Source organism: Pseudomonas sp. NPDC086581 (assembly GCF_044746165.1).
In the GTDB taxonomy this organism is placed as follows: Bacteria; Pseudomonadota; Gammaproteobacteria; order Pseudomonadales; family Pseudomonadaceae; genus Pseudomonas.
The window spans coordinates 53,706-276,485 of record NZ_JBIVBR010000003.1 but is presented as its reverse complement, the minus strand read 5'-3'; the positions used below and the strand labels follow the sequence as shown (position 1 = coordinate 276,485).

Below are 222,780 nucleotides of genomic sequence, written 5' to 3'. Positions count from 1 at the left end.
TTCCGGCTACCTGGGCTTCTTCCTGATCCTGTCGCTGACCTCGCTGTGCAAGGGGCTGATCGGTTTCATCCTGCCCGGGCTGGTGTTGCTGCCGCATCTGTTCAGCAAGGGACGCTGGCGCCGGCACGTGAACCTGCGGCTGGTGGCGGCGCTGGTGGTGGCCGGCGCGGTCTACGCAATTCCCTTCGTGCTGTCACGCTTCTGCGGCCGGCCCAGCTATGGCGAAAGCGGACTGGCGCTGGTGTTCCGTGAGAACGTGGTGCGCTTCTTCCAGCCTTTCGACCATGAGGGTCCGATCTATACCTACCTGATCTATCTGCCCGCCTACACCTTGCCCTGGGCTCCGCTGTGGATATTCGGCCTGTGGTTCGCCGCGCGCCGCTGGAAGCAGTTGGAGCCCAACGCACGCTGGCTGGTCTGGGCGCTCTTGCTGTTGTTCGTGTTCTTCACCGCCAGCGGTAGCCGGCGCAGCTACTACGTTCTGCCGCTGGTGCCGTTCGCACAGTTGCTGGCAGCGTGGTGGGTGGTCGAGTGGCGGCATCAGCGTGGGCTGGCCGGTTTTGGCCGCCTCTGGCCGCGAGCGGTTGCGGTGGCTGGTGTTCTGATGTTGCTGGTGCTGGGTGTGGCTTACCCGTGGACCAATGGCGGCGGTGGGGTTCCACTCTTCGCCAGGGAAGTACGCGCTGCGGCTGAGCAGAGCGCGCCGTGGTCGCAGTGGCGCGTGCTGGTGCTGGGCGATGACGATGCACGCCTGCCGATGTACCTGGAGCTGCACGGCGAACGGCAAGCGCATCCCTTCCTCTACATCCGTTCCGGTTATCCACAGGGCGGTAGTGCCGCGCTGTTCGCCTGGTTGCGCCAGCGCACCGGCGAGGAATGGGACCCGGCACGCACGCTGATCATTTCCCAGGTGACCCATGAAGGAGAGCAGCCGCTGAACTGGCTGACGGCGGATCACCGGCTGATCGAGTCGAAGCTCAACAACGGCCAGCGCCTGGGCCATGCGAAGAACAAGGAGGCGAGCCTGGCCTACCTGCCGCTGGGCAAGCCGCTCAGCGTGAACGCAGCGCCCGGCGCAACAGAAGCAGGTACGGTGGCAAATTGACCGCTGCCACCACGAGGCCGAGGACAATCTGGGTCGCCTCGGTCAGGCCGGCGGGGTAGATCAGCGGGATCAGGTAGTGCTCGACGAAGCCGCCGCTGTAGCCACTGTCGCCGGCCAGGGCGCGGAAGTGGTTTTCCAGCGGGGTGAGCGGGCAGTAGAGGTGGAGAAATTCCACCGCCAGGCCCCAGGCCGCCGCCGGCACGTGCAGCCAGGCCAGGCGCGGCCAGCGCAGCACCAGCAGGCCGCCGAGCAGCACGAAGAGGATGAAGCCCAGATGGAACAGGACGGTGGCGTCGGCGGCCAGGCGGTAGAGCACGGAGGCCTCAGCGCTGCTGGCGCTGGGTCAGGCCCTTGAGGAAGTTGCGCAGCAACTGGTCGCCGCAGGGCCGGTAGTTGTTGTGGCCGGGCTTGCGGAACAGCGCGCCCAGTTCGGTCTTGGTGACGATGAAGCTGACGCTGTCGAGGATCGCCAGGATGTCGTCGTCACGCAGCTCGAAGGCGACGCGCAGCTTTTTCAGGGTGATGTTGTTGGTCAGCGGCAGCTCCACCGGCGGCAGCGGGAGGGACTCGTCGCGACCGCGGCGGTGCACGATCAGGCCGTCGAGGAAGTGCGCCAGTACGCGGTCGCTGCAGGGCTTGTATTCCGGCTCGTCGTCGCGGGCGAGGAAGCTGCCGATTTCCTCGGTGCTGACATTGAACCCGGCCAGCGCGGTGATCTCGGCCACCTGCGCGTCGCGGATGTCCAGCAGGTAGCGCAGGCTGCGCAGTACGTCGTTGTTGGTCATGTTCGTTCCAGGCAAATGAAAAGCCCCGCATCGGCGGGGCTTTTGCGGATCAGACCAGTTCGGCCCAGAGGTCGTACTCGTCGGCGTCGGTGATGCGCACGCGCACCTTGTCGCCCGGCTTCACGTCGAAGCTGTCGACGTAGACGGCGCCGTCGATCTCCGGGGCGTCGGCGAAGGAGCGGCCCACGGCGCCTTCATCGTCCACTTCGTCGATCAGCACTTCGATTTCCTTGCCGATCTTCAGTTGCAGGCGCGCGGCGGAGATGGCCTGCTGGTGCGCCATGAAGCGCTCCCAGCGGTCCTGTTTCACGTCGTCGGGCACCACGTCCAGGCCCAGCTCGTTGGCCGGGGCGCCTTCCACCGGGGAGTACTGGAAGCAGCCGACGCGGTCGAGCTGGGCTTCGGTCAGCCAGTCCAGCAGGTACTGGAAGTCTTCCTCGGTCTCGCCGGGGAAGCCGACGATGAAGGTGGAGCGGATGGTCAGCTCGGGGCAGATCTCGCGCCACTTCTTGATGCGGGCCAGGGTCTTGTCCTCGAAGGCGGGGCGCTTCATGGACTTGAGCACCTTGGGGCTCGCGTGCTGGAAGGGGATGTCCAGGTAGGGCAGCAGCTTGCCCTCGGCCATCAGCGGGATCACGTCGTCGACGTTGGGGTACGGGTAGACGTAGTGCAGGCGTACCCACACGCCCATGGAGGAGAGCGCCTGGCACAGCTCCAGCATGCGGGTCTTCACCGGCTGGCCGTCCCAGAAGTCCATCTTGTACTTCAGGTCCACGCCGTAGGCGCTGGTGTCCTGGGAGATGACCAGCAGCTCTTTCACGCCGGCATTTACCAGGCGCTGGGCTTCGCTGAGTACGTCGCCCACCGGGCGGCTGACCAGCTTGCCGCGCATGGATGGGATGATGCAGAAGCTGCAGCTGTGGTTGCAGCCTTCGGAAATCTTCAGGTACGCGTAGTGGCGCGGGGTCAGCTTGATGCCCTGCGGCGGGACCAGGTCGATCAGCGGGTTGTGCTCGGCCTTGGGCGGGATCACCTCGTGGACGGCATTGACCACCTGCTCGTACTGCTGCGGGCCGGTCACGGCCAGCACGCTGGGGTGCACGTCACGGATGCTGTCTTCGGCGACGCCCATGCAGCCGGTGACGATCACCTTGCCGTTTTCGGCGATGGCTTCGCCGATGGCGTCCAGGGACTCGGCCTTGGCGCTGTCGATGAAGCCGCAGGTGTTCACCACCACCACGTCTGCGTCCTGGTAGGTGGGGACGATTTCGTACCCTTCCATGCGCAGCTGGGTGAGGATGCGTTCGGAATCGACCGTGGCTTTAGGGCAACCAAGGCTGACGAACCCGACTTTGGGTGTGGCGGTGGACATGTGCGGCTAACCTCGAAGGGCGCGCTGGCGGCGCCTCTGATCAAAAAGTGCGCAATTCTAGCGGCGTCCCGCGCACTTGACCAGCCTCTCTGGGACAAGCTGTCGCACGCCGCTGCGCAGCCCCGTCCGCCCGGTAATTCCGGGCAACAGGCTCTATAGTCATTCAGAACCTTCTTACCCGGCGCTTGCATCGACGAAAGGGTCGGAGCAGGATGCGCCGAATTTTTTTGAGGAATTTTGTTACATGTCCGATGCAAGCGCCGGCACCGTTGAACATGAGCAGCCCCATTCGAGCTCCGCGATCGGCCTGATGGTCGGCGCGGTGGGGGTTTGCTATGGGGACATCGGCACCAGCCCGCTGTACACCCTCAAGGAGGTCTTCGTCGGCGGTTACGGCGTGCAGGCCAACCACGACGGTGTGCTGGGGGTGCTGTCGCTGATCTTCTGGTCGCTGATCTGGGTGGTGTCGATCAAGTACGTGATCTTCGTCCTGCGCGCGGACAACCAGGGCGAGGGCGGGGTGATGGCGCTGTCCGCGCTGGCCCGTCGCGCCGCCAGCGGGCGCCGCAAGCTGCAGGGCATGGTGGTGATCGCCGGTCTGATCGGCGCGGCACTGTTCTATGGCGACAGCATGATCACCCCGGCGATCTCCGTGCTCTCGGCCATCGAGGGTCTGGAAATCGCCTTCGACGGCCTCGAACACTGGGTGGTGCCGCTGTCGCTGATCGTGCTGGTCGGCCTGTTCCTCATCCAGAAACACGGCACCGCGCGCATCGGCATCCTCTTCGGCCCGGTCATGGTGGCCTGGTTCCTTGCCCTGGCCGCGCTGGGCATCTATGGCGTATGGCAGCAGCCGGAAGTGTTGAAGGCGATGAGCCCGGGCTGGGCGCTGAATTTCTTCATCTCGCATCCAGGGATCGGCGTGGCCATTCTCGGCGCCACGGTGCTGGCGCTGACCGGCGCCGAAGCGCTGTACGCCGACATGGGCCACTTCGGCCGCAAGCCCATCGCCCGCGCCTGGTTCGCCCTGGTGCTGCCGGCGCTGGTGCTCAACTACTTCGGCCAGGGCGCGACCATCCTGGTGAATGCCGAAGCGGCGCGTAACCCCTTCTATCTGACCGCGCCGGGCTGGGCGCTGCTGCCGATGGTGGCGCTGTCCACCGCGGCCACGGTCATCGCCTCCCAGGCCGTGATTTCCGGCGCCTTCTCGCTGACTCGCCAGGCGATCCAGCTCGGCTACGTGCCGCGGATGTCGATCCAGCACACCTCCAGTCACGAGCAGGGGCAGATCTACATCCCCATGGTGAACTGGGCGCTGATGGTCGGCGTGGTCCTGCTGGTGCTGGGCTTCGAATCCTCCGCCGCGCTGGCCTCGGCCTATGGTGTGGCGGTGACCGGTACCATGCTGATGACCACCCTGCTGATGGGCGTGGTGCTCTGGCTGCTGTGGAAATGGCCGATGTGGCTGGCCATTCCGTTCTTCGTGATGATGCTGCTGGTGGACAGCCTGTTCTTTGCCGCCAACCTGCCCAAGGTCATCCAGGGCGGCGCGTTCCCGGTGATCGCCGGTATTGCCCTGTTCATCCTGATGACTACCTGGAAGCGCGGCCGGCAATTGCTGGTGGACCGCCTGGACGAAGGCTCGCTGCCGCTGCCGCTGTTCATCTCCAGCATCCGTTCGCAGCCGCCGCATCGCGTGCAGGGCACCGCGGTGTTCCTCACCGCTCGTACCGACGCCGTGCCTCACGCGCTGTTGCACAACCTGCTGCACAACCAGGTGCTGCATGAGCAGGTCGTGCTGCTCACCGTGGTCAACGAAGACAGCCCGCGCGTGCCGCCGGACCGCCGTTTCGAGGTGGATGCCTATGGCGAAGGCTTCTTCCGCGTGGTGCTGCACTTCGGTTTCATGGAAGACCCGGACATCCCGCAGGCGCTCAAGCTGTGCCACCTCAACGAGCTGGACTTCAGCCCGATGCGCACCACCTACTTCCTCAGCCGCGAGACGGTGATCCCCTCCAAGCTGATCGGCATGGCGCGCTGGCGCGAGGCGCTGTTCGCGTTCCTGCTGAAGAACGCCAACGGCAACCTGCGCTACTTCAACCTGCCGCTGAACCGGGTAATCGAGCTGGGGACGCAGGTGGAAATCTGAGTTTCAGCTGCATGAAAAGGCGCGCCATTTGGCGCGCTTTTTCTTTGTGGCAGGGGCGGAGCTGAGAGTTCTCTTGTAGGAGCGCGCCATGCCCGCGATCGCGCGCATGGCGCGCTCCTACAGGGTGCGCTGAACGGGATCAGGTGGGGCCTGTCGGAAATCAGGATCGCCCCCCGACCGCCACCACAGGCTCGCGGGGTTTGGCCAAGACGGCCGGAGGGCGATGTTCGCTGAAGGCTCAGCCCTGGCTGGTGCTGCCGCCCCATTCGAGGAAGCGCACCTTGTGGGTCTGGCCTTCGTGGTCCTGGTAGACCATGTAGGCGGGAACGATGCCGACCTTGCCGGAGTTGTCGGTGCGGTGCAGAACCTTGTCGACGTCCAGGGACATGCCGTAGTGGTATTCGGTGACCGGCAGATCGGCGCCGGGGTTCTTGATTGCGTCCTGGGCAAAAGCCATGGGGGCGAGGCTGGAGATGACAGCCGACACGACAGAGGCAAGCTTCATTCTTTATTTCCTCGGTGAGGGCCCGTTGGGGCCCCTGAGTGGGATTGAAAGCCCCACCGGGGAGCGCTGGCATCGATGATGTCTGTCCTGGGGTCCAGACAGGACAGGGGACGATGCTTCAGGCGTCCATCAGGTGGCGGGGCACGGGAGTGATATTCCTCCTCCGGGTGCCCGCCGGGAAATTGATGTGCTTGCTAATGAAAATTGATGGAGGTGATGTGGCGCTCTGTCGCAGGCATCCCCGCAAAGTGCCGCACTAGGGCTGCCAGTCGCGCCAGTGCTGGCAGTCGCCCTCACAGCGGCCGGGGCAGGCGCAGCCGGTTCGGCTACGCCCGGTGGCCTTTTCCATGCGCCGGGCGACCTCCTCGTCATCGGCGAAGGGCAGCATGCTGGCCTCCTCGATGCCGCGCTCGCGGTGCGCGCGCAGGCACCAGCCTGCGCCGAAGTACAGCACCAGCAGGCCGAACAGCCCCAGCCAGAGCGTCATCTCAGGCCATCCGCTCGGCGACACGCATGGCTTCCGGGCGCGCCTGGCGCACGGTCATCCAGGTGTTCCAGGCCATCAGCAGCATGCCGCCCAGGAACATCATCCCGCCGCTCATGCGCACCACGAAGCCGGGGTGGCTGGCCTGCAGTGCCTCGACGAAGGAATAGGTGAGCGTGCCGTCGGCGTTCACCGCCCGCCACATCAGGCCCTGGGTGATGCCGTTGACCCACATCGAGGCGATGTAGAGGACCGTGCCGATGGTGGCCAGCCAGAAGTGTGCGTTGATCAGACCGATACTGTGCATCTGTTCGCGACCGAAGACCTTGGGGATCAGGTGGTAGAGCGAGCCGATGGAAATCATCGCCACCCAGCCCAGCGCGCCGGCATGGACGTGGCCAATGGTCCAGTCAGTGTAGTGAGATAGGGCGTTGACGGTCTTGATCGCCATCATCGGACCTTCGAAGGTCGACATGCCGTAGAACGCCAGGGAGACCACCAGGAAGCGCAGGATTGGGTCGGTGCGCAACTTATGCCAGGCGCCGGAGAGCGTCATCATGCCGTTGATCATCCCGCCCCAGCTGGGCGCCAGGAGGATCAGCGACATCACCATGCCCAGCGACTGCGCCCAGTCGGGCAGGGCGGTGTAGTGCAGGTGGTGCGGGCCGGCCCAGATGTACAGGGTGATCAGCGCCCAGAAGTGCACGATGGACAGCCGGTAGGAATACACCGGGCGCCCGGCCTGCTTGGGGACGAAGTAATACATCATCCCGAGGAAGCCGGTGGTGAGGAAAAAGCCCACCGCGTTGTGCCCGTACCACCATTGCACCATGGCGTCGGTGGCGCCGGAATACACCGGGTAGGACTTGAACCAGTCCACCGGGATGGCCAGGTGGTTGACGATGTGCAGCATCGCCGTGACCAGGATGAAGGCGGCGAAGAACCAGTTGCCCACATAGATGTGCGAGGTCTTGCGCTTCATCAGCGTGCCGAAGAACACCACTGCGTAGGCGATCCAGACGATGGCCATCCACACCGCGCCGGTGAATTCGATCTCGGCGTATTCCTTGGTGGTGGTGTAGCCCAGCGGCAGGGTGATCATCATGGTCACGATCAGCGCCTGCCAGCCCCAGAAGGTGAAGGCGGCGAGGCTGTCGGAGAACAGCCGCGTCTGGCAGGTGCGCTGCACCGTGTAATAGCTGGTGGCGAACAGCGCACAGCCGCCGAAGGCGAAGATCACCAGGCTGGTGTGCAGCGGGCGCAGGCGCCCGAAACTAGTCCAGGGCAGGTCCAGGTTCAGTTGCGGCCAGACCAGTTGGGAGGCGATCAGTACCCCCATGGCCATGCCGACCACGCCCCAGACCACCGTCATGATGGCGAACTGGCGGACCACCTTGTAGTTGTACGCCTGCTCCGTGCTTCTCGTGTTCATGCTGGATTCCCGCTTGTGACAGAACGTCCGGGCGCGTCATGGACTGCAAATCCGGCGCGCTCCGGTGAGCGGGCAATCTAGGAAAATGCGCGGACAGGAAACAGATTCAGATAGGCCGCGCAAATGCGGATCAGCGACCGGCCGTGCGGAATCAGGCGATGTCCAGGCGCCCTGCGAGGAAATGCCGCAGGCGTTCCTGCAGGTAATCCACCGCCTGGTCGTGGGCGAGGTATTCGCTGACGCGCATCAGGCGCCAGTACTGGCCCTCGTCGCCGAAACGGATGGCATCGAACTCGGCCTGTTCCAGGCGCGCCACCAGGAACCACGCCCAGGGCGCCGGACCGTGGGTGGCCGGGTAGCGGCGCTGCCATTCGATGCGCTGTTCGTCCAGGCGCAGGGCGAACTCCTCCTCCAGCTCGCGAAGCGCGCATTGCGCCGGGGTTTCGCCGCCTTCGCGGCCGCCGCCAGGGAAATCCCAGCAGCCGGGGTAGGGGATGCCAGGCTTTTCGTCGCGCTTGTAGGCGACCAGTTGGCCGGCGTGGAACAGCGCGAGTTTGGCGCCGGTGAAGTCATCTTCGTGCTGCATTGACCTGTTCCCCGTGTGTCGTCGTGCAAGTCGGCTAGTCTTTCCCGTTCGCAGGCGGTGCTTTGCCGCGCACAAGCGCGTATGATGCGCGACCTTTTTCTTCGTTGCACGACACACCGGGAGGTGCCGAGATGAACGATTCGCACGAAAACACAGAACTGACCCCCGCTCCGGAAGGCGAGAAGCTGCAGAAAGTCCTTGCCCGCATGGGCGTGGGCTCGCGCCGCGACGTCGAGGCCTGGATCGAAGAAGGCCGCGTCAAGGTCAACGGCGCTGTCGCCACCCTCGGCCAGCGCGTGGGCGACCGCGATGCCATCGCCGTCGATGAACGCCTGCTCAAGCGCGAGAAGATCGAAGAGCACGTCCGTCGCGTGCTGATCTACAACAAGCCCGAAGGCGAAGTCTGCACCCGCGACGATCCGGAAGGCCGCCCGACCGTGTTCGACCGCCTGCCGCGCCTGCGCAGCGGCCGCTGGATCAACGTCGGCCGCCTGGACATCAACACCACCGGCCTGCTGATGTTCACTACCGACGGTGAGCTGGCCAACCGCCTGATGCACCCGTCCTACGAGATGGACCGCGAGTACGCCGTGCGCGTGCGTGGCGAAGTCGACGAAGAGATGATCGAACGCCTGAAAGCCGGCGTGATGCTCGAAGACGGCCCGGCCAAGTTCAGTGACATCCAGGAAGCTCCCGGCGGCGAAGGCTTCAACCACTGGTACCACGTGGTGGTGATGGAAGGCCGTAACCGTGAGGTCCGCCGCCTGTGGGAGTCCCAGGGCGTGGTGGTCAGCCGCCTGAAGCGCGTGCGCTTCGGACCGGTGTTCCTGACCTCCGAGCTGACCATGGGTCGTTACCGCGAGATGGGCCAGCGCGAGCTGGACATCCTCAGCGAGGAAGTCGGCCTGACGCCGATCGCCCTGCCGGCGGTTTCCACCAAGACCAAGGAAAAGGTGGAGCGCCAGGAGCGCAAGCTCGGCAAGAAGCTGGCGCCCAGCGAGCGTCCGGGCCGTGGCTCGCGTACCCGCACCGAGCGCGCCGAAGGCGAGCGTCCGCAACGTGCTCCGCGTCCGGCTGCTGGTGAGCGTCCGGCCCGTGCTCCGCGCGATTCGGACGAGCGTCCGGTTCGCGCACCGCGTGGTGATTCCGCCGACAGCCGCGCTCCGCGCAAGCCGCGTGATGCGGGTGGTGATCGTCCTGCTCGTGCTCCGCGCGACGCGGGTGATCGTCCGGCCCGTGGCCCGCGCAGCGATGCTGGTGAAGGCCGCGCTCCGCGCAAGCCGCGTGACGCCGGTGGTGATCGTCCTGCTCGCGCTCCGCGTGACGGCGCCGATCGTCCGGCCCGTGGTCCGCGCAGCGATGCCGGCGAAGGCCGCGCACCGCGCAAGGCGCCGAGCGACCGCCCGGCTCGCGAGAAAGGCGCCCCGCTGGCCGAGCGTCCCGGTAAGCCGGCACGCAAGCCAATTGCCAAGCGTCGCCCGCAGGCTGCCGGTGACGGCATGCGTCCGGGCTTCAAGCGCTAAGCGACAGCAGTAAATGAAGAAGGGCTCCTCGGAGCCCTTTTTTATTGCCTGCGAATTACCCGGATGGGCTCTTCGTAGGAGCGAGGCAGGCGTCAGCTGGCGCAGGCCAACCGGTTGCGACCGTCGCGCTTGGCTTCGTAGAGCGCGTTGTCTGCCCGGCGCAGGAGATCGTCCACCGATTCGCCGCCATTGAGTGTCGCGCAGCCCAGGCTGATGGACAGCGGCAAGCGCTTGCCGTCGGCGGCCAGGTTCAGCTCCTCCACGGCAGTGCGAAGCCGTTCGCCCACCTGCACGGCGGAGACGCCGGGGGTGTTGGAGAGCAGCACGAGGAACTCCTCGCCGCCGAAGCGGAACACCATGTCGACGTTGCGCAGGCTGTTCTTCAGCGCCGTGGCCACGGCGCGCAGGGCGTCGTCGCCGACGCTGTGGCCATGCTCGTCGTTGATCTGCTTGAAGTGGTCGAGGTCGAGCATGAGGATCGACAGCGGCAGCAGGTGACGCCGTGCCACCTCGACCTCCCGGCTCAGGGTCTGGTCCATGGCGATGCGGTTGCCGGTGCCGGTCAGCGCATCGCGTAGTGCCGACTGCACGGCGGCGCGGTAGAGCAGGGCGTTGCGCAGGGGGTAGAGCAGGCAGGCCATCAGCGACTCCAGCTGCGACAGCTCGGCCTCGGAGAAGCGTCGGGCGCGGCGGAAGCTGATCTCGCCCAGGTATTCGCTGGCGTGGGTCAGGCGGTAGTCGGCGTTGTGTCGGGCCGCTTCGCCGAACTCCAGGCGCAGGTCGGCTCCGGCATGGGCGTAGGCCATGTACTCCACCGGCAGCATCTGCTGGATCTCGCGGAAGAACACCGCCAGGATGCGCTCGGCCTCCAAGCTCACCTGCAATTGCAGGTTCAGCTGCTGGCGCAATTCCAGCAGGTCCAGCGGACGCCGCGAGAGGGTGCGGGTGTCCTGGCTGGCTGCGCGCTGGAGCTTGGCAGCATCGAAATCGATGGTGTTGGACTGCTTGGGAGGAACCATGGCGGTGACCATTTTTACAGCGTGTGCGAAGGACAGAGCGATTTCCGTGCCAGGGCGCGGAAAGGCCTGAAAAGTCGCTGTATTGACCGACCGATGGTGGTCAGGGTTCCCGGGGGAGGAAGGTTTCGCCAGAAGTCTGGCGAAATAGTGGCACTTTGCCGGAGTGTTGCGCGAGGTGGAGCCGGAAAATTGGCGGAAAGCGGCGTGGTTGCTGGGCTGCAGGCCGACGCCGCTGGTACGTCAGTGCCGAATCTTCAGGGGCGGAATCAGTCCTGGGCGTTGAAGGCCTGGCCGTTCACGCCTTTGCTGTCCGGGCCCATGAGATACAGATAGACCGGCATGATCTCTTCGGGCGCCGGGTTGTTGTAGGCATTCTCGCCCGGATAGGCGTGGGCGCGCATGGCGGTCCGGGTGGCGCCGGGGTTGACGCTGTTGGCGCGCACGCTGGAGATGTCCTCGCACTCGTCCGCCAGCACCTGCATCAGGCCTTCGGTAGCGAACTTCGACACCGCGTAGGCGCCCCAGTAGGCCCGACCCTTGCGGCCGACGCTGCTGGAGGTGAAGACCACCGAGGCGTCCTCGGAGAGCTTGAGCAGCGGCAGCAGGGTGTGGGTGAGGCTGAACATGGCGTTGACGTTCACCTGCATGACGCGGGTGAAGTTGTCGGTGGAAATCTGCTCGATGGGCGAGCGCAGGCCGAGGATCGAGGCATTGTGCAGCAGGCCGTCGAGCTTGCCGAACTCCTTCTCGATCATCGCCGCCAGCTCGTCGTACTGGTGCGGCAGGGTGGTTTCCAGGTTCAGCGGGATCACCACCGGTTCCGGATGGCCGGCGGCGAGGATCAGGTCATAGACCTCGTTGAGGTAGTCCTCGGTCTTGCCCAGCAGCAGCACAGTGGCGCCGTGGGCGGCGAAGGCGAGCGAGGCGGCCCGGCCGATACCGCGGCCGGCGCCGGTCACCAGAATCACGCGGCCCTTGAGCAGGTCGGGGCGGGCGGAATAGTCGAACATGGTTTCTCCTTGGCGGAGCCCGTCAGCGCGACGGGCTCCCGGGAATTCGGCTCAGCAGGAGCAGAGGGCGCGGTCGAGGACGGTGAGCAGGTCGCGGGGTGCATCGACGATGACGTCGGCGCCCCAGTGCGCGGGGTTGTCGTCCGGGTGGATATAGCCGTAGCGCACAGCGGCGGTCTTGGTCCCGGCGGCACGGCCCGACTCGATGTCGCGCAGGTCGTCACCGATGAACAGCACTTCGGACGGGTCGACCTTCAGCTGGCTGCAGGCCAGCAGGAGCATTTCCGGGTCCGGCTTGCTGTTCTTCACGTGGTCCGGGCAGACCAGCACGGCCGAGCGCTTGGCCAGGCCCAGCTGTTCCATGATCGGCGCGGCGAAGCGCACCGGCTTGTTGGTCACCACGCCCCAGATCAGGCGCGACTGCTCGATGCTCTCCAGCAGTTCGGCCATGCCGTCGTACGGACGGGTGAAGACGGCGCAGTGCTCCTGGTAGCGGTCGAGGAACTCCTGGCGCAGGGTCTCGAAGCCGGGGGCTTCCGGGTCCATGTCGAAGGTTGCTGCAACCATGGCGCGGGCGCCGCCGGAGACCACGTCCTGGATGCGCTGGTCATCGATCGGCGCGCGGCCATGGGCGGCGAGCATCGCCTGGCACACGGCGATGAAGTCCGGCGCGGTGTCCAGCAGAGTGCCGTCCATGTCGAAGAGAACCGCTCTGAGCATACGACTCACTCCTCGCGCAGGGTCTGGATCATGTAGTTGACGTCAACGTCGTTGGCCAGCTTGTAGTGCTTGGTCAGCGGGTTGTAGGTCAGACCGATGATGTCCTTGACCGCCAGGCCCGCGTCACGGGACCAGGCGCCCAGCTCGGAGGGGCGGATGAACTTCTTGAAGTCGTGGGTGCCGCGCGGCAGCAGGCGCATCACGTACTCCGCACCGACGATGGCGAACAGGTAGGCCTTCGGGTTGCGGTTGATGGTGGAGAAGAACACCTGGCCGCCGGGCTTGACCATCTTGTAACAGGCGCGGATGACCGAGGCCGGGTCCGGCACGTGTTCGAGCATCTCCAGGCAGGTCACCACGTCGAACTGCTCGGGCATCTCTTCGGCCAGGTCTTCGGCGGTGATGCGGCGGTATTCCACCGGCACGCCGGATTCCAGCTGGTGCAGCTGGGCGACCGCCAGGGGCGCTTCGCCCATGTCGATACCGGTGACGGTGGCGCCGCGCTGGGCCATGGCTTCGCTGAGGATGCCGCCGCCGCAGCCGACGTCGAGTACCTTCTTGCCGGCGAGGCTGACGCGCTCGTCGATCCAGTTGACCCGCAGCGGATTGATGTCGTGCAGGGGCTTGAACTCGCTTTCGCGGTCCCACCAGCGGTGGGCGAGGGCCTCGAATTTGGCGATCTCGGCGTGGTCGACGTTGCTCATGGTGTCCCTATTGATCAAAAAGCTGGAAACGAAGGCTGACTATGATGCCAGCTTCGTTCAATGGATGGGGCGCGGCATGACAGATTGTCGCAGCGCCGGCCCGAGCCGCCGCTGCGACAGAAAGCTCAGGCGCCAGCGATCTTGCGGCCCCACTCGCCAGCGACGGCGATCAGGCGCTCTTCGTCCAGGCGGGTGAGTTCGCCGTTGTCCAGCAGTTGTTTACCGCCGACCCACACGTGGCGCACGCAGTCGCGGCCGCTGGCATAAATGACCTGCGAGACCGGTTCGTACACCGGCTGTTGGGCCAGCCTGGAGAGATCGAAGGCGATGATGTCGGCGGACTTGCCCAGTTCCAGGCTGCCGGTCTCCTGCTCCATGCCCAGCGCGCGGGCGCCATTCAGGGTGGCCATGCGCAGGGCGCGGTGGGCGTCCAGTGCTGTGGCCTGGCCAGCCACTGCCTTGGCCAGCAGCGCGGCGGTGCGGGTTTCGCCGAGCAGGTCGAGGTCATTGTTGCTGGCGGCGCCGTCGGTGCCGATGGCGACGTTGACGCCGGCCTGCCACAGCCGCTCCACCGGGCAGAAGCCGCTGGCCAGCTTGAGGTTGGATTCCGGGCAGTGCACCACCGAGCTGTTGGTTTCCACCAGCATGGCCAGGTCTTCGTCGTTCACCTGGGTCATGTGCACGGCCTGGAAGCGCGGGCCGAGCAGGCCGAGGCGGTGCAGGCGGGCCAGCGGGCGCTCGCCGTCCTTTTCCAGCGCCTGCTGGACCTCGAAGGCGGTTTCGTGGACGTGCATGTGGATGCCGGCGTCCAGCTCCTCGGCGAGCATCAGGATGTTTTCCAGTTTGTCGTCGCTGACCGTGTAGGGTGCATGGGGGCCGAAGGCGACCTTGATACGCGGGTGGTGCTTGAGATCGTCGCGCAGCGCCAGACCTTGCCGAATCGCCTCATCGGCGTCGCGGGCGCCGGGGATCGGGAAGTCCAGCACCGGCACGCTGATCTGCGCACGCACACCGGCCTTGTGCACCACCTCGCAGGCGACCTGCGGGAAGAAGTACATGTCCGAGAAGCAGGTGATGCCGCCCTTGAGCTGTTCTGCGATGGCCAATTCGGTGCCGTCACGGACGAAGTCCTCGCTGACCCACTTGGCCTCCGCCGGCCAGATGTGTTCCTGCAGCCAGGTCATCAGTGCCAGGTCGTCCGCCAGGCCGCGGAACAGGCTCATCGCCGCGTGGCCGTGGGCATTGATCAGCCCGGGGGAGAGCAGCATGCCCGGCAACTCGCGGGTTTCCGTGGCCGGATGGCGCAGTGCTTCGGCGCGCGGGGCGAGCAGGGCGATGCGGCCGTCGCGGATGCCCAGACCGTGGTCGCGCAGGACGACGCCGGCGGGCTCCACGGGGACGATCCAGGTGGGGAAGAGCAGCAGGTCGAGCGGGACTTTTTCGGTCGGCATGAAGCGCATCCTGGGCGCGTGGAGAAAGGCGCCGAGTATAGCCGAGCAGCGGGGCTTCAGGCTCGGTATACTCGGCCGTTTCCCGGTGTTTCCGGGGTGATTCCCGTGGTGCCGGAGCGGCCCGCGATTCCATTGAAATGAAGAGGTGTTCCATGCGTGAGCGACTGTTGGCGGCCGAACGGGTCACGGCCATTGATTGGCGCAAGGGCACACTCCGTCTGCTGGATCAGCGCCTGTTGCCGCTGGAGGAAACCTGGCTGTCGTACGAGACCGCCGAAGGCGTAGCCGACGCCATTCGCCAGATGGTCGTGCGCGGCGCGCCGGCCATTGGCATCGCCGCCGCCTATGGCCTGGTGCTGGGGCTGCGTGCCCGTGTGGCCGCTGGTGGTGACTGGCGCGCGGCGCTGGAAGAAGACTTCACCGTGCTGGCCGAGTCGCGTCCGACTGCGGTCAACCTGTTCTGGGCGCTGAATCGCATGCGCGACCGTCTTGAGCGCCTGAAGCCGGGCGAAGACCCGCTGCCGCTGCTGGAAGCCGAGGCCGTAGCCATCCATGAAAGCGACCGCGAGGCGAACCTGACCATGGCCCAACTGGGCGTGGACCTGATCCGCAAGCACCACGGTGGTCCGCAGAAGATCCTCACCCACTGCAACACCGGCGCCCTGGCCACCGGCGGCTTCGGCACCGCGCTGGGCGTGCTGCGCGCGGCGCACCTGGAAGGGCTGATCGAGCGTGTCTACGCCGACGAGACCCGTCCCTGGCTGCAGGGCGCTCGCCTGACCGCTTGGGAGCTGGCCAACGAAGGCGTGCCGGTCACCCTGAACGTGGACGCGGCCGCCGCGCACCTCATGAAGACCGAAAGCATCACCTGGGTCATCGTCGGCGCCGACCGCATCACCGCCAACGGCGACGTCGCCAACAAGATCGGCACCTATCAGCTGGCGGTCACCGCGATGCACCACGGCGTGCGTTTCATGGTGGTGGCGCCCAGTTCGACCATTGACATGGGCCTGGAAAGCGGCGAGGACATCCCGATCGAGGAGCGCGACGGTCGCGAACTCCTGGAAATTGGCGGCAAACGTGTCGCTGCTGACGTCGAAGCCTTCAATCCGGTATTCGATGTGACCCCGGCCGACCTGATCGATGCCATCGTGACCGAGCGCGGCGTCGTCGAACGTCCGGACACCGAGCGCATGGCCCAGCTGATGAGCCGCAAGCGCCTGCACTGACGGGGTCTGCGGCAATTCATCGAGGGGCTTGGCCGAGGGTAGGGTTTGACCCGGGCTTGTGGTAAGCTCCGACGGTTCTTGATGGGGCATTTTTTCGCCCCCCACAGCATCGCGGATCAACGGCCAAGTCGTTGATTTGTAGAGAGTCGGTGGCGCTTTGATGGCGCGCCGCGCTCCGCCGGGCTCAGGACGGGCCTGGTGGAGTCACATTTGAAAAAGGAACCAGGCTTCTCATGGGCGAACTGGCCAAAGAAATCCTCCCGGTCAACATCGAAGACGAACTCCGACAGTCCTACCTCGATTACGCCATGAGCGTGATCGTCGGTCGTGCCCTGCCCGATGCGCGCGACGGCTTGAAGCCCGTGCATCGCCGCGTCCTGTACGCCATGAGCGAACTGGGTAACGACTGGAACAAGCCCTACAAGAAGTCCGCCCGTGTGGTCGGCGACGTGATCGGTAAGTACCACCCGCACGGCGATACCGCGGTGTACGACACCATCGTCCGCATGGCCCAGCCGTTCTCGCTGCGCTACATGCTGGTCGACGGCCAGGGCAACTTCGGTTCGGTGGACGGCGACAACGCTGCAGCCATGCGATACACCGAAGTGCGCATGTCCAAGCTCGCCCATGAGCTGCTGGCGGACCTGGACAAGGAAACCGTCGACTGGGTGCCCAACTACGACGGCACTGAGCAGATCCCGGCGGTCATGCCGACCAAGATCCCGAACCTGCTGGTCAACGGCTCGAGCGGTATCGCCGTGGGCATGGCGACCAACATTCCGCCGCACAACCTCACCGAGGTGATCGACGGCTGTCTGGCGTTGATGGACAACCCCGAGCTGTCCATTGATGACCTGATGCAGTACATCCCCGGTCCGGACTTCCCGACCGCGGGCATCATCAACGGCCGTGCGGGCATCATCGAGGCCTATCGCACCGGTCGTGGTCGCGTCTATATCCGTGCCCGCGCCACCATCGAGGACATGGAGAAGGGCGGCAACCGCCAGCAGATCATCATCACCGAGCTGCCCTACCAGCTGAACAAGGCCCGTCTGATCGAGAAGATCGCCGAGCTGGTGAAAGAGAAGAAGATCGAAGGCATCACCGAGCTGCGCGACGAGTCCGACAAGGACGGCATGCGCGTGGTCATCGAGCTGCGTCGCGGCGAAGTGGGCGAGGTCGTGCTGAACAACCTCTACGCCCAGACCCAGCTGCAGAGCGTCTTCGGCATCAACGTGGTGGCCCTGGTCGACGGCCAGCCGCGCACTATGAACCTCAAGGACATGCTCGAGGTGTTCATTCGTCACCGCCGTGAAGTGGTGACCCGCCGGACCGTCTACGAGCTGCGCAAGGCCCGCGAGCGCGGCCACATCCTCGAAGGCCAGGCCGTCGCCCTGTCGAACATCGACCCGGTAATCGAGCTGATCAAGACCTCGCCGACCCCGGCCGAGGCCAAGGAGCGTCTGATCGCCACCGGCTGGGAATCCAGCGCCGTGGAAGCGATGGTCGAGCGCGCTGGCGCCGATGCCTGCCGTCCGGAAGACCTGGACCCGCAGTACGGCCTGCGTGACGGCAAGTACTTCCTGTCACCGGAACAGGCCCAGGCCATCCTGGAACTGCGCCTGCACCGCCTGACCGGCCTGGAGCACGAGAAGCTCCTGTCCGAGTACCAGGAAATCCTCACCCTGATCGGCGAGCTGATCCGTATCCTGACCAGCCCCGAGCGCCTGATGGAGGTCATCCGCGAGGAGCTGGAAAAGGTCAAGGCCGAGTTCGGCGACGCCCGCCGCACCGAGATCGTCGCCTCGCAGATGGACCTGACCATCGCCGACCTGATCACCGAAGAAGAGCGCGTGGTGACCATCTCCCATGGCGGCTACGCCAAGTCCCAGCCGCTGGCCGCCTACGAGGCCCAGCGTCGCGGTGGCAAGGGCAAGTCCGCCAGTGGCGTGAAGGACGAGGACTACATCGAGCACCTGCTGGTCGCCAACAGCCACGCCACCCTGCTGCTGTTCTCCAGCAAGGGCAAGGTCTACTGGCTGCGCACCTTCGAGATCCCGGAAGCCTCGCGTACCGCCCGTGGCCGTCCGCTGGTGAACCTGCTGCCGCTGGACGAGGGCGAGCGCATCACCGCGATGCTGCAGATCGACCTGGAAGCCGTGCGCGCCCAGTTCGCTGGCGACGACAACGATGACGACGACGTGGTCGCCGAGCAGGTCGCCGAAGTCGTGGAAGCCGAAGAGGCCGAAGAGGGCGACGACGCCGACTTCAGCCAGGACGAGCCGACCGGCGCGTACATCTTCATGGCCACCATGAAAGGCACCGTCAAGAAGACCCCGCTGATCCAGTTCACCAAGCCACGTTCCAACGGCCTGATCGCCCTGAAACTGGAAGAGGGCGACTCGCTGATCGCCGCCGCCATCACCGACGGTTCGAAGGACGTGATGATGTTCTCCGACGCCGGCAAGGTGATCCGCTTCAAGGAAAGCAAGGTGCGCATCATGGGCCGTAACGCCCGTGGTGTGCGCGGCATGCGCCTGGCCGAAGGCCAGCGCATCATCTCCATGCTGATCCCCGAGTGCCGCGAAGCGCAGATCCTCAGCGCCTCCGAGCGTGGCTACGGCAAGCGCACCCCGCTGGCCGACTACCCGCGTCGCGGTCGTGGTGGCCAGGGCGTGATCGCCATGGTGATCAACGAGCGTAACGGTAACCTGGTGGGCGCCGTGCAGGTGCTGGATGGTGAGGAGATCATGCTGATTTCCGACCAGGGAACCCTGGTGCGTACCCGTGTCGACGAAGTCCGCGGCGCTGGCCGTAACACCCAAGGCGTTATCCTCATCAAGCTCGCCGCCGACGAAACCGTCGTGGGTCTGGAGCGGGTGCAGGAGCCGACCGTGGTGGAAGGCGAAGACGACGTCATCGATGGTGAAATCGTCGAGGGCGAAGTGTCGGAAGAAAACCCAGAAGCAGGCGAAGCTGCGGCTGAAGAAGCCCCGCAGGCCAGCGAAGACTGATAGCGAGAGTGGATGTGAGCAAGCGAGCCTTTAACTTCTGCGCCGGTCCCGCGGCGCTTCCCACCGAGGTGCTGGAGCGCGCCCGCGCCGAGTTGCTGGATTGGCAGGGCAAGGGCCTGTCGGTCATGGAAATGAGCCACCGTAGCGACGATTACGTGGCCATCGCCGAGAAGGCCGAGCAGGACCTGCGCGACCTGATGGGCGTGCCGTCGAACTACAAGGTGCTGTTCCTGCAGGGCGGCGCCAGCCAGCAGTTCGCCGAGATCCCGCTGAACCTGCTGCCCGAAGATGGCGTGGCGGACTACGTGGAAACCGGTATCTGGTCGAAGAAGGCCATCGAAGAGGCTCGCCGCTACGGCAACGTCAACGTGGTTGCCAGCGCATCCAAGTACGACTACTTCGCCATCCCCGGGCAGAACGAGTGGAACCTGTCCACGGACGCCGCTTACCTGCACTACGCGTCCAACGAGACCATCGGCGGCCTGGAATTCGACTGGATTCCGCAAGTCGGTGACGTCCCGCTGGTGGTGGACATGTCCTCGGACATCCTCTCCCGCCCGACCGACGTGTCGAAGTTCGGCTTGATCTACGCTGGCGCGCAGAAGAACATCGGCCCTTCCGGCCTGGTCGTTGTTATCGTTCGCGAAGACCTGCTGGGCCGCGCCCGCAGCATCTGCCCGACCATGCTCAACTACAAGGTCGCCGCTGATAACGGCTCCATGTACAACACCCCCGCGACCTACTCCTGGTACCTCTCCGGCCTGGTCTTCCAGTGGCTGAAGGAGCAGGGCGGCGTCGACGCCATGGAGCAGCGCAACCGCGCCAAGAAGGACATGCTGTACGGCTTCATCGACAACAGCGACTTCTACACCAACCCGATCCAGCCCAGCGCCCGCTCCTGGATGAACGTGCCGTTCCGCCTGGCCGACGAGAAGCTCGACAAGGCCTTCCTCGAAGGTGCCGACGCGCGCGGCCTGCTCAACCTGAAGGGCCATCGTTCGGTGGGCGGCATGCGTGCCTCCATCTATAACGCCCTGGGCCTGGATGCCATCGAAGCCTTGGTTGGCTACATGGCCGAGTTCGAGAAGGAGCATGGCTGATGAGCGACGCTGACCAGCTCAAGGCTTTGCGCGTACGCATCGACAGCCTCGACGAGAAGATCCTCGAGCTGATCAGCGAACGCGCCCGCTGCGCCACCGACGTGGCGCGCGTGAAGATGGCTGCCCTGCCCGAAGGCGAGAAGCCGGTGTTCTACCGGCCCGAGCGCGAGGCGTGGGTGCTCAAGCACATCATGGAGCTGAACAAGGGCCCGCTGGACAACGAGGAAGTCGCTCGTCTGTTCCGCGAGATCATGTCCTCCTGCCTGGCCCTGGAACAGCCGCTGAAAGTGGCCTACCTCGGCCCGGAAGGCACCTTCACCCAGGCCGCGGCGCTCAAGCACTTCGGCCATGCGGTGATCAGCACGCCGATGGCGGCTATTGACGAAGTGTTCCGCGAAGTCGCTGCCGGTGCGGTGAACTTCGGCGTGGTGCCGGTGGAAAACTCCACCGAGGGCGCGGTCAACCACACCCTCGACAGCTTCCTCGAGCACGACATGGTGATCTGCGGTGAGGTGGAACTGCGCATCCACCACCACCTGTTGGTAGGCGAGAACACCAAGACCAGCAACATCACCCGTATCTACTCCCACGCCCAGTCCCTGGCCCAGTGCCGCAAGTGGCTGGATGCGCACTACCCGAACGTCGAGCGCGTGGCGGTCTCCAGCAACGCCGACGCCGCCAAGCGGGTGAAGAGCGAGTGGAACAGCGCGGCGATTGCCGGCGATATGGCCGCCAACCTGTACGGCCTGGACAAGCTGCACGAGAAGATCGAGGACCGCCCGGACAACTCCACGCGCTTCCTCATGATCGGCAACCAGGAAGTGCCGCCCACCGGCGATGACAAGACTTCCATCATCGTCTCCATGCGCAACAAGCCGGGCGCTCTGCACGAGCTGCTGGTGCCGTTCCACAACAACGGCATCGACCTGACCCGCATCGAGACTCGTCCGTCACGCAGCGGCAAGTGGACCTACGTGTTCTTTATCGACTTCGTCGGCCACCACAAGGACCCGCTGATCAAGGATGTGCTGGAGAAGATCAACAGCGAAGCGGTTGCTCTGAAGGTGCTGGGCTCGTACCCGAAGGCCGTGCTTTGACATGGAGCGAAACGCCCATCGGCGGTCGCCAATGGTCGACTGTGCGGGGCGCGCAAGGCTGATGGCCCAGCGCCCTGGCATGGTATGGCTGACAGGGCTGAGCGGCTCCGGTAAGTCGACGCTGGCCGAAGCTCTCGAACAGCGACTGCACGCCGCCGGGCGGCATACCTACCTACTGGATGGCGACATCCTCCGTCAGGGGCTGAATCGGGATCTGGGGTTCAGTGCCGAAGACCGCAGCGAAAATATTCGCCGGGTTGGCGAGGTGGGCGCGCTGATGGTGGATGCCGGGCTTATCACCATCGCTGCATTCATCTCACCGTTCCGTGCGGACCGCGATCGAGTCCGCCAGCTGTTGCCGGAGCGCTTTATCGAGGTTCATGTCTCCACGCCGCTGGAAGTGTGTGAGGAGCGGGATCCCAAAGGGCTCTACCGCAAGGCGCGAGCCGGTGAACTCAAGGGGTTCACCGGCATAGATGCTCCGTTTGAGGCGCCGCTGGCCGCCGAAGTGAGCATCGATACCTCCGTGCTGTCGGTAGAGGAATCTGTCCACCGTATCTGCGATTACATGGCTGCCGCCGGTTACATCGGGTAAATCTGGGCGGTCCCAGTCGAGAGAGATGTTCATGAGCTGTGATTTCCTTGCCCTGGCCCAACCGGGCGTGCAGAAGCTTTCCCCCTACGTGCCCGGCAAGCCGGTCGATGAACTGGCCCGCGAGCTGAAGCTCGACCCCGCCGGCATCGTCAAGCTGGCCAGCAACGAGAACCCGCTGGGCCCGAGCCCGAAGGTCCTCGACGCCATTCGTGCCGAACTGGCCGAACTGACCCGCTACCCTGACGGCAACGGCTTTGAGCTGAAGAGTCGACTGGCCGCCCGTTGCGGCGTCGAGACCACGCAGGTCACCCTGGGCAACGGTTCCAACGACATTCTCGACCTGGTGGCCCGCGCCTACCTAGCCCCCGGCTTGAACGCCGTGTTCAGCCAATACGCCTTCGCCGTTTACCCGATCTCCACCCAGGCGGTTGGCGCTCAGGGCAAGGTCGTGCCAGCGAAAGACTGGGGCCATGACCTGGAAGCCATGCTGGCGGCCATCGACGCCAACACCCGCGTGGTCTTCATCGCCAACCCGAACAACCCCACCGGCACCTGGTTCGGTCCGGACGCGCTGGAGCGCTTCCTCTCGCAGGTGCCGCAGAATGTGCTGGTGGTGCTCGACGAGGCCTACATCGAGTACGCCGAAGGCGAAGAACTGCCGGACGGCCTGAAGTACCTGACCCGCTACCCGAACCTGCTGGTTTCGCGCACCTTCTCCAAGGCCTATGGCCTGGCTTCTCTGCGTGTCGGCTACGCGATCTCCTCGGCGCAGGTCGCCGATGTACTCAACCGCGTGCGCCAGCCGTTCAACGTCAATAGCCTGGCCCTGGCCGCCGCCTGCGCCGCGCTGGATGACGCGCAATACCTGGGTGAAGGCAAGCGCATCAACGATGAAGGCATGATCCAGCTGGAAAGCGGCCTGCGTGCCTTGGACCTGCAATGGATTCCTTCCAAGGGCAACTTTATCGCCGTCGACCTCAAGCGTGATGCAGGGCCGATCTACCAGGCCCTGCTCGCCGAAGGCGTAATCGTCCGTCCTGTGGGCGGCTACGGCATGCCGCAGCACCTGCGCATCTCCATTGGCCTGCCGGCCGAGAACGCCCGTTTCCTCCAAGCGCTAGCCAAGGTGCTTGCCCGTGCCTGATGTCCAGCCGCACAAGCTGCGCCGACTGGTGGTGGTGGGGCTGGGCCTGATCGGCGGCTCCTTCGCCAAGGGCATCCGCGAAAAGGGCCTGTTCGAGGAAGTAGTCGGCGTCGACCGTGACCCGCAGACCCGTCGCCTGGCGGTGGAGCTGGGCGTGGTAGACCGCTGCGAGGAAAGCCTTGCCGCCGGTTGCCGCGAGGCCGATGTGATCCAGCTCGCCGTGCCGATCCTGGCCATGGAGAAGGTTCTCGGCGAACTCGCCACCCTCGACATCGGTAACGCGATCCTCACCGATGTGGGCAGCGCCAAGGGCAACGTGGTGCGCGCCGCGAAAGCGGTATTCGGCGGCATGCCGGCGCGCTTCGTGCCCGGCCATCCCATCGCCGGCTCCGAGCAGAGCGGCGTGGAAGCGGCCAACGCCAAATTATTCCGCCGTCATAAAGTCATCCTCACGCCGCTGGATAATGCCGACGCGGACGCGATCCAGTGCGTCGAGAGCCTCTGGCGCGAGCTGGGTGCGGATGTCGAGCAGATGGCCGTCGAGCACCACGACGAAGTCCTCGCCGCCACCAGCCACCTGCCGCACCTACTGGCCTTCACGCTGGTCGACTCGCTGGCCAAACGCAGCGAAAATCTGGAAATCTTCCGCTACGCCGCTGGCGGCTTCCGCGACTTCACGCGGATTGCCGGCAGCGACCCGGTGATGTGGCACGACATCTTCCTCGCCAACCGCGAGGCGGTGCTGCGCATCCTCGACGTATTCCGTGACGACCTCGATGATCTGCGCGAGGCCGTCGACAAAGGGGACGGGCAACAACTTATGGGCGTCTTTACCCGCGCCCGCGTTGCCCGCGAGCATTTCAGCAAAATCCTGGCCCGTCGGGCCTATGTGGACGCCATGCACAACAATGACCTGATTTTCCTGGCCCAGCCGGGTGGCCGCCTTTCCGGACGTGTTCGCGTACCGGGCGACAAGTCCATTTCCCACCGCTCGATCATGCTCGGTTCCCTCGCCGAAGGCACTACCGAGGTGCAAGGCTTCCTCGAGGGTGAAGATGCCCTCGCCACCATCCAGGCGTTCCGCGACATGGGCGTGGTCATCGAAGGCCCGCACCACGGCCGCGTGACCGTTCACGGCGTTGGCCTGCACGGCCTGAAGACCCCGCCCGGCCCGATCTACCTGGGCAACTCCGGCACCTCCATGCGCCTGCTCAGCGGCCTGCTGGCCGCCCAGCCGTTCGACACCACCCTGACCGGTGACGCCTCGCTGTCCAAGCGTCCGATGAACCGCGTCGCCAAGCCGCTGCGCGAGATGGGTGCGGTGATCGAGACCGGCCCCGAAGGTCGTCCGCCGCTCACCATCCGTGGTGGCCAGAAGCTCACCGGCATGCACTACGACATGCCGATGGCCAGCGCCCAGGTGAAGTCCTGCCTGCTGCTCGCCGGCCTGTATGCCGCTGGAGAAACTTCCACCACCGAGCCGGCTCCGACCCGCGATCACACCGAGCGTATGCTGCGCGGCTTCGGCTACCCGGTCGACGTCGAAGGCGCCACCGCCCGCGTCGAGTCCGGCCACAAGCTCAGCGCCACCTCCATCGAAGTGCCGGCCGATATTTCCTCGGCGGCCTTCTTCCTGGTCGCCGCGAGCATCGCCGAAGGTTCCGACCTGACCCTGGAGCACGTCGGCATCAACCCGACCCGCACCGGCGTCATCGACATCCTCAAGCTCATGGGTGCCGACATCACCCTGGAAAACCAGCGTGAAGTGGGCGGCGAGCCGGTTGCCGACATCCGCGTGCGTTCGGCCAAGCTCAAAGGCATCGATATTCCCGAAGATCTCGTGCCGCTGGCCATCGACGAGTTTCCGGTACTCTTCGTCGCCGCCGCCAACGCGGAAGGCCGCACCGTCCTGCGCGGCGCGGAAGAGCTGCGGGTGAAGGAATCCGACCGCATCCAGGTCATGGTCGACGGCCTGCTGGCCCTGGGCGTGAAGTGCGAGCCGACCCCGGACGGCATCATCATCGACGGCGGCAGCTACGGCGGCGGCGAAGTCTGGAGCCACGGCGACCATCGCATCGCCATGTCCTTCAGCGTGGCCTCCCTGCGTGCCGGCGCGCCGATCCGCATCCACGACTGTGCCAACGTCGCGACCTCCTTCCCGAACTTCCTCGGGCTGGCGTCCGGCGCGGGCATCCGTGTTGCCGAGGAGAAGAACTGATGAACGGCGAATGGCCGGTCCTCGCCATCGACGGCCCCAGCGGCTCGGGCAAGGGCACCGTCGCCGGCCTGCTGGCCAAGCGCCTGGGCTGGAACCTGCTGGACTCCGGCGCGCTCTATCGCCTGCTGGCGTTCGCCGCCGGTAACCACGGCATCGACCTGACCAACGAGGAAGCCCTCAAGGTCCTCGCCGCGCATCTGGACGTGCAGTTCACCCACGCCAAGGGCGGGCAGGGCCAGCACATCATCCTCGAAGGCGAGGATGTCACTGACGTGATCCGTACAGAGCAGGTAGGCGCGGGCGCCTCGCAGGTTGCCGCACTGCCGGCGGTCCGCGATGCGCTGCTGCAGCGTCAGCGTGCCTTCCTCGAAGCGCCGGGCCTGGTGGCCGATGGTCGCGACATGGGCACGGTGGTCTTCCCCAGCGCTCCGCTGAAGATATTCCTCACCGCTTCCGCCGAGGAGCGCGCCCGTCGCCGCTACCTGCAACTCAAGGGCAAGGGCATCGACAGCGACCAGGCGCAACTGGCCGAGGAAATCAGCGCCCGCGACGAGCGCGACAGCCAGCGTGCCGTCGCTCCGCTGAAGCCTGCCGAAGGTGCCATCCTGGTGGACTCCACCTCGATGAGCATCGACGAAGTAGTGGATAACATCCTCGCCGAGGTTTCGCGCTTGGGGCTGGCGGACTAGTCGAATCGGGAAACGAAAATCCCCGGCCATTCCGGGGGTTTTTCTTTTCGGATAAGGATACTCGTAGGAGGGATCTGACGGGCGGTTCTCCCAACTTGCCAGCCTGGGCGAAAATGGAAGATTGAGGCTGGAGTGGCGAAGATCGGTGGAAACCAGGGTCATCGATTGACGCAATCGGGATCCGTTGCTACCATTCCAGACCTTGTATCGGGAGGGTTTCGTCCATATTGAGCGAAACCTTCCCTTAAAATCTGAATGTGGAGCATCCGTTTCGGCGGGTGCAACAGGGGGCCGGCGGGATACCAGTCTCGATCCCGCTGGCTTCTTTTTCATCACTTGACCGTGTCTGCTGGTGGCGCGGAATCGGGCTTACAAGCCTTTGACTACAGGTATAGACATGAGCGAAAGCTTCGCAGAACTCTTTGAAGAAAGTCTGAAATCCCTCGACATGCAGCCGGGTGCAATCATCACCGGCATCGTGGTCGACATCGATGGTGACTGGGTCACCGTCCATGCCGGTCTGAAATCCGAGGGCGTCATCCCGGTCGAGCAGTTCTACAACGAACAGGGCGAGCTGACCATCAATGTGGGTGACGAAGTCCACGTTGCGCTTGACGCGGTAGAAGATGGCTTTGGTGAAACCAAGCTGTCCCGCGAAAAAGCCAAGCGTGCCGAGAGCTGGATCGTTCTGGAAGCTGCTTTCTCTGCCGACGAAGTGGTCAAAGGCGTCATCAACGGCAAGGTCAAGGGTGGCTTCACCGTTGACGTCAACGGCATCCGCGCGTTCCTGCCGGGTTCGCTGGTCGACGTGCGTCCGGTGCGTGACACCACTCACCTGGAAGGCAAAGAGCTCGAGTTCAAGGTCATCAAGCTGGACCAGAAGCGCAACAACGTTGTCGTTTCCCGTCGCAGCGTCCTGGAAGCCGAAAACAGCGCCGAGCGCGAAGCTCTGCTGGAATCGCTGCAGGAAGGCCAGCAGGTCAAAGGTATCGTCAAGAACCTCACCGACTACGGTGCGTTCGTTGACCTGGGCGGCGTCGATGGTCTGCTGCACATCACCGACATGGCCTGGAAGCGTATCAAGCATCCGTCGGAAATCGTCAACGTTGGCGACGAGATCGATGTCAAGGTTCTGAAGTTCGACCGCGAGCGCAACCGCGTATCCCTGGGCCTGAAGCAACTGGGCGAAGACCCATGGGTTGCCATCAAAGCCCGTTACCCGGAAGGCACCCGCGTTACCGCGCGCGTCACCAACCTCACCGACTACGGCTGCTTCGCCGAGCTGGAAGAGGGCGTGGAAGGCCTGGTACACGTCTCCGAAATGGACTGGACCAACAAGAACATCCACCCGTCGAAAGTCGTTCAGGTTGGCGACGAAGTGGAAGTTCAGGTTCTGGACATCGACGAAGAGCGTCGTCGTATCTCCCTGGGCATCAAACAGTGCAAGTCCAACCCGTGGGAAGACTTCTCTGGCCGCTTCAACAAGGGCGACAAGATCTCCGGCACCATCAAGTCGATCACCGATTTCGGTATCTTCATCGGCCTGGAAGGCGGCATCGACGGTCTGGTTCACCTGTCCGACATCTCCTGGAACGAAGTTGGCGAAGAAGCCGTTCGCCGCTTCAAGAAGGGCGACGAGCTGGAAACCGTCATCCTCTCCGTTGATCCGGAGCGCGAGCGCATCTCCCTGGGCATCAAGCAGCTGGAAGACGATCCGTTCTCCAACTACGCCTCGCTCAACGAGAAAGGCACCATCGTTCGCGGCACCGTGAAAGAAGTCGATGCCAAAGGTGCTGTCATCAGCCTGGGCGGCGAAATCGAAGGCATCCTGAAAGCCTCCGAAATCAGCCGTGACCGCGTTGAAGACGCTCGCAACGTTCTGAAAGAAGGCGAAGAAGTCGAAGCCAAGATCATCAGCATCGACCGTAAGAGCCGCGTCATCTCCCTCTCCATCAAGTCGAAAGACGTTGATGACGAGAAAGATGCGATGAAAGAACTGCGCACCAAGCAAGACGTAGAAAACACTGGTCCGACCACCATCGGTGATCTGATCCGTGCTCAGATGGAGAACCAGGGCTAATCCCTGATTCACCATCCAAGGAAAAGGGCGACTTCGGTCGCCCTTTTTCGTTTCTGCCTTTCGCAGGGCGCGGGCGCGCAGCGCTTTTCCTACGCTGAGACTGACGCTATGTTGCCTGCCCCGCTTCGGTCGCCTTTTCCATGCCTTACCTGCTATTTGTCACCGTCCTCTGGGCGTTCTCCTTCAGCCTGATCGGCGAGTACCTCGCCGGGCAGGTCGACAGCTATTTCGCCGTACTGACTCGCGTGGTGCTGGCCGGCCTGGTGTTCCTGCCGCTGACCCGCTGGCGCGGCGTCGAGCCTCGCTTCATTGCCGGCGTGATGCTGGCGGGCGCGCTGCAATTCGGCATTACCTACGTCTGCCTGTACCAGAGCTTCCGCGTGCTGACGGTGCCGGAAGTGCTGCTGTTCACCGTGCTGACGCCGCTGCATGTGGCGCTGATCGATGACGCGCTGAACCGCCGCTTCAACGCCTGGGCGCTGTTGGCAGCCGCCGTGGCGGTGCTCGGCGCCGGGATCATTCGCTACGACGGCGTCAGCGGCGACTACATCCAGGGTTTCCTGCTGCTGCAACTGGCCAATGCGACCTTCGCGGCGGGGCAGGTGTTCTACAAGCACCTGGTGCAGCGCTATCCGTCCGACATCCCGCAATATCGTCGCTTCGGCTACTTCTTCGTCGGCGCGTTGCTGATCGCGCTGCCGGGCTGGCTGCTGTTCGGCAATCCGCAGAAGCTGCCAACGACCGATCTTCAATGGGGTGTGCTGGTGTGGATGGGCCTGCTGGCCACCGCGCTGGGGCAGTTCTGGTGGAACAAGGGCGGCACGCTGGTGGATGCTGGCACCCTGGCGGTGATGAACAACCTGCACGTACCGGTGGGCCTGCTGATCAATCTGCTGATCTGGTACGAAGCCGCCGACCTGCCGCGCCTAGCGCTGGGGGGGGCGGTGATCGTCGCGTCGTTGGGCGTCAACCGCTTCGGCCTGCGCCGCCAGAAGGAGCGTTTCGCATGAACATCTCCGGACGTGGTGTAGCGCTGTCCCTGGCGTCTTCCGTGCTGTTCGTGACCCTGCCGGGTTACATCCACTCGCTGGAGCCGCTGACCAGCATCCAGGTGATTGCTCACCGAGTGGTCTGGTCGATTCCCATGGTTCTGCTGCTGGTGCTGTTCACCCGCCAGGGCGGCGTGCTGCGCGACGCGGGCCGACGCCTGCTGCGCGAGCCGTGGCTGCTGGCGTGCTTCCCGCTGACGGCGGCGATGATGCTGATCCAGTGGGGCGTGTTCATCTGGGCGCCTATGGTCGGGCGCACGTTGGAGCTGTCGCTGGGCTACTTCCTGCTGCCGCTGACCATGGTGCTGTGCGGCCGGGTGTTCTACGGCGAGCGCCTGACCACGCTGCAGGCCATCGCCGTTGCCTTCGCACTGGCGGGCGTGCTGCACGAGCTTTGGCTGACCCGCGCATTTTCCTGGTTCACCCTGATCACGGCACTGGGCTATCCGCCGTACTTCATGCTGCGCCGCAAGATGGCGGTGGATTCGCTGTCGGGCTTCGTCTTCGAGATGATCGTGCTGCTGCCGTTCGCCCTGGCGACCCTGTGGACAACCGATAGCGGCCAGGTGCTGGAGGAGGTGCCGCGCCTGTGGGTTCTGCTGCCGCTGCTGGGACTCATCAGCGCGCTGGCGTTCGGCGCAATGATGGCCGCCAGCCGGCTGCTGCCCATGGGGCTGTTCGGGATTCTGAGCTACGTTGAGCCGGTGCTGTTGTTCGCCATTGCCGTGCTGTTCTTGGGCGAGGCGTTCAACCCGGCGCAGATCTGGACTTATGGGCCGATCTGGATCGCCGTGCTGCTGACCGGTTGGGATAGCGCGCGACTGCTGCGCCGACAGGCGCGTCGCGGCCTGTAAGCGCAGGGAGAGAGATGAGGAGCGAGCGCTCTACCGCAACGGGAGAGCGCTCGGCGTCAGTCGAAGCGACCGCCGACGTCAGCCTTGGCCAGGGTTTCCGGCAGGATGCGGCGGGCGGCGGTGTAGTGCTTCTTCCAGTAGTCGCCGCTGAGGTCGGAGACGCGGACCTTCTGGCCGCGGCGTGGCGCGTGGACGAACTGGTTGTCGCCGACGTAGATGCCGACGTGGTCGACATTGCGGCGGTTGTGGATGCGGAAGAACACCAGGTCGCCGGGCTGCAGGTCATCACGCGCCACTTTCGAGTTACCGCGCATGCTGAACATCTGCTGGGCGGTACGCGGCAGGTCGACTTCGTCTACGTTCTGGAACACGTAGTTTACCAGGCCGCTGCAATCGAAGCCGCGCTTGGGCGAAGTGCCGCCCCAGCGGTAAGGCGTACCGATCATGCTGTAGGCACGCTGGGTAACCTGGTGCGCCTCGCTCTTGGTCTGCTTGACCGGTTTGGCGTTGAAGGTCAGCAGGGCGCTGCCCTGGACCGGGACGCGGAGATCAACCGGGGCGGGTTGATAGGTTCGAGTGATCTTGTAGGAGGCGGTAGCCTCGGTAGCGACCAAAAAGGTCGCCAAGCCTATGGAAAGGCATGTCAAAAGGGTACTTCGCATTCGGCATGTCTTCTTGCTGGTTGATATCGCCCAGACTCCGCTGGATCGCCATTGTTGTCGGCGTGGTTTCCTTTGGTCCGCTCAAAAATTCCACGCATTCTGAACGACTTTTCATGACAGTTCGTACCGTCTGTCGATTCTGACTTTTCCCTTGTGACTTGCAGGGCGCTGCGTGACATGTGCTCCGACGCATCAGTCACGGCCTGACCTTATAGCCGGAAGCCCTATAAAACGGGGCTTTCCGCCTGGCGGCAGAAAACTGACGGGGCACTAGCCAGAAGCCAGTTGCTTAAGGCTTCTTAAGGAAAAACCCGACGAAGTGCAGGTGTTTGAGCTGAACGAATCAGCCCAGATGGGCAAGCAGAGCGGGAAGCACCTGTTCGCGCAGCAGTGGGGCGAGGTTGTGCGGGTAATCGCCGGTTGGGTCCAGCCAGGCGAGCTCTTCCAGCTCGGCGGCGGGCTGGACAGTGTGGGGCAGGGCGGAGACGTAGACCTGCGCGTCGACGCGCATGTCCGGCTCATTGGCGGCCTCGGCCTGGAAATGGCCGAGCGGCGTCAGCGCAGAGATCGGCAGGTGCAGGTCGAGTTCTTCGCCCAGTTCGCGCAGCAGGGCCTGGACCGATGTCTCGCCGGGTTCGTGCTTGCCGCCGGGCAGCATGAAGGCCTGGGTGCCACGCTTTCGCACTAGCAGCAGGCGTCCGGCTTCATCCAGCAGGCAAGCGGCGGCGATACGAATGGTGGCGGTCATGGCGAGGGCGTTTCCTTCAGAACCTGGTAGCGCATCTGCACGATGCCGCTGGGGAAGCTGCGCTGCTCCAGCAGCTGCAGGCGTTGCTCGAGGCCGATGCTGAACAGGGGAATGCCAGCGCCGAGCAGGTGCGGAATGATGCTGACGATCACCTCGTCGAGCAAGCCTGCGGCGAGGAAATTGCCCGCCAGACTGCCGCCGCCCACCAGCCAGATGCGCTCGCAGCCGCGCGCCTCCAGTGAGGCGAGCGCGTCCACTGGTGTGTAGTGCTCCAGTTCCACCTGCGGCGCGGCCTTGGGCAGATGGTTGGAGCGGGTCATGACCAGCGCGGGTTTTTCCTGGTAGGGCCATTGGTCCTGCTTCAAGCAGAACAGGTAGGTGGCGCGGCCCATCAGGAGCCCGTCGATGCTGGCATAGAAGGCGTTGTAGCCGTGATCGTCGGCTTCGCTGCCGTAGCCTTCGAGCCAGTCCACGCTGCCGTCGGGGCGGGCGATGTAGCCGTCGAGGCTGGCCGCCACGTAATAAATGAGAGTCGATGGCACCTGTATTCTCCTTTTTGTCAGGCCCATCAGAGCATGGCATCGCCTTAGGCCGGGCGCCGGTACGTTTGTCGGGTTATTGACGCAGCGGGTCGCACACAGGGGCCGTCGGCAATAATTCCAGCGCGCCGGCTCGGCAAACATTAAGCTATGCAGCTATTTGGTCTTTACGTGATATCGAGGTCTGCCTTGTTCTCCCAATTCGCCCTCCACGAACGCCTGCTCAAGGCGCTCGATTCGTTGTCCTTCACCGAGCCGACCCCGGTCCAGGCCGCGGCCATTCCGAAGGCCCTGGAGGGACGCGATCTGCGGGTGACGGCGCAGACCGGCAGCGGCAAGACCGCCGCCTTCCTGCTGCCGCTGCTCAATCGCCTGCTCACCGAGGAGAAGCCCAAGAGCGGCGCCCGCGCGCTGATCCTGCTGCCGACCCGCGAGCTGGCCCAGCAGACCCTCAAGGAAGTCGAGCGCTTCGCCCAGTTCACCTACATCAAGGCCTGCCTGATCACCGGCGGCGAGGACTTCAAGGTGCAGGGTGCGCGTCTGCGCAAGAACCCGGAGATCATCATCGGCACCCCGGGTCGCCTGAACGAGCAGTTCAACGCCGGCAACTTGCCGCTGGGCGACGTTGAAGTGCTGATCCTCGACGAAGCCGACCGCATGCTCGACATGGGTTTCTCCGAGGACGTGCTCAAGCTCGCCGCACAGTGCCCGACCGAGCGCCAGACCCTGCTGTTCTCCGCCACCAGCGGCAGCGGCCTGCACGAGATGGTCGAGAAGGTCCTGCGCGAGCCTGAGGTCCTGCAGCTCAACCGCGTCAGCGAGCTGAACGAGGACGTCAGCCAGCAGGTGATCCTGACCGACCACGTTGGCCACAAGGAGCAGCTGCTGCAGTGGCTGCTGACCAACGAGACCTACGAGAAGGCCATCGTCTTCACCAACACCCGCGTTGCCGCCGACCGCCTGACCGGCCGCCTGATCGCCGCTGGCCACAAGGTCTTCGTGCTGCATGGCGAGAAGGACCAGAAGGATCGCAAGCTGGCCATCGAGCGCCTGAAGCAGGGCGCGGTAAAGATCCTCGTCGCCACCGACGTGGCCGCACGCGGCCTGGACGTCGACGGCCTGGACCTGGTGATCAACTTCGACATCCCGCGTCGCGGCGATGAGTACGTGCACCGCATCGGTCGTACCGGTCGCGCAGGCGCCGGCGGGGCGGCGATCTCGCTGGTGGGCCACGGCGACTGGAACCTGATGTCGAGCATCGAGCGCTACCTCAAGCTGCGCTTTGAGCTACGTGTCATCAACGAGCTGAAGGCCACTTACAAGGGGCCGAAGAAGGTCAAGGCTTCCGGCAAGGCCGCCGGTACCAAGAAGAAAAAGGACGATGCGAAGAAGACCGGTGGCAAGGCGGCGGCGAAGAAGAAGCCCGCTGCCAAGCGCAAGACCGGCCCGTCCAAGATTGTGAGCCAGGACGGCCTGGCGCCGCTCAAGCGCAAGAAGCCGGCTGCGGAATAAGTCATTCGCGTCACGCCAAACGCCTCCCCTGACCGGGAGGCGTTTTTGTTTGTGCGCCGCTAGCCCAGTGTGTCCGGCGGCGCTTCGTAGCTACCCGACTCGTAGCTCACCCCGTGGCGGATCACCGGCGGAGCGTCGCCCACGTGCAGACTGGTGACGTTGTCGATGATGGTCTTGTCCTCCAGGGTGAGGCGGTCGAGCATGCGCAGGTGACCGATCCAGTTGTCCACCAGGAACAGTTCCTGCCAGATTTCCGGGTTGCTCACGTCGCGGTAGAGCGCCCAGCGTTCCGCGCCGTTACGCAGACGCAGGCGGCGCAGGGGTTTGGCGGAGCGGACGAAGTCACGGGTGCGCTCGGCGGGAATCCGGTACTCGATGGACACCAGCACCGAGCCGCGCTCGGGGTTGAACACGAAGGTTGGCTGTCCCGGCACGCCGCCCGGTGCGCGGGCAATGCTGGTCGAATCGAGCTCCGGCAGCCGGGAGTTGTAGAGCAGCGCCACCGAGACCAGCAGCAGGCAGCCGGCGGCGATCAGTGCGCCCTGCACACCCATGGTTTCGGCGAAATGACCCCAGAGGAACGAGCCTGCTGCCAGGCCGCCATAGATCGCGGTCTGGTACAGCGCCAAGGCACGGGCCTTGACCCAGTCGGGCACGAGGATCTGCACGGCGGAGTTATAGGTGGCCACAGCGGCGATCCAGCAGGCGCCGCCCAGTACCAGCGCGGGGAAGATCACCCAGAGATTGTCGACCCAGCCGAGAATGAGCATGACCACCGCGAGCGTGGCGGCAGCGAAGCTGATCAGCCGGCTGCTGCCCAGCCATTGCCGCGCCTTGCTCACCATGGTGCTGGCGACGATGGCGCCCAGTCCCAGGGCGCCAAGCATGTAGCCGTACACCGAGGCGCTGCCGTCCGGGTTGCGGTGGGCCAGCAGCGGCAGCAATGCCCAGACGGCGCTGGCGGAGAGGCCGAACACCGCCGAACGCAACATCACCAGGCGGGTGACGCTGGAGTACTGGGTGAAGCGCAGCGCAGCGATCACGCCTTCGAAGATGTGCTCGGGCGGCAGGGTGCGTTTGGGCACGTCGCGGCGCCATTGCCAGATCGCCCAGATCAGCGCGGCGTAGCAGATGCAGTTGAACAGGAATACCCAGGATGCGCCGGTGGCCGACAGCAGCAGGCCGCCGATGGCCGGGCCGACGGCACGGGCGACGTTGTAGTTGACGCTGTTGAGCAGCACCGCATCGCCGAGCATGCGCGGCGGCACCTGCTCGTTCACCGCGGCCTGCCAGGCCGGGATGGTGATCGAGCTGCCCAGCGACAGCCAAAGGATCGACACGATCAGCATCAGCGGGTCGAGGTAGCCCATGAACGCCAGCACCGTCACCAGCGCGGCGCCGGAGAGTTCCACCGTTAGGCCGACCAGCATGATCTTGCGGCGGTCGTGGTTGTCGGCCAGCACGCCGGACATGATCGACAGCAGCACCAGTGGCAAGGCCGAGGCGACCTGGATCATCGCCACCATCAACGGGCTGGCATGGGCTTCGGTGACCACCCAGGCGGCGGCGACCGATTGCGCCCAGGTGCCCAGGTTGGCGAACAGGTTGCAGATCCAGATGATGCGGAACGCGGCGATGCTGAAGGGGGCGAGGACGCCGCTACGGGGTTCGGCTGGATCGGGCTTGAGGGGGAGGTCTTGCTTGGGTGAAACGGACTGCAGCATGGGGAAGCCCTTATTTCGAGTGGCTGGCACGCGCGCGCAACCGGTGCCTTTCCATGCCGGGCAAGTGTAGTGGCTGAGGCGGCATGCGCCATTGATGATGGTCAGCGATGGCGTTATCGGTGACACGCGCTGGCAAGCTTCGACAGTGCCGGAGTGGCTTCGGATTGATAGGCTGCGTCGGAATTTTCCGATTTGCATTGCCAATAAGAGCGAAGAGCCGATGAAGCGACTTTCCATCTGCCTGCCCACCTGCCTGCTGGCGGGGCTGCTGGCCCTGCCGCAAAGCCTCTGGGCCTGGTCCAATCACACACTGGGCAGCTATATCGCCTTGAAACAGTTGCCCGCAGTCGCCCAGGCGCCGGAAGTCGAGGTCGAGCCGCTGGAAAGCTTTGTCAGCCAGCAGCGCGCTGGCCTGGTGCAGTTGCTGGACGAGCAGGAGGCCTATGCCCGCGAGCACTTCCGCCAGTACCCGCCGCGCCCGGACGATCTGCGCCTGACCGAGGACGGTCGCGATGACCTGCGCAAGGCCTTCCTCATGGCGCTGCGCTTGAATCCCGAGATCAAGCTGGCCTCCGCCGTGCAGCCGCCGCCCGGTGGTGAGCTGCCGAGCGATTTGTTGCAGAAGCATGCGGCCCTGCAGCCGGCGGACGTGCTGGTGTTCCGCAACCTGTCGGGCTGGAACCAGTGGCGCTTCGTGCAACTGCAGGCGGGGGAAAAGATTCCTGCGCTGGACGTGCTGGCCAGCGCCGCCGATGAGCCGGACTTCGGCCACGACATCAACCTGTTCAGCGACAACCCCGGCGAAGCGGGGCAGCGCTACGGCTTCGGCCCCCAGCCGTTCGGTGACCCGCGTTACGAGTTCAGTTCCCAGGCGCCGTTCCACATGGGCTTCTACCACGAGGACGCCATTATCTTCGCCGGCGCGCCGTACCTGGAGCGCAACTGGCCGGAGTGGCGCGCCTACCAGTTCTACGGCCTGGCGCGCTTCGCCTTCGAGAAGGGCCATCCGTACTGGGGCTACCGTTTCCTAGGCTGGGCGATGCATTACATCCAGGACATGACCCAGCCCTACCACTCGACGCCGCTGCCGGGCGAGACCACCACCAGCATGCTGTGGACGGCGGGCAAGTCCATGGCCGGCTTCGATGCCGACAAGCAGGCGGCGATCCAGCGCGTGGCGGACCGGCATACGGGGGTGGAGCGTTACGAGGTGGACTGGCTGCGCGAGACGTTGCGTCTGGGCGGGCCGTCGCCGTTGCTGGCTGCCTATGCGGATGTCACCGCGGATGGCACTTATCCGCCGTATTCGGCCCAGTACCTGCGCGAGGTGGTGGCGAGCGAGTCCCATGCCCATGCGGCGGCGTTCGACGCGGCGATCGGCCATTGGCTGGAAAACGAGAAGGCGCCGGCGGGGGATTTCAGCGCGGGGAACTCACCGGAACCGTTCCGTCACGATGAGGCGCTGGATGAGCAGATTCTGCAGTTGATCCGGCACTTCGGCGCGCACAGTCGCAATATCGCGAAGGCGGCTCTGCAGCCGTAAAGAAGAGGGTTGGCTTTCCCGCCGGGCTGCGTGGGCTCCGGCGGGAAGGCGCAAGTCGCTTAGCCGCCGGAGCAGCCGTTGCCCCACACCTGGTATTCGACGGTGTGGCGCTGACCGTTGGAGTCGTCGTAGGTCATGCGTGCCGGCACGATGCCGCATTCGTTGGATACGTCGGTGGTCGAGATGACCTGGGCAACGTCCAGTTTCATGTCGTAGGTGTACTGCTCCACGGCCGAGCTTGGCGCCTGGTCGGCGGCGTTCACCTGCTCGGCGAGGGCGAGCGAGGAGAAGCCTAGCATGGCCAGGATGACTACAGCTTTCATGAATTTACCTGCCTTGTTCCCGGAGTCCGGACGTGACGGGTCCGTGACGTTCAGCTGATGGCTGCATCGGGAAGCGTTGGGGAATGATGTCGGGTCTTGGGTGGTGTTGCGGCGCGCGCTGTAACAGCACGGAAATAATAGGATTTGCCTGACCTGAGTCATATATCCAGGCGCCAACAAGACTTCGTACTCAGAGGCAACAATCCAGGTGTGGCGAGGGTTTCAGGGGTGGTCGTGTGGCGGGAGGTCGCAGATTTCGGCATTTGCAGGAGTGACATCGCGGCGCTGGGGCTTCCCCCTCACCCCAGCCCTCTCCCGGAGGGAGAGGGAGCTGATCGTGCCAGCTGACACTGTGGTGTGATCCTGCACGAACGGTCCCCTCTCCCGCTTGCGGGAGAGGGTTAGGGTGAGGGGCTTTGTATCTTCTGAGAGTGCGCCTATGGCGCGAACCTGCAGGAGTCAATCGCGCAGCGGCGACTGCGGATCGAGCAGCGAAGTACGGATGAAGTGCAGGTAGCTGCACACCCGGCGCAGGGGCGAGGAATCGAAGTGCGGCGGGCGACGATCATCCGTGGTGCGCGTGGCATGGATGGCGTGTTCCACCGCTGCCAGGGCGCGCTGGCGGTTGCTCTCGCTGGGCTGGATGAACAGGCGGATCAGCGCTCGGCCCAGCGCACGGATAGCCCGGCGCCAGGGCATGCGCTCGGCATACCAGGGTTCCTTCGGCAGGGCCTCCTGCTCGCGGCGCAGCTCGATGATCGAAAGACCGATCTCCTGTACCTGAAAGGTCCAGCGCAGCAAGCGCTGCTGCACGTCCGGGCGACCTGTGGATAATCCATACGCCTGGTTCAGCAGATCGCGGGTGCCGCTCTCGAAGTTCGATGACAGACCTTTCAGCGGATCGCTGATCACCCGCACCACGCGCAGGCGCAGCTCGGCTTCCAGGCGCTCCCACAGCCACGGCCGGTTCGGCGGCAGGATGACGATGGCCGCGACCACCGCCATGCCCATCGACAGCAGCATCGCCAGGTATTCGTTGATGAAGGTGTAGGCGTCGTAGCGCGCCACGTTGGCGGGCAGCGAGGCGATGCAGAACCACACCAGCAGGCCGACACCGTAGCCGCTCCACTTGGGCCGGGTGATCAGGAAGGCACCGAGGGCGAACACCGGCGAGAGCACGAAGCACAACAGGGGGAAGCCGTCGATGTGCGGCAGCACGCGGAAGGTGAGGATGAAGCCGAGTGTGGCGCCGAGCAGCGTGCCGAGGGTCAGCTGCAACGACAGACGCTTGGGATTCGGCGAGGCGGAGGAGAGCGCGGCGATCAGCACCGAAGTCAGCGCGAAGGTGGCACCGCTCAGCCAGGAAGTCTCGATCCAGAATACCCCGCCGACTATCACCAGCAGCGCACAACGGAACCCCGCGACGGCGGCGGCGAGGGCGTTGGCCTTGGGGGTGAAGCGCTCCTTCCACTGCTCGCGCTCGTGTTTGTGCGCGGCCAGCGAGGCGTGGGTCTGGGCGTAGTTGTGCATATCGTCGGCGAAGCGGTAGAGCAGCTCGGCGGCCGTCTCGAAGTCCAGCTGGTCGGCTTCCCGCGGGCAGGTGTGGCCGAGGTTGGCGCGAGCTTCGCGGATGCGGGGCATCAGGTGGTGCTTGCAGAGTTCGAGTTGCACGCTCAGACGCTCGGCATCCGCTTCGCTGAGCGGCCGGCCGTGCCAGCTCGCAAGCAGTTCGCTGACGTCGATCAGGCATGGCATCAGCACTTCCAGCACGTTGCTGGCCTGGCGTTCACGCAGGCGCTCGAGCAGACGCTGCAGGGCGTGGAAGCGCGTGGTCAGCTGCATGAACTCACTGTTCAGGCGCGCCAGGCGACCGCTGCGCAAGCGCATGTGCGGGTCTTCGAAGGCGGTGACATTGCGCAGGCTCTCCAGGCCCACCACTTCGGCGGCGATGCGCGCGCTGGCCTGCTCGAAGCGCTCGCGCTCCAGCGTGCCGTTGAGGCCCGCGCTGGCGAGGCCGGCGAAGTCGCCGAAGCGGGTGTTCAGCGCGTTGCGCAGGGCGGCGGTGCTGGTTTGTGGCAGGACCACGGCGCTGACCACGCCGGTGCAGAGTATTCCCAGGCTGATCTCGATCACCCGCCACAGCGCCTGCATGAAGGCGCCCTCGGGGTGCAGGGAGGCGGGGATGCCGATCATTACCGCGGTGTAGCCGGCGAGTAGGCAGGCGTAGGCGCGAAAGTCCCGGTAGCGCGCGGCGCCCGCGGTGCACAGGCCGACCCAGATCGCCACGCAGAGCAGGAACAGCACGCGCTCCTGGGCGAACAGGGCGATGAAGGTAACCATTACCGTGAGCCCGGCCAGCGTGCCGAGGATGCGGTAGAAACTCTTCGCCAGCACCTGGCCGCTCTGCGGCTGCAGCACGATGAAGGCGCTCACCAGCACGGTGCTGGGCTGCGGCAACTCCAGGCGGTAGGCCAGCCACAATGCCGTGAAGGCGGTGATCAGCGTTTTGAGGATGAACATCCAGGTGACGCCGTCGGTGTGCGCCCAATCGGACAGGGCGAAGCGCACCGCGGCGGCCTTGGGCAGGCGCACGGACAGACTGCTCATCGGGCTTATCTCGGCAGGCGGTGGTCGGGCTGGGGCGGGTTTTGGGAACCCTGTCGTTGGAAGGCGGAGCGAAGGGGTGGAAGCACGTTGCACGAAAGGCGGAGCACGGCTGCTTGTCCTGGGGCGTGGCGGGAGACCGCGTTGGGGAGGGCGATTCTAGAAGTGCGGCGGGGGCAGGATAAGCTGACGGATGGGCGAATTATTGTTACCTGAAAGTACAATAATCCCTGCGCGGCACCTGTGCGACAATTCGCCGCCTGTCATGAATCTGTAACAAGGCGTTGCTCGCCCGTGCACCGTTGCAGAGGCCGCCCGCCGTGGCGTGGACAGGCTCTTCTGGAGAAATGATGGACCTGCTGCACAACATGCGTGCTTTCGTCTGTGTCGCCGAGACCGGCAGCTTCACCGCCGCCGCCCAGCGCATGGACCTCACCACCGCGTACGTCTCGCGGACGGTGGCCAAACTCGAAGCTCACCTGCGCACTCGCCTGCTGCACCGCACCACCCGCCGCATCGCCCTGACCGAAGCCGGGCAGCGCTACCTGCAGCGCTGCCAGCAGATCCTCGGCTACATCGAGGAAGCCGAGGCCGAGGCCGGCGACGCCCACGCCCGTCCCCACGGCAAGGTGAAGGTGCATGCCATGACCGGCATCGGCCAGCACTACCTGATCCGCGCGATCTCGCAGTACTGCGAGATCTACCCGGAGGTCACCTTCGACCTGACCCTGGCCAACCGCATCACCGACATCCTCGATGAGGGCTACGACATCTCCGTGGTCATCGCCCAGGAGCTGCCCGATTCGGGCTTCGTCTCCAAGCGCATCGGTAAGACCTACAGCGTGCTCTGCGCCTCGCCCGATTACGTGGCGCGGCATGGCATGCCGAAGCAGCTCGGAGAGCTGACGGATCACCGTTGCCTGCGCTTGGTGAACTCGGTGATGTCGCTGGACAAGTGGCTGTTCGACGGCCCTGACGGCCAGGAAATGGTCGGCATCAACCACAGCCATTTCCAGGTCAACACCGCCGACGCCATGACCGAGGCGGTACGCGCCGGCATGGGGATCGGTGCGCTGCCGGTGTACTCCGCCGTGCAGGGCCTGAAGGACGGCAGCCTGGTCCGTGTACTGCCTGACTACAGCCTGTTCCACCTCAACGTCTATGCGCTGTATCCGTCGCGCCAGTACCTCGACGCGAAGATCCGCACCTGGGTGGAATTCCTCCGTGACTGTGTGCCCGGCATGCTCGAAGAACACGAGCGGATGATGCTCGAACACCGCACACGGGCGCCTGCCTGAACCACCGCCGCCTAGCGGCAAGCAGCTGAAACCCCAAGCGCCCGGCCTTCGCCGGGCGCTTTTTTTCGTTCCTTGCGTTCCGCTGTGTCGAACGCCGCTTTGGGAAAAGACGAATTCTCCGAACGCGACTATTTGCGTCAGTCTCGTGACGAGCCTGTCGCCAGGTTCACCTCGCAAGCACAAAAACAAATTGAGGGTGACGCGATGTTTACAACCATGGGGCGGGCGTTGCTCGCCGTCCTGGCGTTGGCCTGCGCTTCTGCCATTCAGGCTGCCGATGCACCGCAGACTGCCAGTGAACCCCGGCCTTCCAACGAACCGATAGTGATCAAGTTCGCCCACGTGGTCGCGGAGAACACACCCAAGGGGCAGGGCGCGCTGATGTTCAAGCGCCTGGCCGAAGAGCGCCTGCCCGGCCGGGTGCGCGTGGAGGTGTATCCGAATTCCTCGCTGTACGGTGACGGCAAGGAGATGGAAGCGCTGCTGCTGGGCGATGTGCAGATGCTCGCGCCGTCCCTGGCCAAGTTCGAGCAGTACACCAAGAAGGTGCAGATCTTCGACCTGCCGTTCCTCTTCGACGACATCGACGCTGTCGACAACTTCCAGCGCAGCCCCCAGGGCCAGAGCCTGCTGAGCAGCATGCAGGGCAAGGGCATCCTCGGCCTCGCCTACTGGCACAACGGGATGAAGCAGCTGTCGGCCAACCGCCTGCTGCTCGAGCCGGGCGATGCGCGCGGACTGAAGTTCCGCGTGCAGGCCTCCGATGTGCTCAACGAACAGTTCCGCGAGCTGCGCGCGATCTCCCGCAAGATGTCCTTCGCCGAGGTCTACCAGGGCCTGCAGACCGGCGTGGTGAATGGCACCGAGAACACCTGGTCGAACTACGAGAGCCAGAAGGTCAACGAGGTGCAGAAATATTTCACCGAGTCCAACCACGGCCTGGTGGACTACATGGTGATCACCAACGCGAAGTTCTGGAACGGTCTGCCGCCGGACCTGCGCGCTGAGCTGGAAAGGATCATGGCCGAGGTCACCGTGAAGGTGAACCAGGAAGCCGAGCGTCTGAACCGCGACGCCCGCCAGCGCATCCTCGCCAGCGGCACCAGCGAGATCCACCCGCTCACCGCGAAGCAGCGCGCCGACTGGCGCGAGGCGATGCAGCCGGTGTGGCGGAAATTCCGCGACAACGTCGGCGCCGACTTCCTCCAGGCCGCCGAAGCCTCCAACCGCCCCCATTGATCCGCCCGGTCTCGCCGGATGGTGGGACCTTCTGGAGACTTTTCCATGAACCGACTCGTGCGCGTCTGGAACCACTTCGAGGAAGGCGCCATCGCCTTCCTGCTGGCGGCCATGACGCTGGTGACCTTCGTCTACGTGGTGATGACCAACGTCTTCACCCTGTTCTATGACCTGGGCGACCGCCTGCCGTCGATCCAGGGGCCGTTCTACGCCATCGGCGACGCGATCCTCGGCGTCGCCCAGGACATGTCCTGGAGCAACGCGCTGACCAAGGCGCTATTCGCCTGGCTGATCTTCTTCGGCATCGCCTATGGCGTGCGCACCGCCGGCCACCTGGGCGTGGACGCGCTGGTTCGGTTGGCACCGCGCCCGGTGCAGCGCTGCATCGGCGTGCTCGCCTGCCTCTGCTGCCTGGGCTATGCCGGGCTGTTCATGGTCGCCAGCTTCGACTGGGTTAAGACCCTCTTCATTGCCGGCATCGGCGCGGAAGACCTCGACCACTTCGGCATCCTCCAGGCTTACATCGCGGTAATCGTACCCATCGGCTTCGGCCTGGTGGTACTGCGCTACCTGGAAATCCTCGTCAACCTGTTGCGCGGCCGCCAGCTCGGTCTGGGCCTCGCCGACGAGGCCGCGGAAGCCTCGAAGCTGGCCGGTGAAGACGCCGCGGAGAGCCGCCCATGACCGTGATGATCCTGTTCCTCCTGTTGTTCGTCTTCATGTTCATCGGCGTGCCCATTGCCATTTCCCTGGGCCTGTCCGGCGCGCTGACGATCCTCCTGTTCAGCCCCGACTCGGTGCGTTCGCTGGCGATCAAGCTGTTCGAGACGTCCGAGGCCTACACGCTGCTGGCGATCCCGTTCTTCCTGCTTTCCGGCGCCTTCATGACCACCGGCGGCGTGGCCCGTCGGCTGATCGACTTCGCCAATGCCTGCGTCGGTCACATCCGTGGCGGCCTGGCGATTGCCGCGGTGCTGGCGTGCATGCTGTTCGCCGCGCTGTCGGGTTCCTCACCGGCGACCGTGGCGGCGGTGGGTTCGGTTGCCGTGGCCGGTATGGTGCGTTCGGGCTACCCGCGCGAGTTCGGCGCCGGGATCATCTGCAATGCCGGCACCCTGGGCATCCTGATTCCGCCGTCGATCGTCATGGTGGTTTACTCGGCCGCCACCGAGACCTCGGTGGGCAAACTGTTCGTTGCCGGCGTGGTGCCGGGCCTGCTGCTGGGCGTGATCCTGATGGTGGTGATCTACATCGTCGCGCGGGTGAAGAAGCTGCCCGCGCAGCCGCGCGCCAGCCTGCGCGAATGGCTGTCCGCCGCGCGCCGGGCGATCTGGGGCCTGTTGCTGCTGGTGATCATCCTCGGCGGCATATACTCCGGGCTGTTCACGCCCACCGAGGCGGCGGCGGTGGCGGCGGTCTACTCGGCCTTCGTCGCGCTGTTCGTCTACAAGGACATGCGCCTGCGCGACTGCCCCAAGGTGCTGGTGGATTCCGGGCGGCTGAGCATCATGCTGATGTTCATCATCGCCAACGCCATGCTGTTCGCCCACGTGCTGACCACCGAGCAGATTCCCCAGCAGATCACCGAGTGGGTGATGCAGGAAGGACTGACGCCGATTGGCTTCCTGCTGATGGTCAACGTGGTGCTGCTGGTGGCCGGCAGCTTCATGGAGCCCTCGGCCATCGTGCTGATCCTGGCGCCGATCTTCTTCCCCATCGCCATGCGCCTGGGGATCGACCCGATCCACTTAGGGATAGTCATGGTGGTGAACATGGAGATCGGCCTGGTGCATCCGCCGGTGGGACTCAACCTGTTCGTCACCTCGGCGGTCACCGGCCTGCCGCTGGGCGCGACCATCCGCGCGGCGCTGCCGTGGCTGATGATCCTGCTGTTGTTCCTGATCCTGGTGACCTACGTGCCCTATATCTCGCTGGCGCTGCCCCACGCGCTGGGCATGTGACAGGGGCATGTGACAGGTTGTCGCGGCCCCATGAGCCTGCTGTCAAAACAACGGCTTATGGGGCCCATCACTACGACTAAGGATTGGTAAGACCATGGTCGTATGGTTCGGGGGAGGGTGTCGCCGTTACAACTTAAGGCAACAAAAACAACACTCTTCACCGAGGTAGAACGCCATGACAGCGGCATCCGTGTACCCCGTGCGTCCCGAAGTGGCCGCGACCACTCTGACCGACGAGGCCACCTACAAGAAGCTGTACCAGCAGTCGGTGGTCAACCCCGACGGATTCTGGCGCGAACAGGCCCAGCGCATCGACTGGATCAAGCCGTTCACCAAGGTCAAGCAGACCTCCTTCGACGATCACCACGTGGACATCAAGTGGTTCGCCGACGGCACCCTGAACCTCTCCTACAACTGCCTCGACCGCCACCTGGCCGAGCGCGGCGACCAGCTCGCCATCATCTGGGAAGGCGACGATCCTTCCGAGCACAAGGAAATCACCTACCGCGAGCTGCACGAGCAGGTCTGCAAGTTCGCCAACGCCCTGCGTGGCCAGGACGTGCACCGTGGCGACGTGGTGACCATCTACATGCCGATGATCCCGGAAGCCGTGGTCGCCATGCTGGCCTGCGCCCGCATCGGCGCGATCCACTCCGTGGTGTTTGGCGGCTTCTCTCCCGAAGCCCTGGCCGGCCGCATCATCGACTGCCGCTCCAAGGTAGTGATCACCGCGGACGAAGGTCTGCGCGGCGGCAAGAAGACCCCGCTCAAGGCCAATGTCGACGACGCGCTGACCAACCCGGAAACCAACAGCGTGCAGAAGATCATCGTCTGCAAGCGCACCGGCTCGCCCATCAAGTGGAACCAGCACCGCGACGTGTGGTTCGAGGACCTGATGAAGGTCGCCGGCTCCACCTGCGCACCGAAGGAAATGGGCGCCGAGGACCCGCTGTTCATCCTCTACACCTCCGGCTCCACCGGCAAACCCAAGGGCGTGCTGCACACCACCGGCGGCTACCTGGTCTACGCCTCGCTGACCCATGAGCGGGTGTTCGACTACCGCCCGGGCGAAGTCTTCTGGTGCACCGCCGACATCGGCTGGGTCACCGGTCACACCTACGTCGTCTATGGCCCGCTGGCCAACGGCGCGACCACCGTGCTGTTCGAGGGCGTGCCGAACTACCCGGACATCTCCCGCGTCGCAAAGATCGTCGACAAGCACAAGGTCAACATCCTCTACACCGCCCCGACCGCCATCCGCGCCATGATGGCCGAGGGCAAGGCCGCGGTCGAAGGCGCCGACGGTTCCAGCCTGCGCCTGCTGGGTTCGGTGGGCGAGCCGATCAACCCGGAAGCCTGGCAGTGGTACTACGAGACCGTTGGCCAGTCGCGCTGCCCGATCGTCGACACCTGGTGGCAGACCGAAACCGGCGCCTGCCTGATGACCCCGCTGCCGGGCGCCCACGGCCTGAAGCCGGGCTCCGCTGCCAAGCCGTTCTTCGGCGTGGTGCCGGCGCTGGTGGACAACCTGGGCAACATCCTGGAAGGGGCCACCGAGGGCAACCTGGTGATCCTGGACTCCTGGCCGGGCCAGGCGCGCACCCTGTACGGCGACCACGACCGCTACGTGGACACCTACTTCAAGACCTTCAAGGGCATGTACTTCACCGGTGATGGTGCCCGTCGCGATGAGGACGGCTACTACTGGATCACCGGCCGCGTCGATGACGTGCTCAACGTCTCCGGCCACCGCATGGGCACCGCCGAGATCGAGAGCGCCCTCGTCGCCCACCCGAAAGTGGCCGAGGCCGCAGTGGTTGGCGTACCGCACGACATCAAAGGGCAGGGCATCTACGTCTACGTCACCCTGAATTCCGGCGAGGAAAGCAACGAGCAGCTGCGCCAGGAACTGCGTGCCTGGGTACGCAAGGAAATCGGCCCGATCGCCACGCCGGACGTGATCCAGTGGGCGCCCGGCCTGCCGAAGACCCGCTCGGGCAAGATCATGCGCCGCATCCTGCGCAAGATCGCCACAGCCGAGTACGATTCGCTGGGTGACATCTCCACCCTGGCCGATCCAGGTGTGGTGCAGCACCTGATCGACACGCACCAGGCCATGCGCGCGGCCTGATCCGCCGCCCGATGAAAAACGCCCCGCTAGCCGGGGCGTTTTTTTCCCATTTCCAGATGGATCAAGCTTGTTCGTTCCGCAGTATTCCTTTTCTAGCCCGCTTGAAATATCGAACGCGTGATGCGTATTTTGTACGCGCTCGCGCGCCTCGCGCGGCGTCCTGTGACAAGGACAAAAGAACAAGGATAAGAAGTCATGAGTAGCGATCCAGGAATCCCACTCGCCGAGCGTCTGGCTGGAGTGGAAGAGATCGAGTGTGTCACCCCCGACCTCAACGGGGTGCCGCGTGGCAAGGTAATGACCGGCGAGGGCTTCCTCACCGGGCGCCGGCTGCAACTGGCCCGTGGCGTCCTGCTGCAATGCATCATGGGCGGCTACCCGGCCGCGAAGTTCTACGGCAGCGACGATGGCGACCTCGCCCTGATCGCCGAGCCGAGCCAGATTCACCGCCTGCCGTGGAGCGACGAGCCTCGCGCCTTCGCCATCTGCGATGCGGTGGAACTCGACGGCAAGCCTTCCGGCCTGTCCACCCGCGGCCTGCTCAAGCAGGTGGTTGCGCGCTACGCCGAACGCGGCTGGAGCCCGGTGGTGGCGACCGAGTTGGAGTTCTTCGTCTTCGCCCCCAACCCCGATCCGCAAGAAGCCTTCCAGGCGCCGGTCGGCCTCGACGGTCGCCGTGAGATCGGCCACTCCGCTTTCAGCGTGTCGTCCAACAATGGCCTGCGACCGTTCTTCCAGGACGTCTACCGCTGCATGGAGGCGGTAGGGCTGGAACGCGACACCTTCATGCACGAGATGGGCACCACCCAGTTCGAGATCAACTTCCTGCACGGCGACCCGGTACTGCTGGCCGACCAGACTTTCCTGTTCAAGCACCTGCTCAAGGAAGTCGCGCTCAAGCACGGCTTGATCGTCGTTTGCATGGCCAAGCCGCTGGCGCATACGCCGGGCAGTTCGATGCATATCCACCAGAGCATCGTCGATGGCGACGGCCGCAATATCTTCAGCGACGCCCGGGGCGAGGCCACGCCGGCGTTCCGCCACTTCATCGGCGGCCTGCAGGCGTGCCTGTCGGACTTCACCCTGCTGTTCGCGCCGAACGTGAACTCCTTCCAGCGCCTGTGCCATCCGTATGCCTCGCCGAACAACGCCTGCTGGTCCCACGACAACCGCGCCGCCGGCCTGCGCATTCCTGCCAGTGCGCCGGTGGCCCGTCGTGTGGAGAACCGCTTGCCGGGCGCCGACGCCAATCCCTATTTGGCCATTGCCGCTAGCCTGGCTGCCGGCCTACACGGCATCGAGCGCGCGCTGGAACCCACGGCGCCGATCCAGGGCGAGTTCGAGGTGCCGCCGGAGCTGCTGCTGCCCTGCACTATGTATGACGCACTGCGGCGCCTGCAGCGCAGTGAACTGGCCCGCGAGGTGTTCGGCAACGAGTTCATCGACGGCTATAGCGCGACCAAGTCCATGGAGCTGACCAGCTTCTTCGACGAAATCACCCCGTGGGAGCGCCGCGTTCTCGCAGCGCAAGCCTGAGGCGCATGATCTGATTTGAAGTCGCTGACACAGTTGCGCCGAAACCAGGTGCAGCTGTGATCGGCAGCCATCTTCTGGCGATCTTCAGGCCATCCTCGTTCATCCCGCCGCCATCCTTCGAAACGCCCCACATGACCGTGCGCGACACGCGCTATTCCGGGCCCGGCAGCCCTCTCGACGCGCCGATTGGCAAGCTCTAAGGTGTGAGCGCAAGTCCCGCTTTCCGCTGCCCGGCACGTAGTGCCGGGGTTGTCCTGGACCAGGAGGTCCAATGCTTCGGATCGTCACTGCCTTCCGCGCTCTGTACTTCGCCGCCGTCATGCTCCTGACCGGTTCCGGTCTGCTCAGTACCTACCTCGCGCTGCGCCTGGGCGCGGAGAAGGTCGATGGGCTGTGGATCGGCGCCATGATGGCCGCCTACTACCTCGGCCTGGTGCTGGGCGGCAAGATCGGCCACCGCCTGATTGCCCGCGTCGGCCACATCCGCGCCTACGTTGCCTGTGGCGGGTTGGTGACCGCTGCGGTGCTGGGCATCGGCCTGTTGCCCTGGCTGGGCTTCTGGCTGGTGCTGCGGGTCGCCATCGGCCTGGGGATGATGTGCCAGTACATGGTCATCGAGAGCTGGCTCAACGAGCAGGCCGAGGCGCGCCAGCGCGGCGTGGTGTTCGCCGGCTACATGGTCGCCTCCTATCTGGGGCTGGTGCTCGGCCAACTGGTGCTGGTGGTGCATCCGGGGCTGGGCCCGGAGCTGCCGATGCTGATCGCGCTATGCTTCGCCCTGTCGCTGATCCCGGTGGCGATCACCCACAAGGTCCACCCCGCGCCGCTGCGCCCGGCTCCACTGGAGCCGCGCTTCTTCATCCAGCGTGTGCCGCAGTCGCTGACCACGGTGCTGGTGTCCGGGCTGGTGGTCGGTTCGTTCTACGGTCTGGCGCCGCTCTATGCAGTGGATCAAGGGTTGGGTACCGAGGAGATCGGCCTGTTCATGGGCGGCTGCATCTTCGCCGGATTGCTGGTGCAGTGGCCGCTGGGCTGGCTGTCGGACCGCATCGACCGCGCCGTGCTGATCCGCAACGCTGCCATTCTGCTGTTGATAGTTGCCTTGCCGCTGGCGCTGTTGCCGCTATTGCCGGTTCCGCCGATCTCGTTGGCGTGGCTGCTGCCGATGGGCTTCATCGTCTGCCTGGTGCAGTTCACCCTGTATCCGCTGGCGGTGGCCTTCTCCAACGATCACGTCGAAGGCGAGCGCCGCGTCTCGCTGACGGCGATGCTGCTGGTGACGTTCGGCGTCGGCGCCTGTATCGGCCCGCTGGCGGCCGGCGCGCTGATGAAGCTGTTCGGCAGCAACATGCTCTACGCCTTCGTCTGCGCCTGCTCGCTGATCCTCATCTGGCGCGTGCAGCCGGAGAAGGTCAGCGGTGTGCACCGGGTCGACGAGGCGCCGGTCAAACACGTTGCCACGCCGGACAGCCTGGCGTCTTCGCCGCTGTCCGCCGCCCTCGACCCGCGGGTCGACGAAGCGGCCGTGAAAGAGCAGATGACGAGTAACGACAACACCGCGCCAGCGCCCGAGACGGAAACCGAAGCCGAGGAAGAAAGCCGGCCCGCGTGAGGCCACAAGGGAAGGGCGGCAAGAACTTGCCGCCCGGAGCGAACTAGAACAGCTCGTCCTTCTCGAAGCGCCGGGCTTCGCGTTGCAGCTGGTAGACGAAGCGCTCGATGTTGCGCTGCGCCAGGCCGCTCATCTGGTGGAAGCGCATGCCGGCGAAGCTGTAGCCGACCTTTTCCTCGAAGTGCACGTGGCGCAGTTCGACTTCCATGGTCAGGGCGCCGAAGGGTAGGCGTGCGGTGAACTCTTCATAGACCTGGCCGGGTTGCAGGCGCTCGGTGGCGTTGCCTTCCAGGCGGATCTTGCAGCCGGTGGCAGAGATGTCGATCAGGCTGCCCTTGAGCGGCGACTTCAGCTTGCTGCCGCCGATCTCCACGGCCACCGGCTGGCCTTGGCTGACGGGGGCGCGGAAGGCGTTGCGGCGCTGGTGGTAGAGCATCTCGGCGGGTACCGGCAGCCAATAGCAGCGGGCGCCGTCGATCTCGGAGAAGAAAGCGTTCTGGGTGTTTTCCCAGGCGATGCGCACGCCTTCGTGGAAGGCTTCGATGCGGAATTGCTCGCCGTTCTGCAGGAAACGTTCGCCGTCGTTGGGGATGAGCTCATCAAGGGCAACGATGTTGCGCTCGCGGTTGATTTCGACGACGAAGCTCTGGAAGCGTTGGCCTCGGCCTTCGAAGGTAATCACCAGGGGATCGTGACTGTCCATCAGCATTTTCAGGCTGGCGTGGATCTCCACCGGAGCTTTCAACACCTTCGGTGGTTGAGGGCCATTTTCCTCGGCGAACAGATTGGACACGGTCCGCGGGTCTCCATTGTGTTTGTTATGAGTGGTGCACGGGGCAGGGCCGGATAGTGGCATTCTGCCCTAGCGCTGGCCTTCAGGCCAGAGGAGTTCAGGCCTGGCTGAGCGGACGCTGGCGGTTGCTCTGGGTGGAGCCGCCGTAACGGTCATAGAGTCGCGGAGTTTCCTGGCCACGCAGGATATCGAGCGTGCGCTCGGTACTGGTCTGGCCAGAACGGATGATGCGGCCGTTGCGCTGGTTGGCTTCCTGGCAGCGTTCGAGCAGGGCACCGAGCTCCTGCGCACGAGGGGTGAGAGCGGCGTTGCCGGTCGCCTGGGCGATTTGCGCAAGGCCCTCGCTATCAGCGCTGACCCCGGCCTGTTGCAGTGCCTGAGTGCGGATGCGACCGTTCTGCTCGAGCTGATGCAGCAGTGGTAGCTTGCTGTCGAGCAGCTTCTGCAACTGGTCCAGGTCGCGGGCTTGCAGCGCCTGGTACTCGTCGTCGATCAGCTGCAGCAGGTTGCTGGCTGCTTCGATGTCGCCGTTGATCAGAGAAAGCAGGGCATCGGACATCTTGGGCTCGGCGTACTAGCGGTTGACCAGGCGCTGAACGAACTCAGCGCTGGGATTCGAAATCGAGCAGCTTGCTGGCGACTTTCTGGCTGTCGACCTGGTAGCTGCCGTCAGCGATGGCCGCCTTGATGCGGGCCACTTTCTCGTTGTCGACCACGGGCTGGTCCTTCAGTTGATCGCTTACTTTCTGCAATTGCTGCGCGGTGTCGCTCAGCTGTACCGACTCGCCGCTCTTGGCCGGGGCGTTGACGGAGGCATTCTCTGCTGCGGCTTCGCTGCGACCGCTCTGGGCAGCACTGCTACGGCCAGTGCTGGCTGTCGTAGAGGCCGGGTTCAGCCGGTTGAAGTCGATGACCATGGTGGAAACCTCTGGAGGTATTGGACGCTTGCCAAGCTTTTCGGCCGTCTTGAGAGAAACTTTAGGCCGAATTTTCGTGCGCCTGAGCACATTTTGCAGAGGGCTGCGTCCATCATGCCAGAAAAAGCCCGGCGCCGAGCGCTACAGGGTGACTTCCACCGCTCCCGGCTCGACCACACGAGCCTTGACGATACGCTGGGAGCGCAGGTTGCGCACGCGGATCTGCTCGCCGGTTACCCCATCGGACAACGCTTCGCCGGGCATGAACACGTTGATCGAACTGGTCCTGGCGCGGATCACCACTTGGTCGCCCTTGCGCACGGCGGCGGCCTGTTCGAGGAACACCGGCGCCAGCACCTGGTCGTTGACCGTCGGGCGCTTGAGCTTCATGCCGACTACCTGGTTGGGGTCAGTCAGATAGCCCTGGCTCAGTTGGCCGACGTCCCGTTCGACGACGCTGATATCACCGGGCTCGACGACATGATTGCGCTGCAGGGGCAGAGTGGTGACGACAACTTGGCGGAATAACTTGACCGTCGCCGGCACGAATACCGTCCAGGGCGAACTGCCTTCGCAGAGCACTCGCACGGTGACCCGACCAACGGGCTGCGCCGGGCTTTCCAGCTTTTGTGTCAGGTCTTTGTCGCACTCCGCCAGGCGCAGGCGGGGATCGATGCGCGCGACTTCGATCTCGTAACGGGCGTCTATGCCGGAAGTCTGCAGATAATCTTCCACCTTGAACTCAAGAAAGCCCTGGGTGGAGCCGATAAGGATTTCAGGCGCAGTGAAGCCTTCCGCCCCAGCCGGGGAGAGGGTCAGCGCACCCGTCATGCCGAGTAGCGCAGCCATCAGGGCGCGCGCGTGTCTCAGCTGTCGGAAAAATGTCGTTGCTAGTTTCATGCAACGATCCAAGCAATGGTCATGCCGCCTTCGTGAGTCGGGCGGCGTTGCGTGCACAGGAGGCTCAATGGCCGGAGTCATGGATTCGGTCAACCAGCGTACGCAGCTGGTTGGCCAGAATCGTCTCGAACTGCTGCTGTTCCGCTTGAACGGCAGTCAGCTGTACGGGATCAACGTGTTCAAGGTGAAGGAGGTGCTGCAGTGCCCCCGCCTGACCGTGATGCCCAAATCAAGCCAGGTGGTGCGCGGGGTGGCGAACATCCGTGGCGGCACCATTCCGATCCTCGACCTGGCGCTGGCCACGGGGCGTCACGCCCTGCGGGACATCGCCAACAGCTTCGTGATCATCACCGAGTACAACACCAAGGTGCAGGGCTTCCTGGTGCACTCGGTGGAGCGCATCGTCAACATGAACTGGGAGTCGATCCATCCGCCACCCAAGGGAACCGGCCGTGACCACTACCTGACGGCGGTGACGCGGGTCGACAACCAGTTGGTGGAAATCATCGACGTGGAGAAGATCCTCGCCGAAGTGGCGCCGACGTCGGAGGACATCTCCGAGGGCGTACTGGATGCCGAGACCCAGGCCCGCGCGGTCAGCAAGCGCGTTCTGGTGGTGGACGACTCCTCCGTGGCGCGCAAGCAACTGGTGCGTTGCCTGGAGACCGTCGGCGTGGAAGTGCTGGCACTCAACGACGGCCGCCAAGCGCTGGATTACCTGCACCAGATGGTGGAAGCCGGCGGGCATCCGGGCACTGATCTGCTGATGGTGATCTCGGATATCGAGATGCCGGAAATGGATGGCTACACGCTCACGGCGGAAATCCGTCACGACCCGCGCATGCAGGATCTGCACATTCTCCTGCATACTTCGTTGTCCGGGGTGTTCAACCAGGCGATGGTGAGAAAGGTCGGCGCTGACGACTTCCTCGCCAAGTTCCGTCCCGATGACCTGGCGGCCCGCGTGTCGGACCGCATCAAGGCAGTGGATGGCGCATCGGCCTGATGCCGGCGTGACGAGATGCGGGCAGCGCCGGTGCCGCCCGCATCGTCTATGGTTTTTTGAGCACCGGTCAGGCAGTTGCCGTCGTTTTGCCGGCAGCTGTCCACGAGCAAAGAGGCTTATCTGTGACATCCACCAATTCTGAATTCGAGCTGTTCCGGGATTTCCTGGAGAAGACCTGCGGCATCCTCCTGGGCGCCAACAAGCAGTACCTGGTCTCCAGCCGCTTGAACAAGTTGATGGAGCAGCAGGGCATCAAGTCCCTGGGCGAGCTGGTACAGAAGATCCAGATGCGCAGCCAGCTGCGCGAGCAGGTGGTCGATGCGATGACCACCAACGAGACCCTGTGGTTTCGCGATACCTATCCCTTCGAGGTGCTGAAAAACCGCGTGCTGCCGGAGATGATCAAGGCCTCCCCTGGTCAGCGCCTGCGTATCTGGTCGGCGGCTTGCTCGTCGGGGCAGGAGCCGTACTCGCTGTCCATGGCCATCGACGAGTTCGAGCGCACCAACCTCGGCCAGTTGAAGGCGGGGGTGCAGATCGTCGCCACCGACTTGTCCGGCTCCATGCTCACCGCCTGCAAGGCCGGTGAGTACGACAGCCTGGCCATTGGCCGTGGCTTGTCGCAGGAGCGCCTGGCGCGCTACTTCGACCAGAAGACGCCGGGGCGCTGGACGGTCAAGCCACCGATCAAGAGCCGCGTGGAATTCCGCGCGCTGAACCTGCTGGACAGCTACGCCACGCTGGGCAAGTTCGACATGGTGTTCTGCCGCAACGTGCTGATCTATTTCTCGGCCGAAGTGAAGCGCGACATCCTCCTGCGTATCCATGCCACGCTCAAGCCTGGCGGCTACCTGTTCCTTGGCGCTTCCGAAGCGCTCAACGCGCTGCCGGACCACTACCAGATGGTCCAGTGCAGCCCGGGGATCATCTACAAGGCCAAGTGATTGGCCGACGCCCCGCCTGTTCGGGCGGGGTTCTTGCTGCTTTCCTTTTATCAGTCGCGGGCTCCGTCCGCGCTTTTTGCTTATGCGGTCCCGGTAACGATCGGGCGCGCTGCCGTAGACGTGCCCGTCGGGCGGCAAAACGCAGCAGGAAGCTTGCCGCCTTGCCCCCGGCGGCAAGGAAAGCGATTGCCGCTTTGCCGCTGTTTGCCGCCCCTTGCCGCTATTCAGATTCCCTCAAGCCCTTGATTATCAAGGGAATGAAGATGTGGCACGCACCTTGCTGAAGTGTTGGCAAGCCCACACCGGCAAACAGGTTCGTGACCATGAGCATCAGCTTCGACAAAGCCCTCGGCATCCACCAGCAAGCGCTGAACTTCCGCTCCCAGCGCGCTGAAGTCCTGGCCAATAACCTGGCCAACGCCGACACGCCCAACTACAAGGCGCGCGACCTGGATTTCGCCTCGGTGCTGGCGGCCCAGTCGGACAAGATGAAGAACGGCACCTTCAGCGCAACCCTGACCAATTCGCATCACATTGCCGCCGATGGTTTCGGCATGGGTGACGAGTCGGTGAAGTACCGCATCCCGAACCAGCCTTCGGTCGACCAGAACACCGTCGACGAACAGATCGAGCAAGCCAACTACGCGGAGAACTCCGTGCAGTTCCAGGCCTCGTTCACTTTCCTCAACAGCAAATTCAAAGGGCTGATGAACGCCCTGCGCGGGGAGTAATCGCCATGTCGCTCGCCAGTGTCTTCAATATCGCCGGTACCGGCATGAGTGCCCAGACCACTCGTCTGAACACTACCGCGTCGAACATCGCCAACGCCGAGAGCGTCTCCTCGAGCATCGACCAGACCTACCGCGCCCGTCACCCGGTGTTCTCCACCATGCTGCAGAACGCCCAGGGCGGCGACCAGGGCTCGCTGTTCGGCGAGACCGACCAGGCTGGTTCCGGTGTGCAGGTGCTGGGCGTGGTCGAGGACCAGAGCCCGCTGGTGCCGCGCTACGAGCCGAACCATCCGGCCGCCGACAAGGACGGCTACGTTTACTACCCCAACGTCAACGTGGTGGAGGAGATGGCCGACATGATCTCCGCCAGCCGTTCGTTCCAGAGCAACGCGGAAATGATGAACACCGCCAAGCAGATGATGCAGAAGGTCCTGACCCTGGGTCAGTAAGCGCAGAGGACGCCCCATGAGCATCAATACCGATAACAGTGCTTCGAGTTCGATCCTGTCGTCACTGAACGCCGGATCCAAGAGCTCGTCGTCGACCGCCGAGACCGGCACCAGTGCGCTGGGCAAGGATTCCTTCCTGCAGTTGCTGGTCACCCAGTTGAACAACCAGAACCCGCTGGACCCGCAGGACAACACCGAGTTCGTCTCCCAGCTGGCGCAATTCAGCAGCCTGGAAAGCATGCAGAACCTGGATACCACCCTGGGCACCTTCTATTCCTCGTTCCAGTCTTCCCAGGCCCTGCAGGCGTCTTCGCTGGTCGGCCGCTCGGTGATCGTCAACTCCAGCAAGGTGCAGGTCGACGATCCGTCCGCGGGCGTCAAGGGCTCGCTGGTGATGCCGTCCAAGGGCGATGGCGTGACCCTGAAGATCTACGACGACTCGGGTGATCTGGTGCGCACCGTCGATATGGGCAGCCAGAAGGCCGGCAACATTGACTTCAAGTGGGATGGCAAGGACGACAGCGGCGAGCTGGTGGGTGCTGGCACCTACACCGTCAAGGCGAGCGCCAGCCTGGACGGTACCAGTACCGCCCTGACCACCTACCTGCCGGCCACGGTCAACAGCGTCACGCTGGGCCAGAACGGCGGGGAAATGTCCCTGAACCTGGCTGGCATCGGCGCCGTTTCCGCCTCCAGCATTCAGACCATCGGAAAATAACGCCGCGTTTCGGCACAGGAGCAACACATGTCTTTCAATACCGCCCTGAGTGGACTCAACGCCGCGTCGATGGACCTGAACGTCACCGGCAACAACATTGCCAACGTCGGCACCACCGGCTTCAAATCCTCGCGGACCGAGTTCGCCGACCTCTACGCTTCCTCGATGCTCGGCACCGGCCGCATCGCCGTGGGTAACGGCGTGGTCACCCAGGCCGTTTCGCAGCAGTTCACTCAGGGCAACCTGAGCACCACCGGTCGCAGCCTGGACCTGGCAGTGAGCGGCAACGGCTTCTTCATGACCAGCGACAACGGCAGCCGCGTCTACACCCGCAACGGCACCTTCAATACCGACGCCAGCGGCTACATCGTCGATGGTTCGGGCAATCGCCTGCAGGGTTATGGCGTCAATGGCAACGGCAACATCGTCAATGGCGTGATCACCGACCTTAAGGTCGACACCGCCAACCAGCCGCCGAGCCCGACCTCGAAGATCACTTCGACCCTGAGCCTTAATTCCAACGCGACGACGCCCAAGACCACGCCGTTCGATGCGACTGACTCGGACAGCTACAACTGGTCGACCTCTGTGGACATCTACGACTCCCAGGGCAATTCGCACACCATGACGAACTACTTCGTCAAGGACAGCGCCAATAACTGGAGCATGTACACGCTGGTGGATGGACGTAACCCGCAGACCCCGACAAGCACTACGCCGCTGAGCAGCGACATCACCTTCAACAGCGCCGGCCAGCTGACGGGCATTACCTCCACCGGCATGACCGTCAACGCCGACAACACCATGACTCTGACCGGCTGGACTCCTGCGGCTGTCACCGACTCCACCACCAACCCGGTGACCTGGGGTGCCAATGGCGCAGCGGGTACTGCTGGCGGTATCAGCATCGACCTGACCAAGACTACCCAGACCAACGGCGCCTTTGCCGTCACCGCGGTGACCCAGGATGGCTATGCCACGGGGCAGATGTCCGGCCTGTCCTTCGCCGAAGATGGGCAGATGTACGCCACTTACACCAACGGCCAGTCCAAGGTGATCGGTCAGGTGATTCTGGCCAACTTCGCCAATACCCAGGGCCTGACCCCTGTGGGCAACACCGGCTGGAAGCAGTCGCTGGCCTCGGGCGAGGCAGTGATCGGCACGCCGACATCCGGCACCCTCGGCGCGGTCGGCTCGGGCACCCTGGAAGACTCCAACGTCGACCTGACCGCGCAGCTGGTGAACCTGATCGTGGCGCAGCGCAACTACCAGGCGAACGCCAAGACCGTCCAGACCGAAAGCACCATCTCCGACACCATCATCAACCTGCGTTGATGACGTCCCCTTGCCGCAGGCGGCAGTCCTTCGCCGCCTGACGGCCATCGAGGCTCCTTCGGGAGCCTTTCTTTTTTGATATTTCCATGAATATCAATGTCTTGAGTTTCATTTTGCAGTTCTGGCACAGCCCTTGCTGAAGTCACTCCAACACCGCCGGGAATCCGACTCGGCACTGGAGGATTGCCTTGGACAGAATGCTGTATGTCGCCATGAGCGGCGCGAGCCAGAACACTAAAGCCATGCAGGCTCACGCCAACAACCTGGCGAACATCTCCACGACCGGTTTCCGCCGTGACTTCGAGCAAGCTCGCGCGATGCCCGTGTTCGGCGACAGCTTTCCGGCGCGCGTCTTCGCCATGAGCGAACGCCCGGCGACCGACTTCACCACCGGCTCCCTGCAGGAAACCGGCCGTGACCTGGACGTTGCCGCCAAGGGTGATTCCTGGATTGCCGTGCAGGCACCGGACGGCAGCGAAGCCTACGTGCGCACTGGCAGCCTGGAGATCGATGCCCTCGGCCAGCTGCGCACCAGCGACGGCATGCCGGTGATGGGCAACGGCGGGCCGATCGCGATTCCCCCGGAAGAAAAGATCGACATCGGCGAGGACGGCACCATCACCATCCGCGGCCAGGGCAACAACCCCAATGCGCTGGCCACCGTCGACCGCATCAAGCTCGTGACTCCCGATGCCAAGCAACTGGAGAAGGGCAGCGATGGCCTCATCCGCATGAAGTCCGGTCAGCCCGCTCCCCCGGTCGACGCCAACGCTAGCGTGCAGTCCGGCGTGCTGGAAGCCAGCAACGTCAATGCTGTCGACGAGATGACCTCGATCCTGGCGCTGTCTCGCCAGTTCGAGTTGCACGTGAAGATGATGAAAACCGCCGAAGAAGACTCCCAGTCGATGGCGCGTGTTTTGCAATTCAGCTGATAGAAACTGATTAACCGTTCGAGGCGCCACGAAACCGGCGCCCGAGGAGAACGACATGCTTCCGGCACTTTGGGTCAGCAAGACCGGTCTGTCCGCCCAGGACATGAACCTGACCACCATCTCGAACAACCTGGCGAACGTGTCCACCACGGGCTTCAAGCGCGACCGCGCGGAGTTCCAGGACCTGCTCTACCAGATCAAGCGTCAGCCCGGCGCCAACTCGACGCAGGACACCCAGCTGCCTTCGGGCCTGCAACTGGGTACCGGTGTGCGCATCGTCGGCACCCAGAAGAACTTCACCGCCGGTAGCCTGCAGACCACTGACAACCCGCTGGACATGGCGGTCAACGGCCGTGGCTTCTTCCAGGTGCTGACTCCGGACGGCACCGTCGCCTATACCCGCGACGGCAGCTTCCACCTGAACTCCGACGGCCAGATCGTAACCTCCAACGGCAATGCCCTGGAGCCGGCCATCATCGTGCCGCCGGAAACCCAGACCTTCACCGTCGGCAACGACGGCACCGTCTCGGTCACCGTTGCCGGCAACGCCACGCCGCAGATCATCGGCAACATCCAGACCGCCGACTTCATCAACCCGGCCGGCCTGCAAGCCACCGGCAACAACCTGTTCCTGGAAACCGCCGCCAGCGGCGCGCCCCAAGTCGGCACCCCTGGCCTGAACGGTCTGGGCACCACCCTGCAGAACACCCTGGAGAACTCCAACGTCAGCGTGGTGGAGGAGATGGTGAACATGATCACCACCCAGCGCGCCTACGAGATGAACTCCAAGGTGATCTCCACCGCCGACCAAATGCTCTCCTTCGTCACCCAGAACCTGTAAGTCCTGATCCCGTAGTCGCTCTCCCCGAGAGGTAGCTGTAGATGAACCGTTCCCACCTCCTTCCGCTGCTGGCCATCGCCGCGTTGGCAGGGTGCGTGAGCCCGCCGCCCAAGCCGGACGATCCCTATTACGCTCCGGTGTTGCCGCGCACCCCTGCGCCGGCCGCCCAGAACAACGGGTCGATCTACCAGGCCGGGTTCGAGAACAACCTCTACGGCGACCGCAAGGCCTTCCGCGTGGGTGACATCATCACCATCACCCTCAACGAGAAGACCCAGGCCAGCAAGAAGGCCAGCTCGGACATCTCCAAGGACAGCAAGACCAAGATGGGGCTGACCTCGATGTTCGGCAGCGGCCTGACCACCAACAACCCGGTGGGTGGCGGTGACCTCAGCCTCTCCGCCGAGTACGGCGGCTCGCGCGATGCCAAGGGCGACAGCCAGGCAGGGCAGAGCAACAGCCTGACCGGCTCGATCACCGTCACCGTGGCCGATGTCATGCCCAACGGCATCCTCGCCGTGCGGGGCGAGAAGTGGATGACCCTGAACACCGGCAACGAGCTGGTGCGCATCGCCGGCCTGATCCGCGCCGACGACATCGCCACCGACAACACCGTCGCTTCCACCCGTGTGGCCGATGCGCGCATCACCTACTCGGGCACCGGTGCGTTCGCCGATGCGAGCCAGCCGGGCTGGTTCGATCGCTTCTTCCTCAGCCCGCTGTTCCCGTTCTGAGGGTGATGACGATGACTGCCGTTCGCAAGGTATCCCACGGCCTGCTCTGCACGCTCCGCCTCGGTGGCGCGCTGCTGCTCTGCGCGCTGTTCGCCGTGCCGGCCGCCCATGCCGAGCGGCTCAAGGACATCGCCAGCATCCAGGGCGTGCGCAATAACCAGCTGATCGGCTACGGCCTGGTTGTCGGCCTCAATGGCACGGGCGACCAGACCACGCAGACGCCGTTCACCGTGCAGACCTTCAATAACATGCTGGCGCAGTTCGGCATCAAGGTGCCGGCCGGCACGGGCAACGTGCAGTTGAAGAACGTCGCGGCGGTGTCCATCCACGCCGATCTGCCACCGTTCTCCAAACCAGGCCAGGTCATCGATGTCACGGTGTCTTCCATCGGCAATTCCAAGAGCCTGCGCGGCGGCAGCCTGCTGATGACCCAGCTCAAGGGTATCGACGGTCAGACCTACGCCATTGCCCAGGGCAACCTGGTGGTCGGCGGCTTCGACGCCGAAGGTCGCGATGGCTCGAAGATTACCGTCAACGTACCGTCGGCCGGTCGCATCCCCGGTGGCGCCACCGTCGAGCGCGCGGTGCCCAGTGGCTTCGACCAGGGCAACACCCTGACCCTGAACCTCAACCGCCCGGATTTCACCACCGCCAAGCACATCGTCGACCGCATCAACGAACTGCTTGGCCCGGGCGTCGCCCAGGCCGTGGACGGCGGCTCGGTGCGCGTCAGCGCGCCGCTGGATCCGAGCCAGCGCGTGGACTACATGTCCGTGCTGGAGAACCTCGAAGTACAGTCCGGCGAGGCGGTGGCCAAGGTCATCATCAACTCGCGCACCGGCACCATCGTGATTGGCCAGAATGTGCGCGTGTCGCCGGCCGCCGTGACCCACGGCAGCCTGACCGTGACCATCACCGAAGACCCCATCGTCAGCCAGCCCGGCCCGTTCTCCAACGGCCAGACCGCCGTGGTGCCGCGCTCGAACGTGAGCGCCAACCAGGAAGCCAAACCGATGTTCAAGTTCGGCCCCGGCACCACGCTGGATGAAATCGTACGCGCCGTTAACCAGGTGGGCGCCGCGCCCAGCGACCTGATGGCGATCCTCGAAGCCCTGAAACAGGCCGGCGCGCTGCAAGCCGACCTGATCGTGATCTGAGGACGCCGCCGTGGACGCCCGACTGCTTTCTGCTGGTACCTCCACTACCGACTCCGGTTCCTATTCCGACCTCAATCGCCTGTCGGCGATGAAGACCGGCGCAAACCGCGACAGCGCGGGGAACATCCGCAAGGTCGCCCAGGAGTTCGAATCGCTGTTCATGAACGAGATGCTGAAATCCATGCGCTCGGCCAACGAGGTGTTCGCCAAGGACAACCCGATGAACAGCGAAGCGGCCAAGCAGTACCAGGACATGTACGACCATCAGCTTTCTGTGTCCCTGGCTACGCAGGGGCATGGCATCGGCCTGGCCGACGTGCTGGTCAAGCAGATGGAGAAGATGCAGGGCGTCCGCCACACCGGCAACAATCCCTTCGCCCAGACTGGGGCGCAGGCGGTCGCCGACGCCACTCGGAGCGCCACAGCCACCGCTGCAGCATCAGACCGGCAGAAGACCCCGAGCGTGTTTGCCGCCAACGGCAAGGCCTTGCCGCAACCCGAAGCCGGTCGTGATGATCGCCAGGCGCTGAACTCCCGCCGTCTCGCGCTGCCGGGCAAGCTCGCCCAGCGTATTGCTGCAGGCCTCGTGCCGGGCGCCGATAGCTCCGTCGCATCCACCGCCAACCAGCCGGCGCAGCTGGCCAGCAACGACTGGCGCGGCAGCCGGGCCTATACGAAGCAGATCGACACCACCGTGCCGGTGGCCGATATCGATGCTTCGGCTATCTCCACCAAGCCGGGCAAGTCGATGTTCGCCTCGGCCGACGACTTCATCAGTACCATGCTGCCCATGGCCGAACGCGCGGCCAAGCGCATCGGCGTCGATCCGCGCTACCTGGTGGCCCAGGCCGCGCTGGAAACCGGCTGGGGCAAGAAGATGATCGCCCAGCGTGATGGCAGCAGCAGCCACAACCTGTTCGGCATCAAAACCGGCTCGAGCTGGAAGGGCGACTCCGCCCGCGCCACCACCACCGAATTCGAGAAAGGCAAGGAAGTGAAGGAAGTGGCTTCGTTCCGCGCCTACAACTCCTTCGAGCAGAGCTTCCAGGACTACGTCAGCTTCCTGCAGAACAACGATCGCTACCAGGGCGCGCTGGATTCCGCCGCGCGCCCGGATCAGTTCATGAAGGAACTGCAGCGCGCCGGCTACGCCACCGACCCGCAGTACGCGCGCAAGGTGAACCAGATCGCCAAGCAGATGCAGGTCTACCAGACCGTCGCGATGGCCGACACCCCGACTCGCACACTGTGAAGCCCTGTACAAAGGACTGCGCTAAGGAAAGACCATGAGCCTCCTATCCATCGGACTGTCCGGCCTCAACGCCTCGCAAGCGGCGCTGAGCACCACCGGCAACAACATCACCAACGTCAACACGGCCGGCTATACCCGCCAGACGACGTCGCAGGTGACCTCCGCGGAGCAGTTCGCAGGGCAGTACTACGTCGGTACCGGTACCACGGTGCAGGACGTCCGCCGGATGTACAGCGAGTTCCTGGCCAACCAGCTGCGCGGCTCCACGTCGGTGAACAGCGATGCGCAGACCTACCTGTCGCAGGTCAACCAGATCGATTCGCTGCTGTCCGACAGCACTACCGGTCTGTCCAAGGTGATGCAGAATTTCTTCGCCTCGCTGCAGACCGCCGCCGCGACGCCGACCGACGCCGCCTCGCGCCAACTGGTGCTGACGCAGGCCGCGAACCTGGCGCAGCGCTTCAACTCGATTTCCACCCAGCTGGGCACCCAGAACAGCTACGTCAACACGCAGATGGACAGCCTGGCCGGACAGGTTACCGACCTGGCCAGGACCATCGCCCAGTACAACCAGGCAATCATCGCGGCCGAGGCCGGTGGCGCCAGCGCCAACGACCTGCAGGACAAGCGCGACCAGGCGGTGCTTCAGCTCTCCGACATGGTCGGCGTCAGCGTGGTCAAGCAGGGCAGCAGCCTCAACCTTTACCTGGGCTCCGGCCAGCCGCTGGTGGTGGGCGCCAATTCCTCCACCCTGACCGCCGGCCCGAGCGCCAACAACCCGTCGCAATTCAGCCTGAGCCTGAGTTCCGGCAGCTCGACCATGGACGTCACCTCGGTGGTCACCGGTGGCCAGATGGGCGGCCTGCTGCGCTACCGCAGCGACGTGCTGGATACCACCCAGAACGAACTGGGGCGCATGGCTATCGTCCTCGCCGACACCTTCAACAGCCAGCTCGCCCAGGGCCTGGACCTGAACGGCAACTTCGGCGCGCAGCTGTTCAAGGACATCAACGATGCCAGCGTCATCGGCAACCGCAGCCTGGCCAACACCCATAACACCGGCACCGGCAACCTCAACGTCAACATTACCGACAGCGGCGCGCTGACCACCAGTGACTACGAGGTGACCTTCACCTCCGCCACCGGCTACACCATCAAGCGCTCCTCAGACGGCTCCGTGCTGGGCACGGGCGACCTGACCGACAACCCGCCCAAGGAGTTCGACGGCTTCAGCATCAGCCAGCAGAGCGTTGGCACCGTGCAGGCGGGCGACCGCTTCACGGTGATCCCGACGCGCACCGCAGCTTCGGACATCTCGGTCACCATGACCGACTCCAACCGCCTGGCCTTCGCCTCCCCGGTGGTCGCCAGCACGACCACTGGCAATGAAGGCAGCGGCACCATCAGCGGCACCACCCTGTCCAGCAAGCTGGATGCCAGCAACGGCGCCGCGCTGAGCGCCTCGATCAAGGCCGGGCTGCCGGTGAAGCTGGTCTTCGACGCGGCCAGCGGCGGCACCCAGGGCTACACCATCTACGATTCGGCGGGCAATCCACTGGGCACCGGCAATATCGTGCCGGGCCAGAGCAACGACATCAGCATCACTGTGCCGGGCTCGCCCCCGTTCAGCTTCCAGACCACCATCGGCGGTTATCCAGCGGACGGCGACAGCTTCGGCGTGGCCTTCAACAGCAACGGCGATGCCGACAATACCAACGCTCAGAAGCTGATCGACCTGCAGACAGCCAAGACCGTCGGCAGCGGCACGGGCAGCGGCAGCGGCATGAGCTTGACCGGCGCGTACAGCAGCTTGACCGAGACCGTCGGCGCCACGGCCAACCAGGCCAAGCTCGACGCCACCGCCACCGAGGCGGTGCTGACCCAGGCGCAAGGCAGCCGCGACTCATTGTCGGCGGTGAACCTCGATGAAGAGGCGGCCAACCTGGTGAAGTTCCAGCAGTACTACACGGCCTCCGCGCAGATCATCAAGACTGCGCAGACGCTCTTCGACACCCTGATCAACAACATCTGAGGAGGCTGAAATGGTTGTGCGAATTTCCACCCCGCAGATCTTCAACTCGAACATCGACAACTACAACCGCGGCTACGCCAGTCTCTCCAAGCTGCAGGAGCAGATATCCAGCGGCACGCGAATCCAGACCCCTGCCGACGACCCTGTCGGAGCTGCGCGCCTGCTGCAACTGGAACAGCAGCAGGCGCTGCTGACCCAGTACAGCGGCAACATGACGTCCGCGACCAACAGCCTGAACCAGGAGCAGAGCGTCCTCGACTCCATCACCACCGCCCTGCAGCGTGCGCGCGAACTGACGCTGCGCGCTGGCGACGGTTCGATGACTGACGAGGACCGCGGCGCCATCAGCGATGAACTGGGCGAGATCCAGAATCAACTGCTGACCCTGATGAACAGCAAGGACGCCAGCGGCAACTACCTGTTCTCCGGCAGCAAAAGCACCGTGCAGCCCTTCGTGCAGAACGCCGACGGCAGCTTCAGCTACCAGGGCGACCAGAGTTCCCTCAAGCTGCAGATATCCGACAACCTGACGATGTCGACCAACGACAACGGCTGGAGCATCTTCGAGATGGCGGCCAACGCCAGCCGGACCGCCAGCTCGCTGGCGAGCAATCCCAACGCTGACGGCATCCAGCGCGCCTTCCTGTCCCAGGGCAACGTCACCAACGACAGCAACTACAACGCCAGCTTCCGCAATGGTGCGCCGTACACGCTGAACGTACTCAATGGGACGCAGTACCAGATCCTCGACAAGAACGGCAACGACGTTACCAGTGAAGCCACCACCAACGGCGTGTACGACGCCACGTCCACCGACAGCAACGCCATCAACTTCCGTGGCGCGCAGTTCCAGCTGGATGTCTCGCTGCAGAAGACCGATGACGCCAGCACCATGGACACCCTGGTAGGCGGCTACAGCTTCAGCTTCGGCGCGGCGGCGGAAAGCATGTCGGTCAAGCGCAGCGCCACCAACACCTCGACGGCGCAGATCACCTCGGCCTCGGTGAGCAACAGCACGGCCTATACCACGCAGTTCCCCAGCAGTGGCGTGCAGCTCAAGTTCACCAGTGCCACCGCCTACGAAGTTTATGCGCTACCCACCAGCCAAGGCGCTTCGCCGCTGTCCACCGGCACCCTCGGCGCGACCTTCCCGCAAACCGTGACCGTGGCCGGCGTCGACATGAGCATCAGCGCGGCACCGGCTGCCGGCGACCAGTTCAGCGTCACCGCCAGCTCGCCGGAGCGGCAGAACATCCTCAACACCATCGGCGACCTGCGCAACGCACTGAATACCTCCACCGCAGGCAACCCGCAGGCGCAGCTGAACATCCGCAACATGGTGGCCACCGCACTCACCAACCTGGACAAGGCAAGCGACCAAGTGCTTGCGACCCAGTCGTCGATTGGCGCGCGACTCAACACCATCGATGTGCTCACCCAGGAAAACCAGAGCCTGGCGCTGACCAATACCACCACGCAGTCGTCGATCCGTGACACCGACATGGCCGCCGCGACTTCTCAGCTGGTCCTGCAGCAGACCATGCTCGAAGCGGCTCAGGCCGCGTTCGCGCGGATCAGCCAGCTCAGCCTGTTCAACAAACTCTGATTCATCCAGCCCGCCGGTAACGGCGGGCACTCATTTCGGAAGACACGCATATGGGCGATATCGACTTCAGTTCCAAAGGCCGCCAGTTGATCGAGATGTACGGGCAGATGGCCCGCGAAGGCTACGACCGCAGCGATGAGCAGCACGTCGAGGTGGCTTTCAGCGACTTCGAGTTGCGCCCATTCCGCCCGCAGATCCGCGAGATCCTGCAGAACCATGCCATTCGCAACGTGCTGGACTACGGCTGCGGCGGTTCGGACTGGAACATGCCCGGCTTTGACGACAACGGCCAGTCGGCGGTGCAGTACTTCAATCTCGAATCGGCCTACCGCTACGAGCCGGCGCGCGGTATCGATGAGCGTCGGAAAGTCGACTGCGTGGTGTCCTTCGACGTGCTCGAACACATCTTCGTCGCCGACGTGCCCAAGGTTCTGCGTGACATCTATTCGTGTGCAGACCGGCTGGTAATCCTCAACGTCGCCTGCTATCCGGCGCAGGCGCTGCTGCCCAACGGCGAGAATGCCCACATCACGGTGCGCCAGCCGCTGTGGTGGAAGGGCATGGTCGATTGCATCACGCCTGAATTCCCCAACGTGACCACTTGCCTGATCTGCTCCACTGCATGGCGCCAGGCCACCGGCTTCCCGCAATGGAGCGGCAACGGCTGGCAGGCCAGCGAGACGTTCGTCATCGCCAACTGATGGGTTTCTGATCGACAAGAGAAAGCCTCCCTTGCGGAGGCTTTTTCTTCCCGGCGGGGAACAGTTTGCGGGGGGGCAATCCTGTAGGAGCGAGCTTGCTCGCGAACCCGGATTTGCAGTGAAACTTGTTCGCGAGCAAGCTCGCTCCTACGAAAAGCCAAAGAAAAAGCCCGGCATTGGCCGGGCTTTGTTGTTGCTGCGATCTGTCAGTCCAGTCGCTTGAACACGCAGAAGCCACGGTGGTGGACCTTGTCGTCCAGCAGTTGGCCCTGGTACAGCAGGAAGAAGCCCTGCTCGTAGAAGTGCCGCACGTTGGCGAAGAACTTGGTGTCGTTCATCTTCAGGTCGTTGCTCTCGATGACCACGATGCCGCCAGGCTTGAGCAGGTTTTTCAGGTCGGCAACATAGTCGGGCATCGGCTTGCCGATCCACACATGCACGGCGAAGGAGAAGATCACGTCGAACAGATCCGGTTCGCTGGCGCGCAGGTCTTCGTAAGTGCAGGTGCGGAATTCGCAGTTCTTCACCCTATGGTATTGCGCCAGGCGCTCGGCAATGCGGATCAGCGAGTCGTTGTTGTCGAAGCCGAGGTAGCTGCCGACTTTCTGTGCCACTTCGATACCGAAGCAGCCGATGTTGCAGCCGATGTCCAGCACGCGGTCGGTGGGCGAGAGCCATTTTTCCAGCGCATAGCGCTCCATGCGGAACAGCGTCGGGCGCGCACCGGGCAGGTCCCAGCCTTCGTGACCCTGGTACAGCTCCTTGTTGGCACCGAATACCTGGGACTGAGAGAAGAAGTTCTCATGCACATCCAGCTTGCAGTCGCGCCATTGGCTGTCTTCCGGCGCAGCCTCCGGGCTGCGCAGGTAGCAGAGCACATCGTTGCCATCCACCAGGTTCAGTTGTTCGCGCAGGTTGTGCTCGGCCCAGACTTCCAGCACATCCGGCGAGGACGGCACGGCAGCACGGCGGATCAGCACCGGCGCGTGGCGGCCTTCGAACTGCAGGAAGCCTTGGTAGTAGAAATAGCCCATGCGGATGTAGGGCACGTGCTCGTACGGCGCGGGGTAAACGATGCCATTGCCGGACTCGAAGAACAGCGGGGCGATCTTCTGCACCAGTTCCTTCGGATCGAACAGCGCCTGCAGGTTCAGGGTGCCGGACTCGATACGCTGCCAGCCGGTGACTGCCAGCAGGTCGTCACGCTGGCCAGGGTTCTGCTCCATGATTGCCTTGGCGCCGGGCGGGCCGCCGGCGGTGGCGGCGTTGCTCGAGCGAGCGAAGACACGGGCCTTGCCGAAGAAGCTGCTGGCCTCGGCCTGGCGCATGCCCTGGAGCATTTCCAGCTGAGCGAGCAGGTCGGCGGTGTCGGCGCGCTTCTCGTAAGTGGAGAGGCTGGCCAGCCAGTGGTAGGCCTCTTCCAGGTGGCCCTGGAACAGCGCCAGGGTCGCCAGGGTGTTGCGCGCTTCGAAGTCTTCCGCGTCCAACTGCACGGCCAGGTGCAGGTACGGGTGGGCTTCGTCGTAGCGATGCAGGCGAACCAGCAGGCGGCCGAGCAGGCTGTTCACCGCAGCGTTGTCCGGCACGCTGCGTTGGATGTGCAGCAGGTGTTCCAGGGCTTCGTCGTTGTGCTTGCCCAGCTCACCCAAGGCGATGGCCAGGCTCAGGCGCACCGGCAGGTCGTCGGGACGCTCGCCATGCAGCTCGCGCAAGGCGGTGACGGCGGCTTCGCGCTGGCCGCTCTGGAGCAGTTGCTGGGCCTGGGCAGTGCGGGCTTCAAAAGGTTGGGACACGGTGGTTCTCCTCCAAGCGGAGTCGCTGGCGATCAGGATTGACAGGCGCCGCGCGAACGGGCCGGTTGATAAGTCGTTGCGGCGATAGCGCTCATATCACGCCGCTGCCTTGCATGCGTTGCACCGCCTGGTCCAGGGCTTCACCCCAGCGGCCCAGCTCGCGGTTGCGGATCAGTTGTACGGACGGGTACCAGTAGCTGGTCGCGTCATCGACAGCCCAGCGCCAGTTCGGGTTGAGCTGGAGCAGCACGAAGGTCGGCACGCCCAGCGCGCCGGCCAGGTGGACGGTGGTGTTGTCGATGCTCAGTACGGCGTCCAGCGCGCAGAGTTGCGCAGCCTGGGAGTCCATATCCTTGAGCGGATCAACGTTCGCGTCGTGGTGAATGTGCAGGCCCAGGCTTTCGGCCTCGGCGCGCTCGGGCGCGGTATTGCCGTACTGCAGGTTGATGAGCTGCACGTTCTCCAGCTTCGCCAGTTGCGCCAGCTCCTGCATCTCGATGCGACGGCTCTGCATGTCGTTGGCGGTGTCGGTGCCGCCGCGCCAGGAAATGCCCACCAGGCGTTTGCCGGGGAACAGTTGCTGGTACTCGGCGCGCTTGGCCTGCACCTGCTGCGGGTCAGCCTTGAGGAAGGCGCGCGGACCGGCGAAGGAGGCCAGGGTAGGGCGCAGGAACGCGCCCAGGCTGCCCATGGGAATCTGATAATCGCTGCGCGGCCAGGTTTGGCGATGCATCATGCGCTGGCCGTTGTGAACCTGGCCGGTGCTTTCGCGCTGGATGATGGAAAGGCCTGGCAGGCTGCGGTGCAGCAGCGGGTAGAGGCGATCGTAGGTCTCGACATGCACCTGGCCGCCCAGCTTGAGCAGGTCTGACAGCATGCTGGCGAACATCACATGATCGCCGATGCCCTGTTCGGCCCAGACCAGCAGCGTCTTGCCCTCCAGCGGCTCGCCACGCCAGCGCGGCGTGTTGAACTCCTGGTGGTGTTCCTTCAGCGAAGTCTTCCAGCGTGCTTCGTAGTTGACCCACGCCACGTCGAACTGCTTGAAGCGCAGTTGCAGCAGCGACAGGTTGTTGTGCGTGCCCGAATGCTCCGGCGCTTTCTGCAGCATCTGTTCATAGAGGCGATAGGCCTCCTGATACCGGCCAACCTGTTCCAGGGACAGGGCGAGGTTGAACGGGCCGTAATAGTAGTTGGGGGTCAGTTCCACCGTCAGCTGGTGGCAGGCGACGCTGTCATGGTAGCGGCCGCACTCGAAGTACAGCGTGCCCAGCAGACCGAGGAGGCTGCTCTGTTGCCAGGGCTCCAGTGGTTTCTCCAGCGCTTTCGTATAAAGAGCCTCGGCTTCATCGAAGCGCTTGCGCAGGCTCAGTGCGGCGCCATACAGCGCCATGCGCGGCAGGCTCGGCGAGGCCTGGTACCAGCGCTCGGCGCGCTCAAGGTTCTTGATGAACAGCCGATGAGTTCGCATCGTGTCGAGCAGCTCTTCATCGACCTTGGGATCGGTGGTCATATCCAGCGCGCGCTCGGCCCAGGGCTCCGCCGATTGCGGGTCCTGCAGTTCGAGGTGCAGGCGGGCGATCTTGGCGTGAACCATCGGCGTGTTCGGCGCCAGCGTCGCTAGAGCTTCATATAAGCGGATCTGCTCGCCGCGATCTTCACGATCTTCGGCAATCTGCAGTGCCTGGCTCAGGCGCTGAATCTCGGATTGAAGCTTGTGTTGGGACATGTAGGGCCTGCGTGTGACGGAGCTTTGGCGCGTGCGAGGGGGCTTTGCAAGAACGAGGCCAGCCGTGCCCTACAGACCCATCTGAAGAAAATTCGAAAAAAAAGTTAAAGCCCATCCGACTTGGGACGATAACCCTAACGAAGGTTCTCCACGCCATTTCGAATCAATCGGGCAGGGAGGCCACTTAGCCCTAACACGAGGAATTCGTCATGGCTCTTACCGTCAACACCAACATCGCCTCGCTGTCGGTTCAAAAGAACCTGACCAAGGCCGCCAACAACCTGAACACTTCGATGACCCGTCTGTCCACCGGCCTGCGTATCAACAGCGCCAAGGACGACGCCGCCGGCTCGCAGATTTCCAACCGTCTGACCAGTCAGGTCAACGGCCTGAACGTAGCCGTGAAGAACGCCCAGGACGCCAACTCCATCGCCCAGGCTGCCGAAGGTGCTCTGCAAGAGTCCACCAACATCCTGCAGCGTATGCGTGAACTGTCCCTGCAGTCCGCCAACGGCTCCAACAGCAGCGAAGACCAGACCTCGCTGAACCAGGAGTTCAAGTCGCTGACCGCTGAACTGACCCGTATTTCCAAGACCACCACCTTCGGTGGCGGTACTTCCGGTATCAAGCTGCTCGACGGCACCGCCGGCACCAACGGCACCCTGACCTTCCAGGTCGGCGCCAACGCCAACGAAACCGTCAGCTTCACCCTGAGCGACATGAGTGCCACCGCGCTGAAAGGCTCCTCGCAACTGGCTTCCGCCAGCCTGGACCTGTCCACCGTGCTTTCCGGCACGGGTGGCGTTGCAGCTACCGCTGGCTCGATCACCGTCAACGGTACCCAGGTCAGCTACGCCAAGGGCGCCAGCGCCAACGACATCGTCTCGGCGATCAACACCAACATCAGCGGCGTAGCGGCAGTGGCCGGCGCGGCTGGCAGCGGCGGCACCACCACCTCCATCTCGCTGACTTCCGGCAAGGACTTCACCGCAGGTGTGGGCACCGGCGCCGGCAGTGCGCACGCTGTGGTCACCTCCAACTCCACCATCCAGGCGCTGGACATCGCGACCGCCAAAGGCGCCCAATCGGCTACCCAGGTGATCGACGCCGCCCTGAAGCAGATCGACAGCCAGCGTTCCTCGCTGGGTGCCATCCAGAACCGTCTGGACAGCACCATCTCGAACCTGCAGAACGTGTCCGAGAACGCCACCGCTGCACGCAGCACCATCCAGGACGTGGACTTCGCCGCAGAAACCGCGGAGATGACCAAGCAGCAGACCCTGCAACAGGCCGCCACCGCGGTACTGGCCCAGGCCAACCAGCTGCCTTCCGCTGTCCTGAAGCTGCTCCAGTAAGGGGTTGCCGCAAGGCAAAAACGGAAAGGAAGGGCGCCCGGCGCCCTTCCTTGTTTTGCATTCGGAGGGTAATACCTGATGGATACCAGCCTCGGAATCAACAACTCGCGTCCGGTCGACAGCGCCGCCGCAGGCAGCAAGCCGGTCAGCGGCAACAGCTTGCCGCAGAGCGCCAAGGAATCGCCGGCCAGCAAGGCTCGCAGCCTGAACGAAGCCGTCAGCCGGCTGCGCGAACAGGCCCAGTCGGTGCAACGCAACCTGGAGTTTTCAGTGGACGATGCCAGCGGCGAAACCGTCGTGAAGGTCGTGGCGTCCGATACTGGCGAGGTCATACGCCAGATTCCTTCGGAAGTTGCGCTCAAGTTGGCAGAAAGCCTGAAGGAAGCGGGTAATCTGCTATTCAGCGAACGCGCCTGATCTGTATTGATTGTTGGCGTGATTCTTGTATGAAGGGTTACCAAACGCAGGCGGCGAACTGAGAGCCGCCAGAAATTTGGACAGGAGGGTAGGCAAATGGCCGGGACTTCAATCAACGGTGTTGGGTCGGGGTACGACATCGACTCCATCGTGACTGCTCTGGTGAACGCGCAGAAGGCGCCGAAATCCAACCAGATCAGCACACAGAAGACCGCGACCAATACCACGCTCTCGGGTATCGGCTCACTGAAGAGCGCCTTGTCCACCTTCCAGACCGCATTGAGCAAGCTCAACGCCTCCGATTCCAACGCTTTCGCTGGCCTCGCCGTCAAGAGCTCCAATGCCGATGCGCTTACTGCCTCGCTGGGTACTGGCGCTTCGGCCGGCACCTACAGCATCGAAGTCAAGAACCTGGCTACCAGCTCCAAGGTCGCCACGCAGTACGTTGATAAATCCGCCTCCTTCGGTGCCGGCAGCCTGACCATCAAGCAGGGCAGCAGTACCTACAACGTCAGCGTGAAGGCTGGTGCCAGCCTGGCGGATATCCGCGACAGCATTAACAGCCAACTCAAGGACAGCGGTTTCACTGCAAACATCATCACCGACTCCACGGGGCCGCGCCTGGTCTTGGGCTCGAGCGTGACCGGAGCCGGCAGCGATATCAGTGTCACCACCTCCGGCGACAGCAGCCTTGGTGTATTGGCTATCGATGGGGCAAACACCAAGGCCAGCGCCACTGCAGGTGGCTACATCGACAAACCCGCGTTGAACGCCAGCTACACCATCGACGGGCTGGAAATGAGCAGCTCGGTGAACAAGATCTCCAGCGCCATCAGTGGCGTCGAACTGAGTCTGGTGGCAGAGGGCAAGTCGACGCTGACTGTCGATACCAACACCGATGGCCTGAAGACGTCAGTGCAATCGTTCGTCGATGCCTATAACGCGTTGATCACTAGCATCAACTCGCTGACCAAGGTCACCAATACCACCGACTCCAGCGGCAACCCGACCACCACCGCGGCTGCCCTGGCCAGTGATTCGATGACCCGCAACCTGCTCAGTGGGCTGCATAGTCAACTTGTGGGCGGTTCCAGCAATGGCGGCAGCATCAAGCTGCTATCGCAGCTGGGGATTTCCACCAAGAACGACGGCACCCTGCAGGTCGACAGCGACAAGCTGGACAAGGCGCTGGAAAAGAACTTCGCCTCGGTCCAGGGCTTTTTCTCCGGTGATGGCGGGCTGCTCTCTCGCATGAGCAAAAGCCTGGATATCTACACCCAGACCAACGGTCTGCTTGATCAGCGCACGTCTGCGCTCAACGGCACCCTGAGCGATCTGGCTGACCAGCAGATCAAGCTGGACAACCGGATGACCAAGCTCACCGAAACGCTCATGGCCAAGTACACCGCCATGGACACCCTCGTCGCTCAGCTCAAGGCTACCCGCTCCAGCGTACTGACCACCCTCAACGCGCTGAACAAGACCAGCAGTTCTGACAGCTGATTCCTTGGCCGCGCGTGCCGCTCTGCGACGCCGTTGTGCAGCCGTACGCCAGTGCTGATTTTTGCCTAAAGCTTTTCCCGCTTGCGCCGATACTTTGAATATCGACGATTTGATCGTTCAGCGAATCAAGGGGAAATCAGATGAACGCTTCGGCAGCGCTGCGCCAGTACCAGAACGTGAACAACCAGTCGCAGGTGCACGACGCCTCTCCCCACCGTCTGATCCAGATGCTGATGGAAGGCGGCCTGAGCCGCATCGCACAGGCTCGCGGTTCGATGGAACGCGAGCAGTTCGCCCAGAAGGGCATGCTGATCGCCAAGGCCACGGCCATCATTGCTGGCCTGCGCGAAGCGCTGAACTTCGAAGCCGGTGGTGAGGTGGCGGAAAACTATGCCAACCTGTACGACTACATGAGTCGTCGCCTGGGCGACGCCAACCGCAGCAACGAAGTCGAAACTCTCGACGAAGTATCCGGCCTGCTGCGCACTATCAAGGAAGGTTGGGACGCCATCGCTCCGTGATCGCGACCCGCCAGGAGATACCGAACATGACTCTCGCCGTCCAGCAGATCGAACAGACCCGCCTTGCACTGGGCGCGGCGCTGGCCCAGGAAGACTGGGAAGCTGTTGCTCAACTCGACCTCCAGTGTCGTGAGCATGTCGACGCCGCCATGGTCGAGCCGATGGACGATGACAGCGACCTCAAGCGCAGCCTCGAAGGGCTGCTGGCGCTGTACCGCGAGCTGGTCCAGGCGGTTACCCGCCAGCGTGAAGAAGTGGCGACCGAGATCGTCCGCGTCAACCGTTCGCACCAGGGTGCCAAGGTTTACCAGATGTTTGGCTGATCCGTCCGGATCGGCTCTCTTTCGGCGGTGATCGGCCAGGTGCCGGTGGCCGCCGCCTCCGCTTCGAACTACGCTCCATTTCAATTGCCATGACAGGGATCAACACCCTTCGTCGGGCTGCACCAAAAAAAACACGCCATAAATTTGACTCGAGCCACAATTTTGACTTAACTAGTGGCCAAATGCTGGCTAGCACGAGGAAATTGTGCTGTGGCCAGGTCGTGTCAGCCGCCGTAGTACGGCCTTCAAGCCCGGGATGACAAGCTAAGATGTGGCGCGAAACGAAAATCCTCGTGATCGATGACAATCAGGACCGTTGCCGGGACCTTTCGGTGATCATCAGCTTCCTGGGTGAAGACCAACTGTCCAGCAGCAGCCGTGACTGGCGCCAGGTCGTCGACCCGCTGCCCAATGGCAGCCGCGATGTACTCTGCGTATTGGTCGGCGCCGTGGAGAGCAAGGGTGGGGCGCTGGAGCTGCTCAAGCAGATCGCCTCCTGGGACGAGTACTTGCCGGTCCTGCTGATGGGCGAGCCGGTGCCCAACGAGTGGCCCGAGGAGTTGCGCCGCCGCGTGCTGGCCAGTCTCGAAATGCCGCCCAGCTACAACAAGCTGCTCGACTCCCTGCACCGCGCCCAGGTCTACCGCGAGATGTACGACCAGGCTCGCGAGCGCGGCCGTCAGCGCGAGCCGAACCTGTTCCGCAGCCTGGTGGGCACCAGCCGTGCCATCCAACAGGTGCGGCAGATGATGCAGCAGGTCGCCGACACCGACGCCAGCGTGCTGATCCTTGGCGAGTCCGGCACCGGCAAGGAAGTGGTTGCGCGCAACCTGCACTATCACTCCAAGCGCCGCGATGCGCCCTTCGTTCCGGTCAACTGCGGTGCGATCCCGGCGGAGCTGCTGGAAAGCGAACTGTTCGGCCACGAGAAGGGCGCCTTCACCGGCGCCATCACCAGCCGGGCAGGGCGCTTCGAACTGGCGAACGGCGGCACCCTGTTCCTCGACGAGATCGGTGACATGCCGCTGCCGATGCAGGTCAAGCTCCTGCGCGTGCTGCAGGAGCGCACCTTCGAGCGCGTGGGCAGCAACAAGACGCAGAACGTGGACGTGCGCATCATCGCCGCGACCCACAAGAACCTCGAGAAAATGATCGAGGAAGGCAGCTTCCGCGAAGACCTGTACTACCGCCTCAACGTCTTCCCCATCGAGATGGCCCCACTGCGCGAGCGCGTCGAGGACATCCCGCTGCTGATGAACGAACTCATCTCGCGCATGGAACACGAAAAGCGCGGTTCGATCCGCTTCAACTCCGCCGCCATCATGTCGCTCTGCCGCCATGACTGGCCGGGCAACGTGCGCGAACTGGCGAATCTCGTCGAGCGCCTGGCAATCATGCATCCCTATGGCGTGATCGGCGTCGGCGAGTTGCCGAAGAAATTCCGTCACGTCGACGACGAGGACGAGCAACTGGCGACCAGCCTGCGCGAGGAACTGGAAGAGCGCGCGGCGATCACCGCCGGGCTGCCGGGCCTCGACTCGCCTGCCATGCTGCCGGCCGAGGGTATCGACCTGAAGGATTACCTCGCCAACCTCGAGCAGGGGTTGATCCAGCAGGCGCTGGACGACGCCAGCGGTGTAGTCGCCCGTGCGGCCGAACGCCTGCGCATCCGCCGAACCACCCTGGTGGAGAAAATGCGCAAGTACGGCATGAGCCGCCGCGAAGAGGAAATGGCGGAGGATTGACGCCTTCGCCGTACTCGTTTTTTCAAGTCATTGATATACAACGAGTAAATTTTAGGCACGGGGTTTGCTAAGACTCATCCGACCGACAGATTCACGCCGTCGGACGGATGAGGAAAACCCGCATGATGCCCGCCACCAATCGCCAGACTGAACTTGCTCCCACACTGCCAGCAGAACAATTGCAGGTGCCGGTGGAGCAGCAGAGCCGCGCTCATCTGGAACAGACTTTCGAGCTGTTCAGCCAAATGTCGAGCCAGCTCAACCAGTCCTACAGCCTGCTGGAAGCCCGCGTCACCGAGCTGAAGGGCGAACTGGCCCTGGTCAGCGCGCAGCGCATGCAGGAACTGGCGGAGAAGGAGCGCCAGGCCAATCGCCTGCAGAGCCTGCTCGACGTACTGCCCGGTGGCGTGATCATGATCGACGGCCAGGGCGTGGTCCGCGACGCCAATCCGGTGGCGGTCGCGCTACTCGGGAAACCGCTGGTGGGCATGCTCTGGCGTGAAGTCATTGCCCGCAGCTTCGCCCCGCGTGCCGACGACGGCCACGAAGTTTCCCTACGCGATGGCCGCCGTGTCTCCATCGCCATCCGCCCGCTGAACGGCGAACCCGGCCAGCTCATCCTGCTCAATGACCTGACGGAAACCCGTCGCCTGCAGGACCAGCTTGCCCGCCACGAACGCCTCTCCGCCCTCGGGCGCATGGTCGCTTCCCTGGCTCACCAGATTCGTACCCCGCTGTCCGCGGCCATGCTCTATGCCGGTCACCTGAACGAAGGCGAACTGCCGGTCGAGCAGCAGCAGCGTTTTGCCGGTCGTATCAAGGAGCGCCTGCATGAGCTGGAAAGCCAAGTGCGCGACATGCTGGTGTTCGCCCGCGGCGAGCTGCCATTGCCGGATCGCCTCACGCCCAATCAGTTGTTCAGCAGCCTGCGCGCTGCGGCTGAATCCCATGTGACCGGCCTGAACCTGCGCTGGCAGTGCGACGCCCGCGCCGGCGAGCTGTTGTGCAACCGCGACACTCTGGTCGGCACCGTGCTCAACCTGGTGGAGAACGCCATCCAGGCCGCCGGCCGCGATGTACGCCTGAAGGTGCACCTGTACCAGCGAGACAACAGCCTGCGCCTGTCCATCAGCGACAACGGCCCGGGCATGAGCGCGGAAACCCTGGCACGCCTGGGCGAGCCGTTCTTCACCACCAAGACCACCGGCACCGGCCTCGGCCTGGCCGTGGTCAAAGCCGTCGCCAAGGCCCACCAGGGCGAGCTGCGCCTGCGCTCGCGCCCCGGTGTTGGTACTTGCGCCACCCTGATTCTGCCGCTGATCCTGGCTCAACCCGTCGTCCACGAGGAGTGAATTCCATGGCCGCCAAAGTCCTGCTGGTCGAAGACGACCGCGCCCTTCGTGAAGCCCTCTCCGATACCCTGTCGCTCGGTGGGCACGACTTCGTCGCCGTCGATTGTGCCGAGGCCGCTCTCCCGGCGCTGGAGAAGGACAGCTTCAGCCTGGTGATCAGCGATGTGAACATGCCGGGCATGGACGGGCATCAACTGCTTGGCCTGATCCGCAAGCGCTACCCGCAACTGCCGGTCCTGCTGATGACGGCCTACGGCGCCGTTGACCGCGCTGTGGACGCCATGCGCCAGGGGGCGGCGGATTACCTGGTCAAACCGTTCGAGCCGCGGGCGCTGCTGGAGCTGGTCGCCCGCCATGCGCTGGGTGCCGTTCCCAGCAGCGTTGGCGAAGGCCCGGTGGCGCTGGAACCGGCCAGCCAGCAATTGCTGGAGCTGGCGGCCCGTGTCGCGCGCAGCGATTCCACCGTGCTGATTTCCGGCGAGTCCGGTACCGGCAAGGAAGTCCTGGCGCAGTACATCCATCAGCAATCGCCGCGTGCCGGCAAACCCTTCGTCGCGATCAACTGCGCGGCGATTCCGGACAACATGCTCGAGGCCACCTTGTTCGGCCACGAGAAGGGCGCCTTCACCGGCGCCATCGCTGCCCAGCCGGGCAAGTTCGAATTGGCCGACGGCGGCACCATCCTGCTCGACGAAATCTCGGAGATGCCGCTGGCGCTGCAGGCCAAGCTGCTCCGCGTGCTGCAGGAGCGTGAAGTGGAGCGCGTCGGTGCGCGCAAGCCGATCAGCCTCGACATCCGTGTGCTCGCCACCACCAACCGCGACCTGCTGGGTGAAGTGGCTGCCGGGCGTTTCCGCGAAGACCTCTACTATCGCCTGTCGGTATTCCCGCTGGCTTGGCGCCCGCTGCGCGAACGTCCCGCCGATATCCTGCCGCTGGCCGAACGCCTGCTGGCCAAGTATGCGCGTAAGATGAATCACTCCCCGGTAACCCTGGCCGACGACGCCCGCGCCGCTTTGCTGGCGCATCCCTGGCCGGGAAATGTGCGAGAGCTGGATAACGCCATCCAGCGCTCGCTGATCCTGCAGCAGGGCGGCCAGGTGCAGGCCGCCGACCTGTGCCTGACCGCGCCCATCGGCCTGGCTCCGCGCCCGGTGCTGGCAGCTGTTCCGGCGTCCATTGCCCCTGCGGTTCCGGCCAGCGTCGAAATTCCGTCGCCTGCCGCCGAAGCCGGGCAACTGGGTGAAGACCTCAAGCGCCGCGAGTTCCAGATGATCATCGACACCCTGCGCAGCGAGCGCGGCCGCCGCAAGGAGGCCGCCGAGCGCCTGGGCATCAGCCCGCGCACCCTGCGTTACAAGCTTGCGCAGATGCGTGACGCCGGGATGGATGTGGAGGCTTACCTCTACGCCAGTTGAGCCACTGACAGACAACCCCTCTTGGCCCGCATTCGTGCGGGCCTTTTCTTGGTTGGACTCGGCTTTTTCGCTGGCATGTTGACGCCGCGCCCGGCTGCACTCCTCAAGAGAATCGCTGAGCTTTCTTCCAGATTGATCGACAGGAGGAGAGACCCGTGGATGAGGTGGAGTTCGCGCGGCAGTTGCGGCGACGGCAAACCGACGCTGAGTCCTGGTTGTGGGGGGATCTGCGGGATCGCAGATTCCTCGGTTTGAAGTTTCGGCGTCAGGTGCCGTGCGGTATTTACGTGTTGGATTTCTACTGCCACGAGTTGCAGTTGGCGGTGGAGCTTGATGGTGGACAGCATCTGGAGTCTGCTCGTGACGCTGAGCGTGATGCCTGGCTGGTGGGGCAGGGGGTTCGGGTGGTTCGATTCTGGAACCATGACGTTCTGCTGCGGACTGACGTTGTGTTGGAGGCGCTGCGGTTGATGGTCGAGACCGGCGCAGGCTGATTGCCCTCACCCCAGCCCTCTCCCGGAGGGAGAGGGGGCTGTCCTCTGCCTGCTGGATGTCTGGCGTTTTTTCTGTTGCGATAGCGTGCCCGGCTGACCGCCGATCTCCTCGCCCACGCCGATCTGCCGCCTCTCCCTCTGGGAGAGGGGCTGGGGTGAGGGGCTGTCGCTTGCGCCGATGCTCCAGGGCTCTAGTTCTGTAGTTCTCGGCTGATTGCCATATTTGCCAGGCACTCCGATCTGCCCCCTCTCCCTCTGGGATAGGGCTGGGGTGAGGGGCTGTCGCTTGCGCCGGTGTTCCAGGGCTCTAGTTCTGTAGTTCTCGGCTGATTGCCATATTTGCCAGGCACTCCGATCTGCCCCCTCTCCCTCTGGGAGAGGGTTGGGGTGAGGGGCTTTTCCTCCCACGCCAGGCGCTCAGTCAGAAGCGCCGGATCAGAAGGCCCGAAATCCCCACTCCAGAGCTGTCTTCCGCATTTTTCCTACGTTCCGAGAACCTGGCACCCAAGTTGCAATCACCTCTGCAAAGCGCCGCGCAGTGTCAAAAAACCGCGGCCAGTCGGAGGGGTAAGTGATGAGTCAGGGTATCGAGTTCAATCGTCTGCTGCTGGAAATGCGCTCCATGCAAATGGAGGCCATGGCCAAGGCGAAGACGCAGGCCGCACCGGCCGAGCCAGGGGCGCCAAGCTTCTCGCAGATGCTCGGGCAGGCCGTGGACAAGGTGAACGGTACCCAACAGGTCGCCTCCGACATGGCGAACGCTTTCGAGATGGGGCAGAGCGGTGTCGATCTCACGCAGGTGATGATCGCTTCCCAGAAGGCCAGTGTTTCTTTCCAGGCGATGACCCAGGTACGCAACAAGCTCGTGCAGGCGTACCAGGACATCATGCAGATGCCGGTTTGAGCGGCGAGGATCGTAGGTAATGTCCCAAGCCTCCGTTGTTGACAGTCAGGTTCCGGCCAAGGTCGGCGCCGACGCGCCGAAAAAGCCGCTGCTCGGCCTGACTTTCCTCGAGAACCTCGCGGACATGCCGGTACTGCGCCAGGTCGGCCTGCTGGTTGGTCTCGCCGCGAGCATCGCCATCGGCTTCGGCATGGTCCTGTGGTCGCAGCAGCCTGACTACAAGCCGCTCTATGGCAGCCTCAACGGCGTCGATGCCAACAAGGTGGTCGAGGCGCTGACCGCTGCCGACATCGGCTACAAGATCGAACCCAACTCCGGCGCGCTGCTGGTGAAGGCCGATGACCTGGGCCGCGCGCGCATGAAAGTTGCTGGCGCAGGTCTGGCGCCGACCGACAACAACGTCGGCTTCGAGATCCTCGACAAGGAGCAGGCGCTGGGCACCAGCCAGTTCATGGAAGCGACCAATTACCGTCGCGGCCTGGAAGGCGAGCTGGCGCGCACCGTCTCCAGCCTGAACAACGTCAAGGCCGCCCGCGTGCACCTGGCGATCCCCAAGAGCTCGGTATTCGTCCGTGACGACCGCAAGCCCAGCGCCTCCGTGCTGGTCGAGCTGTACCCGGGCCGCACCCTGGAGCCGAGCCAGGTGCTTGCGATCGTCAACCTGGTCGCCACCAGCGTGCCGGAACTGGATAAATCCCAGGTCACCGTGGTCGACCAGAAGGGCAACCTGCTGTCCGACCAGCAGGAGCTTTCCGAGCTGACCATGGCCGGCAAGCAGTTCGATTTCACCCGGCGCATGGAAACCAACTTCACCCAGCGTGTGCACAGCATCCTGGCGCCGGTGCTGGGCAACGGCCGTTACAAGGCCGAGGTTTCCGCCGACGTCGATTTCAGCGCGGTGGAATCCACCTCGGAGTCGTTCAATCCGGACCAGCCGGCCCTGCGCAGCGAGCAGAGCAACAACGAGGAACGCCAGAACAGCAACGGCCCGCAGGGCGTGCCGGGTGCGCTGTCGAACCAGCCTCCGGGCCCGGCCAGCGCACCGCAGACTACTGCGCAGAACAAGCCGGCGGACTTCGTCGCACCGGGCCAGCCGCTGAAGGACGCCAACGGCCAGCCGATCATCGATCCGAAGACCGGCAAGCCGGAGCTCGCGCCGTACCCGACCGACAAGCGTCAGCAGAACACACGCAACTATGAGCTGGATCGCTCGGTGAGCTACACCAAGCAGCAGCAGGGTCGCCTGCGCCGGCTTTCCGTCGCGGTAGTGCTGGATGACCGCATGATCGCCGATCCCAAAACCGGCGAAGTCAGCCACCAGCCCTGGACCGCCGACGAACTGGCGCGCTTCACCCGCCTGGTGCAGGACGCGGTAGGCTATGACGCCAGCCGTGGCGACAGTGTCAGTGTGATCAACGCACCGTTCGCCCCGGAACTGGGCGATGAAATTGCGTCGCCGCCGTTCTACTCGCAGCCCTGGTTCTGGGACGTGGTCAAGCAGGTGCTGGGCATCGTCTTCATCCTGGTGCTGGTGCTGGGCGTGCTGCGGCCGGTGCTGAACAACCTGTCGGGCAACAAGAGCAAGGCCCTGGTGGCCGGTGGCGCAGCAGGCGAAGGTGGCCTGGGCGAGTTGGGCGGTCTGGAGGGCGAGTTGTCCGAAGACCGCGTGAGCCTCGGTGGCCCGGCCAGCATCCTGCTGCCCAGCCCGTCCGAGGGTTACGATGCACAATTGAACGCGATCAAGTCACTGGTCGCCCAGGACCCGGGGCGCGTTGCCCAGGTAGTGAAGGACTGGATCAATTCCGATGAGTGAAGCCCGCATGAGCGCCAAACTGAACAAGGTCGACAAGGCTGCCATCCTCCTGCTCTCCCTGGGTGAGACCGATGCCGCGCAGGTGCTGCGCCACATGGGCCCGAAGGAAGTGCAGAAGGTCGGCGTGGCCATGGCGCAGATGCGCAACGTGCACCGCGAGCAGGTCGAGCAGGTGATGGGCGAGTTCGTCGAGATCGTCGGCGACCAGACCAGCCTGGGCGTCGGCGCCGACAGCTACATCCGCAAGATGCTCACCCAGGCCCTGGGCGAGGACAAGGCGAACAACCTCATCGACCGTATCCTGCTGGGCGGCAACACCAGCGGCCTGGACAGCCTGAAGTGGATGGAGCCGCGCGCGGTGGCCGACGTGATCCGCTACGAGCACCCGCAGATCCAGGCCATCGTGGTCGCCTACCTCGACCCGGACCAGGCCGGCGAAGTGCTCAGCCACTTCGACCACAAGGTGCGCCTGGACATCATCCTGCGCGTGTCTTCGCTCAACACCGTGCAGCCGTCCGCGCTCAAGGAACTGAACCTGATCCTGGAGAAGCAGTTCGCCGGCAACGCCAACTCCACCCGTACCACCATGGGCGGCGTGAAGCGCGCGGCGGACATCATGAACTACCTCGACAGCTCGGTCGAAGGCTCGCTGATGGACGCCATCCGCGAAGTCGACGAGGACCTGTCGGGCCAGATCGAAGACCTGATGTTCGTCTTCGACAACCTGGCCGACGTCGACGACCGTGGCATCCAGGCGCTGCTGCGGGAGGTTTCCTCGGACGTGCTGGTGCTGGCCCTCAAGGGCTCGGACGAAGCGATCCGCGAAAAGATCTTCCGCAACATGTCCAAGCGTGCCGCCGAACTGCTGCGCGACGACCTGGAGGCCAAGGGCCCGGTGCGCGTCAGCGAAGTGGAAGGCGCGCAGAAGGAAATCCTCACCATCGCCCGCCGTATGGCCGAGTCCGGCGAAATCGTGCTGGGTGGCAAGGGCGGCGAGGAGATGATCTGACGTGGTACCGCCGGCCAAAGACGAAGACAAACTCAGCGAGCTGATCCGCGCGCGCGACGTGGCGGGCTTCGACCGCTGGGCGCTGCCCAGCTTCGATCCGGCGCGGCCGGCCCCCGAACCCGAGCCCGAACCCGAACCGGAGATCGCGGAACAGCCGCAGATCGAGGAAGTGCCGGAGGAGGAGGTCAAGCCGCTGACGCTCGACGAGCTCGAGGCGATCCGTCAGGAGGCTTACAACGAGGGCTTTTCCACTGGCGAGAAGGACGGCTTCCACGCCGGCCAGATCAAGGCGCGCCAGGAAGCCGACGCGGCGCTGCAACCGCGCCTGCAGAATCTCGAAACCTTGATGTCGCATTTGCTCGACCCCATCGCCGAACAGGACCAGATGCTCGAGCAGGGCATGCTCAACCTGGTGACCCACGTGGTGCGCCAGGTGGTGCAGCGCGAGCTGGCCACCGATTCCAGCCAGATTCGCCTGGTGCTGCGCGAGGCGCTCAAGCTGCTGCCGATGGGCGCCAGCAACATCCGCATCCAGGTCAATCCGCAGGACTTCGAACTGGTGAAGGCCTTGCGCGATCGCCACGAGGAAAGCTGGAAGATCATCGAGGACGACGGCCTGCTGCCCGGCGGCTGCCGCATCGAGACCGAACATTCGCGCATCGACGCCACTGTCGAAACGCGCCTGGCCCAGGCCGTGAAGCAGCTCTTCGAGCAGCAGCGCGACCAGGCGACCCACGCCCTGGAGCCAGACCTGCACGTGAACCTCGAAGCCGATCAGGGCGGCGCCGATGCGTCTTGATCGCGTCAGCTTCGCCCGTCGTCTGCAGGGCTACAGCGACGCCGTGAGCCTGCCGACCCAGCCTGTGGTGGAGGGCCGCCTGCTGCGCATGGTAGGCCTGACGCTGGAGGCCGAGGGCCTGCAGGCCGCCGTCGGCAGCCGCTGCCAGGTGATCAACGACGGCGGCTATCACCCGGTGCAGGTGGAAGCCGAAGTCATGGGCTTTGCCGGCAGCAAGATCTACCTCATGCCGGTGGGCAGCCTCGTCGGCATCGCCCCTGGTGCCCGCGTGGTGCCGCTGCCGGACTCCGGTCGGCTGCCCATGGGCATGTCCATGCTCGGCCGCGTGCTCGACGGCGTCGGCCGTGCGTTGGACGGCAAGGGTGGCATGCGCGCCGAGGATTGGGTGCCGATGGATGGCCCGATCATCAACCCGCTGGCGCGCGACCCGATCCACGAGCCGATGGACGTCGGCATCCGCTCGATCAACTCCCTGCTCACCGTCGGCCGTGGCCAGCGTCTGGGCCTGTTCGCCGGTACCGGCGTGGGTAAGTCCGTGCTGCTGGGCATGATGACCCGCTTCACCAAGGCCGACATCATCGTGGTCGGGCTGATCGGCGAGCGGGGTCGTGAGGTGAAGGAATTCATCGAGCACATCCTTGGCGAGGAGGGCCTCAAGCGTTCCGTGGTGGTCGCCTCCCCGGCGGACGACGCGCCACTGATGCGCCTGCGCGCCGCGCAGTACTGCACCCGGATTGCCGAGTACTTCCGCGACAAGGGCAAGAACGTCCTGTTGCTGATGGATTCCCTGACCCGTTACGCCCAGGCCCAGCGGGAGATCGCGCTGGCCATCGGCGAGCCGCCGGCGACCAAGGGTTATCCGCCGTCAGTGTTCGCCAAGCTGCCGCGCCTGGTCGAGCGTGCCGGCAATGGCGAGAAGGGCGGCGGTTCGATCACCGCTTTCTACACCGTGCTCAGCGAAGGCGACGACCAGCAGGACCCGATCGCCGATGCCGCGCGGGGCGTACTCGATGGTCACTTCGTGCTGTCGCGCCGGCTGGCCGAGGAAGGCCATTACCCGGCCATCGACATCGAGGCTTCCATCAGCCGGGTGATGCCGCAGGTCACCACGCCTGAACACATGCGCGATGCGCAGCGCTTCAAACAACTGTGGTCGCGCTACCAGCAGAGCCGCGACCTGATCAGCGTCGGGGCCTATGTGGCCGGCGGCGATCCGGAGACCGACCTGGCTATCCAGCGCTTCCCGATCATGCGCCAGTTCCTCCGTCAGGCCCTCGACGAGAGCCAGAACCTTGACGACAGCCGCCTGCTGCTGGATGCGGTCGTCAGCGGCAAGGCTGGCTGATGAGCATGATCTCCTGCGCCGAGCTTTTCGCTCCCTCTCCCTTTAGGGAGAGGGTTGGGAAGAGGGGCGCACGGCAGAGGGCTTACCCATGAACCGCCGCGCCGAACGCCTCGCGCCGGTGGTGGACATGGCGCTCAAGGCCGAGCGCGAGGCCGCGCGCCAGCTCGGCCAGATGCAGGGCCAGTTGCAGCAGGCGCAGCGCAAGCTCGCCGAGCTCGAGCGCTACCGCTACGACTACCAGCAGCAATGGATCACCAACGGCCAGCAGGGCGTCAGCGGCCAGTGGCTGATCAACTACCAGCGCTTCCTGTCCCAGCTCGAAGGCGCCGTCGAGCAGCAGAATCGCTCGGTGGCTTTCCACGAGGCCAACATGGGCAAGGCGCGGGTGATCTGGCAGGAGAAGTACGCGCGCCTCGAAGGCTTGCGCAAGCTGGTGGAGCGCTACCGCGAGGAAGCGCGCCTGGCCGCCGACAAGTACGAGCAGAAACAGCTCGACGAATTCGCCCAGCGCCTGAAGCCTTCCGCCGACTGACCCGGCCTGCGGCCGTGCTAGGCTCCTGTCAGATCACGACCGGAACCTTTCCATGCCGCTTCCCGCTCCTGTGCCTGTGGATTTCCAGCACGTCTTCTCCCTGTGGCGCCTCCGCGCCGAGGGCGAGCCGATCATCACGCCGAGCAGCCACCTGCTGCCGGTTCGCTGGCAAGGCCGGGCGGCTATGCTCAAGCGCGCCCTGGACGTCGACGAACGCCTGGGCTCGAAGGTGCTCGACTGGTGGGACGGCGACGGCGCGGCGCTGGTCTACGCCTACGACGGCGACACTATCCTCATGGAGCGCGCCGAGGGCTCGCAGTCGCTGATGCACATGGCGCTGAACGGCGAGGACGACGAGGCCAGCCGCATCGTCTGCGATGTGGTGCGCAAGCTGCATCAGCCTCGGGAAAAGCCCCTGCCGGAGGTAATCGGCCTGCGCGAGTGGTTCCGCGATCTCGCGCCTGCCGCCGTGCGCTATGGCGAGCTGTTTCCGCGCTGCCTGGAGACCGCCGAGGCCCTGTTGGCCAGCGAGCATGACCAGTGCGTGCTGCATGGCGATATTCACCACGACAACATCCTCGATTTCGGCGAACGCGGCTGGCGGGCCATCGATCCCAAGCGTCTGCATGGCGAGCGCCTGTTCGACTACGCCAATCTGCTGTGCAACCCGGACCTGCCGACCTCCCGCGAGCGCACGCGTTTCCTGCGTCAGCTGGATGTGATCGTCGAGCACGCGCGCGTCGACCGGCGTCGCCTGCTGGAGTGGGTGCTGGCTTTTGCCGGACTCTCCGCCGCCTGGTTCCTTGATGACGGCATGGCCGCCGACAGCGACCTGGCCGTGGCGCACCTGGCCGCTGCCGAACTGGACCGCAGCGCATGTTGCGCCTGAACCGCGCGCTGCTGCGCACCCATCCGCGACTGGTCGCTTCGGTGATCGTCGGCGCCCTGGTGGCGCTGGCAAGCTACCCGCTGGCGCCGATGCCTCGTGTGCTGCTGGGCTGGAACTGCATGGCCTGGCTCTACGTGCTGCTGATCGGCTGGCTGGCCCTGCGCGCGGCACCAGCGGACGTGCGCCGGCTGGCCGAGATCGAGGACGAGAACGCCGAGGCCGTGCTGGTCCTGGTTACCGTTGCCGCTGTCGCCAGCCTCGGCGCCATCATCGTCGAACTGGCCACAGCCGGGCACGCCAACGGCAGTGAGCGGGTCGTTCGCTACGCCGTCACCGCCAGCACGGTGCTGGGCTCCTGGTTTCTCATCGGCACCATCTTCACCATGCACTACGCCCGCCAGTTCTATTCGGCCGACGCGACGGAGCCGGTGCTGCGCTTTCCCGAGGGCGAGAAAAACCCGGACTACTGGGACTTCCTCTACTTCTCGTTCACCCTCAGCGTGGCGGTGCAGACCTCCGACGTGGAGGTTGCCTCGCGTCCGATGCGCAAGGTGGTACTGGCGCACTCGGTGATCGGCTTCCTGTTCAACACTGCAATCCTGGGTTTGGCGATCAACATGGGCGCAGGGCTGATCGGCTAGCGTGGGTGATCAGGGCTGCAGCGTCTCGATAGCCAGCCGAAGCGCCAGTGCGACGAAGGCGAGGGTGAAGCTCCAGCGGATCAGGCTCATCACCACTGGGCGACCGATTACGTAGTCGCGCACCCAGGAGGCCAGCAGCCCGTAGCCGATGAACACGAAGAAGGTCATCAGCGCGAACACCAGGCCCAGAATCAGGAATAGTCCCCGGGCGTCCTCGCTGCCGGCCGGCACAAACTGTGGCAGGAAGGCCAGGAAGAACAGCCCGAGCTTGGGGTTGAGCAGGTTCAGCCAGAGCCCGGTGCCCACCAGTTGCCGGGTGCTGCGCGGGCTGGCCGAGTCCAGCGCCAGGACGCCGCTGCCGCGAAACACCTGCCAGGCGATGAACAGCAGGTACGCCGTACCCAGCAGCCGGATGATCTGGAAGCTGGCCGCGCTGGCCTGCAGGATCAGCGACAGGCCGAAAGTGGCGAGCAGTAATTGCGGGACCATGCCCAGCGTGCAGCCCAGCGCCGCGAAGCTGGCTGCGCGGGCGCCAAGGCCTAGGCCGACGGCCAGGGTGTAGAGCACGCCGGTGCCGGGTAGCAAAACGACGACGAACGCCGTCAGCAGGAATTCTGCGTTCATTCCCGTGGGTTTCCTGTGTGGAAGAAGTGAGGCCGGCGTATTCAGGGCGCTGGCGGCTACCTGAGCGATGAGCGCCATTGCCCCGGCGTCAGCCCGAGCTGGCGGGCGAAGGCGCGGGTCATGTGCGGCTGGTCGGCGAAACCGGCAAGCATGGCGGCGTCGGCCAGCGTGCGCCCCTCGCCGATGGCCTTGTGGGCCTGTCGCACGCGGTACTGCAGGAGGTAGGCGTGGGGCGTGGTGCCCAGTTCGCGGCGGAAGCGGCGCAGTGCCGCATAGGGCGTCAGCCCGGCAATGCCGGCCAGCTCCGCCAGCGCGGGAGCGTTGCGTGGGTCGTCGTGAATGCGTTCGAGCATGCGCGCCACGCTGCGGGAAGGGAGGGGCGCCACGCTCGTTTTGAGGCGCTGGTCGAGCAGCTCGCCGAACAGGTCGAGTACACCTTCGCGGGCGTCGTCCGCATCAACGCCCGGCAGGTGCTGCAGCAGGTGTGCAATGCGCCGGGCGAGTTGCGGGTCGGCAAGGGCGGGGAGGGTGAATTCGCGCCGGGCCATTTCCCCGCCGGCCAGGTCCGCCAGCAGGGTCGGCTCGACGTAGAGCATCCACCAGCGCCGTGGCGCACCGCGCAGGGGAATGCCGTCGTGCAGTTCATTGGGGCTCACGGTGATGATGTCGCACGGCCCGGCTTCGACTTGGCCGCGTCCGCTCCAGGAACGGTGGCCGCCCTCAAGCATCACGCCGATGCCGTACTCGTCGTGGGCGTGACGCGGGAAGCTGCGCTGCGTGAGTATATCGACGATGCGCAGGCCGGGCAGGGCGGCGGCGGTGCAGTTCACTCGGTGCAGCATTGGGTCAGGCCTGCGGGCGCGGAGAGGTGATAGGCAGAGTAGCCCCTCGGACCCCCGCCATCTTGAATGAAATTGACTATTTCAGGGGCGCCCGGCGTTGCCCATCACGTATTGCACAAAAGCATGGCGGCGCCTGTGTGTAGGAGCGAGATTGCTCTCCGCCGCCTCGGGCTGGGGCGTCCGCGCAAAATCTGAAATCAGAAGAACGGCCGCGAGGCCTTGAACATGAACGCCGAGTCGCAATAGGCGTTGTGTCCGGAGTAGGCGCTGCAGTCGCCGCCGGTCAGGCTGCTGCCGCTGTACGAGAAGTTCAGGTCGATGCCGTTCCAGGGGCGGCTGAAATTCACCGACCAGTCGCCGAATTCGCTGACGCTGCCACCGCTGTTCAGGCTCACGGGGGAGGCGAGGTTGTAGGTGGAATACTTGAAGGTCACGTCGAAGCCGAGGTCAGGCTGCACGCCCAGGTCGGTGAACAGCGTGGTGGTGCTGCGCCCGGCCTGGGCGCTGTAGGCCGCGCCGAGACGGCTGCCGAATACCGAGAGGCCGCCGTACAGGGCCTGGCTGTCGTAGTCGGGTTGTTCCGGCCGGGTGTAGCGCAGGGTACCCACTTCGTAGCCCAGCTTGCCGTCGCCCAGCGGGTGCTTGAAGCCTGCGTAGCTGTCGATCTCCAGGGGCTTTTCCTGCTCAATGTTCGACGTCCAGCTGCCGACGTACCAGCCGCTGTCGTGGGTGATGTCGAGGCCGCCCTGGGCGCTGTTGGCCTGACCCGGCTGGACCAGCCCCTGGGCCATGCTGCGCGTTGGCGAGTTGGCGAACTTGAGTTCGAAATCACCCAGCTCACGCTGCATCACCTGGGCACCTGCATACGGCGCCGCGCACAACACACAGGCCGCGATGAGAATGGTCTTGTACATGCTGCTACCCCCTTCTTGCGCGTGCGACCCTTCCAAGGCCTCTTGCGGGCCCTCGCCTGAGTCGCACCCGTAAAAGGGTAAAGGCATTCGCCGTGCCTGTGGCGACCGGCGGTCCATTAATCGACCTGTCGGGTACCGTTCGACCGGTCTGGCGGGGCGGTTTCCCATCGTTCGCAGAGGTTGCCGCTGTCATCGCTAGCTGCTACATCTTCAAGCTCGGGCGCGACCATTGATCGATAAGGAGAATCCCATGGCCATCACTTCCGTTCCCTCCGCTGACGGGCAGGAGCTCACCATCGTGGTCCAGGGACGTTTCGATTTCGGCGCTCACCAGGAATTCCGCAATGCCTACGAGCGCGTCGAGATCACACCCAAGCGCTACGTGGTGGATCTGAAGGGCGCTACCTACCTCGACAGCTCGGCGCTGGGCATGCTCCTTTTACTTCGCGACCACGCCGGCGGCGAGAGCTCGCAGATCAGCCTGGCGCACTGCAACCCGGACGTGCGCAAGGTACTGTCCATCTCCAACTTCGAGCAGTTGTTCAAGATCAGCTGACGCGGCGCGCCCTGCTGTGGCAACGGCCATGTCCGAACTCCTCACCGTCCTGATCGCCGACGACAACGCCGCCGATCGCCTGTTGCTGTCGACCATCGTCAGCCGCCAGGGGCATCGCGTGATTACGGCCGCCAACGGGCTGGAGGCGCTCGCGCTGTTCGCCCAGGAGCGCCCGCAACTGGTGCTGATGGATGCGCTGATGCCGGTGATGGACGGCTTCGAGGCGGCGCGGCGGATTCGCCGGCAGGCTGGCGAGGAACTGGTGCCGATCATCTTCCTCACGTCGCTGAGCGAGCCCGAGGCGCTGGTGCAGAGCCTGGAGGCGGGCGGCGACGACTTCCTCTCCAAGCCCTACAACCGCGTCATCCTCGAAGCCAAAATCCGCGCCATGGGGCGCCTGCATCACCTGCAGCGGATGGTGCTGGAGCAGCGTGACCTGATCGCCCGGCACAACGAGCACCTGCTCAACGAGCAGCGGGTTGCCAAGGCGGTGTTCGACAAGGTGGCGCACTCGGGTTGCCTGAACGCGGCGAACATCCGCTACCTGCAATCACCCTTCGCGCTGTTCAACGGCGACCTGCTGCTGGCGGCGTTCAAGCCCTCCGGTGGCATGCACGTGCTGCTCGGCGATTTCACCGGCCATGGCTTGCCGGCGGCCATCGGCGCCATGCCGCTGGCCGAGGTGTTCTACGGCATGACCGCCAAGGGTTACCCCATGGCGGACATCCTTCGCGAGATGAACGCCAAGCTCAAACGCATTCTCCCGGTGGGCGTGTTCTGCTGCGCCGCTGTGCTCAACCTGAGCTTCCAGCGCGGCCTTGTGGAGGTGTGGAACGGCGGCCTGCCCAACGGCTATCTGCATCGCCACGACAGCGGCGAACTGCAGCCGCTGATATCGCGGCATCTGCCGCTGGGCATTCTCGATCCCTCTGCCTTCAGCGACCATTTCGAGGTCTACGCGATGGAGGAGGGCGACCGTGTGTTCCTCTTCTCCGATGGCGTGCTGGAGGCGCGCAATGCCACGGGCGAAGCCTTCGGCGAGGAACGCCTGCACCAGGTGTTCGGCGAGGGCCTCGCGCCGTCGCGCCTGTTCGACGGCATCCAGGCGGCGGTGGCGCGATTTCGCGGCGAGGCGCAGGACGACGTCAGCATGCTGGAGATCGCGCTGGTCCCCGAGGGCTCACTGCAGCGCCCGCCGCTGGCGTTCTCCGACACCGGCCTGAGCAGCCCGCTGGACTGGTCCGCCAGCTTCGAGTTCCGCGCGCCGACCCTGCGTAACTTCAACCCGCTGCCTTTCCTGCTGCAGTTGCTGATGGAGGTGCAAGACCTGCGCCCGCGCGGTGGTGCGCTCTACACCGTGCTCGCCGAGCTGTACTCCAATGCCCTGGAGCACGGTGTGATGGGCCTGGACTCCTCGCTCAAGTGCGACGCCGCCGGCTTCTCCCGCTATTACCAGGAGCGCAGCAAGCGCCTGGTCGCGCTGCGCGACGGCTTCGTGCGCTTCCATCTCGATCTCGCTCCCCACGGCGATGGCGGCCGGCTGTTGGTGCGGGTGGAAGACAGCGGCGACGGTTTCGACGTAGGCGCGGTGTTGGCATCGCAGAGGGGCGCCGGTAGCCTCTGTGGGCGTGGCCTGACGCTGGTTCGGCAGTTGTCTGACCGCTGTCAGTGGTCGGGAGACGGCAAGGCGGTCTCCGTGGAGTTCTTCTGGTCGGCTCAGGCATAATCGGGGCCTTCTTGTCTCCCTGCAGGGTGGCGAGCCGTCCTTCAGGGAGTGCCCAATGTCCGAGCCGCATCTCGATGGCGCCGTGCTGAGCAATTTGCTGTCGATCATGGAAGACGAGTACCCGCTCCTGGTGGAAACCTTCCTCAGCGACTCCGAGGAGCGCCTGCGCAGCATCCGCGAGGCAGCCGCCGCTTGTGATGCGCCGGCCCTGCGCCACGCCGCGCACAGCTTCAAGGGCAGTTGCGGCAACATGGGCGCCTCGGTTCTGAGCAGCCTGTGCAAGCGTCTTGAAGAGGCTGCGCGGCAGAACGACCTGGCCTGCGCGCAAGGCCTCATCGTCAAGGTCGAGCACGAATTCGGCATCGTCCGCACCCTGCTGTTGCCCGGTTGCTCCTGACCTTTTCCGAGTTGGCCCGCGCCTTGCTATCTCCGTCTTGGATATTCACCTGAACGGAGCACTCCGATGGCTGTCGCCCCGGATATTTTATTGAGCTCGACGCCTGACATCAGGCCCAAGGCGGCGCTCTCCAAGTCTGCCCAGAATTCGTCGAACAGCAGCAACGACAAGGGTTCCAGCTTTGCCGACGTCTATGCCAAGGAGCAGCGGCCAGCCGCCAGCGAGCGGGCCGACAAGCCGGCAAAGGCGAAGACCGACAAGCCGCGGGACGCTGCCGACAAGGACACGGCAAGCAAGGATTCCACCGCGCCGGCTGCCGCCGACCAACCAAAGGTTGCCGAGGACGGCAAGGCGTTGCCGGCCGATGGCGCCAGCAAGGCGGACGAGAAGGTGGCGGACGGTGACGCCAAGTCCGATGCGACCCTCGACCCGCTGCTGATGTTAGGTATGACCGGCCAACTGCCGGAGCCCGAGGCGCCTCCGCTGGTGGTCAGCACTGGAGCCAGCCAGCTCACCGATGCCAGCAGCGATGGCGACCTGCAGAAGCTCAACGAGATTCCGGGGGTGGACCTGACTTTGGCCGTCGGCGCTGACGACCAGGCGCAGCAGGTGCAGCAGACCCAGCTCAACGGTCACCTCGCCGCCAAGGCGGGGGACAAGTCGCCGGATGCCAGCGGCAAGAACGATCTGTCGGCCGCTCTTGCTGCGCTGACCTCGGACTCGACTACCAAGGGCACTGAAACCAAGCTCGCTGAAGGCGCATTGAAAGATGGCGCCGACCTTACCCGGCAACTGGCGGACGTGCAGACCGACGCCAAACCGGAGATGCCGCGCAACGAGGCCTTCGCCGCGCGCCTGGAGTCGCTGACGCAGGCGCTGAATACGCCGCAGGCGATGACCAGTCGCCCGGTGAACCCGCTGGTGCCGGGGCAGGCCGTGTCCGTGCAACAGAACGGCTGGACCGACCAGGTGGTGGACCGGGTGATGTGGATGTCCTCGCAGAACCTCAAGTCGGCCGAGATCCAGATGGACCCGGCCAACCTCGGTCGCCTGGAAGTGCGCATCCACATGACCGGCGACCAGACCCAGGTGAACTTCGTCAGCGCCAACGCCAACGTCCGCGAAGCGCTGGACAGCCAGCAGCACCGTCTGCGCGAGATGTTCAACCAGCAGGGCATGCAACTGGATGTGAACGTTTCCGACCAGTCAGCCCGCGGCTGGCAGCAACAGCAGCAGGGCGACGGCCGTGGCAGCTCGCGGAGCGTGGCGGGTAGCGGCAGCGGTGACGACGAGCCAATGATCAGTGGCGTGTCCGAGATCCGCCCGCAGACGGCGGCGCAGGGCAGGGGGTTGGTGGATTACTACGCCTGACCTGGCTTTGGGGGGCTGCTTGATAGCGCCCTCTCCCCAGCCAGGGCGGAGGGAGAGGGCGTAGCCCGAGCGCCAGGTCCTACCCCTGTTCGCGACCTGTCCGGCTCAGAGGAAAATTCTTACTCCTCCCCGTGACATCCTCCGTCTAGCCTGTAATATCCGCGGCGTTGCCAGTAGGCCTCCTGCAAACTGGCACAGCCCTTGCTGTTACCCTGGTATCAGCGCTTCGCGCCGCAAAAGTGACGGATTATTGGCATGGCCAAGAAAGAACAGACGCCTTCTCTCCCCGATGGCCAGGCGCCCGGCAAGGGCAAGCTGAAGCTCATCATCATCATCGTGCTGGCTTTCCTGCTGGCGGTGGGTGCGTCGGTGGGCGGTACCTGGTTCTTCCTGCACAAGAGCGCCAAGCCCGACGAAGCCGAAGCCAAGGCCGCGGAACACGCCGAACCGACGAAGAAGCAGGCGATCTACGAGATCCTCGCGCCGTCCTTCGTGGTCAACTTCAACCAGAACGGCCGCCAGCGCTACCTTCAGGTTGCCGTTGCCCTGATGGGCCGCGACCAGGCGCAGATGGATGCCCTGCGCGAGCAGATGCCGCTGGTGCGCAACCAACTGGTGATGCTGTTCTCCAGCCAGAATTTCGACAATCTGGTGACGCCGGTCGGCAAGGAGATGCTCCGCCAGCAGGCCACGTCCAGTCTTCAGGAACTGGCGAAGAAGGCGACCGGTCAGTTGACCGTGGAGCAAGTGCTTTTCACCAATTTCGTATTGCAGTAGGTACCCGCCATGGCCATGCAGGATCTACTTTCCCAGGACGAGATCGACGCGCTGTTGCACGGCGTCGACGACGGCCTGGTGGAAACCGAGTCCGACGTCGAGCCGGGGGCGATCAAGTCCTACGACCTGACCAGCCAGGACCGCATCGTCCGGGGCCGCATGCCGACCCTGGAGATGATCAACGAGCGGTTCGCCCGCTACACCCGCATCAGCATGTTCAACCTGCTGCGCCGCTCGGCGGATGTCGCCGTGGGCGGCGTGCAGGTGATGAAGTTCGGTGAGTACGTGCACTCGCTGTACGTGCCCACCAGCCTCAACCTGGTGAAGATGAAGCCGCTGCGCGGCACCGCGCTGTTCATCCTCGACGCCAAGCTGGTGTTCAAGCTGGTGGACAACTTCTTCGGCGGTGACGGTCGTCACGCCAAGATCGAGGGCCGCGAGTTCACTCCCACCGAGCTGCGGGTGGTGCGCATGGTCATCGAACAGGCGTTCGTTGATCTCGCCGAGGCCTGGCATGCGGTGATGCCGATCAACTTCGAGTACGTGAACTCCGAGGTGAACCCGGCGATGGCCAACATCGTCAGCCCCAGCGAAGTGGTGGTGGTTTCCACCTTCCACATCGAACTGGATGGCGGCGGCGGCGATCTGCACATCACCCTGCCGTACTCGATGATCGAGCCGATCCGCGAGATGCTCGATGCCGGCTTCCAGTCCGACGTGGACGATCAGGACGAGCGCTGGGTCAATGCCCTGCGCGAAGACATCCTCGACGTCAGCGTGCCGGTAGGGGCCACCGTCGTGCGCCGCCAGCTCAAGCTGCGCGACATCCTGCACATGCAGCCGGGCGACGTGATCCCGGTGGAGCTGCCCGAATACATGATCATGCGCGCCAACGGCGTGCCTTCCTTCAAGGTCAAGCTGGGTTCGCACAAGGGCAACCTGGCCTTGCAGATTCTCGATCCCCTCGAGCGCTTGCGCTGAGCGGATCCCACGAGGACCCACCATGTCTGATGAAGAAAACGTGACCCCCGAAGAACAGGCGCTGGCAGACGAGTGGGCCGCGGCCCTCTCCGAATCCGGTGATGCCAACCAGGACGACATCGACGCGATGATGGCCAGCGCTGCGGCTCCGGCCGTGCCCGCCGCACCGCGCGCACCGATGGAAGAGTTTGGCATGGCGCCCAAGACGCCGATGATCGCCGGGCTGGAAGGCCCCAACCTGGATGTGATCCTGGATATTCCTGTGACCATTTCCATGGAGGTCGGGCATACCGACATCAATATCCGCAACCTGCTGCAGCTCAACCAGGGCTCGGTGATCGAACTCGATCGCCTGGCCGGCGAGCCGCTGGACGTGCTGGTCAACGGCACCCTGATCGCCCACGGCGAAGTGGTGGTGGTGAACGAGAAGTTCGGCATCCGCCTCACCGACGTGATCAGCCCCAGCGAACGCATCAAGAAGCTGCGCTGACATGGGCCGCCTGCTCGCGAGTCCCCGTCTGCTCTCCAGCGTGGGCGCCCTGCCGCTGCTGGGGCTGTCCCTCTTCGCCCTGGGCGAGGAGGCATCGGTGCCGGCATCCAATCCGGCCATCGTCCACGCCAGCTCCACGCCGAGCATCATCACCGGCAGCGCCGGCGCGCAGCTGATGCAGTTGCTGCTGGGCCTGGTCCTGGTGGTCGGCCTGATCTTCCTGCTGGCCTGGCTGGTGCGTCGCGTGCAGCAGGTCGTGCCGCGCGGCAACCAGGCGATCCGCCTGATATCCAGCCAGTCCCTCGGCCCGCGTGATCGGCTGGTGCTGGTGCAGGTGGGTGAGGAACAGGTGTTGCTGGGCCTGACGCCCGGTCGCATCACCCCGCTGCACGTCTTGCGCCAGCCGGTGCATGCCGCCGAATCGGAACCGGCGCAGCCGGAATTCGCCCAGCGCCTGCTGGAATTGCTGAACAAGGACAAGGGCCGCCCGCAGTGACCCGTTCGCCGAACCTCTCCGTTCTGATCGGTGCGCTCAAGGCAGTCGCGCCGCTGCTCCTGGGCCTGCTGGCGCTGATGGCGCCGCAGGCCTTCGCCGCCGATCCGACGCAGCTGACGGCGATCACCGTGACCACCAACCCGCAGGGGCAGCAGGAATACTCAGTCAGCCTGCAGATCCTGCTGATCATGACCGCGCTGAGCTTCATCCCGGCGTTCGTCATGCTGATGACCAGCTTCACCCGGATCATCATCGTCTTCTCCATCCTGCGCCAGGCGCTCGGCCTGCAGAGCACGCCGTCGAACCAGGTGCTGATCGGCCTGGCGATGTTCCTCACTCTGTTCGTCATGGCGCCGGTGTTCGACAAGATCAACACGACCGCGCTGCAGCCTTACCTGAGCGAGCAGATTCCCGCGCAGGAGGCGATCACCCGCGCCGAGGTGCCGCTCAAGGCCTTCATGCTGGCGCAGACCCGGCAATCGGACCTGGAACTGTTCGTGCGGCTGTCCAAGCGCACCGACATCGCCAGCGCCGACGCCACGCCCCTGACTATCCTGGTGCCGGCGTTCGTCACTTCGGAGTTGAAGACTGCGTTCCAGATCGGTTTCATGATCTTCATCCCGTTCCTGATCATCGACCTGGTGGTGTCCAGTGTCCTGATGGCGATGGGCATGATGATGCTCTCGCCGCTGATCATCTCGCTGCCATTCAAGATCATGCTGTTCGTCCTGGTGGACGGCTGGGCATTGATCATCGGCACGCTCGCCGGCAGTTTCGGGACGGTCTAGCGATGAACCCCTCTGCTGAACGACAGGAGCAGCCATGACCCCCGAAGTCGCCGTCGACCTGTTCCGTGAAGCGCTCTGGCTGACCGCTGTGATGGTCGGCATCCTGGTGCTGCCCAGCCTGCTGGTGGGCCTGATCGTGGCGATGTTCCAGGCCGCCACGCAGATCAACGAGCAGACCCTGAGCTTCCTGCCGCGTCTGCTGGTGGTGCTGCTCACCCTCATCGTGCTGGGCCCCTGGCTGCTGCGGCAGCTGATGGAGTACACCCAGTCACTGATCACCAGCATCCCGACGCTGATCGGTTGATGCTCGAGCTCAGCAACGCGCAGATCGGCGGCTGGATCGGAGCCTTCCTGTTCCCGCTGTTCCGCATCGCCGCCATGCTGATGGTGATGCCGATCATCGGCACCCAGCTGGTGCCGACCCGCGTGCGCCTGTACCTGTCCGTGGCGATTGCCGTGGCGCTGGTGCCCAACCTGCCGCCGATGCCGCAGGTGGATGCGCTGAGCCTCAAGGCCATGGTCTACATCGCCCAGGAAATCCTCGTCGGCGCCATGCTCGGTTTCGTCCTGCAACTGATGTTCCACGCCTTCGTCATTTCCGGGCAGATCATCTCCATGCAGATGGGCCTGGGTTTCGCGTCCATGGTCGATCCCACCAACGGCATCTCGGTACCGGTGCTGGGGCAGTTCTTCACCATGCTGGTGACCCTGCTGTTCCTCTCCATGAATGGCCACCTGGTGGTCTTCGAGGTACTGGCGGAAAGCTTCACCACGCTGCCGGTGGGCGAGGGGTTGTCGAGCAACCACTTCATCACGGTGGCGGGCAAGCTCGGCTGGGTCCTGGGCGCCGGCCTGATGATCGCCTTGCCGGCGATTACCGCGCTGCTGGTGGTCAACCTGGCGTTCGGCGCGATGACCCGCGCAGCGCCGCAGCTGAACATCTTCTCGATCGGTTTCCCGCTCACCCTGATCATGGGCTTCGTCATTGTCTGGATTGGCAGTGCCGAGATTCTCACCCAGTACCAGGCGCTGGCCAGTGAGGGCCTGCGCCTGCTTCGCGAACTCGTGGGGGGCCGCTGATGGCCGAAAACGACAGTAGCGAAGACAAGACAGAGGAACCTACCGAGAAACGGCGCCGGGAGGCGCGCGAGAAGGGCCAGCTCCCTCGGTCCAAGGAGCTGAATACCCTGGCCGTGCTCCTGGCCGGCGCCGGGGCCTTGCTGATGTTCGGCGCCAGCCTGGCCGATGCGCTGATGCGCCTGATGCGCGGCAGTTTCGAACTGGACCGCGCCACGGTGATGAACAGCGAGAGCATGCTCAACCTGCTGATCGCCGGCGGCAAGATCGGCGCCGATGCGATCTGGCCGATCCTCGCGGTGCTGCTGATCGCGGCGCTGGTCGGTCCGGTCGCGCTGGGCGGCTGGCTGTTCTCTGCCGAGGCGCTGGCGCCCAAGTTCAGCCGGATGAACCCGCTGGCCGGGCTCAAGCGCATGTTCTCGCTGCGCTCGCTGACTGAGTTGCTCAAGGCCCTGGCCAAGTTCGTGCTGGTGCTGATCGTGGCGATCCTGGTGCTCAAGTCCGACCAGGACGACCTGCTGGCCATCTCCCACGAGCCGCTGGAACAGGCCATGGTGCACAGCGCCCGGATTGTCGGCTGGAGCGCCTTCTGGCTGGCCTGCAGCATCATCTTCATCGCCGCCGCGGACGTGCCCTTCCAGCTCTGGGACAACCGCAAGAAGCTGATGATGACCAAGCAGGAGGTCAAGGACGAGTACAAGGACTCCGAGGGCAAGCCGGAGGTCAAGGCCAAGGTCCGCCAGATGCAGCGCGAGATGGCCAACCGGCGGATGATGCAGGCGGTGCCCGAAGCCGACGTCATCATCACCAACCCGACGCACTTCGCCGTGGCCCTGAAATACGACGCGGAGAAGGGCGGGGCGCCCAGGCTGCTGGCCAAGGGCAACGACTTCATGGCGCTGAAGATTCGCGAGATCGCCCAGGAGCACAAGGTCACGGTGCTCGAATCGCCGGCGCTGGCGCGGGCGGTTTACTACTCCACCGAACTCGACCACGAGATTCCCGCCGGCCTCTACCTCGCCGTGGCCCAGGTGCTGGCCTACGTCTACCAGCTCAAGCAGTACCGCTCCGGCAAGGGCAAGCGCCCGGGACCGATGCCGGACCTGCCTATCCCGCCGGATTTGCGCCGCGACGAGTGACCCGCAGATGTCGCCCGTGCAGTAGGATGGTCGGTTCGCGCCCGGCGTCGAAGGCTCCGGGCGGCCTGTTCAGCCAAGGAAATGTTTCATGCTTCGGGATTCCTTCGCCGGCCTGCGCTTTGCGTTCTGGCTCTTCCTCTGTCTCCTCGCCTTTGTGCGGCCCAGCTGGGCCGACGCACCTCCTGATGACGGCGTGCTGCTGCCGCTGAACGAGCGCGTGGTGGACGTCACTGGCACCCTCGACCCAGCCGCCAAGGCGCACCTGATCGACAAGCTCAAGGCTCTGGAGTACCGGCGTGGTGCGCAGATCGCCGTGGTGATGCTGTCGACGGTGGGCAAGATGGGCATCGAGGCCTTCTCCAACAAGCTGTTCAACCTCTGGAAGCTCGGCCGCAAGGGCGTTGACGACGGTGTGCTGGTGGTGGTGGCGAAGGACGACCACCAGATGCGCATCGAGGTCGGTTATGGCCTGGAGGGGGCGATTCCCGACGTGCTGGCCGGGCGCATCATCCGCGAGCGCATGGCGCCGGCCTTTCGCGATGACGACTATGCCGGCGGCATCGAGTCGGCGGTGGATGCACTGACCCTGCTGGTCGATGGCGAGACGCTGCCTGACCCGGCTCCCGAACCTTTGACGTTCCCGCTGGAGGCCTGGCTGCTGCTGGCGTCCTTCGCGGCCGGCGGCGTGGGCGGTGTGCTGCTTGCCGCACGGCGGATGGGCTGGCGCGGCGCGCTGGCATTCTGCGCGGTGGTGGTCGTTCTGGTGGCACTGCTGGCAGGCGGCAAGGATGCGCTGGGAGTAGTGGCCGTTACGCCCATCTGCCTGCTGGTCGGCGGCGCTACCTTCGGTGCGCTGTGGACGGCTCGGGTGGTGTTCTACAGCGTGCTGGGGCTGATCGCCTACTGCATCCTGCTCGGTTTCCTGACGCCGCGCTTCGGCGGCCTGCTCTGGGTCTATGCGCTGGCTGCTCCGCTGGCGGTGCTGATGGTCATCGGCCTCTGGTGGCTGCTGATCTCGATGATGCGCGACGTCTGGCGCGGACCTCGCAAGGGGCGCAAGACCGCCAAGGCGCCGGCCGGGCACAAGGCCTTCTACTGGCGCTTGGCGATATTCTTCGGCCTGTACCTGCTGATCGGTTTCTTCGCCGGTGCTCCGACGGCTCCGCTGAACTGGCTGCTGGTGCTGCCCTTCATGTGCCTGCCGGGGCTGGTGGTGTTCGCGGCGGGGCAGGGTGGCGCGGGCGGCAGCTCGGGCTCCGGTGGCAGTTCGTCCAGCGGGTCGTCCGGCGGCAGTTCGGGCGGGGGCGGATTCTCCGGCGGTGGCGGTTCCAGTGGCGGCGGCGGTGCGTCGGGAAGCTGGTGACGGCATAATCCCTCGACGCTCCGGGCTGCCAAGCCCACACCTTCAGGGAAAGAAGGCATGACCCTCTGGATTCGTTGCGCTTTGTATCTCTTCCTCCTGCTCGGCACGGTTGGCGTACGGGCAGAGGTTCCGACCGACGTTGCCGGTCCCGCACAGGACGGGCTGGTTGCTGCGCCTGACGAAGCCGACAGCGAGGCCGAGCTGCCTCGATCCATCCCGGTGCCGGAACTTGAAAGTCCGGTCACCGACCTCACCGCCACCCTTGGCAGCGACTGGATCGCCTCGATGAAGCAGCGGCTGCTGGCATTGCAGCAGCGCAAGGGCTCGCAGATCGCCATCCTGATGCTGCCCAGCACCGGCGCGGACAGCATCGAACAGTTCGCCACCCGCGTCTTCGAACAATGGCGCCTGGGCCGGCAGGGCGTGGACGACGGTGTGCTGGTGCTGGTGGCGAAGGAGGACCGGACCATGCGCATCGAGGTCGGTTACGGCCTGGAAGGGGCGATTCCTGACGTAGTCGCCGGGCGCATCATCCGGGAAGAGATGGTTCCGGCTTTCCGTAGTGGCGACTTCGCCGGTGGCATCGAGAATGCGGTGACTGTGCTGGAGCGACTGATCGACGGCGAGACGCTGCCGGACGAGCGCCACAGTGGCGGTCTGACCTGGGAGGGCTGGCTGCTGCTGGTCGGACTGGTCGGCGGTGGTGTGGCCGGTGTCGTACTACGTCGCCGCTGGCTGGGTGTGAAGGTCGTACTGCCAACGCTGGCCGTGGCAACCGTGCTGATGGCCGTCAGCGCGGGGCTGAGAAGCCTGCCGATGCTGCTCATGGCCATTCCCTTCAGCATGATCTTCGGCGCCGGCATCGGTGCGCTGGCGGCAGGCTCGCGCCTGTCGGCCGGGATAGTCGGCGGCGTCATCGGCTATCTGGTGGCGTTGATGGTCTGTGCCAAGTACTTCGACGGCGGCGATGTGGCGCTCTATGGCCTGGCCTTGCCCATTGGCGGCTGCATTGGCGTGGTCTTGCTCTGCCTGCCATTCGTTCTCGCGTACAAGACCTGGCGGCGCAGCCGTGTGGAATTCGCCATCCGTCTGGCGGTAGCGCTGCTCATCGCCGGCGCGGTGATCCATGTGTCCGGTGTCCTGCAGCAGCCCTGGGCATTCCCCGATTCGCTCGCGCTGATCCCCATGCTGTTCTTTCCGCTGCTGTTCGCCTTCGTCCCCGGCGGCTCGGGTTCCGGCGGCTCCGGGGGCTCCAGCAGCGGCGGTGGTTCGTCGTCCAGCGGCAGCAGCTACTCCGGTGGCGGTGGCTCCAGCGGCGGGGGCGGCGCCTCCGGGAGCTGGTGATCGGCCTAAAGACAGGGGAACCTTTGCCCGGAGATGGCCGGTCGAACCTTCGAGGCGCTGACCGGGGAAGGACGATGAGCGAAGCGGGGCACTTCAGGATGCTGGCGATGGCGGTGGGCGTCAGTCTGTGCGGCGCCTGCGCGCCCGATACACCGGTGACGCGGTACCGCCTGCAGGTCTGCGGCACCCAGCACGAGGCGCAGGTAACGGATCGCTGGTGGGGCTCGCTCTATGTTGCCCAGCTCAGCGGCGACAACCAGTTGGTAGTCGGCGTGCCGCTGGCGGTTCAGGGGGAGGGCGGCCACTCGGCGACGCTCACCGCGCAGTTCCACCTGATCACGGCGCGGGACCAGTTGCGCCGGGACCCTTCGAAGCTCTCCGGGCGCTACGCCATTGGCCCGGCGCGCGAGGGACGGGCAAGGCTCGGCGAGGGCGCGGCAGTGGTGTTCCAGGAGGTGCCCGAGGATGCCTTGCGCGCCAGCCATGGCGAGCTGGTGATCGACCGCGTGGAGATCGTCCGCAGCGAGGACGACACCGAGTACGGCGTGATGTCCGGCCACTACCGATTCGAGGCGCGAAGCGACGCCAACCAGTCCACCTGCGCGGTGGCGGGCAGCTTCAAGAACGGCACCTTCAAGCTCCTGAAAGATAGTTCCTGAGACCGTTTCGAAGAAGTTGGAACGCTTCCTGCAAAACCCTGTGCGGATGCCCGGTTGGGCGTCAAAAGTTTGTTCCGGTGGCCGCCTCGGTCACCAACGCGCAGGGGAAATTCGGGTGGATCGTACGCAACTGATCGGCACTGTTCGCAGCAATTTGGTAGGGCTCAGCCGGGGCAACCTCGGCGTGCCGCTGCTGTTGCTCGCCATGCTGGCGATGATGACCCTGCCCATCCCGCCGTTCCTGCTGGATGTGCTGTTTACCTTCAACATCGCCCTGTCCATCGTCGTGCTGCTGGTCAGCGTGTACGCCCTGCGCCCACTGGACTTCGCCGTGTTCCCGACCATCCTGCTGGTCGCCACCCTGCTGCGCCTGGCGCTGAACGTCGCGTCCACCCGCGTCGTGCTGTTGCACGGCCACGACGGCCACGCGGCTGCGGGTAAGGTGATCCAGGCCTTCGGCGAGGTGGTGATCGGCGGCAACTACGTCGTCGGTATCGTGGTCTTCGCGATCCTCATGATCATCAACTTCGTGGTGGTCACCAAGGGTGCCGGGCGTATCTCCGAGGTGAGCGCGCGCTTCACCCTCGACGCCATGCCCGGCAAGCAGATGGCCATCGACGCCGACCTCAACGCCGGCCTGATCGAGCAGGCGGAAGCCAAGAAGCGCCGCGCCGAAGTGGCCCAGGAAGCCGACTTCTACGGCTCGATGGACGGTGCCAGCAAGTTCGTCCGCGGGGACGCCGTTGCCGGCCTGCTGATCCTCTTCATCAACCTCATCGGTGGCGTGGCCATCGGCATGATCCAGCACTCGATGAGCTTCGGCGACGCCGGCAAGGTCTACGCCCTGCTGACCATCGGTGACGGCCTGGTGGCGCAGTTGCCTTCGCTGCTGCTGTCCACCGCCGCCGCGATCATGGTGACCCGTGTCTCCAGCTCCGAAGACATGGGCCAGCAGGTCAACCGTCAGATGTTCGCCTCGCCCAAGGCGTTGGCGATCTCTGCCGCCATCCTGATCGCCATGGGCCTGGTCCCCGGCATGCCGCACGTCTCCTTCGTCGGCCTGGGCGCTCTGGCCGCTGGTGGCGCGTACCTGATCTGGCATCGCCAGCGCCAGGCCAGCCAGAAGGCCGAGCAGGAAGCCCAGACCCAGCAGGAACTGCTGCCCGCCCAGCGCGCCGAGCAGACCAAGGAACTGGGCTGGGACGACGTGACCCCGGTGGACATGGTCGGCCTGGAAGTGGGCTACCGCCTGATTCCGCTGGTGGACCGCAACCAGGGCGGCCAGCTGCTGGCGCGGATCAAGGGTGTGCGCAAGAAGCTGTCCCAGGACCTGGGCTTCCTGATGCCCTCGGTGCATATCCGCGACAACCTCGACCTGCTGCCCAACGCCTATCGTTTGACGCTCATGGGCGTCAGCGTGGCGGAAGCCGAGATCTACCCGGACCGCGACCTGGCGATCAACCCTGGCCAGGTGTTCGGCACCCTCAACGGCATCGCCGGCAAGGACCCGGCCTTCGGCCTGGAAGCCGTGTGGATCGAGGCCTCGCAGCGTGATCAGGCGCAATCGCTGGGCTACACCGTGGTCGATGCGAGCACCGTGGTCGCCACTCACCTGAACCAGGTGCTGCACAAGCATGCCCACGAGCTGCTGGGTCACGAGGAGGTCCAGCAACTGATGCAACTGCTGGCCAAGAGTTCGCCCAAGCTTGCCGAAGAGTTGGTGCCGGGGATGATTTCCCTGTCGACACTGCTCAAGGTCCTTCAGGCGCTGTTGCAGGAACAGGTGCCGGTACGTGACATCCGTACCATCGCCGAGGCCATCGCCAACGTGGCGGTGAAGAGTCAAGATCCCGCCGCGATGGTGGCGGCGGTTCGTGTGGCACTGTCCCGTGCAATCGTGCAAACCATTGTGGGACTAGAGCCGGAGCTGCCTGTGATCACTCTGGAACCCAGGTTGGAACAGATATTGCTCAATAGTCTTCAGAAGGCCGGACAAGGCTCCGAAGACGGCATGTTGCTGGAGCCCGGAATGGCCGAAAAGCTGCAACGCTCGATGGTTGAAGCGGCGCAGCGTCAGGAGATGCTCGGCAAGCCGGCGATTCTGCTGGTGGCAGGTCCCATCCGCGCGATGATGTCGCGATTCGCCCGGATGGCGGTTCCCACCATGAATGTGCTGGCTTACCAGGAAATCCCCGACAACAAACAAGTCACGATTGTCGCCACTGTTGGGCAGAATTGACCGAGGTCCCAGACCATGCAGGTAAAACGCTTCTTCGCCGCTGATATGCGTCAGGCCATGAAACTGGTCCGTGACGAGCTGGGCCCGGACGCTTCGATCATCGGCAATCGCCGTGTCGCCGGCGGCGTAGAGCTGACCGCGGCGCTGGATTACCAGGCACCGGTGGCAGCCAGCAAGCCGAACCCGGCGCTGGAAGCCGAGCTGCGCAAGACCCAGGCGAAGATCGCCCAGGCCAAGGCTGACCTGTCGGCTCCGAGCCGCGCCAGCGATAGCGTGCGCGGCGACCGTCAAATGTACGGCACCGAGAAGCCGCGCCGCAGCGCCGTCGAGACTCTGGCCGCCGCCATGGACGCACCGGTCGCCCCGGCGCCGGCCGCTGCCGGCCAGCAGGCGCTGGAAGCCATGCGCTTCGAGCTCAACGGCCTGCGTGAACTGATCGAAGTGCAGTTGGGCTCCATCGCCTGGAACCAGCTGCAGAACCAACGTCCGAAACAAGCCGGCCTGTGGCGTCGCCTGCAGCGCATGGGGTTGCCGGCTGACCTGTCGCGCAACCTGCTGGAGCGCGTGGCGTCCATCGCTGACCCGAAGCAGGCCTGGCGCATGCTGCTGGCGCACCTGGCGCGCTCGATCAATACCCCGGAAATCGACCTGCTGGAGCAGGGCGGCGTAGTCGCTCTGGTCGGTCCGGCCGGCATGGGCAAGACCACCACCCTGGCCAAACTGGCGGCCCGCTACGTATTGAAGTACGGCGCGCAGAGCATCGCCCTGGTGTCCATGGACAGCTTCCGCATCGGTGCGCAGGAACAGATCAAGACCCTGGGCCGCATCCTCAACGTGCCGGTGACCCTGGTCGATCCGGGCCAGTCCCTGATCCAGGCCATGGCGCCGCTGGCGCGCAAGCGCCTGGTGCTGATCGATACCGCAGGCCTGCCCGCCAACGATCCGGCGCTGCGCATGCAGCTCGAAGCGCTGTCGTCGCTGAGCCTGAACGTGAAGAACTACCTCGTGCTGGCCGCGACCAGCCAGAGCCAGGTGCTCAAATCCGCTTGGCAGAACTATCGTTCCTGTGGGCTGGCCGGGTGCATCCTGACCAAGCTGGACGAAGCGGGAAGCCTCGGCGAAGCTCTGGCTCTGGCTATCAGCCAGCATCTACCGGTAGCCTATCTGGCTGACGGGCCGAAGATCCCGGACGACCTGCATGTGGCACGCGCGCACCAGCTGGTCAGCCGCGCAGTGAGCCTGCAGTCGCCCGAAGAGCCTTGCGAGGATGCCATGGCGGACATGTTCGCCGGCCTTTACCAACAGCCGGTGCGTCGCGCCAGCTGAAGATTGTGAGCCCCGGGTGGGGCGTGGGGTGGCCGGTTGAGCCGCCCAAGCGATGCGGATGCTCTGCAAGACGATCCGCGAGCGCCGGAGGCGGTAGAGCACTGCAGCCGGATTAGCCGAAACGCCAGAAGCGTGACGGTCGAACGACGAGACAAGGTATTGATATGGGTATGCATCCCGTTCAGGTAATCGCAGTCACCGGCGGCAAGGGTGGCGTGGGCAAGACCAACGTGTCGGTGAACCTGTCGCTGGCGCTGGCCGATCTCGGCCGCCGCGTCATGCTGCTGGACGCCGACCTGGGCCTGGCCAACGTCGACGTGCTGCTGGGACTGTCGCCCAAGCGCACACTGGCCGACGTCATCGAAGGTGAATGCGACCTGCGTGACGTGATTCTCCAGGGGCCTGGCGGCATTCGCATCGTCCCGGCGGCCTCAGGCACCCAGAGCATGGTGCACCTCACGCCGATGCAGCACGCCGGTCTGATCCAGGCGTTCAGCGACATCAGCGACAACATCGACGTGCTGGTGGTGGACACCGCCGCCGGCATCGGCGACTCGGTGGTGAGCTTCGTCCGTGCCGCCCAGGAAGTGCTGCTGGTCGTTTGTGATGAACCCACGTCGATCACCGATGCCTACGCTTTGATCAAGCTGCTCAACCGCGACTACGGCATGACCCGTTTCCGCGTGCTGGCGAACATGGCCCACAGCCCCCAGGAAGGCCGCAACCTGTTCGCCAAGCTGACCAAGGTCACCGACCGTTTCCTCGACGTGGCGCTGCAGTACGTCGGCGCCATTCCCTACGACGAGTCGGTGCGCAAGGCCGTGCAGAAGCAGCGTTCGGTGTATGAGGCGTTCCCGCGCAGCAAGGCTTCCCTGGCCTTCCGTGCGGTGGCGCAGAAGGTCGACAGCTGGCCGCTGCCGGCCAACCCAAGAGGGCACCTGGAGTTCTTCGTCGAGCGCCTGGTGCAACATCCCACGGGTTCGGCCGTATGACCGCGGCCTCCGGAGCGCGTATGTACAGCAAGGCACAGGCGCACAACTCCCAGGAACTGCTGATCCAGAAACACGCCCCGCTGGTGAAGCGCATTGCCTACCACCTGCTCGGCCGCCTGCCGGCCAGCGTGCAGGTGGAGGACCTGATGCAGGCCGGCATGATCGGCCTGCTGGAGGCGGCGAAGAAATACGACCAGGGCAAGGGCGCGAGCTTCGAAACCTACGCCGGCATCCGCATCCGCGGCGCCATGCTCGACGAGGTGCGCAAGGGCGACTGGGCCCCGCGTTCGGTCCACCGCAACACCCGCATGGTCAGCGACGCGATCCGCGCTGTCGAAGCGCGCACCGGACGAGACGCTAAAGATCAGGAGGTTGCTGCCGAACTCAATATGAGCCTCGAAGATTATTACGGCATCCTCAGCGACACCCAGGGCAGCCGTCTGTACAGCTTCGATGACATGTTGCAGGACGGTGACCAGGGCGGCGGCTTTGCCGAAGATGCCTCGCACCACGACAACGAGCCGTCCCATGGGCTGGAAGACGAGCGTTTCCAGGCGGCCCTGGCCGACGCCATCACCAAGCTGCCCGAGCGCGAGCGACTGGTGCTGGCCCTGTACTACGACGAGGAGCTCAACCTCAAGGAGATCGGCGAAGTGCTGGGCGTCAGCGAATCCCGTGTCAGCCAGCTGCACAGCCAGTGCGCCGCGCGCCTGCGGTCGCGACTGGCGGAGTGGCGCGCTCGCTGAGCATCGGGTAGTTTCGCGTCGGCTGCTTCTGAGAGGCAGTGCTGAAGGGATTTTCCTTAGGCAAGTTATAGGCTTACGAATTTTGGGGTGACGTTCCTTTGACGCGCCCATAGCTAAGAGCGCACGACGCTCGATGAATTGACGGCACGCCCGCCAGGGCGCGTTTGGTATCGATGGAGGCAGGTTTGGACAAGAACATGAAAATTCTCATCGTGGACGACTTTTCCACGATGAGGCGCATCATCAAGAACCTCCTGCGGGATCTGGGGTTCACCAACACCGCAGAAGCCGACGACGGCACCACTGCGCTGCCGATGCTGCACAGCGGCAACTTCGACTTCCTCGTCACCGACTGGAACATGCCCGGCATGACCGGCATCGATCTGCTGCGCGCGGTCCGCGCCGACGAGCGCCTGAAGCACCTGCCGGTACTGATGGTCACCGCCGAAGCCAAGCGAGACCAGATCATCGAAGCGGCCCAGGCCGGGGTCAACGGCTATGTGGTCAAGCCTTTCACCGCTCAGGTGTTGAAAGAAAAGATCGAGAAGATTTTCGAGCGGGTCGGCAGCTGAAGCTGACAAGAGGGCGTCATGGATTTCAACGAATCCGCGGGTGACTTCGAGTCGACCCTGAAAAAACACGCGCGCGAATTGGTCGAGTGCCTTGAGCGCGGCGACGTTCAGACTGCGGTGCAGCTGATCTCCGAGCTCAACCAGGCACGTGACCGCGGCCTCTACCAGGAGGTCGGCAAGCTCACCCGCGAGCTGCACAACGCCATCGTCAACTTCCAGATCGACCCCAGCTCTCCGCGCGCCCAGGAAGTCTCGCAGATTGCCGACGCCACTGATCGCCTGTCCTATGTGGTGACGATGACCGAGAAAGCGGCCAATCGGACCATGGACCTGGTGGAAGAGTGCACCCCGGTGGTCATGCACATCGAGACCCAGGCCAAGGAGCTGCAGGAAGACTGGTCGCGTTTCATGCGTCGCGAGCTGGGCCCCGAGGCCTTCCGTGACCTGGCCAAGCGTGTCGAGCAGTTCCTCTACATCAGCGCTCAGGACAGCCGCAAGCTCTCCGCGCACCTGAACGACATCCTGCTCGCGCAGGACTTCCAGGACCTCACCGGGCAAGTGATCAAGCGCGTCACCAAGCTGGTGACCGAGGTCGAGTCAAACCTGGTGAAGCTTGTCTGGATGGCGGGGCAGGTCGATCGCTACGCCGGCATCGAGCATGACCACGAGAGCATGCGCGATGCGGTGGAAAAAGAAAGATCGTCCAAGGGTGAAGGTCCGCAGATTGCTGCCGATACAAGAAAGGACGTCGTATCCGGTCAGGACGATGTCGATGATCTGTTGTCCAGCCTTGGTTTTTAAGCGTCCGCTGACGCTGTAGAGGGAGCACCGAATGAGCTTCGACGCCGATGACGAAATCCTCCAGGACTTCCTGGTGGAGGCCGGCGAGATTCTCGAGCTACTGTCCGAACAACTGGTCGAGCTGGAAAGCCGCCCGGATGACATGGACCTGCTCAACGCAATCTTCCGTGGGTTCCATACCGTCAAAGGTGGTGCCGGCTTCCTCCAGCTGAATGCGCTGGTGGAGTGCTGCCACATCGCCGAGAACGTGTTCGACATGCTGCGCAAGGGCGAACGCCGCGTGGATGCCGAACTGATGGACGTGATGCTGCAGGCGCTGGATACCGTCAACGTCATGTTCCAGCAGGTACGTGACGCTGAGGAGCCGACGCCGGCGACTCCCGAGCTGCTGGCCGCGCTGTCGCGCCTGGCTGATCCGCACGCCGCTCCTGCCGAAGCTCCCGCTGCGGCTGTCGCCGAGCCTGTCGTGGAAGAAGCTCCCGCCGCTACCGCCGCCTATGGCGACATCACCGACGCCGAGTTCGAACAGCTGATGGATGCCCTCGAGCCTGCGGCCGAGGCGCCTGCCGCGCCGGTTGGCAGCGGCGGCGACGACATTACCGACGACGAATTCGAAGCACTGCTCGACCAGTTGCATGGCAAGGGCCAGTTCAGCGCTGCTGCCAAGGAGCCCGTCAGCGCGGCTCCGGCTCCGGTCGCCGAGACGCCGGCCGCCGGTTCTGGCGACGAGATCAGCGACGACGAGTTCGAAGCGCTGCTCGACCAACTGCACGGCAAGGGCCAGTTCACTGGAGCGAAGGAAGAAGCCCCTGCTCCCGTCGAGGCTGTTGCTGAAACCAAGCCCGAGGAAGCTCCAGCTGCCGGCGGCGACGACAACATCACCGACGACGAATTCGAGAAGCTGCTCGACGAGCTTCACGGCAAGGGCCAGTTCACTGGTGCTAAGGAAGAGCCGGTCGCGGCCGCCAAGCCCGCTACGGCCGTGCCCGCTGCCAAACCCGCTGCCGCTCCGGCGCCGACCGCTGCCGCCAAGCCTGCGCCGGCCAAGCCCGCCGCTGCGGCTGCGGAGAAGCCGGCCAACGAAGCAGAAACCACCGTGCGCGTGGACACCGCCCGCCTGGACGAGATCATGAACATGGTCGGCGAACTGGTGCTGGTGCGTAACCGCCTGGTGCGTCTGGGGCTGAACAGTGGCGACGAGGCGATGGCCAAGGCCGTCTCCAACCTCGACGTGGTCACCGCCGACCTGCAGTCGTCGGTCATGAAGACCCGCATGCAGCCGATCAAGAAAGTCTTCGGCCGCTTCCCGCGCCAGGTCCGCGATCTGGCGCGCAACCTCAAGAAAGAGATCAACCTCGAGCTGATCGGCGAAGAGACCGACCTGGATAAGAACCTGGTCGAGGCCCTGGCCGACCCGCTGGTGCACCTGGTACGCAACGCGGTGGACCACGGCATCGAGGGCCCCGACGAGCGCGAGGCCGCCGGCAAGTCGCGTTCGGGCAAGGTGGTGCTGTCCGCCGAGCAGGAAGGCGACCACATCCTGCTGTCGATCTCCGACGACGGCAAAGGCATGGACCCGGACATCCTGCGCGCCAAGGCCGTGGAGAAGGGCCTGCTGGACAAGGACGCGGCCGATCGCCTGTCCGAGTCCGACTGCTACAACCTGATCTTCGCGCCGGGCTTCTCGACCAAAACCGAGATTTCCGACGTGTCCGGCCGCGGCGTCGGCATGGACGTGGTGAAGACCAAGATTTCCCAGCTCAACGGCATCATCAACATCTACTCGACCAAGGGCCAGGGCTCGAAGATCGTCATCAAGGTCCCGCTGACCCTGGCGATCATGCCGACCCTGATGGTGATGCTGGGCAACCAGGCCTTCGCCTTCCCGCTGGTCAACGTCAACGAGATATTCCACCTCGACCTGTCGAACACCAACGTGGTCGATGGGCAGGAAGTGGTGATCGTCCGCGACAAGGCCCTGCCGTTGTTCTACCTCAAGCGCTGGCTGGTGCCGGGCGCGCAGTATGACGAGCCGGGCGAGGGGCACGTGGTGATCCTCTCCGTGGGCACCCAGCGCATCGGCTTCGTGGTCGACCAGCTGGTGGGCCAGGAAGAGGTGGTGATCAAGCCGCTGGGCAAGATGCTGCAGGGCACGCCGGGCATGGCGGGGGCGACGATTACCGGGGACGGGCGCATCGCGCTGATCCTCGACGTGCCGAGCATGCTCAAGCGCTACGCCCGTCGTATCTGACCGCCGGGGGCGGGCGCAGTCAATAAAACCGGCTGCGCTCGCCCTTGTGATGGAAGAAGTTTTTTTCAGGAGTGTCTATGGCTGTCAAAGTCCTGGTGGTGGACGATTCGGGGTTCTTCCGCCGCCGCGTCTCGGAGATTCTTTCGGCTGACCCGCAGATCCAGGTGGTCGGCACGGCGACCAACGGCCGCGAGGCAATCGATCAGGCGCTGGCGCTCAAGCCCGACGTGATCACCATGGACTACGAGATGCCGCTGATGGACGGCATCACCGCCGTGCGGACCATCATGCAGCGCTGCCCGACGCCGGTCCTGATGTTCTCCTCGCTGACCCACGAGGGCGCGCGGGTGACCCTGGATGCGCTGGACGCAGGCGCCGTCGATTACCTGCCGAAGAATTTCGAGGACATCTCGCGCAACCCGGACAAGGTCCGCCAGCTGCTGTGCGAGAAGGTCCACACCATCGCCAAGAGCAACCGCCGCTTCGCCGCGTACTCTTCGTATTCGTCGAGCCCGGCCGCGCCGGTTTCGACTCCCGCTGCCGGCACGGAGCGCCCGACTGCTTCCGCTTCGTCGGGCGGCAGCCATGCGCCGGCCGCTCCGGCTGCGGCGACCTCCGCCGCCCCAAAGCGTAAGCCCTACCGGCTGGTAGCCATCGGCACTTCGACCGGTGGGCCGGTGGCGCTGCAGCGGGTCCTGACCCAGCTGCCTGCCAACTTCCCCGCGCCCCTGGTGCTGATCCAGCACATGCCGGCGGCCTTCACCAAGGCCTTCGCCGAGCGCCTGGACAAGCTGTGCAAGATCACCGTCAAGGAAGCCGAGGATGGCGACCTCCTGCGTCCCGGCGTGGCCCTGCTGGCCCCCGGCGGCAAGCAGATGATGGTCGATGCGCGCGGCGCGATCCGCATCCTGCCCGGTGACGAGCGCCTCAACTACAAGCCCTGCGTCGACGTGACCTTCGGTTCCGCGTCCAAGGCCTATGGCGACAAGGTCCTGGCGGTGGTCCTCACCGGCATGGGCGCCGACGGCCGTGAAGGCGCGCGGATGCTCAAGCAGGGCGGCGCCCAGGTGTGGGCGCAGGACGAAGCCAGCTGCGTGATCTACGGCATGCCCATGGCCATCGCCAAGGCCGGCCTGGCCGACGCGGTGTACAGCCTGGACGACATCGGCCGCCACCTGACCGAGGCCTGCGGCTGATGGATGTCCTCAGCCTGGTCGGCCTGATCCTCGCGCTGGTTGCCATCATCGGTGGCAACTTCCTCGAGGGCGGGCACGTCGGTGCCCTGGCCAACGGCCCGGCGGCACTGATCGTGGTGGGCGGCACCCTGGCCGCCGCACTGCTGCAGACTCCGGTCGCGGTGCTCAAGCGCGCCCTGACCATGCTGCGCTGGATGGTCCTGCCGCCGAAGGTGGACCTGGTTGGCGGCATCAACCATGTGGTCGGTTGGAGCATGACGGCGCGCAAGGAAGGCCTGCTGGGCCTGGAAACCGTCGCCGACGCCGAGCGCGATACCTATGCGCGCAAGGGCCTGCAACTGCTGGTGGACGGCACCGAGCCCGAAGCCATCCGCAGCATCCTCGAAGTCGATCTGTTCAACCAGGAAAGCCGCGATCTGGCGGCCGCCAAGGTCTTCGAGGCCATGGGGGGCTACTCGCCGACTATCGGTATCATCGGCGCGGTGATGGGGTTGATCCATGTGATGGGCAACCTCGCCGACCCCAGCCAGCTGGGCAGCGGGATCGCCGTCGCCTTCGTCGCCACCATCTACGGCGTGGGTCTGGCCAACCTGCTGCTGCTGCCCATCGGCAACAAGCTGAAAAGCATCGTGCTGCGCCAGTCCTGCTACCGCGAAATGCTCATGGAGGGTCTGCTGTCCATTGCCGAGGGCGAGAATCCCCGCTCCATCGAACTGAAGCTGCAAGGCTTCGTCGGCTGAAGGGGAGGGGATGCGCATGCCTCGCCGCAGACGTCATGAGGAACACGAGAATCATGAACGCTGGCTGGTGTCCTACGCGGACTTCATCACCCTGCTGTTCGCCTTCTTCGTGGTGATGTACTCGATCTCCTCGATCAACGAGGGCAAGTACAAGATCCTCTCGGAAACCTTGACCGGCGTGTTCAACCAGCCGGACCGTTCGATCCGTCCGATCCCTGTCGGCGAGGAGCGCCCGCGCACCCAGCAGCCGGACCAGTCGCTCAATGAGCCGCAGGACGACGGCCAGGCCCAGAGCAACCCCGATGCCTTGCAGCAGATCACCGACAGCGTGCGCCAGGCCTTCGGTGACCTGATCTCCACCAACCAGCTGTCGGTACGCGGCAACGAGTTCTGGATCGAGATCACTCTCAATTCCAGCCTGCTGTTCCCCAGTGGCGATGCGATTCCCAATGACGCCGCCTTCGCGATCATCGAGAAGGTCGCCAGGATTCTGGCGCCTTACCGCAACCCGGTGCACGTCGAAGGTTTCACCGACAACGTGCCGATCCATAATTCGCAGTACCCGACCAACTGGGAACTGTCCGCAGCCCGTGCCGCCAGCATCGTCCGCATGCTTGCCCAGGATGGCCTTGACGCCGGTCGGCTGGCGGCGGTGGGCTATGGTGAATTCCAGCCAGTGGCGGACAATGCCACGGCAGATGGCCGCGCACGCAACCGCCGGGTGGTGCTGGTGATCTCCCGGAACCTGGAGGTGCGCCGCAGCATCAGCGGGGTGGGCAGCGGCAAGGCGCAGCCGGACCCGGCGTTGCGGCATGCTGGCACGCAATCTGCACCAGTGATTGCCAGCGAGGCGCCCGGCAGTGGCGCCGTCAATTCTTCGTCATCGGCAGGGGACTGAACGACATGATGACCCTGATCCGAACCTGTGCACGCGGGGAGCCAGCACTATGAAAGTCTGGGCGGTAGCCAACCAGAAAGGTGGCGTCGGCAAGACCACATCCTCGATCGCATTGGCAGGCTTGTTGGCGGACGCCGGCAAGCGCGTGCTGATCGTCGACCTGGACCCCCACGGCTCGATGACCAGCTACTTCGGCCATGACCCGGACACCCTGGAGCACAGCGTGTTCGACCTGTTCCTGCACCAGGGCAACGTGCCCGAGGGGCTGCCCGAATCGCTGCTGCTGCCCACCAGCCACGAGAACATCCGCCTGCTGCCGTCGAGCACCGCGCTGGCCACCCTGGAGCGCCAGTCGCCCGGGCAGAACGGCCTGGGCCTGGTGATTGCCAAGAGCCTGGCGCAGCTGTGGAACGAATTCGACTACGCGATCATCGACAGCCCGCCGCTGCTGGGCGTGCTGATGGTCAACGCCATGGCGGCCAGCCAGCACCTGGTGATCCCGGTGCAGACCGAATTCCTCGCCCTCAAGGGCCTGGAGCGCATGGTCAACACGTTGAAGATGGTCAACCGCTCGCGCAAGCAGGCGCTGCCGTTCACCATCGTGCCGACCCTGTTCGACCGCCGTACCCAGGCGTCGCTGGGCACCCTGCGGGTGCTGCGCGATACCTACCCGGAAACCCTCTGGCAGGCGTTCATCCCGGTGGATACCAAGCTGCGCGATGCCAGCCGCCTGGGCACGGTGCCCTCGCGCAACGACGGCAACAGCCGGGGCGTGATCGCCTACCGCGCGCTGCTGAAGCATCTGCTGGCCCATGTGCCGGCGAGCCAGGTAGCCTGAAGATGGCAGGCCTGAACAAAAGAATCCGACAGATGCGCTCAAGAGCGGCGCGTCCGCTGCCGATAGGCTGGACAGTCACCTTGCGCGGTTATCCATCATGAGTCGTTCCGCTACCGCCACTCGCCCCCAGCTCGCGCTGCAGTCCTACCTGGACGCACTGCTGCAGGAGGCCACTTTCGAAGACTTCGCTCCGGAACCGGTAGCGCAGCCTGTCGCCACGCCCGTCGCTCCGGCTCCGGTTGTTCCGGTCGCGCTGGTGGTCAGCGAGCCGGTCGTTCCGCTCACTGCCGAGCCCCAGGCTGCTGTCGCGCAGGCGCCGAAAGCCAGCGTCAGCCTCGACGAATTCGAAGCGGCCGTGCTCGAAGAGCAGGTCCGCGATGCACGCCTGAACGTGGCCACCCGTGCACCGGTTGCCCAGACTCCGGTGGCCGAACTGCGTCTGCCCGAGCCCGCAGCTCCAGTCATCGAAGCGCCCGTTGCCGATGCTCCCGTCGCCGACGAACCGCCGGCGCAACTGGGCCAGGTGATCGACCTGCACCAGCCCGGCAGCGCCGAGATGCCTGTCGCACCGCTCAAGCTGCTCGACGACGGTCGCCCGGTATGGGCCGCCGAGCCCTTCGAGTGCCTGCTGTTCGACGTCGCCGGATTGACCCTGGCCGTGCCGCTGGTTTGCCTGGGCTCCATTTATCCACTGGCGGGGCACGACCTGACCCCGCTGTTCGGCCAGCCCGACTGGTTCCTCGGCATCCTGCCGGGCCAGAACGGCAACCTGAAGGTACTCGACACCGCGCGCTGGGTGATGCCCGAGCGGTACCGCGACGATTACCGCGAGGGGCTGCAGTACGTGATTTCCGTGCAGGGTTACGAGTGGGGGCTGGCCGTGCATCAGGTCAGCCGCTCGGTGCGCCTGGACCCGTCCGAGGTGAAGTGGCGCAGCCAGCGCCAGCAACGCCCGTGGCTGGCCGGCACGGTGATCGACCAGATGTGCGCGCTGCTCGACGTCTCGGCCCTGGCCGAACTGATCGCCAGCGGCGCCACCAAGCGCATGCAGCCCTGAGGCTGCGCGCAAGCAGATTTGCAAGACAACCTCCACGCCGCAGGCGGCGTGGAACCAGAAGAGGCGAGGGGATATGAAGAAAACGTCAGCGCAAGGTGCCGAAGATCCGATTCTGCAGTGGGTCACCTTCCGCCTGGACAATGAGACCTACGGCATCAACGTGATGCAGGTCCAGGAAGTGCTGCGCTACACCGAGATCGCGCCGGTCCCGGGTGCCCCGAGTTACGTGCTGGGCATCATCAACCTGCGCGGCAACGTGGTCACCGTGATCGACACCCGCCAGCGCTTCGGCCTGGACCCGGCGCCGGTCTCGGACAACACCCGTATCGTCATCATCGAAGCCGACAAGCAGGTGGTGGGCATCCTGGTCGACAGCGTCGCCGAGGTCGTCTACTTGCGCCAGTCCGAGATCGAGACTGCGCCGAATGTCGGTAACGAGGAGTCGGCCAAGTTCATCCAGGGCGTCTGCAACAAGAATGGCGAACTGCTGATCCTGGTCGAGCTGGACAAGATGATGACCGAGGAAGAGTGGTCGGAGCTGGAGAGCATCTGAGGTGCTGATCGCTCTGGTTGTGCTTGGCATCGCCTGTGCGGGCCTCGCGATGGCCTGCGTCTGGCTGTCCGGTCGGCAGCGCGCCCAGGAAGCCCAGGCGGTGCAGCTGGCCAAGCAACTGGCGGTGTTCGAGCAGCGCTTGAAGGAACAGGGCAAGCGCATCGAGTCTTACCAGCAGATCAACATCCGCATGGGCGAAGAGCTGCGTGAGCTGAACAAGCAGGTCGCACCGCTGCCCGAGCGCCTGGTGCGCATCGAGCAGCGTGATCCCACCAGCCTGTCCTTCAGCCAGGCGGCACGTTTGGTCGGCATGGGCGCCAGCCCTGAAGACCTGACCCAGAGCTGTGGCTTGTCCCAGGCCGAAGCCGAACTGGTCGCCCGCCTGCATCAGGGCAAGGCGCGGGACTGAGCCCGCGTCGTCGCCTTATTTCGTGTTCCAGCCGTCTGTCGGGACTTCTCGTTAGTAGGAGTTTCACTACAGGCAATTAGGACTCGTCTGATAAGAATCGCGGCAATTCGTCGCTAAATTAGCCTCGTCAAAATTTTTTCGAGGCCATCGATATGGCGACCATTTCCCGTCGGGCCATGGTGCTGTGCTCGCACCCCGGCCGGCTGCTGAACTACAGCGTTTTGCTCAATCGCCTGGAGTTCTATCACCTGAGCCTCTGCCTGAACCTGGACGAAGTGCGAAAGGCGCTTGGCACCCGTCAGCGTTACAGCCTGTTCATCCATGACGACTTCCGTCCCGGCCCCAACGAGCTGATGAGCCTGAAGGCGCTGAGTCGGAGCAACACCTTCCGTCAGTTCCTGCTGGTGGGGAGCTACAGTGCGGAGGAGCGGCGCGGCCTGATGCAATGGGCCTGGGCCAATCGCGTCCCGCTACTGGATGTGCTGGAGAAGCCGATTTCCCTGGCGCAGTTGCGCGAGGTCACCGGCAGCATGGTGCTCTACCACAGCGAGGATGAGCAGCCGATCCGCAAGTCAGTGCGCGAGTTCAGTGACTTCGCCCCGGTTGGCGACCTTCCTCCTGTCCGCACCGGCTGCGAGTGCCGCGGCTGAGCAGGCTTACCGGCGCCGGGAATTGGGCCCTTCCAGCAGCAACGGCAGCGCGTCCGGCGGCGCTCCCGGCTTGTCGTTCAGCGGGCTCTTGCCCTTTAGATACCAAGCGAAGGCGATGATCTCGGCGATGGTGCGGTAGAGCGCCTCGGGAATCGCATCGCCCAGCTCCAGACGCGCCAGCAGGCGCACCAGCTCGCCGTTCTCGTAGATCGGCACCTCGTGGTGTCGGGCGATGGCGAGGATGGTTTCCGCCAGTTCATCGTCGCCCTTGGCGGTGAGCGTCGGTGCGCTCTGCCCGTCGTAGTTGAGCGCGATGGCCTGGCGCGGCGTTTTCCTGGGCTTCTTCATGCGGTCTCATCCACCCAGCGTTGCTCCACCGCTGTGCGCGCCCCCTGCGGCGGCTTGCCTTGGCGGCAACTCAGCTCAGCCACGCTGAGGCCCGCGTCGTTCAGGCGCTGGCGCAGGGTGCCGAGTTCGCCGTCGATCAGGCTGGCAGTGCTGGCGCGTTCGGCCCATAGCTGGGTGCCGATGCTGCCGTGGACCAGCGTGGCCTGGACCTGCAGCGGGCCGAGGCTGTCCAGGTCGAAGGCCAGGTCCACGCGCCAGAGCACTTCCCGCGGCTGTTGCTCGCGCTCACTCGCCGGGCTGTCTTTCTCTTCCTGCTGGATACGCACCTGGATCGGCACAATCTGCTGTTGATGGCGCAGCGGAATCTCCAACTGCCAGGTATTCAATACCGTGCCGTCGGGCAGCACGTCGCTCTGTGCCAGGCTGCCCAACTGGTGGGTCTGCAGGCGGGAGACCGCGGCGGCGGCCAGTTTGAGCAGCGACTCGAGGTCGCCTTCTTCTTCCAGCTCATTGGCCAGCCGGCTGGGCAGCGGGAAGCTGACCGGTGGCGGTGTGCGCCCACTCGTCTGGCCTATCACGCCGAGCGCGTTACGCACGAACGCCGGCATGGCCTGTGCCAGATTGCTGGCGCCGGCCAGGGCGCTGCCCGGCAGGTTGCCGAGCACTGCGGCCGCCGTCCCGCCCTGGACAGTCGGCAGAATCTGCGCGATCAGCCGCAGCAGATTGGCCTTGAGGTCCTGGGGCAGACCCTCCGCCCCGCGTAGCAACTGTCCTTCGAGAAACGCGCCGCTTTGCTGGAAGGCCTGAGCGAGGCCCTTGGCATCGCTCAGCTGGCGGATGTCCGGGAGGGTGCCGAGCAGCTTGTCCACCGACTGGCGGAGTTCCGGGCTCATGTCCGGGTTGCTGCCGGCACCCTGCAGCGCCTTGAGCAGGCTGTCCAGCGGGCCCTGGCGGTTCTGCTGGGCGCCGAGTTGCAGGCTCAGGTCGAGCTGGTCCAGGCGGGCGTTCATCGGCAGGAATTGCAGGGCCTGCTGATCCTGCACGCGGGCACTGAGCAGGCTGTTGAGGGGGAGCGGGTTAGGCGATTCGATGCTCAGCTGGCGCCCGGCCAGCGGCGTGTTGAGCAGCGTCACAAGCACCTTGTAGACCACTTGCTCGGCCTTGCCGAGGGCGATCAACTGACTGGCATCCACCTTGCCCTGGATCAGCGTGCCCACCGGCAGCACGTCGAGGTCTAGGCTGCTAAGTGGCGCCTGGCTGGCGCCGCCCAGACCGAGCGAACCGAGGCTCGGTTGCGTCAGCAGGGTCGCGGCGAGGCTGCTCTGGTTCAGCGTCGAAAGTTGCAAGGTGCTGCCCTTGGGTAGTGCCTGTGGGCTTTCCGCCACCACCAGGGCCTGCTGGCCGCTAGCCATGGTCAGGCGCAGCAGCAGCTGGAAATTCACCTGCCCGTCGCGTACCGCCAGCACTTCCGCATGGGCCTTGTTCCCCGGCGGCAGGAGGTCGCCGAGGCTCTGCGCAAGCTTGAGCGTCAGCTGGGCCGCGCTCTGCGCGTTGCGCAGCGACGGGGTAAGCGGTAGCGGACGGGAAGCGCCAATTTCACTCGGCATCGGAGACCTGCAGGCGACGTGACGGGGTTGCGCCCAGTGTATCGGCGGTGATTGTGCGCACTTTAGACCGTCCGGCGGCAGGAGGGCAGGGCGGTGGTTGCGCATAGACATAGCTCAAGGTGCGCTGATTTGACGTTACACCCTGTCGAAAAACCTGACGTCGGGCGTAGGAACGGCTGTGTATAATGCGCCGCCCGAGGCCGTGCTTGGCGGCCTGCGCGGTATGGCCGCGTTTTTGCACCACTGACTGTTTTCTGCCCGACGGTTGCCGATGCCCTTGACCCATCCCCTCCTCGAAACCGTGGCGCTCGCCTGCGAGCGGGACTGGCGCATGCTGTTCGAGCGTCTCGATTTGCGACTGGGCGCGGGCGAGATGCTACAGATCGTCGGCCCCAACGGTAGCGGCAAGACCAGCCTGCTGCGCCTGCTCAGCGGGCTGATGCAGCCTACCGCCGGCGAAGTGCTGCTCAACGGCAAGCCGCTGACCGAGCAGCGCCACGAACTTGCCCGCCTGCTGCTGTGGATTGGTCACGCCGCCGGCATCAAGGGCCTGCTCACCGCCGAAGAGAACCTCGCCTGGCTCTGCGCCCTGCACCAGCCGGCCAACCGGGATACCATCTGGCAGGCGCTGGAAGCCGTCGGCCTGCGCGGTTTCGAGGACGTTCCCTGCCACACCCTGTCCGCCGGCCAGCAACGCCGCGTGGCCCTGGCGCGCCTGTACCTGGACGCGCCGCCGCTGTGGATCCTCGACGAACCCTTCACCGCCCTGGACAAGCAGGGCGTGGCGCAGCTGGAAGAACACCTGGCCGGCCATTGCGAACGCGGTGGCCTCGTCGTGCTGACCACCCACCACACCCTGGAGCGCATGCCGCAAGGCTACCGCGCCCTCGACCTGGGCCAGCACGCACGGGAGGTGGCGGCGCGATGAGCAACGTCTTCACCCTGTTGCTCGCCCGCGAAGCGCGCCTGCTGTTCCGTCGTCCGGCGGAGCTGGCTAATCCTTTGGTGTTCTTCGCCATCGTCATCGCGCTGTTCCCACTGGCGGTCGGGCCCGAGTCGGAAATGCTCAAGAATCTCTCGCCGGGCCTGGTCTGGGTCGCGGCATTGCTAGCGGTGCTGCTGTCGCTGGACGGTCTGTTCCGCAGCGATTTCGAGGATGGTTCCTTGGAACAGTGGGTCCTTTCGCCGCACCCCCTGCCACTACTGGTCCTGGCCAAAGTGCTGGCACACTGGCTGGTTTCAGGGCTGGCCCTGGTGCTGCTGTCGCCGCTGTTCGCTCTGATGCTGGGCCTGCCGGCGCGCTGCCTGCCGGACCTGCTGCTGTCGTTGCTGCTGGGTACACCGATCCTGAGCCTGCTGGGCGCCGTGGGCGCGGCGCTCACCGTGGGTCTCAAACGCGGCGGCCTGCTGCTGGCCCTGCTGATCCTGCCGCTCTACATTCCGGTGCTGATCCTGGGCAGCGGAGCGCTGCAGGCGTCGCTGCAGGGGCTGCCCACCGCCGGGCACCTGCTGTGGCTGGCCAGCCTGACGGCGTTAGCATTGACGCTGACGCCCTTTGCCATCGCCGCCGGGCTGAAGATCAGCGTCGGCGAGTGAACGAACGATCGCCGGGCTCTCGAAGCGGCACCGGCGGCAGACTAGAGCTTTGAATTACAGAGCCTGATGATGAACTGGACTTGGTTTCACAAGCTTGGCTCGCCCAAGTGGTTCTACGAGATCAGCGGACGCTGGATGCCCTGGTTCGCGGTCGCCGCGATCCTGCTGATGGTTGCCGGCACCGTCTGGGGCCTGGCCTTCGCGCCGCCGGACTACCAGCAGGGCAACAGCTTCCGGATCATCTATATCCATGTGCCGGCGGCGTTCCTCGCCCAGTCCTGCTACGTGATGCTGGCCGTGGCCGGCGCGGTCGGGCTGATCTGGAAGATGAAGATCGCTGACGTCGCCGTGCAGTGCGCCGCGCCCATCGGCGCCTGGATGACCTTCGTCGCGCTGGTCACTGGCGCCATCTGGGGCAAGCCGACCTGGGGCGCCTGGTGGGTCTGGGACGCGCGCCTGACCTCGATGCTGATCCTGCTGTTCCTCTATTTCGGCATCATCGCCCTGGGCCAGGCCATCACCAACCGCGACAGCGCGGCCAAGGCCTGCGCGGTGCTGGCCATCGTCGGCGTGGTGAACATCCCGATCATCAAGTACTCGGTGGACTGGTGGAATACCCTGCACCAGCCGGCCACCTTCACCCTGACCGAGAAGCCGCCGATGCCGCCGGAGATGTGGATCCCGCTGCTGATGATGGTCGCCGGTTTCTACTGCTTCTTCGCCGTGGTGCTGATGATGCGCATGCGCCTGGAAGTGCTCAAGCGCGAAGCCCGCGCGAGCTGGGTCAAGGCCGAGGTGGAGCGCGCGCTATGAGTTTCGAGTCTTTCTCCGATTTCCTCGCCATGGGTCACCATGGCCCTTACGTGTGGTCCGCCTACGCCATCTGCCTGGTGGTCCTGGCGATCAACGTCGTCTCGCCGATCGTGGCGCGCCGGCGTTACCTGCAAGAAGAGGCGCGTCGTCTGCGCCGGGAGGCCAGCAAGTGAATCCGGTCCGCAAGAAGCGTCTGTACATCGTCCTCGCCATCGTCGCCGGCGTTGGCGTCGCCGTCAGCCTGGCGCTGTCGGCCCTGCAGGAAAACATCAACCTGTTCTACACCCCGACCCAGATCGCCAATGGCGAAGCCCCGCACGACACGCGCATCCGCGCCGGCGGCATGGTTGAGAAGGGCTCGCTCAAGCGTTCGGCGGACTCGCTGGACGTGGAATTCGTGGTCACCGACTTCGCCAAGGAAGTTACCGTGAAATACCGCGGCATCCTCCCGGACCTGTTCCGCGAAGGGCAGGGCATCGTCGCCCTGGGCAAGATCAACGAAGCCGGCGTGCTGACCGCCGATGAAGTGCTGGCCAAGCACGACGAGAAATACATGCCGCCGGAAGTCACCAAGGCGCTCAAGGACAGCGGCAAGCTGGAGCACTACGAAGCCAGCCAGAGCGGCAACGCCGCGCCGCAACAGGGGAGCAACTGACATGGTTCCCGAACTCGGCCACCTCTCGCTGATCCTTGCGCTGTGCATGGCGCTGGTGATGTCCTTCTTCCCGCTGGTCGGCGCCTGGCGCGGCGACCGCCAATGGATGAGCCTGGCGCGCCCCGCTGCCTGGGGGCAGTTCGCCTTCCTGCTGTTCTCCTTCGGCTGCCTGACCTGGGCCTTTCTTCACGATGACTTCTCGGTGGCCTACGTCGCCAGCAACTCCAACAGCGCGCTGCCCTGGTTCTACAAGTTCAGCGCCGTGTGGGGCGCCCACGAAGGCTCGCTGCTGCTCTGGGCGCTGATCCTCGGCGGCTGGACCTTCGCTGTGTCGGTGTTCTCCCGCCAACTGCCGGAAGTGATGCTGGCCCGCGTGCTGGCCGTGATGGGCATGATCAGCACCGGCTTCCTGCTGTTCCTGATCATCACCTCCAACCCCTTCAGCCGCCTGCTGCCGCAGGTGCCGGCGGACGGCAATGACTTGAACCCGCTGCTGCAGGACCCGGGCCTGATCTTCCACCCGCCGATGCTCTACATGGGCTACGTGGGCTTCTCGGTGGCCTTCGCCTTCGCTATCGCCGCACTGCTCGGCGGCCGTCTCGACGCTGCCTGGGCGCGCTGGTCGCGTCCGTGGACCCTGGTGGCCTGGACCTTCCTCGGCATCGGCATCGTGCTCGGCTCCTGGTGGGCCTACTACGAACTGGGCTGGGGCGGCTGGTGGTTCTGGGACCCGGTGGAAAACGCTTCCTTCATGCCTTGGCTGGTAGGCACCGCGCTGATCCATTCGCTGGCGGTGACCGAGAAGCGCGGCGTGTTCAAGAGCTGGACCGTGCTGCTGGCCATCGCGGCCTTCTCGCTGAGCCTGCTGGGCACCTTCCTGGTCCGCTCCGGCGTACTGACCTCGGTGCACGCCTTCGCCTCGGACCCCGAGCGCGGCGTGTTCATCCTCGCCTTCCTGCTGGTGGTGGTCGGTGGTTCACTGACGCTGTTCGCCCTGCGCGCGCCGGTGGTCAAGAGCCAGGTCGGCTTCGCCCTGTGGTCCCGCGAAACCCTGCTGCTGCTGAACAACCTGATCCTGGTGGTCACCGCCTCGATGATCCTGCTGGGCACCCTCTACCCGCTGGTGCTCGACGCCATCAGCGGCGCCAAGCTGTCGGTCGGCCCGCCGTACTTCAACGCGCTGTTCGTGCCGCTGATTGCCATCCTCATGCTGGCCCTGGCGGTCGGCGTGCTGGTGCGCTGGAAGGACACCCCGACCCGCTGGCTGCGCAACATGCTTACCCCGGTGCTGATCGGCACCGTGGTGCTGGGCGGTCTCGGCAGTTTCCTGTACGGCGAGCTGCACTGGGAAGTGCTGGCGGTGTTCATGCTGGCCGCCTGGGTCGTGCTGGCCGGTGTGCGTGACTTCTTCGACAAGGTCCGTCACAAGGGCGTGATCGCCGGTGCCGCGGGCCTGAACCGCAGCTACTGGGGCATGCAGCTGGCGCACTTCGGTATCGCCATCTGCGCCATCGGCGTGGTCCTCACCAGCCAGTTCAGTGCCCAGCGCGACCTGCGCATGGCGCCGGGCGAGTCGGTGGAGCTGGCCGGTTACCAGTTCCGCTTCGAGGGCACCCATCACTTCGAGGGGCCGAACTTCACCTCCGACAAGGGCACCATCCGCGTGACCCGCAAGGGTTCGGAAGTGGCCGTGCTGCACCCGGAAAAGCGCCTGTACAGCGTGCAGAACTCGATGATGACCGAGGCTGGCATCCACGGCAGCCTGACCCGCGACCTCTACGTCGCCCTGGGTGAGCCGCTGGACAACGGCGCCTGGGCCGTGCGCGTGCACATCAAGCCCTTCGTGCGCTTCATCTGGCTCGGTGGCCTGCTGATGGCCCTGGGCGGCGTGCTGGCGGCGCTGGATCGGCGCTACCGCCTGAAAGTGAAAACGCGTGTACGCGAGGCCCTGGGCCTCGCCGGACAGGGAGCCTGAGCGTGAAGCGTGCGATCCTGCTGTTGCCCCTGGCGATCTTCCTGGTCGTCGCGGTATTCCTCTTTCGTGGCTTGTGGCTGGACCCCAGCGAGCTACCCTCGGCGCTGATCGGCAAGCCGTTCCCGGCGTTCTCCCTGCCCAGCGTCACCGAGCCGGGCAAGACCTACACCGAGGCCGACCTCAAGGGCAAGCCAGCGCTGGTCAACGTCTGGGGAACCTGGTGCCCGACCTGCCGCTTCGAGCACCCGGTGCTCACCGACCTCGCCGCCAAGGGCGTGGTGATCTACGGCATCAACTACAAGGACGATGGCGCCGCGGCGCAGAAGTGGCTCAAGGAGCTGCACAACCCCTACCTGATGAACATCGCCGATGCCCAGGGCACCCTGGGCCTCGACCTGGGGGTCTACGGCGCTCCGGAGACCTACATCATCGACAAGGACGGCATCATCCGCCACAAGCTGGTCGGCGCCGTCGACGAGAAGGTTTGGCGTGAACAGCTGGCGCCGATCTACCAGGGCCTGGTCGACGAGGCGGAGGGCAAATGAAACGTCTGCTTGCTGCTGCAGCGCTGGGGCTGTGCCTGACCGGTATCGCCCACGCCGCCATCGACACCTACGAGTTCGCCAATGACGCCGAGCGCGCGCGCTTCCGCGACCTGACCACCGAACTGCGCTGCCCCAAGTGCCAGAACCAGGACATCGCCGACTCCAACGCGCCGATTGCCGCGGACCTGCGCAAGCAGATCTATACGCAGATGGCGGCCGGCAAGAGCAACCAGCAGATCGTCGACTACATGGTCGACCGCTACGGCGAGTTCGTGCGCTACAAGCCCGAAGTCAGCGAGCGCACCTGGCTGCTCTGGTTCGGCCCGGCCGCGCTGCTGGGCCTGGGCGTGATCGTCATCGGCGCCATTGTCGCGCGCCGCCGTCGCCCGGCCGCTGCCACTTCCACCACGCTGTCCGCCGAGGAGCAGGCGCGTCTCGACCAATTGCTGGATAACCAAGACAAATGATCGATTTCTGGCTCGCCGCCGGCCTGCTGTTGCTGGTGGCCCTGGCATTCCTCCTCATCCCTCTGCTGCGCGGCCGCAAGGCCCAGGCCGAGGAAGACCGCACCGCTCTCAACGTCGCCCTGTACCAGGAACGCCTGGCGGAACTGGGTGCCCAGCGTGACGCCGGCACCCTCGACGCTGCGCAGTTCGAGGCCGGCCGCGCCGAAGCGGCCCGTGAACTGCTCTCCGACACCGAAGGTGCCGGCGATGATCGCCGCTCCCGCCTCGGCCGCGCTGCGCCGCTGGTGGCAGCAGTGGTCCTGCCGTTCCTCGCGCTGGGCCTCTACCTGCATTGGGGCGCCAGCGACAAGGTCGAGCTGGCCCGCGAATTCGCCACCGCGCCCAAGTCCATGGAAGAGATGACCGCGCGCCTGGAGCGCGCCCTGCAGGCTCAGCCGGATTCTGCCGAGGGTTGGTACTTCCTCGGCCGCACCTACATGACCCAGAACCGCGCCGCCGATGCCGCCAAGGCCTTCGAACAGGCCGCGCGCCTCTCCGGCCGCCAGCCGGAAGTGCTCGGCCAGTGGGCCCAGGCGCTGTACTTCGCCGGCGACAAGGCGCTCAGCCAGCAAGTGCGCGACCTCGCCGACGAAGCACTGAAGAAGGACCCGCAGGAAGTTACCACCCTCGGTCTCCTCGGCATCGCCGCGTTCGAGGACGAGAAATACGCTGACGCCATCGACTACTGGGGTCGCCTGGTCAGCGTGCTGCCGCAGGACGATCCGTCGCGCGATGCCATCGCCGGTGGCATCGAGCGCGCTCGCCAGCGCATGGTCGAGAAGGGCCAGACTCCGCCTGAGGCGCCGGTTGCCGCCGCCACCGCTGGCGTGACGCTGAAGGTGAAGGTCGACCTGACCGACGCGGTTAAGGGCCAGGTCAAGCCGGACGACAGCGTGTTCGTCTTCGCTCGCGCCGTGAGCGGCCCGCCGATGCCTCTGGCAGTGAAGCGCCTGAAAGTTTCTGACCTGCCCAGCGAGGTTTCGCTGAGCGACGCCGACGCGATGATGCCGCAGCTCAAGCTCTCCCAGCACCCGCAGGTGCAGTTGGTCGCGCGCGTTTCCCGCGCCGGCAATGCCACTGCGGGGGAATGGATCGGACGAAGTGCTTCGTTGTCTACTTCCCAGGCGGGCGAGCAGAGCGTGACAATCGACAGCCCGGATCAGAAGTAATCACGACAAGAGAGGGTTGAGCGATGAAGGGCAGATTGCTGGCGCTGGGTGCCATGCTGGTACTGGGTGGTTGCGTGGTGCAGCCGCAGCAGCCGGAGCAACCGCCTTCGCAGATACCTCCGCCCTCGCAGCCGAGCAAGCCGATCCCGCCGGCCAGGACTTCCAGCTCGCCGATCACCCCGCAGCCCAGCGCTGCACCGGCCGCCAAGCGCCCGACCCAGTTCGCCCCGCCGCCCGGCGGCAAGGGCCGCTGGGACGCCAGCCTCGGCGTCTATGTGATCCAAGGTCAGAAGGACCTCTTCTACCGTCAGCGCACCTACTACCACTGGGACAACGGCTGGTACTGGGGTGTCGGCCCGCAAGGCCCCTGGACCGAGACCGACAGCAGCGGCGTACCGCCGGGGCTGACGCGCAAGTACGCGCAGTAACGCATACAGCGCGCTTGTCCTAGGAGCGAGCTTGCTAGCGAACCCTGGCTCTACGACTCCGCCCGCCACCCTCTTCCTAACCCTGGTTGCGCGCCCCGCTCCGAAGGGAGAGGTGACTGGCTTGGCGTATCCAGAAACGTCGATGCCCGCCGGTCATATCAGTTCGTAGGGCGAGTCACCCGGAACGGGTTATCCGCTGGTTGCCTCGCGGTAGATAACGCTGGCGCGTTATGCACCCTACGAACTGTCTTCTCCGGTTGAATCCACCGCTGCGTTCCCCCTCACCCCAGCCCTCTCCCGAGGGAGAAGGGGCAGGTCGTGCCGTCTGGCGCGATGGTTTCACCCTTCACCGGCCCCCTGGGAGCGGGTTAGGGGGGCTGATCCAGGCGCAGGAGCTCAGGGAGGATCGGTCTCTGACAACGGGCTGATGCTCTCAATCGAACGTCCCCATCTCCGTCCCCAGCTCTATCACCTCCACCCGATTGCGTCCGCTCGCCTTGGCCTTGTACAGCGCCTTGTCAGCCGCCGCGTAGAGGCCCTCATAGGTGCCCGATATGCCTGCCTCCAGGCAGGCGATGCCGAAGCTCGCGGTGAGGTAGAGCAGGCCGTCCTTCATCGGCAACGGGGTTTCTTCCAATAGCCGGCGAACTTTCTCGGCGATGACTCGTGCCTGGGGCTGTGAGGTGTCGGGCAACAGCAGCAGGAACTCCTCGCCGCCCAGGCGCGCCACGCTGTCGCCGGTGCGGGTGTAGTTCCTCAGCAGGCTGGCGGTATGGCGGATGACCTCGTCGCCCAGCGGGTGGCCGTAGCGGTCGTTGATGAACTTGAAATGATCCAGGTCCACCATGAGCAGGCTGATCGGTGCCGGCTGGCGGGCGGCGCGCGAGAGTTCCATGCCCACCAGTTGGTCGAACTGGCGGCGGTTGAACAGCCCGGTCAGGGGATCGTGGCCGGCGAGGTATTCCAGCTGGCGGTTCTTTTCCTCCAGCTCCAGCCGTTGCTGGCGGAGAAACTCGCGCTGGCGCAGGTTGCGCACATGGCCGTGCCAGAGGATGAACGACAGCACCAGGCCGATGCCGCAGATGGTCAGTCCGCCCATCTGGTTCGACAGGCGCAGCTGTGGGCTGGCTTGGGTCAGCGTCATGGTCAGCTCGAAGGCGGCCAGCGCGAGGATATAGAGCGTGACGGCCAGGCTCGGGCGCAACAGGATGATCAGCGAGGTGGCCACCGAGGCCATGAGGAACGGGGTAATGCTGCTGGTGACCTGCTGATCGGCGCCGGTGATGGCGATGCCGAACCCCAGTAGCAGGATGCTGCCGAGCACGGTCAGGGTCTGCATGTACCACAGAGGCGCGTGGCGTCGGGGCGGGGAGGCCATCCAGGCGAGCAGGCCGAGCAGGCTGAAGAGCACGGCGACCACGGCGTGGACACGGATGATCTCCAGCCGCCAGCCGTCATATTCGGGGTTGGACCCCTGCAGATTAAGGCGGAAGACCAGGATGTGGACCAAGTCGAAGGGCACCGCCAGCAGGGCGGAGAAGTACAGGCGCCGCAGGTTTTCCCGGGCGATCGGCAGCGCCAGTGCGTCGTTGACTGCAATGGCGTGGTGCAGACGCTGAAGCAACGTCCTGGACACGGGTTCTGGCCTCCTGCGCAAGTGCCGGCCAGTAGCAGGATAGACGCAGCGCCGCTTCGCTGCGGTGTGGATTGAAGTCGACGTGACTCGGCACGACGTCGGCGCAGTCACAGCCCGCTACGCTGAAATTTCCGAACGCGGCAACAAATTGGCCTGGAACATTGTCGGATAAGCCCTCGGCGGGCATAGTCCGCAACCCGGTTTACCCCAAGGACGCTCTCATGAACCCAAGGTCGCTCTTATGAACAAGGTGCAACGACTGTCGGCGCAACAGGGCCTGGACGCCGAGCGTGCCCTGCTCGACGCCACCTTCGCCGGTGAGCGCGACAGCGGCCTGCTGTTCTGGAGCCCGCTGGAACAGTCCCTGGTAATGCCGCGCCGGCTCAGCCGCCTGGAAGGCTTTGCCGCTGCCGCGGCCGCCTGCGCCAGGCTCGGTTGGCCGATCGCCCTGCGTGACACCGGTGGCGAACCGGTCCCGCAGTCCGCCGGCGTGCTCAACGTCGCGCTGGTCTATGCGATCCCGCCGGGGGACAACGAGCAGACGCGCATCGAGACCGCCTACCTGCGCCTGTGCCAGCCGCTGTGCGACTGGCTGGCGGCCTTGGGCCTCGATCCGAGCCTGGGGGAAGTGGAAGGCGCTTTCTGCGATGGCCGCTACAACGTCAATCTGGGCGGCCGCAAGCTGGTGGGCACCGCCCAGCGCTGGCGCCGCCGGCCCAGCGACGGGCGCTACGTGGTGCTGGCCCACGGCGCCATCCTGATGGAGAACCAGCGCGAGCCGATGGTCGCCGCGGTGAACACCTTCTACGAGCACTGCGGGCTCGAGGCCCGTGTGCGCGCCAGCAGTCATGTCGCGCTGGACGAGCGCTACGAGCAGCCCTGGGACCAGGTGGACGCCCTGGCCGGGCAATTCCAGCGGCACCTGCTGGCCGAGGGCGTGGCGCTGGATGTGTGAGATGAACGACACGGGTGGATCTTCGCTTCGCCCCAACCCTTCCAAGGAGTCTTGATCGATGGAACATGGGACGAATTACCTGCAGTCGGCAGTGGTCTTCCTGCTCGCGGCGGTGTTCATGGTGCCGCTGGCCAAGCGCCTGCAACTGGGCGCCGTGCTCGGCTACCTACTCGCCGGGGTGTTCATCGGCCCGTCGCTGCTGGGGCTGATCGACAACCCCGAAAGCGTCGCCAGCCTGTCCGAACTGGGCGTGGTGCTGCTGCTCTTCATCATCGGCCTGGAGCTTTCGCCCAAGCGGCTGTGGGTGATGCGCAAGCAGGTCTTCGGCGTTGGCCTGGCGCAGGTGCTGCTTACCGCGCTGGCCATTGGCAGCGTCGCGGTGCTGGCCTTCGATATGCCGGTGAATACCTCCGTGGTGCTGGGCGGCGGCCTGGCGCTGTCGTCCACCGCCTTCGGCCTGCAGATTCTCGCCGAGCGCAAGGAGCTGAACAGCCCCTACGGCCGCCTCGGCTTCGCCATCCTGCTGTTCCAGGACATCGCCGCGATCCCACTGATCGCCATGATCCCGCTGCTGGGCGCGCGCGCCGATTCGGCGGCGCCGGGCGGTGACCTGGCCCATGTCATGGAAGTGGTCGGCAGCATCGCCGTGGTAGTCATCGGCGGGCGCTTCCTGCTGCGCCCGGTGTTCCGTTCGGTGGCCCGCACCGGTCAGGCCGACCTGTCCACCGCCACTGCGCTACTGGTGGTGGTTGGCACCGCCTGGCTGATGGAGTGGGCAGGTGTGTCCATGGGCCTGGGCGCCTTCCTTGCCGGCCTGTTGCTGGCGGACTCGGAGTACCGCCACGAACTGGAAGCGCAGATCGAACCCTTCAAGGGCCTGCTGCTCGGCCTGTTCTTCATCAGCGTGGGCATGAGTGCGGACCTCGGCCTGCTCAAGAGCGAGCCGCTGGTGGTGCTCGGCCTTACCTTGCTGCTGGTGGGCATCAAGCTGCCGCTGCTGTTCCTCATCGGCCGTCTGGCCGGTGGCCTGGACAAGGTCTCGGCGATCCGCCTCGGCGTGCTGCTGGGCGCTGGCGGGGAGTTCGCCTTCGTGGTGTTCAAGCTGGCCCTGGCCCAGGGGCTGATGGACGGCAAGCTGCACTCGCTGCTGGTGCTGTGCATCACCCTGTCCATGGCGATGACCCCGCTGCTGGTGCTGGCCCTGGCGCGCAATATCAAGTCCAAGCCCGCCGTGCTGCGCGAGCCGCCGCCCGAATACCGCCAACTGCCGGACGACGCGCCGCGCGTGGTGATTGCCGGCATGGGCCGGATGGGCCAGGTGGTCGCCCGTATCATGCGCGCCCAGGGTGTGCCCTTCGTCGCCCTGGATACCTCGGTGGACACCATCGAGCTGACCCGCAGCTACGGCAATATCCCGATCTTCTACGGCGACCCGCTGCGCCCGGAAATCCTCCGCGCTGCCCAGGTGGAGAAGGCCGAGTTCTTCGTCGTCGCCACCGACGACCCGCAGACCAACATCGAGACGGCGCGGCTGGTGCGCAAGCTCTACCCGCACCTGAAAGTCATCGGCCGGGCGCGTAACCGCCAGCACGTCTACCACCTGCTGGACGCCGATGCGACGCCAGTGCGCGAGACCTTCCACTCGAGCCTGGAGATGAGCCGCCTGCTGCTCACCGGTCTGGGCCTGACCGAGGAACAGGTCGCCGCGCGCATCCGCCGCTTCAAGCGCCACGACGAAGCGGTGCTGATGGCCCAGTACCGCGTCTACGACGATGAGACCGCGGTGATCCAGACCGCCCGCGAGGCGCGCAAGGAGCTGGAGACCCTGTTCGAGGCCGACCATCTGGAAGACCAGGGCATCGGCCACCACTGACCGGCCATTCCGCGCATCGATAGTGCTGGGGCGCCACGCGCGCCCCGGCGCATCCTCGGGCCTTCGCAACGGAGGCCCATCGATGAGCAACTACCGCACTTTCACCCGGGAAGACCGCGACGGCGTTGCCGTGGTGAGCTTCCGTCACCCGCCGATCAACCTGGTCGACCGCGCCATGGTCATCGACCTGCTGCACCTGGCCGATGAACTGGAACGCGATAGCGATACCCGCGTGCTGCTGCTGCGCAGTGCCAACCCGGATTTTTTCCTCGCCCACTACGATCTCGGCAGCCAGCTGGACGCGCCGCCGATGAAGCTGCCCGCCGGCATGGCCAGCCCGCTCAGCGCGCTGTTCAGCCGCTTCAGCCGGCTGCCGCAGGTGACCATCGGCGAACTGCGCGGCCGCGCGCGGGGCGCCGGCAGCGAATTCCTCCTGGCGCTGGACATGCGCTTCGCCTCCCGCGAGCACGCGCTGCTCGGCCAGCCGGAAGTGGCAGTCGGCCTGCTGCCCGGTGCGGGTGGCACGGTACGCCTTGCGCAAATGCTGGGGCGGGGCAGGGCGCTGGAGGTCTGCTTGGGTGGCGAGGATTTCGATGCGGATACGGCAGAGCGCTACGGCTGGATCAACCGGGCGTTGGCGGACGCGGAACTGGAAGGGTTCTGCGACGCCCTGGCGCGACGCATTGCGGCCTTCCCGGCAGCGGGTGTCGCCCATGTGAAGGCGCTGGTGGAGCAGGTGACGGCGGCGGATCAGGCGGCGTTGGTGGAGGAGTCGCAGCGCTTTGTCGGTGATATGTCGGCGCCGGAAACGCTGGAGCGGGTGCGCTGGATGATGGACAACGGCGGCCAGCGGGACGGGGATCTCGAGCGCGACCTGGGGGCCGCACTCGGGCGCTACCCGGGCTGAATCGCTTGCGAGGACGGCTTCACGCGGTTTTCGCCAGGATCGGTTCGTTCGCTACGGCGACCAGTACGGGGCGGGCCAGCTGATGCTTCACCGCCGGCCGCGGCTGGCGGCTGGCCGAGGGGCGACGGTCGGGGATGATCACGGCCGAGCCCGGCGAACGCAGGGTCAGCACGGCGATGCCACCGGCCAGCAGCGTGGTAGCGAGTACGACGCTGGCGAGGGCGACGTACAGCAGCAGCTCCACCAGGGAGCCAACGAGCAGCAGGAAATCGAGAATGACTTGCATGGTGGTGTCCTCTTGACGATCCGTTTGGGGGCGTCTCGCGAGTAGCTTGTTCGCCCCTGCGGCCCGACTGCGGGGCCGGCGAATCTCCTGCCAGCGAGTTGATGGGGCAAAGATGCCGCGCGCGGACTATCAAGAGAACTGAATGCGTCGACTGGTGACTATCGATGTTATCGATAGCGGCTGTAAGCCGCGGATTAGAAGGGCGCCCTGGTTATTCGCGGGCGCCCGCGACTTTGGTCGGGTAGACGGTCAGAACTTCTCGCCCGGCTGCAGGAAGCGCCATTGGCCAACGGGCAGTTTGCCCATGGCCACGCCGCCCAGGCGCAAGCGGCGGATCGACAGAGCCTGCAGGCCGACCGCGCGGCACATGGCGGCGATCTGGCCGGGGCGGAATTGCTTGCCGGCGAAGCGCAGGCGGGTCTCGCTCTGCCAGCTGACCTTCAGCGGCGGCAGTTCGCGGCCGTCTATCAGCATGCCGCGGCAGAGGCGCTTCAGGCCGTTGTCGGCGATCTGCCCGCTGACCTCGACCACGTACTCGTGCTCGATGTTGTCCGCCTCGTCCACCAGCCGGCGCTGCACGCCGCGACTCTGGGTGTAGACCAGCAGGCCGCTGGCATCGGTCTCCAGCACAGTCGTGTTGAACTGGTGGCCGAAGTGCTTGCGCAGCAGACGCTGCTGCAGGTTGTCCTCGCTCCAGCGCTTGTCCGGCGTCAGCAGTTGCTGCGCGGAGTTGGCGCCATTGCCGCTGCCCAGGCCGACCGGCTTATGTACGAGGATGGTTACCGGCGGAATCGGCTCGGGGAAGGCGCCCGGCAGCAGTTCGATGCGCTGGGTATCGACCTTGAACTGCGGCTCCTCGACACGCTGGCCGTCGACCGTGACCCAGCCACCCTCGATGTACAGCTCGGCGTCGCGGCGCGAACAGGGCAGCAGCTCGGCGAGACGCTTGGACAGGCGGATGGCTTCGGACATTTCGGGTAACCAGGCAGGGGAAAACGTCCATTGTAACCGCAAGCCGGTGGAATGATCCGCGCGGTGTCCGGTCACAACCTCAGAGCAAGCAACGAGGATGCGCGATGCGGATCACCCTGATCGACGGCCTGGGCTGGGACCTGGACGAGCACGGCACTGGCGGCCTGATCAATCGGCGCGGCGAGAAGGTGCACCTGCGCCAGGGCGACATGGACGGCGCCTGCGGGCCCTACTGCCTGGTGATGGCCATGCTCGCCCGCAACCAGCTGGCGCGGCGTCAGGCCAAGGGGCTGGCGCCGGTGGATTCGCGGACCCGCTACGGGCGGTTGATGGAGGCGCTGAACCAGCACGAGACACTGGTGCGCGTCGGCACCACGGGTGCCGACCTGCTGGAGCTGCTCAAGGTCATCAGCGACAAGGAATACCGCGTCGAGCGCGGCAATGGCGCGCGGATGATCGAACTCACGCGCCGCCACCTGGAGGAGAATATCCCGGTGGTGCTCGGCTTCCACGGCCGCAAGGACAGTGACATCCGCCACTGGTGCCTGGCGGTGGGGATGAGCGACGACGCCTTCTTCCTCCTCGACCCGGCCCACGACCTGCAGCGCGGGCTGGCCTGGAACGCGGTGCTGACCACCCAGGCCAACTGCTCGCGCTTCGGCTATCGCTACCTCAACGCGAAAGGCACCTGGGCGGTGACGCTCAAGGAGATGGTGGCGCTGCTCTGAGCCTTTCCTGGCGAGAGTGGGCTCAGCGGGTGAAGCGGAACAGGTTGTAACCCCCGAGCTGCTCGGGCACCAGCAGCACGAAGCCGTCGTACGAATTGCGCACGACGCCGACCACGTCGGTCTCCCGTGCTGCCGCCTGCTCCAGCCCGCTGTAGCCGACCTGTGGATCGTCGTTTACCGACGCGCCGCCGACGAATACCAACTGCTTGTCATCCAGGCGTTGCAGGTAGCCGCTGATGCGCTGCGAACCGCTGGTCTTCTCAAGGAACAGTCCCTTGGGCGTCTGTCGCACCGAGCACTTGAAGTTCGGGTAGCCGTACAGCGCTTGCGCTTCGAGCTGAACAGAGCGGCACTTCCAGTTGCCGGTGAGGGCTGAATCGGCGAGCGGTTCCGGGTCTTCCAGCACGATGCGGTAGAGGTTCAGCGCCTCGTTGCGGGTAGTTTCGTCCTCGCTCTGCTGGAGCTGGTCGAGCAGTTGCTTCACCTGCGCGTCGAGGGTGGTCAGGCGTTGCTGGTCGGCGGCATTGACCACGGCCGGCCAGACGACGGCGGCCTCTTCGGCGAAGGCCAGTGGGGAGAGCAGTAGCCCGGCGGCGAGCAGGGCGGAGGTGAGGGAGCAGCGTTTGGGCATTGTGTGCATTCCATTGCGGGTGGACGCCCGCGCTCTGAGCCGCGGGCGAGGGGATCAGGGCGAGGTCTGTTCGGAGGATTCGACCGGCGGCGCGACCGGCGCCTCGCGCTCGTGGACCCAGGACATGAACAGCTCGTAGCCCAGGGCCAGCACCACCGGGCCGACGAACAGGCCGATGATGCCATTGCTGAGCATGCCGCCCAGCGCGCCGATGAGGATCACTGCCATCGGCACCTTGCTGCCACGGCCGAACATCAGCGGCTTGAGCACGTTGTCGGAGAGTCCACCGGCCACCGTCCAGACGGTGAACAGGATGGACACCAGCAGCGAATCGTTGGTCATGAACACATAGGCGATCGCCGGCAGGGTGATCAGCACCACCGGCAGTTGGGTGATCCCCAGCAGCAACACGCCCAAGGCCAGCAGGCCTGCGCCGGGGATGCCCATGACGATGAAGCCCAGGCCGAGGATCAGCGTCTGAATGAAGGCCACGCCGACCACGCCCTGGGCCACCGCGCGGATGGTGCCGGTGCACAGCTCGGCCAGTCCCGGGCCACGGTCAGGGCCGGAGATGCGCACGGCAATGTCACAGGCGGTGCGGCTGCCCAGCTTGCCGTAGGCCATGATCACCCCGGCGATGACGAAGGCGGCGAGGAACTGCATCAGCCCCATGCCGACGCCCGCCGCCTGCCCGGCGACCTTCTTCGCCACGCCTTGCAGGTGAGGCGCCAGTTGCTGCGCGACGCCCATGAAGTCGGTGGCGACGCGGTGCCAGAAGGGGTAGATGTACTGCCCGATCACCGGCCAGTTCTGCACCGAGTCCGGCGGCAGCGGGATTTGCAGGGTGCGGTTCTGGATGGCGTGCACCAGGTCGCGCACCGAATCGGCCATGGACAACCCGATCACCACCACCGGCACCAGCAGGATTACCAGGCCCAGCACCACGATCAGGCTCGCGGCGCTGTTCGGGCGCTCGCCGAGCCAGCCGCTGAGCAATTGGTGCATGGGGTAGAGGGTAATGGCGAGGATCACCGACCAGAGCATCAGGTCGAGGAAGGGATGGAAGATGCGGAAGCAGAAAACGGCCAGCAACAGGATCAGGCCGGCGCGGATCAGCACATCGAGCAGGTTGCGCGACAGCAGCTTTTCCGGAGAGGGCAGCATGGGGTGCTCCTTGCGAGTGGCCTGGGATAGGCCAAGTCCTGACTATGGGCGGACTCTGCCCGAGTGCAAGGCGCACAGGCAACACAGGATCGACGGAATTGCGGAGGCTTTGGTGTAAAGCGGGGTATCAGGGAGGGGGAACGCAGGACGGGCGAAGCGAGGGAGACGGGCAGCCTGCCGGGAACCGGCAGGCTTGCCTGCAGATATTACTTCTTGCCGAGACTGATGTGGCGGCTCGGTGCGCCGTAGTTCTGACCGGTCACGCCCTTGGCGATTTGCTGGATCTCACCGCCGGAGTTCAGGAAGGCCGCGATCTGGGCTTCCAGAGCTTCGCTGGTCGCGGTAGCGGCGGGAGCCTTGGGGGCTGCTTTCTGGCGGGTGGAGGGCTTGGTAGTCATATCTGCCATACCTGTCTGCGCAAATTGGCCGCCCATTGTACATCAAACGAGCAGCTTTCGGGGCGGTTATGGAGCGAACGGTCCCATTAGCCTGCCTGAATCGTCCTTCACGCGGTGCGCCGCGGCGGTGCTACCCTCTGCCCATTCCGGCCGTTCAGAGCCCGCCATGTCCCTGTTGTCGTCCCGCCAGCGCAATGCCCTGCGCTTGGCTCGCTCGTTTCTCGCTCCCTATCGCTGGCGCGCCTTCGGCGCACTGCTGGCGCTGTTGTTCACCGCCGCCATCACCCTGTCCCTGGGGCAGGGCATCCGCCTGCTGGTGGACCAGGGCTTCATCACCCAGTCCGAGCAACTGCTCACCCGCGCCATCGGCATTTTCTTCCTGCTGGTGCTGTGCCTGGCGGTCGGCACTTTCGTGCGCTTCTACCTGGTGTCGTGGATCGGCGAGCGCTTCGTCGCCGATATCCGTCAGCGCGTGTTCGACCATCTGATCGAGCTGCACCCCGGTTTCTACGAGAACAACCGCGCCTCGGAGATCCAGTCGCGGCTGACCGCCGATACCACGCTGCTGCAATCGGTGATCGGCTCCTCACTGTCCATGGCGCTACGCAATGTGCTGATGCTGCTGGGCGGGGTAATCCTGATGTTCTTCACCAACGCCAAGCTGACCAGCATCGTGGTTGCCTCGTTGCCGCTGGTGATCGCGCCGATCCTGCTGTTCGGCCGCCGCGTGCGTAGCCTGTCGCGGCTCAGCCAGGACCGCGTGGCGGACGTCGGCAGCTACGTCGGCGAATCCCTCGGCCAGATCAAGACGGTGCAGGCCTACAACCACCAGGCGCAGGATCGCGCGCGCTTCGGCCGCACCGTGGAAGACGCTTTCGACACCGCGCGCAAGCGCATCATGCAGCGCTCCTGGCTGGTCAGCGTGGTCATCCTGTTGGTGCTCGGCGCGGTTGGGGTGATGCTCTGGGTCGGCGGCATGGATGTGATCGCCGGACGCATCAGTCCGGGTGATCTCGCGGCCTTCGTGTTCTACAGCCTGATCGTCGGCATGGCCTTCGGCACGCTGAGCGAAGTGATTGGGGAGTTGCAGCGTGCGGCCGGTGCCGCCGAGCGCATCGCTGAGCTCTTGCGCGCGCGCAGTGAAATCCATGCCCCCGCCAGCGACCTGCTGCAGCTGCCGGAGCGGATCAGCGGCAGCATCGAATTGCAGGCCGTGCGTTTCGCCTACCCGTCGCGCCCGGAACAGTGGGCCATCGACGCTATCGACCTGCGCGTAGAACCGGGCGAGACCTTGGCGCTGGTCGGCCCATCGGGTGCCGGCAAGTCCACCCTGTTCGACTTGCTGCTGCGCTTCTACGACCCGCAGCAGGGACGCATCCTGATCGACGGCCAGCCCATTGCCCAGCTCGACCCGACGGACCTGCGCCGCAGCTTCGCGCTGGTGTCGCAGAACCCGGCGCTGTTCTTCGGCACGGTGGAAGAGAACATTCGCTACGGCCGCCCTGATGCCAGCGATGGGGAAGTCGAGGCCGCCGCCCGCGCGGCCCATGCCCACGAATTCATCCTACGTCTGCCGCAGGGCTACCGGACGCATCTGGGGGAAAGCGGCCTGGGCTTGTCCGGCGGCCAGCGCCAACGCCTGGCGATTGCCCGCGCGCTGTTGGTGGATGCGCCTATTCTGCTGCTCGACGAAGCCACCAGCGCGCTGGATGCCGAGAGCGAACACCTGATCCAGCAGGCACTGCCGGGACTGATGCGCGACCGCACCACGCTGGTGATCGCCCATCGCCTGGCCACGGTGCTAAACGCCGACCGCATTGCGGTGATCGAGCATGGTCGCTTGCTGGCGCTGGGGCGGCACGCCGAGCTGGTGCTCAGCAATCCGCTGTATGCGCGCCTGGCGGAGTTGCAGTTCGGCCAGGCGGACCACTTTTAGGAGCGGGCCATGCCCGCGATGCGCGCCGATGACGCGCACCCGATCCGGCAACCGGCGGCAGCCATAACGCGCCAATCCGCGTAGAATGCCCGCCCCGTTCACGAGGTAAGCGTCATGGCAGTCATAGGTCGGTTCAATTCATTGCAGGTGGCCAAGCACACCGATTTCGGTCTCTACCTGGATGGCGAGAGCCACGGCGAAATCCTCCTGCCCAAGCGCTACGTGCCGAAGAACGAACCCACCGAAGTGGGCGACTGGCTCAACGTGTTCATCTACCTGGACAGCGAAGATCGCCTGATCGCCACCACCCAGAAGCCCAAGGTGCAGGTCGGCGGCTTCGCCAGTCTGAAGGTGGTGGAGGTCAACCGTGTTGGCCTGTTCCTCGACTGGGGCCTGCCCAAGGACCTGCTCCTGCCGCACTCGGAAGAGAAGCGCCCGCTGCAGGTCGGTGATTACTGTGTGGTCCACGTCTACCTCGACGAGCGCAGCCGCCGCATTACCGCCACCGCGCGCCTGGATCGCTACCTGGACAACGTCCCGGCCAACTACAAGGTCGGCCAGCAGGTGGACCTGCTCGTCGTCGAACGCACCGACCTGGGTTACAAGGCCATCATCGATGGCAAGCACTGGGGCCTGATCCACAAGAACGAAGTCTTCAAGTTCATGCGCAACGGCCTGCGCGAGACCGGCTACATCAAGGAAATGCGCGCCGACGGCAAGATCAGCCTGAGCCTGCAGCCCGCTGGCGCCGGCCTGTCCGATGCGCTGAGCGAGCAGATCCTCAAGGCCCTGCGCGAGGCCGGCGGCCAGCTAGCGCTCAGCGACAAGAGCCCGCCGGAGCTGATCGCGCAGCAGTTCGGCGTCAGCAAAGGCAACTTCAAGAAGGCCATCGGCGGCCTGTTCAAGCAGGGCTTGATCGTCATCCACGACGACGGCATCGAACTGGTCTGACCACCTCAGCCGCGCCCGCGGACGATGGACTCGGCTACCGCGCAACGCGGCTCGGCCGGAGCCAGCGAACCCATGCGCTGCAGGTCGACCGGCGTGCCCGGCTCTGCCTTCAGCCGACGGCGCAGGTCGTCGAACACCCGGTCATGCTCCTTGCGAAAGCGCAGTACCGGCCCGCGGCAGACCCGCAGGCCGTGGCGGCGCAAGATGCGCGTGGCGCTGCCGGCGAAGTTGAAGGCGAGGTCGCCGGGCAGATCGAAGCTGTCCTTGAACGGCTGGCCGTCGATCTCGCCGTCCAGTTCGAATTTCACCAGGGCATCCCGGCTATTGGCGTTATCCACCGTGTAGCTCAGGCGGATGCGGTACTGCTGGCGGTCGAGGCCGGTGCTGGAATGGATAGTGACCTCGGTGGGCGTGGTCATGCCTTCCTCCTGACGGATCGATGTGGCAGGTCGGCGAGCGGTAGGCTCAGTCTCGAACCTGTCGACACCCGGACGCCTGATGTGCATCAAGAGTAGGACTTTTCTGTAGGAATCTGGCGCATGACAAGCACTCCCGCGCCGTGACGGACGGCGCGGTGGGAGTTCCCGGCGATGTCCGCGGCCGGCGGCGTCACATCATGTGGCGGAAGCGGTTCCAGGCGTGCTCCATGGAAAGCCACCAGGCCGGCGCGGCGCTGCCGAAGCCGGCGATCTCCAGGCGCGGATGGTGGCGCACCACCATGTCCAGCACCGGTTCCTGGTCGGGCTTCACGTCGACGAAGAACACATGGCGGCCTTCCTGCAGGTTGTCCTGGAAGCGGAGTACGTCACCGCTGGGGCGCTGCAGGCCGAAGAAGCTGCTTTCCCATAGGCTGAAGCCCAGCAATACCGCAGCGAGGAATATCACCGGAATCCAGCCGGCCGCTGTCTGCGTCCAGCCGCTCAGGTAGCCGACCACCAGTACCAGCACGGCCAGTGCGGCGCCGATCACCAGGCCGATCTTGCCCCAGTGCACCACGTCCTTCTTCATCATCGAGGGCACTTCGTGGAGACGGTGTTCCTGCATTTCCGCGTCGCTGTCGCTGAGCACATGCATCTGCTCGATGCCGATGCCGCTTTCGGAAAGCTCCTGCTCGACCTGCTCCAGGTCGTCCAGGTTGTCGCTGATGTAGTAATGCCTGTTCATGACGAACCTCACGCCCCTCGGAATGAAAGCTCCCCCCAGGGTTCGACCGCCATCTGCCGTGGAGTTCGGCAAATATCCGTCGCTCGATGGTTGTCGTCGCAGCTCAGTCTAACACTGCGGCGCTGCGGTCTCCGGGGTGCTGCCCGGCGGTCGTGGGCTTGCCAGACCGGTTGCAGGGGCCGAGGATGCAGCTTTCATTGGAAGCATGCCGCTTTCACGCAACGGCGAGCGAGGCACAGATGATCCGCGAGATTCTCAAGATGGGCGACGAGCGCCTGCTGCGCATCGCCCCACCGGTGCCCGAGTCGATGATCGGCAGCGCCGAGCTGAGCCGACTGATCGACGACATGTTCGAAACCATGCACCACGTTGGCGGCGTCGGCCTGGCCGCCCCGCAGATCGGTGTCGACCTGCAACTGGTGATCTTCGGCTTCGAGCGCAGCGAGCGCTATCCGGATGCGCCGGCGGTTCCGCCGACCATCCTGCTCAACCCGCTGATCACGCCCATCGGCGATGGGCTGGAAGAGGGCTGGGAAGGTTGTCTGTCGGTGCCGGGCCTGCGCGGGGCGGTGAATCGCCACCAGCGCATCCGCTACCAGGGCGTCGACCCCCAGGGCCAGCCCATCGATCGCACCGTGGAAGGCTTCCACGCCCGCGTGGTGCAGCACGAGTGCGACCACCTGATCGGCCGTCTGTATCCATCGCGCATCACTGACTTCAGCAAGTTCGGCTTTACCGAGGTGCTGTTCCCCGGGCTGGATCCGGCGGCGGATGATTGAACTGGCGTGGTTTTTAGCCACCGTTCTCAAAGTTCGGGGCGGGGATGTCCCTCGCCTTGAAGGGAGAGGGCGAGGCCCTCGCACAGGGGGCCAGGTAGAGGCGCTCAGTCCTCCTCGTCAAGCTGGTAGCGCGTTGGCACCAGACTCTCCTTGATCTTGCGCAGGTGCGGCTGGAAGTCCACGCCCCGGCGCAGGGTCACGCCGGTGGCGAGCACGTCGAGCACGGTCAGCTGGATGATCCGCGAAGTCATCGGCATATAGATGTCGGTATCCTCGGGCAGCGGGATGTCCAGGCTCAGGGTGCTGGCGCGGGCCAGCGGCGAGTCCGCGGCGGTCAGGCCGAGTACCGAGGCGCCGTTCTGTCGCGCCAGGTGCGCCACGTCCACCAGCTCGCGGGTGCGCCCGGTATAGGAAATCACCACGAACAGGTCGCCGGTGTGCGCCACCGAAGCGATCATCCGCTGCATCAGCACATCGCTCTGCGCCGAGACCGCCAGGTTGAAACGAAAGAACTTGTGCTGCGCGTCCAGCGCTACGGAGCTGGAGGCGCCGAGGCCGAAGAAGTGAATCTGCCGGGCCTGGATCAGCAGGTCCACGGCGCGGTCGATCACTTTCGGGTCGAGCTGCTTGTGGGCGCTGTCCAGCGAGGCAATGGTGCTGCTGAAGATTTTCCGCGTGTAGGCCTCGGGGCCATCTTCGGCGGCGACCGCCTGGGTCACGAAAGCCGCGCCGCTGGCCAGGCTCTGGGCCAGCTGGATCTTCAATTCCGGGTAGCCGCTCATACCAAATGAACGGCAGAAGCGGTTCACCGTCGGCTCGCTGACGCTGGACGCCTGCGCAAGCGCGGCGATGCTGAAGCGCGTGGCCTGCTGCGGGTCGCGCAGGATCACTTCGGCGACCTTGCGCTCGGCCTTGTTCAGCTCTTCCAGACGGCTCTGGATCTGCTCCAGCAGGTTTTTCATCCGTGCTCCTTGGGCAATCGACGGTTGACCGGTTGGCTACGGTCAGCGGCGCTATCCTAACGTCAGGCCGGCAGGCGACCAACAACGGCGCGATGCGGTAAAAATATGTTGTTTAATTACTACATATTTGTCTTAATGCCGGCGTAGAAGGCTAACTATCGTTCAAAATTTGGTTGGTAACAACAAATGCCTGAAGTCCGAGTTCTGCCCTGCACCCTCGCATTGTTCGGCGCGCTGGGTGATCTCGCCCTGCGCAAGCTGCTGCCAGCGCTCTACCAGCTCGACCGCGAAGATCTGCTGCACCGCGATACCCGCATTCTCGCCCTGGCTCGCGACGACGGCGCCAGCGAAGAACCCCTGGCGACCATCGAGCGCCGCCTGCGTCAGGCCGTACCGGCGAAGGAGTGGGACGAAACCGTCTGGGCCCGCTTCCAGGCGCGCCTGCATCACCTGAGCATGGATTTCCTCGACGCCGGTTCGTACCAGGCGCTGGCCGAGCTGGTGGGGGACGATAAGACCCTGGTCGCCTACTTCGCCACCGCCGCCTCGGTATTCGGCGGCATCTGCGAGAACCTTGCCGCCGCCGGCCTCGCCGAGCGCACCCGGGTAGTCCTGGAAAAGCCCATCGGTCACGACCTGGAATCGTCCCGCGCGGTGAACGACGCGGTGGCGCGCTTCTTCCCGGAAAACCGCATCTACCGGATCGACCACTACTTGGGCAAGGAGACGGTGCAGAATCTCATCGCGCTGCGCTTCGCCAACAGCCTGTTCGAGACCCAGTGGAACCAGAACCACATCTCCCACGTGGAGATCACCGTGGCCGAGAAGGTCGGCATCGAAGGCCGCTGGGGCTACTTCGACAAGGCCGGCCAGTTGCGCGACATGGTGCAGAACCATCTGCTGCAGCTGCTCTGCCTGATCGCCATGGACCCGCCGGCGGACCTCACCGCCGACAGCATCCGCGACGAGAAGGTGAAGGTGCTGCGCGCGCTGGAGCCCATCGCGCCCGGGCAGCTGGCGACCCGCGTGGTGCGCGGCCAGTACACCGCCGGCTACATCGATGGCAAGGCGGTGCCCGGCTACCTCGATGAGGAGAACGCCAACCCCAACAGCGATGCCGAGACCTTCGTCGCCCTGCGCGTGGATATCCGCAACTGGCGTTGGTCCGGCGTACCGTTCTACCTGCGCACCGGCAAGCGCATGCCGCAGAAGCACTCGCAGATCGTCATCCACTTCAAGGAACCGCCGCACTACATCTTCGCGCCGGAGCAGCGCTCGCTGATCAGCAACCGGCTGATCATCCGCCTGCAGCCGGACGAGGGCATTTCGCTGCAGGTGATGACCAAGGACCAGGGGCTGGGCAAGGGCATGCAACTGCGCACCGGCCCGCTGCAACTGAATTTCTCCGAAACCTTCCAGACCGCCCGGACGCCGGATGCCTACGAGCGACTGTTGCTGGAAGTCACGCAAGGCAACCAGAACCTGTTCGTCCGCAAGGATGAGATCGAGGCCGCCTGGACATGGTGTGACGGCCTGATTGACGGCTGGGGGCGCCTGGGTGAGGAGCCCAAGCCTTATCCGGCCGGAAGCTGGGGGCCGCAGGCCTCGGTTGCCCTGATCGCACGCGACGGGAGGGACTGGTATGGCGATCTTTGAACCCCAACTGGCTGAAGGCATGGCCTGGAAGACCTGGAGCAACGCCGCCGAGCAGGCTCGCGGCCTGGCCGAAGCGGTAGCCGATGCGCTGCGCGAGGCACTGACCGAACGCGGCCGTGCCTTGCTGGTGGTTTCCGGCGGGCGCAGTCCGGTGGCTTTCCTCGAAGCCCTCAGCGGCGCGGTGCTGGACTGGTCGAAAGTGGCCGTCAGCCTTGCCGACGAGCGCTGGGTGCCCGAGTCGCATCCGGACAGCAACGCCGGCCTGCTGCGTCGTCACCTGTTCAAGGGCGCGGCAGCCAAGGCGCAGTTCATCGGCATCTACCAGCCGGCGGCCAGCCTGGAAGAGGCGGCCGACAAGGCCGACCGCTACCTGCACGAACTGATGCTGCCCATCGATGTGCTGGTGCTGGGCATGGGGGACGACGGCCACACGGCTTCGCTGTTCCCCGGCAGCAGCAACCTGGTAGAGGCGCTCGACCCGGCCGGTACGCGCCGTTGCCTGCCGATGTGGGCACCGACCGTGCCGCACCAGCGCCTGACCCTGACCCGCGCCGTACTGCAGGGCGCGCGGGTGCAGATCCTGGCCATCCAGGGCGAGTCCAAGCTCGCTACCCTGAGCCAGGCGCTCAGCGACAACGACGACCAGCGCATGCCCATCAATGCGTTCCTGCGTTCGCCTCTTTCGATCCACTGGTGCCCCTGAGGCACGGAGTTACCGCAATGTCTGAACAACACATCCAGCAGATCGACGCTCTCGCGCAGCGTGCTCGCATCCTGCCGGTGATCACCATCGACCGCGAAGCGGACATCCTGCCCATGGCGGATGCTCTGGCAGCCGGCGGCATCACCGTTCTGGAAGTGACCTTGCGGACCTCGCTGGGCCTCACCGCGATTCGCCAGCTGAGCGAACAGCGTCCGGAGCTGATCGTCGGCGCTGGCACCGTGCTCGATCCGGAAACCTTTGCCCAGGCGGAAGAGGCGGGGGCGAAGTTCATCGTCACGCCGGGCTGCACCGATGAATTGCTGGAGTACGCCGTGACCCGCCCGGTGCCGCTGCTGCCCGGCGTGGCCACCGCATCGGAAATCATGGCGGCATACCGCCATGGCTTGCGCCGCTTCAAGCTGTTCCCGGCCAAGGTCGCGGGCGGCGTGGAGGCGCTCAAGGCGTTCGGCGGGCCGTTCCCGGAGGTGCGTTTCTGCCCCACCGGCGGCGTCGGCCCGGACAATCTCAACGACTACTACCGGCTGGCCAACGTGATGTGCGTGGGCGGCAGCTGGATGCTGCCCAAGGCCGCCATCGACAGCGGCGACTGGGCCACGGTCGAACGCCTGAGCCGCGAGGCGCTGGCGTTGCTGGACACACACTGAGCTGTCCTGATCTGGACATGCCCGGCCTCAGCGCCGGGCTTTTTTATGTGCGCAGGATAAAACGGCGCACCCTGTGGGAGCGCCCCATGGGCCCGATCGCGGGCATGGCCCGCTTGTATCCTCCCAAGGTAGCGCCGTGTGCCGGCGTTCCCGGTAAAGCGGTTTGTAGGACGGCGTGTTCATCCGACAATTTGGGCTGTTGTGGGGGCGATCAATGCCGCCAGAAGGCTGGGGTGAACAGCACCAGGACGGTGATGATTTCCAGTCGTCCGAGCAGCATGCCGCCGCAGAGCAGCCATTTGGCCGCGTCCGGCAGCGAGGCGAAGTTGCCCGAGGGGCCGATGATCGGGCCCATGCCCGGGCCGACGCCGGCCACGGTGCTGGCCGCGCCGGTGAGCGAGGTCATCCAGTCCAGGCCGAGGAACGACAGGCCCAGCGCCAGGCCGCCAACGGTGGCGCCGAAGAAGAACGAGAAGGTCAGGATCGAGCGCACGATCTCTTCGTCCAGGCGGTGGCCGTTGTAGCTCTGCTTGATCACCGCGCGCGGGTGGATCAGCTGGTAGAGGCTGGCGCGCAGCAGGGTGTAGGCCACCTGGAAGCGGAAGATCTTGATGCCGCCGGCAGTGGAGCCGGAGCAGCCGCCGATGAAGCCCAGGTAGAAGAACAGCATGATCGAGAAGTGCCCCCACAGGCTGTAGTCGCCCAGGGCGAAGCCGGTGGTGGTGACCACCGAGGTCACATTCACCGCGACGATACGGAAGGCGTCCAGCCACGGCAGGCTGGAGGTCACCGAGTACCAGGTGCCCATCACCAGCCAGGTGAACACCAGTAGGGCGAGGAAACCATGCACCTGATGGTCGCGGATCAGCGCCTTGCGATTGCCGCGCAGGGTGGCGACGTAGAGCACGAAGGGAATGCTGCCCAGGATCATCACCACCACCGCGACCCAGTGCACCGCCGGCTGGTGCCACTTGGCCAGTGACTGGTCGGAGGTGGAGAAGCCGCCGGTGGAGATCGCCGACATGGCGTGGTTGAGCGAGTCGAACAGGCCCATGCCGGCCCACCAGAAGGCCAGGGTGCCGGCGATGGTGATGGCCACGTAAACCCCGACTATGTACTTGGCCACCATGTGCGAGCGCGGCATGACCTTGTCGGAGCGGTCGGAGGATTCGGTCTGGAACAGGCGCATGCCACCGATGCGCAGCATCGGCAGGATCGCCACCGCCATCGCGATGAAGCCGATGCCGCCCAGCCAGTGCAGCAGCGAGCGCCAGATGAGGATTCCGGGCGACATCTTGTCCAGCCCGGAGAGGATGGTCGACCCCGTGGCGGTGATGCCCGACATGCTCTCGAAGATCGCGTCGGTGAAGCTGATGTGCCGCGCGAACATGAAGGGCAGGGAGGAGAAAAAGCAGACGATCACCCAGCTCGACACGGTGAGCATGTACATGTCCCGCGGGCGCATGTGTACCTGCTCCGGGCGGCCGGGAATGACCATGCCCAGCCCGCAGGTGAAGGTGATGATCGCCGACCAGATGAACGGGTGCAGCTCGTTGGCGCGGCCGTAATACAGCAGCGTGGCCATGGGGACCAGCATGGCGACCGCCAGCGTGATCACGAAGATGCCGATGATGAAACCGAGGGTGCGTAGAGTCGGCAGGGCCATTCGCTGAGGTCTGAATCCAATGGGAATCGGCCATTTTACCTGCCGCCTGCCGAGAGTAAACCGCGTGACACCGTTCCCCTTTACAAGTGGGGAAGAGTAGGAGGGCGCCGTCTTTCCCGGACAAATGCGAACCCTTTGCGTCTACAATGGCGGCTTTCGAGATTGACTGGAGGCAGCCCATGGAGGCTCTCGACGCGTTGCTCAACCGTGTGTCCCACGCCCGCCTGAGCGAGCCGGCACCGTCCGCCGAGCAGCTGGACCGCCTGTTCCGCAGCGCCTTGCGCGCCCCGGATCACGGGCAGCTGCGGCCCTGGCGTTTCCTCACCGTGGAAGGCGAGGCGCGCAAGGAACTGGGTGAGTTGTTCGCCCGCGCCGTGGCGGCCAATGAGCCCGACGGCAAGCCCGAGGCGCTGGACAAGGCTCGCGCCATGCCGCTGCGCGCGCCGTTGCTGGTGGTCGCCGTGGCACGCCTGCAGGATCACCCCAAGGTGCCGGAGATCGAGCAGTGGCTGGCGGCGGGTTGCGCCGCTCACGGCATCATCCAGGCGGCCTACGTCGAAGGATTGGGAGCGATGTGGCGCACTGGCGCCCTGGCGTTCGATCCGCTGGTGCGCGAGGGCCTGGGCCTGGCCGAGAACGAGCGCATCGTCGGTTTCATCTACCTCGGCACGCCGGTCGGCGAACTGCGCCGCCCGGCACCGCTGGACCCGGCCGGGTTCGTTAGCGCCTGGCGGGGCTGAGCGGCAGTTCCAGGCGTACCTTCCACCCTCCGTCGCGAGCGCGCCAGAGCAGGTGCCCGCCCTGCCAGGAGGCCAGGCGCCGCGCCGGCGGCAGCGCTTCCGGCAGCCAAGCCCGCGCCTGTGGGTCGTAGCCTTGCAGGTCCAGGCGCAGCTCACCGCGTGCTGAACTGAGCGAAAGCTCCAGCGCAGCCTGCGGATGGCGGGCCAGCGCCCCTTCCAGCAAGGCATCCAATGCTTCGCCCAGCGCATCCGGCCAGCTTTCCAGCGGCCAGGTGCCGCTCTGCGGCAGGCTCAGGCGCAAGCCGGGCCAGCGTGCTCGCCATTGGGTGGCGAGGCGCGCCAGTTCCACCGCCAGCACCAGGTACTGCGGATCGTCGCAGGGATCGCTGCGCAGGAGGGCTGACGGCGGCAGCGGTCGTTGCGGGGCGGGAATCGGCGTAGCGAAGGCGGGAAGGCTCATGGTGGCTCTCCGAATGTGCGCTCGGTTCAGGCGGCCTGGCGGCGCAGCGGCAGGTCAATGCTGGCCAGGAAACCGCCCTCGGGATGGTTGCTCAGGCGCAGCCGCCCGTGGTGGCGCTCGACGGCGCGACGGGCGATGGCCAGGCCCAGGCCGTGGCCGGGGCTGCTCTGGTTGGGAGCGCGGAAGAAGGGTTCGCCCAGTTGCGCCAGGTGTTCTTCGCTGGCGCCCGGGCCGTGGTCACGGATGCTGATGTGCAGGCGTTCGTCGTCGATCCGGGCCTGGATCTCCAGCGGTTGCTCCGCGGGGTTGAAGCGCAGGCCGTTGCGCAGCAGGTTGTCGAGGGCGCGTTCGAGCATGTCCGGCCAGCCGTCGAGGGCCAGTTGCGGGGCGACGTCCAGCTGGATGCTCTGTTCCGGATAAAGCAGTTGCGCGTCGCTGCGCAGGCGCTCGAATAGCGGCAGCAGGTCGATGCGGCTGGTCGGGCCCGGCTCGGCGTCGAGGCGGGCGAGGGCGAGGATCTCGCTGATCAGCGCTTCGAGGCGGTCGCATTCCTGTTCCAGGCGCGGCCACATGGCGGCGCGCTGTTCGGGCTCGGAGCGTTCGGCCAGCGCCAAGGCGATGCGCAGGCGCGCCAGTGGTGACCGCAGCTCGTGGGACACATCACGCAGGAGCTGGCGTTGGCTGCCGATCAGCCCTTGCAGGCGGGCCCCCATGCGGTTGAAGTCACGGGCCAGCACGCCCAGTTCGTCGCCACGGCGGGAGAGGCGGGCGAGGCTGTCCTGTTGGTAACTGGTCTGGCCGAGGTCATGCACGGCGCGGCGCAGGCGGTTCAGCGGGCGGGTGATGGACAGCGTCAGCAGCAGGCTGAATACGGTCAGTACCACCAGCGCGATGCCTAGCGCACTCAGCGGCCAGAGCAGGCTGCTGCGGTGCCAGGCCTGCAGCGTCGGGTGCGGAATGCGGTAGATGAACAGGTAGGTCTGGTCGGTGCGGCTGCTGGTGTATTCCTGGCTCAGTTGGCGCCAGGGGAAGCGCGGCAGGTTCTCGCGGTCGAAGTTGCCGTGCGGGCGCGGCGGGCGCGGCAGGTAGGTGCCATTGACCAGGCGCTGGCCGGTCTCGTCGAGCACCTGCACCGAGAGTTCGTATTGCTTGCGGCGGCTCTCCAGCAGTTCTTGCGCGGCGTTCGGGCCTTGGGTCTCGTAGAGCAGGGTCCATTGCTTGGCGATGTCATGCAGGCCGGGATAGCGGGCGATCACCCAGGTGTCCTGGTTCAGGGCGCGGCCCAGCAGGATCGACAGTCCGGCCACCAACAGGAGGGCGAGCCAGAAGGCGGCGAGGATCCGCCAGAAGAGTGAACGCATGGTCTTCCTGTTCAGCCGCATGGTCTATCCGTTGTCAGGGCTCCACGGCAAGGCGCCGGGTAGAACCCGGCGCCTGCGCTTGCTGGAGCTATCAGTTGGTCTTGGCGCCGTCCTTCTGGGCCTTCCAGGTCTGGAATTCAGCCCATTCGGCCTTGCGCTGTTCGCGCTGCTTCTTCAACTCGTCGAACTTCTTCTGCTGCTCGGGAGTGAGGATGCCGCGGATACCCGCGTCGGCCTTGTCACGGTTGGCCTTGAGTTCCTCCTGCATGGCCTTGCGATCGGCCTCGGGCAGCTTGTTCCAGTACTTCTCGGTGATCGCACGGCGATCCTTCATCGAGTCGCCCATCAGCTTGCCAACTTGCTGGCGCTGGTCCTGGGTCAGGTTCAGTTCGCGGAATGCACCGCCGTGTTCACCGCGGTGCATGCCCGGGCCGTGGTCCTTCATGAACGGGGCCGGCGGCGGAGCGTCGGTCGGCGCGGGAGTGGCCGCCAGCGCGACGGTCGGCAGGGCGGCAGCGATCAGCAGGGCGGTCAGGGTCTTGCGCATGGTGTTTCTCCTTTCTGGGGCCGGTCGTTACCGGATGAGCCCAGTCTAGGGTCGGCAAGGTCAAGGGCGGTCAGTCCCACGTAAAGCTTCGGTAAAGTTTACGTGAAGCCCTGCTGGAATCTTTACGAGGTCCGGGCCAGAGCGGCCCGGGCGTTCTGCATGGCGAGGTTTCAGACTGCGTAGAAGTAACCGCGCCCGCGTAGGGCGAGGATGCGCGGGCGACCATCGGGGTGGCCTCCGAGCTTCTTGCGCAGGTTGCTGACGTGCATGTCCAGGCTGCGGTCGTAGAGGGTCAGCTTGCGGCCCAGCGCGATCTGCGCCAGCGCCTGTTTGTCCAGCGGTTCGCCTGGCTGGCGCAGCAGGGCTTCGAGGATGCGGCTCTCGGAGAGGGTCAGGCTGATTTCCTCGGTGCCGATGGTGGCCACGCCGCGCGACAGGTTCAGCGCCAAGTCGCCCAGTTCAAGCTGCGCGGTGGGTTGCGCAGGGTGGCTGCGGCGTAGCACGGCGCGCAGGCGGGCGGTCAGCTCGCGGGGGTCGCAGGGCTTGGCCAGGTAGTCGTCGGCGCCCAGTTCCAGGCCCAGGATGCGGTCCAGCGGCTCGCCGCGGGCGGAGAGCATCAGTACCGGCAGGTCCGGATGGTCGCTGCGCAGTGACTTGAGCAATTCCAGGCCGCTGCCATCGGGCAGCATCACGTCGAGCACGACCGCGTCCGGCGCGCGGCTGCCCAGCGCGGCGCGGGCCTGGGCACCATCGTGGGCGGCACGGATACTGAAGCCTTCCTGGGTCAGCCAGGTGGTCAGCAGTTCGCAGAGTTCGACATCGTCGTCGATCAGCAGCAGTTCACTCATGAAGAGGCTTCTTTCAGTTGATCCATTCGCGGCGCGAGCGGCGGCGGCCGCGGCTCAGCATGCCCAGGATGAACGCCAGCAGGGCGGTCCCGGCGCCGGTCACGTACCAGGTCTGCTGCTCGGTCAGCAGGCGCGGCGGCTGGTTGGCCTGGGCCTCGCGCAACTGCAGCTTCAGGCGCTGGTTTTCCTGGGTGAGGCGGGCGATGCGGGCTTCATCCTGGCTGTTATCCTGCTGTGCCGGTTGCGCGGCCAGTTGCGCGGCTAGTTCGGTGCGCTGCCGTTCGCTGTCGGCCAGGCGCTGCTCCAGTTCAGGATTGGCGGCCGGCGGTTGAGCTGTTGGTTGGACAGCGCCTTGCGCCGGTTGAACCATGACGGGCTCTTCGGCGAGGGCGGGCAGTGGCAGGGCGAGGCAGGCGAGCAGGGGCAAACGGCGCATCGGGACTCCTTGTTCGATGATGTGCCGCCGTCCATGGCCATCCCGGCGCTGTCCGGCTGCGATGCCCCGCGGCGCTCCGTGCCTCGGGGTGCAACGCTCGCGCGCTGTTAGGGCAGGACTTTCTTGAACGGCTTGACCACGACTTCGGCGTAGACACCGGCGGCGCGGTACGGGTCGGCGTCGGCCCAGGTCTGGGCGGCGGCCAAGGAGTCGAACTCGGCGACGATCAGGCTGCCGGTGAAGCCGGCGGCGCCCGGGTCGTTGCTGTCGATGGCCGGGTGCGGGCCGGCCAGCACCAGGCGGCCTTCTTCCTTCAACTGCTCCAGGCGTGCGATGTGCGCGGGGCGGGCGGCCAGGCGGCGTTCTTGGGAAGCGGTGATATCACGGGCAATGATCGCGTAGAGCATGTCAGTCCTTGGGTTTTTCGCCGGTAGGCTCATCGTGCATGTGGCGGGCCAGGAACACGCCCTGGCCGATCAGGAACAGCAGGGTCATGCCCAGGCTGCCGAACACCTTGAAGTCCACCCAGTAGTCCTGGAAGGTGAAGGCGACGAACAGCTGGACACAGCCGCAGATCAGGAAGAACAGCACCCAGGCGACGTTCAGCTTCGCCCAGAGGGTATCGGTCAGGTGTACCGCATGGCCCATGATGCGCTGGATCAGCGGCTGGCTGCCAATGAAGTGACTACCGGCGAAAGCCAGGGCGAACAGCCAGTTCACTACCGGCGCCTTCCACTTGAGGAAGGTTTCGCTGTGGAAGGCCAGGGTCATGCCGCCAAACACCAGGCAGGCGGCGAGCGTCACCCACTGGCCCTTGTCGAGCTTGCGCTGCTTGATCAGCAGGGCGCCGTAGACCACCACGGAGGCGGCGATCAGCACGGCCGTGGCGCTGTAGATCCCACCGACCGAGAAGCTCTGGCCAGCCAGTTCGACGTTGCGCGGGTCGAGCTTGTAGACGATGAAGAAGAGGATAAGGGGAATGAAATCGATGAATTGCTTCATTACGGCAGCCAGAGCCCAGTAGAGCCGGCATAATACCAACCTGCGGATGAACTGAAAGAGCCATCCGCCCAACGCTGTGTTAGATCATGGTTTCAAGCCATTGCCGCGGGAGCGTTGGCACAGAAGCGTCTATACAGAAAGCTATCCCGACGCGAATCTGCTCCGACACTGACGCAAAGCCACCCTGCATTCCCTGGAAGTCCCATGCGAGTCGACCTGCACTGCCACAGCACCGCGTCCGACGGACAGCTCAGCCCGACGGCCCTGGTCGAGCGTGCCCATGGGCGCGGTGTGCGCGTGCTGGCGCTGACCGACCACGACACCCTCGACGGCCTGCCCGAGGCGCGTACAGCCGCGCAGGCGTTGGGCATGGAGCTGGTGGATGGCGTCGAAGTGTCCTGCACCTGGGGTGGAGCGACCATTCACGTGTTGGGCTACGGCTTCGATGTGACGGCCGAGCCGCTGGTGAAGGCGCTGGACGACTTGCACCGCGCCCGCTGGACCCGCGCCGAGGAAATCGGCCGGCGCCTGGAAGCCAAGGGCATGCCCGGCGCCTTCGAGGGCGCGCGGGCGATCCAGGCGGAACTGGGCGACAGCGAGAACGCCCCGGCGCGCCCGCACTTTGCCGAGTTCCTGCTGCGCCAGGGTTACGTCAAGGACCGCGCCGAGGCCTTCCGCAAGTGGCTGGGCGCCGGCAAGCTGGGCGACGTCAAGCAGCACTGGCCGAGCCTCGCCGACGCCGTCGGCACGCTGCGCGCGGCGGGTGCCTGGATCAGCCTGGCGCACCCCTACCAGTATGATTTCACCCGTACCAAGCGACGCAAGCTGGTGGCCGACTTCATCGCCGCCGGCGGTCATGCGCTGGAAGTCTGCAACGGCCCGCAGCCGGCCGAGCAGGTCGGCGTGCTGAGCATCCTCGCCCGCGAGTTCGGCATGATGGTCACCGCCGGCAGCGACTTCCATGGCCCCAGCGACTGGTCGGAACTGGGCCTTTACCGGAGCGTGCCGGAAGACCTGGCGCCGCTCTGGCCGCGCTTCGCCAGCGCCGAGAACGCCATTGGGATCAAGGAGACTCCATGAGCCAGTTCTTTCAGATCCATCCGGAAAATCCCCAGGCACGCCTGATCAAGCAGGCGGTGGAGATCGTCCGGCAGGGTGGGGTGATTGCCTATCCCACCGACTCCTCCTACGCGCTGGGCTGCCGTATCGGCGAGAAGTCCGCGGTGGAGCGCATCCGCCACATCCGCCGGCTGGACGACAAGCACAACTTCACCCTGGTCTGCCGCGACCTCTCCGAGCTCGGCCTCTACGCCAAGGTCGACACCGGCCTGTTCCGCCTGCTCAAGGCGCACACGCCCGGCCCCTACACCTTCATCCTCAACGCCACCCGCGAAGTGCCGCGCATGCTGCTGCACCCCAAGCGCCGCACCATCGGCCTGCGGGTGCCGGCCTGCCCGATCGCCCTGGCGCTGCTGGAGGAGCTGGGTGAACCGCTCATGAGCGTCAGCCTGATCCTGCCCGGCGAGACCGAGCCGCTGAACGATCCTTACGAGATGCGCGATTCGCTGGAACATTTGGTCGACCTGATCATCGACGGCGGATTCGGCGGCGGTGAGGCCTCCACCGTGATCGCCCTGACCGATGAAGACCCGGTGGTCGTGCGTGTCGGCTGCGGCGACCCGGAACCCTTCATGGTCAGCGCCTGAACAGTCGCGGCGTGCTGGCTATACTCCCTCGTCCCATCGCCGAACCCGCGAGGTTGACCGCTTGACCAGCGTCGAATCCCTGCGCCGTGTGCTCTCCGGTATGCGCCCCACTGGGCGCCTGCACCTGGGGCATTACCACGGCGTGCTGCAGAGCTGGGTAAAACTGCAGCACGAGTACGAATGCTACTTCTCCATCGTCGACTGGCACGCGCTGACCACCGAGTACGACGAGACCGCCAGCATCCGCCAGCACGTGCGCGACATGGCCATCGACTGGCTGGCAGTGGGCGTCAGCCCCAGCGCCGCGACGATGTTCATCCAGTCCCAGGTGCCCGAGCACGCCGAGCTGCAGCTGCTGCTGTCGATGATCTGCCCGCTGTCCTGGCTGGAGCGCGTGCCGACCTACAAGGAACTGCAGGAAAAGCTGGTCCACAAGGACCTCTCCACCTTCGGCTTCCTCGGCTACCCGCTGTTGCAGGCCGCTGACATCCTGATTTACCGCGCCGGCCTGGTGCCGGTAGGCTCGGATCAGTTCGCCCACGTCGAATTCACCCGCGAGATCGCCCGCCGCTTCAACCATCTTTATGGCGGCGAGGTGGACTTCGAAGACCGCGCCCAGACCGCCATCGCCCGCCTGGGCAAGAAGACCGGCAAGCTCTACAGCAGCCTGCGCCGTGCCTGGCAGGAGCAGGGCGATGCCGAGGCCCTGGAAACTGCCCGCGCGCTGCTCATGGAGCAGCAGAGCTTGACCCTGGGCGACCGAGACCGGCTGTTCGGCTACCTCGAAGGCACCAGCCGCGTGCTGTTGCCGGAGCCGCAGACCCTCACCAGCCACGCGCCGAAGATGCCGGGGTTGGATGGGCAGAAGATGTCCAAGTCGCACCACAACACCATCGCCCTGCGCGACAGCCCGGCGCTGATCGAGGAGAAGATCGCGCGCATGCCCACCGACCCGGCACGCGTGCACCGCCGCGACCCGGGCGATCCGGAGCGCTGCCCGGTGTGGCAGTGGCACCTGATCTACTCCGACGACAGTTGCCGCCAGTGGGTGCAGGAAGGTTGCCGCAGTGCGGGAATCGGCTGCCTGGACTGCAAGCGGCCGGTGATCGAGGCGATCCTCCACGAACTGGAACCGATCCAGGAGCGCGCGCTGGACTACGAGGACAACCCTGAGTTGGTGCGCAGCATCCTCGCCGAAGGTGCCGAGCGCGCCCGCGAGGCGGCGCGGGAGACGCTGGTTGAAGTGCGGCATGCCATGGGGCTGTCCTACCGCTGACGAATCGTAGCTTTCCCGGCAATCGGTGCCTGCTATCCCCTCACCCCAGCCCTCTCCCAGAGGGAGAGGGGGCCGTCCGTGCCGGCTGATGCCATGGTTTCCGCCTGCTCCGGCCGGTTCCCTCTCCCGCTTGCGGGAGAGGGTTAGGGTGAGGGGCTTTTGATCTTGTAGGGGCGGACTTCGCACAGGCAGACGGCGGCCCGCGCAAATCCGCCAAAAGCCCCTCGCGCCGCCGGCAAAAGCAGGGATAATGCCGCCTTCGAACCCCAGCGCCTGACGAGTGGCCGATGAGTGACCTGACCGAGCCGGAAGCCCCCGCCGCCGCCCCTGAATACCAGGTGCCGGTGCAGTTGGCGCTCGTCTACGGCGAGGCCCTGACGGAGATGCCGCAGGACCTGTACATCCCGCCGGATGCCCTGGAGGTCTTCCTCGAAGCCTTCGAGGGCCCGCTCGACCTGTTGCTCTACCTGATCCGCAAGCAGAACATCAACATCCTCGACATCCCCGTGGCGGAAATCACCCGCCAGTACATGGGCTACGTCGAATTGATGAAATCGGTGCGCCTGGAGCTGGCCGCCGAGTACCTGGTGATGGCCGCCATGCTCGCCGAGATCAAGTCGCGCATGCTGTTGCCGCGCTCGGCCGAGGCCGAGGAAGAAGAGGAAGACCCGCGCGCCGAGCTGATCCGCCGCCTTCAGGAGTACGAACGCTTCAAGAAGGCCGCCGAGGACCTCGACGAGCTGCCGCGCCTGGGCCGCGACTACGTGGTGCCCACCGTCGCCGCGCCGGACGCGCGGGCGCGCCGGCTGCTGCCGGAAGTGGACATGCAGGAGCTGATGCTGTGCATGGCCGAGGTGCTGCGCCGCGCCGACCTGTTCGAAAGCCATCAGGTCACCCGCGAGATGCTCTCCACCCGGGAGCGCATGACCGAGATTCTTGAGCGCCTCAAAGGGGAGGGCTTCGTGCCCTTCATCACGCTGTTCCGCGTCGAGGAAGGCAAGCTGGGCGTGGTAGTGACCTTCATGGCGGTGTTGGAGCTGGTCAAGGAACAGCTGGTGGAACTGGTGCAGAACGAAGCCTTCGCGCCGATCCACGTCCGCGCCCGCACGGAAGTGCAGGAAGGCGCCGCACGCTTCGGGGAAACGTCGGAAGAAGTACTCGAAGAGGGCGACGAAGACGTCTTCGAGCCACGCGAGGAGCCGCCGGCCGAGCTGACCTTCGAGGACGGCCACTTCGACGGCCCGGAAGGCGAGGCAGCGCTCGATCAGGCGCTGGACGGCGAGGTGGAAGACGAGCCGCTCTGATCCGCCAGCGTTGCCCTGGCGCCGCGCTTTGAGTAGCTTTCCCGGCTGAGCCGCTTAACCTTCAACCCGACCCGAGCCCTCGATGAATCTCTCCGACCCGCAAGAATTGGCGACCCTGCTCGAAGGCATCCTCCTGGCTGCCGGCAAGCCCATGTCGCTGGAGCGCCTCGGCGAGCTGTTCGACGAGGCCGAGCGCCCCGAGCCGCAGCAGTTCCGCGATGCACTGGCGGTGCTGAGCCTGTCCTGCTCCGGCCGGGCCTTCGAGTTGAAGGAAGTCGCCACCGGCTACCGCCTGCAGGTGCGCGAAAAGTTCGCCTCCTGGGTCGGTCGGCTCTGGGAAGAGCGCCCGCAGCGCTACTCCCGAGCGCTGCTGGAGACCCTGGCGCTGATCGCCTATCGCCAGCCCATCACCCGGGGCGAGATCGAGGAAATCCGCGGCGTCGCGGTGAACACCCAGATCGTCAAGACGCTGATGGAGCGCGAGTGGATCCGCATCGTCGGCTACCGCGAAGTCCCCGGCCGCCCGGCCATGCTCGCCACCACCCGCACCTTCCTCGACTACTTCAACCTCAAGAGCCTGGAAGACCTGCCGCCGCTGGCCGAGCTGAAACTGATGGAGCCCGAGCCGCAGCCGATCCTCGAGGACATGGCGCCGGTGGCCAGCCTGCCGAGCCCCGAGGAATACGATGAGGATTATGTGCCGCCGTCGCTGCAGGCCCTGGCCGACCAGGCCGTGCGCGATGCAGGTGAGGAGCCCGAGCCCGCGCCGCCGGAGGAGCCGAAGGAGGAAACCAGTTTCCGCAGCCTGCTCGCCGAGCTGGACGAGATGGAACAGGGGCTGAAGACCGACTTCGACGACCTGATCGACCGCCCGCCGAGCGACGACGAGGACACCGGCGTGGATGCCGACTTCAGCGGCGTGCACGCGCTGCCGGAGGTCGAGCCGCAGGGCGAAGCCCAAGCGCCTGTCCAGCCTGAAACGCAAGCCGAGCCCGAAGCGTCCGCGCCAACGTCGGCCCCCACGCCGTCCGCGCCCGCGGAAGATGAATGGGACGAAGAGCGCGCCCTGCGCGAGGCCATGCTCGAGGAAATGGAGTTCAACGCGCGCAATCGCGACCATTGAGCCCGGCCTTTGGCGCATCTGACCGAGGCTTTCCAGCCGTTCGGTGATTGACTTCCGCCCTCGGCGCGACGACCTTATGTGCCGCGTTCGCAAGGCGCTGGCGGCAACACCCGGGGATGCCGCCCGATCGACCGCCCTGACGACGTCTCTCGACAACAATCCACAGTGGCCTGGCGCCTCGCGCAGGCTGCTGAGTACCCATATGAAAAGAACTCCAATCAGCCGTATCTGCTGGCTCGGCCTCCTGCTGGGCCTGAGCAGCGCTTCGCTTTCCGCCGCCCAGGCGCCTGCCGCCGCGGCCGCCGTGCCGCTGGCCGGCCAGTCCAAGGAAGCCTTCCTCGACAGCCTGATGCAGCGCATGACGCTCGAAGAGAAGATCGGCCAGCTGCGCCTGGTCAGCGTCGGGCCGGACCATCCCAAGCCGGTACTGCTGAAGGAAATCGCCGAGGGCACCACCGGCGCGGTGTTCAACACCGTGGTCCGTCCGGGCATCCGCGACCTGCAGGACGCGGCCATGAAAAGCCGGCTGAAGATCCCGCTGTTCTTCGCCTATGACGTGGTCCACGGCCACCGTACCGTGTTCCCCATCGGCCTGGGCCTGGCGGCGAGCTGGGACATGGCCTCCATCGAGCGCAGCGCCCGCGTCGCGGCCATCGAGGCCAGCGCCGACGGCCTCAACCTGACCTATTCGCCCACCGTCGACATCGCCCGCGATCCGCGCTGGGGCCGTGTCTCCGAAGGCTTCGGCGAAGACGCCTGGCTGACCAGCAAGGTCGCCGCCGCGGTGGTCAAGGGCTACCAGGGCCAGGGCCTGAACCAGCCGCAAACCATCATGGCCGGGGTCAAGCACTTCGCCCTTTACGGCGCCGGCGAAGGCGGCCGTGACTACAACACCGTGGACATGAGCCCGCAGCGCATGTTCCAGGACTACCTGCCGCCGTACCGCGCGGCCATCGACGCCGGTGCCGGCGCGGTGATGGTCTCGCTGAACAGCATCAACGGCGTGCCGGCCACCGCCAACAAGTGGCTGCTACAAGACCTGCTGCGTGGCCAGTGGGGCTACAAGGGCCTGACCCTGAGTGACCACGGCGCGGTGCTGGAGCTGATCAAGCACGGCGTGGCCGCCACCGAGCGCGACGCCACCCAGGCGGCGATCAACGCCGGCGTCGAAATGAACATGAACGACGACCTTTACGGCAAGCACATGCCCGAGCTGCTCAAGGCCGGGCTGATCAGCCAGGACGAGATCGATCGTGCCTGCCGTGACGTGCTCGCCGCCAAGTGGGACATGGGTCTGTTCCAGGACCCGTACCGCTATCTGCAGGGCAAGGACCCGGTGGACACCGACGCCGAGGAGCGCCTGCACCGCGCCGATGCCCGCGAGATCGCGCGCAAGGGCATGGTGCTGCTGAAGAACGAAGGCGGCGTACTGCCGCTCAAGCGTGACGGCGTGATTGCCCTGATCGGCCCGCTGGCCGACAGCAAGCGCGACGTGATGGGCAGCTGGTCCGCCGCCGGCAAGGCCTTCCAGGCTGTGACCGTGCTCGAGGGCATGGGCGCCGCCACCCGTGGCCATGCCGCGCTGCTCTACGCCAAGGGCGCCAACGTCACCGACGATCCGGAGATCGTCAAATACCTCAACGAGTACAGCGAAGACGTGAAGGTCGACCCGCGCAGCCCGAAAGCCATGATCGACGAAGCCGTCGAGAAGGCGAAACAGGCTGACGTGGTGGTGGCCGTGGTCGGCGAATCCCAGGGCATGGCCCACGAGGCGTCGAGCAAGACCAACCTGCACATCGCGCAGAGCCAGATCGAGCTGCTTAAGGCCCTCAAGGCCACCGGCAAGCCGCTGGTACTGGTGCTGATGAACGGCCGGCCGATGGACCTGCGCTGGGAAAGCGCCAACGCCGACGCCGTGCTGGAAACCTGGTTCAGCGGCACCGAGGGCGGCAACGCCATCGCCGACGTGCTGTTCGGCGACTACAACCCGTCGGGCAAGTTGACCATGACCTTCCCGCGCTCGGTGGGCCAGGTGCCGATCTACTACAACCACCTGAACACCGGTCGCCCGTTCGACCACGAGCACCCGAACAAGTACACCTCGCGCTACTTCGACTCGCAGAACGGTCCGCTGTACCCCTTCGGCTACGGCCTGAGCTACACCGACTTCAGCGTCTCGGACGTGAAGATGTCGGCTGCGAAGATGAAGAAGGGCGACCAGCTGACTGCCAGTGTGACCGTGAAGAACACCGGCAAGGTCGCCGGCGAAACCACCGTGCAGCTCTACCTGCGCGACGTCGCCGCCTCCATCAGCCGTCCGGTCAAGGAGCTCAAGGGCTTCGAGAAGATCCTGCTGCAACCGGGCGAGTCGAAAGTGGTGCAGTTCCCGATTCGCGAGGAAGACCTGCGCTTCTACGACAGCCAGTTGCGCTACGCCTCGGAGCCGGGCGAGTTCAAGGTCTACGTCGGCCTGGATTCGGACAACGTGAAGGAGCAGAGCTTCACGCTGCTCTAAGCGTCACCCGCTGCTGCAAACGAAAACGCCACGGCTGATCCAGCCGTGGCGTTTTACTTTCAGGCGGTTTTGGCTGTCCTGCGGGAGCGAAGCCCGATCAGCCAGCGCACTGCGGCTTGTACCAGCACGGCAAGCAGCGCTGCCTCGGCAAAGCTGGGCAGGGTGTTGTTGTCCGGCAGGCGCAGCGCGAGCCACAGGCAGAAGGCCGCGAAGGCCGGGCGCCCGCTGACCATGCCACGCAGCAGGGCGATGACGAAACCGGTGCCGTGCAGCCGCTGCGACGACACGCAGAGCACGATGGAGAGCAGCGGGAAGACCGCCAGCAGTCCGCTCCAGCTCGGCCCGGCCCAGCCGGCGAGGGCGGTGACGGCCAGGGTCAGCAGCGCGCCGGCGAGCATGCGCAGACCCAGTTCGAGACGGCCCAGCGCGGCGACCGCGGTGGGAAGTTCGGCGCGGGGCATGAACAACTGACTGGTCAATGCGCCCAGCGCCGCAGCCGTCAGCGCCCAGAGGGGCAGGGCGGGGAGCTGTGTCAGTCCCCACGCGGCCACCAGCCAGGCGAGCATCGCGCCGCTCAGGGCCAACGGCCAGGCGTGGCGCCGGCACAGCCAGGCATAGGCAAAGTTGAAAGCCTCGGCGGCGAAGATCGCCGCCAGCGCCAGCAGCGCGGCCCGGGCGCCGAAGTCTCGGCCGTACTCCAGGGTGATCAGGTAGAGGATGGGCCCGGCAATGGCCGGCAGAGCGGCCAGGCAGCCGGCGACGGCCGGTCCCCACCAGCGTCCGGAGAGGGACACCAGCAACAGGAACAGCGGAACCAGGGTGAGCTTGAGGGCGAGCATCAGCGAAGCCGGGAAGCGTGGAGGGCGGATTCTAGCAAGGCGCGCGACCTTCGATTGCCCGCTTCGATAACCCGCGTCGATGGCGCCGATGGGGAAATCGAGTTGGACCTTGGCCGCTCGCGGGTGTCCATTGTGCAGGCCCACTGACGTTCACCCATCGAATCGAGAGGAAGTCCGTGAAGAGTCCGTGCATCAAGGTCTGCGAGTTCGAAGAGGGCATCTGCCTGGGCTGCGGCCGCAGTCGTGAGGAAATCAAGGCGTGGAAGCGTGTCGACCACCTGGGCCAGGAGGCGATCCTGGCCGAGGCGGACATGCGTCTGCTGGTGCTGGAGGCGCAGGGCAAGCGGCTATACCGCTGAGAGGCGTTAGACGTAGGGCGAATAACCCGGAACGGGTTATCCGTCGCATCCTCCACGGCGGATAACGCTGGCGCGTTATGCGCCCTACAGAATGTCAGCCGCGTGCCGCAGCCATCGCCCGCGCCGTATCCAGCATGCGGTTGGAGAAGCCCCATTCGTTGTCGTACCAGGCCATCACCTTCACCAGCCGGCCATTCACCCGCGTGTGGCTGGCGTCGAAGATGGCTGAGCGCGGGTCGTGGTTGAAGTCCACCGAGACCAGCGGCTGGCGGTTGAAGCCGAGGATCGTCGAGCGCTCGCTGGCGCGCTCCAGCAGTGCATTGACCTCCTGGGCGCTGGTGTCGCGGGCGACCTGCAGCGTGAGGTCCACCAGCGACACGTTGATCACCGGCACCCGCACCGCCAGGCCCGTCAGCTTGCCCGCCAGTTCCGGCAGCACCAGGCCAACGGCTTCGGCGGCGCCGGTTCTGGTCGGGATCATCGACTGGGTGGCCGAGCGCGCGCGGTACGGGTCGCTGTGGTAGACGTCGGAAAGGTTCTGGTCATTGGTATAGGCGTGGATGGTGGTCATCAGCCCATGCTCGATGCCCAGCTCGCGGTGCAGCACCTGGGCCACGGGCGCCAGGCAGTTGGTGGTACAGGATGCGTTGGAGACGATGCGGTGCTCCGCGCGCAGGATGCCTTCGTTGACGCCGAACACCACCGTGGCGTCCATGTCCTGGCCGGGCGCGGAGATCAGCACCTGGCGCGCGCCGGCCTGCAGGTGCGCCGCGGCCTTGTCGCGGGAGGTAAAGAGCCCGGTGCACTCGAGCACGATATCCACCCCCAGGGCTTGCCAGGGCAACTCGGCCGGATTGCGGATCGCCGTGACGGCGATGCGGTCGCCCTCTACCCTGAGGCTTTCGGCGTCATGCTCGACCTGGCCGGCGAAGCGCCCATGCACGCTGTCGTACTGGAACAGGTGGGCGTTGATCGCGGCGTCGCCCAGGTCATTGATCGCCACCACTTGCAGGTGCTGGCGGTAGGGCCCCGAGTAAAGCGCGCGGAGTACGTTCCGACCGATGCGGCCAAATCCGTTGATTGCCAGGCGTATAGTCATGGAGGTCGTCTCTTTTCTTTTGTTGTGGTAAAAACCATTAAATTTCGCCGTCGACGAAAAGTAAATCCTTAGTAATCGATGATTATGTTGTAAAAACAACAACCGATAGTCTGTAGGAGAATGCTGCCATGCACCCTCGCGTGCTTGAAGTCACCCAGCGCATCCAGGCCCGCAGCGCGGCCACCCGCCAGCGCTACCTCGATCTGGTCAAGGCAGCCGCCACCAAGGGTCCGCACCGCGGCACGCTGCCCTGCGGCAACCTCGCCCACGGCGTCGCGGCTTGTGGTGATTCCGACAAACAGGCGCTGCGGCTGATGAACCAGGCCAACGTCGCCATCGTCTCCGCCTATAACGACATGCTTTCCGCGCACCAGCCGCTGGAGCGCTTCCCGGAGCTGATCAAGGACGCCCTGCGGCAGATCGGCTCGGTCGGTCAGTTCGCCGGCGGCGTACCCGCCATGTGCGACGGCGTGACCCAGGGCGAGCCGGGGATGGAATTGTCCCTGGCCAGCCGCGATGTGATCGCCATGGGCACCGCCATCGCGCTGTCGCACAACATGTTCGACGCCGCGTTGTGCCTGGGCGTGTGCGACAAGATCGTCCCCGGCCTGTTGATCGGTTCGCTGCGCTTCGGCCACCTGCCGGTGGTGTTCGTGCCCGCAGGCCCCATGCCCACCGGTATCTCCAACAAGGAGAAGGCCGCGGTGCGCCAGCTGTTCGCCGAAGGCAAGGCTACCCGTGAGGAGCTGCTGACCTCGGAGATGGCCTCCTACCACGCGCCGGGCACCTGCACCTTCTACGGCACCGCCAACACCAACCAGTTGCTGGTGGAAGTGATGGGCCTGCACCTGCCGGGCGCCTCCTTCGTCAACCCGAACACCCCGCTGCGCGACGAGCTGACCCGCGAAGCCGCGCGCCAGGCGTCGCGCCTGGCGCCGGAGAACGGCCAGTTCGTGCCCATGGCGGAGATCGTCGACGAGAAGGCCATGGTCAACTCGGTGGTGGCGCTGCTGGCCACGGGCGGCTCGACCAACCACACCCTGCACCTGCTGGCCATCGCCCAGGCCGCCGGCATCCAGCTGACCTGGCAGGACATGGCCGATCTCTCCGAAGTCGTGCCGATGCTGGCGCGCATTTATCCGAACGGCCAGGCCGACATCAACCACTTCCAGGCGGCGGGCGGCATGTCCTTCCTGATCCGCCAGCTGCTCGATGGCGGCCTGCTGCATGAAGATGTGCAGACCGTGGTCGGCAAAGGCCTGCGCCGCTACCTGCAGGAGCCCTTCCTCGACGACGGCAAGCTGGTCTGGCGCGAAGGGCCGGCGACGAGCCTGGACGAGAGCATCTTGCGTCCGATCGACAAGCCGTTCTCCGCCGAGGGCGGTCTGCGCCTGATGGAAGGCAACCTAGGCCGCGGCGTGATGAAGGTCTCCGCCGTGGCGCTGGAGCACCAGATCGTCGAAGCCCCGGTGCGCATCTTCCACGACCAGCCTAGCCTGGCCGCCGCTTTCAAGGCCGGCGAGCTGGAGCGTGACCTGGTGGCCGTGGTGCGCTTCCAGGGCCCGCGCGCCAATGGCATGCCGGAGCTGCACAAGCTCACGCCGTTCCTCGGCGTGCTGCAGGACCGTGGCTTCAAGGTGGCGTTGGTTACCGACGGGCGCATGTCCGGTGCTTCCGGCAAGGTGCCGGCGGCGATCCACGTGTCCCCGGAGGCGCTCAACGGCGGCCCGCTGGCCAAGCTGCGCGACGGCGACGTGGTGCGCGTCGACGGCACCACCGGCGAGCTGCGCGTACTGGTGGATGCGGCGGAATGGGATGCCCGTCCGCTCGTGGAAACCCCCGCGCTGGATAACATTGGCATGGGTCGCGAGCTGTTCGCCTTTATGCGCAATGCCTTCAGTTCGGCCGAGCAGGGCGCCTGCAGCTTCACCGCCGAGCTCGACGGCTTGCGCTGAGACGCAGACCTAATGGAATCTTCCGCGCGGCATTGACTGCCTGTCCGCCGCGCGGGAGAGCCTTCGGCGCTGTCCTACGCTGAACCTTCTTCCTCCACTTCCAGGCCCGAGCCCGCAATGAATTCCAACAACGCTCAGAACGCCTCGAACGGTTTCGCCCTGGTCGGCGACATCGGCGGCACCAACGCCCGCTTCGCCCTGTGGCGCGGAGAAATCCTCGAGTCCATCCAGGTCCTGGCCTGCGCCGACTACCCGCGCCCGGAAGATGCCGTGCGCGACTACCTGCAGCGCGTCGGCCAGCCCCTGTCGGCCATCGACAACGTCTGCCTGGCCTGTGCCGGCCCCGTTGGCGCAGGCGACTTCAAGTTCACCAACAACCACTGGGTGATTCGCCGCGACGCCTTCCGCGCCGAGCTGGGCCTGAGCCACCTGCTGCTGGTGAACGACTTCAGCACCATGGCCTGGGCGGCTTCGCGGCTGTCGGAAGAGCACCTGGTGCAGGTCCGCCCCGGCAAGGCGCTGGAAGGCCGTGCCAAGCTGATCATCGGTCCGGGCACCGGCCTGGGTGTCGGCAGCCTGATGCCGCTGCCGGGTGGCGGCTGGGAAGTGCTGCCCTGCGAAGGCGGCCACGTCGACCTGCCGGTGACCTCCGAACGTGACTTCGCCCTCTGGCAACTGCTGCGCGAGAAGTACGGCCATGTCTCGGCCGAGCGCGTGCTCTCCGGCAGCGGCCTGGAAAACCTCTACCGCATGAGCTGTCAGCTCGATGGCGTGGAGCCGAAATGCGCGACTGCCGCCGAGATCGGCGAGCGCGCCATGGCTGGCGACGCCTATGCCGACGCGGTGCTGGAGCACTTCTTCGTCTGGCTGGCGCGGGTCGCCGGCAACGCCGTGCTGACGGTCGGCGCGCTGGGCGGTGTCTACATCACCGGCGGCATCGTTCCGCGCTTCCTCGAACGTTTCCAGCGCAGCGGCTTCGCCGAAGCCTTCCGCAACCGTGGCAAGACCAGCGGGCCGTACCTCGACCCGGTTCCGGTGTGGGTCATGACGGCGGATCATCCGGGCCTGTTCGGCGCCGGCGTGGCCCTGGAGCAGGCGCTGCGCAACGAAAGCTGACGCATCGCTCCACCCCTGAAAACAACAAAAAAAGAAAGGACGCCCGAAGTGAACCAGCCTGCCCGATCCATCCTGCTGGTGGACGACGACCAGGAAATCCGCGAACTGCTGGAAACCTACCTCAGCCGCGCCGGCTTCCAGGTGCGCAGCGTCGCCGATGGTGAGAGCTTCCGCCGCGCGCTGTGCGACGAGGACGCCGCCCTGGCGATCCTCGACGTGATGCTGCCCGACGAGGACGGCTTCAGCCTGTGCCGCTGGATTCGTTCGCACCAGCGCCACGCCTGCATGCCGGTGATCATGCTCACCGCCAGCTCCGACGAGGCCGACCGCGTGGTGGGGCTGGAGCTGGGTGCCGACGACTACCTCGGCAAACCCTTCAGCCCCCGCGAATTGCTGGCGCGGATCAAGGCGCTGTTGCGCCGGGCGCAGTTCACCCAGGTGCGCGGCGGCGAGGTCATCGCCTTCGACGACTGGCGGCTGGATACCATCAGCCATCGACTGTTCCACGAAGATGGCGAGGAGCATTTCCTCAGCGGCGCCGACTTTGCCCTGCTCAAGCTGTTCCTCGACAACCCCCGGCAGATACTCGACCGCGATACCATCGCCAGCGCCACCCGTGGCCGCGAGGTGATGCCGCTGGAACGCATCGTCGACATGGCCGTGTCGCGCCTGCGCCAACGCCTGCGCGACACCGAGAAACCGGCGCGGCTGATCCAGACCGTGCGCGGCAGCGGCTATCTGCTGGCGGCCCAGGTTCGCCCGCACCTCGCCGGCCATGAGTGAACGCCGTCGCTGGGCCCTGGTGCCGCGCTCGCTGCTCGGCCGCATGCTGCTGCTTACCCTGCTGGCGGTACTGATCGCCCAGGGCCTGTCGAGCCTGTTCTGGATTTCCCACCTGCGCACCAGCCAGCGTGACGGCCTGCTTACCAGTTCGCGCAGCCTGGCCTACTCCATGGCCGCCAGCGTCAGCTACTTCCGCTCGCTGCCCATCGGTTACCGCCCGCTGGTGCTCGATCAATTGCGCAGCATGGGCGGCACGCGCTTCTTCGTCTCGCTCAATGAGCGTCCGTTGAACCTGCGCGCGCTGCCGGACACCACCAACAAGCAGGCGGTGATCGGCATCGTGCAGGAGGTGCTGCACCAGAAGCTGGGCAAGGACGTCGAGCTGCAGGTGGAGTTCGTCAGCCCTGACGATCTGCGGCTGTTCAACGGCGAGCTGAAACTGGAGGAGCTGCCGCGTTCCTGGGCGCACTACGCGCTGACCCTGGAGCCGGTGAACCCTCCGGTGCTGGTGACGCAGATCCGCATCGGCGAAAGCGAGTGGCTGTACATCGCCAGTCTGATGCCCGCGCCCTACGTCACCCTGGAACCCGAAGGCCTGCCGCCGCAGCAGGTCATCTCCATCGCCTTCACCAGCCTGCTGCTCCTGCTGTTCACCGGCCTGCTGGTGCACTGGCAGAGCCGCCCGCTCAAGCGCCTGGCCCGCGCCGCCCGCGACATCGCCCTGGGCGGTGAGGAGCAGCCGCTGGAGGAGAGCGGGGCGAGCGAACTGGTGGAGGTCTCCCGCGCCTTCAACACCATGCGCGAGCGCATCGACCGCTACGTCAACGAACGCGCCCAGCTGTTCAGCGGCATCTCCCACGACCTGCGCACGCCCATCACCCGCCTGCGCCTGCGCGTGGAGCTGCTGGAGGACGACCAGGCGCGGGACAAGTTCAGCCACGACCTCGACGAACTGGAGCTGCTGGTGAAGGGCGCGCTGCAATGCGTGAAGGACACCGACATCCACGAGAACGTCGAGCCGGTGGACCTCAACCAACTGCTGCAATACGTCGCCGGCCCCTACATCGCCGACGGCCGCGTCGAAGTGCTCGGCGCGGCGCTCGAGCCCTATCCGGGCAAGCCCCTGGCGCTCAAGCGCTGCATCGGCAACCTGCTGGACAACGCCCTGAAGTACGGCGGCCGCGCCCAGCTGAGCATCGAGGACGATCCCGACGCGGTGGTCCTGCACGTCGACGACCAGGGGCCCGGCGTGCCGGAACAACGCCTGGAAAAAGTCTTCGAACCGCGCTTCCGCCTTTCCGAACGCGGCCAGGGGTACGGCCTCGGCCTCGGTATCGCGCGCAACATCGCGCATACCCACGGCGGCGAAGTCACCCTGCAGAACCGCCGTGAGGGCGGGTTGCGGGTGACGTTGAGGTTGCCGCGGCTGGAAGTGGAGTAGGGCGCTTCGCGCTCCCGTCCTCTTTCGCCATGAACATTCGCCCAATGTCACCGGCCGGTGACAATCGAAGATCGCTTCGTTACCCGGAGAACGGAATGCCTTGGATAGACTCGGACCATCGCAAGCGAAGACTTGCCTCCAATAACAAGAACAAGGTGCTCCCCATGAATGCGATCCGTCGCCTGTCGGCCGCCATCTGTCTTTCTTCCTTCTGTCTCTCCCCCCTGCTGGCCCACGCCGGTGAAGTCGAAGTGCTGCACTGGTGGACTTCCCCCGGTGAGAAGCGCGCTGCCGAAACCCTGAAGAAACTCGTCGAAGCCAAGGGCCACACCTGGAAGGACTTCGCTGTCGCCGGTGGCGGTGGTGAAGCGGCCATGACCGTGCTGAAGACCCGCGCCGTCTCCGGCAATCCTCCGGCCGCCGCGCAGATCAAGGGGCCGGACATCCAGGAGTGGGGCGAACTGGGGCTGCTCGCCGACCTCAACGACGTCGCCGCCGAAGGCAAATGGGACCAGCTGCTCCCGCCGCAGGTCGCGCAGATCATGAAGTACAAGGGTGATTACGTCGCCGTGCCGGTCAACGTGCACCGGGTGAACTGGCTCTACATCAACCCGGAAGTCTTCAAGAAGGCCGGCGCCACGCCGCCAACCACCCTCGACGAACTCTTCGCCGCCGCCGACAAACTCAAGGCTGCTGGCTTCACGCCGCTGGCCCATGGCAGCCAGCCCTGGCAGGACGGCACCCTGTTCGAGAACCTGGTGCTCAGCAAGATGGGCCCGGAAGGCTACCGCAAGGCCTTCGTCGAACTGGACAAGGAAACCCTCACCGGCGCGCAGATGGCTGATGTCTTTGCCGCGCTGAAGAAACTGCACAGCTACGTCGACGCCGACGCCGCCGGCCGCGAGTGGAACGTCGCCACTGGCATGGTCATCAACGGCAAGGCCGGCATGCAGATCATGGGCGACTGGGCCAAGAGCGAGTTCACCGCCGCCGGCAAGGTGGCGGGCAAGGACTACCAGTGCCTGCCATTCCCCGGCACGCAGAAGGCCTTCGACTACAACATCGATTCCCTGGTGATGTTCAAGCTGAGCAACGAGGAAAACCGCAAGGCCCAGGAGGACCTGGCGCGCGCGGTGCTCGACCCGTCCTTCCAGAAGGATTTCAGCCTGAACAAGGGCTCGATTCCGGTGCGCCTGGACGTCGACATGACGCCCTTCGACAGCTGTGCGCAGCAGTCGATGAAGGACTTCAAGGCCGCCTCCGCCAGTAACAACCTGGTGCCGAGCATGGCCCACAGCATGGCTGCCTCCAGCTACGTGCAGGGCGCGATCTTCGACGTGGTCACCAATTTCTTCAACGACCCCGCCGCCGATCCGCAGAAGGCCGCGCAGCAACTGGGCGCCGCCATCCAGGCCGCCGCGCAGTAAGGCGTTCGCCGGCTCCGCAGCGGGGCGGGCCTCTCTTCCCAACTGAACGACTCCGGGCCGCCAAGGCAGCCCGGGTGGGCTCACTCATCCTCGAGAAAGCAGATGGCGACCCGATCTCCGACTTTCACTCCCGCCGCCGCGCCCCGTGCTTCGCTGCTCGATGGCCTGCAGGCCTGGCTGCCCAAGCTGGTGCTGGCCCCGAGCATGCTCGTGGTGCTGGTCTGCGTGTACGGCTACATCGGCTGGACGCTGCTGCTGTCCTTCACCAACTCGCGCTTCATGCCGGCCTACAGCTGGGCCGGGCTGACCCAGTACCTGCGCCTGTGGGACAACGACCGCTGGTGGGTGGCGAGCAAGAACCTGTTGCTGTTCGGTGGCCTGTTCATCGGCGTCTGCCTGGCGCTCGGGGTGTTCCTCGCGGTGCTGCTGGACCAGCGCATCCGTCGCGAAGGCTTTATCCGCACGGTGTACCTGTACCCCATGGCGCTGTCCATGATCGTCACCGGCACCGCCTGGAAGTGGCTGCTCAACCCCGGCCTGGGCCTGGACAAGCTGCTGCGCGACTGGGGCTGGACCGGCTTTCGCTTCGACTGGCTGGTGGACCCGGAACGGGTGGTCTACTGCCTGGTGATCGCCGCCGTGTGGCAGGCCTCGGGCTTCGTCATGGCGCTGTTCCTCGCCGGCCTGCGCGGGGTCGACCCGGCCATTGTGCGCGCCGCCCAGGTGGACGGCGCGAGCCTGCCGACCATCTACCTGCGCATCGTCCTGCCGAGCCTGCGCCCGGTGTTCTTCAGCGCACTGATGATCCTCGCGCACATCGCCATCAAAAGCTTCGACCTGGTCGCCGCGATGACCGCCGGCGGCCCCGGCTACTCCTCCGACCTGCCGGCGATGTTCATGTACGCCCACACCTTCACCCGTGGCCAGATGGGCCTGGGCGCGGCCAGCGCGATGCTGATGCTGGGCGCCGTGCTGGCCATCGTCGTGCCGTACCTGTACTCCGAACTGCGGGGCAAGCGCGATGCATGACTCGACCCAGAAACCGTCGTTCAGCCTGAGCCGCCTGGCGGTACACGCGACCCTCTGGGGCGCCGTGGCGCTGTACGTGATCCCGCTGCTGGTGATGCTGCTGACCAGTTTCAAGTCGCCCGAGGACATCCGCAGCAGCAACCTGCTGGCGCTGCCGGATGTGTTCACCGCGATCGGCTGGGTGAAAGCCTGGGGCGCCGTGGGCGACTACTTCTGGAACTCGGTGAAGATCACCGTGCCGGGCGTGCTGATCTCCACCTTCATCGGCGCCATGAACGGCTACGTGCTGTCGATGTGGCGCTTCCGCGGTTCGCAGCTGTTCTTCGGCGCGCTGCTATTCGGCTGCTTCCTGCCGTTCCAGGTGATCCTCCTGCCGATGTCCTTCACCCTCGGCAAGCTCGGCCTGGCCAACACCACCACCGGCCTGGTGATGGTGCACTGCATCTACGGCCTGGCCTTCACCACGCTGTTCTTCCGCAACTACTTCGTGGCTATCCCGGATGCCCTGGTGAAGGCCGCGCGGCTGGACGGCGCGGGGTTCTTCACCATCTTCCTGCGCATCCTGATGCCGATGTCCACGCCGATTGTGATGGTCTGCCTGATCTGGCAGTTCACCCAGATCTGGAACGACTTCCTCTTCGGTGTGGTGTTCGCCAGCGGCGATGCTCAGCCCATCACCGTGGCGCTGAACAACCTGGTGAACATCAGCACGGGCGTGAAGGAATACAACGTCGACATGGCGGCCGCGATGATCGCGGCGCTGCCCACGCTGGTGGTCTACGTACTGGCCGGCAAGTACTTCGTGCGCGGGCTCACCGCCGGCGCCGTCAAAGGTTGAGGTAAGCACCGATGTCCACCCTTGAACTGCACAACCTGCACAAGTCCTACGGCGCAGGCCTGGCGGACACCCTGAAGTCGATCAACCTGTCGATCGATTCGGGCGAGTTCCTGATCCTGGTCGGCCCGTCCGGCTGCGGCAAATCCACCCTGATGAACTGTATCGCCGGGCTGGAGAACCTCACCGGCGGCGCCATCCTGGTGGACGGCCAGGACATCAGCGGCATGAGCCCGAAGGATCGCGACATCGCCATGGTGTTCCAGTCCTACGCGCTGTACCCGACCATGAGCGTGCGCGAGAACATCGCCTTCGGCCTGAAGATCCGCAAGCTGCCGAAAACCGAGATCGATGCCGAGGTGGCTCGCGTGGCCAAGCTCCTGCAGATCGAGCACCTGCTCGAACGCAAGCCCTCGCAGCTCTCCGGCGGCCAGCAGCAGCGCGTGGCCATGGGCCGGGCGCTGGCGCGGCGGCCGAAGATCTACCTGTTCGACGAACCGCTGTCGAACCTCGACGCCAAGCTGCGCGTGGAGATGCGCACCGAGATCAAGCTGATGCACCAGCGCCTGAAGACCACAACGGTGTACGTGACCCATGACCAGATCGAGGCCATGACCCTGGGTGACAAGGTGGCGGTGATGAAGGACGGCATCGTCCAGCAATTCGGCACACCGCAGCAGATCTACAACGACCCGGCGAACCTGTTCGTCGCCAGTTTTATCGGTTCGCCACCGATGAACTTCATCCCGCTCAAGGTCCAGCAGCAGAGCGGCCGGCTGGTCGGCCTGCTGGACAGCGGCCAGGACCGCTGCGAGCTGCCGCTGCAACTGGAGGCCGGGCTGATCGAAGGCCGCGAGCTGATCCTTGGCGTGCGCCCGGAACAGGTGCAGTTGGCTACCGATGGCGCCAACGGCCCGAGCGACCTGCGCGCCGAGGTCGAGGTCGTCGAACCCACCGGCCCGGACACCCTGGCCTTCGTCACGCTCAATGGCGCCAAGGTCTGCTGCCGCCTGGCGCCGGACCAGACGCCGCTGCCGGGCTCGTCCCTGCAGCTGCGCTTCGATCCTTCCCGCGCGCTGCTGTTCGATGCGCAGAGCGGCGAGCGCCTGCGCGCCGAGCCGCGCGGCGACGGCGCGAACAAGGTGACGCCGCTGGCCCGCCAGAAGCATTCCTGAACTGTATGACCACTGCCTGAAAATCCCTGCCTGTAACTACGCTAGAAACCAAGACAACGAGGACGCTGGAGATGCACAAGAACAACAACAACCGGCCTGCCGCACGAACCCTGGGCTGCCTGCTTGCACTGGGCTGCGTGGGCAATGCCGCCCATGCCGACGACGCCTTCTCATCCGAGTCCAGGTGGGGCCTGGGCGACTGGGGCGGCAAGCGCACCGAGCTGCTGGAGAAGGGCTACGACTTCAAGCTCGACTACGTCGGCGAGGCCGCCAGCAACCTGGGTGGCGGCTACGACCAGCACACCACGGCGCGCTACTCCGACCAGTTCGCCCTCGGCACCCATCTGGACCTGCAGAAGATCCTCGGCTGGGACGCCACCGAGTTCCAGCTGACGGTCACCGAGCGTAGCGGCCGCAACCTCTCCAACGACCGCATCAGCGACCCGCGCGCCGGGCAGTTCAGCTCCGTGCAGGAAGTCTGGGGCCGTGGCCAGACCTGGCGTCTGACGCAGATGTGGATCAAGCAGCAGTACTTCGACGGCGCGCTGGACGTGAAGGTCGGCCGCTTCGGCGAGGGCGAGGACTTCAACAGCTTCCCCTGCGACTTCCAGAACCTGGCCTTCTGCGGCTCGCAGGTGGGCAACTGGGTCGGCGGCATCTGGTACAACTGGCCTGTCAGCCAGTGGGCCGCCCGCGTGAAGTGGAACTTCAACGACCAGTGGTACGCCCAGGTCGGCGCGTACAACCAGAACCCGTCGAACCTGGAAACCGGTAACGGCTTCAAGCTCAACGGCAGCGGCACCAAGGGCACCATCCTGCCGGTGGAGCTGGTGTGGATGCCCAAGGTCGGCGCCCAGCAACTGCCCGGCGAGTACCGCCTGGGCTACTACTACAGCACGGCCGAGGCCGACGACGTGTACGACGACGTCAACGGCAACCCGCAGGCGCTCACCGGCGAGCCGGCCAAGACCCACAGCGGCAAGCACGGCTGGTGGGTGGTGGCGCAGCAGCAGGTCACCGCCCATGACGGCGACACTTCGCGCGGCCTGAGCCTGTTCGCCAACTTCACCGTGCACGACAAGGCCACCAACACCGTCGACAACTACCAGCAGCTCGGCGTGGTCTACAAGGGCCCGTTCGACGCGCGGCCCAAGGACGACATCGGCTTCGGCGTGGCGCGCATCCACGTCAACGACGACGTGCAGGATCGCCAGCGCCTGGTGAACCAGGTCAACGGCATCGACGACTACGACAACCCGCTGTACCAGCCCATCCAGGACACCGAGTACAACGCCGAGCTGTACTACGGCGTGCATGTGACCAATTGGCTCACCGTGCGGCCGAACCTGCAGTACATCCGCCATCCGGGCGGGGTGGACGAGGTCAACAACGCCGTGGTGGCCGGCCTGAAGATCCAGTCCAGCTTCTGATTGCTCCCTGGTGCGAACCTGGCCCGTCCTTGCGACGGGCCTTTTTTCATTGGCGCGAGCGCTGCGCGTGACTAGGCTTTGCGGTTAGAATCGCCGCCTTTTCTGTAAGATGTAGTGAAACTACAGAGATCTTCACGCCCCGGAATGTCCGGGCAGGGATTGGATCAGGACATCCGGACAATGCTCGAGCATCCGCTGCAGCGCTTTTTTCATTCCATGCGGGGCAAGCGCCCCTTCGACTGGGTGCGCTTCCAGCGTCGCGACCTGCTGCTCATCGATCATCCGCAATGCCAGGCGGTCTTCAGCCGCCAGGGCGCGCAACTGCTGCACTTCCAGCCGCGCGGCGCGCGCCCGCTGCTGTGGTGTTCCAGCCAGTGGCCGAGCCTGAGCACTGCGCCGATCCGCGGCGGTATCCCGGTCTGCTGGCCCTGGTTCGGCAGCCACCCGGTGGAAGCCGACTGGCCTCAGCACGGCTGGGCACGCCAGCGCGAGTGGCGCATGCTCGATGCCTGGGCCGATGACCAGAAGGCGGTCGTCAGCTGGCAGTTGGATATCGAGGACTGGCACGTGCGCCTGGAAGCGCGCCTGGGCCAGGACCTGGACATCGAACTCTCCAGCTACCACGAGGATGACAGCGACTGCCTCTTCAGCTTCGCCCTGCAGCCCTACTGGCGCGTGGGTTCGCTGCGCCGCTCGGTGGTCCACGGGATGGAGTTGGACGGCAAGGCCAGCGGCCTGCCCAACACTTGGGCGCCCCGTGGCGCGGTCAAGCAGGTGCTCTACAACACCGGTTCCCTGGTGCTGGAGGATGCCGGCTGGCAGCGCCGCCTGCGCATCGACAAGAACACCAGCGCCGGCAGTGTCATCTGGCACCCCGGCAGCCGCGCGGTGGAGCAGGTGGAGCCGGGTGAAGCGGAGCGCTTCCTGTGCATCGGCGCCGCCGGCTATCGCGCGGGTGGCCTGATTCTCGCCCAGGGCGAGCGGATGCTGCTGAATCTGCGGGCCGGTCTGGTCTGAGCAATCAACTGCAACGGGATGGCCGGGCTGTAGGAGGGGGCTGCCTCTGCTTACCTAGGGAAACCGCGCAATGCCCGCGATCGCGCGCATGGCGCGCTCCTGCAGAGTCTTGGGAAGAGATGTGAGCGGACAGCCTCACCGAGGCCATCCGCAGAACGAGGGGCGCGCCCTCAGGACGGTTGCTGCGGAGTGCCCAGCAGCGACTTGCCGGTTTTCTTCTGCCGCTTGGCCATGCGCTTTTCATGCGCGGTTTTCAGCGGCTTCTTCTTCGCTTGTTTCTTCGCGTCGAGACCTTTCATGCGCCTGTCCTCCAACGGGACGCCCTCGGGCCGAGAGCTGACTGCTTCAGCATAGCCCCGTGACGGGCGGCCGTTCAGCCGGCGGTCAGGCGCTCCAGTTCGCGGCGCACCATGTTGGCGTAGTGCGGCGGGCTCAGCCGGTACAGCTCGCCGGCCACCCAGGGTAGCCAGCGGGCGCCGAGCTGCTCACGTTCGGCCAGCAGGCGCCGGGCTTCGGCCTCGGCGCGCTGGGCGTTTTCCTGGTGGTAGTCGGCACGGCTCATCGGTGGCTTTTCGGTGCAGTGTCAGGTCTTGGCGCAGCTCAGAGTCTGCGGATCGATGGTGATGCTGGCCAGCGGCTTGGCGTCGCTGCCGGCGTACTCGTGGGTGACGCTCAGGTGGTGCTCGCGGAAGCGCTGCAGCAGGTCGGTCTGCTCGCAGGTGGTGCCTTCGAGCTGCTTCTTCAGGCCGTTCTCGAACTTGGCGCGGGCGCCCAGGTCCATGGCGTCCAGGCGCAGGTTGGAGATGGCGTAGCGGTAATACAGCATCTTCTTCGCCGGGTCGAGCTGCACGCTGTTGAGGGTGGTCACCTTGTCCACCTGGCGCGGCAGGTTGGACTTGGTCACCTGGTCGAAATAGTCCGCCGATTCCTTGAGGAATTTCGCTTCTTCGGGGGTGTCTTCGGCGTGGACGGCAAGGCTGGTGAGCAACAGGAAGGGCAGGGCGAGACGGGCAAACGGCATGGGAGATTCCTGTATGGCTGATGGGGGGGCTCAGTAGGTGCGACAGCCAGGGGTTGGCCGGGTTCGGTCGAGTGCGCGATGACGGCACGCTCATGGCCTGTGAGTGTAGAGCACCGCCAGCCGCTGGCCGCTCGCGGGGCGATTCTTTTGCGAGTAGGCTTGCCCCCGTTCTTTCCCCCACAGTTACCCCACCTTATTCCGCAGGTCCGTAGTCCCGACATGATCGAACTGACCCAGGTTGACCTCCGCACCGATCCCGCCGCGCAACGAGTGGTGAAGGACGAAACCGTCACCGTCGAATTCGCTGCTGCGGCAGGCGAATTGATGAGCCTCGAAGGCCCGAATCGGTATGCCGTCGGCGACGCGATCATCAGTGGCGCGACCGGCGAGCGCTGGGTCGTCTCCCGCGAGCGTTTCGATCCGAAGTACCGGCCCGCCGACGCCGCGCTCACCCACGGCGAGCCGGGTGCCTACTGCAACATCCCCAGCCCGGTGCTGGCCCGCCGCATGGACGAACCCTTCACCCTGCTGCGCTCGGCCGGTGGCGACCGCCTCACCGGTGCCGCTGGCGACTGGGTCATGCAATACGCCCCCGGCGACTACGGCGTGGTGAAGGCCGAGCGCTTCGCCAAGGTCTATCGCCTGGCCGACTGAAACCGCCCCCGCACTGGCTTCCACGCCCCGCCAGCGGCTATGGTCTGTGCTGGCGGGCGCTCTGCGTCGCGCTTTTGTTGCAACTTTGCCGGCGTTGCGCAGGTCCACCCTGCAGCCCGCCGGCGAGCGGGACGCTCATCGGGAGGACGGTGCGGGATGCGATTCATGGACATGCGCGGGCTCAGTCTGGGGCCCTGGAAGCTGATCAGCCTGACGGTGAAGGAATTCCTCGACGACGAGATGCCCACCTACGCCGCGGCACTGGCCTACCAGGGGCTGTTCTCGCTGTTTCCCTTCCTGTTGTTTCTCATCGCCCTGCTGGGCTTCCTGCACCTGCCGGAGTTCTTCGACTTCCTCCGCCAGCAGGCCGACTACGTGCTGCCGGCGCAGGCGCTGGATCAGGTCAACCCGGTCATCGACCAGTTGCAGCAGCGCCAGGGCGGATTGCTGTCTCTTGGTATCGTGGTGGCGCTGTGGTCGTCCTCGGCGGCGGTGCGTTCGCTGATGATCGCGCTCAACGCCGCCTACGACGTGCGGGAGGCGCGCCCGGCATGGAAGCGCATCCCGCTGTCGCTGTTCTACACCTTCGGCCTGGTAGCGATGCTGATGCTGATCGCCGCGCTGATGATCCTCGGGCCCCAGGTGATGGGCTGGATCGCCGCCAAAGTGGGCCTGGAGGACTTTGTGGTGATCCTCTGGAGCATCCTGCGCTGGCCGGTCATCGTGCTGCTGATGATGATGGCGGTAGCGATCATCTACTACGTCACGCCCAACGTGCAGCAGCGCTTCCGCTTCATCACCCCCGGCTCGGTGCTTGCCGTGGTGCTGTGGATTTCCGCATCGCTGGGCTTTGGCTATTACGTGAAGAACTTTGCCGACTACAACGCCATGTACGGCAGCGTCGGGGCGATCATCGTGCTGTTGCTGTATTTCTACATCTCGTCGGCGGTGCTGCTGCTGGGCGCGGAGCTCAATGCGGTGATTGAGCACCATCTGCCCCACGGGAAGGACGAGGGCGAGAGGACCTTCGACCAGGCCGCTCCGGCGCCCGATGAGGGCTAGGGTTGAACCGGCTGGTCGGCGACGGCGGGTGGTTCGCTGAGCAGTGAGTTGACCAGCGCGGTGGCCTTCTCGAACGATGGGTAGCCGCTCTTGGCGACGTCGAGGTTGCCGTAGTCCTCAAGATACTGCCGGGCCTTGGCCGGGTCGGCCTGCTCGACCAGGAAGGGCTCGGACCAGATCTTGTAGAGCAGCGCCACGGCGTAGGGCTGGCCGGCGTCGGCGGCCTTCTCCAGCAGCGGCAGCACCTCGTCCACCTGCGGGCCTTCCTTGATCTTCAGCAGCGCCATGTAGAAGCTCGCCTCGCCGCGCACGTCCTTTTCCATGGAACGGGCGAGCAGCGCCTCGGCCAGCTCGTAGTTGGCCAGGTCGCCGCTGGCGATCAGCAGCTTTGCCTGCAGCATGTCGTTCTGATAGAGCAGGCGTTCCTGCCGGCAGGCCTCGCCGCTCAGTGGCTCGTCGCAGGGGTTGCTGGCGTTCGTCGAGCAACCGGCGAGCAACAGCGGCAGGGCCAGGGTGGCCAGCAGGTAAGGTATGTGTTGCTTGCCCATGCAAGTCCCTCGGGAGCGGATGTCAGGGTTCGACCGGTCGGTGGGCGCGCCGGTTCTGCTCATTGGCGAAAAGCATAGCCGCTGCCCGTCAGAGAGCTTCGAAACCAGGCAGGCGCGGCAGGCGCTCGATGAGAAAGTCGATCAGCACGCGGGTCCGGGCCGGCAGAAAAAGCCGCGAAGGATACAGCAGGCTGGCCTCCTGCGTAGGCCCGCGCCACTCTGGAAGGAGACGTTGCAGGCTGCCGTCGGCCAGCAGGTCGGCCACCAGCCAGGCCGGCGTCAGGCCGAAGCCGGCGCCCAGGCAGTAGCTCTCGCGAATCGCCAGTGAGCTGTTCACCGTGTAGCGGCTGCGAGTGGCGAGGTTCAGCTCGCGCCCATCGGCGTGGCGCAGCAGCAGGTTCTGCCCGGCGTCGAGCCAGGCGAAACGCAGGTAGTCGGCCAGCGGTAGTTCTTCGGGTTCCCGCACTTCGAGCTGCCGCGCAAGCCATGCCGGGGCGGCCACCAGATAGCGCGGCGAGCGGGCCAGCGGGCGGGCGATCAGCTGTTCCGGCAGTTCGCCGCCCAGGCGCAGGGCGAGGTCGATGCCTTCCTCGGCGAGGTCGACGAAGCGGTCGTTGAGCAGCAACTCGATCTCGACCTCCGGGTGCAATTGCATGAACTCCAGCAGCAGCGCATTCAGACGCAGCACACCCAGGCTCACCGGTGCGCTGACCCGCAGGCGGCCGCGCACCTGCTCGGTCTCGCCACGGGCCTCGCTGACGCCCTCGGCGTAACTTTCCAACGTCTGCCGGGCATGCTCGTAGAAGCGCCGGCCCTGTTCGGTGGGCTGCACACGGGTGGTGCTGCGGATCAGCAACTGCGCGCCGACCTGCCGCTCCAGCGCGGCCATGGTCTTGCTCACCGTCGGCTGGCTGCTGCCGGATTCGCGGGCCACGGCGGAAAGGCTGCCCAGCTCCACGGCGCGAACGAAACAGTGCAACGCCTTGAGAGTATCCATGTCCTATTCGTTTATCGAATGACGGGTCTGCAAATATGCCGTCTACCGCCGTGATTGGGAATGGCCGAGCCTGTGGTCATCCCATCACCGATCTCGAGGAATGCCATGAAACGTTTGCTGCTCGCCGCCCTGATCACCCTGGCCCTGCCACTGGCGCAGGCGGAAGAAGGACACTGGCAGGCGACCTGGAGCGCCAGCCCGCAGCGCACCTGGGGCAAGGAAGTACCGCTGCCGCTGGGTGTGCCGCCGGTAATCGGCAATCACACGCTGCGGCAGAGTGTGAAGCTCAGCCTGGGAGGCCCGCGCGTGCGCATCGCGCTGTCCAACGCCTATGGCAGCCAGCCGGTGGCCATCGGTGGTGCCGCCGTGGCACTCGCCGGGTCCGCCGGGCAGCTCGATGGCCAGAGCCGTCGCCTGACCTTCGCCGGCCAGCCCACGGCCTACATAGCGCCGGGGGCCGAGCTGCTGAGCGATCCGCTGGACCTCGCCGTTCCGCCGCTGGGCGAGCTGGCCGTGTCGATCTATCTGCCGCAGCCCACTGCCATCGAAAGCTTCCACTGGGACGGCAAGCAGCGCGTCTACGGTGGTCCGGGCGAACAGCTCGACGCCGTGCGCCTGCCGGCGGACGGCAAGATGGAAGCGCGACTGTTCCTCGCCGATGTGCTGGTGGAAAGCCCCGCAGCGCGCCCGGTGGTGGCGGTGCTCGGTGACTCGATCACCGACGGCCGTGGCGCCAGCCTGGACGGCAACCAGCGCTGGCCGGACGTGCTGGCGCAGCGGCTGGCAGCGCGTGACGTGGGCGTGATAAATGCCGGCATCTCCGGCGCGCGCCTGCTCTCCGACGGCATGGGGCAGAGCGCCCTGGTGCGTTTCCAGCGCGACGTACTGGGCAAGCCGGGCGTGAAGGTGGCCATTGTGGCGCTGGGGATCAACGACATCTCCTGGCCCGGCAGCACCTTCGCGCCGAACAACCCGCTGGTGCAGTACGAGGACCTGGTCGCCGGTTACCGTCTACTGATCGCCCAGGCCCATGTGCGCGGCGTGCGCCTTATTGGCGGGACTATCCTGCCGTTCGAGCGCGCGCTCAGCGGGTCGCCTATCGAGAACTACCACGCCGCCAACAAGGAGGCGCTGCGCCAACGGGTGAACCAGTGGATTCGCGAGAGCGGCGAGTTCGATGCGGTGGTGGACCTGGATGCGCACCTGCGCGATCCCGCCCACCCGCTGCGCCTGCTGCCGGCCTACGACAGCGGCGACCACCTGCACCCCAACGATGCGGGGAACCGGGCGATGGCTCGGAGCGTGGATATCGATGCGTTGCTCAAGGGCATCCAGTAGGAGCGAACTTGCTCGCGAAGCGTTTTACTCTGTGCCTGCCGGTGAGCTGTGTTCGCGAGCAAGAACTGGGCGTCCCCTCGCTCCTACGAAAAGCAGCCGGGTCAACTCAACTGCCGAACGCCGGCCCGATGCTGTCGTCATCCATGCCGCGTTCCAGTTTGATCTTCAGCGCCAGGTCGGTGCGCGAATCGGCGAACTTCAGCGCATCGCTCACGCTCACGCGGCCTTCCTCGAGCAATTTGTAGAGGCTCTGGTCGAAGCTCTGCATGCCGCTTTCCAGCGCGCGTTCCACCGCGCCCTTGAGCTCGGGCAATTCATCGCGCTGGATGATGCCGCGGATGTGCGGCGTCCCCAGCACCAGCTCCACCGCCACGGCGCGGCGCTGGTGGGTGCCGGGCACCAGGCGCTGGCCGACCAGCGCGAGGATGTTCTGCGAGAGGTCTGCCAGCACCTGCGGGCGCGCCTCGTCGGGGAAGAAGCGGGTGATGCGCTCGATGGCGTGGCGACAGCTGGTGCCGTGCAGGGTGGCAACGCACAGATGGCCGGTCTCGGCATAGTGCAGTGCGTGCTGCATGGTGGCGGCGTCGCGAATCTCGCCGAGCATGATCACGTCGGGCGCCTCGCGCAGCACGTTGCGCAGGGCGTCCTCGTAGCTGTGGGTGTCCAGACCGACCTCGCGCTGGTCGATGATCGACTTCTTGTGCATGTGGAGGAACTCGATGGGGTCCTCGATGCAGACGATGTGCCCGGAGCGGTGGCGGTTGCGGAAGTCCAGCATGCTCGCCAGGGTCGTCGACTTGCCCGCGCCGGCCGCGCCGATCACCAGGATCAGCCCGCGGTCCTGCATGGCCAGCTTGTCGAGGATCGAAGGCAGGCCGAGGGAGGTCACATCGGGGATCACCTGCTTGATCAGGCGCACCACCATGGCCACTTCGCCACGCTGGAAGTAGATGTTCGCGCGAAAACGCCCGATGTCCGGCACGCTCAGCGCCAGGTTCATCTCCAGGTCGCGCTCGAACTCCTGCGCCTGGGCCGGCGACATCAGTTGCCAGGCGAGGGTCTTCACTTCGCCGTTCTGCAGTACGCGGTCATCCGCCGGTTGGCTATGGCCCTCGGCTTTCAGATGCGGCGGCGCGCCGACACTGAAGAACATGTCCGAGCCGCCACGCTCGGGCAGCAGGCGCAGATACTGGATGACGTCGGGGAGGGGAGTGTCGCTCATTGGATCGTCCTTCGATGGCGAGGGTGCACATCTGCATTGAGCCTAGCTGCAATGCCGGACGGGAGCCTAGGCGAGGCTGTGACACGCCGTGTTGACGTGCCGCAGGGAAGAACCTCAGGTCGACAGCTGGTTCGCAAACTGGCCGACGGCGTTGACCACGCGCTGGGCGCTGTCCTGGATCTCGATGATCACCGTGCCGGCCTGGCCGGATAGCTCCAGCCCCAGCTCGGCCTGTTGCTTGCCGCGGTCGATCATGGCTACAGCCTGGCCGGCCAGGTGCTGGTTCTGCTCCACCACGCGGGTGATTTCCTCGGTGGCGGCGCTGGTGCGCGAGGCGAGCTGGCGTACCTCGTCGGCGACCACCGCGAAGCCGCGCCCCTGGTCGCCTGCGCGGGCGGCTTCGATGGCGGCGTTTAGAGCCAGCAGGTTGGTCTGGTCGGCGATGCTGCGGATGCTCTGCACCAGCGCGCCGATGGCCTGGGACTGTCGGTCCAGCGCCTCGATACCCTGGGCGGCCTCCTGCATGCGGTCGGCCAGCTCGCGCATCACATCCACGGTCTGCTGCACCACGGCGGCACCCTTGGTGGCGCTGTTGTCGGTGGTCTGCGAGGTGTCGAAGGCGATGGTCGCCGCTTGCGCGACGGCGTTCTCGCGGTGCACCTGTTCGGTGATCACGGTGGCGAACTTCACCACTTTGTAGAGGCGATCGTGGGCGTCGATGATCGGGTTGTAGGAGGCCTCCAGCCAGACCTCGTGGCCGCGGCTGTCGAGACGCTTGAAGCGGCCGGTGACGAACTCGCCACGGCGCAGCTTGGCCCAGAATGACTCGTAGTTGGACGAGTTGTACTCGGCGGGTTCGCAGAACATCCGGTGATGCTTGCCCTGGATCTGCGTCAGGCTGTAGCCCATGGCGTTGAGGAAGCGGTCGTTGGCGGCGAGCACTTCGCCCTGCAGGTTGAATTCGATCACTGCGGTGGAGCGTTGCAGCGCCTCGATGAGGTTCTCGTGCTCGCGGGAATTCTCGATGGTGCGGGTGAGATCGCTGGCGTAGATCGAGAAGCGCTGAATCTTTCCGGCGCTGTCGTGCACTGGCTGCAGGATAGAGCGCAGCCAGGCTTCTTCGCCGTCGCCACGTAGCAGACGGATCACCCCGGCGAGGTGCTCGCCGCGCTCGATGGCGTGCTTGACCCTCAGGTGGAAATCCAGTCCGCGCACGTGGTCGGGAATCAGGTCGAGCAGCGGGCGGCCCTTGAGCTGTTCGCCGCGGTGAAGCATCTCTTTCTCGAAGTTGGCATTCACCGACTCGATGCGCCCTCGGGGGTCGAGGAACAGCACGAGCATTTCCTCGTCGAGACTGGCACGGATCTCTTCGAAGGAGGCGAGTTCTTCACGCAGGGCGGCGATTTCCTGCTTCAGACGCGAGTTGAACATGCGAGGGCTTTCTCTAGTGGTGAGGCACGAAGGCTGTTGCCGATTCGTTTCACCATTGCATCGGCCGATCCGGCCACGACTTTAGCCCCGGATGAATTGACGTAGCCCCCGTGGTTGAAGGCCTGGCGCCGCTTTCAGGCGGTGCTGGTCACTTCCTGACTGCTGGCGATGGCGGCGCGCAGCTGGTCGGCGTCCAGCGGCTTGTGGAGCAACTGGCTGCCGCTGGCGGCAGCCTCGCGCAGGCGCTCGGGGGAGGTGTCGCCGGTGATGATCAGCGCCGGCACATTGCGCGAGAGGTAGCTGCGGATGCGGCGCACCGCATCGGCACCGGTCAGGCCTTCACCCAAGCGGTAGTCGCTGAGGATCAGGTCCACCGGTGCGCGGCCAGCGTGGCTGGCTTCGATATGCCGCTGACAGGCAAGCAGTGCGCTGGTGCCGGGGTAGACGCGATGGCCCCAGACCTCCAGCAGGCTGCACAGCGCGTGCAACACGTCGACTTCGTCCTCCACCACCATGATGCCCAGGCCGGGCTCGCGCTCGGTCGTCGGCATCGGCAGGGGCGGGGCCTGCAACGGCGTCTCGGCCAGTGGCACGCGCAGACTGAAACAGGTGCCCCGGCCGGCCTCGGAAGACAGCGCCAGGGGATGTCCGAGCAGCCGCGCGGTGTGGCGCACGATGGCCAGGCCGAGACCGAGGCCCTGCTTGCGGTCGCGCTCGGCGTTATGCAGTTGGACGAACTCGTCGAAGATCACTTCCTGCTGGCTGGCATGAATGCCGACGCCGGTGTCGATCACCTGGATTTCCAGCTCGTCGCCGCGCCGCCGGCAGCCCAACAGCACGCTGCCCTTGGGGGTATAGCGGAAGGCGTTGCTCAGCAGGTTGTCGAGCACGCGCTTGAGCAGCAGCGGGTCGCTATCCACCCACAGCTGGCTGTCCTGCACACGCCAGCGCAGGTTGTGCTCGTTGGCGGTGCCGGCGTATGCCTCGCGCAGGTCGGCGAACAGTTTATGCAGCGAGATCGGCTCGCGCGCCACCGGCACCACGCCGGCGTCCAGGCGCGAGATGTCGAGCAGGCCGTTGAGCAGGTCGCCCAGATTCCCGAGCATTGCACGCAAGCGCGTGGCGATATCACGCGCCTGGCGGGCGTCGACGGGGCCGCGCTCGGCGAGGGCGGAGAGGGCGCCGACGAACAGTCCGAGGGCGTGGATCGGCTGGCGCAGGTCATGACTGGCGGCGGCGAGGAAGCGCGACTTGGCGCGATCTGCGGCACGCGCGAGGTCGCGCTGTTCGCGCAGGTCGTGCACCAGCTCGGAATTCTCCTGGCGCAGGCGGATGGTCTCGCACAGGCTGCGGTAGGTCACCCGGCTGTAGTACAGGTTGACCCCGGCCAGGCAGGCGATGAAGAAGCTGTAAGTAGTGTGCTGCTCGTCGGCAACGCTCAGGCACAGCACCAGCACGGGCAACAGCATCGCGGTGAGCGAGCCGATATAGGCCGGCGGAAAGGCCGACAGCGACGGCACTGCGCCGCACACCAGGCCGGTGAGCACGATGCAGGTGAACGCGAACAACTGCGGATCGCCGTGGGCAAAACCGGCCCAGCCCAGCCATCCCCAGAGCAGACTGCTGGCCCAGGACAGCAGCGTGTTGCTCCACAGCCAGCCGTGGCCCAGCGCGCGCGGGGGGGCTTGCCGGAAGTACGTGCGTGCCAGGACAATCCGCCCCAGCGTGAGCGCGTAGAGCGCGACCAACCAGAAGACCATCGTCGTCGGCGACAGGGCATTGCGGAAGATGTACAGCACCGGCAGGGGTATGACCAGGTTGGCAAAGAGCACGGCGTAGGATTGGCGGAACAGGAGTTCGACCAGATCGCGCTGCTGCAGGCTGTTGTACATATCCGAAATGCCTCAGGGAGACGAAAAATGGATGGGAAGCGCGAATTTCGGGTGGTCATCGCCGATGATCACGGCATCGTACGGGACGGGTTGCACCTGTTGCTTTCGACCCAGGACGGTATCCAGGTGGTGGGCGAGGCGGGGGATGGCATGCGCCTGCATGCCCTGCTGGAAGAACAAGGCGCGGACCTGCTCCTGCTCGACCTCAACATGCCCGGCCTCAACCGGCTGCAGTTCATCCAGGAACTGCGCCAGCGCCGCCCTCGGCTGAAGGTGCTGGTACTCACCGCCAATACAGAAACGGCTACCGTGCGTTCGGTACTCGATGCCGGCGTACACGGTTACCTGAGCAAAAGCGATGATACCGGCGAGCTGCTCGAAGCCATCGAGGCTCTGCGCAGCGGCCAACTCTACCTCGCGCGCAGCCTGCGCTTCATGCTGGAAAGCCCGCACGTACGCCCGCAGGGAGATGCTGACCTGCTCTCGGCCGTGGACCTTACCCGCCGTGAACGGCAGATCCTCACACTGGCGGCCCAGGGTCGCAGCGCGCGGGAGATCGCCGAGCATTTCAGCATCAGCCCGCTGACTGTGCGCAAGCACCGCGAGAACCTCATGCGCAAGCTCGACCTGCACAGCACTGCGGAGCTGGCGGCGTACGCCGTGCGCCTGGGCGTGCCCAGCGCCTGAGTCGAGCTTGTGCCATGCCTGCGTGCGCATGTCGCGCGTCCTGTCAGTGAGCCGTTGGACAGAGACTAGCGCCGCGCACCGGCATAAAAAATACGGCAACTGCCGTATGTGCCTGGCGGCCCGCGCTCCCTAACCTTTCCCGACACGGACCAGACGCCGCCTCGATGAGCGCCGGCCGATACCCGATCAGGGAAGGATCACATCATGACACTGCCTGCCTACTGGGCCTCGTTCGCCGTGGCGACGCTGGCCTTCGCCTGCATGCCGGGCCCGGCCATTCTCTACATGACCTCGCAGACCCTCGCCCACGGCCGCCGCGCCGGCCTGCACGCCGCGCTGGGCATTCACTTGGGTTGCTACGCCCATATCTTCGCTGCCAGTGCCGGCCTAGCCGCATTGCTGCACCACGCGCCGAATCTGTACCTCTCGCTAAAGCTGGCCGGCGCGGCCTACCTGATCTGGCTGGGCGGCACGATGATCTTCGGCCGACGCCGACCGGGTGGGGATGCTGAAGAGCTGGGCGAGGCGCGGCCGAAAGTGCTACGCGACAGCATCATCGTCGAGGTGCTCAACCCCAAGACGGCACTGTTCTTCCTGACCTTCCTGCCGCAGTTCGTCGACCCGACCGCGAGCCTGCCGGTGGGCCTGCAGTTCTTCATCCTCGGGATGATCGTCAACCTGGTGTTTTCCACCGCCGACGTGCTCGCTGTGCTGTTCGCCTCCCTGTTGCTGGGCGCACTGGGCAAGGGACGCGGACAACGGCTGATGCCGCGTGTGTGCGGGTCGATCCTGATAGGGCTGGGTGTGATGCTGGTGGCGCGGGGCGGGCCGGTGTGACGCGGGGATCTGGAGCGCAAAGCAGAGCAGGCGCCGCCCCCGGAAAAGGGCGCGGCGCGGGCGAAGCGGATCAGTCCTCGCGGCTGGTCACTTCCACCAGGTGGTAGCCGAACTGGGTCTTCACCGGACCCTGGACGACGTTCAGCGGGGCGCTGAACACCACCTGGTCGAACTCGCGAACCATCTGGCCCGGGCGGAAGGTGCCCAGGTCGCCGCCGCTGCGGCCGGACGGGCAGGTAGAGTTGTCGCGCGCCACCTGGGCGAAGTCGGCGCCGCCTTCGATGGAAGCTTTGAGTTCATTGCACTTGGCTTCGCTGGAAACCAGGATGTGACGGGCGGATGCACGGGCCATGGGAAAACTCCTGAACAGGCAGTAGGAAAGGGCGAAGCCTAGCCGATTCCAGGCTCGAACCCAATGCCGTTAGCCAAGCGGTACTGCGTTCCTACAGGTTAAGCCCGGCGCCCGCACTTCGGAATATCAGGCCTTGCCGCCCAGCACTTCACTCAGGTGCTGCTGATAGCGCACGACATCATTCGCGATGTTCGGGCGCTTCATCACATCCACGCAGAGGAAGGTCGGCAGCGGGCTCATGCCCAGGAACTGGTTGGCCTTGTGGAAGGGGAAGTACACCGCGTCCACACCCTTGCCCTCGAAGAAATCGGTCGGATCGTCGAAGGCCTGCTGCGGCGCGTTCCAGGTGGCCGAGATCATGTACTGCTTGCCCTGCAGCAGGCCGCCGCTGCCGTACTTCTGCGAGGCATCGGAGCGCGTGCGGCCGTCATTGGCGTAGAGGCTGCCGTGGCCGGCGGTGAAAACCTCGTCGATGTACTGCTTGACGGTCCAGGGCGCGCCCATCCACCAGCCGGGCATCTGGTACACGATGATGTCGGCCCAGAGCATCTTCTGCACTTCTTCCTGGATGTCGTAGCCGCCGTCGATGAAGGTTTCCTTCACGTCGAAACCGGCGTGGTCCAGATGCGCGATGGCGGCTTCATGCAGGGTCGCGTTGTAACGGCCATCGGAGTGGGCGAACTGTTTGCCGCCATTGATCAGCAGGATCTTTTTCATGGTGTGGGCCCTGAAGTGAGAAATTGGATGGCGGCAGAATATCCAGCGCAGCACGGCGGAAAAACCCGTTTTCGGACAAATGATCCGTGCGTGAGAATCAATAATGCGGCTGATTGATTTGCGTCAGGATTGGGCAATCTTTTCACCTCCCAGGAGCCCATCCGATGTACGCCTTCATCCTCCAGGCCCACACCCTTCCGGAAAAGTCCCAGGCTTTCGAGGATCTGTTCCGTACCTATCTCACCCCCAGCCGCGCCGAAGAGGGCTGCATCCAGTACCACATGTTGCGCGATGCCGGCGACCCGACCCTGTTTACCTTCTTCGAGGTCTGGCAGAGCCGCGAGCACCTGGCCATCCACTCCTCGCTGCCGCACATGCGCGAGTTCCACGAACGGCGCATGGAATACCTGCGCCGCGATTTCGACATCCAGGAAGTCGAGGTGATGCAGCCGCGCTGAGCGAAGGCCGGAATTTCCCTCGGCCGGAAACGGAACCGGAGCGTCGCAGGCGCAGCCAAACGTCGAGAAATCACGCATCATTGAGCCCTTTTCGACCTTCGGAGCCGTCTATGCCCAGCCCGTCGTTCCTCCTGCGCGGCCTGCCGCTGTCGCTCGGCCTGCTGGCCGCCGCCAATGCCGGTGCGGCCGACCAGGATCAACTGCTCGAAGCCATCAACGCCTACCGCGGCGACGTGCAGTCCTGCGGCGGCCAGGCCTCCCAGGTGCTGCCGCCGCTGTCGCCGGACCCGCGCCTGGCGCTGCCGGCTTCGGCGGGGGAGTGGAAGTCAGCGCTGAACCAGGCCGGCTACCCGATGAGCAGCGTGCGCATGCTCAGCCTCACCGGCCCTCGCGACGTGACCGCCGCCATGAAGGCGCTGCAGGAGAGCTTCTGCCAGGTGTTGTTGGACCCGCAGTTCGTCGATGTCGGCATCGTCCGTGAGGGTGATGACTGGCGTGTGCTCCTCGGTCGCCCACTGCTACAGGGCAAGCTGGGCACCTGGGAAGCCGAAGGCCAGCAACTGTTGCAGGCGATCAACGCTGCGCGGAGCAAGGGACGTCAATGCGGCGGGCAGACATTCGGCCCGGCCGGTGCGCTGAGCTGGAACGCGACCTTGGGCGGCACCGCCGAAGCCCACAGCCGCGACATGGCCAACAACAACTATTTCGACCACAAGGGCCGCGACGGCAGCACGCCGGGCGACCGCGCGGAACTGGACGGCTACGCCGGCCAGCGCATCGGCGAGAACATCGCCGCCGGCCAGGGCAACGCACAGAAGGTGGTGGACAGCTGGCTGGCCAGCCCCGGCCATTGCGCCAACCTGATGAACCCGCAGTACAGCGAACTGGGTGCGGCCTACGCGGCGGACCCGAAGAGCGACGCGGGCATCTACTGGACGGCGATGTTCGGCTCGCCCTGAGCCTTCATCGGCTGCTGCTGGCGGCGCTCGTCTCAGCGCCCTGGCGCTTTACCTTCGCGGCGAGGATAGCGGCCTCGATCGCCGCCAGCGTGCCCGATGCGGCCGGCAGTTCGAACACCCGACTCTCGGCGAGGGTGGAGACGCGCTCGCCGCTGTCCAGGGTGAATTCCACGAATGCCAGGTGCTCCGACCAGGAGCGATAGCGCCGCACCATGAACAGGCTGTGGCGGCTGCGCACCGAGCTGATCTTCTCCAGCGCGATCTGCCGGTGACTTTCGTTGCTGCACAGCACCAGCTCACCCTTGTCGATGAAGGCCGGTTCCGCCTGCGACACTCGCCGCCATTCCACGGCGAAGCGCCCGCCGAGGAGCAGCAGACTGAAGGGCAGGGTGGAGAACAGGGGGACGACGCCGCTGAACATCTTGATCAGCGTGAAGGCGGCCATCGCCAGGAGGATCAGCAGCGTGACGGCGCGGTAGAAATGGACGTTGTCGAACTCGGTCTGCGGCAAGAACCGGACTTCCATGTACCTGTTTCCTCGGCGACTGCCAAACGTTTTCCAGCCAGATGTTTTAGCAGACTGGAGCACGCTTGCCACGCGAGGTCGGTCACGGCACGGGCTACGCGCAAAAGAAAAACCGGCGCCTGGGCGCCGGTCTTTCGTGTGTAGCTGCGGGAACCGGAGTCAGTTCCCGGCTGACCTGCCACTCAGTGCGGCTGGTTCAGGGTCAGGCGCATGTGACGGTTCACATCCTTGTACAGCAGGTAGCGGAAGCGACCGGGTCCACCGGAGTAGCAGGCTTGCGGGCAGAACGCGCGCAGCCACATGAAGTCGCCGGCTTCCACTTCGACCCAGTCCTGGTTCAGGCGGTACACCGCCTTGCCTTCCAGCACGTACAGGCCGTGCTCCATCACGTGGGTCTCGGCGAACGGAATCACGCCGCCCGGCTCGAAGTTCACGATGTTCACGTGCATGTCGTGGCGCATGTCGGCCATATCGACGAAGCGGGTGGTGCTCCAGCGGCCTTCGGTGTCCGGCATCACCTTCGGCTCGATGTCCTGCTCGTTGGTGACGAAGGCTTCGGGCAGCGGTACGCCGTCGACTTTCTGGTAGTGCTTGCGGATCCAGTGGAAGCGGGTGTGCTGGCCGCTGGTGTTGCGCACCTTGTAGTCGGCGCCCGGCGGAATGAACGCGTAGCCGCCCGGCTGCATCTTGTGCACTTCGCCCTGCAGGGTCAGGGTCAACTCGCCTTCGACGATGAACAGCACCGCCTCGGCATTGATGTCCTGCTCGGGCTTGTCGCTGCCGCCCTGGGGCGCGAGCTCGACGATGTACTGCGAGAAAGTCTCGGCGAAGCCCGACAGCGGGCGGGCGATGACCCACATGCGCATGTTGTCCCAGAAGGGCAGGTGGCTGGTGACGATGTCACGCATCACGCCCTTGGGGATCACGGCATAGGCTTCGGTGAACATGGCGCGGTCGGTTAGCAGCTCGGTCTGTGCCGGGTGCCCGCCGTGCGGCGCGTAATAAGTGGATTTGGCCATGGGGTAATTCCTCATTGTTGTCTTGCTGCCCGGCGCGTGCGGCGCCGTGGTGAGCAATTGGTGCAGAGCGGCGCGCTGTCGGTGCGCTGGCCGTCGCTGGAAACCACGATATCCAGCGGCGTGTTCATGCACAAATTAAATGTTGGAATCCGCTGTATTCGATTTTTGAATGCGGCTCAGCCCTTTGTGTCCTGCGCCAGAACCCGCGACAGCACCCGCGCCAGTTCCTTTACCATCGGGTCCACCGCCGGCCGGTGCAGCATCGCCACCTCGAACACGTCCACCGAGGGTAGCCCGATATTCTTCGGCAGCACGGCGTGCTCCGCCGTTACCGCGCGCTGTGGCAGCAGGCCGATGCCCATGCCATCGGCGATGGCCGACTGGATGCCGGAGAGGCTCGAACTGGTGAAACTGATGTGCCAGCGCCGACCAATGGATTCCAGCGCGGCGATCATCTCGTCGCGGTACACCCCGCGCGGCGGGAAAGTGACGATGGGGAGCGGGTCCAGCTCGATGCAGGCATTCTTCGCGCTGTCCACCCAGCGCGTCTTCTCCGGCCAGCAGGCCACCGCCTCGCGGGCGTTCTGCCGCTGCTTGAGCAGCACCAGGTCCAGCTCGCCGCGGTCATAGCTGGCGGACAGATCACGGCTCAGCCCGCTGGTGACTTCCAGCTTCACCTGCGGATAGCGGCGGTTGAACGCAGCCAGTTGCTCGGTAGTGCGCCCGGTGGCGAAGTCGTCCGGCACACCGATGCGCACCGTCAGCGCCACGGTGGCGCCGGAAAGCGCCTCGACCATCTCATCATTCAATGCCAGCAGACGCCGGGCGTAGCCCAGCAGCGTGTCGCCGGCATCGGTGGGCAGCACATCGCGGTTGCCGCGCTCGAGCAGGCGACGCCCGGCCATCTCCTCCAGCCGGCGGATCTTCTGGCTGACGGTAGATTGGGTCGAATGCAGACGTGTGGCGGCCGTGGTGAAACTGCCGCAATCAGCCACCGTGACGATAGCGCGGAGCAGGTCGAGGTCGAAGAGGCGGGTATTCGGTTTATCACTGTCGCTCATGGCAGTATCGGAAATCTGAATGCGATACCGCTTTCTAGCAGCTCAGCCCGAGCCCCGGCAAATCATCTGGCGCTGCCGACGTTCAGAAGTCGACTGTCTTCGCCCAGGGATCGCTGACGCTGCTGCCGCGACGGTCGCCCTTGCGGCGGTCCTCTTCGAAGCGAATGGTTTGTCGTCGATCGGCGCTGCAACGGCGCTCGTTGTGGCGGGTGTCGATCTGGAACTTGGCCTTGGGCTTGGCCGGCATCGCCGCAATAGGCACAGCGGCGGGTTCCATGGGAACCAGGCTGAGTTCGTCACTGTTCAGGTCATCGAAGTTGAAATCACTGAGGTTGAAATCGTCGTCGAGATTCATCACGCGTCGCTCCACTGCAATACCCTTAGAGGTGAGCGTAGAAGCGTAGTGGCGTTGCGCTTTGGCAGCCGACGGAGTGCACGTCGGACGTGGCCTGCTGCGTGATCCCCATTCAATCCAGCCAGCTATGCCACGCCAAACGGATAGCACCGTCCTGCAAGGGCAGCAGGGTCAGGTTCGGGGCCTGGCGCAGGTCGGTGACCAGTTGGCTCCAGGCGGCGGAGTCGTCGCTGGGTTCGCGGCGCAGGGTGATGCCGAGGTTCTTCAGGGTGGTCGGGTCTGCCAGCAGGGCGTTCACGCGGGCGGACAGCTGGTTGTAGGTTGCGGCGTGCATGGGAGGCCTCCGGTTCGGGGTGGATGGAAATACTGTATGTAAATACAGTATTTCTTGTAAAGGCCTGGGTGATCGTTGGTAGGCTGATTTCTGAAGGACGTGAAATCGGGGGCTCTGGGGCGGTGCTTGGAGTGATCGTCGGCGTTTGCTCAGCGGCGCAGCCCCTAGGAGCCGTGGGTTTGCGGGGTGTCTTGTTGCTATCGTTCTGAAAATGGAACGCTAGAAGTGAATTTTGCCATCTGGTGGATCAAGGGTGTCGAATTTAATCTTTGTTCCATGCAGTGACGCACTGCAAACGAGTCCAAACCTTCCGGCCCAGCCGGCACCCACTGAAAGCAAATCGAGGATTTCACCATGACCAACGCCACCTACAACCGCCTGGACAAAGACAACGCCGCCGTACTGCTGGTCGACCACCAGGCTGGTCTGCTCTCGCTGGTCCGCGACATTGATCCGGACAAGTTCAAGAACAACGTGCTGGCGCTGGGTGACCTGGCCAAATTCTTCAACCTGCCGACCATCCTCACCACCAGCTTCGAAACCGGCCCCAACGGCCCGCTGGTTCCCGAGCTGAAGGCACAGTTCCCGGACGCGCCGTACATCGCCCGTCCCGGCCAGATCAACGCCTGGGACAACGAAGACTTCGTGAAGGCAGTGAAGGCCACCGGCAAGAAGCAACTGATCATCGCTGGCGTAGTGACCGAGGTTTGCGTGGCATTCCCGGCGCTGGCGGCCCTGGCGGAAGGCTTCGATGTGTTCGTGGTGGCGGATGCGTCCGGCACCTTTAACGAGATGACCCGCGACGCCGCCTGGCGCCGGATGGAAGCGGCCGGGGCGCAGTTGATGACCTGGTTCGGCGTGGCCTGTGAACTGCACCGCGACTGGCGCAACGATATCGAAGGGCTGGCGGCGCTGTGCTCGAACCACATTCCGGATTACCGGAACCTGATGACCAGCTACAACGCGTTTGCTGCTGGCAAGTAAGCGGTTGCTGAAATGAAAACCGGAGCCTCCTTTGGGGGCTCCGGTTTTTGGCGTTGCGAGTTTGCATGGTGCTCCGACAGGGGAATACCGAGCACCGGAGGGGAAGGGCAGAGCGATGGGTATTGCTCCGCTCCACACCATCCTGCGTCATGCTCTTCGGCCCGAGGCTCAGCTCGGGCCAACTCTGGTATGGCACCCAGGTCACGCCCTGCCACTTGAATACCGGCAACGTCGTTGTCCCTCGCAGGACCTCGCGTCTCGGCTTGCCGGAATCCACCCGATGGGGGTCCCGCAACGCCGGAATCACATGCAGGGACAACCATTGACGGATGCTGCGGCTCTCCGGGTGGAAATACAGGATCAGCGCCGCATACACCGCGGACTCGCTGATGAGTAGTTCATTGACGTAATCGCCGCTGCCATCGCCCACCCGGGCGCGGCGGAATTGGTCGTCGTTCAGGTTGCGCTCCACGCGTTCGGCCAACCACGGAGCGCCGATCAGCCGGCTCAGGTCGTGGGCGCAGAACCAGCACTGGCCCTCCAGCAGCACTGCGCGTAGCAGGCGCTTGTGGCGGATGAATTCGGTGGGGACAGGACCTCTTCAGACATGGCGTACCTCCGCCGCCCGCACATCCAGCGACACATCCCCCGCCCAGTCTTCGGTGTAAATGCCCTCGGCAACCGCCCGGCGAAAGGTGGAGTACGGCCAATCCCTCACCGCCGTCACCCACCCATGTTTCACCGGGTTGATGTGGATCTAGTCGAAGTGCCGCTGGTAGTCCGTTTCATCACGGATCAGATGTTCCCAATAACGCGGCTGCCAGATGCCGCGCTGGCCGCGCATCTGTTGCTCGATGCTCCGCGGCTCGCCATGGGGAATGCGCCGCGCGAAACCGGATTTGATGACCTTCCAGCGTGTGGCGAAATCGGCGTCGCCCGGTGGCAGCGTCCACAGGCAGTGCATGTGTTCGGGCGGCACGACCCAGGCATCGATCTGGAAAGGGTGGTTGCGTCTGGTCTGGGCGATGACGCGGCGCAGCAGATTGATTTCCTGGGTCAGGAGACTGGAGCGGCGGTCACGTAGCGTAACCGTGAAGAAGTAGGTGCCACCCCGCACCCAGGCGCGTCGGTAGTTTGGCATTGGGTCCCTCCGAGCTCGGTTGGAGTCTGGAGGGTACCTTGGGGATTCGGCGGATAACGCGGGGCGTTATTCGCCCTACAGGAATTTCAGCCTCTGCGTAGGGCAGAACTTTGGATGAGCTCAATTTTCTTGTATAGATAGGATGCGCTTTATAAGATTTTTTGCGTCTTCGGAATTTCCAATGGCCTGTGCTATTGCAACTAATTCGACGAGAAGCCCATCTGTGTTGTGGTGTAGTATTTTTTTCTCTATTTTCCCTAGTCGAGAAATTAGTTTTTCTTCGGTCTTTCGCTCTTTTGTAGTTAAATGCACTCCTCCCTTTATGTTGGCTATATATTTTATAACTTCTCTTCTATTGAACTCCTTCCCGTCTACTACTCCGGATAAGGATGAGAGTAATTCGGTTATGGTAAATTTTCTGTCGAAAGGATATCCGTTTTCACGAATAGGAGGGGGTGGATTATTTCCTACAGGGGTGGAGCCTTTGTTTAGAATTGAACATGCGGAGTAGATTCCCCGAAAATTTGCCCCTCCTGCCAGTGCGTAAATTACTTTGTCCTTGTCGTTTCCTAATAATGCCGAGAGATCGACTGCAATTGCGGTAGGTTGAGCTGGTTCGCCTATAGCTCTCCAGGCGTTACCGTATGCGTTTTCCACTAATAATCTTCTAAGGACCGCCGAACCTCTACGTATCTCTGCGTTAGATATTTCTGGACCCCATTGGGAAAGATATTCCAAATCTTCCGCAACAGTTATTAGTGCATCTCTATCCATTTTGTTTCTCGCTAAATTATTCTGGACTTTGCGCGCTTGTCTTGATTGTGGGTGTTAAAATTCGGTGAGTCTAGAGCTGGGTGCCGTATTTTCGTTTCATATTAAAGATAACAAAAAGCCCCGCACTAGGCGGGGCTCTTCGCTTTCTAATCACTGCCCCAACATTCCATTTCGGGTTACAGCGTTTCTAATGGTCTTGACTTGCGGTGGTGCTACTACTTCCGTCAGTCCCAGCTCAGCGCGCCGCCGGTCTGGTACTCGATCACGCGGGTCTCGAAGAAGTTCTTCTCTTTCTTCAAGTCCATGATTTCGCTCATCCACGGGAACGGGTTGCTGGTGCCCGGGTATTCCTCTTTGAGGCCGATCTGGGTCAGGCGGCGGTTGGCGATGAACTTGAGGTAGTCCTCCATCATCGCGGCGTTCATGCCCAGTACGCCACGCGGCATGGTGTCGCGAGCGTATTCGATCTCCAGCTGGGTGCCCTGGAGGATCATCTGGGTGGCCTCGTCCTTCATCTGGGCATCCCACAGGTGCGGGTTTTCGATCTTGATCTGGTTGATCACGTCGATGCCGAAGTTCAGGTGCATGGATTCGTCGCGCAGGATGTACTGGAACTGCTCGGCGGTGCCGGTCATCTTGTTGCGGCGGCCCATGGAGAGGATCTGGGTGAAGCCGCAGTAGAAGAAGATGCCTTCCAGAACGCAGTAGTAGGCGATCAGGTTGCGCAGGAACTGGCGGTCGGTCTCAGGCGTTCCGGTTTCGAACTTCGGATCGGAGATCGAGCGGGTGTACTTCAGGCCCCAGGACGCTTTCTTCGCGACGCTCGGGATCTCGTGGTACATGTTGAAGATTTCGCCCTCGTCCATGCCCAGCGACTCGATGCAGTACTGGTAGGCGTGGGTGTGGATCGCTTCCTCGAAGGCCTGGCGCAGGATGTACTGGCGGCATTCGGGGTTGGTGATCAGGCGGTAGACGGCCAGCACCAGGTTGTTAGCGACCAGGGAGTCGGCGGTGGAGAAGAAGCCGAGGTTGCGCATGACGATTCGGCGCTCGTCTTCGCTGAGGCCGTCCTTGCTCTTCCACAGGGCAATGTCGGCGTTCATGTTCACTTCCTGGGGCATCCAGTGGTTGGCGCAACCATCCAGATACTTCTGCCAGGCCCAGTCGTACTTGAAGGGTACGAGCTGGTTGAGGTCGGCGCGGGCGTTGATCATCTGCTTGTCGCCGACTTGTACGCGGGCGGCAGAGCCTTCGAGATCGTCCAGGCCTTCCTGGATGTCCAGGGCGTCGAGGGCCTGCTTGGCGCGGGCGACGGCGTCGGAGTCGTCGGCGGATACGGCGCGCGCTTCTTCGACGGAGCCGGCGGCGTCGGCGTCGAGTTTGTCAGCGTTCTGCGCGGCGGCCTGGGCGACGGCCGGGGCGGCCTTGGCTTCGGTGGCGTCTTCTTTGTCGAATTCGTCCCAGCTCAGCATGGGCTTCCTCTCCTGGTTCTGTGGGCTGCTCTGTGGCGGCCTGATGTCTGATGGCGTGGTGTGCACGCTAAGAGCTTGTGCGTCTTCCGCTGGCGAATCATCGCGGGCGGAGGAGGCTGTTGTTCTGCGGGAGCGGGGCCTTAAGAGCCCCTCACCCTAGCCCTCTCCCAAGGGGAGAGGGGACAGTCCGTGCGGTCTGCTGTTTCGGTGTTAGCGCCGCTTTCGCTGCGCGCTCACCTTACTGGCAGGCTTCGCAGTCCGGATTGTCGATGGAGCAAGCCTGGGGCACTGGAGCCGGTTGCGGCTCGGCGGCTGCGGCTTGCAGGCCATCGTTGCCACCGGCCGACACGGCGTTGAGCTTGCCGGTGTTGATGGTGGACTTCTCGGTGCTGGTAGCGGCCAGGGCACGGAGGTAGTAGGTGGTTTTCAGACCACGGAACCAGGCCATGCGGTAGGTCACGTCCAGCTTCTTGCCCGAGGCGCCGGCGATGTAGAGGTTCAGCGACTGGGCCTGGTCGATCCACTTCTGGCGGCGGCTGGCGGCGTCGACGATCCACTTGGTCTCGACTTCGAAGGCGGTGGCGTACAGGTCCTTCAGGTCTTGCGGGATGCGCTCGATCTGCTGCACGGAGCCGTCGTAGTACTTCAGGTCGTTGACCATGACCGGATCCCACAGGCCGCGCACTTTCAGGTCGCGAACCAGGTAGGGGTTGATCACGGTGAATTCACCGGAGAGGTTCGATTTCACGTACAGGTTCTGGTAGGTCGGCTCGATGGACTGCGATACGCCGGTGATGTTGGCGATGGTCGCGGTCGGCGCGATGGCCATGATGTTCGAGTTACGGATGCCTTTCTGTACGCGGGCACGTACCGGAGCCCAGTCGAGGGATTCGGTCAGGTCGACGTCGATGTACTTCTGGCCACGGGCTTCGATGAGGATCTGCTGGGAGTCCAGCGGCAGGATGCCCTTGGACCACAGGGAGCCTTCGAAGGTCTCGTAGGCGCCACGCTCGTCGGCCAGGTCACAGGAAGCCTGGATGGCGAAGTAGCTCACCGCTTCCATGGACTTGTCGGCGAACTCGACGGCAGCGTCCGAACCGTAGGCGATGTGCTGCAGGTACAGCGCGTCCTGGAAGCCCATGATGCCCAGGCCTACCGGGCGGTGCTTGAGGTTCGAGTTGCGAGCCTGCGGGACCGAGTAGTAGTTGATGTCGATAACGTTATCGAGCATGCGCACGGCGGTCTTCACGGTCTTCTCGAGCTTGGCGGTGTCCAGCTTGCCGTCGACGATGTGGTTGACCAGGTTGATCGAGCCCAGGTTGCAGACCGCGATCTCGTCCTTGTTGGTGTTCAGGGTGATCTCGGTGCACAGGTTCGAGCTGTGGACCACGCCCACGTGCTGCTGCGGGCTGCGCAGGTTGCACGGGTCCTTGAAGGTCAGCCACGGGTGGCCGGTCTCGAAGAGCATGGAGAGCATCTTGCGCCACAGGTCTTTGGCCTGGACGACCTTGAACACCTTGATCTTGTTGTACTCGGTCAGGGCTTCGTAATACTCGTAGCGCTCTTCGAAGGCCTTGCCGGTCAGATCGTGCAGGTCCGGAACTTCCGACGGGGAGAACAGGGTCCACTTACCGTCGTCGAAGACGCGCTTCATGAACAGGTCCGGAATCCAGTTCGCGGTGTTCATGTCGTGGGTGCGGCGACGGTCGTCACCGGTGTTCTTGCGCAGCTCGAGGAATTCCTCGATGTCCAGGTGCCAGGTTTCCAGGTAGGCGCAGACGGCGCCCTTGCGCTTGCCACCCTGGTTGACGGCGACGGCGGTGTCGTTCACCACTTTGAGGAACGGAACCACGCCCTGGGACTTGCCGTTGGTGCCCTTGATGTAGGAGCCCAGCGCGCGGACCGGAGTCCAGTCGTTGCCCAGGCCGCCTGCGAATTTGGACAGCATGGCGTTGTCGTGGATGGCGTTGTAGATGCCCGACAGGTCGTCCGGAACGGTGGTCAGGTAGCAGCTGGAGAGCTGCGGACGCAGGGTGCCGGCGTTGAACAGGGTCGGGGTCGACGACATGTAGTCGAACGAGGAGAGCAGGTTGTAGAACTCGATCGCGCGAGCTTCACGGTCCTTCTCTTCGATGGCCAGGCCCATGGCCACGCGCATGAAGAAGACCTGCGGCAGTTCGAAGCGGATGCCGTCCTTGTGGATGAAGTAGCGGTCGTACAGGGTCTGCAGGCCGAGGTAGGTGAACTGCTGGTCGCGCTCGTGGTTGATCGCGGCGCCCAGTTTGGCCAGGTCGTAGCCCTTGAGTTTGCTGTCGATCAGCTCGAACTCGGAGCCTTTCTCTACATAGGCAACCAGGGCCGGTGCGTAGAGGTCGGCCATCTCGTGGTGAGTGGCGCTCTCGGCGACGCCCAGGAAGCCCAGGGCTTCGGCGCGCAGGGTGTCCATCAGCAGGCGGGCGGTGACGTAGGAGTAGTTCGGCTCGCGCTCGACCAGGGTACGGGCAGTCATCACCAGGGCGGTGTTGACGTCCTTCTCGGCGACGCCGTCGTACAGGTTCTTCAGGGTTTCGCGTTCGATCAGGGCGCCATCGACTTCGGCCAGGCCTTCGCAGGCTTCGCGGATGATGGTTTGCAGGCGGCCCATGTCCAGCGGCTGGGTGCTGCCGTCGGCCTTGGTGATGCGGATGCTCGGGTGCGGCTGGGCGATGTCGCTGGCGACGCCGGCGGTCTTGCGCTCGTTGGCACGGGCTTCGCGGTAGATCACGTAGTCGCGGGCGACTTTCTGCTCGCCGGCGCGCATCAGGGACAGTTCGACCTGGTCCTGGATCTCTTCGATGTGGATGGTGCCACCGGAGGGCATGCGGCGCTTGAAGGTCGCGGTGACCTGTTCGGTCAGGCGGCGCACGGTCTCATGGATGCGCGACGAGGCGGCGGCGGTGCCGCCTTCCACGGCGAGGAACGCCTTGGTGATGGCTACGGTGATCTTGTCATCGGTGTAGGGAACTACGGTGCCGTTGCGCTTGATCACGCGCAGCTGGCCGGGCGCGGTGGCAGCCAGATCCTGAGCGGATTCGGCGGCCTGCGGCGCGTTGGCCTGCGGGTTCTCGCGAGTGGTGTCGATTTGCATGGGTGGTTGTCTCCACGTTCTCGTAATTTGGTGTGTTGCTGACGCCGGGGCGCCGTTGCGAAATAAAGAGCAAAAAGAGCGGTAGCTCGCGGATGCAGCCGCAAGCGGGAATTCTTCTGGAACAGGGGGAATGACCCGAAGCGCCTCCCTGGCCCAACTCGGGTGCCGGCTTTACGGGCCGGGACCACAATACCTAGTGGTGTTGAACGTTACGTTGCAACACCCGTACCGCATTTCCATCGACATGAATCGCTCCTTGCGGGCGGGACCGCCTGGCACATCAGTACGTCTGGAATACGTTGTGGTGGAACCGGAGGAGCCGTGGAACAGGCTCGGGATTTCGACTTTCTTCTTGTGTCCGGTTCGCTGCTGCAACCCCAAGATGTAGGGGTATACCGCAACGGGGATACAAGATAATGCGCTATGGGGGTGTTTGCAAGGCGGGGAGGCGGGGAAAAGCTGTGGATAAAATGTGCATGGAATGTGTGTGAAGCGGGGTAACTCGCGCTATCCCTGATGCTGTCTGCCTTTCACCGTTCGTCGTGGTCGGCGACAGATTTTTCACACGCGTGGGAGGCGCTGCGCGGAGAGGAACACTACCACAATATGTAGTGTTTCTGGGGCAGCATCCCTTGACCTTTTCGCGCAATGCCTGTTTACGCCGTTTGCGTGCGGCAGCGCTGGCAATCTGGCTACAATGCCGGCCGCTTTTGCGGGCTCTCTATAGTAAGGGGCCCGTGCTCGCTCATGGCGCATCAGGAGGCAAGGTGGAACAAGAAGCGCGCATTCTCATCGTCGAGGACGACCAGCGACTGGCCGAGTTGACCCAGGATTACCTGGAGAGCAACGGCCTGGCGGTGTCCATCGAGTCCCATGGCGGCAAGGCGGTGGAGCGTGTACTGGCCGAGCGGCCGGACCTGGTGGTGCTCGACCTGATGCTGCCGGGTGAGGATGGGCTGTCCATCTGCAAGCGCCTGCGTCCGGACTACGACGGGCCGATCCTGATGCTCACCGCGCGCACCGACGACATGGACCAGGTGCAGGGCCTGGAGATGGGCGCCGACGACTACGTGTGCAAACCGGTGCGCCCGCGCGTGCTGCTGGCGCGGATCCGCGCCCTGCTGCGCCGCAGTGAGCCGGCCGAAGCTGCGCCGGCGGTGAGCGGCAAGCGCCTGACCTTCGGCAAGCTGGTGATCGACAACGCCATGCGCGAGGCCTGGTTGGACGAGCAGACCATCGAGCTGACCAGCGCCGAGTTCGACTTGCTCTGGCTGCTGGCGGCCAACGCTGGACGCATTCTCTCCCGAGAGGAAATCTTCAATTCCCTGCGCGGCATCGAGTACGACGGCCAGGACCGCTCCATCGACGTTCGCATCTCGCGCATCCGTCCGAAGATCGGCGACGACCCGATGCACCCGCGCCTGATCAAGACGGTGCGCAGCAAGGGCTACCTGTTCGTCGGGGAACTCTGAGCCGTGAGCGCCGTGCCACCGTTCCCTGAGCTGCACGGCGAACGCTTCCGCCTGCGGGCTTTCACCGATGCTGACCAGCCGGCGGTGTTCCGCGCGCTGTCGCATCCCGAGGTGATCCGCTACTACGGCGTCTCCTACGCGACGCTGGAAGCCACCCGCGAGCAGATGGAATGGTTCGAGCGCATCTATAAGGAAAGCAGCGGCATCTGGTGGGCAATCTGCCGGCCGGACGCCGCCGAGGACATCCTCGGCGGCTGCGGCTTCAACAACTGGCAGCAGGAACATCGCCGCCTGGAGCTGGGCTACTGGTTGCTGCCTGAGCACTGGGGGCAGGGTGTGATGAGCGAATGCCTGCCGCTGATCTTCCGCCACGCCTTCCGAGAAATGAACGTGCACCGCATCGAGGCCGAGGTGGAAACGGAGAACCTTGCCAGCGGCCGCCTGCTGCTGCGCCAGGGGTTCACGCTGGAAGGCCGGCGCCGCGAGTGCGAGGTGAAGGACGGTGCGTTCCTCAGCCTGGACAACTACGGGTTGCTCGCGCCGGCGGCAGAGTCCCAGCCATGAAATCCATCTTCCTGCGCATCTACGGCGGCATGCTGCTGACCCTGGTGGCAGTGGCCGCGCTGGCGGTGCTGACGCTTCACCTGGTCAACGATGTGCGCGGCGAGCGCTACCGCGAAGACCTGGCGCGCGGCACCTTTCGCCTGATGGCGGACGAACTGCTGCCGATGAGCGAGGTGGACCGCAAGCGTGCGCTGAGCCAGTGGAGCCGCCTGCTGGGCATCCCGCTGAAGCTCACCAGCCTGGACGCGCTGGGCATGGAAGGGCGCAGCCGGGCGCGGCTGATGAACGACCAGGTGCTGGTGAAGGCCGATGCGCCCCATGAAGTGAAGGTGATGACCCAGGTGAGCGCAGCGGAAGGGCTGGTCCTCACCGGCGAGGTGGAGCAGGTCAGTGAGCAGCTGGCGCGCGCCACCATCTACCTGTTGATGGACGAGCTCAAGCGCTACCCGGCCAGCGAACAGCCTTATCACCTGGCGCGTATCGTCCGCGACAAGCATTTCGGCTTCGAGGTGCACCTGCTGCGCTTGAAGGAGGTGGACCTGGATGACGACCAGAGCCGCCGCGTGGAAGAGGGCGATACGGTGATGGCGCTGGGCAAGGGCGGCGATTCGATCCGCGTGCTCTCGGGCATCCTCGACACTCCCTGGGTGCTGGAGCTGGGGCCGATCTACCAGATGAACCCGTACCCGCCGCAGCTGCTGACGATCATCGTGGTCGTCGCGCTGACGCTGATCGGCCTGACGCTGTACCTACTGATCAGTGGCTTGGAGCAACGCCTGCGCGGCCTCGAATCCGCCGCCACGCGCATCGCCCGCGGCAGCCTGGATACCCGCGTGGAAGTGCGCGGCGCGGACTCGGTGGGGCGCCTCGCCGGGGCCTTCAACCACATGGCCGAACAGCTGCACCTGTTGCTGACGGTGCAGCGCGAACTGGTGCGCGCGGTGTCCCACGAGCTGCGCACGCCGGTGGCGAGGCTGCGCTTCGGGTTGGAGATGATCGAGTCCGCGGAGACCGACAAGGCCCGGCGCAAGTACATGGAAGGCATGGATGGCGACATCCAGGACCTCGACCAACTGGTGGACGAGATGCTCACCTACGCGCGGCTGGAGCAGGGCTCGCCGGCGCTGAGCTACCAGCGCATCGAGCTGGGCGCGCTGGTGGAGCAGGTGGTGTCGGAGATCGCCCCGCTGCGTCGGGAAATCACCGTCACCTGTGAGGCGGGTGCGCTGGTGCCGTTCGACCAGGGCAGCTGGATCGAGGCCGAGCCGCGCTACCTGCATCGCGCGCTGCAGAACCTGATGACCAACGCGCTGCGCTACGCCGAAGGGCGGGTGCGGATCAGTTACCGGGTGAGCGTGGACCGCTGCCAGGTGGACGTGGAAGACGACGGCCCCGGCGTGCCGCAATCGCAGTGGCACCGGCTGTTCCAGCCGTTCTTCCGAGCCGATGACAGCCGCGCGCGGGTCACTGGCGGGCATGGGCTGGGGCTGTCCATCGTGCGGCGGATCATCCACTGGCACGGCGGCCGCGCACAGATCGCCAAAAGCGAGGTGCTGGGTGGCGCGTGCTTCACGCTGATGTGGCCACGCCGCCAGGCGCTGAAGGTTGATAACGATATTTGACCTTTTGGTCAGGAAATGCAGAATGCTTCCAGGCATTCGCCCTCCCATGGCGCTCCTGCTCCGTACGGATTCCTCGCACTGATATTGCTATCCCATGAGGGGTATTGCAGAGTCGCCTCGGTCGTTATGTAATTTTGGTTATAGCGAGCGTACAGGCGATTCATCGGCCGGGTCGACGCTTGAGAACAACACTCACTGGAGCTCACGATGAAACACCGCCTCGCAAGCTTGTCCCTGCTGGTCGCTGCCTGCTTCACCCTGCACGCGGCCGTGGCCGATGAAGTGCAGGTCGCCGTCGCTGCCAACTTCACCGCGCCGATCCAGGCGATCGCCAAGGACTTCGAGCAGGACACCGGCCACAAGCTGGTCGCCGTTTACGGCGCCACCGGCCAGTTCTACACCCAGATCAAGAACGGCGCGCCGTTCGAGGTCTTCCTCGCCGCCGACGACAGCACGCCGAAGAAGCTCGAAGCGGAGAAGGAAATCGTCCCCGGTTCGCGCTTCACTTATGCCGTGGGCACCCTGGCGCTGTGGTCGGCGAAGGAGGGCTATGTCGATGCCAGGGGCGAGGTGCTGAAGAAGAACGAGTACCAGCACCTGTCCATCGCCAACCCGAAAGCCGCGCCTTACGGCCTGGCCGCCACCCAGGTGATCGACAAGCTCGGCTTGAAAGACAAGGTTGCCGGCAAGATCGTCGAAGGCCAGAACATCACCCAGGCCTTCCAGTTCGTCTCCACCGGCAACGCGGAGCTGGGCTTCGTGGCGTTGTCGCAGATCTACAAGGATGGCAAGGTGACCAGCGGTTCCGCCTGGATCGTCCCGGCCGAGCTGTATGACCCGATCCGCCAGGACGCCGTGATCCTCAACAAGGGCAAGGACAGCGCCGCCGCCAAGGCGCTGGTCGAGTATCTGAAGGGGCCTAAGGCCGCTGCGGTGATCAAGTCCTACGGTTACGAACTCTAAGCCCTTAAGGAATCGCGATGCCCCTCACGCAGGAGGATTTCCTGGCCATACGGCTCACCATCGAGCTGGCTGCCCTGAGCACATTGATCCTCCTGCTGATCGGCACGCCGATCGCCTGGTGGCTGTCGCGCACCCGCTCCTGGCTGAAAGGTCCGCTGGGAGCGGTGGTGGCGCTGCCGTTGGTGCTGCCGCCGACGGTGATCGGCTTCTACCTGCTGATCACCATGGGCCCTAATGGCTTCGTCGGTCACGCCACCGAGAGCCTGGGCCTGGGGCGCCTGCCGTTCACCTTTGCCGGGCTCGTGGTGGGTTCGGTGTTCTATTCGTTGCCCTTCGTGGTGCAGCCGTTGCAGAACGCCTTCGAGGCCATTGGCAACAAACCGCTGGAGGCCGCCGCGACCTTGCGCGCTAGCCCCCTGGATACCTTCTTCTCCGTGGTCCTGCCGCTGGCGCGGCCGGGCTTCATCACTGCCAGCATCCTCGGCTTCGCTCACACGGTGGGCGAGTTCGGCGTGGTGCTGATGATCGGTGGCAACATCCCGGGCAAGACCCGCGTGGTGTCGGTGCAGATATTCGATCACGTCGAGGCCATGGAGTACGCCCAGGCGCACTGGCTGGCCGGCGGCATGGTGATCTTCTCCTTCTTCGTCCTGCTGGTGCTCTATGCGAGCCGCCGCAGCCGCTCGGCCTGGACCTGAGGTGGGCATGTCGCCAGAGCTTTCCGCGCGTGCCATCGAGGCCCGCTTCCAGATCGCCTATTCGGGCTTCAGCCTGGACGTCGACCTGCAACTGCCAGGCAAGGGTGTGACTGCACTGTTCGGCCATTCCGGCTCCGGCAAGACCACCTGCCTGCGCTGCGTGGCGGGCCTGGAGCGTGCGCCGCTCGGCCGGCTGGTGGTGAACGGCGAGGTCTGGCAGGACAGCGCAACGGGCGTATTCCTGCCGCCGCACAAACGGGCACTGGGCTATGTGTTCCAGGACGCCAATCTGTTCGAACACCTGTCGGTGAAGCGCAACCTCATCTACGGCATGAAGCGCGTGCCGCGCGACCAGCACCGAGTCGAGCTGGACCAGGCCACCGAGCTGCTGGGCATCGGTCATCTGCTGGAGCGCATGCCGGGTCACCTCTCCGGCGGCGAACGCCAGCGTGTCGGCATGGCCCGCGCGTTGCTGACCAGCCCCCGCCTGCTGCTGATGGACGAGCCGCTGGCGGCGCTGGACCTCAAGCGCAAGGCGGAAATCCTGCCGTACCTGGAGCGCCTGCACGACGAGCTGGATATCCCGATTCTCTACGTCAGCCACTCGCCGGATGAAGTCGCGCGACTGGCCGATCACCTGGTGCTGCTGGACCAGGGCAAGGCCATCGCCAGCGGCCCGGTGGTGGAAACCCTGGCGCGCACCGACTTGCCCATCTCCCACCTAGAAGACGCTGGCGTAGTGATCGACGGCCGGGTGCTGGGGCACAACGCCGACTACGGCCTGCTGACCCTGGCGCTGCCGCACTGCGAGCAGCACATCCGCCTAGCCCACGCGCCGATGGAAAAGAGCAGGGCGCTGCGCATCAAGGTGCAGGCACGGGACGTCAGCCTGAGCCTGGAACCGGCGGCCCACAGCAGCATCCTCAACGTGCTGCCAGCGACCGTTGTCGAGATGGTGCCGACGGACAACCCGGCGCACCTGCTGGTGAAGCTGGACGTGGCCGGCACGCCGCTGCTGGCACGGATCACCCGTTACTCCCACGACCAGCTCGGCCTGCACACCGGCCAGGCGGTGTGGGCGCAGATCAAGTCGGTGGCGTTGCTGGGCTGACAGGGCCGCTCTCTGTAGGAGCGAGCTTGCTCACGAACGAATCATCGGCGATCTCGATGCGTCGGTTGGCGGCGGATAACGCTGGCGCGTTATGCGCCCTACGAAAGCGCAGGGGCGGCGCGTTCCGTGGCTGTCAGCCGGTTCGGCGGTCGTCGCCGAGCGTGGGAATGGCGACGAGGCTCAGCAGGCGATCAGCGAACAGGCTGAACTGCCCGGCGATCTCTTTGCCGTGGTGCCATTCCTCCGACAGGTCGGTCAGCAGGCGCAGCCGCGCATGCCCTCCGGCGGACCAGCTGAGCAGCTCGGCATGCTCGAAGTAGAAGCGCTTGCGCACCAGCGGGAAGAGCGCCTTGAACAGGCTTTCCTTGAGGGAGAAGGTGAGGGTGACCTGCAATGCCGCCTGCTTTGGATCCAGACGTGCCAGCTCATCCGGCGTGAGGATTTCCCCGGCCAGCCGTTCTGCGCGGGCGGTTTCCAGGCGGGTCTCCACGTCCAGGCCCAGCCCACGCCAGTGGCTGTCTCGCGCGACGATGGCCGCCGCCCAGCCGTCGCCGTGGGTGATCGAGCCACAGAAGCCCGCCGGCCAGATCGGTGCGCGCTCATCGTCCGTGCCCGGCACCCAGGCCGCCGAGCCTGCCGCCAGCAAGGCGGCGCGGGCACAGATGCGCCCGGCCAAATATTCGGCCTGGCGCTTGGCGACGGAGCGCTGGATGTTGGCCGGCGCCTCGACCCGGCTAAGGGAGAAGTCGTCAACCTGCAAACGCTGGCGGTCGAAGCGGGTACTGCGCAAGTGGCAGCCCGCCAGCGGCGTGGGCAAGGGCCAATCGGCGTCGAGCGGGGTGCAGAAATCGGGGAGGGAGGTCATGGGAATATTCTGCCGCGCCAGAACGTGGCTCACCAGTCACGCGGCACTTACATTCGTTTGCAAACCTTCACCAAAGGCGTACGGACTCGTCCGACAAGCTTTGTCACACTGCGCGCCGCGTTCCCAAGGGGACGCAGGTGAGGTTGTTGTTGGAGTGCCGTCAAGGCGGGCTCTGACCTTTGACACTTGATTGAGTGCGGGAGCCCGAATGGGCTCCCGTTTTTTATTGCCCGCGTTTTATTACGCGTCGGGTTTTACGTCGAAGATTTCCTTGAAGAACGCCTGCAGGTCCGCCCAGGACTTCTGGTCGGCGGTCTTGTCGTAGCCCACATCCAGGCCGTGGCCCTTGTGCTTGTCGGCGTCCGGGCTGGTGAAGCTGTGCTTGGCGCCGGGCTGGATCACCAGCTTGTAGTCGGCCTTGGCGTTGTCCATTTCGGTCTTGAATGCCGCAACGCTCTCGGCCGGCACCAGGGTGTCTGCGCCGCCGTGCTCGACCAGGATCTTCGTCTTGATCTGCCCCGGCTGCGCCGGTGTCTCGGTCGCCAGCACGCCGTGGAAACTGGCCACGCCGGCCAGCGGCAGCCCGGCGCGGGCCATGTCCAGCACCACCTTGCCGCCGAAGCAGTAACCGATGGCGGCGATCTTGCTCGGGTCGGTCTGCGGCTGTTTCTTCAGCAGCTCCAGCCCGGCCTGGAAACGCGCCCTGGCGGCGTCGGCATTCTTCAGCGCCTCGGCCATGAAGGCTTTGGCATCGTTGGGGTGGTCGGTGTGCTTGCCCTCGCCGTACATGTCGATGGCCAGGGCGCTGTAGCCCAGTTCGGCGAGCTGCCGCGCGCGGCTTTTCGCGTAGTCGTTCAGGCCCCAGAATTCGTGGACGACGATGACGCCGGGACGGATGCCGGACTTGGCGTCGTCGTAGGCGAAGTAGCCGATCATCTTCGTGCCGTCAGTAGATTCGTAGGGGATTTCCTGGGTCTTGATCGCAGCTGAAGCGCTGGCCGCGAAGGCGAACAGCAGCAGGGCGGTGAGCAGGCGCATGATGGTTCTCCGTGGCGTTGGCCGTGGCGATGTCGGATGGCGGAATCCAAGAAGATAGCCGGTGATGGGAAAAACGCCCGCGAGGTGTGCCCGCAGCCGCTCAAGGGCGCACCTGTCGGTCGATATTCAGATAGCCGGATGAGTGAAAAGTCCGACAGCCTCGTCTACCCTTGCGACCATGTCCTGACCCGCGAAGCGATAGGCCGATGTTGGACCTGAGCACCTGGAATCTGACCATTCCCCAACGCGGCCCGGCCGCGACCATTTCCACGGCGAAACTCGGCCGTAACTACGAGAGCCCGTACTTCCGCCGCAGCGCCGATGGCGTGGTGTTCTGGGTGCCGGTGAACGGCGCCCATACCAGCGGCAGCGAATATCCCCGTACCGAACTGCGCGAGACCAAGCCCGATGGCCGCCTGGTCACCTGGCGCTATCCGCTGGCGGAGAACCTGATGGTCGCGACCCTGCGCGTGGAGGCCGTGCCCTCCAGCCGGCGCATGGTGATCGGGCAGATCCACAGCAACGGCAGCGGCAGCGCCGAGGCCCTGCCGCTGGTCAAGCTGGTCTACCAGCTGCGCCTGGACAAGGCGCGGGTACAGGCGCTGGTTCGCGATCGGCCCGACGACATCACCACGCGCACCTATACCGTCTATGACGGCATTCCGCTGGGCGATACCTTTACCTACCGCCTGGGCGTGTCCAGCAGCGGGGTGCTGAGCGTGCAGGTCGAAGGCGGCCAGGTCAGCCAGCAACTGGATACGAAATGGGCCTACCAGGGCCTGTACTTCAAGGCAGGGCTCTACCTGCAGGACAATCGCGGGCCCGCCAGCGAGGGCGGGCGCGCCACCTTCACCGATCTGAGCATTCGACACCAATGAAGACTTCTTCCATCGCGCGTCGCGCTTGCCTGGCCTTGTCCCTGCTGCTGCCGGCGGCACTGGCGCAGGCCGCGCCGGGCGACGATTTCGGCGCCTGCCTGAACCGCCTGCAGGGCGCCGCCCAGGCCAAGGGCGTCAGCGCCGCCAGCTTCGCGCAGTTCACCAAGGGCCTGCAGCCGGATTTGAGCGTGCTGCCGCTGCTCGATTTCCAGCCCGAGTTCACCACGCCGATCTGGGATTACCTGGCCGGTCTGGTGGATGACCAGCGCGTCGCCGACGGCAAGGCGCGCATGGCCGAGCACGCCGAGTTGCTGCGCAAGATCGCAGCGCGTTACCAGGTCGACCCGGCGACTGTGGTTGCGGTGTGGGGCGTGGAGAGCGATTTCGGCCGCATCACCGGCAAGCGCCCGCTGCTGGTGTCGCTGTCGACGCTGTCCTGCTACGGGCGGCGCCAGTCGTTTTTCCAGGGCGAGTTCTTCGCCACCCTCAAGCTGCTGCAGCAGGGCGATATCCGCGACAGCGGCATCACCGGTTCCTGGGCCGGCGCCTTCGGCCAGACGCAATTCATGCCCTCGACCTACGCGCGCATCGCCGAGGACTTCGACGGCGACGGCCACCGCGACCTGGTGGGCAGCACCGCCGACGCCCTGGCGTCCACTGCCAATTACCTGCGCAAGGCCGGCTGGCGCGAAGGGCAGCCCTGGGGCTACGAGGTGAAACTGCCGGCCGGCTTCGATGCCTCGCAGGCCGGGCGCACCAAGCGCCGCGCGCTGTCTGACTGGACCAGCCGCGGTGTGACGCGTATCGATGGCAAGCCGATCCCGAGCATCGACTCCAAGGCAGCGATCCTGCTGCCGGCCGGCGCCAACGGGCCGGCCTTCCTGGTGCTGCGCAATTACGACGCGATCTACTCCTACAACGCGGCGGAAAGCTACGCGCTGGCCATCGCCCTGCTGTCCGACCGCCTGCGCGGCGAGCCGGGCCTGCGCACGCCCTGGCCGACCGATGATCCGGGCCTAAGCCGTGCTCAGCGCAAGGAACTGCAGGAGTTGCTGATCAAGCGCGGCTATGACATCGGTCAGCCCGACGGAATGATCGGCGACGTGACGCGCAAGGCGATCCAGCAGGAGCAGAACAAGCGCGGTATGACGCCGGCGGACGGGCGCGCCGGGCAGAAGATTCTCAAGGCGCTCAGGGGCGGCTAGCCGACACTGCCTGTTTCCCCCGCAAGACAGAGGCCCCGGTCTGCCGGGGTCTCTGCTTTCTTGGCTGTGACGTCTCCTGCTGATGTTCGCCGGCGAGTACTGTTCGCGAGCAAGCTCGCTCCTACAGTCTCACCCTCGCGCCTGGGCGGCTTTTCGTAGGAGCGAGCTTGCTCGCGAACCTGCGGATTCGGTGGGGGCGGCAGGTTGATGGCGCGCGGAGGATGTTCCTACAGGATCAAGAGTCCCTCACCCTAGCCCTGGCTGCGCGCCCCGCTCCGAAGGGAGAGGGGACCGATCGGTGCAGGATGAAACTATGGCGTCAGCTGGCACGATCACACCGTAGGGCGGATAACCCGGAACGGGTTATCCGCCGATGGCCTCGCGGCGGATAACGCTGGCGCGTTATGCGCCCTACGCTCATTGGAGCGGGGTACGCAGCCAAGCTCCCGCAGAGCAGCCCCATCACGGGCAGCAACCGCGCCCACGCCTGTCTACCTTACTGCCAGCCCTTCACCCCGCTCATGTCCGGCAGGTGGTGGGCGATGCCCTTGTGGCAGTCGATGCAGGTCGCCGCGCCGGAGGCCAAAGCGGTGGAGTGCATCTGCCGCGCGCGCTGGCTCTGGCGGGTGAAGTCCATGAACTGGAAGTTGTGGCAGTTGCGGCACTCCAGCGAGTCGTTGGCCTTGAGCCGCGCCCATTCGTGCTCGGCCAGCTCGCGGCGATGGTCGAGGAATTTCTCGCGGGTGTTGATGGTGCCGAAGATCTTGCCCCAGACCTCCTTGGAGGCCTGCATCTTGCGCGCGATCTTGTCGGTCCACTGGTGCGGCACATGGCAGTCCGGGCAGGTGGCGCGCACGCCGGAGCGGTTGCTGTAGTGGATGGTGTCCTTGAGCTCGACGAAGACGTTGTCGCGCATCTCATGGCAGGACGTGCAGAAGGCCTCGGAGTTGGTCGCTTCCAGCGCGGTGTTGAAGCCGCCCCAGAAGATGATCCCGGCCACGAACCCGGCCAGCGTCAGGAAGCCCAGGCTGTAGTGCACGCTGGGTCGGCGCAGGACGCGCCAGTAGCCCGAAAGCCAGGCGAACAGAGCTTTCATGGCGCCTCCTCAGGGGTTGCCGGTCGACGTGCCAGCGGCCGCGTCGTGCTGCAGGATGGTATCGATGTCCTCGAAGGTGTTGCCCACCAGCGGCTTCACGTCCTTCTGCGGGACATGGCACTGCACGCAGAAATAGCGTCGCGGCGCCACGGCGGCCAGTGGCTGGCCGTCGCGATCCATGTAGTGGGTGATGCTGATCATCGGCGCTTGTACCCGGGCGCTGTTGGCGCGGCTGTGGCAGGACAGGCACTTGTTGCTGTTGGTATCGATGCGGTAGCCGACGATGGTGTGCGGGATGGTCGGCGGCTGCTCGGGATAGTTGCGCTCGCGCCGGATATCCTTGTTCTCGTCGGTGGCCAGCGGCGGAGCCGGGCGGTCCTGGGTGAGGGTGCCGCCAGCGCGGCGGCCGTCGGGAGCCGGGGCATCCAGCGGATAGCTGACGTCGGCGGCCAGCGCCGGGAGGGCGAAAAGCAGCAGGAGCAGGGCGGGCAGTGTCGGTTTCATCGCGCGTTCCTCAGGCCAGGCTGACCAGTTCGATGCGCACCGCGCATTTCTTGTAGTCGGTCTGCTTGGAGATCGGGTCGGTGGCGTCCAGCGTGACCTTGTTGATCAGCTTGTTGGCATCGAAGAAGGGCACGAACACCAGCCCCTGCGGCGGTTTGTTGCGCCCGCGGGTTTCGATGCGCGCGCGGATTTCGCCGCGCCGGCTGATCACCCTCACCTCGCTGCCGCGGCGCATCTTCAGGTCGCGCGCGTCGTCTGGGTGCATGTACACCACGGCGTCAGGCACCGCCTTGTACAACTCGGGCACGCGCTGGGTCATGCTGCCGGTGTGCCAGTGTTCGAGCACGCGGCCGGTGGATAGCCAGAACGGGTAGTCCTTGTCCGGCGCTTCCGCCGGCGGCTCGTAGGGCAGGGCGAAGATGATCGCCTTCTTGTCCGGGTAGCCGTAGAACTGCAGGCCGCTGCCCTTGGCCACGTAAGGGTCATAGCCTTCGCGGTAGCGCCAGCGGGTTTCCTTGCCGTCCACCACCGGCCAGCGCAGGCCGCGTGCCTCGTGGTAGGCATCGAACGGCGCGAGGTCATGGCCGTGGCCGCGGCCGAAGCTGGCGTATTCCTCGAACAGGCCCTTCTGGATGTAGAAGCCGAAGGCCTTGGCCTCGTCGTTCTCGAAGCCCTTGGCGATCTGCTCGCCGCCGAAGGCGTCGACCTGGCCGTTCTTGAAGAGCACCTCATAGAGCGTCTTGCCCTTGAGCGCCGGCGCCTTGGCCAGCAGCTCGGCGGGCCAGACCTCGTCGGTGGTGAAGCGCTTGGAGAATTCCACCAGTTGCCAGAGGTCGGATTTTGCCTCGCCCGGCGCCTTCACCAACTGATGCCAGAACTGCGTGCGGCGCTCGGCGTTGCCGTAGGCGCCTTCCTTTTCCACCCACATGGCGCTGGGCAGGATCAGGTCGGCGGCCTGGGCCGAGACCGTGGGGTAGACGTCGGAGACGATCACGAAGTTCTCCGGGTTGCGCCAGCCCGGCAGCACCTCCTGCATGATGTTCGGCCCGGCGTGCATGTTGTTGCAGACCTGGGTCCAGTATACGTTGAGCACGCCGTCCTTGAGCATCCGGCTCTGCTGCACGGCGTGGAAGCCGATCTTTTCCTGGATGGTACCGGCGGGTACTTTCCAGATTTTCTCGGCGGTCTCACGGTGTTTGGGGTTGGTCACCACCAGGTCCGCCGGCAAACGGTGGGCGAAGGTACCGACCTCGCGGGCAGTGCCGCAGGCCGAGGGCTGGCCGGTAAGGGAGAAGGGGCTGTTGCCCGGCTCGCTGATCTTCCCGGTGAGCAGGTGGATGTTGTAGATCAGGTTGTTCGCCCAGACGCCGCGAGTGTGCTGGTTGAAACCCATGGTCCAGAACGACACTACCTTGCGCTTCGGGTCGGCATACAGCTCGGCCAGGGCCTTGAGGCGCTCGGCCGGCACGCCGCTTTCCTTGGCGGTGCGTTCCAGGGTGTAGGGCTTGACGAAGGCGGCGAACTCGTCGAAGCCGATGTCGCTCCAGGTGTTGGCCTTGTCCGCATTCTTCGCCTGCTTCTCCAGCGGGTTGTCCGGTCGCAGGCCGTAGCCGATGTCTTCGGCGCCGTGGGCGAAGCGGGTGTGCTTGTCGACGAAGTCGCGGTTCACCGCGCCGCTTTCGATGATGTGGTTGGCGATGTAGTTGAGGATGTAGAGGTCGGTCTGCGGCTTGAACACCATGGGGATGTCCGCCAGGTCGAAGCTGCGGTGCTCGAAGGTGGAGAGCACGGCGACCTTGACCTGCCCGGCGCTCAGGCGGCGGTCGGTGACCCGCGACCAGAGCACCGGGTGCATCTCGGCCATGTTCGAACCCCAGAGCACGAAGGTGTCGGTGGCCTCGATGTCGTCGTAGCAGCCCATGGGTTCGTCCATGCCGAAGCTGCGCATGAAGCCCATCACCGCCGACGCCATGCAGTGCCGGGCGTTGGGATCGATGTTGTTACTGCGCAGGCCGGCCTTGAACAGTTTGTTGGCGGCATAGCCTTCCCACACCGTCCATTGCCCGGAGCCGAACATGCCCACGGAGGTGGGGCCCTTGGCCTTGAGCGCGGCCTTGAACTTCTCGGCCATGATGTCGAAGGCGGCGTCCCAGCTGATCGGTTGGAACTCCCCCTGCTTGTCGAACTTGCCGTCCTTCATGCGCAGCAGCGGGCGCGTCAGGCGGTCGCTGCCGTACATGATCTTGGACAGGAAGTAGCCCTTCACGCAGTTGATCCCGCGGTTGACCTCGGCCTTGATGTCGCCGTGAGTGGCGACCACCTTGCCGTCGCGGGTGGCGACCATCACGCTGCAGCCGGTGCCGCAGAAGCGGCAGGGCGCCTTGTTCCAGTCCAGGCGGGTCATGTCCGCCTCGGTGACCAGGTTGCTGGCGGCGCTCAGGATCGGCAGGCCGGCGGCGGCCGCGGCGATGGCGGCGGCATTGGCCTTGGCAAACTGGCGGCGGGTCAGGTTCATTGGGCACCTCCGGCCTGGGCAATCAGGGGGCTATCGGCGAGCTGCAAGGCTTCGGGCGAATCGACGATCTCGTGGTAGATGAGCACGGCGTTGAGCACGCCCGGCAGGTTCTGGATGGCGTTCAGGTTGTCGAGAATGCTCGCTTCGTGAGCCGCCTCCAGCACCACCACCAGCTTCCCCTGCGGGCTCTGCTGGTGAACTTCCAGACCCGGTAGGCGCAACAGATTGGCCTTCACGGCCTCCAGCAGTTGGGGGCGGGAGTGAACGATCAGGCTGGCGATCTGGATGCTCTCGGGCAACTGAGTCTCAGGCATGGGGAGCCTCACGGTTCAGGTGGATGGCGTGGCCGGGGCAGGGCGCTACGCAGGCGCCGCAACCCGTGCACAGGGAAGGATCGAGTTGGGGCAGGGACGGTCCGCCGAGCTGCGGGCGGAAACGGATGGCACGCGGCTCGCAGGCGTCGTCGCAACTGCGGCAATGAATACCGGCGCGGGCCAGGCAGCGGTCGTCGATCTGTGCGCGCCAGGCGAAGGCCGGGCGGCCAAGGTCGAACAGCCCGGCCTCGCAGGCCTGTGCGCAGTCGCCGCACAGGCTGCAACCGGCTTGGCTGAAGTCCAGCTGCGGGTAGCCGCCATCGCCGACTTTCAGCACCTGTTCCGGGCAGGCGTCGATGCACGCATTGCAGCGCGTGCAGCCTTCAAGGAATTCGCGGTCGGTGGCAGTCCATGGCGGGCGACGTACTTCGGGCGCACCGCCCAGGCGCCGTAGCAGGGCGCGTCGAGCGAGCATGACGTCGGCCTTACGAGGGCGGGCCGGGCGGCCCCGCCAGCAGCTGATACATCCAGACGATGAAGCCGTAGCCACCGACGATGGCCACGGAGAGCAACGGGAACAGGCAGATCACCAGGAACAGGAATAGCCGGGTTTCCTTGCCTTTTTCCGTGCCGGGTCCGGTCTCTTCGGTCATGGGGTCAGCCTCCCGCCAACGATAGGGAATCAGCCTAGTCCCTGCTTCTTGTGTGGGCAAAATCCTACTTGCGTTATTCTTTTTTCATACAGCGATTTCGTTCAGCAATGGTTCAGCGCTCTGACAGGTTCCGTTCAGAGCCCTCCTCGTAACCTTCTCCCCGTCAACCAACTTCAGACCTCTGACGGGAGAATCCCCATGAAAACCATGAAGAAAATCGCCCTCGCCACTGCCATCCTCGGTGCCAGCTTCGCCGCTACTGCAGCCAGCGCCGCCGACACCTTCGTCGGCATGACCTGGGGGGAAACCAGTAACAACATCCAGAAATCCGACGCGCTGAACCGCAACCTGGGCAACCCCAAGTTCGATAGCGTGATCAACAACAGCGGCACCTGGGGCATTCGCGCCGGCCAGCAGATGGAGCAGGGCCGCTACTACGTCACCTATGAAAACGTCTCTGACACCGAGAACGGCCTGAAGCTGCGCCAGCAGAACCTGCTTGGCAGCTACGACGCCTTCCTGCCGCTGGGCGACCAGGGCACCAAGCTGTTCGGCGGCGGCACCGCCGGCCTGGTCAAGCTGGAGCAGGACTCCAAGGGCTACAGCCGCGACAGCGATGTGGGTTACGCCATCGGCGCCCAAGCCGGTATCCTCCAGGAACTCGGCAAGAACGCATCTGTAGAAGGCGGCTACCGTTACCTGCGTACCAACGCGAGTACCGAGATGAGCCCGCACGGCGGTGGCAAGGTGGGATCCCTTGACCTGCACAGCAGCTCCCAGTTCTACCTGGGCGCCAACTACAAGTTCTGACCGGTAACGCAACCGGGCCGCGCGGCCCGGTTGCCTGACTCAGGGAGCACGCGCATGAAACTGCTGGTGGTGGAAGACGAGGCGCTGTTGCGCCATCACCTGTATACCCGGCTCGGCGAGCAAGGCCATGTGGTCGATGCCGTGGCCAACGCCGAAGAGGCGCTGTACCGCGCCGCCGAATATCATCACGATCTGGCAATGATCGACCTGGGCCTGCCGGGCATGAGCGGCCTGGACCTGATCCGCGAATTCCGCAGCCAGGGCAAGACCTTCCCCATTCTCATCCTCACCGCTCGTGGCAACTGGCAGGACAAGGTTGAAGGCCTGGCCGCCGGTGCCGACGACTACGTGGTCAAACCCTTCCAGTTCGAAGAGCTGGAGGCACGGCTGAACGCGCTGCTGCGCCGTTCCAGCGGCTTTGCGCAGTCGAGTATCGAGGCCGGCCCGCTGGTGCTGGACATCAACCGTAAACAGGCACTGGTCAACGGCGAATCGCTGCAACTGACCGCCTTCGAGTACCGCATCCTCGAGTACCTCATGCGCCATCACCAGCAGGTGGTGGCCAAGGAACGGCTGATCGAGCAGCTCTACCCGGACGACGATGAGCGCGACCCGAACGTCATCGAGGTGCTGGTCGGCCGCCTGCGCCGCAAGCTCGAGACCGCTGCGGGCTTCAAACCGATCGATACCGTGCGCGGCCAGGGCTACATCTTCAACGAGCTGTGCAAATGATCCGCTCGCTGCGGCTGCGGCTAATGATCGGTGCGGCGATTCTCGCCGTGCTGTTCATGGCGGCGCTGCTGCCGGCTCTCCAGCGTGCGTTCAGCATCGCCCTGGAGAACGCCATCCAGCAGCGCCTTGCGGCGGACGTGGCGACCCTGGTGTCCTCGGCGCGCATCGAAGGCAATGTCCTGAGCATGCCCGAGCACCTGCCGGTGGAGGACTTCAACCTCCCCGAATCGAAGTTGCTGGGTTTCATCTACGACCAGTCCGGCAGGCTGGTGTGGCGCTCTACCTCGGCCCAGGACGAGAGCGTCAACTACTCGCCCAAGTACGACGGCCTGATCGACGAGTTCACCCGCATCCGCGACGCCACCGGCCAGGAGTTCTTCGTCTACGACGTGGAGATCGACCTGCTCGGTGGCAAGCGTGCGGCCTACAGCATCGTCACCATGCAGCCGGAAAGCGAGTTCCGCGAGCTGGTCAGCGGTTTCCGCGACCAGCTCTACCTCTGGCTGGGTGGTGCGCTGCTGCTGTTGCTGGGCCTGTTGTGGCTCGGCCTCGGCTGGGGCTTCCGCTCCATGCGCGGCCTGCGTTCGGAACTGGACCAGATAGAGACCGGTGACCGCGAGCGCCTGAGTGACGATCACCCCGCCGAGATGCTGCGCCTGACCGACTCGGTGAACCGCCTGCTGGAAAGCGAGCGCGCCCAGCGCGAGCGCTATCGCAACTCCCTGGGCGACCTTGCCCACAGCCTGAAGACGCCGCTGGCGGTGCTGCAGGGCGTCAGCGAAACCCTCGCCGACGAGCCGAAGAACCGCGAGCAGGTGCAGGTGCTGCAGACCCAGATCGAGCGCATGAGCCAGCAGATCGGCTACCAGCTGCAGCGCGCAACGATGCGCAAGAGCGGCCTGATCCGCCACCGCGCGGCACTCGACCCATTGCTGGACACCATCGGCGGTGCGCTGGACAAGGTCTACCGCGACAAGCGTGTGAAGCTGGAACGGGAGATTCCGCCGGGCTTTTCCCTGCCGTTGGAAAAGGGCGCCCTGCTGGAGATGCTCGGCAACCTGCTGGAGAACGCCTACCGCCTGTGCCTGACCACGGTAAAGGTCAGCGCACGCAAGAACGGCCGGCTGTTCGAGCTGATCATCGAGGACGACGGCCCCGGCGTGCCGGCCAGCCAGCGCGAACGTATCCTCAAGCGCGGCGAGCGCCTGGACACCCAGCACCCCGGCCAGGGCATCGGTACGGCGGTGGTGAAGGACATCATCGACAGCTACGACGGCGAGCTGGCGCTGGAGGATTCCTCGATGGGCGGAGCGTGTTTCCGGATTCGCCTGCCGGGGTGATCGGGCGCCGGTTCGGGTTCGCGAGCTTGCTCGCGAACGCCCACGCACCGGAGTCTCGTTTTAGGTCGTAGGGCGCATCACGCGCCAGCGTTATCCGCTGCGAGAGCAATCGGCGGATAACCCGTTCCGGGTTATGCGTCCTACGGCCTGGGCGCCTGCGCTCCTACAGGTTGAAGCCGAGTTATTCCCCCTGCTGCGCCCGATACGCCCCCGGCGTCAGCCCCGTCCATTTCTTGAAAGCCCGGTGGAACGCCGAAGGCTCGGAGAAGCCGAGCTGGTCGGCAATGTCCTGGATCGACAGCTCGTCGCGGCCCAGGTAGTAGATCGCCAGGTCGCGGCGCAACTGGTCCTTCATCTCCTGGAAGTTCGGCCCTTCTTCGCGTAGATGGCGGCGCAGGGTCTGCGGGCTCATGTGCAGTTGCGCGGCGACCTGTTCCAGGTCCGGCCAACTGCGGCAGTCGCGGCCCAGCAGGCGGCGGATCTGGCTGGTCAGGCTGTCGCCGCCGTCAGGACGGGCGAGCAGGTCGGCGGGGGAGTTCTTGAGGAAGTGCTTGAGCGTGCGCTCGTCCTGCAGCAGCGGCATGTCCAGGTAGCGCGCCTGCAGCAGCAGGCTGGTGCTGCAGGCGGAAAAGCGGCGAGGGCAGGGGAACAGCAGGTCGTACTCGGCCTGGTGCTCGGGCGCCGGGTAGCTGAAGGTCGCTTCGTCCAGGCGGATGCGCTGGCCGACCAGCCAGCTGGCCAGGCGGTGCCAGATGAGCAGCAGGCTCTCTGCGAGGAAGTGGTCCGGGTCGCGCAGGTGGGTTTCGTCCAGGGTCAGGCGGGCGCGGTCGCCGTCGCGCACCAGCTCGATCCGTGGAGCCTCGGGAAACAAACCGTAGAACAGCGCGCCGCGTCCCAGAGCCTTTTCCAGCGTGCGGCAGTGGATGATCGCGTTGCACATCATGGCGAAGGTGCCGCGCTTGCTGGGCATGGCGCCAAACCCCATGTACTCGTCGTCGAGCACTTCCCACAGGCGTTGCACCAGGCAGGTGAAGTGCGACGGATCGATGCGTGCGCGGGGTTCGTCGAGGATGGCCGGGGCGATACCGGCGTCACGCAGCAGGATTTGAATGTCCAGCCCCTTGCGCTGGGCGCCATGGACGGCGGCGCGGACAAAATGGCTGGCAATGGTGCGTTCACGCATGAGCGGTCCTTGTTGTTCTGCCCGCACGTCCAACAGTCGTGCGGTAAACCCGATCGAACCTGACCGGGGTTCTACAATCTACGGTACGAAGGCTGTGGCGGATACCCGCCAGAGGGCGGGAAACCCGCCAGCCTGGAGGCGGGTTTCCGCCATTTCTGGGGCCTTCCGTGCCGCGACTTTATACGGAAGTTATTGAATCTAAAGGAATTAATTATTTTTTAAAGGTCTGGCACAGCACTTGCGATATGCGATCAAGGCCTGCCCTTGGGCATGCCCTGAAAACAAATTCTCCCATTGCAGGGAGATAACGCGTTCGGTGTTGTGTCTCCCCATGGGGAGCACTCGCCCGTGAGGACAGAGCTGCCATGACCAAGCAACCCTTCTACAAAAGCCTGTACGTGCAGGTACTGATCGCCATCGCCATCGGTATTGCACTCGGCCACTTCTACCCCGACACCGCCAAACTGATGAAGCCGCTGGGCGATGGCTTCGTCAAACTGATCAAGATGGCCATTGCGCCGATCATCTTCTGCACCGTGGTGACCGGCATCGCCGGCATGCAGAGCATGAAGGCCGTGGGCAAGACGGGCGGCATGGCGCTGCTGTACTTCGAAATCGTTTCCACCGTCGCGCTGATTATCGGCCTGGTCGTGGTCAACGTCGTCCAGCCGGGCGCCGGCATGCACGCCGATGTCGCCACGCTGACCGCCGAAATGAACAAGAACGCAGCGCTCACCGGCTTCATCGCCTCGGGCGAGAAGCAGAGCACCATCGACTTCTTCATGAACGTCATCCCCAGCACCGTGGTCGGCGCCTTCGCCAACGGTGACATCCTCCAGGTGCTGTTCTTCTCCGTGCTGTTCGGCTACGCGCTGCACCGCCTGGGCGACTACGGCAAGCCGGTGTTCGAGTTCATCGATCGCATCACCCACGTGATGTTCAACATCATCAACGTGATCATGAAGGTCGCTCCCATCGGTGCCTTCGGTGCCATGGCCTTCACCATCGGCGCGTACGGCCTCGGCTCGCTGGTGCAGCTGGGCCAGCTGATGCTGTGCTTCTACATCACCTGCCTGCTGTTCGTGCTGATCGTGCTCGGCGGCATCGCCCGTGCCCACGGCTTCAGCATCCTGCGCTTCATCTCCTACATCCGCGAAGAGTTGCTGATCGTGCTGGGCACCTCGTCCTCCGAATCGGCCCTGCCGCGCATGATCGCCAAGATGGAGAAGCTGGGTGCTGACAAGAGCGTCGTCGGCCTGGTAATCCCCACCGGCTACTCGTTCAACCTGGACGGCACCTCGATCTACCTGACCATGGCTGCGGTGTTCATCGCCCAGGCCACTGACACCCCGATGGACATCACCCACCAGCTGACGCTGCTGGTCGTGCTGCTGATCGCCTCCAAGGGCGCTGCCGGCGTCACCGGTTCGGGCTTCATCGTGCTGGCCGCCACCCTGTCCGCCGTCGGCCACCTGCCGGTTGCGGGTCTGGCGCTGATCCTGGGTATCGACCGCTTCATGTCCGAGGCCCGCGCCCTGACCAACCTGGTCGGCAACGGCGTGGCTACCATCGTGGTCGCCAAGTGGTGCAAGCAGCTGGACGAGAAGACCCTGTCCGCCGAACTGGCCGCAGGTCCTGGCAACTCCGCGGAGCTGCAGCCTTCCTGACGGGTTCGCTAAAGAGCAATTCGGCCCGGTGAACGTGAAGCGCCGGAGCCTTTCCAGCCCGCTCAATTGAGCGGGCTTTTTTATGGGCGGGTGAAAAGGGCGGGGGCTGTTCGCAGGAGCGAGCTTGCTCGCGAAGCGTTTCCCGGCGGCTCTGGAGTTGGGCGGGTTCGCGAGCTGGAGCCCGGCGGCGCTCTCGGCCCAGCAGTTGTGGTGGGGATGGCCCGCTCCTGCAGGGGAGCGGGCGCGGGTATCAGGCGGGGTTTAGGAGCGGGCCATGCCCGCGACGCAAGGCGTCAGCCTTGCCGGATTCCAGAGGATGCCCGGCGAGCGTGGGAGCGGACTTCGTCCGCGATCGGGTGGGAGCATCAAGGAGAAGGGCGTTACTGAAGCGGGGCGCCTGGGCGAGAGAACACGGACTCGGTAAAGAGGCCGCGAGGATCAGAGAATGATCTTGTCCTTGAGCTTCTCCGCCGCCTGCTGCAGTGCCTGGATGACCCGTTCCTTGTCGTAGTTCTGCACGTTGTTGGTGTCCAGGTACATGGAGAACCCCGGCACCTCGTGTTCGACGAAGCTGGGGTTGGAGCCCAGGTCGCGGCGGAAGTCGACCACCTGGTAGATCTGCACCGGCTTGCTGAAGCCCTTCACGGCGATCTGGCCCTTGTCGCGGCACATCAGCACGTCCTTGACCAGCGAGTAGGTCTCGTGGCTGATGAGGATCTCGCCGGCTTCGGCGGCGCTTTCCAGGCGGCTGGCGAGGTTCACTTCGCGGCCGATGATGGTGTAGTCCATGCGCGTGTCGGCGCCGAAGTTGCCCACGGTGCAGTAGCCGGTGTTCAGGCCCATGCGCACTTCCAGCGGTTTGGTGATGCCCTGGGCACGCCACTGCTGGCGCATGACCTTCATGTGCTTGCGCATGGCCACGGCCATGGACACGGCGGCCACGGCGTCCTTCTTCGCGCCCTGGGTGGCCGGGTCGCCGAAGAACACCATCACGCAGTCGCCGACGAACTTGTCGATGGTGCCGCCGTACTTCAGGGCGATCTTCGACATCTCGTTGAGGTAGTTGTTGAGCATGTCGGTGAGGGCTTCGGCCTCGAGTTCCTCGGACAGCTCGGTGAAGCCCTTGATGTCGGAGAAGAACACCGTGAGCTTCTTGCGCTGGGTCTCCAGGCGCACCGTGCGCTTGCCGCTGAAGATCGATTCCCACACCTGCGGCGACAGGTACTTGGCCAGGTTGCTGGCCAGGCGCGCGGCCTTTTCCTGCTCCAGGGTGATGTCCGAGCGGGCCTGAGCCAGG

At 65.1% G+C, this 222,780-nt stretch carries 216 protein-coding genes and 4 pseudogenes (2 of these 220 running past the window's edge); 142 read left to right on the top strand and 78 right to left on the bottom strand.

The window, feature by feature from the left end; translation table 11 throughout:
- On the top strand, positions 1-1,105 hold the 3' portion of the coding sequence (locus ACIPK7_RS08815; RefSeq protein WP_401087199.1) for an ArnT family glycosyltransferase. Its footprint begins 479 nt before the window's first position; 1,105 of the gene's 1,584 nt are visible here — the last part of the coding sequence; its start codon lies off the left edge, out of view; its stop codon occupies positions 1,103-1,105.
- On the opposite strand, the gene ACIPK7_RS08810 is transcribed toward ACIPK7_RS08815, so the two are convergent.
- Genes ACIPK7_RS08810 through rimO form a run of 3 tightly spaced genes read right to left on the bottom strand, consistent with a single transcriptional unit; the run spans position 1,053 to position 3,262 of the window.
- On the bottom strand, positions 1,053-1,421 hold the full coding sequence (locus tag ACIPK7_RS08810) for a DUF2784 domain-containing protein (protein WP_401087198.1): 369 nt from the start codon (positions 1,419-1,421) through the stop codon (positions 1,053-1,055). The genes ACIPK7_RS08815 and ACIPK7_RS08810 overlap by 53 nt on opposite strands.
- 7 nt (positions 1,422-1,428) lie before the next feature.
- Positions 1,429-1,890 (bottom strand): DUF1456 family protein, encoded by a 462-nt coding sequence (locus ACIPK7_RS08805; RefSeq protein ID WP_401087196.1) that lies wholly within the window; start codon positions 1,888-1,890, stop codon positions 1,429-1,431.
- Between the two features lie 49 nt (positions 1,891-1,939).
- Positions 1,940-3,262, bottom strand: coding sequence for a 30S ribosomal protein S12 methylthiotransferase RimO (rimO, locus tag ACIPK7_RS08800; protein ID WP_401087194.1), 1,323 nt, complete (start codon positions 3,260-3,262; stop codon positions 1,940-1,942).
- A gap of 244 nt (positions 3,263-3,506) precedes the next feature.
- Between rimO and ACIPK7_RS08795 the strand changes: the two genes are divergently transcribed.
- A complete protein-coding gene (locus ACIPK7_RS08795; protein WP_401087192.1) occupies positions 3,507-5,411 on the top strand; it encodes a potassium transporter Kup in 1,905 nt (634 codons plus the stop codon).
- Between the two features lie 238 nt (positions 5,412-5,649).
- On the opposite strand, the gene ACIPK7_RS08790 is transcribed toward ACIPK7_RS08795, so the two are convergent.
- From ACIPK7_RS08790 to ACIPK7_RS08775, 4 genes are all read right to left on the bottom strand, one after another.
- A complete protein-coding gene (locus ACIPK7_RS08790) occupies positions 5,650-5,916 on the bottom strand; it encodes a DUF2790 domain-containing protein (protein WP_024766463.1) in 267 nt (88 codons plus the stop codon).
- 256 nt (positions 5,917-6,172) lie between these two features.
- Positions 6,173-6,403 (bottom strand): cbb3-type cytochrome c oxidase subunit 3, encoded by a 231-nt coding sequence (locus ACIPK7_RS08785; protein ID WP_401087191.1) that lies wholly within the window; start codon positions 6,401-6,403, stop codon positions 6,173-6,175.
- 1 nt (position 6,404) lies between these two features.
- A complete protein-coding gene (ccoN, locus tag ACIPK7_RS08780; protein WP_401087189.1) occupies positions 6,405-7,832 on the bottom strand; it encodes a cytochrome-c oxidase, cbb3-type subunit I in 1,428 nt (475 codons plus the stop codon).
- A 151-nt stretch (positions 7,833-7,983) separates the two neighbouring features.
- A complete protein-coding gene (locus ACIPK7_RS08775) occupies positions 7,984-8,418 on the bottom strand; it encodes an NUDIX hydrolase (protein ID WP_401087187.1) in 435 nt (144 codons plus the stop codon).
- A 131-nt stretch (positions 8,419-8,549) separates the two neighbouring features.
- On the opposite strand from ACIPK7_RS08775, the gene rluB reads away from it, so the two are divergent.
- Positions 8,550-9,941, top strand: a complete 1,392-nt coding sequence (gene rluB / locus ACIPK7_RS08770; RefSeq protein WP_401087185.1) for a 23S rRNA pseudouridine(2605) synthase RluB — start codon at positions 8,550-8,552, stop codon at positions 9,939-9,941.
- 92 nt (positions 9,942-10,033) lie between these two features.
- On the opposite strand, the gene ACIPK7_RS08765 is transcribed toward rluB, so the two are convergent.
- The 5 genes from ACIPK7_RS08765 to ACIPK7_RS08745 form a co-directional block, all read right to left on the bottom strand.
- Positions 10,034-10,960 (bottom strand): GGDEF domain-containing protein, encoded by a 927-nt coding sequence (locus ACIPK7_RS08765; RefSeq protein WP_401087183.1) that lies wholly within the window; start codon positions 10,958-10,960, stop codon positions 10,034-10,036.
- 266 nt (positions 10,961-11,226) lie between these two features.
- The gene (locus ACIPK7_RS08760; RefSeq protein WP_401087181.1) at positions 11,227-11,970 is read right to left on the bottom strand and encodes a YciK family oxidoreductase; all 744 of its coding nucleotides are present in this window, start codon (positions 11,968-11,970) and stop codon (positions 11,227-11,229) included.
- Positions 11,971-12,021: 51 nt separating this feature from the next.
- Positions 12,022-12,699: an N-acetylmuramic acid 6-phosphate phosphatase MupP gene (mupP, locus tag ACIPK7_RS08755; RefSeq protein WP_192431895.1), complete on the bottom strand. Its 678-nt coding sequence runs from the start codon at positions 12,697-12,699 to the stop codon at positions 12,022-12,024.
- The gene (ubiG, locus tag ACIPK7_RS08750) at positions 12,696-13,394 is read right to left on the bottom strand and encodes a bifunctional 2-polyprenyl-6-hydroxyphenol methylase/3-demethylubiquinol 3-O-methyltransferase UbiG (protein WP_401087179.1); all 699 of its coding nucleotides are present in this window, start codon (positions 13,392-13,394) and stop codon (positions 12,696-12,698) included. Before ubiG ends, mupP begins: the two co-directional genes overlap by 4 nt.
- 125 nt (positions 13,395-13,519) lie before the next feature.
- The gene (locus ACIPK7_RS08745; RefSeq protein ID WP_401087177.1) at positions 13,520-14,845 is read right to left on the bottom strand and encodes a TRZ/ATZ family hydrolase; all 1,326 of its coding nucleotides are present in this window, start codon (positions 14,843-14,845) and stop codon (positions 13,520-13,522) included.
- Between the two features lie 152 nt (positions 14,846-14,997).
- Between ACIPK7_RS08745 and mtnA the strand changes: the two genes are divergently transcribed.
- From mtnA to rarD, 11 genes are all read left to right on the top strand, one after another.
- A complete protein-coding gene (mtnA, locus tag ACIPK7_RS08740; RefSeq protein ID WP_192381978.1) occupies positions 14,998-16,074 on the top strand; it encodes an S-methyl-5-thioribose-1-phosphate isomerase in 1,077 nt (358 codons plus the stop codon).
- 233 nt (positions 16,075-16,307) lie between these two features.
- On the top strand, positions 16,308-19,088 hold the full coding sequence (gyrA, locus tag ACIPK7_RS08735) for a DNA gyrase subunit A (protein WP_192431899.1): 2,781 nt from the start codon (positions 16,308-16,310) through the stop codon (positions 19,086-19,088).
- Positions 19,089-19,102: 14 nt separating this feature from the next.
- Positions 19,103-20,188, top strand: coding sequence for a 3-phosphoserine/phosphohydroxythreonine transaminase (serC, locus tag ACIPK7_RS08730; protein WP_192431900.1), 1,086 nt, complete (start codon positions 19,103-19,105; stop codon positions 20,186-20,188).
- Positions 20,188-21,285 carry a prephenate dehydratase gene (pheA, locus tag ACIPK7_RS08725; protein WP_192431901.1) on the top strand — a complete coding sequence of 366 codons (1,098 nt, stop codon included), beginning with the start codon at positions 20,188-20,190 and terminating at the stop codon, positions 21,283-21,285. Before serC ends, pheA begins: the two co-directional genes overlap by 1 nt.
- Before the next feature lie 61 nt (positions 21,286-21,346).
- Positions 21,347-21,880, top strand: coding sequence for an adenylyl-sulfate kinase (gene cysC, locus ACIPK7_RS08720; protein WP_401087174.1), 534 nt, complete (start codon positions 21,347-21,349; stop codon positions 21,878-21,880).
- 31 nt (positions 21,881-21,911) lie between these two features.
- Positions 21,912-23,024 (top strand): histidinol-phosphate transaminase, encoded by a 1,113-nt coding sequence (hisC, locus tag ACIPK7_RS08715; RefSeq protein WP_401087172.1) that lies wholly within the window; start codon positions 21,912-21,914, stop codon positions 23,022-23,024.
- Positions 23,017-25,242, top strand: coding sequence for a bifunctional prephenate dehydrogenase/3-phosphoshikimate 1-carboxyvinyltransferase (locus ACIPK7_RS08710; RefSeq protein ID WP_401087170.1), 2,226 nt, complete (start codon positions 23,017-23,019; stop codon positions 25,240-25,242). The genes hisC and ACIPK7_RS08710 overlap by 8 nt, the downstream gene beginning before the upstream one ends.
- Entirely contained in the window at positions 25,242-25,931 is a 690-nt protein-coding gene (cmk, locus tag ACIPK7_RS08705) for a (d)CMP kinase (RefSeq protein WP_192431904.1), read from the top strand. The genes ACIPK7_RS08710 and cmk overlap by 1 nt, the downstream gene beginning before the upstream one ends.
- Before the next feature lie 397 nt (positions 25,932-26,328).
- Positions 26,329-28,011, top strand: a complete 1,683-nt coding sequence (rpsA, locus tag ACIPK7_RS08700) for a 30S ribosomal protein S1 (protein ID WP_088418006.1) — start codon at positions 26,329-26,331, stop codon at positions 28,009-28,011.
- Positions 28,012-28,151: 140 nt separating this feature from the next.
- The gene (locus ACIPK7_RS08695; RefSeq protein ID WP_401087167.1) at positions 28,152-29,021 is read left to right on the top strand and encodes a carboxylate/amino acid/amine transporter; all 870 of its coding nucleotides are present in this window, start codon (positions 28,152-28,154) and stop codon (positions 29,019-29,021) included.
- Entirely contained in the window at positions 29,018-29,914 is an 897-nt protein-coding gene (rarD, locus tag ACIPK7_RS08690; RefSeq protein WP_401087165.1) for an EamA family transporter RarD, read from the top strand. The genes ACIPK7_RS08695 and rarD overlap by 4 nt, the downstream gene beginning before the upstream one ends.
- 56 nt (positions 29,915-29,970) lie before the next feature.
- Here rarD and ACIPK7_RS08685 read toward each other — a convergent pair whose 3' ends face one another.
- The 3 genes from ACIPK7_RS08685 to ACIPK7_RS08675 form a co-directional block, all read right to left on the bottom strand.
- Entirely contained in the window at positions 29,971-30,576 is a 606-nt protein-coding gene (locus tag ACIPK7_RS08685; protein WP_138215142.1) for a C40 family peptidase, read from the bottom strand.
- A gap of 343 nt (positions 30,577-30,919) precedes the next feature.
- Positions 30,920-31,324, bottom strand: coding sequence for an NUDIX domain-containing protein (locus ACIPK7_RS08680; protein ID WP_401087163.1), 405 nt, complete (start codon positions 31,322-31,324; stop codon positions 30,920-30,922).
- Positions 31,321-31,893: a dihydrofolate reductase family protein gene (locus ACIPK7_RS08675; RefSeq protein WP_401087162.1), complete on the bottom strand. Its 573-nt coding sequence runs from the start codon at positions 31,891-31,893 to the stop codon at positions 31,321-31,323. The genes ACIPK7_RS08680 and ACIPK7_RS08675 overlap by 4 nt, the downstream gene beginning before the upstream one ends.
- A 144-nt stretch (positions 31,894-32,037) precedes the next feature.
- Between ACIPK7_RS08675 and ACIPK7_RS08670 the strand changes: the two genes are divergently transcribed.
- On the top strand, positions 32,038-33,375 hold the full coding sequence (locus ACIPK7_RS08670; protein WP_192432143.1) for a DEAD/DEAH box helicase: 1,338 nt from the start codon (positions 32,038-32,040) through the stop codon (positions 33,373-33,375).
- Between the two features lie 59 nt (positions 33,376-33,434).
- Here the strand turns inward: ACIPK7_RS08670 and ACIPK7_RS08665 are convergent, their stop codons facing one another.
- Positions 33,435-35,099, bottom strand: a complete 1,665-nt coding sequence (locus ACIPK7_RS08665) for an MFS transporter (RefSeq protein ID WP_401087160.1) — start codon at positions 35,097-35,099, stop codon at positions 33,435-33,437.
- Between the two features lie 220 nt (positions 35,100-35,319).
- Between ACIPK7_RS08665 and ACIPK7_RS08660 the strand changes: the two genes are divergently transcribed.
- On the top strand, positions 35,320-36,642 hold the full coding sequence (locus tag ACIPK7_RS08660) for a phospholipase (RefSeq protein ID WP_401087158.1): 1,323 nt from the start codon (positions 35,320-35,322) through the stop codon (positions 36,640-36,642).
- A gap of 59 nt (positions 36,643-36,701) precedes the next feature.
- Here ACIPK7_RS08660 and ACIPK7_RS08655 read toward each other — a convergent pair whose 3' ends face one another.
- Together ACIPK7_RS08655 and ACIPK7_RS08650 are read right to left on the bottom strand one after the other, a co-directional pair.
- Positions 36,702-36,965, bottom strand: a complete 264-nt coding sequence (locus ACIPK7_RS08655) for a DUF2790 domain-containing protein (RefSeq protein ID WP_192431910.1) — start codon at positions 36,963-36,965, stop codon at positions 36,702-36,704.
- 459 nt (positions 36,966-37,424) lie between these two features.
- Positions 37,425-39,572: an FUSC family protein gene (locus ACIPK7_RS08650; protein ID WP_192431911.1), complete on the bottom strand. Its 2,148-nt coding sequence runs from the start codon at positions 39,570-39,572 to the stop codon at positions 37,425-37,427.
- A gap of 347 nt (positions 39,573-39,919) precedes the next feature.
- On the opposite strand from ACIPK7_RS08650, the gene ACIPK7_RS08645 reads away from it, so the two are divergent.
- From ACIPK7_RS08645 to ACIPK7_RS08615, 7 genes are all read left to right on the top strand, one after another.
- Positions 39,920-40,867: a LysR family transcriptional regulator gene (locus ACIPK7_RS08645; RefSeq protein WP_192431912.1), complete on the top strand. Its 948-nt coding sequence runs from the start codon at positions 39,920-39,922 to the stop codon at positions 40,865-40,867.
- A 204-nt stretch (positions 40,868-41,071) separates the two neighbouring features.
- Positions 41,072-42,106, top strand: a complete 1,035-nt coding sequence (locus ACIPK7_RS08640) for a TRAP transporter substrate-binding protein (protein ID WP_401087155.1) — start codon at positions 41,072-41,074, stop codon at positions 42,104-42,106.
- A gap of 45 nt (positions 42,107-42,151) precedes the next feature.
- The gene (locus ACIPK7_RS08635; protein ID WP_192431914.1) at positions 42,152-42,790 is read left to right on the top strand and encodes a TRAP transporter small permease; all 639 of its coding nucleotides are present in this window, start codon (positions 42,152-42,154) and stop codon (positions 42,788-42,790) included.
- A complete protein-coding gene (dctM, locus tag ACIPK7_RS08630) occupies positions 42,787-44,067 on the top strand; it encodes a C4-dicarboxylate TRAP transporter large permease protein DctM (RefSeq protein WP_401087153.1) in 1,281 nt (426 codons plus the stop codon). Before ACIPK7_RS08635 ends, dctM begins: the two co-directional genes overlap by 4 nt.
- A 175-nt stretch (positions 44,068-44,242) precedes the next feature.
- Positions 44,243-46,198, top strand: a complete 1,956-nt coding sequence (gene acs, locus ACIPK7_RS08625; RefSeq protein ID WP_401087151.1) for an acetate--CoA ligase — start codon at positions 44,243-44,245, stop codon at positions 46,196-46,198.
- A gap of 297 nt (positions 46,199-46,495) precedes the next feature.
- On the top strand, positions 46,496-47,734 hold the full coding sequence (locus ACIPK7_RS08620; protein WP_401087395.1) for a glutamine synthetase family protein: 1,239 nt from the start codon (positions 46,496-46,498) through the stop codon (positions 47,732-47,734).
- A gap of 271 nt (positions 47,735-48,005) precedes the next feature.
- On the top strand, positions 48,006-49,346 hold the full coding sequence (locus ACIPK7_RS08615) for an MFS transporter (RefSeq protein WP_192431916.1): 1,341 nt from the start codon (positions 48,006-48,008) through the stop codon (positions 49,344-49,346).
- 43 nt (positions 49,347-49,389) lie between these two features.
- On the opposite strand, the gene ACIPK7_RS08610 is transcribed toward ACIPK7_RS08615, so the two are convergent.
- The 4 genes from ACIPK7_RS08610 to flgA form a co-directional block, all read right to left on the bottom strand.
- Positions 49,390-50,139 carry a flagellar brake protein gene (locus tag ACIPK7_RS08610; protein WP_192431917.1) on the bottom strand — a complete coding sequence of 250 codons (750 nt, stop codon included), beginning with the start codon at positions 50,137-50,139 and terminating at the stop codon, positions 49,390-49,392.
- Between the two features lie 97 nt (positions 50,140-50,236).
- Entirely contained in the window at positions 50,237-50,698 is a 462-nt protein-coding gene (locus ACIPK7_RS08605) for a flagella synthesis protein FlgN (protein WP_192431918.1), read from the bottom strand.
- Between the two features lie 43 nt (positions 50,699-50,741).
- A complete protein-coding gene (gene flgM / locus ACIPK7_RS08600; protein WP_045212162.1) occupies positions 50,742-51,056 on the bottom strand; it encodes a flagellar biosynthesis anti-sigma factor FlgM in 315 nt (104 codons plus the stop codon).
- A 141-nt stretch (positions 51,057-51,197) separates the two neighbouring features.
- Positions 51,198-51,887, bottom strand: a complete 690-nt coding sequence (gene flgA, locus ACIPK7_RS08595; RefSeq protein WP_192432147.1) for a flagellar basal body P-ring formation chaperone FlgA — start codon at positions 51,885-51,887, stop codon at positions 51,198-51,200.
- 136 nt (positions 51,888-52,023) lie between these two features.
- Between flgA and ACIPK7_RS08590 the strand changes: the two genes are divergently transcribed.
- From ACIPK7_RS08590 to ACIPK7_RS08525, 14 genes are all read left to right on the top strand, one after another.
- Positions 52,024-52,962 (top strand): chemotaxis protein CheV, encoded by a 939-nt coding sequence (locus ACIPK7_RS08590; RefSeq protein ID WP_192431919.1) that lies wholly within the window; start codon positions 52,024-52,026, stop codon positions 52,960-52,962.
- A 122-nt stretch (positions 52,963-53,084) separates the two neighbouring features.
- Entirely contained in the window at positions 53,085-53,906 is an 822-nt protein-coding gene (gene cheR / locus ACIPK7_RS08585; protein WP_192431920.1) for a protein-glutamate O-methyltransferase CheR, read from the top strand.
- A gap of 323 nt (positions 53,907-54,229) precedes the next feature.
- Positions 54,230-54,637: a flagellar basal body rod protein FlgB gene (gene flgB / locus ACIPK7_RS08580; protein WP_045212157.1), complete on the top strand. Its 408-nt coding sequence runs from the start codon at positions 54,230-54,232 to the stop codon at positions 54,635-54,637.
- A 5-nt stretch (positions 54,638-54,642) separates the two neighbouring features.
- A complete protein-coding gene (flgC, locus tag ACIPK7_RS08575; RefSeq protein WP_045212156.1) occupies positions 54,643-55,086 on the top strand; it encodes a flagellar basal body rod protein FlgC in 444 nt (147 codons plus the stop codon).
- A gap of 16 nt (positions 55,087-55,102) precedes the next feature.
- Positions 55,103-55,804 carry a flagellar hook assembly protein FlgD gene (gene flgD / locus ACIPK7_RS08570; protein ID WP_192431921.1) on the top strand — a complete coding sequence of 234 codons (702 nt, stop codon included), beginning with the start codon at positions 55,103-55,105 and terminating at the stop codon, positions 55,802-55,804.
- Between the two features lie 27 nt (positions 55,805-55,831).
- A complete protein-coding gene (flgE, locus tag ACIPK7_RS08565) occupies positions 55,832-57,139 on the top strand; it encodes a flagellar hook protein FlgE (RefSeq protein WP_401087146.1) in 1,308 nt (435 codons plus the stop codon).
- A gap of 188 nt (positions 57,140-57,327) precedes the next feature.
- A complete protein-coding gene (flgF, locus tag ACIPK7_RS08560; protein ID WP_401087144.1) occupies positions 57,328-58,071 on the top strand; it encodes a flagellar basal-body rod protein FlgF in 744 nt (247 codons plus the stop codon).
- Positions 58,072-58,126: 55 nt separating this feature from the next.
- A complete protein-coding gene (gene flgG / locus ACIPK7_RS08555) occupies positions 58,127-58,912 on the top strand; it encodes a flagellar basal-body rod protein FlgG (RefSeq protein WP_138215106.1) in 786 nt (261 codons plus the stop codon).
- A 41-nt stretch (positions 58,913-58,953) separates the two neighbouring features.
- Entirely contained in the window at positions 58,954-59,646 is a 693-nt protein-coding gene (flgH, locus tag ACIPK7_RS08550) for a flagellar basal body L-ring protein FlgH (protein ID WP_192431924.1), read from the top strand.
- Positions 59,647-59,651: 5 nt separating this feature from the next.
- Complete coding sequence (locus ACIPK7_RS08545) at positions 59,652-60,803, top strand: flagellar basal body P-ring protein FlgI (protein WP_401087142.1); 1,152 nt, start codon at positions 59,652-59,654, stop codon at positions 60,801-60,803.
- Positions 60,804-60,813: 10 nt separating this feature from the next.
- Complete coding sequence (gene flgJ, locus ACIPK7_RS08540) at positions 60,814-62,055, top strand: flagellar assembly peptidoglycan hydrolase FlgJ (RefSeq protein WP_401087140.1); 1,242 nt, start codon at positions 60,814-60,816, stop codon at positions 62,053-62,055.
- Positions 62,056-62,089: 34 nt separating this feature from the next.
- On the top strand, positions 62,090-64,087 hold the full coding sequence (flgK, locus tag ACIPK7_RS08535; protein ID WP_401087138.1) for a flagellar hook-associated protein FlgK: 1,998 nt from the start codon (positions 62,090-62,092) through the stop codon (positions 64,085-64,087).
- Between the two features lie 10 nt (positions 64,088-64,097).
- The gene (locus tag ACIPK7_RS08530; RefSeq protein WP_225614805.1) at positions 64,098-65,693 is read left to right on the top strand and encodes a flagellar hook-associated protein 3; all 1,596 of its coding nucleotides are present in this window, start codon (positions 64,098-64,100) and stop codon (positions 65,691-65,693) included.
- Positions 65,694-65,743: 50 nt separating this feature from the next.
- On the top strand, positions 65,744-66,394 hold the full coding sequence (locus tag ACIPK7_RS08525; RefSeq protein ID WP_192431927.1) for a hypothetical protein: 651 nt from the start codon (positions 65,744-65,746) through the stop codon (positions 66,392-66,394).
- A 206-nt stretch (positions 66,395-66,600) separates the two neighbouring features.
- On the opposite strand, the gene ACIPK7_RS08520 is transcribed toward ACIPK7_RS08525, so the two are convergent.
- Together ACIPK7_RS08520 and ACIPK7_RS08515 are read right to left on the bottom strand one after the other, a co-directional pair.
- Entirely contained in the window at positions 66,601-68,187 is a 1,587-nt protein-coding gene (locus ACIPK7_RS08520; RefSeq protein WP_192431928.1) for a methyltransferase domain-containing protein, read from the bottom strand.
- A gap of 91 nt (positions 68,188-68,278) precedes the next feature.
- Positions 68,279-69,916: a hypothetical protein gene (locus ACIPK7_RS08515; protein WP_401087135.1), complete on the bottom strand. Its 1,638-nt coding sequence runs from the start codon at positions 69,914-69,916 to the stop codon at positions 68,279-68,281.
- Between the two features lie 209 nt (positions 69,917-70,125).
- On the opposite strand from ACIPK7_RS08515, the gene ACIPK7_RS08510 reads away from it, so the two are divergent.
- The 17 genes from ACIPK7_RS08510 (at position 70,126) to ACIPK7_RS08430 (ending at position 86,976) form a co-directional block, all read left to right on the top strand.
- Positions 70,126-71,271 carry a flagellin gene (locus ACIPK7_RS08510; RefSeq protein WP_024764928.1) on the top strand — a complete coding sequence of 382 codons (1,146 nt, stop codon included), beginning with the start codon at positions 70,126-70,128 and terminating at the stop codon, positions 71,269-71,271.
- Positions 71,272-71,349: 78 nt separating this feature from the next.
- Positions 71,350-71,688: a flagellar protein FlaG gene (locus tag ACIPK7_RS08505; protein WP_401087133.1), complete on the top strand. Its 339-nt coding sequence runs from the start codon at positions 71,350-71,352 to the stop codon at positions 71,686-71,688.
- 96 nt (positions 71,689-71,784) lie between these two features.
- Positions 71,785-73,191, top strand: a complete 1,407-nt coding sequence (fliD, locus tag ACIPK7_RS08500) for a flagellar filament capping protein FliD (protein ID WP_401087131.1) — start codon at positions 71,785-71,787, stop codon at positions 73,189-73,191.
- 140 nt (positions 73,192-73,331) lie between these two features.
- On the top strand, positions 73,332-73,712 hold the full coding sequence (fliS, locus tag ACIPK7_RS08495) for a flagellar export chaperone FliS (RefSeq protein ID WP_192431932.1): 381 nt from the start codon (positions 73,332-73,334) through the stop codon (positions 73,710-73,712).
- Positions 73,713-73,738: 26 nt separating this feature from the next.
- A complete protein-coding gene (fliT, locus tag ACIPK7_RS08490) occupies positions 73,739-74,035 on the top strand; it encodes a flagellar protein FliT (protein ID WP_045212118.1) in 297 nt (98 codons plus the stop codon).
- Positions 74,036-74,304: 269 nt separating this feature from the next.
- Positions 74,305-75,780: a sigma-54 dependent transcriptional regulator gene (locus ACIPK7_RS08485; protein WP_401087129.1), complete on the top strand. Its 1,476-nt coding sequence runs from the start codon at positions 74,305-74,307 to the stop codon at positions 75,778-75,780.
- 122 nt (positions 75,781-75,902) lie between these two features.
- The gene (locus ACIPK7_RS08480; protein ID WP_401087127.1) at positions 75,903-77,132 is read left to right on the top strand and encodes a sensor histidine kinase; all 1,230 of its coding nucleotides are present in this window, start codon (positions 75,903-75,905) and stop codon (positions 77,130-77,132) included.
- Positions 77,133-77,137: 5 nt separating this feature from the next.
- Positions 77,138-78,550: a sigma-54-dependent response regulator transcription factor FleR gene (gene fleR / locus ACIPK7_RS08475; RefSeq protein ID WP_401087125.1), complete on the top strand. Its 1,413-nt coding sequence runs from the start codon at positions 77,138-77,140 to the stop codon at positions 78,548-78,550.
- 155 nt (positions 78,551-78,705) lie between these two features.
- Positions 78,706-79,044, top strand: a complete 339-nt coding sequence (locus ACIPK7_RS08470; RefSeq protein WP_401087123.1) for an endonuclease domain-containing protein — start codon at positions 78,706-78,708, stop codon at positions 79,042-79,044.
- Between the two features lie 574 nt (positions 79,045-79,618).
- Complete coding sequence (fliE, locus tag ACIPK7_RS08465; RefSeq protein WP_138215092.1) at positions 79,619-79,948, top strand: flagellar hook-basal body complex protein FliE; 330 nt, start codon at positions 79,619-79,621, stop codon at positions 79,946-79,948.
- 19 nt (positions 79,949-79,967) lie between these two features.
- Entirely contained in the window at positions 79,968-81,761 is a 1,794-nt protein-coding gene (gene fliF / locus ACIPK7_RS08460; RefSeq protein ID WP_401087120.1) for a flagellar basal-body MS-ring/collar protein FliF, read from the top strand.
- Positions 81,754-82,770 (top strand): flagellar motor switch protein FliG, encoded by a 1,017-nt coding sequence (gene fliG, locus ACIPK7_RS08455; protein WP_138520520.1) that lies wholly within the window; start codon positions 81,754-81,756, stop codon positions 82,768-82,770. Before fliF ends, fliG begins: the two co-directional genes overlap by 8 nt.
- 1 nt (position 82,771) lies before the next feature.
- Positions 82,772-83,569 (top strand): flagellar assembly protein FliH, encoded by a 798-nt coding sequence (gene fliH / locus ACIPK7_RS08450; protein WP_401087118.1) that lies wholly within the window; start codon positions 82,772-82,774, stop codon positions 83,567-83,569.
- Positions 83,559-84,914 (top strand): flagellar protein export ATPase FliI, encoded by a 1,356-nt coding sequence (gene fliI / locus ACIPK7_RS08445; RefSeq protein WP_081519278.1) that lies wholly within the window; start codon positions 83,559-83,561, stop codon positions 84,912-84,914. The genes fliH and fliI overlap by 11 nt, the downstream gene beginning before the upstream one ends.
- A gap of 88 nt (positions 84,915-85,002) precedes the next feature.
- Positions 85,003-85,446, top strand: coding sequence for a flagellar export protein FliJ (fliJ, locus tag ACIPK7_RS08440; protein WP_192431939.1), 444 nt, complete (start codon positions 85,003-85,005; stop codon positions 85,444-85,446).
- 52 nt (positions 85,447-85,498) lie between these two features.
- The gene (locus ACIPK7_RS08435) at positions 85,499-86,335 is read left to right on the top strand and encodes an aminoglycoside phosphotransferase family protein (RefSeq protein ID WP_401087115.1); all 837 of its coding nucleotides are present in this window, start codon (positions 85,499-85,501) and stop codon (positions 86,333-86,335) included.
- A complete protein-coding gene (locus tag ACIPK7_RS08430) occupies positions 86,323-86,976 on the top strand; it encodes a DUF1345 domain-containing protein (RefSeq protein WP_192431941.1) in 654 nt (217 codons plus the stop codon). Before ACIPK7_RS08435 ends, ACIPK7_RS08430 begins: the two co-directional genes overlap by 13 nt.
- 9 nt (positions 86,977-86,985) lie before the next feature.
- Here ACIPK7_RS08430 and ACIPK7_RS08425 read toward each other — a convergent pair whose 3' ends face one another.
- From ACIPK7_RS08425 to ACIPK7_RS08415, 3 genes are all read right to left on the bottom strand, one after another.
- A complete protein-coding gene (locus ACIPK7_RS08425) occupies positions 86,986-87,600 on the bottom strand; it encodes a LysE family translocator (RefSeq protein ID WP_192431942.1) in 615 nt (204 codons plus the stop codon).
- A 56-nt stretch (positions 87,601-87,656) separates the two neighbouring features.
- Positions 87,657-88,442 (bottom strand): AraC family transcriptional regulator, encoded by a 786-nt coding sequence (locus ACIPK7_RS08420; RefSeq protein ID WP_401087112.1) that lies wholly within the window; start codon positions 88,440-88,442, stop codon positions 87,657-87,659.
- A 197-nt stretch (positions 88,443-88,639) separates the two neighbouring features.
- Complete coding sequence (locus ACIPK7_RS08415; RefSeq protein ID WP_192431944.1) at positions 88,640-89,356, bottom strand: TorF family putative porin; 717 nt, start codon at positions 89,354-89,356, stop codon at positions 88,640-88,642.
- Positions 89,357-89,606: 250 nt separating this feature from the next.
- Here ACIPK7_RS08415 and ACIPK7_RS08410 point away from each other — a divergent pair, with 250 nt between their 5' ends.
- From ACIPK7_RS08410 to ACIPK7_RS08265, 30 genes are all read left to right on the top strand, one after another.
- Positions 89,607-89,912 carry an STAS domain-containing protein gene (locus ACIPK7_RS08410; protein WP_192431945.1) on the top strand — a complete coding sequence of 102 codons (306 nt, stop codon included), beginning with the start codon at positions 89,607-89,609 and terminating at the stop codon, positions 89,910-89,912.
- A gap of 28 nt (positions 89,913-89,940) precedes the next feature.
- On the top strand, positions 89,941-91,638 hold the full coding sequence (locus ACIPK7_RS08405; RefSeq protein WP_401087110.1) for a SpoIIE family protein phosphatase: 1,698 nt from the start codon (positions 89,941-89,943) through the stop codon (positions 91,636-91,638).
- A 55-nt stretch (positions 91,639-91,693) separates the two neighbouring features.
- Positions 91,694-92,035, top strand: a complete 342-nt coding sequence (locus ACIPK7_RS08400; protein WP_192431947.1) for an Hpt domain-containing protein — start codon at positions 91,694-91,696, stop codon at positions 92,033-92,035.
- A 66-nt stretch (positions 92,036-92,101) separates the two neighbouring features.
- Positions 92,102-93,406: a flagellar hook-length control protein FliK gene (locus ACIPK7_RS08395; protein ID WP_401087107.1), complete on the top strand. Its 1,305-nt coding sequence runs from the start codon at positions 92,102-92,104 to the stop codon at positions 93,404-93,406.
- Positions 93,407-93,661: 255 nt separating this feature from the next.
- On the top strand, positions 93,662-94,183 hold the full coding sequence (gene fliL, locus ACIPK7_RS08390) for a flagellar basal body-associated protein FliL (RefSeq protein WP_138520532.1): 522 nt from the start codon (positions 93,662-93,664) through the stop codon (positions 94,181-94,183).
- A gap of 9 nt (positions 94,184-94,192) precedes the next feature.
- Positions 94,193-95,164 (top strand): flagellar motor switch protein FliM, encoded by a 972-nt coding sequence (gene fliM, locus ACIPK7_RS08385; RefSeq protein WP_192431949.1) that lies wholly within the window; start codon positions 94,193-94,195, stop codon positions 95,162-95,164.
- A gap of 22 nt (positions 95,165-95,186) precedes the next feature.
- Complete coding sequence (gene fliN, locus ACIPK7_RS08380) at positions 95,187-95,654, top strand: flagellar motor switch protein FliN (protein ID WP_192431950.1); 468 nt, start codon at positions 95,187-95,189, stop codon at positions 95,652-95,654.
- Between the two features lies 1 nt (position 95,655).
- On the top strand, positions 95,656-96,150 hold the full coding sequence (gene fliO, locus ACIPK7_RS08375; protein ID WP_192431951.1) for a flagellar biosynthetic protein FliO: 495 nt from the start codon (positions 95,656-95,658) through the stop codon (positions 96,148-96,150).
- Between the two features lie 77 nt (positions 96,151-96,227).
- Positions 96,228-96,938 carry a flagellar type III secretion system pore protein FliP gene (gene fliP / locus ACIPK7_RS08370; protein ID WP_156160422.1) on the top strand — a complete coding sequence of 237 codons (711 nt, stop codon included), beginning with the start codon at positions 96,228-96,230 and terminating at the stop codon, positions 96,936-96,938.
- A 34-nt stretch (positions 96,939-96,972) separates the two neighbouring features.
- Complete coding sequence (gene fliQ, locus ACIPK7_RS08365; protein ID WP_045212070.1) at positions 96,973-97,242, top strand: flagellar biosynthesis protein FliQ; 270 nt, start codon at positions 96,973-96,975, stop codon at positions 97,240-97,242.
- Entirely contained in the window at positions 97,242-98,018 is a 777-nt protein-coding gene (gene fliR, locus ACIPK7_RS08360; protein ID WP_401087104.1) for a flagellar biosynthetic protein FliR, read from the top strand. Before fliQ ends, fliR begins: the two co-directional genes overlap by 1 nt.
- Positions 98,018-99,154, top strand: a complete 1,137-nt coding sequence (gene flhB, locus ACIPK7_RS08355) for a flagellar biosynthesis protein FlhB (protein ID WP_401087102.1) — start codon at positions 98,018-98,020, stop codon at positions 99,152-99,154. Before fliR ends, flhB begins: the two co-directional genes overlap by 1 nt.
- A gap of 88 nt (positions 99,155-99,242) precedes the next feature.
- Entirely contained in the window at positions 99,243-100,517 is a 1,275-nt protein-coding gene (locus ACIPK7_RS08350) for a TPM domain-containing protein (RefSeq protein ID WP_401087100.1), read from the top strand.
- Between the two features lie 57 nt (positions 100,518-100,574).
- Positions 100,575-101,861, top strand: coding sequence for a YgcG family protein (locus tag ACIPK7_RS08345; RefSeq protein WP_192431955.1), 1,287 nt, complete (start codon positions 100,575-100,577; stop codon positions 101,859-101,861).
- A gap of 74 nt (positions 101,862-101,935) precedes the next feature.
- Positions 101,936-102,520 (top strand): hypothetical protein, encoded by a 585-nt coding sequence (locus ACIPK7_RS08340; RefSeq protein WP_192431956.1) that lies wholly within the window; start codon positions 101,936-101,938, stop codon positions 102,518-102,520.
- Between the two features lie 115 nt (positions 102,521-102,635).
- Positions 102,636-104,759, top strand: coding sequence for a flagellar biosynthesis protein FlhA (flhA, locus tag ACIPK7_RS08335; RefSeq protein ID WP_192431957.1), 2,124 nt, complete (start codon positions 102,636-102,638; stop codon positions 104,757-104,759).
- 15 nt (positions 104,760-104,774) lie between these two features.
- On the top strand, positions 104,775-106,085 hold the full coding sequence (flhF, locus tag ACIPK7_RS08330) for a flagellar biosynthesis protein FlhF (RefSeq protein ID WP_401087097.1): 1,311 nt from the start codon (positions 104,775-104,777) through the stop codon (positions 106,083-106,085).
- Positions 106,086-106,249: 164 nt separating this feature from the next.
- Positions 106,250-107,077: a flagellar synthesis regulator FleN gene (gene fleN, locus ACIPK7_RS08325; RefSeq protein ID WP_017520297.1), complete on the top strand. Its 828-nt coding sequence runs from the start codon at positions 106,250-106,252 to the stop codon at positions 107,075-107,077.
- The gene (gene fliA / locus ACIPK7_RS08320; protein WP_045212057.1) at positions 107,074-107,823 is read left to right on the top strand and encodes an RNA polymerase sigma factor FliA; all 750 of its coding nucleotides are present in this window, start codon (positions 107,074-107,076) and stop codon (positions 107,821-107,823) included. The genes fleN and fliA overlap by 4 nt, the downstream gene beginning before the upstream one ends.
- 197 nt (positions 107,824-108,020) lie before the next feature.
- Positions 108,021-108,395: a chemotaxis response regulator CheY gene (locus ACIPK7_RS08315; protein WP_085988857.1), complete on the top strand. Its 375-nt coding sequence runs from the start codon at positions 108,021-108,023 to the stop codon at positions 108,393-108,395.
- Between the two features lie 18 nt (positions 108,396-108,413).
- Positions 108,414-109,196: a protein phosphatase CheZ gene (locus ACIPK7_RS08310; RefSeq protein WP_192431959.1), complete on the top strand. Its 783-nt coding sequence runs from the start codon at positions 108,414-108,416 to the stop codon at positions 109,194-109,196.
- A gap of 31 nt (positions 109,197-109,227) precedes the next feature.
- Entirely contained in the window at positions 109,228-111,447 is a 2,220-nt protein-coding gene (locus ACIPK7_RS08305) for a chemotaxis protein CheW (RefSeq protein ID WP_401087095.1), read from the top strand.
- Positions 111,448-111,524: 77 nt separating this feature from the next.
- Entirely contained in the window at positions 111,525-112,643 is a 1,119-nt protein-coding gene (locus ACIPK7_RS08300) for a chemotaxis response regulator protein-glutamate methylesterase (RefSeq protein ID WP_401087093.1), read from the top strand.
- A complete protein-coding gene (locus ACIPK7_RS08295; RefSeq protein WP_401087091.1) occupies positions 112,643-113,383 on the top strand; it encodes a flagellar motor protein in 741 nt (246 codons plus the stop codon). Before ACIPK7_RS08300 ends, ACIPK7_RS08295 begins: the two co-directional genes overlap by 1 nt.
- Before the next feature lie 16 nt (positions 113,384-113,399).
- Entirely contained in the window at positions 113,400-114,281 is an 882-nt protein-coding gene (gene motD, locus ACIPK7_RS08290) for a flagellar motor protein MotD (RefSeq protein ID WP_401087089.1), read from the top strand.
- A 49-nt stretch (positions 114,282-114,330) separates the two neighbouring features.
- Entirely contained in the window at positions 114,331-115,119 is a 789-nt protein-coding gene (locus tag ACIPK7_RS08285; RefSeq protein ID WP_045212042.1) for a ParA family protein, read from the top strand.
- Between the two features lie 97 nt (positions 115,120-115,216).
- Positions 115,217-116,176: a CheW domain-containing protein gene (locus ACIPK7_RS08280; RefSeq protein ID WP_192431964.1), complete on the top strand. Its 960-nt coding sequence runs from the start codon at positions 115,217-115,219 to the stop codon at positions 116,174-116,176.
- 73 nt (positions 116,177-116,249) lie between these two features.
- Positions 116,250-116,729 (top strand): chemotaxis protein CheW, encoded by a 480-nt coding sequence (locus ACIPK7_RS08275; protein ID WP_015476565.1) that lies wholly within the window; start codon positions 116,250-116,252, stop codon positions 116,727-116,729.
- Between the two features lie 49 nt (positions 116,730-116,778).
- On the top strand, positions 116,779-117,138 hold the full coding sequence (locus ACIPK7_RS08270; RefSeq protein WP_167523289.1) for a DUF2802 domain-containing protein: 360 nt from the start codon (positions 116,779-116,781) through the stop codon (positions 117,136-117,138).
- 152 nt (positions 117,139-117,290) lie between these two features.
- Positions 117,291-117,788, top strand: coding sequence for a hypothetical protein (locus ACIPK7_RS08265; RefSeq protein WP_401087086.1), 498 nt, complete (start codon positions 117,291-117,293; stop codon positions 117,786-117,788).
- A 6-nt stretch (positions 117,789-117,794) separates the two neighbouring features.
- Here the strand turns inward: ACIPK7_RS08265 and ACIPK7_RS08260 are convergent, their stop codons facing one another.
- Positions 117,795-118,136 carry an EscU/YscU/HrcU family type III secretion system export apparatus switch protein gene (locus ACIPK7_RS08260; protein WP_192431965.1) on the bottom strand — a complete coding sequence of 114 codons (342 nt, stop codon included), beginning with the start codon at positions 118,134-118,136 and terminating at the stop codon, positions 117,795-117,797.
- Positions 118,133-119,743: a flagellar hook-length control protein FliK gene (locus ACIPK7_RS08255; RefSeq protein ID WP_192431966.1), complete on the bottom strand. Its 1,611-nt coding sequence runs from the start codon at positions 119,741-119,743 to the stop codon at positions 118,133-118,135. Before ACIPK7_RS08255 ends, ACIPK7_RS08260 begins: the two co-directional genes overlap by 4 nt.
- Before the next feature lie 271 nt (positions 119,744-120,014).
- Here ACIPK7_RS08255 and ccmA point away from each other — a divergent pair, with 271 nt between their 5' ends.
- The 10 genes from ccmA (at position 120,015) to ACIPK7_RS08205 (ending at position 127,430) form a co-directional block, all read left to right on the top strand.
- A complete protein-coding gene (ccmA, locus tag ACIPK7_RS08250) occupies positions 120,015-120,671 on the top strand; it encodes a cytochrome c biogenesis heme-transporting ATPase CcmA (protein ID WP_192431967.1) in 657 nt (218 codons plus the stop codon).
- The gene (ccmB, locus tag ACIPK7_RS08245) at positions 120,668-121,339 is read left to right on the top strand and encodes a heme exporter protein CcmB (protein WP_017520311.1); all 672 of its coding nucleotides are present in this window, start codon (positions 120,668-120,670) and stop codon (positions 121,337-121,339) included. The genes ccmA and ccmB overlap by 4 nt, the downstream gene beginning before the upstream one ends.
- A gap of 66 nt (positions 121,340-121,405) precedes the next feature.
- The gene (locus ACIPK7_RS08240; protein WP_088416741.1) at positions 121,406-122,152 is read left to right on the top strand and encodes a heme ABC transporter permease; all 747 of its coding nucleotides are present in this window, start codon (positions 121,406-121,408) and stop codon (positions 122,150-122,152) included.
- Entirely contained in the window at positions 122,149-122,325 is a 177-nt protein-coding gene (gene ccmD, locus ACIPK7_RS08235; protein ID WP_081519307.1) for a heme exporter protein CcmD, read from the top strand. Before ACIPK7_RS08240 ends, ccmD begins: the two co-directional genes overlap by 4 nt.
- Entirely contained in the window at positions 122,322-122,807 is a 486-nt protein-coding gene (gene ccmE / locus ACIPK7_RS08230) for a cytochrome c maturation protein CcmE (protein ID WP_045212029.1), read from the top strand. Before ccmD ends, ccmE begins: the two co-directional genes overlap by 4 nt.
- A gap of 1 nt (position 122,808) precedes the next feature.
- The gene (locus ACIPK7_RS08225) at positions 122,809-124,782 is read left to right on the top strand and encodes a heme lyase CcmF/NrfE family subunit (protein ID WP_401087083.1); all 1,974 of its coding nucleotides are present in this window, start codon (positions 122,809-122,811) and stop codon (positions 124,780-124,782) included.
- A 2-nt stretch (positions 124,783-124,784) separates the two neighbouring features.
- The gene (gene dsbE / locus ACIPK7_RS08220) at positions 124,785-125,327 is read left to right on the top strand and encodes a thiol:disulfide interchange protein DsbE (protein WP_015476576.1); all 543 of its coding nucleotides are present in this window, start codon (positions 124,785-124,787) and stop codon (positions 125,325-125,327) included.
- Complete coding sequence (locus tag ACIPK7_RS08215; RefSeq protein ID WP_192431971.1) at positions 125,324-125,794, top strand: cytochrome c-type biogenesis protein; 471 nt, start codon at positions 125,324-125,326, stop codon at positions 125,792-125,794. Before dsbE ends, ACIPK7_RS08215 begins: the two co-directional genes overlap by 4 nt.
- Positions 125,791-127,002, top strand: coding sequence for a c-type cytochrome biogenesis protein CcmI (gene ccmI, locus ACIPK7_RS08210; protein WP_401087080.1), 1,212 nt, complete (start codon positions 125,791-125,793; stop codon positions 127,000-127,002). The genes ACIPK7_RS08215 and ccmI overlap by 4 nt, the downstream gene beginning before the upstream one ends.
- Before the next feature lie 23 nt (positions 127,003-127,025).
- The gene (locus tag ACIPK7_RS08205; protein ID WP_401087078.1) at positions 127,026-127,430 is read left to right on the top strand and encodes a hypothetical protein; all 405 of its coding nucleotides are present in this window, start codon (positions 127,026-127,028) and stop codon (positions 127,428-127,430) included.
- Between the two features lie 433 nt (positions 127,431-127,863).
- Here the strand turns inward: ACIPK7_RS08205 and ACIPK7_RS08200 are convergent, their stop codons facing one another.
- Positions 127,864-129,066: a GGDEF domain-containing protein gene (locus tag ACIPK7_RS08200; RefSeq protein WP_192431974.1), complete on the bottom strand. Its 1,203-nt coding sequence runs from the start codon at positions 129,064-129,066 to the stop codon at positions 127,864-127,866.
- Between the two features lie 241 nt (positions 129,067-129,307).
- Here ACIPK7_RS08200 and ACIPK7_RS08195 point away from each other — a divergent pair, with 241 nt between their 5' ends.
- The 3 genes from ACIPK7_RS08195 (at position 129,308) to ACIPK7_RS08185 (ending at position 132,801) form a co-directional block, all read left to right on the top strand.
- Positions 129,308-130,021: a biotin/lipoate A/B protein ligase family protein gene (locus ACIPK7_RS08195; RefSeq protein WP_401087076.1), complete on the top strand. Its 714-nt coding sequence runs from the start codon at positions 129,308-129,310 to the stop codon at positions 130,019-130,021.
- Positions 130,022-130,079: 58 nt separating this feature from the next.
- A complete protein-coding gene (locus ACIPK7_RS08190) occupies positions 130,080-131,894 on the top strand; it encodes a monovalent cation:proton antiporter-2 (CPA2) family protein (protein ID WP_401087074.1) in 1,815 nt (604 codons plus the stop codon).
- Positions 131,895-131,976: 82 nt separating this feature from the next.
- Entirely contained in the window at positions 131,977-132,801 is an 825-nt protein-coding gene (locus ACIPK7_RS08185) for an enoyl-CoA hydratase/isomerase family protein (protein ID WP_192431977.1), read from the top strand.
- A gap of 19 nt (positions 132,802-132,820) precedes the next feature.
- Here ACIPK7_RS08185 and ACIPK7_RS08180 read toward each other — a convergent pair whose 3' ends face one another.
- The gene (locus ACIPK7_RS08180; RefSeq protein WP_192431978.1) at positions 132,821-133,087 is read right to left on the bottom strand and encodes a hypothetical protein; all 267 of its coding nucleotides are present in this window, start codon (positions 133,085-133,087) and stop codon (positions 132,821-132,823) included.
- Between the two features lie 249 nt (positions 133,088-133,336).
- The gene (locus ACIPK7_RS08175; RefSeq protein WP_401087072.1) at positions 133,337-134,059 is read right to left on the bottom strand and encodes an RNA pseudouridine synthase; all 723 of its coding nucleotides are present in this window, start codon (positions 134,057-134,059) and stop codon (positions 133,337-133,339) included.
- A gap of 104 nt (positions 134,060-134,163) precedes the next feature.
- On the opposite strand from ACIPK7_RS08175, the gene ACIPK7_RS08170 reads away from it, so the two are divergent.
- On the top strand, positions 134,164-134,787 hold the full coding sequence (locus ACIPK7_RS08170; RefSeq protein WP_401087070.1) for a hypothetical protein: 624 nt from the start codon (positions 134,164-134,166) through the stop codon (positions 134,785-134,787).
- A gap of 22 nt (positions 134,788-134,809) precedes the next feature.
- Here the strand turns inward: ACIPK7_RS08170 and ACIPK7_RS08165 are convergent, their stop codons facing one another.
- The 3 genes from ACIPK7_RS08165 to ACIPK7_RS08155 form a co-directional block, all read right to left on the bottom strand.
- Positions 134,810-135,418 carry a DUF4893 domain-containing protein gene (locus ACIPK7_RS08165; protein WP_401087068.1) on the bottom strand — a complete coding sequence of 203 codons (609 nt, stop codon included), beginning with the start codon at positions 135,416-135,418 and terminating at the stop codon, positions 134,810-134,812.
- A gap of 54 nt (positions 135,419-135,472) precedes the next feature.
- Entirely contained in the window at positions 135,473-136,582 is a 1,110-nt protein-coding gene (locus ACIPK7_RS08160) for an AI-2E family transporter (RefSeq protein WP_401087066.1), read from the bottom strand.
- Between the two features lie 206 nt (positions 136,583-136,788).
- The gene (locus tag ACIPK7_RS08155; protein ID WP_024765957.1) at positions 136,789-136,989 is read right to left on the bottom strand and encodes a hypothetical protein; all 201 of its coding nucleotides are present in this window, start codon (positions 136,987-136,989) and stop codon (positions 136,789-136,791) included.
- A 157-nt stretch (positions 136,990-137,146) separates the two neighbouring features.
- Here ACIPK7_RS08155 and ACIPK7_RS08150 point away from each other — a divergent pair, with 157 nt between their 5' ends.
- Both ACIPK7_RS08150 and ACIPK7_RS08145 read left to right on the top strand, forming a co-directional pair.
- Positions 137,147-138,916 carry an ABC transporter transmembrane domain-containing protein gene (locus ACIPK7_RS08150; protein ID WP_192431983.1) on the top strand — a complete coding sequence of 590 codons (1,770 nt, stop codon included), beginning with the start codon at positions 137,147-137,149 and terminating at the stop codon, positions 138,914-138,916.
- A gap of 114 nt (positions 138,917-139,030) precedes the next feature.
- On the top strand, positions 139,031-139,867 hold the full coding sequence (locus ACIPK7_RS08145) for a S1 RNA-binding domain-containing protein (protein WP_192431984.1): 837 nt from the start codon (positions 139,031-139,033) through the stop codon (positions 139,865-139,867).
- Between the two features lie 5 nt (positions 139,868-139,872).
- Here ACIPK7_RS08145 and ACIPK7_RS08140 read toward each other — a convergent pair whose 3' ends face one another.
- Complete coding sequence (locus tag ACIPK7_RS08140) at positions 139,873-140,286, bottom strand: DUF5064 family protein (protein WP_192431985.1); 414 nt, start codon at positions 140,284-140,286, stop codon at positions 139,873-139,875.
- Between the two features lie 190 nt (positions 140,287-140,476).
- A complete protein-coding gene (locus tag ACIPK7_RS08135; RefSeq protein ID WP_401087063.1) occupies positions 140,477-141,031 on the bottom strand; it encodes a magnesium transporter in 555 nt (184 codons plus the stop codon).
- Between the two features lie 239 nt (positions 141,032-141,270).
- Here ACIPK7_RS08135 and def point away from each other — a divergent pair, with 239 nt between their 5' ends.
- Complete coding sequence (gene def / locus ACIPK7_RS08130; RefSeq protein ID WP_401087061.1) at positions 141,271-141,810, top strand: peptide deformylase; 540 nt, start codon at positions 141,271-141,273, stop codon at positions 141,808-141,810.
- 104 nt (positions 141,811-141,914) lie between these two features.
- Here def and ACIPK7_RS08125 read toward each other — a convergent pair whose 3' ends face one another.
- Positions 141,915-142,772, bottom strand: a complete 858-nt coding sequence (locus ACIPK7_RS08125) for a MurR/RpiR family transcriptional regulator (RefSeq protein WP_192431988.1) — start codon at positions 142,770-142,772, stop codon at positions 141,915-141,917.
- A gap of 186 nt (positions 142,773-142,958) precedes the next feature.
- On the opposite strand from ACIPK7_RS08125, the gene zwf reads away from it, so the two are divergent.
- Genes zwf through ACIPK7_RS08110 form a run of 3 tightly spaced genes read left to right on the top strand, consistent with a single transcriptional unit; the run spans position 142,959 to position 145,796 of the window.
- Positions 142,959-144,428, top strand: a complete 1,470-nt coding sequence (gene zwf, locus ACIPK7_RS08120) for a glucose-6-phosphate dehydrogenase (RefSeq protein ID WP_192431989.1) — start codon at positions 142,959-142,961, stop codon at positions 144,426-144,428.
- Positions 144,415-145,131, top strand: a complete 717-nt coding sequence (pgl, locus tag ACIPK7_RS08115; RefSeq protein ID WP_401087058.1) for a 6-phosphogluconolactonase — start codon at positions 144,415-144,417, stop codon at positions 145,129-145,131. The genes zwf and pgl overlap by 14 nt, the downstream gene beginning before the upstream one ends.
- A 17-nt stretch (positions 145,132-145,148) precedes the next feature.
- Positions 145,149-145,796 carry a bifunctional 4-hydroxy-2-oxoglutarate aldolase/2-dehydro-3-deoxy-phosphogluconate aldolase gene (locus ACIPK7_RS08110; protein WP_192431991.1) on the top strand — a complete coding sequence of 216 codons (648 nt, stop codon included), beginning with the start codon at positions 145,149-145,151 and terminating at the stop codon, positions 145,794-145,796.
- Between the two features lie 211 nt (positions 145,797-146,007).
- On the opposite strand, the gene ACIPK7_RS08105 is transcribed toward ACIPK7_RS08110, so the two are convergent.
- Complete coding sequence (locus tag ACIPK7_RS08105; RefSeq protein ID WP_192431992.1) at positions 146,008-147,462, bottom strand: TrkH family potassium uptake protein; 1,455 nt, start codon at positions 147,460-147,462, stop codon at positions 146,008-146,010.
- A 179-nt stretch (positions 147,463-147,641) separates the two neighbouring features.
- On the opposite strand from ACIPK7_RS08105, the gene ACIPK7_RS08100 reads away from it, so the two are divergent.
- Positions 147,642-148,202: a nitroreductase family protein gene (locus tag ACIPK7_RS08100; RefSeq protein ID WP_192431993.1), complete on the top strand. Its 561-nt coding sequence runs from the start codon at positions 147,642-147,644 to the stop codon at positions 148,200-148,202.
- Here ACIPK7_RS08100 and ACIPK7_RS08095 read toward each other — a convergent pair.
- From ACIPK7_RS08095 to ACIPK7_RS08065, 7 genes are all read right to left on the bottom strand, one after another.
- Positions 148,183-148,662: a hypothetical protein gene (locus ACIPK7_RS08095; protein ID WP_192431994.1), complete on the bottom strand. Its 480-nt coding sequence runs from the start codon at positions 148,660-148,662 to the stop codon at positions 148,183-148,185. The genes ACIPK7_RS08100 and ACIPK7_RS08095 overlap by 20 nt on opposite strands.
- Before the next feature lie 26 nt (positions 148,663-148,688).
- Positions 148,689-150,023 (bottom strand): HAMP domain-containing sensor histidine kinase, encoded by a 1,335-nt coding sequence (locus tag ACIPK7_RS08090; protein WP_192431995.1) that lies wholly within the window; start codon positions 150,021-150,023, stop codon positions 148,689-148,691.
- A gap of 91 nt (positions 150,024-150,114) precedes the next feature.
- Entirely contained in the window at positions 150,115-150,570 is a 456-nt protein-coding gene (locus tag ACIPK7_RS08085) for a Spy/CpxP family protein refolding chaperone (RefSeq protein WP_192431996.1), read from the bottom strand.
- Positions 150,571-150,740: 170 nt separating this feature from the next.
- The gene (locus tag ACIPK7_RS08080; protein ID WP_192431997.1) at positions 150,741-151,418 is read right to left on the bottom strand and encodes a response regulator transcription factor; all 678 of its coding nucleotides are present in this window, start codon (positions 151,416-151,418) and stop codon (positions 150,741-150,743) included.
- A 13-nt stretch (positions 151,419-151,431) separates the two neighbouring features.
- A complete protein-coding gene (locus ACIPK7_RS08075; RefSeq protein WP_401087054.1) occupies positions 151,432-151,854 on the bottom strand; it encodes a translation initiation factor 2 (IF-2, GTPase) in 423 nt (140 codons plus the stop codon).
- Positions 151,855-151,961: 107 nt separating this feature from the next.
- Entirely contained in the window at positions 151,962-152,261 is a 300-nt protein-coding gene (locus ACIPK7_RS08070; RefSeq protein ID WP_192431999.1) for a YciI family protein, read from the bottom strand.
- A 1-nt stretch (position 152,262) separates the two neighbouring features.
- On the bottom strand, positions 152,263-152,856 hold the full coding sequence (locus ACIPK7_RS08065) for a septation protein A (RefSeq protein WP_401087052.1): 594 nt from the start codon (positions 152,854-152,856) through the stop codon (positions 152,263-152,265).
- A 204-nt stretch (positions 152,857-153,060) separates the two neighbouring features.
- Between ACIPK7_RS08065 and ACIPK7_RS08060 the strand changes: the two genes are divergently transcribed.
- From ACIPK7_RS08060 to bglX, 6 genes and pseudogenes are all read left to right on the top strand, one after another.
- Positions 153,061-153,936 carry a PHP domain-containing protein gene (locus ACIPK7_RS08060; RefSeq protein WP_401087050.1) on the top strand — a complete coding sequence of 292 codons (876 nt, stop codon included), beginning with the start codon at positions 153,061-153,063 and terminating at the stop codon, positions 153,934-153,936.
- Entirely contained in the window at positions 153,933-154,562 is a 630-nt protein-coding gene (locus tag ACIPK7_RS08055; protein ID WP_192432001.1) for an L-threonylcarbamoyladenylate synthase, read from the top strand. Before ACIPK7_RS08060 ends, ACIPK7_RS08055 begins: the two co-directional genes overlap by 4 nt.
- Before the next feature lie 61 nt (positions 154,563-154,623).
- Positions 154,624-155,838: a tryptophan--tRNA ligase gene (locus ACIPK7_RS08050; RefSeq protein WP_192432002.1), complete on the top strand. Its 1,215-nt coding sequence runs from the start codon at positions 154,624-154,626 to the stop codon at positions 155,836-155,838.
- A gap of 416 nt (positions 155,839-156,254) precedes the next feature.
- Positions 156,255-157,013, top strand: a pseudogene (locus ACIPK7_RS08045) (segregation and condensation protein A); the annotation flags it as partial.
- 211 nt (positions 157,014-157,224) lie between these two features.
- Entirely contained in the window at positions 157,225-158,265 is a 1,041-nt protein-coding gene (gene scpB, locus ACIPK7_RS08040; RefSeq protein WP_401087047.1) for an SMC-Scp complex subunit ScpB, read from the top strand.
- Between the two features lie 217 nt (positions 158,266-158,482).
- Positions 158,483-160,780 (top strand): beta-glucosidase BglX, encoded by a 2,298-nt coding sequence (bglX, locus tag ACIPK7_RS08035; protein WP_401087392.1) that lies wholly within the window; start codon positions 158,483-158,485, stop codon positions 160,778-160,780.
- Between the two features lie 59 nt (positions 160,781-160,839).
- Here bglX and ACIPK7_RS08030 read toward each other — a convergent pair whose 3' ends face one another.
- Complete coding sequence (locus tag ACIPK7_RS08030; RefSeq protein WP_401087045.1) at positions 160,840-161,619, bottom strand: hypothetical protein; 780 nt, start codon at positions 161,617-161,619, stop codon at positions 160,840-160,842.
- Between the two features lie 176 nt (positions 161,620-161,795).
- Between ACIPK7_RS08030 and ACIPK7_RS08025 the strand changes: the two genes are divergently transcribed.
- Complete coding sequence (locus tag ACIPK7_RS08025; protein WP_081518029.1) at positions 161,796-161,978, top strand: DUF1289 domain-containing protein; 183 nt, start codon at positions 161,796-161,798, stop codon at positions 161,976-161,978.
- Positions 161,979-162,072: 94 nt separating this feature from the next.
- On the opposite strand, the gene gap is transcribed toward ACIPK7_RS08025, so the two are convergent.
- The gene (gene gap, locus ACIPK7_RS08020; protein WP_401087043.1) at positions 162,073-163,077 is read right to left on the bottom strand and encodes a type I glyceraldehyde-3-phosphate dehydrogenase; all 1,005 of its coding nucleotides are present in this window, start codon (positions 163,075-163,077) and stop codon (positions 162,073-162,075) included.
- 128 nt (positions 163,078-163,205) lie between these two features.
- On the opposite strand from gap, the gene edd reads away from it, so the two are divergent.
- From edd to ACIPK7_RS07970, 10 genes are all read left to right on the top strand, one after another.
- On the top strand, positions 163,206-165,032 hold the full coding sequence (edd, locus tag ACIPK7_RS08015; RefSeq protein ID WP_401087041.1) for a phosphogluconate dehydratase: 1,827 nt from the start codon (positions 163,206-163,208) through the stop codon (positions 165,030-165,032).
- 117 nt (positions 165,033-165,149) lie between these two features.
- Positions 165,150-166,148 carry a glucokinase gene (locus ACIPK7_RS08010; RefSeq protein ID WP_401087039.1) on the top strand — a complete coding sequence of 333 codons (999 nt, stop codon included), beginning with the start codon at positions 165,150-165,152 and terminating at the stop codon, positions 166,146-166,148.
- Between the two features lie 48 nt (positions 166,149-166,196).
- Positions 166,197-166,931: a response regulator gene (locus ACIPK7_RS08005; protein WP_081518033.1), complete on the top strand. Its 735-nt coding sequence runs from the start codon at positions 166,197-166,199 to the stop codon at positions 166,929-166,931.
- A 19-nt stretch (positions 166,932-166,950) separates the two neighbouring features.
- Entirely contained in the window at positions 166,951-168,372 is a 1,422-nt protein-coding gene (locus ACIPK7_RS08000; protein WP_192432157.1) for an ATP-binding protein, read from the top strand.
- A 164-nt stretch (positions 168,373-168,536) separates the two neighbouring features.
- Positions 168,537-169,799, top strand: coding sequence for an ABC transporter substrate-binding protein (locus ACIPK7_RS07995; protein WP_401087037.1), 1,263 nt, complete (start codon positions 168,537-168,539; stop codon positions 169,797-169,799).
- A 102-nt stretch (positions 169,800-169,901) separates the two neighbouring features.
- On the top strand, positions 169,902-170,828 hold the full coding sequence (locus ACIPK7_RS07990; RefSeq protein ID WP_401087035.1) for a carbohydrate ABC transporter permease: 927 nt from the start codon (positions 169,902-169,904) through the stop codon (positions 170,826-170,828).
- Positions 170,821-171,666: a carbohydrate ABC transporter permease gene (locus tag ACIPK7_RS07985; RefSeq protein WP_401087033.1), complete on the top strand. Its 846-nt coding sequence runs from the start codon at positions 170,821-170,823 to the stop codon at positions 171,664-171,666. The genes ACIPK7_RS07990 and ACIPK7_RS07985 overlap by 8 nt, the downstream gene beginning before the upstream one ends.
- An 11-nt stretch (positions 171,667-171,677) precedes the next feature.
- A complete protein-coding gene (locus ACIPK7_RS07980) occupies positions 171,678-172,838 on the top strand; it encodes an ABC transporter ATP-binding protein (protein WP_401087031.1) in 1,161 nt (386 codons plus the stop codon).
- Between the two features lie 71 nt (positions 172,839-172,909).
- Complete coding sequence (locus ACIPK7_RS07975; protein WP_401087029.1) at positions 172,910-174,268, top strand: carbohydrate porin; 1,359 nt, start codon at positions 172,910-172,912, stop codon at positions 174,266-174,268.
- A 180-nt stretch (positions 174,269-174,448) separates the two neighbouring features.
- Positions 174,449-175,285: a D-hexose-6-phosphate mutarotase gene (locus ACIPK7_RS07970; RefSeq protein ID WP_192432015.1), complete on the top strand. Its 837-nt coding sequence runs from the start codon at positions 174,449-174,451 to the stop codon at positions 175,283-175,285.
- Between the two features lie 170 nt (positions 175,286-175,455).
- On the opposite strand, the gene ACIPK7_RS07965 is transcribed toward ACIPK7_RS07970, so the two are convergent.
- From ACIPK7_RS07965 to ACIPK7_RS07955, 3 genes are all read right to left on the bottom strand, one after another.
- Positions 175,456-175,584: a hypothetical protein gene (locus tag ACIPK7_RS07965; protein ID WP_017516671.1), complete on the bottom strand. Its 129-nt coding sequence runs from the start codon at positions 175,582-175,584 to the stop codon at positions 175,456-175,458.
- Between the two features lie 74 nt (positions 175,585-175,658).
- Complete coding sequence (locus tag ACIPK7_RS07960) at positions 175,659-175,847, bottom strand: hypothetical protein (RefSeq protein ID WP_192432016.1); 189 nt, start codon at positions 175,845-175,847, stop codon at positions 175,659-175,661.
- Between the two features lie 21 nt (positions 175,848-175,868).
- Positions 175,869-176,306: a hypothetical protein gene (locus ACIPK7_RS07955; protein WP_192432017.1), complete on the bottom strand. Its 438-nt coding sequence runs from the start codon at positions 176,304-176,306 to the stop codon at positions 175,869-175,871.
- A 219-nt stretch (positions 176,307-176,525) separates the two neighbouring features.
- On the opposite strand from ACIPK7_RS07955, the gene ACIPK7_RS07950 reads away from it, so the two are divergent.
- Positions 176,526-176,960 carry a PGDYG domain-containing protein gene (locus ACIPK7_RS07950; RefSeq protein WP_192432018.1) on the top strand — a complete coding sequence of 145 codons (435 nt, stop codon included), beginning with the start codon at positions 176,526-176,528 and terminating at the stop codon, positions 176,958-176,960.
- Between the two features lie 156 nt (positions 176,961-177,116).
- Positions 177,117-178,022 (top strand): YihY/virulence factor BrkB family protein, encoded by a 906-nt coding sequence (locus ACIPK7_RS07945; RefSeq protein WP_192432019.1) that lies wholly within the window; start codon positions 177,117-177,119, stop codon positions 178,020-178,022.
- Here the strand turns inward: ACIPK7_RS07945 and ACIPK7_RS07940 are convergent.
- Together ACIPK7_RS07940 and ACIPK7_RS07935 are read right to left on the bottom strand one after the other, a co-directional pair.
- On the bottom strand, positions 178,019-178,570 hold the full coding sequence (locus tag ACIPK7_RS07940; protein ID WP_401087026.1) for a hypothetical protein: 552 nt from the start codon (positions 178,568-178,570) through the stop codon (positions 178,019-178,021). The genes ACIPK7_RS07945 and ACIPK7_RS07940 overlap by 4 nt on opposite strands.
- Before the next feature lie 88 nt (positions 178,571-178,658).
- Positions 178,659-179,567, bottom strand: a complete 909-nt coding sequence (locus tag ACIPK7_RS07935) for a LysR substrate-binding domain-containing protein (protein WP_401087024.1) — start codon at positions 179,565-179,567, stop codon at positions 178,659-178,661.
- 105 nt (positions 179,568-179,672) lie between these two features.
- Between ACIPK7_RS07935 and ACIPK7_RS07930 the strand changes: the two genes are divergently transcribed.
- Positions 179,673-180,905, top strand: coding sequence for an SGNH/GDSL hydrolase family protein (locus ACIPK7_RS07930; protein WP_401087022.1), 1,233 nt, complete (start codon positions 179,673-179,675; stop codon positions 180,903-180,905).
- A gap of 106 nt (positions 180,906-181,011) precedes the next feature.
- On the opposite strand, the gene ACIPK7_RS07925 is transcribed toward ACIPK7_RS07930, so the two are convergent.
- From ACIPK7_RS07925 to ACIPK7_RS07910, 4 genes and pseudogenes are all read right to left on the bottom strand, one after another.
- Positions 181,012-182,127 (bottom strand): PilT/PilU family type 4a pilus ATPase, encoded by a 1,116-nt coding sequence (locus tag ACIPK7_RS07925; protein WP_192432023.1) that lies wholly within the window; start codon positions 182,125-182,127, stop codon positions 181,012-181,014.
- A 114-nt stretch (positions 182,128-182,241) separates the two neighbouring features.
- Positions 182,242-182,682: pseudogene (locus ACIPK7_RS07920) on the bottom strand (methyl-accepting chemotaxis protein); the annotation flags it as partial.
- Positions 182,683-182,781: 99 nt separating this feature from the next.
- Positions 182,782-183,468 (bottom strand): annotated as a pseudogene (locus ACIPK7_RS07915) (PAS domain-containing protein); the annotation flags it as partial.
- 224 nt (positions 183,469-183,692) lie between these two features.
- Positions 183,693-185,450 carry an ATP-binding protein gene (locus tag ACIPK7_RS07910; RefSeq protein ID WP_401087020.1) on the bottom strand — a complete coding sequence of 586 codons (1,758 nt, stop codon included), beginning with the start codon at positions 185,448-185,450 and terminating at the stop codon, positions 183,693-183,695.
- A gap of 27 nt (positions 185,451-185,477) precedes the next feature.
- On the opposite strand from ACIPK7_RS07910, the gene ACIPK7_RS07905 reads away from it, so the two are divergent.
- The gene (locus tag ACIPK7_RS07905) at positions 185,478-186,137 is read left to right on the top strand and encodes a response regulator transcription factor (RefSeq protein ID WP_192432026.1); all 660 of its coding nucleotides are present in this window, start codon (positions 185,478-185,480) and stop codon (positions 186,135-186,137) included.
- Positions 186,138-186,341: 204 nt separating this feature from the next.
- Positions 186,342-186,974 (top strand): LysE family translocator, encoded by a 633-nt coding sequence (locus ACIPK7_RS07900; RefSeq protein ID WP_401087017.1) that lies wholly within the window; start codon positions 186,342-186,344, stop codon positions 186,972-186,974.
- A gap of 70 nt (positions 186,975-187,044) precedes the next feature.
- On the opposite strand, the gene ACIPK7_RS07895 is transcribed toward ACIPK7_RS07900, so the two are convergent.
- Entirely contained in the window at positions 187,045-187,326 is a 282-nt protein-coding gene (locus tag ACIPK7_RS07895) for a peptidylprolyl isomerase (protein ID WP_138522421.1), read from the bottom strand.
- Between the two features lie 126 nt (positions 187,327-187,452).
- Entirely contained in the window at positions 187,453-188,043 is a 591-nt protein-coding gene (locus ACIPK7_RS07890) for an NAD(P)H-dependent oxidoreductase (RefSeq protein ID WP_192432029.1), read from the bottom strand.
- Positions 188,044-188,207: 164 nt separating this feature from the next.
- Here ACIPK7_RS07890 and ACIPK7_RS07885 point away from each other — a divergent pair, with 164 nt between their 5' ends.
- A complete protein-coding gene (locus ACIPK7_RS07885; protein ID WP_192432030.1) occupies positions 188,208-188,501 on the top strand; it encodes a putative quinol monooxygenase in 294 nt (97 codons plus the stop codon).
- A gap of 110 nt (positions 188,502-188,611) precedes the next feature.
- Positions 188,612-189,460 (top strand): CAP domain-containing protein, encoded by an 849-nt coding sequence (locus ACIPK7_RS07880; protein ID WP_401087015.1) that lies wholly within the window; start codon positions 188,612-188,614, stop codon positions 189,458-189,460.
- Between the two features lie 4 nt (positions 189,461-189,464).
- On the opposite strand, the gene ACIPK7_RS07875 is transcribed toward ACIPK7_RS07880, so the two are convergent.
- The 5 genes from ACIPK7_RS07875 to ACIPK7_RS07855 all read right to left on the bottom strand — a co-directional run bounded on the left by ACIPK7_RS07875 (position 189,465) and on the right by ACIPK7_RS07855 (position 192,755).
- On the bottom strand, positions 189,465-189,986 hold the full coding sequence (locus ACIPK7_RS07875; protein WP_401087013.1) for a hypothetical protein: 522 nt from the start codon (positions 189,984-189,986) through the stop codon (positions 189,465-189,467).
- A gap of 182 nt (positions 189,987-190,168) precedes the next feature.
- Entirely contained in the window at positions 190,169-191,005 is an 837-nt protein-coding gene (locus tag ACIPK7_RS07870) for a bifunctional allantoicase/(S)-ureidoglycine aminohydrolase (RefSeq protein WP_192432032.1), read from the bottom strand.
- Positions 191,006-191,181: 176 nt separating this feature from the next.
- On the bottom strand, positions 191,182-192,066 hold the full coding sequence (locus tag ACIPK7_RS07865; RefSeq protein WP_401087010.1) for a LysR family transcriptional regulator: 885 nt from the start codon (positions 192,064-192,066) through the stop codon (positions 191,182-191,184).
- Positions 192,067-192,148: 82 nt separating this feature from the next.
- Positions 192,149-192,421, bottom strand: coding sequence for a hypothetical protein (locus ACIPK7_RS07860; RefSeq protein ID WP_192432034.1), 273 nt, complete (start codon positions 192,419-192,421; stop codon positions 192,149-192,151).
- 112 nt (positions 192,422-192,533) lie between these two features.
- Complete coding sequence (locus ACIPK7_RS07855; RefSeq protein WP_024763117.1) at positions 192,534-192,755, bottom strand: DUF1654 domain-containing protein; 222 nt, start codon at positions 192,753-192,755, stop codon at positions 192,534-192,536.
- A gap of 354 nt (positions 192,756-193,109) precedes the next feature.
- Here ACIPK7_RS07855 and ycaC point away from each other — a divergent pair, with 354 nt between their 5' ends.
- The gene (gene ycaC / locus ACIPK7_RS07850) at positions 193,110-193,739 is read left to right on the top strand and encodes an isochorismate family cysteine hydrolase YcaC (RefSeq protein ID WP_401087008.1); all 630 of its coding nucleotides are present in this window, start codon (positions 193,110-193,112) and stop codon (positions 193,737-193,739) included.
- 601 nt (positions 193,740-194,340) lie between these two features.
- Here the strand turns inward: ycaC and ACIPK7_RS07845 are convergent.
- From ACIPK7_RS07845 to ACIPK7_RS07830, 4 genes and pseudogenes are all read right to left on the bottom strand, one after another.
- A pseudogene (locus tag ACIPK7_RS07845) lies at positions 194,341-194,880 on the bottom strand (REP-associated tyrosine transposase).
- Positions 194,881-195,000: 120 nt separating this feature from the next.
- Entirely contained in the window at positions 195,001-195,654 is a 654-nt protein-coding gene (locus tag ACIPK7_RS07840) for a hypothetical protein (protein ID WP_401087006.1), read from the bottom strand.
- 224 nt (positions 195,655-195,878) lie between these two features.
- The gene (locus ACIPK7_RS07835; RefSeq protein ID WP_081518061.1) at positions 195,879-197,126 is read right to left on the bottom strand and encodes a ribonucleotide-diphosphate reductase subunit beta; all 1,248 of its coding nucleotides are present in this window, start codon (positions 197,124-197,126) and stop codon (positions 195,879-195,881) included.
- A 238-nt stretch (positions 197,127-197,364) separates the two neighbouring features.
- A complete protein-coding gene (locus ACIPK7_RS07830; RefSeq protein WP_401087004.1) occupies positions 197,365-200,253 on the bottom strand; it encodes a ribonucleoside-diphosphate reductase subunit alpha in 2,889 nt (962 codons plus the stop codon).
- Between the two features lie 767 nt (positions 200,254-201,020).
- Here ACIPK7_RS07830 and ACIPK7_RS07825 point away from each other — a divergent pair.
- From ACIPK7_RS07825 to modC, 6 genes are all read left to right on the top strand, one after another.
- A complete protein-coding gene (locus ACIPK7_RS07825) occupies positions 201,021-201,725 on the top strand; it encodes a response regulator (protein ID WP_192432039.1) in 705 nt (234 codons plus the stop codon).
- Positions 201,726-201,728: 3 nt separating this feature from the next.
- Positions 201,729-202,289 carry a GNAT family N-acetyltransferase gene (locus ACIPK7_RS07820; RefSeq protein WP_401087002.1) on the top strand — a complete coding sequence of 187 codons (561 nt, stop codon included), beginning with the start codon at positions 201,729-201,731 and terminating at the stop codon, positions 202,287-202,289.
- Positions 202,286-203,911 carry an ATP-binding protein gene (locus ACIPK7_RS07815; RefSeq protein ID WP_401087000.1) on the top strand — a complete coding sequence of 542 codons (1,626 nt, stop codon included), beginning with the start codon at positions 202,286-202,288 and terminating at the stop codon, positions 203,909-203,911. Before ACIPK7_RS07820 ends, ACIPK7_RS07815 begins: the two co-directional genes overlap by 4 nt.
- 207 nt (positions 203,912-204,118) lie before the next feature.
- Complete coding sequence (modA, locus tag ACIPK7_RS07810) at positions 204,119-204,874, top strand: molybdate ABC transporter substrate-binding protein (RefSeq protein ID WP_401086999.1); 756 nt, start codon at positions 204,119-204,121, stop codon at positions 204,872-204,874.
- Positions 204,875-204,885: 11 nt separating this feature from the next.
- Entirely contained in the window at positions 204,886-205,572 is a 687-nt protein-coding gene (gene modB / locus ACIPK7_RS07805; RefSeq protein WP_401087390.1) for a molybdate ABC transporter permease subunit, read from the top strand.
- Positions 205,573-205,579: 7 nt separating this feature from the next.
- On the top strand, positions 205,580-206,683 hold the full coding sequence (gene modC / locus ACIPK7_RS07800) for a molybdenum ABC transporter ATP-binding protein (protein ID WP_401086997.1): 1,104 nt from the start codon (positions 205,580-205,582) through the stop codon (positions 206,681-206,683).
- A 133-nt stretch (positions 206,684-206,816) separates the two neighbouring features.
- Here modC and ACIPK7_RS07795 read toward each other — a convergent pair whose 3' ends face one another.
- Both ACIPK7_RS07795 and ACIPK7_RS07790 read right to left on the bottom strand, forming a co-directional pair.
- Positions 206,817-207,548, bottom strand: coding sequence for a 4'-phosphopantetheinyl transferase (locus ACIPK7_RS07795; RefSeq protein ID WP_401086995.1), 732 nt, complete (start codon positions 207,546-207,548; stop codon positions 206,817-206,819).
- Positions 207,549-207,788: 240 nt separating this feature from the next.
- A complete protein-coding gene (locus ACIPK7_RS07790) occupies positions 207,789-208,586 on the bottom strand; it encodes a dienelactone hydrolase family protein (protein ID WP_192432048.1) in 798 nt (265 codons plus the stop codon).
- A gap of 206 nt (positions 208,587-208,792) precedes the next feature.
- Here ACIPK7_RS07790 and ACIPK7_RS07785 point away from each other — a divergent pair, with 206 nt between their 5' ends.
- Positions 208,793-209,464 (top strand): polysaccharide lyase family 7 protein, encoded by a 672-nt coding sequence (locus ACIPK7_RS07785; RefSeq protein ID WP_401086993.1) that lies wholly within the window; start codon positions 208,793-208,795, stop codon positions 209,462-209,464.
- Positions 209,461-210,669 carry a lytic murein transglycosylase gene (locus ACIPK7_RS07780; protein ID WP_401086991.1) on the top strand — a complete coding sequence of 403 codons (1,209 nt, stop codon included), beginning with the start codon at positions 209,461-209,463 and terminating at the stop codon, positions 210,667-210,669. The genes ACIPK7_RS07785 and ACIPK7_RS07780 overlap by 4 nt, the downstream gene beginning before the upstream one ends.
- Before the next feature lie 496 nt (positions 210,670-211,165).
- Here ACIPK7_RS07780 and ACIPK7_RS07775 read toward each other — a convergent pair whose 3' ends face one another.
- From ACIPK7_RS07775 to napE, 6 genes are read right to left on the bottom strand one after another with little or no spacing between them, the layout of a single operon-like run.
- The gene (locus ACIPK7_RS07775) at positions 211,166-211,765 is read right to left on the bottom strand and encodes a cytochrome c3 family protein (protein WP_192432052.1); all 600 of its coding nucleotides are present in this window, start codon (positions 211,763-211,765) and stop codon (positions 211,166-211,168) included.
- Positions 211,766-211,774: 9 nt separating this feature from the next.
- Positions 211,775-212,269: a nitrate reductase cytochrome c-type subunit gene (locus ACIPK7_RS07770; protein ID WP_401086989.1), complete on the bottom strand. Its 495-nt coding sequence runs from the start codon at positions 212,267-212,269 to the stop codon at positions 211,775-211,777.
- Between the two features lie 10 nt (positions 212,270-212,279).
- Positions 212,280-214,784, bottom strand: coding sequence for a nitrate reductase catalytic subunit NapA (gene napA, locus ACIPK7_RS07765; RefSeq protein WP_401086987.1), 2,505 nt, complete (start codon positions 214,782-214,784; stop codon positions 212,280-212,282).
- Complete coding sequence (locus tag ACIPK7_RS07760) at positions 214,781-215,083, bottom strand: chaperone NapD (RefSeq protein ID WP_401087388.1); 303 nt, start codon at positions 215,081-215,083, stop codon at positions 214,781-214,783. Before ACIPK7_RS07760 ends, napA begins: the two co-directional genes overlap by 4 nt.
- Before the next feature lie 7 nt (positions 215,084-215,090).
- Positions 215,091-215,573 carry a ferredoxin-type protein NapF gene (gene napF, locus ACIPK7_RS07755; RefSeq protein WP_401086985.1) on the bottom strand — a complete coding sequence of 161 codons (483 nt, stop codon included), beginning with the start codon at positions 215,571-215,573 and terminating at the stop codon, positions 215,091-215,093.
- 10 nt (positions 215,574-215,583) lie between these two features.
- On the bottom strand, positions 215,584-215,751 hold the full coding sequence (gene napE / locus ACIPK7_RS07750) for a periplasmic nitrate reductase, NapE protein (RefSeq protein ID WP_401086983.1): 168 nt from the start codon (positions 215,749-215,751) through the stop codon (positions 215,584-215,586).
- Positions 215,752-215,949: 198 nt separating this feature from the next.
- Here napE and ACIPK7_RS07745 point away from each other — a divergent pair, with 198 nt between their 5' ends.
- Genes ACIPK7_RS07745 through ACIPK7_RS07735 form a run of 3 tightly spaced genes read left to right on the top strand, consistent with a single transcriptional unit; the run spans position 215,950 to position 218,633 of the window.
- Positions 215,950-216,561, top strand: coding sequence for a hypothetical protein (locus tag ACIPK7_RS07745; protein ID WP_401086981.1), 612 nt, complete (start codon positions 215,950-215,952; stop codon positions 216,559-216,561).
- Positions 216,562-216,615: 54 nt separating this feature from the next.
- Positions 216,616-217,293 (top strand): response regulator, encoded by a 678-nt coding sequence (locus ACIPK7_RS07740; protein WP_192432057.1) that lies wholly within the window; start codon positions 216,616-216,618, stop codon positions 217,291-217,293.
- Complete coding sequence (locus ACIPK7_RS07735; protein ID WP_401086979.1) at positions 217,290-218,633, top strand: ATP-binding protein; 1,344 nt, start codon at positions 217,290-217,292, stop codon at positions 218,631-218,633. Before ACIPK7_RS07740 ends, ACIPK7_RS07735 begins: the two co-directional genes overlap by 4 nt.
- 181 nt (positions 218,634-218,814) lie before the next feature.
- On the opposite strand, the gene ACIPK7_RS07730 is transcribed toward ACIPK7_RS07735, so the two are convergent.
- Positions 218,815-219,816, bottom strand: coding sequence for an AraC family transcriptional regulator (locus ACIPK7_RS07730; protein ID WP_401086977.1), 1,002 nt, complete (start codon positions 219,814-219,816; stop codon positions 218,815-218,817).
- Between the two features lie 365 nt (positions 219,817-220,181).
- On the opposite strand from ACIPK7_RS07730, the gene ACIPK7_RS07725 reads away from it, so the two are divergent.
- Complete coding sequence (locus tag ACIPK7_RS07725) at positions 220,182-221,483, top strand: dicarboxylate/amino acid:cation symporter (protein WP_138526068.1); 1,302 nt, start codon at positions 220,182-220,184, stop codon at positions 221,481-221,483.
- 438 nt (positions 221,484-221,921) lie between these two features.
- Here ACIPK7_RS07725 and ACIPK7_RS07720 read toward each other — a convergent pair whose 3' ends face one another.
- Positions 221,922-222,780, bottom strand: partial view of an adenylate/guanylate cyclase domain-containing protein gene (locus ACIPK7_RS07720; RefSeq protein WP_138212861.1) — the 3' portion only. 533 nt of this gene lie beyond the right edge of the window; 859 of the gene's 1,392 nt are visible here — the last part of the coding sequence; its start codon lies off the right edge, out of view; it ends in the stop codon at positions 221,922-221,924.

Bases quoted from the DNA above. Each gene is read 5' to 3' on its own strand.
- ACIPK7_RS08805 (WP_401087196.1), bottom strand. From the start codon at position 1,890: ATGACCAACAACGACGTACTGCGCAGCCTGCGCTACCTGCTGGACATC.
- rimO (WP_401087194.1), bottom strand. From the start codon at position 3,262: ATGTCCACCGCCACACCCAAAGTCGGGTTCGTCAGCCTTGGTTGCCCT.
- ACIPK7_RS08795 (WP_401087192.1), top strand. From the start codon at position 3,507: ATGTCCGATGCAAGCGCCGGCACCGTTGAACATGAGCAGCCCCATTCG.
- ACIPK7_RS08790 (WP_024766463.1), bottom strand. From the start codon at position 5,916: ATGAAGCTTGCCTCTGTCGTGTCGGCTGTCATCTCCAGCCTCGCCCCC.
- ACIPK7_RS08785 (WP_401087191.1), bottom strand. From the start codon at position 6,403: ATGACGCTCTGGCTGGGGCTGTTCGGCCTGCTGGTGCTGTACTTCGGC.
- ccoN (WP_401087189.1), bottom strand. From the start codon at position 7,832: ATGAACACGAGAAGCACGGAGCAGGCGTACAACTACAAGGTGGTCCGC.
- ACIPK7_RS08775 (WP_401087187.1), bottom strand. From the start codon at position 8,418: ATGCAGCACGAAGATGACTTCACCGGCGCCAAACTCGCGCTGTTCCAC.
- rluB (WP_401087185.1), top strand. From the start codon at position 8,550: ATGAACGATTCGCACGAAAACACAGAACTGACCCCCGCTCCGGAAGGC.
- ACIPK7_RS08765 (WP_401087183.1), bottom strand. From the start codon at position 10,960: ATGGTTCCTCCCAAGCAGTCCAACACCATCGATTTCGATGCTGCCAAG.
- ACIPK7_RS08760 (WP_401087181.1), bottom strand. From the start codon at position 11,970: ATGTTCGACTATTCCGCCCGCCCCGACCTGCTCAAGGGCCGCGTGATT.
- ubiG (WP_401087179.1), bottom strand. From the start codon at position 13,394: ATGAGCAACGTCGACCACGCCGAGATCGCCAAATTCGAGGCCCTCGCC.
- ACIPK7_RS08745 (WP_401087177.1), bottom strand. From the start codon at position 14,845: ATGCCGACCGAAAAAGTCCCGCTCGACCTGCTGCTCTTCCCCACCTGG.
- mtnA (WP_192381978.1), top strand. From the start codon at position 14,998: ATGCGTGAGCGACTGTTGGCGGCCGAACGGGTCACGGCCATTGATTGG.
- gyrA (WP_192431899.1), top strand. From the start codon at position 16,308: ATGGGCGAACTGGCCAAAGAAATCCTCCCGGTCAACATCGAAGACGAA.
- pheA (WP_192431901.1), top strand. From the start codon at position 20,188: ATGAGCGACGCTGACCAGCTCAAGGCTTTGCGCGTACGCATCGACAGC.
- cysC (WP_401087174.1), top strand. From the start codon at position 21,347: ATGGCCCAGCGCCCTGGCATGGTATGGCTGACAGGGCTGAGCGGCTCC.
- hisC (WP_401087172.1), top strand. From the start codon at position 21,912: ATGAGCTGTGATTTCCTTGCCCTGGCCCAACCGGGCGTGCAGAAGCTT.
- cmk (WP_192431904.1), top strand. From the start codon at position 25,242: ATGAACGGCGAATGGCCGGTCCTCGCCATCGACGGCCCCAGCGGCTCG.
- rpsA (WP_088418006.1), top strand. From the start codon at position 26,329: ATGAGCGAAAGCTTCGCAGAACTCTTTGAAGAAAGTCTGAAATCCCTC.
- ACIPK7_RS08695 (WP_401087167.1), top strand. From the start codon at position 28,152: ATGCCTTACCTGCTATTTGTCACCGTCCTCTGGGCGTTCTCCTTCAGC.
- rarD (WP_401087165.1), top strand. From the start codon at position 29,018: ATGAACATCTCCGGACGTGGTGTAGCGCTGTCCCTGGCGTCTTCCGTG.
- ACIPK7_RS08685 (WP_138215142.1), bottom strand. From the start codon at position 30,576: ATGCGAAGTACCCTTTTGACATGCCTTTCCATAGGCTTGGCGACCTTT.
- ACIPK7_RS08680 (WP_401087163.1), bottom strand. From the start codon at position 31,324: ATGACCGCCACCATTCGTATCGCCGCCGCTTGCCTGCTGGATGAAGCC.
- ACIPK7_RS08675 (WP_401087162.1), bottom strand. From the start codon at position 31,893: ATGGGCCTGACAAAAAGGAGAATACAGGTGCCATCGACTCTCATTTAT.
- ACIPK7_RS08665 (WP_401087160.1), bottom strand. From the start codon at position 35,099: ATGCTGCAGTCCGTTTCACCCAAGCAAGACCTCCCCCTCAAGCCCGAT.
- ACIPK7_RS08660 (WP_401087158.1), top strand. From the start codon at position 35,320: ATGAAGCGACTTTCCATCTGCCTGCCCACCTGCCTGCTGGCGGGGCTG.
- ACIPK7_RS08655 (WP_192431910.1), bottom strand. From the start codon at position 36,965: ATGAAAGCTGTAGTCATCCTGGCCATGCTAGGCTTCTCCTCGCTCGCC.
- ACIPK7_RS08650 (WP_192431911.1), bottom strand. From the start codon at position 39,572: ATGAGCAGTCTGTCCGTGCGCCTGCCCAAGGCCGCCGCGGTGCGCTTC.
- ACIPK7_RS08645 (WP_192431912.1), top strand. From the start codon at position 39,920: ATGGACCTGCTGCACAACATGCGTGCTTTCGTCTGTGTCGCCGAGACC.
- ACIPK7_RS08640 (WP_401087155.1), top strand. From the start codon at position 41,072: ATGTTTACAACCATGGGGCGGGCGTTGCTCGCCGTCCTGGCGTTGGCC.
- ACIPK7_RS08635 (WP_192431914.1), top strand. From the start codon at position 42,152: ATGAACCGACTCGTGCGCGTCTGGAACCACTTCGAGGAAGGCGCCATC.
- dctM (WP_401087153.1), top strand. From the start codon at position 42,787: ATGACCGTGATGATCCTGTTCCTCCTGTTGTTCGTCTTCATGTTCATC.
- acs (WP_401087151.1), top strand. From the start codon at position 44,243: ATGACAGCGGCATCCGTGTACCCCGTGCGTCCCGAAGTGGCCGCGACC.
- ACIPK7_RS08620 (WP_401087395.1), top strand. From the start codon at position 46,496: ATGACCGGCGAGGGCTTCCTCACCGGGCGCCGGCTGCAACTGGCCCGT.
- ACIPK7_RS08615 (WP_192431916.1), top strand. From the start codon at position 48,006: ATGCTTCGGATCGTCACTGCCTTCCGCGCTCTGTACTTCGCCGCCGTC.
- ACIPK7_RS08605 (WP_192431918.1), bottom strand. From the start codon at position 50,698: ATGTCCGATGCCCTGCTTTCTCTGATCAACGGCGACATCGAAGCAGCC.
- flgM (WP_045212162.1), bottom strand. From the start codon at position 51,056: ATGGTCATCGACTTCAACCGGCTGAACCCGGCCTCTACGACAGCCAGC.
- flgA (WP_192432147.1), bottom strand. From the start codon at position 51,887: ATGACGGGTGCGCTGACCCTCTCCCCGGCTGGGGCGGAAGGCTTCACT.
- ACIPK7_RS08590 (WP_192431919.1), top strand. From the start codon at position 52,024: ATGGCCGGAGTCATGGATTCGGTCAACCAGCGTACGCAGCTGGTTGGC.
- flgB (WP_045212157.1), top strand. From the start codon at position 54,230: ATGAGCATCAGCTTCGACAAAGCCCTCGGCATCCACCAGCAAGCGCTG.
- flgC (WP_045212156.1), top strand. From the start codon at position 54,643: ATGTCGCTCGCCAGTGTCTTCAATATCGCCGGTACCGGCATGAGTGCC.
- flgD (WP_192431921.1), top strand. From the start codon at position 55,103: ATGAGCATCAATACCGATAACAGTGCTTCGAGTTCGATCCTGTCGTCA.
- flgE (WP_401087146.1), top strand. From the start codon at position 55,832: ATGTCTTTCAATACCGCCCTGAGTGGACTCAACGCCGCGTCGATGGAC.
- flgG (WP_138215106.1), top strand. From the start codon at position 58,127: ATGCTTCCGGCACTTTGGGTCAGCAAGACCGGTCTGTCCGCCCAGGAC.
- flgH (WP_192431924.1), top strand. From the start codon at position 58,954: ATGAACCGTTCCCACCTCCTTCCGCTGCTGGCCATCGCCGCGTTGGCA.
- ACIPK7_RS08545 (WP_401087142.1), top strand. From the start codon at position 59,652: ATGACGATGACTGCCGTTCGCAAGGTATCCCACGGCCTGCTCTGCACG.
- flgK (WP_401087138.1), top strand. From the start codon at position 62,090: ATGAGCCTCCTATCCATCGGACTGTCCGGCCTCAACGCCTCGCAAGCG.
- ACIPK7_RS08530 (WP_225614805.1), top strand. From the start codon at position 64,098: ATGGTTGTGCGAATTTCCACCCCGCAGATCTTCAACTCGAACATCGAC.
- ACIPK7_RS08525 (WP_192431927.1), top strand. From the start codon at position 65,744: ATGGGCGATATCGACTTCAGTTCCAAAGGCCGCCAGTTGATCGAGATG.
- ACIPK7_RS08515 (WP_401087135.1), bottom strand. From the start codon at position 69,916: ATGTCCCAACACAAGCTTCAATCCGAGATTCAGCGCCTGAGCCAGGCA.
- ACIPK7_RS08510 (WP_024764928.1), top strand. From the start codon at position 70,126: ATGGCTCTTACCGTCAACACCAACATCGCCTCGCTGTCGGTTCAAAAG.
- ACIPK7_RS08505 (WP_401087133.1), top strand. From the start codon at position 71,350: ATGGATACCAGCCTCGGAATCAACAACTCGCGTCCGGTCGACAGCGCC.
- fliD (WP_401087131.1), top strand. From the start codon at position 71,785: ATGGCCGGGACTTCAATCAACGGTGTTGGGTCGGGGTACGACATCGAC.
- fliS (WP_192431932.1), top strand. From the start codon at position 73,332: ATGAACGCTTCGGCAGCGCTGCGCCAGTACCAGAACGTGAACAACCAG.
- fliT (WP_045212118.1), top strand. From the start codon at position 73,739: ATGACTCTCGCCGTCCAGCAGATCGAACAGACCCGCCTTGCACTGGGC.
- ACIPK7_RS08485 (WP_401087129.1), top strand. From the start codon at position 74,305: ATGTGGCGCGAAACGAAAATCCTCGTGATCGATGACAATCAGGACCGT.
- ACIPK7_RS08480 (WP_401087127.1), top strand. From the start codon at position 75,903: ATGATGCCCGCCACCAATCGCCAGACTGAACTTGCTCCCACACTGCCA.
- fleR (WP_401087125.1), top strand. From the start codon at position 77,138: ATGGCCGCCAAAGTCCTGCTGGTCGAAGACGACCGCGCCCTTCGTGAA.
- fliE (WP_138215092.1), top strand. From the start codon at position 79,619: ATGAGTCAGGGTATCGAGTTCAATCGTCTGCTGCTGGAAATGCGCTCC.
- fliF (WP_401087120.1), top strand. From the start codon at position 79,968: ATGTCCCAAGCCTCCGTTGTTGACAGTCAGGTTCCGGCCAAGGTCGGC.
- fliG (WP_138520520.1), top strand. From the start codon at position 81,754: ATGAGTGAAGCCCGCATGAGCGCCAAACTGAACAAGGTCGACAAGGCT.
- fliI (WP_081519278.1), top strand. From the start codon at position 83,559: ATGCGTCTTGATCGCGTCAGCTTCGCCCGTCGTCTGCAGGGCTACAGC.
- fliJ (WP_192431939.1), top strand. From the start codon at position 85,003: ATGAACCGCCGCGCCGAACGCCTCGCGCCGGTGGTGGACATGGCGCTC.
- ACIPK7_RS08435 (WP_401087115.1), top strand. From the start codon at position 85,499: ATGCCGCTTCCCGCTCCTGTGCCTGTGGATTTCCAGCACGTCTTCTCC.
- ACIPK7_RS08430 (WP_192431941.1), top strand. From the start codon at position 86,323: ATGTTGCGCCTGAACCGCGCGCTGCTGCGCACCCATCCGCGACTGGTC.
- ACIPK7_RS08425 (WP_192431942.1), bottom strand. From the start codon at position 87,600: ATGAACGCAGAATTCCTGCTGACGGCGTTCGTCGTCGTTTTGCTACCC.
- ACIPK7_RS08420 (WP_401087112.1), bottom strand. From the start codon at position 88,442: ATGCTGCACCGAGTGAACTGCACCGCCGCCGCCCTGCCCGGCCTGCGC.
- ACIPK7_RS08415 (WP_192431944.1), bottom strand. From the start codon at position 89,356: ATGTACAAGACCATTCTCATCGCGGCCTGTGTGTTGTGCGCGGCGCCG.
- ACIPK7_RS08410 (WP_192431945.1), top strand. From the start codon at position 89,607: ATGGCCATCACTTCCGTTCCCTCCGCTGACGGGCAGGAGCTCACCATC.
- ACIPK7_RS08405 (WP_401087110.1), top strand. From the start codon at position 89,941: ATGTCCGAACTCCTCACCGTCCTGATCGCCGACGACAACGCCGCCGAT.
- ACIPK7_RS08400 (WP_192431947.1), top strand. From the start codon at position 91,694: ATGTCCGAGCCGCATCTCGATGGCGCCGTGCTGAGCAATTTGCTGTCG.
- ACIPK7_RS08395 (WP_401087107.1), top strand. From the start codon at position 92,102: ATGGCTGTCGCCCCGGATATTTTATTGAGCTCGACGCCTGACATCAGG.
- fliL (WP_138520532.1), top strand. From the start codon at position 93,662: ATGGCCAAGAAAGAACAGACGCCTTCTCTCCCCGATGGCCAGGCGCCC.
- fliM (WP_192431949.1), top strand. From the start codon at position 94,193: ATGGCCATGCAGGATCTACTTTCCCAGGACGAGATCGACGCGCTGTTG.
- fliN (WP_192431950.1), top strand. From the start codon at position 95,187: ATGTCTGATGAAGAAAACGTGACCCCCGAAGAACAGGCGCTGGCAGAC.
- fliO (WP_192431951.1), top strand. From the start codon at position 95,656: ATGGGCCGCCTGCTCGCGAGTCCCCGTCTGCTCTCCAGCGTGGGCGCC.
- fliP (WP_156160422.1), top strand. From the start codon at position 96,228: ATGGCGCCGCAGGCCTTCGCCGCCGATCCGACGCAGCTGACGGCGATC.
- fliQ (WP_045212070.1), top strand. From the start codon at position 96,973: ATGACCCCCGAAGTCGCCGTCGACCTGTTCCGTGAAGCGCTCTGGCTG.
- fliR (WP_401087104.1), top strand. From the start codon at position 97,242: ATGCTCGAGCTCAGCAACGCGCAGATCGGCGGCTGGATCGGAGCCTTC.
- flhB (WP_401087102.1), top strand. From the start codon at position 98,018: ATGGCCGAAAACGACAGTAGCGAAGACAAGACAGAGGAACCTACCGAG.
- ACIPK7_RS08350 (WP_401087100.1), top strand. From the start codon at position 99,243: ATGCTTCGGGATTCCTTCGCCGGCCTGCGCTTTGCGTTCTGGCTCTTC.
- ACIPK7_RS08345 (WP_192431955.1), top strand. From the start codon at position 100,575: ATGACCCTCTGGATTCGTTGCGCTTTGTATCTCTTCCTCCTGCTCGGC.
- ACIPK7_RS08340 (WP_192431956.1), top strand. From the start codon at position 101,936: ATGAGCGAAGCGGGGCACTTCAGGATGCTGGCGATGGCGGTGGGCGTC.
- flhF (WP_401087097.1), top strand. From the start codon at position 104,775: ATGCAGGTAAAACGCTTCTTCGCCGCTGATATGCGTCAGGCCATGAAA.
- fleN (WP_017520297.1), top strand. From the start codon at position 106,250: ATGGGTATGCATCCCGTTCAGGTAATCGCAGTCACCGGCGGCAAGGGT.
- fliA (WP_045212057.1), top strand. From the start codon at position 107,074: ATGACCGCGGCCTCCGGAGCGCGTATGTACAGCAAGGCACAGGCGCAC.
- ACIPK7_RS08315 (WP_085988857.1), top strand. From the start codon at position 108,021: ATGAAAATTCTCATCGTGGACGACTTTTCCACGATGAGGCGCATCATC.
- ACIPK7_RS08310 (WP_192431959.1), top strand. From the start codon at position 108,414: ATGGATTTCAACGAATCCGCGGGTGACTTCGAGTCGACCCTGAAAAAA.
- ACIPK7_RS08305 (WP_401087095.1), top strand. From the start codon at position 109,228: ATGAGCTTCGACGCCGATGACGAAATCCTCCAGGACTTCCTGGTGGAG.
- ACIPK7_RS08300 (WP_401087093.1), top strand. From the start codon at position 111,525: ATGGCTGTCAAAGTCCTGGTGGTGGACGATTCGGGGTTCTTCCGCCGC.
- ACIPK7_RS08295 (WP_401087091.1), top strand. From the start codon at position 112,643: ATGGATGTCCTCAGCCTGGTCGGCCTGATCCTCGCGCTGGTTGCCATC.
- motD (WP_401087089.1), top strand. From the start codon at position 113,400: ATGCCTCGCCGCAGACGTCATGAGGAACACGAGAATCATGAACGCTGG.
- ACIPK7_RS08285 (WP_045212042.1), top strand. From the start codon at position 114,331: ATGAAAGTCTGGGCGGTAGCCAACCAGAAAGGTGGCGTCGGCAAGACC.
- ACIPK7_RS08280 (WP_192431964.1), top strand. From the start codon at position 115,217: ATGAGTCGTTCCGCTACCGCCACTCGCCCCCAGCTCGCGCTGCAGTCC.
- ACIPK7_RS08275 (WP_015476565.1), top strand. From the start codon at position 116,250: ATGAAGAAAACGTCAGCGCAAGGTGCCGAAGATCCGATTCTGCAGTGG.
- ACIPK7_RS08270 (WP_167523289.1), top strand. From the start codon at position 116,779: ATGGCCTGCGTCTGGCTGTCCGGTCGGCAGCGCGCCCAGGAAGCCCAG.
- ACIPK7_RS08265 (WP_401087086.1), top strand. From the start codon at position 117,291: ATGGCGACCATTTCCCGTCGGGCCATGGTGCTGTGCTCGCACCCCGGC.
- ACIPK7_RS08260 (WP_192431965.1), bottom strand. From the start codon at position 118,136: ATGAAGAAGCCCAGGAAAACGCCGCGCCAGGCCATCGCGCTCAACTAC.
- ACIPK7_RS08255 (WP_192431966.1), bottom strand. From the start codon at position 119,743: ATGCCGAGTGAAATTGGCGCTTCCCGTCCGCTACCGCTTACCCCGTCG.
- ccmA (WP_192431967.1), top strand. From the start codon at position 120,015: ATGCCCTTGACCCATCCCCTCCTCGAAACCGTGGCGCTCGCCTGCGAG.
- ccmB (WP_017520311.1), top strand. From the start codon at position 120,668: ATGAGCAACGTCTTCACCCTGTTGCTCGCCCGCGAAGCGCGCCTGCTG.
- ACIPK7_RS08240 (WP_088416741.1), top strand. From the start codon at position 121,406: ATGATGAACTGGACTTGGTTTCACAAGCTTGGCTCGCCCAAGTGGTTC.
- ccmD (WP_081519307.1), top strand. From the start codon at position 122,149: ATGAGTTTCGAGTCTTTCTCCGATTTCCTCGCCATGGGTCACCATGGC.
- ACIPK7_RS08225 (WP_401087083.1), top strand. From the start codon at position 122,809: ATGGTTCCCGAACTCGGCCACCTCTCGCTGATCCTTGCGCTGTGCATG.
- ACIPK7_RS08215 (WP_192431971.1), top strand. From the start codon at position 125,324: ATGAAACGTCTGCTTGCTGCTGCAGCGCTGGGGCTGTGCCTGACCGGT.
- ccmI (WP_401087080.1), top strand. From the start codon at position 125,791: ATGATCGATTTCTGGCTCGCCGCCGGCCTGCTGTTGCTGGTGGCCCTG.
- ACIPK7_RS08205 (WP_401087078.1), top strand. From the start codon at position 127,026: ATGAAGGGCAGATTGCTGGCGCTGGGTGCCATGCTGGTACTGGGTGGT.
- ACIPK7_RS08195 (WP_401087076.1), top strand. From the start codon at position 129,308: ATGAACAAGGTGCAACGACTGTCGGCGCAACAGGGCCTGGACGCCGAG.
- ACIPK7_RS08190 (WP_401087074.1), top strand. From the start codon at position 130,080: ATGGAACATGGGACGAATTACCTGCAGTCGGCAGTGGTCTTCCTGCTC.
- ACIPK7_RS08185 (WP_192431977.1), top strand. From the start codon at position 131,977: ATGAGCAACTACCGCACTTTCACCCGGGAAGACCGCGACGGCGTTGCC.
- ACIPK7_RS08180 (WP_192431978.1), bottom strand. From the start codon at position 133,087: ATGCAAGTCATTCTCGATTTCCTGCTGCTCGTTGGCTCCCTGGTGGAG.
- ACIPK7_RS08175 (WP_401087072.1), bottom strand. From the start codon at position 134,059: ATGTCCGAAGCCATCCGCCTGTCCAAGCGTCTCGCCGAGCTGCTGCCC.
- ACIPK7_RS08170 (WP_401087070.1), top strand. From the start codon at position 134,164: ATGCGGATCACCCTGATCGACGGCCTGGGCTGGGACCTGGACGAGCAC.
- ACIPK7_RS08165 (WP_401087068.1), bottom strand. From the start codon at position 135,418: ATGCCCAAACGCTGCTCCCTCACCTCCGCCCTGCTCGCCGCCGGGCTA.
- ACIPK7_RS08160 (WP_401087066.1), bottom strand. From the start codon at position 136,582: ATGCTGCCCTCTCCGGAAAAGCTGCTGTCGCGCAACCTGCTCGATGTG.
- ACIPK7_RS08155 (WP_024765957.1), bottom strand. From the start codon at position 136,989: ATGGCAGATATGACTACCAAGCCCTCCACCCGCCAGAAAGCAGCCCCC.
- ACIPK7_RS08150 (WP_192431983.1), top strand. From the start codon at position 137,147: ATGTCCCTGTTGTCGTCCCGCCAGCGCAATGCCCTGCGCTTGGCTCGC.
- ACIPK7_RS08145 (WP_192431984.1), top strand. From the start codon at position 139,031: ATGGCAGTCATAGGTCGGTTCAATTCATTGCAGGTGGCCAAGCACACC.
- ACIPK7_RS08140 (WP_192431985.1), bottom strand. From the start codon at position 140,286: ATGACCACGCCCACCGAGGTCACTATCCATTCCAGCACCGGCCTCGAC.
- ACIPK7_RS08135 (WP_401087063.1), bottom strand. From the start codon at position 141,031: ATGAACAGGCATTACTACATCAGCGACAACCTGGACGACCTGGAGCAG.
- def (WP_401087061.1), top strand. From the start codon at position 141,271: ATGATCCGCGAGATTCTCAAGATGGGCGACGAGCGCCTGCTGCGCATC.
- ACIPK7_RS08125 (WP_192431988.1), bottom strand. From the start codon at position 142,772: ATGAAAAACCTGCTGGAGCAGATCCAGAGCCGTCTGGAAGAGCTGAAC.
- zwf (WP_192431989.1), top strand. From the start codon at position 142,959: ATGCCTGAAGTCCGAGTTCTGCCCTGCACCCTCGCATTGTTCGGCGCG.
- pgl (WP_401087058.1), top strand. From the start codon at position 144,415: ATGGCGATCTTTGAACCCCAACTGGCTGAAGGCATGGCCTGGAAGACC.
- ACIPK7_RS08110 (WP_192431991.1), top strand. From the start codon at position 145,149: ATGTCTGAACAACACATCCAGCAGATCGACGCTCTCGCGCAGCGTGCT.
- ACIPK7_RS08105 (WP_192431992.1), bottom strand. From the start codon at position 147,462: ATGGCCCTGCCGACTCTACGCACCCTCGGTTTCATCATCGGCATCTTC.
- ACIPK7_RS08100 (WP_192431993.1), top strand. From the start codon at position 147,642: ATGGAGGCTCTCGACGCGTTGCTCAACCGTGTGTCCCACGCCCGCCTG.
- ACIPK7_RS08095 (WP_192431994.1), bottom strand. From the start codon at position 148,662: ATGAGCCTTCCCGCCTTCGCTACGCCGATTCCCGCCCCGCAACGACCG.
- ACIPK7_RS08090 (WP_192431995.1), bottom strand. From the start codon at position 150,023: ATGCGTTCACTCTTCTGGCGGATCCTCGCCGCCTTCTGGCTCGCCCTC.
- ACIPK7_RS08085 (WP_192431996.1), bottom strand. From the start codon at position 150,570: ATGCGCAAGACCCTGACCGCCCTGCTGATCGCTGCCGCCCTGCCGACC.
- ACIPK7_RS08080 (WP_192431997.1), bottom strand. From the start codon at position 151,418: ATGAGTGAACTGCTGCTGATCGACGACGATGTCGAACTCTGCGAACTG.
- ACIPK7_RS08075 (WP_401087054.1), bottom strand. From the start codon at position 151,854: ATGCGCCGTTTGCCCCTGCTCGCCTGCCTCGCCCTGCCACTGCCCGCC.
- ACIPK7_RS08070 (WP_192431999.1), bottom strand. From the start codon at position 152,261: ATGCTCTACGCGATCATTGCCCGTGATATCACCGCTTCCCAAGAACGC.
- ACIPK7_RS08065 (WP_401087052.1), bottom strand. From the start codon at position 152,856: ATGAAGCAATTCATCGATTTCATTCCCCTTATCCTCTTCTTCATCGTC.
- ACIPK7_RS08060 (WP_401087050.1), top strand. From the start codon at position 153,061: ATGCGAGTCGACCTGCACTGCCACAGCACCGCGTCCGACGGACAGCTC.
- ACIPK7_RS08055 (WP_192432001.1), top strand. From the start codon at position 153,933: ATGAGCCAGTTCTTTCAGATCCATCCGGAAAATCCCCAGGCACGCCTG.
- scpB (WP_401087047.1), top strand. From the start codon at position 157,225: ATGAATCTCTCCGACCCGCAAGAATTGGCGACCCTGCTCGAAGGCATC.
- ACIPK7_RS08030 (WP_401087045.1), bottom strand. From the start codon at position 161,619: ATGCTCGCCCTCAAGCTCACCCTGGTTCCGCTGTTCCTGTTGCTGGTG.
- gap (WP_401087043.1), bottom strand. From the start codon at position 163,077: ATGACTATACGCCTGGCAATCAACGGATTTGGCCGCATCGGTCGGAAC.
- edd (WP_401087041.1), top strand. From the start codon at position 163,206: ATGCACCCTCGCGTGCTTGAAGTCACCCAGCGCATCCAGGCCCGCAGC.
- ACIPK7_RS08010 (WP_401087039.1), top strand. From the start codon at position 165,150: ATGAATTCCAACAACGCTCAGAACGCCTCGAACGGTTTCGCCCTGGTC.
- ACIPK7_RS07995 (WP_401087037.1), top strand. From the start codon at position 168,537: ATGAATGCGATCCGTCGCCTGTCGGCCGCCATCTGTCTTTCTTCCTTC.
- ACIPK7_RS07990 (WP_401087035.1), top strand. From the start codon at position 169,902: ATGGCGACCCGATCTCCGACTTTCACTCCCGCCGCCGCGCCCCGTGCT.
- ACIPK7_RS07985 (WP_401087033.1), top strand. From the start codon at position 170,821: ATGCATGACTCGACCCAGAAACCGTCGTTCAGCCTGAGCCGCCTGGCG.
- ACIPK7_RS07980 (WP_401087031.1), top strand. From the start codon at position 171,678: ATGTCCACCCTTGAACTGCACAACCTGCACAAGTCCTACGGCGCAGGC.
- ACIPK7_RS07975 (WP_401087029.1), top strand. From the start codon at position 172,910: ATGCACAAGAACAACAACAACCGGCCTGCCGCACGAACCCTGGGCTGC.
- ACIPK7_RS07970 (WP_192432015.1), top strand. From the start codon at position 174,449: ATGCTCGAGCATCCGCTGCAGCGCTTTTTTCATTCCATGCGGGGCAAG.
- ACIPK7_RS07965 (WP_017516671.1), bottom strand. From the start codon at position 175,584: ATGAAAGGTCTCGACGCGAAGAAACAAGCGAAGAAGAAGCCGCTGAAA.
- ACIPK7_RS07960 (WP_192432016.1), bottom strand. From the start codon at position 175,847: ATGAGCCGTGCCGACTACCACCAGGAAAACGCCCAGCGCGCCGAGGCC.
- ACIPK7_RS07955 (WP_192432017.1), bottom strand. From the start codon at position 176,306: ATGCCGTTTGCCCGTCTCGCCCTGCCCTTCCTGTTGCTCACCAGCCTT.
- ACIPK7_RS07950 (WP_192432018.1), top strand. From the start codon at position 176,526: ATGATCGAACTGACCCAGGTTGACCTCCGCACCGATCCCGCCGCGCAA.
- ACIPK7_RS07945 (WP_192432019.1), top strand. From the start codon at position 177,117: ATGCGATTCATGGACATGCGCGGGCTCAGTCTGGGGCCCTGGAAGCTG.
- ACIPK7_RS07940 (WP_401087026.1), bottom strand. From the start codon at position 178,570: ATGGGCAAGCAACACATACCTTACCTGCTGGCCACCCTGGCCCTGCCG.
- ACIPK7_RS07935 (WP_401087024.1), bottom strand. From the start codon at position 179,567: ATGGATACTCTCAAGGCGTTGCACTGTTTCGTTCGCGCCGTGGAGCTG.
- ACIPK7_RS07930 (WP_401087022.1), top strand. From the start codon at position 179,673: ATGAAACGTTTGCTGCTCGCCGCCCTGATCACCCTGGCCCTGCCACTG.
- ACIPK7_RS07925 (WP_192432023.1), bottom strand. From the start codon at position 182,127: ATGAGCGACACTCCCCTCCCCGACGTCATCCAGTATCTGCGCCTGCTG.
- ACIPK7_RS07910 (WP_401087020.1), bottom strand. From the start codon at position 185,450: ATGTACAACAGCCTGCAGCAGCGCGATCTGGTCGAACTCCTGTTCCGC.
- ACIPK7_RS07905 (WP_192432026.1), top strand. From the start codon at position 185,478: ATGGATGGGAAGCGCGAATTTCGGGTGGTCATCGCCGATGATCACGGC.
- ACIPK7_RS07900 (WP_401087017.1), top strand. From the start codon at position 186,342: ATGACACTGCCTGCCTACTGGGCCTCGTTCGCCGTGGCGACGCTGGCC.
- ACIPK7_RS07895 (WP_138522421.1), bottom strand. From the start codon at position 187,326: ATGGCCCGTGCATCCGCCCGTCACATCCTGGTTTCCAGCGAAGCCAAG.
- ACIPK7_RS07890 (WP_192432029.1), bottom strand. From the start codon at position 188,043: ATGAAAAAGATCCTGCTGATCAATGGCGGCAAACAGTTCGCCCACTCC.
- ACIPK7_RS07885 (WP_192432030.1), top strand. From the start codon at position 188,208: ATGTACGCCTTCATCCTCCAGGCCCACACCCTTCCGGAAAAGTCCCAG.
- ACIPK7_RS07880 (WP_401087015.1), top strand. From the start codon at position 188,612: ATGCCCAGCCCGTCGTTCCTCCTGCGCGGCCTGCCGCTGTCGCTCGGC.
- ACIPK7_RS07875 (WP_401087013.1), bottom strand. From the start codon at position 189,986: ATGGAAGTCCGGTTCTTGCCGCAGACCGAGTTCGACAACGTCCATTTC.
- ACIPK7_RS07870 (WP_192432032.1), bottom strand. From the start codon at position 191,005: ATGGCCAAATCCACTTATTACGCGCCGCACGGCGGGCACCCGGCACAG.
- ACIPK7_RS07865 (WP_401087010.1), bottom strand. From the start codon at position 192,066: ATGAGCGACAGTGATAAACCGAATACCCGCCTCTTCGACCTCGACCTG.
- ACIPK7_RS07860 (WP_192432034.1), bottom strand. From the start codon at position 192,421: ATGAATCTCGACGACGATTTCAACCTCAGTGATTTCAACTTCGATGAC.
- ACIPK7_RS07855 (WP_024763117.1), bottom strand. From the start codon at position 192,755: ATGCACGCCGCAACCTACAACCAGCTGTCCGCCCGCGTGAACGCCCTG.
- ycaC (WP_401087008.1), top strand. From the start codon at position 193,110: ATGACCAACGCCACCTACAACCGCCTGGACAAAGACAACGCCGCCGTA.
- ACIPK7_RS07840 (WP_401087006.1), bottom strand. From the start codon at position 195,654: ATGGATAGAGATGCACTAATAACTGTTGCGGAAGATTTGGAATATCTT.
- ACIPK7_RS07835 (WP_081518061.1), bottom strand. From the start codon at position 197,126: ATGCTGAGCTGGGACGAATTCGACAAAGAAGACGCCACCGAAGCCAAG.
- ACIPK7_RS07830 (WP_401087004.1), bottom strand. From the start codon at position 200,253: ATGCAAATCGACACCACTCGCGAGAACCCGCAGGCCAACGCGCCGCAG.
- ACIPK7_RS07815 (WP_401087000.1), top strand. From the start codon at position 202,286: ATGAAATCCATCTTCCTGCGCATCTACGGCGGCATGCTGCTGACCCTG.
- modA (WP_401086999.1), top strand. From the start codon at position 204,119: ATGAAACACCGCCTCGCAAGCTTGTCCCTGCTGGTCGCTGCCTGCTTC.
- modC (WP_401086997.1), top strand. From the start codon at position 205,580: ATGTCGCCAGAGCTTTCCGCGCGTGCCATCGAGGCCCGCTTCCAGATC.
- ACIPK7_RS07795 (WP_401086995.1), bottom strand. From the start codon at position 207,548: ATGACCTCCCTCCCCGATTTCTGCACCCCGCTCGACGCCGATTGGCCC.
- ACIPK7_RS07790 (WP_192432048.1), bottom strand. From the start codon at position 208,586: ATGCGCCTGCTCACCGCCCTGCTGCTGTTCGCCTTCGCGGCCAGCGCT.
- ACIPK7_RS07785 (WP_401086993.1), top strand. From the start codon at position 208,793: ATGTTGGACCTGAGCACCTGGAATCTGACCATTCCCCAACGCGGCCCG.
- ACIPK7_RS07780 (WP_401086991.1), top strand. From the start codon at position 209,461: ATGAAGACTTCTTCCATCGCGCGTCGCGCTTGCCTGGCCTTGTCCCTG.
- ACIPK7_RS07775 (WP_192432052.1), bottom strand. From the start codon at position 211,765: ATGAAAGCTCTGTTCGCCTGGCTTTCGGGCTACTGGCGCGTCCTGCGC.
- ACIPK7_RS07770 (WP_401086989.1), bottom strand. From the start codon at position 212,269: ATGAAACCGACACTGCCCGCCCTGCTCCTGCTGCTTTTCGCCCTCCCG.
- napA (WP_401086987.1), bottom strand. From the start codon at position 214,784: ATGAACCTGACCCGCCGCCAGTTTGCCAAGGCCAATGCCGCCGCCATC.
- napF (WP_401086985.1), bottom strand. From the start codon at position 215,573: ATGCTCGCTCGACGCGCCCTGCTACGGCGCCTGGGCGGTGCGCCCGAA.
- napE (WP_401086983.1), bottom strand. From the start codon at position 215,751: ATGACCGAAGAGACCGGACCCGGCACGGAAAAAGGCAAGGAAACCCGG.
- ACIPK7_RS07745 (WP_401086981.1), top strand. From the start codon at position 215,950: ATGAAAACCATGAAGAAAATCGCCCTCGCCACTGCCATCCTCGGTGCC.
- ACIPK7_RS07740 (WP_192432057.1), top strand. From the start codon at position 216,616: ATGAAACTGCTGGTGGTGGAAGACGAGGCGCTGTTGCGCCATCACCTG.
- ACIPK7_RS07735 (WP_401086979.1), top strand. From the start codon at position 217,290: ATGATCCGCTCGCTGCGGCTGCGGCTAATGATCGGTGCGGCGATTCTC.
- ACIPK7_RS07730 (WP_401086977.1), bottom strand. From the start codon at position 219,816: ATGCGTGAACGCACCATTGCCAGCCATTTTGTCCGCGCCGCCGTCCAT.
- ACIPK7_RS07725 (WP_138526068.1), top strand. From the start codon at position 220,182: ATGACCAAGCAACCCTTCTACAAAAGCCTGTACGTGCAGGTACTGATC.